Consider the following 205,022-nt stretch of genomic DNA (forward strand, 5'->3'; position numbering starts at 1 on the left):
GTCCCGGGCACCACCGGCACCTGCTCGAAGACCCCGGTCAGCTCGCCGGACAGGTGCGGATGCTCGCCCGGGAGGGTGAGTCCGCCGTTCAGGGACTTGGAGACGGTGACGCCCTGCGGGGTGGTCCCCGACGCCTCGATGAGAACGATGACGGCCCCGGTCTGCAGGTCGTCCTCGCCGACGGTGGTCTGCGTCGTCAGGGTCACCGTCCCGCCGACGGGCAGATCCGCCCCTCCGAGGAGGTCGCCGAGATGCACCCCGCGCAGCGGCACGTCACCGCTGTTGGTGAGGCGCGCGGTCCAGTGCACCGTCGAGCCCAGCCCGACGGGCTTCCCGGTGCCCGTCTCGAACTCGCCGGTGATCGTGCCGGAGATCTTCGGGTTCTCCTCGGCGAGCGCGGCCTGGGCCGCGGGGGTGGCGGAGGCCGCGGGGGTGGCCGACGCCGCGGGCGCCGCCTCGCTCGCGTGCGCGTCCGTCGCGGCGGAGCCGAGCAGCCCGGCCAGCAGGACGGCGGAGGCGGCAGCACTCGCGATCCTCGGGCGGGCGGGTCGATCGTGTCGAGTGGGACGGTGCGGTCGAGTGGGCACGGGACTCCTCAGAGGTGGTGGCGACGGCGGTGGACGCCGCCGATCCTCTCGCCCCGCACGGGTGGCGGCCGCATCCGTGGCACTCGTCGTTCCGGGGGCACGAAGTGACGAGGCGCCCCGTCGGTGACGACGAGGGCACTCGCCCGATCCCGCAGAAGGGGGGTCAGTGATCAGCTGGGAACGACTCGTTCTGTGTCACTGCTCCTGTCACGCTGGGCACAGGCTCCATCACACGTCTTGCGAGAGGGAACGATGCCCGCACTCCGGCTGGTGCTCTACCTGGTCGACGACCCCGAGCAGACGCCGCACCTCTGCACGTTCCACGGCGACCGCCATCGGCTCGCCCACGATCTCGAGACGCGGCAGTTCCTGCCCGTCGTCCGCGGTCACGGGCAGTACAGCGTCGTCGCGGTGAACCGCATCCAGCGCGTCGAGTTCGAGCGGCTCGAGGAGGACGCCGCGGACCAGCCGGCTCGCCGCGCGGACGACCTCGAGAAGGCGGCGCACACCCTCCGCGGCTGATCCCCGCGACCGACCTCCGCGACGGCACGGATCGCCGGCTGCGGATCGTTATCGGATCGCGTACCCGGCGAGGCCCGTCGCATCGGAGGATGGCGGAGGGGGACGGATCGTGCTCCCGTCGTCCGCTCTCCGGGGGTTCCGCCACCATGCTCGTTCCGTCTCGCACGCTCCTGCGCGCTGTTCTCGTCGTCGGCGTGGTCGCCGGGCTGAGCGGGTGCGTTCCCGCCGGCGATCCCATCGCGCAGCCCGCCGAGACGGCGACAGCCACCGCTACCGCTACCGCTACCGCTACCGCTACGGTCACCGCGACTCCGACGCCGACTCCGACGCCGACGCCGACACCCACGCCCGCGCCCGCTGTCGCCGCGAGCCTGCTGATCGGGCCGACCTCGTTCTCGCTGGTGGACGCGGAGGGCGCTCAGCTGGGCACCTGGGAGTACCGCAACGGCACGGGCGTCGTCGCCGCGCTGACCGACGCGTTCGGCAGCGAGCCCGCCGAGTCGGACGACGTCCCCTACGAGGGCTACCGCAGCCGCGCCTACAGCTGGCCGGGCTTCGTCCTCAAGGACACCGACGTCTACGACGCGGGCGGACCGGAGCTCACCTACCCCGAGCCGGACTTCCTCCTCGAGGCCACCGCCGCCACGGTCGGTGATGTCGCCATCAGCACCCTGGGCGGAGTCGCAGTGGGTGACGCGACCGCCGAGGTGGTGGCCGAGCACCCGGACAGCGCGAACGGCGGCTCCCTCGGCACCTTCCTCTTCGACACGACCCCCGTCGGCACCCTCGAGGGCCACGAGCTGACCAACACGGTGGGCGCGATCGCCGAGGACGAGGTCACCGTCTCGCGCCTGCTCGCGCCGTTCGTCAACTGGGGCGTCTGAGGGGCGCGGGCACCGGCGCGGGATCTCGATGCGCCCGCTCCGCGGGCTGCTCGATCAGCAGGAAGCCCGCAGGCACGAGCAGAGCGGCGGCCGTGCCCGTCGAGCGGCCGGCCGCTGTGGCGCCTCGCGATCGCGTGGTGCGCCTCCGCCGACGTGGCGGCGGCGATCGCGCTCAGCAGTCGCGGGAGCCGAAGCCGAGCCCCGTGATCGCGCTGCTGTGCCAGCCCTGGTAGCCGCCGTGCTGGCTGTAGACGAGCGAGCTGCCCGAGGGGAAGGAGCGGAACGTGAAGGTGTCGTAGCGGGGCCCGCGCGTGAGATTCGGCTCGAACTCGGTGGCGCGTCGGAAGGGGTCGGCGATCGTCCCGGCGCCGACTCCCGCGTCTCCGCCCCGCGAGGAGATCGAGGTGGGCGCGACGCTGAAGCCGACGGTCGACCACCACTTCGTGGCCCAGTAGAGCGTCTCGCTGTGCGCGCTCGAGCTGATGTCGAGGAAGGTGAGCTGCACGTCCACCGGGTCGAACGGCTTCCCGGCCGCATCGAAGAACTCGAAGATCAGCGTCTGCGCATCGGGCCCCGGCGTCGGCACCTCCGGGACCCTCACGTCCGACGACGACGCCTGCCCGGCGCGGCGCTGGTTCAGGAGGAGCACCCCGGGTTCGAAGATGCGCGACGGCGCCTCGTTGGCGAAGTCCGAGGATCCACCGGCGTACCACACCGTGCCGTCCTGGGTCAGGTTGTAGTTCGTGCCGTCGACCGTGGGCGTGGTCGTGGTGTCCGGCGCCAGGACCGAGGTGATCCGGACCGTGGACGTCGTTCCGGTGGGCGAGGTCGCGGTGAGGGTCAGCGGATTCAGCGACACGCTCGACTGCGTGAACATCGTCACGCTCGTGCAGGGCAGCGGGTCGGTGGCCGGAGTCATCGACGCGGCGGCGAGGGGAGCCCCGACCGCCGCGCTGATCACGGGGATGCTCCAGAGCGCGCCCGCCGTGACGGAGCGACGGGTGGGACCGGAGGAGTGAGTCGGGTCGGACGAGAGAGGGGACATGGCGGATCCGTTCCAGAGGAGGAGTGGACAGGCGAGGACCGACTGCCCGACACGGCAGCGTAGGTTCGACATCCCACAAAGACGAATCCTCCTCACGTCTGGCGCGGGACGTCGGTTCGCCGCTGCTCCCTAGGCGGTGCTCAGCAGCGGGACGCCGGCTCGAGCCCACCGGCGCCCCGGCCCTCACTCCCCGTCGGCGAAGTCCGTGCCGCGACTGAGAGGCTCCCACGCGTCGACGTCGGAGCGGAGGGAGTCGAGCACTGCGCGGAAGGCGTCCGACGCGTCGTTGCCGAGCAGCAGGATCGACGGAGGGGCGGCCGACTCCACGGCCTCGATCAGCGCGGTCGCCGCCTTCGCCGGGTCGCCCTTCTGGGTGCCGTGCACGGTGTCGTGCTCCTTGCGGCGCTTGCCCGCCGTCTCGGCGTAGTCCGCGATCGGCTGCGACGACTGGGTGAGCGAGCGGCCGGCGAAGTCGGTGCGGAAGCCGCCCGGCTCGACCGAGAACGCCCGGATGCCCAGCGGCGCGACCTCCTTGCGCAGCGACTCGGTGAGCGCCTCGATCGCGGCCTTCACCGCGGCGTAGTAGCCCGAGCCCTCCGGCGAGATGCGCGCGCCGATCGAGGACAGGTTGACGATCGTGCCGGAGCGGCGCTCGCGCATCCCGGGCAGGACCGCCTTGATCGTGCGGACGGTGCCGAAGAGCTGGGTGTCGAAGAGCTGCTGCACCGCGGCCTCCTCACCCTCCTCCACCGCCGCGCGGTAGCCGTAGCCCGCGTTGTTGACGAGCACGTCGATCCCGCCGAAGCGCTCCTCGGCGGCGTCGACCGCGGCGGCGACCTGCGCGTCGTCGGTCACGTCGAGGGCCAGGGCGAGCGCGGAGTCGGGGTGCGCCTCGGCGATGTCGCGGACGGAGTCGACGTCGCGCGCGGTGACGACGGCGCGGTCGCCGTGGGCGAGGACGGCGGTCGCGAGCGCGCGGCCGAGTCCGGTGGAGCAGCCGGTGATGAGCCAGGTGGTCATGCGGTCCTTCTTCCTCGAGGGCGCCCGCGGCAGGCGCGATCGGTGGGATCGGCGCGGGCAGGACTCCATTCCACCGCCGCCGGGGCGCCGCGGGACAGGGGTGGACGCGTGAGAGGCTGGTCCGGTGTCCACAGTGAGCGTGCCGACGCCGCGCTCGGGGGTCCGGACGCGGCGATTCCGGCGCCTCGCGCGCCTCGGCTTCGCCGTCAACGGCGTGGTGCATCTGCTGATCGGCGGACTCTCGCTGCGGGTCGCGTTCGGGGACGAGACGACGCAGGAGGCGGATCCCTCCGGCGCGATCGCGCGCCTGGCCGAGACGCCGGCCGGACTCGTCGTCGTCTGGGCGGCGCTGGTCGCGCTCGTCGCGCTCGGGCTCTGGCAGCTCTCCTTCCAGAGCCGCTCGAGCGATCCGAGCCGCGCGAAGCGCCTCGGGCGGCGGATCGTGGAGTCGGGCAAGGGCTTCGCGGCGCTCGCGCTGGCCGGGACGACGCTGGTCTTCGCGCTCGGCGGGTCGACGAGCTCCTCCGCCACCATCCGCGCGATCAGCACCGACCTGCTGGCTCGGCCGGCGGGAGCGATCGTGCTGACGCTGGTCGGCGGGATCGTCCTCGGCAGCGGGATCGGCTTCGTCGCCATCGGCGTGCGCCGCGGCTTCCGCAAGCTCGTGCGGATCCCCGCAGGGCGGCGCGGCACGGCCGTGCTGATCCTCGGCGCGGCCGGCTACGTCTCGAAGGGCATCGCCCTCGGCATCGCCGGCGGCCTCTTCGTCGTCGCCGCGATCACCGGCGACGCCCGGCGGGCGACCGGCCTCGACGGCGCCCTGCGCTTCCTCGACGTCCCGCCCTACGGGACCATCGCGCTCACCGTCATCGGCGCCGGCCTCGTGATGTACGGCGGCTTCCTGATCGCCCGCGCGAAGCTCGCCAAGCTCTGAGCGACTGTCGTCGGCCGGGTCAGCAGTCGGTGGAGCGGAAGCTGAGCGCGCTCAGCGCGAGAGACTGCCAGCCCTGCCGGCCCTCGTGCTGACCGCAGACGAAAGTGCTTCCGGAGGGGAGGACGTCGAAGGCGAAGGTGTCGAAGAGGGGCTCTCCGCCGGCGGGCTCGTCTCCTGTCGCTCGGCGGAAGGGGTCGGCGACGGTTCCCGCGCCCGTACCGGCGGAACCTCCTCTCGACGAGATCGAAACGGGCGGCGTGCTGAATCCGACGGTGTCCCACGAGCTCACGAACCACGGCGCCGAGGGTGCGGCTCTCGAGTCGATGTGGGAGAACGTGAGTTCGGCGCCGACAGGAGCGAACGGCCGTCCGTCCTTGTCGAAGAACTCCACCATGAGCGTCTGCGCGGGCGAGCCAGCCGTCGGAGTCCCCGCCGTCGACCCCGCGCGGCGTTGATTCAGGACGAGCGACCCGGGCACCCAGCCGCCGCGTCCCTGCGCCTCGTACGACGATCGGCGCTCGGCGAAACCGGACCAGACGACGGTGTCCCGAGTCAGGTTGAAGCTCTGCCCCTCGGTCTCGGTCGTCGTGCCGGGCGCGAGAACGGACGTGATCCGGACGGTCGAGGGGACTCCGGTGGTCGAAACCGCCGAGAGCACGGTGGGGTTGCTCGCGACCGTGGACCTCGTGAACATCGTCGCACTGCGGCAGAAGACGGGCGATGCGGAGGCGAGCGGAGCCGCCACGGCCGCAGCGACGACGGGGACGCTCCAGGCTGCGCTCGCGGCCACCGCACGACGGGAGGGTCCGGAGAAGGCGGGAGGAGGCACGGGCATCGGTCACGTCCTGTCTTGAGAGGAAGCCGTCGCGAGGCCGCGGCGAAACCAAGCATCCCTCATCTCTGCGTCCCGCTGCGGTGCGGCGCAGGACGTCGCCACGACCGCAGTCGCGCGGGCGCTAGGGATCGAAAGGGCTCAGCCGGAGGGCACCGTCGGATCGAGACGCTTCGCGTAGCAGCGGGTCGCCGGCTCGTCGCCCCAGTAGCCGAAGCCGGGGATGAGCTCGTAGCCCGAGCTGCTGTAGAGCGCCATCGCCTCGGGCTGCTCGATGCCGGTGACGAGGCGGAGCAGCGTCACGCCGTGGCGGACGGCGAGCTCCTCGACTCCCGCGAGGAGGACGCGGCTGTGACCGCGGCCGCGCGCCGCCTCGGTCACGAACATCCGCTTGATCTCGCCGACCTCGCCCTCGGCGGCGAGCGCGACGCAGCCGACGACGTCCACCCCGATGTGGAGCAGCAGCGTCGGCGCGTCCGCGGGCGGCCTCGGCCCCGGGTCGTCGCCGCCGTAGCGCCGCATGATCTCCGCCTCCTGCACGGCGAACAGCCGCCCCGACACTGCGTCGTCGGCCGTCGTCTCGACCAGCCGCACCTCGTCCGCACCCATGTCGCTCACGGTCCCATCGCGCGCCGCGAGATGCCACTTGTGAGCGCGACACGCCGTGGAAAGCGTGCACAAGTGGCATCTCGCGGAGGGTCAGCAGTCGTCGGCGCGGAACCTGAGGCCGGTGAGGAAGATCGCGTGCCAGCCCTGCCTGCCCTCGTGCTGGGTGTACGTGAGCGTGCTCCCGGAGGGGAAGGCGTCGAAGGAGAAGATGTCGGTCTTGGAGAACGAGGTGGTCGGCGCCTCGCCCGTCGCGCGCCGGTACGGGTCGGCGATCGTGCCTGCACCGACACCGTCGACCAGGCCGTCCTTCGCGATCGAGGTCGGCGCGACGCTGAAGCCCACCGTGTCCCAGTGGGTCGGCGTCCACACTCGACGCTCCTGGGAGGTGAGGTCGACGATCTCGAGCTCGAAGCCGATCGGATCGAAGACGCGCCCCTGCGGGTCGAAGAACTGGAAGGTCAGGGTCTGGGCATCGGATCCCGGGCTGGGGAGCTCGGTGATCGGACCTGCGCGGCGCTGATTCAGGACGAGCGCCTTCGCGCCCCAGTACGAGTAGGACTCCTCGGCCGCGGCACCGTCGGTCGTGCGCCCTCCCCATCCCATCCCCGCCTGGGTCAGGTTGTAGCTCGTGCCCTGGGTCTCGGTCGTGGTGCCGGGCGCGAGCACCGACGTGATCCGGACGGTCGACACTGCGCCGGAGGGTGAGACCGCCTGGAGCACGGCGGTGCTGCCGCCGGTGTTACTGGTCCGGCGGAAGTTGACGGCGCTGTAGCACGGAACGGCGGTGGAGGCGGCGGCGAGGGGCGCGGAGATCACTGCGGCGGCGACGGGAGCGCTCCACGCCGCCGCGGTGGTCACGGTGCGGCGGGAGGGTCCGGGCGTGCCGGAGGAGGGCTGGGACATGCAGGGTCCTTTCGATGGCGATCAGAAGACGGAGTCGCGGGGGCGTGGTAACGCTGTCATCCGCGACGATCGCCAGCTAAGCGCACCCCTGCCCTCCGACGCACGCCCCCCGTTGGTGACGACCGCACGCCCTGTCGCCCTCCGCGAGATGCCACTTGTGCGCGCGACACGCCGAGGAAGGCGTGCACAAGTGGCATCTCGCGGAGGGGAGGGGGACGCGCGGGTCAGGCGTAGGTCGCGGCGATCTCGGCGAGGCACTCGCGGAAGACGCGGACGGCGGGCGAGGCGAGCTGGGCCTCGCGCTGGGCGGTGAAGATGGTGCGGCGGGGGCGGCCGGGCAGCTCGAGCAGTCGGCAGTCGGCCTCGCCGCCGGCCCAGACCAGGTCGGGCATCAGCGCGACCGCGTTGCCCGAGGCGGCGAGGCGGATCTGCGCCTGGAGATCCGCGGTCTCGAAGCGCACGTCGGGCTCGAAGCCCGCGACGCGGCAGGTCTGCTCGGCGAAGTGGCGGCTGGCGGTACCGCGCGGCTCCATCACCCAGGCGGCGTCGCGGGCGCCCCGCAGGTCGCGGATCGCGGAGTCGCGGCCCACCGCGAGGCGGATCGCGTCGGTCGTGAGGTCGCTGCGCACCAGGCCCGGCAGCCAGGACACGGAGTGGCCGGGGTACTGCTCGGCGACGACCAGGTCGAACTCGCGCGCCCAGGAGGTCTCGTGCAGCGCCCCCTCCGGCTCGCGCTGCACCATCTCCACCCGCACCTCGGGTGCGCGCTCGGCGATCGAGCGCAGCGCGCCGGGCATCAGCGCGAGCGCCGCCGACTGGAAGACCGCGACCCGCACCCGCCCGGTGACCGACTCCCCCGACGCGGCGAGCGCCGCCTCCGCCCGCTCGAGCAGCGCCAGCACCTCACCGGCGGCCGCGACCAGGATCTCGGCCTGCGGGGTGAGCTGCACCCGCCGCCCGACCTTGCGCAGCAGCTCGACGCCGGTCTCGCGCTCGAGCACGCTCAGCTGCTGCGAGACCGCGGAGGGACTGTAGGCGAGGGCCTCCGCGGCGGCGGCCAGGGTGCCGCGGATGGCGACCTCGCGCAGCAGCACCAGGCGGCGGACGTCGAGCACGGGCGACCTCGATTCGGTACGGAGGAACAGTAAGCAGGAGTGACCGGTACCGGTAAGGAACGGTCGCTTCTGCTCAACGGTACCCCGTCGAATACTGGGGGCATGACGGATCTCGCAGCGCCTGCCCGCTCCACCGGCCCCTCCTCCGACGACGCCGCCGGACCCGCCGGTCCCGCCGCGGACAGCGTCGACCCCGGCCTCGTCGACGCCAGCGTCGCGCTGGTGCGCCAGTGGCTGCGCGACGCCGCCGACGTCCCGGTGGACGCGTCCGGCGCCCAGCTCGCCGGCGTGCTGAAGGACCCGACCGGCCTCGACTTCACCGTCGGCTTCGTCGACGGCGTGGTCCGGCCCGAGGACACCAAGGTCGCCGCCGCGGCGCTGCGCTCGATCGCCGGTGGCGTCCCGCGCTTCCTGCCCGCCCCGATGCGCGGCGCGGTCGCCCTCGGCGGCGCGATGGCCCCGCTGCTGCCGGACGTGGTCGTGCCGATCGCCCGCCGGGTGCTGCGGCAGATGGTCGGCCACCTCATCATCGACGCGACCGACTCGCGCCTCGGCCCGGCGATCGCGAAGATCCGCCGCGACGGCGTCCGGCTCAACATGAACCTGCTCGGCGAGGCGGTCCTCGGGCGGAAGGAGGCGCAGCGCCGCCTGGAGGGCACGCACCGCCTGCTCGCCCGCGACGACGTCGACTACGTCTCGATCAAGGTCTCCTCCACCGTCGCCCCGCACAACCCGTGGGCGTTCGACGCCGCGGTCGACGACATCGTCGAGGAGCTCGCGCCGCTCTTCACCCGCGCCGCCGCCGCGACGCCGCAGAAGTTCGTGAACCTCGACATGGAGGAGTACAAGGACCTCGACCTCACCATCGCGGTCTTCACCCGCCTGCTCGACCGGCCCGAGTTCCTCGGTCTCGAGGCGGGCATCGTGCTGCAGGCCTACCTGCCCGACGCGCTCTCCGCGATGATCCGGCTGCAGGAGTGGAGCGCCGCGCGCCGGGCCCGCGGCGGCGCCGGCATCAAGGTGCGACTGGTCAAGGGCGCGAACCTGCCGATGGAGCAGGTCGAGGCGTCGGTGCACGGCTGGCCGCTGGCGACCTGGTCGACGAAGCAGGACTCGGACACCAACTACAAGCGCGTGATCGACTACGCGCTGCACCCCGACCGGATCCGGAACGTGCGGGTCGGCGTCGCCGGGCACAACCTCTTCGACGTCGCCTACTCCTGGCTGCTGGCCGGCGAGCGCGGCGTCCGCGAGGGGATCGAGTACGAGATGCTCCTCGGCATGGCGCAGGGCCAGGCGGAGGCGGTGCGCCGCACGGTCGGCTCGCTGCTGCTCTACACGCCGGTCGTCTCGCCCGGGGAGTTCGACGTCGCGATCGCCTACCTGATCCGCCGGCTCGAGGAGGGCGCGTCGAGCGACAACTTCATGTCGGCCGTGTTCGAGCTCGAGGCGCAGCCCGCGCTGTTCGCCCGCGAGGAGGCCCGCTTCCGCGCCTCCGTCAGCGCGCTCGACGGCGCGGTGCCGCCCGCGCACCGGGTCGCCGACCGCTTCGCCGCCTCGGGCCGCCCCGGCTTCGGCGACTTCCGCAGCACTCCGGACACCGATCCCTCCGTCGCGGCGAACCGCGCCTGGGCGCAGGAGATCCTCGCCCGCGTGCCCGGCTCCCGCGCCGGGGTCGACGCGATCGAGGCCGCGACGATCAGCACCCGCGACGAGCTGGAGGCGGCCCTCGCCGCGACCCGCGCCGCCGGCTCCGCGTGGGGCGCCCTGCCCGCCGACGAGCGGGCGCGCATCCTGCACCGCGCCGGCGACGAGCTCGAGGCCCGCCGCGGCGAGCTGCTCGAGGTGATGGCCGCCGAGGCCGGCAAGACGATCGACCAGGGTGACCCCGAGGTCTCCGAGGCGATCGACTTCGCGCACTACTACGCCGAGCGGGCCCGCGAGCTGGACTCGGTCGACGGGGCGGTCTTCCACCCCGCGCAGCTGACGCTCGTCGCTCCGCCGTGGAACTTCCCGGTCGCGATCCCCGCGGGCGGTGCGCTCGCCGCGCTGGCCGCCGGCTCGGCCGCGGTGCTGAAGCCCGCCGGGCCGACCGCGCGTTGCGGCGCCGTGCTGGCCGAGGCGCTCTGGGCCGCCGGCGTGCCGCGCGAGGCGCTGCTGCTGCTCCGCCTGCCCGAGGAGGAGCTCGGCGCGGACCTCGTCGCCCACCCCTCCGTCGACCGGGTGATCCTCACCGGCGCCTACGAGACCGCCGAGCTGTTCCGCTCCTTCCGGCACGATCTGCCGCTGCTCGCGGAGACCAGCGGCAAGAACGCGATCATCGTCACCCCCTCCGCCGACCTCGACCTCGCGGTGAAGGACGTCGTCTCGAGCGCCTTCGGCCACGCCGGCCAGAAGTGCTCGGCCGCCTCGCTCGTCGTGCTGGTCGGCTCGGTCGCGCGCTCCAAGCGCTTCCGCGCGCAGCTGCTCGACGCGGTCGACTCGCTCACCGTCGGCCTGCCGACCGATCCGGCGACCCGGATGGGGCCGGTGATCGAGCCCGCCGCGGGCAAGCTGCTGCGCGGGCTCACGACCCTAGGCGAGGGCGAGAGCTGGCTGCTGCAGCCGCGCGCGCTCGACGACACCGGCATGCTGTGGAGCCCGGGCGTCCGCGACGGCGTGCGCCGCGGCTCCGAGTACCACCGCACCGAGTACTTCGGCCCGATCCTCGGGATCATGACCGCGGCGACGCTCGAGGACGCGATCGCGCTCGTCAACGAGGTCGACTACGGCCTCACCTCGGGCCTGCACGCGCTCGACACCGCCGAGATCGGCACCTGGCTGGACGGGATCCAGGCCGGCAACCTCTACGTCAACCGCGGCATCACCGGGGCGATCGTCGAGCGCCAGCCGTTCGGCGGCTGGAAGAAGTCGGCGGTCGGACCGGGGACGAAGGCCGGCGGGCCGGACTACCTGCTCGGGCTGGGGTCGTGGACCTCGGCGCCGTCGGCCGCCACCACCGCGGTCGACGACCCGCGCGTCGGTCGGCTCGTGGCCGCCGCCCGCGCGGAGCTGCCCGCTGCGGAGGCGGACGCCGTGGAGCGGACGGCTCGCAGCGCTGCGCTCGCCCACTCCGCCGGCGCCGCCCGCGACGTCACCGCGCTGGCCGCCGAGCGGAACGTGTTCCGGCACCTGCCGTACGACGCCCCGGTGCTGATCCGCCTGGCGGAGGGCGTGCCGGTGGGCTCGCTGGTGCAGGTGGTCGTGGCCGCGGCGACCGCGGGCGCGCGGGTAGCGGTCTCGAGCGCGACGGCGCTGCCTCCGCAGCTCGTGTCGGCCATCGCCGCGGGAGCGACTGCGGTCGCCGTCGAGGACGAGGCGGCCTTCGCGGCACGCGTCCGCGAGCACGGCGCCGGCCGGGTGCGCCTGCTGGGCGCCGACGCCTCCTCCGTGACGTCCGTCACCGGCGGCCGCCCCGACCTCGCCGTCTACGCGAACGAGGCCACCGAGTCCGGCCGCCTGGAGCTGCTCCCGTTCCTCCGCGAGCAGGCCGTCTCGATCACGGCCCACCGCTTCGGCACCCCGGACCACCTGACGGACGCCCTGCTCTGACCCTCTCCCCTCCCGCGAGATGCCACTTGTGCACGCTTTTCACGGCGTGTCGCGTGCACAAGTGGCATCTCGCGGAGAGGGAGGGGGCGGGTCAGGAGGCGATCTGGGAGATGCGCTGGTGGGAGAGGTTCAGGAGGACGGCGGCGTCCCGCATCGAGACCCCCTCACCCCGGACTCCGGCGACTGCGTCGTGCTGCAGGCGCTCGTACTCGTCGCGGCTGCGCTCCAGATCCTCCCTCGCCGCCCGCACCTGCCCCAGGACGGCCGCCACGTCCTCCGGGAAGGCGGCGCCGTAGTCCCAGGTCAGCTCGACGGTGTCCTCATCGACGTCGGTCAGCCCCGAGACGAGATCCCGGACCTCACCGTCGAGCAGAGCGAGGGAGCGCGACTCGGTGGCTCCTCCGGGGAGCCCCTGCACGACCGCCACCCAGAACGGCTTCTCGCGCGTGACGACGACGTGATAGCGGTTCATCAGTCCAACCAGCCCTTTCCGAAGAGGTGCTCGAGCGCGCTCTCGTTCGAGCGCGTGACGGTCTGCGACATCTGGCCCGAGTGACCGGTCAGGCCGACCCGCCCGATCTCGACGCCCTCGGGATCGAGGACGACCCAGATCGAGTGCGATCCCTTGCCCCGCCGCGGCAACTGGACCACAGACCAGCCGCGGCGGCGGGCGTTCCTGCGGATCGCCTTGAGCACATCAGCTGCCGACCGCGTCCCGTTCACCACAGGATAAGTCTAGGAAGGTGGCCGAGCAAGCGTCTACCTGGGTAGACGGCATGGCGCCGCGCGTCGCCTCGCGCCGCCGGACGTCCGGTCCGCCCGTTCGCGACAGGGTGCGGGGGGACGGTCGACGGCGGGGGCGGGGGGCGCCAGGCTGTGCGCATGACGCGGCAGGAGCAGGCGCCCTCGGCCGCGGTCAGCACCCGGTGGCTGAGCATCGGGGCCGCGCTCGATCCGCAGAGCAACAGCATCAACGCGCTGCGGCTGGGGCTCGCGGTGCTGGTGATCGTGTCGCACTCGTTCCCGCTGGGCGGCTACGGCGACGCGCCGGGCGCCGGGGGCAGCGGCGGCTCCGGGCTGGGCCACTCCGATCTGGGCGACTGGGCGGTGGGCGGCTTCTTCGTCACGTCCGGCTACCTGATCACCGCGAGCCGGCTCCGCTCGCGCTCGCTCGGCGACTACCTCTGGCGGCGGTTCCTGCGCATCTACCCGGCCTTCCTCGTCTCGTTGCTCGTCGTCGGGTTCGCGATCGCGCCGCTCGCCTCGCTGCTGCTCGGCGCCGGCCCGTGGAGCGCGGCGGGCGGCGCGCGGTTCGTGCTCGGGAACCTGCTCCTCTACATCCGCGAGTACGGGATCGCCGGAATGCTCGGCTCCGTGCCGTACCCGGGGGCCTGGAACGGCTCGCTCTGGAGCCTCTTCTTCGAGTTCGTCAGCTACCTCGTGATCGGAGTGCTGATCTCGGTGGTGCCGCGGCGGTGGGTCGCGCCGCTGGTGGTCGTCGGCTTCGCGGGGCTGACCCTGGTCGCCGGGGTGCTGGCCACCGATCTCGTGCCCTTCCCCGCGGCCCTCAACCAGACGGTGACGCTCGTCGCGTACTTCCTGGCGGGGGCGATCGTGCACCTCTTCCGCGACCGGATCCCGCTGACGCTGCCGCTCGCGCTCCTCGCGGTCGCCCTCTTCGCGCTGGTGGTGGCCAGCGGGCTGTACCGGGTGCTGGCGGGGCTGCCGCTCGCCTACCTGATGCTGGCCCTCGGCGCGCGCCTCCCCCTGCGGCGCCTCGGGGCGACCCACGACGTCTCCTACGGGATGTACATCTACGCGTTCCCGGTGCAGCAGCTGCTCGCGCTCGCGCTGGTCGACGCGGACGTGCCGCTCGGGGCGTACGTGCTGCTCTCGATCGCGGCGACGCTGCCGTTCGCCTGGGCCAGCTGGCTGCTGATCGAGCGCCCGGCGATGCGGCTGAAGCGGCTGACGGCGCGCTGACCCCCTCCCTCCCGCGAGATGCCACTTGTGCACGCGACACGCCGTGAAAAGCGTGCACAAGTGGCATCTCGCGGAGGGGGCGGGAGGGGGTCAGGCGTCCCAGCCGCCGGGGAGGTCGCGGATCACGCTCCAGCGCGGGTCGAGCTGGGTCGCCGCTCCGCCGTTCCAGGCCCGGCTGTGGAACCACGGCGCGATCACCTCGGCGTCGCCGTGGCGGTGGCGGCCGAGGTAGCCGCCCCAGTACGAGAACGTCGAGTTCGTCAGCACGAGGCGGCGCGAGGCCGCCAGCAGGGCGAGCTGCCGCGGCACGGGGGTGCCCGGCTCGGGGCAGCGCACGTCGAGGCCGGTCAGGAGCGGCCCGAGCTTGAGCCGGCACCAGTCGAGGTCGTCCGAGACGAGGAGCACGCTGCGCACCTCGGCCGACTCCCGCGCCTGCGCGAGCGCCGCGCGCACGTACTCGACGACGTCGAAGGAGTAGCGGCCGCGGAACTCCGGGACGCTGTAGTAGTCGCCCCGCCGGATGTTGATCGTCAGATCGGCCGACGGCCGCGCCGCCGCGACGAGCTCCCCGAAGGGGCCGGCGAGCAGGTGCGAGTCGAGGAAGGCGTCCAGCTGCGCGGCCCCGAAGTCGACTCCGAAGCGCTGGTGCGTGCCGCCGGCCTCGCGCGGCTGGAGGAAGGACACGTCGCCGGGCGCGACGACCAGCTCCCGGGTGCGAGGGAACAGCTCCGCCCACTCCGCCGACCGCGCCGTGCCGCGCACCACCGTCGGCTCCCCGCGCTCGCGGCGCATGGCGGCCTGCAGCCAGAAGTAGAGGAGGTTGCCGACGCCGAACGCGTCCTGCGGGATCAGCACCGTCGCGCCCCGCCGGCGGAGCGGCTCGAGGACCGCCGCCCGCAGATCGCCCAGCCGCGGCCTCACGAGAGCTCGCCCAGCGCCACCAGCTGCGCGAAGCCGGGATGCGCGGCGCGCACCTCCTCGAAGGTGCCCTCGCCCTCGATCCGCCCGTCCTCGAGGAAGAGCAGCCGGTCGGCGCCGCGCACGGTCGAGAGGCGGTGCGCGACGATCAGCACCGTCATGCTGCCGTGCAGGCCGGCGATGGCGGTCGAGATCTCGTGCTCGGTCCGGTTGTCCAGCGCCGAGGTCGCCTCGTCGAGGACGAGGACCGACGGCCGGCGGTAGAGGGCGCGCGCCAGGCCGATCCGCTGCCGCTGCCCGCCCGAGAGCCGGACTCCGCGCTCGCCGACGCGGGTGTCGAGGCCGAGCGGCAGCTGCTCGACGAAGTCCTCGAGCTGGGCGATGCGGACCACCTCGCGGATCCGCTCGGGATCGACCCCGTCGCGGGGCACCCCGAAGGCGATGTTCGCCGCGAAGGAGTCGTCGAGCAGGAAGACGTCCTGCGGCACGACGCCGAGCCCCGCGTACCAGCCCGCGAGATCCTCCTGGATCGGCCGCCCGCCGCAGAGCACGCGGCCGGCGGTGGGCTCGAGCAGGCCGAGCACGAGATCGAGGAGCGTGCTCTTGCCCGCGCCGCTCGAGCCGACGAAGGCCGTGGTGGCGTTCTCGGCGAGGCGCAGGGTCACGCCGCGGAGCACGTCGCGGGAGGCGTCGGGGTAGCGGTAGACGACCTGCTCGAGCTCGATGTCACCGGCGAAGCGCCCGTCGGGGCCGGGCGTCTCGTCGTGCGAGCCGTGCGCGCCGAGCTCGCGGGCCGCGTCGTCGACGATGCGCAGACTCGCCTGGCCGCTGCGGACGATCGCGAAGGTGGCGGAGATCCGGTTGAGGGTGGGCAGGGCGCGGAGCGACGCGGCGGCGAACACGCCCAGCACCGAGAGCGCCTCGGCGGACGAGCCGGTCGCCACGAGGATGCCGGAGACGCCGATGATCGCGACGACGAACCCGATCTCGAGGAGGTACTTCGGCAGCTCCGAGACCAGCGAGAGCATCCGGGACGCCTGGGCTCCGCGCCGCTTCGCGGCCTGGAATCCGGCGACGAGGCTCGAGGCGCTGGAGGAGAGCCGCGCCTCGCGGAAGCCGTCGAGCGACGGGAGGAGGAACTGCCAGGTCTGCAGCGAGGCCTCGGCGGTCTCCTCGCCGATCCGGCCCTGCCGACGGCGGAGCAGGCGCTGCGTGCCGCCGAGCAGCAGCGCGAAGAAGACGGCCGCGAACAGGGTCGCCCCGGGCGAGGCGAGGAGGAGGACCACGACCAGCGCGACGAGCACCAGCAGGTCGGAGGCGAGGCCGAGCACGCCGAGCAGCACTCCGGACGCCTGCGCGGTCGAGTCGTTGATGTTGCGGTAGACCTCCGACAGCCGCCGCGTGCGGTGCACGGCGAAGGGGGCGAGCACGTACCGCCGCAGCAGCTCGGTCGACGCGTCGGCCGCGATCCGGGTGGTGCGGCCGAGCAGCCACCAGCGGAAGACGATCGTGCCGATGCTCTTCAGCACGAACACCGCGGCGACGAAGCCGGCGACGAGCGGGACGAGGGTCGCGACGTCGGAGGTGCCGACCAGGCCCGCGATCGTGCTCGTCACCGAGCCGGCGCCGGTGTCCGCTCCGGTGAGCAGCGCCATCAGCGGCACCATCGCGGCGACGCCGAGGGTGTCGAGGACGGCCAGCACGATCGAGCCGGCCACCGCGACGACGAGCCAGCCGGGCGACGCCGCGCCGGCGAGGGCGAGCAGGGTGCCGAGTCCCTGCCGGATCGAGCCCCTCATGCCGCGCTCCGGGTGTGGACGTCGGCGTAGACCCCGGCGATGTCGGCGCACATCCGCGCGACGGAGCGCGGCGCGGCGGCGGCGGCCGGCTCCTCCGCCTGGCGCTCGAGCGCCCGCGCCACGGCCGCGGGGTCGTCCGCGTCGACGAGCGAGCGGGGCGCGAGGATCTCGGGGTTGCCGCCGACCGCGGTGGCGACCACGCCCAGGCCGCGGGCGACGGCGTCGAGGAGGGTGTACGAGCAGTTCTCCCAGACCGAGAGCTGGGCCACGACGTCCGCCTCGGCGAGCATCCGGGCGGAGTCGACGAAGCCGGGGAAGGCGACCGCGTCGCCGAGGCCGAGGGCGCTCGCCCGGGCGCGGAGGGCGCCGTCGAGCGGTCCCTCCCCCGCGACGGTCAGCGTCGCGCCGGGCACCCGGCGGTGCAGGACGGCGAAGGCCTCGAGCAGGGCGTCGATCCGCTTCTCGGGCGAGAGGCGGGAGAGCGAGACGACGCGGAGCGCGCCGGCGGGGCGGGGGCGGCGAGCGGCGGCGGGGGCGTCCACAGCGGGGCCGTCCACGCCGTTGAGCACGACGTCGATGGGCAGCACCGCGTGCCACTTCTCCCGCATCGCGCGCCGGGTGGCCTGCGAGACGGCGATCGCCCCGTCGAACCGGTGCAGCCGGGCGCGGTGGGCGAGCGCCATCGCCCGGGCCTGCGCACCCGAGCGGTGGTAGACGGCGTCGGGGCCGGCGATGCCGTGCTCGGTGGTCAGCCGCCGGACGCCGCGGGGCAGCGGGGTCGCGGCGCTCACGAGGTCGGCGTGGGCGAGGTGCGAGTGCACGATCGCGGGCCGGAGGGCTCCGGCCGTGGCGGCGAGCGTGCGGACGGAGGCGGCGAGGCCGGCGGCCGTGCCGAAGCGGCCGGTCGTCACCGCCGAGCCCTGGGCGCGCAGCCGGCGCGCCAGGGCGCCCTCGGGGCAGAGCACGACGACGCGGTGGCCGGGGATGCCCTGCCGCGCGACGTCGACGACGTGCCGGGCGACCCCGCCGTCGTCGGCGACGGGCACCAGCCAGAGCGCGATCGGCGCGGCGCCGCCCGCAGCCGCACTCTCGCCCGCGCTCACAGCCACTCCTCCAGCCGCTCGAGGGCTGTCCAGAAGCCCTCGCCGCTGTCGACGTGGCCCTGCCAGATCTCGGGGATGAACGGCACGCCCGGCGCCAGGGCGTCCAGCGCCGCGGCGAACACCGGCCAGTCGATCTCGCCCTCGCCGATCTGCACGCCCTCGCCGTCGATCCCGGTCGCGTCGACGAGGTGCAGGTGCGCGCTGAGCGGCGCCAGCAGCTCGACCGCCGCCGAGAACGCGGTGCCGAGGAAGGTGGTGGCGAGCTTGGTGTGCGAGGCGTCCAGGCAGAGGGCGGTGCCGGTCTCGCGGGCGAAGGCGGCCGTGTCCTCCGGGTCGACGAAGAGGTTGTGGAACTGCTGGCCGCCCATCAGCCAGGGGTAGGGCGGCAGGGTCTGCGCCAGCAGCCGCACGCCGCTCGCGTCGATCCGGTCGAGCGCCTCCGCGACGCGCGCGTACATCGCGGGGCGGCGGGAGGGGTCCACGTGCGCGTGGCGGGTGAAGCCGCCCATCGTGACGACCATCATCGGGTCCTCGTCCTGCCGGAACCAGCGCGAGAGCGACCGGGTGACCCCGACGGTCCGCTGCACCTCGGCGATCGAGCGCTCCCAGACGTCGCGGTCGAAGGAGGCGAGATCGACCAGGAAGTCGCCGGAGAAGAGGTCCGGCAGGTGGGTGGTGAAGCCCCGCTCCTGACGCGCGGTGAAGACGTCGTCGACGTCGATCTCGAGGTCGCGGTAGGAGAAGTGGAACTCGAGGAAGTCGGGGTTCGACGCGCCGAGCAGCTCGGCGTGGTCGTGGTAGCGGACCGGCAGCCCCCACGGCCGCCGGAACCGGAACGGCCGGCCGGCCGGGGTGCTCGCGCGCAGGTCGCCGTCGAAGAAGAAGCCGCCCTCGGCGACGTCGCGGTGCAGCGTGCGGCCGAGCAGCCGCGGCAGCGCGTTGGGCTGCAGGCCGCGCCCGGGGCTGCGGACCGCCACGTCCGCCGCGCCGACCACCTCGCCGCTGCACAGCTCCCGCGCGGCGACGAGCGACTTCGCGAGCGAGACCCGGTTCATCGACTCCCCGGTGGAGACCCCGCGCGGCTCGGCCGTGCCGAGGGCCGACTCGATGTCGCGGATCTCGGCGACCATCCGGCCGAACTCGTCCGGCAGCAGCGACACCGAGTGGTCGTTGCCCTCCATCGCCCGGTCCACGGTGAAGTGCTTCTCGATGATCCGCGCGCCTCGGGCGACGGCGGCGACCGGCACGTGCCAGCCGCGCTCGTGCCCGGAGTAGCCGATCACGCCGCCGCCGATCTCGGCGAGCCGCTCCAGGTAGGCGAGGTTGAGGTCGCGGTAGGGCGCGGGATAGGTGGACTGGGTGTGCAGCAGCGCGTAGGAGGTGCCCAGCGAGCGCAGCAGCGACACCGACTCGAGGATCTCGCTCTCGCGCGACATCCCGGTGCTCAGCAGCAGCGGCAGGCCGCGGGTGCCGGCGTCGGCGAGGAGGGCGTGGTTGGTCAGGTCGGCGGAGGCGATCTTGAGCCCGGGGACGCCGTAGTCGACGAGGGCCTGCACGCTCGGCGAGTCCCACGGGGTGCAGAGCACGTCGATCCCGGCGTCGCCCGCGTGGTCGAACACCTCGAAGAGCGCCTCGGCGGGCAGCGCGAACCGGCGCAGCAGGTCGATCGTGTACTGCGCTCCGAGGTCCTCCCCCGCCGTGGCGCTGCCGCCCTGGCGGTAGAGCGAGTCGAGGTCGCGCAGCTGGAACTTGACCGCGTCGGCGCCCGCCTCGAGGGCGAGGTCGACGAGGCGCTTGGCGAGGTCGATCGAGCCGTTGTGGTTGTTGCCGACCTCGGCGATCACGAAGGCCGGATGCCCCTCGCCGACCGGGTGCCGGCCGATCTGCAGCGCGGTGGCGCCCTCGATCGCGATCGCGACGAGGTGGCCGCGCTCGTCGACGAGCGGCACGTGGCTGATCCCGTCCGCGCCGAGCAGCGCGGCGACGGCCTGCGCCGGGTCGTCCACGGACGCCGTCAGCACCGCCGTGTTCGCCACGGCGAGGACCGCGACGTCGAGCGACGCCGTCGGGTTCGCGATGATCCAGCGGCGGAAGTCGCCGTCCGACAGCGAGCCGCGCAGCACGCCGTGGCCGTCGACGCAGAAGACGATGCGCTGCTTGTTCGCGTTGATCTTGGCCAGGGCGGTCAGCACCGGGTCCTCGGCGAAGACGATGTAGGGCGCCAGGTGGCGGTCGACGATCATGCTCGCCCCCGCCGTCTCAGGTCGGCGAGCAGGTGCTCGGCGACGACGAGGTCGTGCTCGCCGTCGATGTCGCCGCCCTCGACCTCGTCCATCACGAACAGCCCGACCCGGCCGCCGATGCGGTTCCGCTCCCGCTCGTAGACCTCGGTCCGGGTGAGGTAGAGCGAGCCGGTCTCGCGGTAGAAGAACTCGGGCGGGGTCAGCTCCTGCCGGCGCGGCCGTGCGGTGACGTCGTAGTGCGCGAGCGCGCTCTCCTCGCCCCTCGAGCGCCAGAGGAACGGGGTCTGCGCGACGACGCCGACGAGCGAGTCGACTCCGGTGCTCGCGAACTGCTCGACGGCGCGGTCGATCGTGCCGGGGAGGCGGATCGGCGAGGTCGCCTGGAGCAGCAGCACCGCGTCCGGCCGGCGCCCGAGAGCGACGCGGTGCGCGATGGCGTGCAGCACGACCGGCTCGGTCGCCGTCTCGTCGCGGGCGAGCTCGGCGGGGCGGAGGAACGGCACGTCGGCTCCGGCGTCCGCGGCGAGTGCGGCGAGCTCGGCGTCGTCGGTGGAGACCAGCACGTCGAGACCGGCGGCCAGCGCCTGCTCGATGCTCCAGACCACGAGCGGCGTGCCCGCGACGACGCGCGCGTTCTTGCGCGGCAGGCCCTTCGAGCCGCCGCGCACGGGGATGACGCACAGGATGCTCATCGCACTCCTCCCTCGGTGATCGCGAGCGCCGCGGCGGCGACCGCGGCAGCGGGCTCGAGCGCCGGCGCGGGCGGCGCCGGGGTCGGCGGCCCCTCGCCCCAGACGGACAGTCCGTAGCGGCCCCAGAACTCGCGCACCCAGGCGGGCGGATCGACGCAGGTCACCCAGGCGGGCGTCCCCGCCGCCGCGGCCTCGAGCACGCCGGTCGAGAACACCGAGGCGATCGGCCGGTGCTGCGCGGCCAGGTCGCCGCCGGCGAGCACGCGGATGCCGCTGCGGCGCCAGGCCGCGTGCTGCCAGCGCGAGCGGCGGTCGACCTCGGCCGGGTGCGGGCGGTAGTCGGCGCCGGTGTCGCGGCAGAACCGGCCGGCGGTGGCGGCGGCGATCCGGCGCGGGAGCTCGGCGCCGTGCAGCTGGCCGAGGAAGAGCGGGCGCTCCTCGGTCAGGGCCGCGCGCGGGCGCTGCGCCGCCGACCAGAGCAGCTGGCTGCCGACGACGGCGGTCGTGACGTCGCTCCGCCCCGAGCGCCAGAAGTCGGCGTCCGCGGCCGAGAAGGCGAGCAGCGTCGACTCCGGCGGCAGCGGCGGGGCGAACGGGGTCAGGAGTCCGTGCTGCACCACGAGGACGCGGGCGCCGAGCGGCCCGGCCCAGCGGTGCGCGGTCGCGCCGGAGCGGAGGTAGTGGCCGGTCGCGACGACGGCGCGCAGGCCCCGCAGCTCGGCCGGCGCGGGCGAGCCGTCGGGCACGGGCCGGACGGTCCACTCGCCGGGGAGCAGAGCGGTCACGTCCCCGGGCGCCAGGACGGCGACGGGCAGCCCGTCCAGGTGCGCGAGCGAGGCGGCGGTCGCCGCGACCGCGCTGGCCGTCGCCGCCTCGACCGCGAGCAGGATCGACGGCTCCGCGCCGCGCAGGTGCAGCACGAGCGGCGCCGGTGCCGACGGTCGCAGACGGGACCGCACCGCACGCAGCGGGTCGCGGCCGCGCTGCCAGCGGCGCCAGCCCTCCAGATCGGTCGCGTGCCTCAGCCCCACAGCGCCCTCACCGCCCGCATCCGGTGCACGAAGGTGTGCTCCGCCCGGGTCCGCGCGGCCGCCGCATCGCGCACGCGGTGCGCCCAGACCGGGTCGGCCTGTGCGTGCCGGACGTGCTCGACCAGCTGCTCGCGGCCGTCGAAGACCAGCACCTCGCGGCCCACCTCGTAGTGGTCGGCGATGTCGGGGCGGTCGAGGAGGGCGAGCGCGCCGACTCCCGGCGCCTCGAACGCCCGCATCGACAGCCCGCCGTGCCCGGTCCCGTGGATCGCGAGCGTGGCGATCGAGCCGGCCATCGCGCCGTAGTAGGCCGAGCGCGGGACGTCGCCGTGCGCGCGCAGCCCCGCGCCGCGCAGGCGCCCGGTGCGCACGACGTCCCGCGGGTGCCGCGACCACTGCCGGCCGAAGACCTCGACGTCGACGCCGCCGGCCGCCAGCTCGCGCAGCACCCGCTCGCGCTCGGGGTAGCGCGCTCCGATGAAGGTCACGGCCGCGGACGGGCGCGGCGTCCAGGCCAGGAGGGAGTCGAACGCGTCGGGGAGGTGCGTCGCGGCGATCCCCGCGGCCCGGAGCGCCTCGACGTCGCGCGGCGAGTAGCTCGCGATCGAGACCCGGGCGGAGGCGAGCGCGCGGAGCCGCTCGAGATCGAAGGTCATGTTGCCCAGCTCGTCGTAGAGCCAGAGCACGACCGGCGCCCCGGCGCCCGCCAGCGCGGCCCACCACTCGTCGCCGAGGGAGTCGCCCTTGACGACCAGCACGGCGCGCGGAGACGTCTCGCGCAGCGCCCGGATCGCCCGATCGGTCTCGGAGCGCCGCGACCACCGGCGCAGCCGGGATCGCGGGAAGCGGTGCGCCACCGCGTCGCGCAGCCGCACGACGCCCGCCGTGTCGTCGTAGCGGTGCACGACGACGTCCTCGCCGAGCTCGACGAGCGCGGCCTCGATCGCGCGCCAGTAGTCGTGGAAGACGGGGCTGACGACCAGCACGGGCCGGCTCACGTCGCCGCCGTCTCGGCCGCGGCGATCAGGCGCAGCTCGCCGCGGAAGACGGCGAGCGGTCGGACGCCGCGCCCCGCGAGCGCGCGGAGGGCGTTGGCGCCGAGGTTGACCACCGACGCCGCGCGCAGCGACGCCGCCAGCAGACCGGGGTGCGAGCGCCACTTTCGGGCGTAGCGCAGCCGCGCGGCGACCAGCCAGACCAGCCGCCGGGCGGGATCGGAGGAGCCGCCGCCGGTGTGCACCGCGACGACGTCGCCGGCGAACACCGACGGCACGCCGCGCGCCCGCAGCCGGCGCTGCAGGTCGACCTCCTCGCAGTTCATGTGGAACGACTCGTCGAAGCCGCCGATCGCGCGGAACTCGGCCGTCGGCAGCAGCATCGCCGCGCCGACCACCCAGTCGACCGGCAGCACGGCGCCCTCGACGCAGCGGGTGTCGAGACCGACCGCCGCGCGCAGCTGCGGTCGCCAGCGCGCCAGCGGGGTGAGCCACTCCACCACGTAGTGGCCGAGCCGCGGGAAGCGCCGGCCGACCCACTGCGCCCGCCCGGCGCCGTCCCGGAGCGCGGGCGCGACGACGGCGGGCAGCCACGGGGTCCCCGCGGCGACGAGGTCGCGGAGGAAGGTCTCGCCGATCTCGAGATCGCTGTTCAGCACCAGGAGCAGCGGGTGCGCCGCCTCGGCCGCGCCGCTGTTCACGGCGGCGCCGAAGCCGCCGTTGCGCGCGCGGCGGACGAGCGCGACGCCGTCACCGGCGGGGAACGGCACGGGCGAGGCGTCGTCGACGACGACGATCTCGTGCTCCGGGGCGCCGACCTGGCCGCGCAGCTGCTCGAGCAGGGCGAGCGCGGGGCCCGGATCGCCGTAGTGCGGGACGACGACGCTGACGCCGAGCCCCGGCCGCTCCCGGCCGGTCACGACGCGACCGCCCGGCTCTCGCGCGCGCGGCGCAGCGAGCGGCGGGTCGGCAGCACCGCCGGGCGGGGCGGATCCCAGCCGGCGGGCAGCGCGCCCAGGGCCGGCAGGATCGTGCGCAGGAGCGCGTCGATGTCGTCCACGGCGCTCGCCGCGACGGCGGCACCGCGCCCGTGCGGATCGGCGAAGTCGTCCTCCGCGCCGTACGGGGCGGTGTCGCGCGCGATCAGCTCGCGCAGGTCCGCTCCCGGGGCCGCCCGCGCCAGCCGCGCCGCGCGGCGGATGGTCGCGGTGCGCCGCGCCGCCGAGGCGAAGTGCTGGGCGACCCAGTCGCGCTGCCCCGACTCGAAGACCAGGACCAGATCGGCGTCCTGCAGCAGCCGGCCGTCGACCTGGCGGGCGCGGTGCGAGGCGACGGAGAGGCCGCGGGCGCGCAGCGCGTCGCCCAGGTCGGGGTCCAGAGCGCGGCCGACGGAGGCGTGCGTCCCGGCGCTCGAGACCCGCCAGTCGCCGGAGCCGCCCAGCAGCTCGGCCGCCAGGCGCTCGGCCGACGGCGAGCGGGCGACGTTCGCGTGGCAGAGCAGGAGCAGCTGCGCGCTCATCGAGCCGGCCGCCGGAACGACGACGGGACCTCCGCCTTCGCCGCGGCACGAACGACGTGCTCGGTGGAGCGCGCGGGCTCGACGGCGCGCGCGGGCTCCGCGGCCCGCTCGGGCTCGGCAGCGCGCTCCGGTTCGATGGGCCGGACCGCCGGGAGGGAGCGGGCGGGCTCCTCCCCCGCGGCCCGGCGGCCGGACGACCGACCCCGCGAGCGGCCGGCGTCCGGCTCCGCGTAGTACGGGTTCTTGCGGTCGTAGTAGTAGGAGTACCCGGCGTCGCCGTCCTGCGCCGAGACCATGTTCAGCACGGTGCCGAGCACCCGGCCGCGCACCTGCTGCACGATCCGCCGGGCGGCGGTGACCTCGGGGCGGCGGGTGCGGTTGGAGGCGACGACGAAGACGATGCCGTCGACGACCGTCGCGACGATCGACGCGTCGGTGACCGGCAGGATCGGCGGCGCGTCGACGATCACGAAGTAGTCCTGCGCCAGCCGCTCGATCAGCGCGCGCATCGCCGAGGAGCCGAGCATCTCGGACGGATTCGGCGGGATGTGCCCCGCCGGCAGCGCGAACAGCCCCTCTGTGGCGGTCGGGCGGATCGCGTCCTCGACCGGGATCTGGTGGCTGAGCACCTCGCTGAGGCCGACGGCGCCGTCGATCCCGAGCAGCTTCGCGACGGTCGGGCGGCGCAGGTCGGCGTCGATCAGCAGGGTGCGCTGCCCGGAGTCGGCCATCACCCGGGCGAGGCCGGACGCGATCGTCGACTTGCCCTCGGCCTGGTTCGCGCTGGTGATCACGACGCTGCGGGTCTCGTCGTCGACGCTCGAGAAGCGCAGACCGGTGCGGAGTGCGCGGAAGGCCTCGGCGGTGATCCCGTCGACCGCCCGGGCGTCGCCGCGGCGGCCGGCCCTGGCCCGGCCCGTCTTCGGGATGCGGCCGAGGACGCCGACGCCGAAGAGCTGCGTGAGGTCGTCGACGGTGCGCACCCGGATGTCGAGGGCGCGGCGGAGGATCGCGAGGACGAAGCCGAGCACGAGACCGCCCGCGGCGCCGAGCAGCAGGTTGCGCAGCCAGTTCGGGCTCGTGGGCGCCGAGGCCGGCTCGGCGTTCTCCAGCGGCACCACCGTGATCTGGGGGGTGCGGTCGGCGGTCGACTGCGTCTCGATGTCCGCGATCACGTCGGCGAGCGCCGCCAGGGCGCCGTTGGCGAGGGCCGCCGCGTTCTCGGGCGTCGCCGCCGAGGCGGTCACCTCGATCAGGGTGCTGCCCGGGGCGACGGCCGCGGTCAGCCGGCCGTTCAGCGGCTCGCCGCCGGGGTTCGCCTCGGGATCGGACTCGATCCGCTCGTAGACCGCGCTGCTGGAGATGAGCGGCAGGTACGCGTTGGCCCGGGTGACCGCGGTCTGCGCTCCGCTGATCGCGTCGGCCGAGCTGCCGTCGGTCGCCGCGATGACGAAGCCGGCCGAGCTGGAGTCGTAGACCTTCGGCGACACGGCGGAGAAGGCCGCCATCGCGCTCACGCCGACGAGAACGGCGATGACGAGGATCTTCCAGTTCCGCCGGAGGAAGGCGATGAAATCGACGACAGTCACTGTGCGCCTTTCGTGCGATCAGAGCAGCGGTTCTGTCCGAGCAGGGACACTCGACGATCCTGAGCTTTTCGCGTCAGGCTAGCCTGACCGGCCCTCTGCCGCGCAAAGGGAATTCCTCCGCGGGAAGTGATGTTCTGCGAGGATTCCGGCATGACCCACCACGTGGACAGCGCGGACCTCTCCGGGGGCGGAATCGGCCTCCGGGTCTCGCGGCGCCCGGATCTCGGAGCGGTGTTCCCGATAGCACACTCGGCGCGGATCATCGATGCGGCGCTGATGGGTCTGATCATCTATCGACTCTCCGTCCCTTTCCTTCCCGGATCCTTTCCGGCCGCCCAGTCCGCCGTCATCGGACTTCTTCTGATCAGCCTCTTCCGCCGTCCTCCCCGCTCTCTCCGCGCCGTCGGCTGGTATCCCTTCCTCTGCCTCGGCCTCCTCGGCTTCGCCGTGGTGGTCTCGGCGGTGAACGGACTCGATCTCGAGCGGCGAGCGGGCAACATCGGCCTGCTGATGCTGATGGCCGCCTTCCTCGCCAGCGGCCGGATCGACGTCGCCTCCGCGATCAAGGGCATCGGCGTGGCACTGACCCTGAACGCCGCGCTCTTCGCCGCCGGCCTCGCCCCGGACGCCTACCAGGGCGCCCTCACCGGCTACCTGCAGGACAAGAACGTCGCCGGGCTCTACTACGGCATTGCCGCCCTGCTCGTCGCGGCGACCCTCCAGCGCCGGTGGCTCCGGATCGCGGTGCTCGTCGCCGGCGGGCTCGCGGTCGTCGCCACCGACTCGCGCACCTCGATGGCCGCCTACGCCTGCGGAATCCTCTGGCTCGTGGTGACCCCGCGGCTGGGGCTCGCCTTCCGGGCGCTCACCGGCGCCGGCATCGCCGCGCTCTTCGTCTGGGCCGAGGCGAACCTGTCCACCGCGGGCGTCTACGGCGTCGAGCGGGCCGGCTCCGACGCGCTCCGCGAGAGGATCCTGCAGGCCTCCTTCGACCGCGTCGCGCTCGCGCCGTGGAGCGGCGGCGGGCTCGGGACGGCGACGGCCGACGTCGACGGCATCGCCTGGTTCTTCCACAACTCCTACCTCGCGCTGCTCGCCGAGGGCGGCGTCGTGCTGCTCGTCGGGGTCCTCGCGATCTACGCGGTGGCGGGGTTCGGGCTGCTGCCGCGGCGACCCGAGACGTTCGCGCGCCACGCGGTCGGCGCGGCGACGGTGGTGGTGCTGCTCTGCGCGACGCAGCTCGGCGAGGTGTTCTTCGCGCCGATGTCGTTCGTCGTCGTCGGCGCCGGGCTGGCGCTGCTGGCGGAGCGGCGGCCGGAGGAGGACGCGGACGCCCTCCCCGGTGCCGAGTTCCCCGGGACAGCGCTCCCCGGGACCGAGATCCCGCTGACCGAGCGCCCCCGCAGCTAGCGCCCCGCGACCTCGCGGAGCACGGCCCGGACATCGGCCCACATCCGCACGGCGTTCGCGTCGGCGAGCACCCGGGCGCGCCCCGCCCGCGCGACCTCGGCGCGGCGCGCGGGATCGCAGAGCGCCGCCTCGACGGCCGCCGCGACCCCCGCCGGATCGTGCATCGGCAGGCCGAACGCCGTGACGCCGTCCTCGAGGTAGCCCGCCATCGCGGCGCTCCTCGTCACCGCCGCGGCGGTCCCGCAGCCGGCGGCCTCGAGCAGCACGCTCTGGCCGGTCGGGTAGGCGAGCTCGTGGGTGGGGACGACCACGAGCTCGGCGTCGCGCAGATTCTCGCGGTGCTCGCCGACCGGGACGGGATCGTGCAGCACGACGTTCGGCGGCAGCCGCTCGCTGGCCAGGCGCCCGGGCGTGGTGAAGAGATCGACGCGCCGGTGCGGCAGGAGGGCGGCCGCGGCGACGAGGGTGCCGAAGTCGCGCCCGCGGTCGACGCCGGCGGCGAGCACCTCGAAGCGCTTCGGCCGCCCCGGACCGGGCGTGTAGTAGTCCGCATCGACCCCGAAGCCGACGGGGACCACCTTCCGCTCGTCCACCCCGTGCCGGGCGAAGACCTCGCGCTGGTTCGCACTCAGGACGAGGATCCGGTCGACGCCCTCGAGCACCCGGAGCACCCGGCGGCGCCGCTCGGGAGTGCCGGTCAGCAGCTCCTCCGCCCACCAGCAGGAGAGCACGACGAGCGGCGTCCGCGCGTACGGCGGGATCCCGGCGCGGCGCAGCAGCGCGGGGAGCTCGGCCTCCGGCTCCAGCACGGCGAGCACCACGTCGGCGGTGGCCACGGCGCGCAGCGAGCGGAGCTGGGTGTCGATCGCCAGGCCCGAGCGGTGCTCCAGCACATCGCGGAGCTTCACATGGGCGGGATGCACCGCGTGGCCTCTCGCGAGCAGCCGGGTGCCGGCGTCCCGGAGGAGATCCGCGCGATAGGGAAGTCGTCCGCGGAGATAGGGCTCGCCGGGTCGCGCGAGAATCGTCGAGTGCTTGAGGAAGAGCCCGAGGATCCGGAGCGGCCGGATATCGGTTCCCTCAGCGGACGCATGTCGAGCGGATATCGTGTGATCGATCATTCCGACTCCTTCTCCTCGAGAGATCGCAGAAGCAGTTCTATTCGATGAGCGCCTGCGGCGGGCGAGAAGTGCTCGCTCCATCTCCGCCACTTCTCCGCAGTCTCGTCCTCTCCCTCTCCTCTCGCCGAAGTAGTGAGAGCGAGAGCGATAGCAGCGGCCAATGCCTCGGCGTCTCCCGCCGGAGAGATGGCGCTGATCGACGGACCGACGACGCCGGGAAGCGCACCGGCGTCACTCACCAGCACCGGTATCCGAGCCGACATCGCCTCCGCCGCCACCAGGCCGAAGGACTCCGGCTCGATCGAGGGCACCACGACGAGATCGACCCGGGAGAAGAAGTCCGCCGGAGTCAGCCAGCCCGGCCTCTCCACCAGCGCGGCGACGGGGCCGAGCGCCGCCTCGACCTCGCGGCGCGCCCGCTCCGAGACGAAGCGCGGCTCACCGGCGACGAGCAGGCGGTACGCCCCGGGCTCGGCCGCGTCGAGCCGCGCGAGCGCCGCGGCGAGCACCCGGACGCCCTTGGCGACGGACGGACGACCGAGGAAGCCGAGCACGACCGGGCCGCCACCGCGCTCGTGCCGCTCCGCCGGCACGACGGGCGCGCACCAGTTCGGCAGCACGGTGGCGCCGCGGACGAGATCCGCCAGGTACTGCGACGGCACCAGCGTCGCGAGCGCCCCCGCCCGCGCGACCGGCACGAGCGCGCGCTGCAGGCCGGACGGTCGCTGGTGCAGGTGCACGATCCGGCGCGGACGCCCGGCCGTCGCCGCCGCCGGTACCAGTCCGTTGCACCAGAGCACGCCCCGGCGCTCGGTCGCGTCCCAGCGCCGCAGCGCCCGCATCCACGCGCGCCGGCCCGAGGCCTCGAGCTCGACGACCGGGTGGCCGGCCGCGCGGGCCGCGGCGACGAGGCGGCCCGGCTCCGACGGCCCGACGACGGTCACCGCGACGCCCAGCTCCTCGAGGGCCGCGGCGATGCTCAGCAGCATCACCTCGCCGCCGCCGATGTCGCCGTTGTTGGTGGCGAGGACCACTCCCTCGCCCCACAGCCCCCCGCCGACGTGCTCGCGAGCCTCCGTCATCCGCCACTCCCCGCTCGATCCGCGACCACTCCCGGTGCGGACTGCTCCCCACGGTAGGACGGCGCGACGCGCGGCGAGGGCGACTGGGATACTGGCCGGATGGAGCTCGTGACCGTTCTCTTCGCCGAGGAGGCGGTCCCGCTGCTGACGGCGTTCGTGCACCGGCGGGCCGAGGCGGCCGGGCTGCGCGCCCTCGTGCTCAAGGGCCCGATCGCCGACGCGGACGGGCTGCGACCGCCCCGCGCCTCGGGCGACGTGGACGTGCTCGTGCCGCCGGAGGACGCCCCACGGCTGGTCGCACTGCTCGCCGGCGACGGCTGGACCGAGCGTCCGTGGCCCGACGGGCCGACGCTCGCCCAGAAGCACTCCCGCAGCTACCGGCACGCGGACTGGCCGGTCGACATCGACGTGCACTGGCGCTGGCCGGGCTTCCTCGCGGCCCCGGCGGACGCGTTCGAGAGCCTCTGGAGCCGCCGGCGCACCGTCGAGATCGCGGGCCGCCCGGTGGCGGCGGTCGGTGTCGCCGACATGGCCCTGGTCCTGGCGCTGCACTCGCTCCGCGACGCCTGGCAGATCACCGATCCGCGGCGGACCGGGCCCTCCGACTACGAGCTGCTCGTCGAGGCGGTCGCCGCGCGCCCCGCCCTGCACGCCCCGCTGCGCGACGCGGCGGAGTCGCTCGGCGCCGTGCCGACCGCCGCGCCGTTCCTGCACGCGCTCGGCATCCCGGCTCGGGCGGGCGAGGCCCCGGCGGATCAGCTGCGCGCCTGGCGGCTCGGGGCGCTCTCGCGGCACGCGGCGGCCGGCTGGGTCGAGGCCCTGCGCGCCGCCCCGGCCGCGCGCAGGCCCGCACTGCTGCGCCGCGCCCTCTTCCCCTCCGGCTCCGCCCTGCGCGCCGCCGACCCGAGCATCGGACCGCGACGACGCGACGCCGTCGCGGGCTGGTGGCGGCGCTTCCGCCGCGGCGTCCGCACCGCCCCCGAGGCCTGGCGGCTCCTCCGGCAGGCCGACCACGGCGCGGATCGGACCCCCGCATGACCCGGGACCTCACGATCGCGCCCTTCGGTCTCGGCGTGCGCCTGAGCTTCGACGACACCGTCCCCGACGCCGTGATCGCGCGGTTCCAGGAGTCGTGGAGTGACGTGACCGACGTCGCGGAACGCCCGGGCTCGGCGCACCGCGTCTCGCTCACCGAGCCAGAGGGCGTCGCGGGCGTGATCGCGCAGCCGACGGAGGAGGCGCTCGCCGAGCACCTCGGCGCGGCGCTCACCGTCGCCGCCGTCGACGCCTGCCGTGGGCGGCTGCTCAGCATCCACGCGTCCGCCCTCGCCCTCCCCGACGGGCGGGTCGTCGCCTTCACCGGCCGGCCCGGCGCGGGCAAGTCGACGCTGATCAGCCTGGCCGGCCGCCGCTTCGGCTATCTGACCGACGAGACGGTCGCCGTCCGCCGCGACGGGACCGTCCTGCCGTTCCGGAAGCCGATCGCCCTGCACGGCGGCACCTCCGGCTGGAAGCGGCACCGCTCCCCCGCCGCATCCGGGATGCTCCCGCTTCCGGCCGCGCCGCTGCGGCTCGCCGGGCTCTGGCTGCTCGCCCGCGACGCCGACGGCCCCGATGTGCCCGTGCTCGAGGAGGTCGGCTTCGACGAGGCGCTGCGGGCGCTCCTGCCCGAGCTGAGCTGGTTCGCCGAGCTGCCGTCGGCGCTGCACCACCTCGCCGCGCTGGTCGACGCGATCGGCGGCGTGCGGCGGCTCCGCTACCGCGAGGCGGAGTCGGTGCTTCCGCTGCTGGACGGCGTCCGCGAGCCGGCGGCCGTCGCAGAGACGGAGCCCGAGAGCGTCGCCTCGGCCGCGAGCGCTCCCGGCGCCTACCGTCGCGACGACGGCACGGAGTGGATCGAGCGCGACGGCGTCGTCTCCTGCCTGCGCGGGAGCCTCATCGAGTCGCTGACCGGGATCGCTCCGGTGCTCTGGCGCACCCTGGCGCGGCCGGCGAGCTTCGGGGAGCTGACGGCGGCCGTCGTCGCCGAGCACGGCGCGCCCCCCGGCGGCGACGCGGGCGAGGTCGTCGGGGCGGTGCTCGCCGAGCTGGTCGAGCGCGGACTCGTCGCTCGGGTCCCGGCCCGGGGATGAGACCGGGCGGCGCCCCCTCCCCCCGGAGGACGCGCCGCCCGCATCGTGCCGCCCGACCGGCACCACCCGATCAGAACCACCCGATCAGGACTGGACGGGCTCCGAGCTAATGCCCGGAACCCGAGGACTCAGGGCTGCGGGGTGTTCTCGCCGACCGAGCCTCGAGCGAGGAACAGGTCGAGCAGATTCACCACTCCGAGCGCCCGGATGTAGAGCGCGGCGACGTCGAACCGCCGGGCCGGCAGGCTGTCCCACGCGGCCGGGCCGGGCGGGTTCGTCGAGCGGTTCTGCGCGTTCACGTCGATGTTGATCAGCGTCGTGAGCGCGGTGAACAGCGGGGTCAGGAGGGCCGTCTGGAGCAGGGCGACCACCGGGGTCAGCGTCACGTTCAGCAGCGTGTTGAGGAGGCCGTTGATCGTCGCGACGAGAGCACCCGTCGCGGTCCGGAGCGGCGTGCCGCCGACCGTGATGTTGTCCTGCAGCCGGTCGCTGAGCGTGCTGATCAGCGACGTCGTGAAGGTGTTGATCGCGGCGGCCGGAAGCGCGAGGTTGTTGTCGACGAACAGGGTGGAGTTCGGCGGCAGGCTGTTGAAGTAGGCCGAGTAGGTGCCGAACGGGGTGTTGCCGGGCTGGCCCGGCGCCGGGCCCAGCAGCGACAGCAGGTCGATCGTGATCGTGGCCGGCGTGACGCCGAGCTGCGCCTGGATCGGCTGGGCTCCGCCGGGGATGTTGCCGGCGAAGATCGCGGTGGCGTTCACTCCGACCCCGGGGAGCGCGTCGACGGTGTTCAGCACGCCGGTGACGAGGGACACGATCTGGCCGAGCAGCGGGGAGGCCAGCACCAGGTTCAGCCGCGTGACCTGGTAGTCGCGCTGGATGTTGAGCGTGCTCGGCACGCAGGCCGACTGGATCGCGGCGCGGCCGGTGACGGCGCCGATCTGCAGCCGGAGGTCGGTGACCTGACCGACGAGGCCGGAGGCGAGCGTGCCGCCGATGCCGGTGAGGATCCTCCGCAGGTCGATGGTGGCGAAGTCGGGGAACGTCGCCGACGCCGGGTTGAGCTCGAGCTGCCCCTGGTTGTCGACCGCTCCCGCCGCTCCGCGGCTGTTGCCGTCGATGTTCGCGAAGGCGTACTGATCGAGGACGCCGACGTCGCCGGGCGCGGCGACCGAGAGCAGCGTCGAGAGGGCTCCGGTCAGGCCGGTCGCGCTGATCTGCAGCGTGTTCAGCACCGTGACGGTCGTCGTCCCGAACCGCGTCGAGGTGGGCGTGCTCTGGTCGGGCACGAGCGCGCGCTCGCCCTGCAGCGCGACGACGCCGTCGAGGTTCACCCCGCCGAGGAATCCGCTCAGCAGGATGCCGCGCGCCTGCGCCTGGAACAGCGTCCCGACGGGGTAGCAGCTGACCGAGGCCGCCGAGGCGGACTGCGCGACCATGATCGCCGGCACCGACCAGGCGGCACCCGCGACGACCGTGCGCCGGGTGACTCCGAGGCCGTTGCTCCCGGGCTTCCTGGTCTTCTTCTCGCTGATCCCGGAGGATTCGAGCGGATGAGACTCCGTCATGTGCGGCCCTTTCCCGGGATGCTCGACAGATCACCCTCGTGGTGGCGTCGGTGGCGAATGTAGCGAAGGAATTCCGGGGAGAGAGGCTCTGGCGGATTTCTACTCCTCCTGGCGCTGATGCGCGGTGACGGAGGATCGGAGAGAATCGTCTCTCCGAGTCGCCTTCCGATATCGGCTGCGGGAAAGAGGGGAAGCGGATGCTGCGAGCCGATCCCCGCGCGCGCCGCTGGCGCCGGCATCCCGACACCGCCTTCGTCGACGACGGCGAGCGCATCCTGGTGCTCCCCCTCGGCAGATCGCCGCTCGGCAGTCCCGCGGCGATGCGGGCGAGCGTCGCGGAGACCTGGCGGGTGCTGAGCGGGGACCCGCAGGACTTCGCCGCCCTCGCCGGCCGGCTCGCCGAGCTGCACACCGCCGCCGCTGGCGAGATCGAGGACGACCTCGCCGCGATGCTGACCGAGATGGAGCAGCTGCTGCTGGTCGAGGGCGTGGTGGGCGAGGGCGTGGCGGGCGAGGGCGTGGCGGGCGAGGGCGACGGCCCGGCGACCGACGGCCCGGAGGACGACGGAGCGGTCGAGGCCGGGCGGTGAGGGCGAGCGTGATCGTCCCCAGCTACGCGGGCGCCGAGCGGCTGCCCCGGCTGCTCACCGCCCTCGCCGCGCAGTCGCACGCCGAGCTCGAGGTCGTCGTCGTCCTCGACGGGGTCGTCGACGGCAGCGAGCGCGTGCTCGACGGCTTCCCCGTCCGCCGGGTCGTGCTCCCGGAGAACCGCGGGCGCTCGGCCGCCCTCAACGCCGGCTTCGCGGCGGCGACCGGCGCGGTGCTGATCCGCTGCGACGACGACCTCGAGCCGGCGCCGGGCTGGGCCGCCGCGCACGTCGCCGCGCACGCGGGCGGCCCGGTCGGCGTCGTCGGCCTCTGCCCGAACGCCTACCCCGACTCGGCCTACGCCCGCGCCTACGGCCGCGACGCCGACGCCCGCTTCCGCGCTCACGCGGTCGCCGCTCCCCCGGCATCCACCTGGCGGCTCTGGGGCGGCAACGTCTCAGTGACCCGCGCCGTCTTCGACCGGGTCGGCGGCTACGGCACCGAGTACCGCGAGTACGGCTGGGAGGACGTCGACTGGGGCTACCGCCTGCACCGGCTCGGCCTGCCCGTGCGGCTCGAGCCGGGCGCCGAGGCCCTGCATCACGGTGCCTCGACGAGCACCGCGATCCGCAGCCGGCGCGCGTTCCTCTCCGGCGCGGCCCGGCGCACCTTCGAGCGCCTGCACCCGGAGGAGGTGCGCGCCGCCGCCGCACCCGCGGGCGTCTGGGACGCGGCGGTCCGCGCGCTCGCCCGCGTCGAGACGGAGCGGCGGCTCGCCCGCCTCGCCGCCGGCGTCGACGCCGTCCTGCCCGCCGTTCCGCGGGCGCTCGGCCGGAAGCTGGTCGCGCTCGCGGTCGAATCGGCGGCGATCGCCGGCTACCAGCGCGCGGCGTCGCGCGCCGATCCGCGCTGATCCGCGCAGCGAGCGGGCTCGCGTGCGACGTGCTTAGGTGGCGCGCATGCGAGTGCTTCTCATCGGCGGGGCGGGCTACATCGGCAGCCACACCGCCGTCGCGCTCCTGGAGAGCGGACACGAGGTCCTCGTCGTCGACGACCTCTCGCACTCGAGCGCCGGCACCGTCGCGGCAGTCGAGCGGCTGACCGGAGCGAGCGTCCCGCTGCTCGTCGCCGACGCCCGGGACGAGGGGCGGGTCGCCCGCTTCGTCCGCGAGCACGGCCCGGTCGACGCCGTGGTGCTGCTCGCCGGGCTCAAGGCGGTGGGCGAGTCGGTCGCCCGGCCGCTGGAGTACTACGCCGTCAATCTGGGGCTGGCGATGGCTGCCTTCTCGGTCGCGGCGGCCGCCGGCATCCGCACGATCGTCTTCTCCAGCTCGGCCGCGGTCTACCGCGGCGACGGGCCGATGCCCCTCGCGGAGGACGCCCCGACGGGGCTCGACCTGGCCAACCCCTACGGCAAGACCAAGCGCGTGATCGAGGAGATCCTCGCGGACGTCGCCCGCGCCGATCCGGGTCTGCGCGCCGTCAGCCTGCGCTACTTCAACCCCGTCGGGGCGCACCCGTCCGGGCTGCTCGGCGAGGATCCGGACGGCGCGGCGAGCGGCCTGATGCCGCTGGTCTCGCGCGCGGCGGCCGACCCGGCGCTCGCGGTCGACGTGCTCGGCGACGACTACGAGACCCCGGACGGCTCGGGTCTGCGCGACTACATCCACGTCGCCGATCTCGCCGCCGGGCACGTCGCGGCCCTCGAGCACGCGCCGGCCGGGCACGCGGTCTACAACCTCGGCACGGGCACGCCCACCAGCGTCCTGGAACTGATCGACGCCTTCGAGGCCGAGAGCGGCGCCCCCGTCCGGCGGCGCATCGCCGCCCGCCGGCCCGGCGACGTGGCCGCGAGCTGGGCCGACCCGGGCAAGGCCGCCCGCGAGCTGCACTGGACGGCGTCGAGGACGATCGGCGAGGCCGTGCGCGACCAGTGGAACCGGCAGACGGCCGGCCGGACGCTCGCCCGCTGACCCCGCCCGGCAGGTGATCCCGGCCCACCGAAAGGGCGATAGCCGACGCGGTCCCGGCGATTCTCGACACCTTTCGAGGGCTTATCTTTCACTGCTCACCGAGAATCCGGAATGCCCCCCGTCATTCTGCGACGGCTCCTCGGAGTTATTCTTCCGGGGCGATATCCGGCGATTAGCCTCCAAGGCATCGTGACCCCTGTGACGGGGGCACCGGGCTGAAGTGAGATCAGCATTCATCCGCGCTGGAACGGGGCCCATCATCACTGCCTTCATCGAAGTGACCGATCGGCAGCGACCGAGCGCGGCGACCGGTCCCGGCCTGATCGTGCACGAGTGGGTCGAGCGCCGCGGCGGCGCCGAGCGGGTCCTCGAGGCGATGACCGAGGCCTTCACCGACGCCGACGTCCGCGTGCTCTGGAGCGACGCGGACGAGGTGGTCGGCCGTCCCGTCACCGAGTCCTGGCTCGCGCGGACGCCGCTGCGCCGCCACAAGATCCTGGCGCTGCCGGCGATGCTGCCGACCTGGCGCCTGCCGATCGGCGCGGCGCACGAGTGGGTGCTGGTCAGCTCCCACCTCTTCGCCCACCACGTGCGCACGATCGCGCCGACCAAGAAGTTCGTCTACGCGCACACCCCGGCCCGCTACATCTGGGAGCCCGACCGCGACGGCCGCGGCAGCAGCCGGTCGGCCCGCGCCGCCAGCATGCTGCTGAAGCCGATCGACCGCTACCGCGCCGCGGAGGCGACCTCGATCGCGGTCAACAGCCGCTTCACCGGGGAGCGGGTCGCCGAGGCCTGGCACCAGCCGTCGCGCGTCATCTACCCGCCGGTGAACACCGAGGTCCTCCAGGCGATCACCGACTGGCGGGCCCCGCTCAGCGACGACGAGCTGCGGATCCTCGACTCGCTCTCCCGGCCGTACATCCTCGGCGCGTCCCGCTTCGTGCCGTACAAGCGCCTGGAGAAGGTCATGGACGCGGGCGTCCGGACCGGGCTCCCCGTCGTCATCGCCGGCCACGGGCCGTGGGAGGCGCGGCTGCGCGCCTACGCCGCCGAGATCGCCGCCGACGTGACGTTCGTGATCTCGCCCTCGGACGAGCTGATCCGGGCGCTCTACGCGCAGGCGATCGTCTACGTGTTCCCGGCCGTCGAGGACTTCGGCATCATGCCCGTCGAGGCGATGGCCTGCGGCACCCCGGTCATCGGCACCCACATCGGCGGCGTCCGCGAGAGCGTCGCGCTGGCCGGCGGCGGCGTGACCGGCGATCTCGAGGGCGACGCCGACTGGAACGACCTGCTGCAGCGCGCCACCGACCTCGACCCGGCCTGCTTCCGCGCCCGCACCGAGGTCTTCTCGCGCACCCGCTTCATCGAGGAGCTGCAGGACTGGATCGCCGAGCAGCTCGACTGACGCGCGACCGTGGACCGACCAGCGCGGTGCTGGCATCCCAGCTGACCGACCACCGCGGTCCGCTGCCCTTCATGCTGACCGGCCAGCGCGGTCTGCTGGCCTTCATGCTGATCGAGTAGCCCGCGCAGCGGCCGTATCGAGATCCACCACCGTCAGAACGCGAGTCTGCAGACCCGCCCCGCTGACGACGCCGGGTCTCGATACGCCCCTCCGCATGAGCGCGTGCGGCAGCGTCTCTCGACGAGCGCGGCCCCTCATGCTGATCGAGTAGCCCGCGCAGCGGGCGTATCGAGATCCACCACCGCCAGAACGCGAGTCTGCAGACCAGCCCTGCTGACGACGCCGGGTCTCGATACGCCCCTCCGGGGCTACTCGACCAGCATGAGCGCGTGCGGCAGCGTCTCTCGACGAGCGCGGCCCCTCATGCTGATCGAGTAGCCCGCGCAGCGGGCGTATCGAGATCCACCACCGTCAGAACGCGAGTCTGCAGACCCGCCCCGCTGACGACGCCGGGTCTCGATACGCCCCTCCGGGGCTACTCGACCAGCATGCGGGGCCGCGGACCCGCCCGCCGAGGCGTCCTCGGACGGTCGAGACGTCCAGGAGCAGTGGGACGCCTCGACGGTTCGAGGACGCCTCGGCGACGCACCTCGCCCGCGCAGCGGGCGTATCGAGATCCGCCGCCCGCTAGAACAGCCCGCGCGGCGACTCCACCGAGGCGAGGACGCCCGGGGCCGCGACGATCGTCAGGCGCGCGACCTCGTCCGCCGTCAGCTCCGGCAGGCGCTGTGCGAGGTCGAGGAAGCGCTCGACCTCCGCCTCCTCGAGCACGTCGGCGGCGAGGGTGCGGAACTTCGCGACGTACTGCTCGCGGGTGAACGGGTGCGCGCCGAGCGGGTGCGCGTCCGCCACCGCGATCTCGTCCACGATCGTGCTGCCGTCGGTGAGCAGGATCTCGACGCGCGCGCCGAACGCCTTCTCCGCCGGGTCGACGGAGTGGTAGCGGCGGGTCCACTCCGCGTCCTCCTCCGTCGTCGTGCGCTGCCAGAGCGCGACGGTGTCGGGGCGGGCGGCGCGCTCGGGGGCGTAGCTGCGCTCGTGGTGCCAGGCGCCGTCCTGCAGCGCGACCGTGAAGATGTAGGGCACGGAGTGGTCGAGCGTCTCGCGCGACGCCGTCGGGTCGTACTTCTGCGGGTCGTTCGCGCCGGAGCCGATGACGTAGTGGGTGTGGTGCGAGGTGTGGATGACGATCCGCTCGACGCGCTCGGGATCGGCGGCCTCGGGGTGCGCGTGGTGCAGGCGGCGGGCCAGGTCGATCAGCGCCTGCGCCTGGTACTCGGCCGAGTGCTCCTTCGTGTACGTGTCGAGGATCGCGCGCTTGGCCTCGCCGGCGTCCGGCAGCGGCACGTCGTAGGACGCGTCGGGGCCGTCGAGCAGCCAGGCGATCACGCCGTCCTCGCCCTCGTAGATCGGCGACGGGCTGGTCTCGCCGCGCATCGCCCGGTCGACGGCCTCGATCGCCATCTTGCCGGCGAAGGCCGGGGCGTACGCCTTCCAGCTCGAGATCTCGCCCTTGCGCGACTGCCGGGTCGCGGTGGTGGTGTGCAGCGCCTGGGCGATCGCCTGCTCGATCACGGCGACGTCGAGGCCGAGCATCGTGCCGAGCCCGGCCGCGGCCGAGGGGCCGAGGTGCGCGACGTGGTCGATCTTGTGCCGGTGCAGGCTGATCGCGCGGACGAGGTCGACCTGGACCTCGTAGCCGGTGACGATGCCGCGGAGCAGCCGGGCTCCGTCGATGCCCGCGTGCTGGGCGACGGCGACCAGCGGCGGGATGTTGTCGCCGGGGTGCGAGTACTCGGCCGCGAGGAAGGTGTCGTGGTAGTCGAGCTCGCGGACCGCGACGCCGTTCGCCCAGGCGGCCCACTCGGGCGAGACACGGCGGCCCGGGTCGACGCCGAACACGGTGGCGCCCTCGCCGCCGATGGAGGCGGGGTGGGCGAGCGCCTGCGAGCGCGCGGCGACGACGGGGCGGCGCACGAGCGACGCGGCGGCGACGGCGGCGTTGTCGATGACGCGGTTGACGACCATCTCCGCGACTTCGGCGTCGACCTCGACGGGATCGGCGGCGACCTCGGCCAGGGCGTGGGCGAGCTGCCCGTGGCGCGGGAGGTCCTCGTCGCTGCGGTGGACGCGGACGTGGTGTTCGTGCACGGGGGCTCCTTCGGCTCGTCCCTGCCAATCTAGCGGCGGGGCCGCCTGGCGGTTCGTGCGGCGGCTCCGCTCGGCCGATCGTGCTCCGCTCGGCCGATCGTGCTCCGCTCGGCCGATCGAGCGGCGGGACCGCCGGGCAGACTGTCGGCATGACCGCCACCCGCGTGGCCGCCTTCGACTGCGGCACCAACTCCCTCCGCCTCCTGATCGCCGACGTCGAGGACGGCCGCCTCGTCGACGTCCTCCGCCGCACCGAGCTCGTCCGGCTCGGGCACGGCGTGGACCGCACCGGCCGCTTCGACCCGGAGGCGCTCGAGCGCACGCTCGCCGTGACCCGCGAGTACGCGGGGCTGGTCCGTGAGGCCGGGGCTGAGCGCGTGCGCTTCGTCGCCACCTCCGCCACCCGCGATGCGGCCGACCGCGAGGACTTCCTCGGCGCGGTGGAGCGGATCATCGGCGTGCGTCCCGAGACGATCAGCGGCGAGGAGGAGGCGGCCCTCTCCTTCCGCGGCGCGCTCTCGGCCGTCGACGCGGCCCGGCCCGTCCTCGTCGTCGACCTCGGCGGCGGTTCGACGGAATTGGTCGTCGGCGACATGGGCCCCGAGCAGGCGCACTCGATGGACGTCGGCAGCGTCCGGCTCACCGAGCGCCACCGTTCCGGGGGCGGCGCACCGACCGAGGAGCAGCGGGCCGCGATCCGCGCCGACGTCCGCCGTGCCCTGGCCGCCTCCTCCGTCGACCTCTCGGCCGCGCGCAGTGTCGTCGGCGTCGCTGCCACCGTCCTGACGGTCACCGCGCACGTGCTGCGCCTCGAGGCCTACGACCGCGACGCCCTCGAGGCGACCCTGCCGATCCGCGACGTCCTCGCCGCCTGCGACGAGCTCGCGGCGCTCTCCCCCGCCGAGACGGCCGCGCTCCCCTACGTCCGCCCCGGCCGCGAGGACGTCCTCGGCGCCGGCGCCGCCGTCTGGTCGGAGGTCCTCCGCGCCGTCCAGGAGGCCTCCCCCGCCGTGACGACGGTCACGACCACCGCCCACGACATCCTCGACGGCCTGACTCTCACCCTCTGACCCCTCTGCACCTCTGATCCCCTCCGCGAGATGCCACTTATGAGCGCGACACGCCGCGGAACGAGCGCACAAGTGGCATCTCGCGGGGAGGGTCAGCGCGTGAGGGTGCTCCCGGAGTCGCGGTGCAGGCGGGCGGCCGCGACGAGGGGGACGAGGGTCAGCACGGCCAGCGTCAGGAAGGCGAAGCGGTAGGGGACGAGACCCGGGCCGAACGCGGAGCCGGCGGCGAGCGCAATGCCGCCCGCGGCCACGCCGAAGCCCGCCGCGATCTGCTGGGTGGTCGCGCTGAGGGTGTTCGCGCCGGACATGCCCTCGGCCGGCACCTCGGCGAAGGTGACCGTGTTGTAGGCGGTGAAGCCGGCCGAGCGCGCGACACCGCTGAGCACCAGCAGCGCCACGATCAGCGGGATCGGGACGCCGGGATCGAGGAACGCCATCGCCACCATGCAGGCGATGCCGACGACGTTCGCCGCGACGAGCACCCCGCGGAAGCCGACCGTGCGCAGCAGCCAGGTCGTCGCCGGCTTGATCGCCAGGTTGCCGACGAAGAGCGCGAGCACGATCGAGCCGGCCTGCACCGCGTTCCAGCCGAACGCGTCCTGGAAGAGCAGCGGCAGCAGGAACGGCACCGCGTTGATCGTCGCCCGGTAGAGCGAGCCGCTCGCGTTCGCGACCCGGAAGGTCGAGAAGCGGAAGGCGTCCAGCGGGACCAGCGGATGCGGCGTGCGGCGCAGATGCCGCACCGCGACGGCCGTGACGAGCGCGCCTGCCACACCCAGGCCGAGCGCGACGGTGTCCGAGCCGGTGCCGGTCACGAATCCGGTCGCACCGACCAGCGCGCCGAGGCAGACCGCGACCAGCAGCAGGCCGACGACGTCCAGCGGAGGCGGCGAGGCCTCGACGCCGGCCGGGATGATCCGCCGCGCGATCACGAAGGCGACGACGCCCAGCGGCAGGTTGATCAGGAAGATCCAGTGCCAGGAGGCGTAGGTCGTCAGCAGCCCGCCGAGGAACGGCGCGAGGATCGGCGCGACCAGCCCCGGCCAGACCAGGATCGCGATGGCGCGGATGATCCCCTCCCGCGGCGTGACGCGCAGCACGGCGAGCCGTCCGACCGGCACCATCAGCGCGCCGCCGACGCCCTGCAGCACCCGGGCCGCCACGAGCAGCGGCAGGGTCGGGCTGAGCGCGCAGAGCAGCGACGCGAGGGTGAAGACCGCGATCGCGATCGTGAAGACCCGGCGCACGCCGAACCGCTCGCTCAGCCAGCCGGAGGCGGGGATCAGCACCGCGACGGTGAGCAGGAACGCGGTGACGGTGATCGCGACGGCGGCGGAGTCGACGCCGAGGTCGGCGCCGATCGCGGGCGCCGCGGTGGTGACGATCGTCGCGTCCAGGTTCTCCATGAAGAAGCAGCCCGCGACGAGGAGGGCGATGGCGCGCTGACGGCGGGGATCCAGGGCGGCCTCCTGCGGGTGGGATGCGGCGGGCGGGCGCCGGAACGACAAGGGCGAGCGTAGCGCGCGGCTCGGCACGACTCGGCCCGGTACCGTCGAGGGCATGAGCGCCTCCGAGAACCGCACCGTCCAGCTCCGCCGCTACGAGCTCGTCGACGGGGTGATGGACGACTTCCTGGTCTGGTACCGGGCGAAGATCATCGCCGCCCGCACCGCGCACGGCTTCACGATCGAGTTCGCCTACGCCGACCGCGAGGTGAACGAGTTCGTCTGGGCCGTCAGCACCCCCGGCGACGCGGAGGCGTTCGCCGAGATCGAGCGCGTCTATCTCGCTTCCCCCGAGCGCGAGGCCGCCTTCGCCGGCGAGCCGACCCGCGTGGCCGTCCACCACGTGCGGCTCATCGAGCGCATCGTCTGAGCGACCGGGGCGGGCGGCTCCCCGGAGCCGCCCCGACCCCTAGCTCCGCGCTCGGCGCAGCAGGGCGAGGGCGGCGCGCAGCGCGAGGGAGCCGACGGCGACCGACGCGACGGTGCCGAGCAGCCGCGGCAGGACGTGCTTCGGGGAGTCGACTCCCGCGCGGTCCTTCGGCGACGCCAGTGCCGCGGGCTGCAGGGTGCGGCCGTTGGCGCCCGCCTCGGCCATGTGCGCGAGCCGGCGCAGGGTCTCGATGTTGCGCACCCAGAGGAACCCGTGCAGCAGCGGCTTCGGGATCAGCGTCCCCGGCCCCTTCACCGCCGTCTCGTGGATGCGGACCTTGCAGCCGTCACGGTGCGGCTCGACCTCGAGGCGGACGCGGGCCTCGCCCATCGGCCAGCCGGCCGCCTGGATGATGAAGCGGCGCGACGGGTCCCACTCGAGCACCGTCGTCTCGTCGTCGATCACCAGCGGCCAGACGCCGAAGGAGTGGTGCAGCTGCGAGCCGACGTGCGGCCAGTCGCGGTCGACCCGGCGCATCCGGGACGAGCCGACGACCCAGGAGGGGAAGAGCCAGCCCGACGTGAAGACGGCGAAGACGGACTCGGGCGGGCAGTGGAAGACGCGGGTGTTGCGGGACATCGCGGGCTCCTTGTCGTGAGGGCGGGGTCGGGCGGGTCGTGCCGCCCGACCCTCAGGGTGCCAGATCGGACGAGCGGGTCTGCTCGGGCGACGGGGACAGGTCGGGCGTCCGGCGGATACCGAACTCGTGCCGGAGCGCGCTGCGGGCGGCGTGCCAGCCGGCCATCCCGTGCACGCCCGGGCCGGGCGGCGTCGAGGACGAGCAGAGGTAGAGCCCCTTCGCGGGGGTCCGCCACGGATCGGACGACGGGATCGGGCGCGAGAGCAGCTGCGCGACGCTCGCCGCTCCGGCCGCGATGTCGCCGCCGATGTAGTTCGGGTTCCAGGCCTGCATGTCGCGCGCCGTCATCGAGGACGCGGCGAGGACGCGGTCGCGGAAGCCCGGGGCGAAGCGCTCGATCTGCGCGGTGATCGCCTCGCGCTGGTGCGCCGGCGAGTCGCGCGGGACGTGCGTGTACGCCCAGAGGACCTGCTTGCCCTCCGGCGCGCGGGTGGAGTCGAGGACGGAGGGCTGCGCCACCAGGACGTACGGGTTCTCGCTGTGCCGGCCGCGGACGACGTCGCGCTCGGCCGCCGCGATCTCGGCGCGGGTGCCGCCGACGTGCAGCGTCCCGGCTCCGGCGAGCTCCGGATCGGTCCACGGCACTGGGCCGTCGAGCGCGAAGTCGACCTTGGCGACGCCGTTGCCGTAGCGGAAGAGCCGGAGCGCCGAGGCGTAGGGGGCGGGCAGGCGGTCGCCAGCGAGCGCGAGCAGCGCCCGCGGTGTGAGGTCGAGCAGCACCGCGCGCGCGCTCGGCAGCTGCGACAGCGAGGTGATCTCGACGCCGGTCTCGATGGTGCCGCCGTGGGCGCGCAGGTCGTCGGCCATCGCGTCGACGATCGCCTGACTGCCGCCGACCGGCACCGGCCAGCCGCGCGCGTGCGCGTAGGAGCCGAGCGCCAGGGCCGCGGCGGCCGTGGACAGGCTCGGCATCGGCCGGATCGCGTGCGCGGCGACTCCGGCGAACATGGCCGGTGCCACCTCCTCCCGGAAGCGCGCGTTCCAGAGCGGCGAGCCCTGCTCGAGCACGCGCAGCCCGAAGCGGAGCAGCACCGACGGGTCGGTCGGGATCTTCAGCAGGGCGTCGTTGGTGAAGCCGGCGACACGGTCGGCGCGCTCGGCGAGCGGACCCATCAGCGCGCGCCAGGCCGCGCCGTCGCGCCCGAGCGCGTCCGCCGTCCGCTCGAGGTCGCGGTAGGCGATGCCCGAGCGGCCGCCGTCGAGCGGGTGCGCGTAGGAGATCTCGGGCAGCCGGAGGTCGATCCGCCGGTCGAGCTGGAACCGCCGGAAGAAGCCGGAGGCGAGCGCCATCGGGTGCACCGCCGAGCCGATGTCGTGGTGGAACCCGGGCAGCGTCAGCTCGGCCGTCCGGGCACCGCCACCGAGGGTCTCGTTGCGCTCGTAGACCGCGACCGAGAGCCCGGCGCGGGCGAGGGTGACCGCGGCAGAGAGCCCGTTGGGGCCGGAGCCGACGACGACCGCGTCGACCACGTCACTTCCTCCGCAGGGCTGCGACCGCGCCGACCAGGCCGGCCGCGCCGAGCACGGCCGCACCGGCGTAGCTCGCGGCACGGTGCCGGATCATCCAGATCTGCGGCGTCATCGTGTGCGCGCGGTCGCTGAACAGGCCGCGGGCGCCGTGGTCGCCGGGGACCGGCTCATAGACGTTGTTCGGGAGCATCGGCTCCTTCTTGTCCGGTGCCTGCTGGCCGTCGAAGGCGCTGCGGGCCAGGTACCAGTCCATGAAGGCGCCGGCGAAGCGGTCGCCGAGGATGGTGCCCGCCGTCGGCTCGCCGACCCAGGTGCGCCGGCGCGGCTTGTCGGCGACGTCGGCGATCGCGATCGCGCCCACCTCCGGCTCGTAGATCGGCGGCACCGGCTGCGGGTGGTGCGGCAGCTGCGACTTCACCCAGTTGAACTGGATCGTGTTGAGCGCCGGCATGTCCACTTCGGAGAGCCGGATCTTGCTCTTGGAGTGCAGCAGCTCGGCGGTGACCGCCTCGGTGAAGCCGCGCGCGCCGAACTTCGAGGCGCAGTACGCGGCCTGGAGCGGGATGCCCCGGTGCGCCAGCGCCGAGCCGACCTGGATGACGTGGCCGCGGCCGCGCGGGGTCATCCGCGAGAGCGCCGCGCGGGTGCCGTTGACGAAGCCGAAGAAGTTGACCGCGACGGCGCGCTCGAAGTCGGCCGGGTCGGTCGAGAGGAACTCGCCGAAGACGCCGACCATCGCGTCGTTGACCCACAGCTCGATCGGCCCGAGCTCGGCCTCGACGCGGTCGGCGGCCGCCTCGACGGCCTCGCGGTCGGCGACGTCGGTCGGGACCGCCAGACCGCGGCGGCCGGCCTGCTCGATCTCGGCGAGGGTCGCGGCGAGTCCGTCCTCGCCGCGGGCGAGCACGGCGACGTCCCAGCCGCGCGAGGCCAGCTCGCGGACGGTGGCGCGGCCGAGACCGGCGGTGCCGCCGGTGACGACGGCGACGCCGCGGCTCATGCGCGGGCTCCGGCGGCGGGGGTGCGAGGGTTCTGCGTCATGGTCGAGCTCCTTCGTGAGGGCGGCGGCGTGCGTCGTTCCACGGTAGGCCGCGCGGCAGGCGCGCCGCGCGGGGTTGCGCCTCATCGGTGGGAGCATCGCGGCAGGACGCCCCTGGGGAGGAGCTTCCGACCCTCTCGATCGGTCCAGCGACCGTCCAGACGGCATCCAGACGGCAGGGCCAGACTGACCGCCGCCGCTCCCCCCGCGACCCCGCCCTCGACGACCGGATCGACCCATGAACACACTCCTCGGGCTCAGCCTCGTCTCCGGGCCGGTGGTGATCGCGGTGTACGCGGTCTCGGGTCTCGCCCTGCTCCTGCTGGTCCTCGCCTTCGCGCGCTCGGCCCGCCGCGGGCGCCGCCGCCGCCTGCTCCTGGCGGCGATCGTCCTGCTCCTGGGCCTGGTCGTCGGCTGGGCTCTCGGCGGCCTGCTCGGCGGCACCGGTGGACTCTTCGGCGTCGACTTCACCCCCGTCACGCGGGTGTGGATCGGGCTCGGCCTGGGCGGACTCGCCGTGGCGCTGATCGTCCTGGTGCACGCCCTCGTCCGCCGGCGCGGCCGGCGGGTGCTGGCCTCGGCGCTCGTCGGCGTCCTCGTCGTCGCGACCGCTGCGATGACCGTCAACATCGACTTCGGCCAATACCCCACCGTCCGCAGCCTGCTGGGCATCAGCGCCTACCCGACGGTGGCCGACCCGATCGCGACACCCGCCGGCGAGCACGCCTCGCTCGACACCTGGACCGCCCCGGCGGGGATGCCGACCGCGGGCAGCGTCACCAACGTGGCGATCCCCGCCACGCAGTCGGGCTTCCCCGCCCGGGACGCCGTCGTCTACCTCCCGCCCGCCGCGCTGACCGAGGACCCGCCGCTGCTCCCGGTGATGGTGATGCTGTCCGGCCAGCCCGGGTCGCCGTCCGACCCGCTCGCGGTCGAGCACCTGCAGCAGACGCTGGACACCTACGCGGCCGCGCACGCCGGGCTCGCCCCGATCGTGGTCTCGCCCGACCAGCTCGGCGACCCGACGGCGAACCCGATGTGCATCGACTCGCCGCTCGGGAACTCCGCGACCTACCTGACCGTCGACGTGCCGAACTGGATCCGCGCGAACCTGCCCGTGCTCGGCGACGCGCAGCACTGGGCGATCGGCGGCCTCTCCCAGGGCGGCACCTGTGCGATCCAGCTCGGCGCCGGCTACCCGCAGCTCTTCGGCAACATCGTCGACGCGTCCGGCGAGCTCGCGCCGACACTCGGCGACGACGCCACGACGATCCAGAAGGGCTTCGGCGGCGACGCGGCGGCCTACGAGGCGGCCAAGCCCGCGGCGATCCTCGCGAAGAACGCCCCCTACAAGGACTCGTTCGCCGTCTTCGGCGTCGGCGCGAACGACACCTCGTTCCTCGCCGGAGTGCAGACCCTGCACGCCGCCGCGCAGGCCGCCGGGATGGACACCACCTACCTCGAGGTGCCGGACAGCGCGCACGACGCGACGGCCTGGTCGACGACGTTCGACAAGGGCGTCGAGCTGCTGACGGCGCGCTGGAACCTGGTCCCGGCGTCGTAGCGAGTGGAGGAGGAAGAGACCGACGTCCTTGCGGCAGGCGGGTCTCGGTACGCCCCTGCGGGGCTACTCGACCAGCATGCGGGGCCGCGGACCCGCCCGCCGAGGCGTCCTTGGACGGTCGAGACGTCCAGGAGCAGTGGGACGCCTCGACGTTTCGAGGACGCCTCGGCGACGCACCTCATGCTGATCGAGTAGCCCGCCGAGCGGGCGTATCGAGATCCACCAGCGCCAGAACTCGGGTCTGCAGACCCACTCTGTTGGGGACGGTGGGTTTCGATACGCCCCTCCGGGGCTACTCGACCAGCATGAAGCAGAGGGCATGCCCCTCTTGTCCGTGCGCGGAATCCATGTTGATCGAGTAGCCCGCGCAGCGGGCATATCGAGATCCACCAGCGTCAGAACTCGGGTCTGCAGACTTGCCCTGCTGAGGACGGAGGGTCTCGATACGCCCCTCCGGGGCTACTCGACCAGCATGGAACGGGGGCATGCCGGTCTTGTCCGTGCGCGCAATGCATGCTGATCGAGTAGGCCGCGCAGCGGGCGTATCGAGATCCACCAGCGTCAGAAGCCGAGTCTGCAGACCCGCCCTGCTGACGACGGAGGGTCTCGATACGCCCCTGCGGGGCTACTCGACCAGCATGAAACGGGACGTCACGCGTCCTCGCCCTCATCACCGGGACGCGAAGCGGCTCCGCCGCTCGATACGCCCCTGCGGGGCCGCTAGGCGCGGGTCGCCGCCGCGACCGCGGCCGCCACTCCCCCGCCCCAGGGCGCGCCGTGGCCGGGCAGCACCCAGGTGGCGCCGGTCGGCAGCAGGCGCTGCAGCGAGGCGAGCGCCTGCTCCGGCTCGTCGGTGAACGGCGCCGGCGCCGGCCCGGTCGCGCCCGTCAGCACGTGCCGGGTGGTGAGGCCGTCGCCGACGAACACGGCGTCGGCGAGCGGCACGTGCACCGCGATGCTGCCGGCGGAGTGGCCGGGCAGCCCGATGATCCGCGGAGCACCCGGGAGGTCGAGCGTCTCGCCGTCCCGCACCGTCACGACCTCGGTCAGCGGAGGCACGCGCGCGCCGCCCTTCCGCAGGAAGTAGCCGAGGAAGCCGACGAGCGCGCCGAGCTTCATCGACTGCTTGCCGTTGGCGGGCTTCTTCCCGCCCTTCGCACGCTCGGCGTCGGCCTCGTGCACGAACACCGGCACGCCGTGCTCGCGCCGGAGCCGCTCGGCGAAGCCGATGTGGTCGGAGTCGCCGTGGGTGAGCACGACTCCCCTGATGTCGTCAACGGAACAGCCGATCGCCGTCAGCTCGGCGAGCAGCTCGGGCCAGAGCCGGGGCAGACCGGCGTCGATGAGGGTCACGCCCTCGGGCGTGTGGACGAGGTAGGCGGCGACGATGTCCGAGCCGATGCGGCGGAGGTGGGGGGCGAGTTCCATGATGGCTACGGTAGCTAGCCATCATGGCTACTGTCAATAGCTATAGTGGAGGGCATGCCCACTCCCGAGCGCACCTCCCTCGACGCGATCGTCCGCGCCGCCGCCGAGATCCTCGAGGAGGAGGGGCTCGCCGGCGTGACGATGCAGGCCGTCGCGCTGCGCGTCGGCGTGCGCGCCCCCTCCCTCTACAAGCGCGTCGAGGGCCGCGACACCCTGCTCCGCCTCGTCGCGGAGGCGGCGCTGGGCGAGGTCGCCGCGCGGGTCGAGCCGCTCGAGGACGCCGAGGAGCTCGCCGACGCCCTCCGCGCGTTCGGTCGCGAGCGGCCCGCCGCCTTCCTCCTGGTGATGGCGCCGGCGCCCGGGACCCCGGTGGCCCGGCAGGAGTTCCGCGACGCGGCGAGCGCCTCCGTCCTCCGCGTCGCCGCCGGGCTCGCGGGCGAGGAGCACGCGCTCGAGGCCGCGCGCACCCTGACTGCCTGGGCGACCGGCTTCGTCGGCATGGAGATCAACGGGGCGTTCACCCTGGGCGGCGACGTCGAGAGCGCCTGGCGCTTCGGGCTGAGCCGGGTGGTCGCGGCACTGCAGCTCGCGGCGCTGGAGTCGGCGGAGCTGGAGCCGGCGGAGCTCAGCGCGCCGACGTCTCGTCCTCGAGGAACCGCGGCCGGCTCGCCGCGATCCCGCTGACCAGCAGCACGACGAGGCTCGCCAGCAGGAAGACGTAGGAGCCGGTCCAGCTGCCCTGCGCCTCGTAGATCAGCCCGATCAGCAGCGGCCCGGCGCAGGCGAGCGCGTAGCCGAGGCCCTGCGTCGCTCCCGAGAGCACCGAGGAGCCGGCCGTGCTGCGGGTGCGCGCGTTGACGAGGGTGAGGGTCATCGGGAAGGTGCTGACGCCGAGGCCGAGGCAGACCACCCAGACGACCGCTCCGGCCAGCGGCGCGACGAGCAGGCCGACGTAGCCGACGGCGAGCAGCGCGACGCAGACCACCACCACGATCGACGGGTTCCGCATCCCGAGGGTCAGCGGTGGGACGACGAAGGCCGCGCCGAGCCCGAAGATCGAGAAGAGGGCGAGCAGGGCGCCGCCCTGGGCCGGGTCGGCGCCCGCGTCGACGAGGATCGTCGGCAGCCAGGTGATGATCGCGTAGGTGTTCAGCGCGGTCGTCCCGAGCATCAGGACCATCGCCCAGAGCAGGCGGGTGCGCCAGGCGCCGACGAGCGGGGTGGGCGCGGCGGCCGCGGCGGCACCCGCTCCGCCCTGCCGCGCGAGCGCCGCCCAGAGCAGGCAGGCGACCGCGGTCAGCGCCGCCCAGACGCCGACGGCGAAGCGCCAGTCGACGGCGGAGGCGAGCGGGACCGCCACGAGCGGAGCGACGAACTGACCGGCCTGGAGCAGCGCGAGGTAGAGCGAGCTGATCGCCTTCAGCCGGTCGGCGAAGTAGCGCTTCACGATCGGCACGATCAGGACGTTCGAGGTCCCGACCCCGGCGAACGCGACGACCGAGGACAGCACCAGCGCGAGCGGGCTCGGGCTGAGCGCGCGGAGCACCAGCCCCGCGGTGGTCACCAGCGTCGCCGCGGCGAGGGTGCGCTCGAGGCCGAAGCGGCGCGCGGCCCCGGCGGCGACCACTCCGAAGACAGCGAAGGACGCGGTGACGATCGTGCCGAAGGCGCCGTAGAGCGAGGGGCCGAAACCGAGGTCGGCGCCGATCGTCTCGAGCAGCGGGCTGAAGCCGGTGACGGCGGTGCGGAGGTTGAGCGCCGTCATCACGATCGCGGCGAGTGCGAGGAGCGCGGTCCTCTGCGGGGTGACGACGGTGGACGTCATGGCGGCCTGCCTAGGTAGGATGATGGGATGAATCCCGCCGAGCCTAGCGCGCCGGAGCCAGGCGCGGTCGATCCGCGCGCCCCGGAGCCGTTCCGCCGCGAGAGCGTCATCGACCACGTCACCGCGCTCTTCCACGAGGAGATCCGCTCCGGCCGCTGGGCCGTCGGCGCGCGGATCCCGGTCGAGGCGGAGCTGGTGCGCTGGACCGGCGCGGGGCGCAACTCCGTCCGCGAGGCGGTGCAGACGCTCGTGCAGTCGGGACTCGTGCGGCGGGAGCAGGGGCGCGGCACCTTCGTGATCGCGCGCTCGCAGCTCACCACGTCGCTCCGGAGACGGCTGCCGAGCGCCGAGCGGCGCGACGGCCTGGAGCTGCGCTTCGCCATCGACGGGGCGACCGCGGCGCTGGCGGCCGAGCGGCGGACCGCGGAGGACGTCGAGACGCTGCGGGCCCTGCTCGCCGCGCGCAGCCGCTCCTGGGCGGGCGGGGACCTCGCCGAGCGGACCGCGACCGACACCGCGCTGCACCGCGCGGTCGTCGCGGCCACGCACAACGCGCTCTTCCTCGAGCTCTACGACGGGCTCACCGGGCTGTTCGAGACGGTGCTGCAGGACGACGTCGTCGGCGAGGAGGACCGGCACGCCCGCGAGCACGCCCTGCTGGTCGACTCGATCGCCGCCGGCGACGCGGCCGGGGCCCGGCGGGCGATCGAGGAGCTGCTGGCGCCGCTGCTGGAGCAGGACGGCGCGCAGAACATCAGCTGAGAGGCCTCGTCATCGGCCATCGGCGATGAGTCGTGCTGTCAGCCGACGTTCTGCGGGCTCAGCGCTGCGGACGGCGCGTCGACCATAGCGCCCAGGCCACCAGCAGCGGCTGGAAGACCAGCCGGACCGCGCGCTTGCGATCGGTGTCGAGGCCGAACGCGCTGGTCTTCGTGACGTACTGCGAGACGTTGCCGGGGAAGATCGCGGTGAAGAAGGCGGCGGCGGCCGCGCCGACCAGCGGCGCCCGGCGGCGCGCGAGCACCAGCGACGCCCCGAGGCCGATCTCGACGACGCCCGAGGCGAGCACGACCGTGTCCTTGTCCAGCGGCACCCACGCCGGCACCTGCGCCTGGAACTCCTCGCGCGCGCGCGTCAGATGGCTGACGCCGGCGAAGACGAGGGCGGAGCCGAGGAGGACCTTGGCGCCGGTGCGGATCAGAGACGGGGTGGAGGAGGCCATGCCTCCATCGTTCCCGATCGAGCGAGCCGGAGTGCCCGGCAGCGCCCGAACCGCACGGATGTGCCGTGTCGGAGGCCCGGCCTAGTCTGATCGGGTGTCAGACCGCATCCTCGTCCTCACCACCGGCGGAACCATCGACAAGGAGTACTCGCTCGCGGGCGAGCTCGAGATCGGTGCGCCGACGATCCCGCGCCTGCTCGAGCCCGTGCTCTCGACGCTCGAGTTCCGCGTCGAGGAGGTCCTGCGCAAGGACAGCCTCGACCTCGACGACGCCGACCGCGCGCTGATCCGCGAGCGCGTGCTCTCTGCCGAGGAGGACCGCATCGTCCTCACCCACGGCACCGACACGATGACGCTCACGGCCGAGGCGCTCGGCGCCGTCCGCGACCGGGTCGTGGTGCTGACCGGCGCGATGCAGCCCGCGCGGATGCGCGACAGCGACGCCGCCTTCAACCTCGGCGCGGCCGTCGCGGCGGTGCAGCTGCTGCCGCCGGGCGTCTACCTCGCGATGAGCGGGCGGGTGCTGCCGGCCGGCGCGGTCGTCAAGGACCGGGCGGCCGGGATCTTCCTGCCGGCCTGAGCCGCGAGACTCGAGGCGGCCGTCACTCCGCCGCCGCGACCGCCCGCGTGCACTCCGCGCACAGCCCGAAGACATCCACGACGTGGTGCGCATCCGTGAAGCCGTTCTGCGCCGCGACGGTGCGCGCCCAGGTCTCGACCGCGTCCGCCGCGATCTCGACGGTCAGCCCGCAGCGCCGGCAGATCAGGTGGTGGTGGTGCGTGCCCGGAGTGCAGGCGCGGTAGAGGCTCTCGCCGTCCGGCGACTGCAGCGAGTCGGCCTCGCCCTCGACCGCGAGGTCGGACAGGGCGCGGTAGACCGTCGCCAGGCCGATCGGCCAGCCGGAGGCGTGCAGCGCGCTGTGCAGCCCCTGCGCGCTGACGAAGTCCTCGCGCTGGGTGAGCGCCTCGCGCACCGCCTCGCGCTGCCACGTGTTCCGCTTGACCACCGGTCCGCCCTCTCGTTTCACGACCCGCGCCACGCTATACCCCCGCCCCGACCGCGACCGGCGAGCGCCGGCGCGAGCGCCGCACGCCCTTGCGGCCGATGATCCGGCAGACGACGTAGATCGCGAACGAGATCGTCGTCACGTAGGGGCTGATCGGCACGGAGCCGCCGAGCGCGAGCAGGATCCCGCCCACCAGCGCGCCGACCGCGAAGAGCACGCTGAGCAGCGGCACGAGCACCGGCGACGCCGAGATCCGCAGCGCCGCGGCCGCCGGGGTGACCAGGATCGCGAGCACCAGCAGCGACCCGACGATCTGCACCGACACCGCCACGGCGAGGCCGAGCAGCAGCATGAAGACGATCGAGAGCGCCCGGGTCGGGATGCCGCGCGCGGCCGCCACGTCGGCGTCGACGCTCGCGAAGGTCAGCGGGCGCCAGATCAGCGCGAGCCCGATCACGACGACGACCGAGATGGCGATCAGCCAGCCCAGCTGCGGGTCGTCTACCGCGACGATCTGGCCGGTGAGCAGGCCGAACTTGTTGGCGCTCCGGCCGGGATACAGCGCGAGGCAGAGGATCCCGAGGCCGAGGCCGAACGGCATCAGCACGGCGATGATCGAGTTGCGGTCGCGGGCGCGCGAACCGAGCAGCCCGATCAGCAGCGCCGCGACGAGCGAGCCGACGATCGAGCCCTGCACCACGCCGACGCCCAGCAGCAGGCCGGCCGAGGCGCCTGCGAAGGACAGCTCGCTGATCCCGTGCACGGCGAAGGCCATGTCGCGCGACATCACGAAGACGCCGATCAGCCCGCCGACGACGCCGAGGACGGCGCCCGCGATCACGGAGTTCAGCAGCAGCGCGAGCAGCGCGCCGTAGTCGGAGAAGTCGAAGATCTGCGACCAGACGTCGTCGCTCATGCGCGCTCCTCCTCGTGCTCGTGCACGTGCGAGTGGTCGGGGGCGCCGACCACGATGACGCGGCCGCGCGCGCGGATCACGTCGACCGGCGCGTCGTACAGCTCGCTGAGCACCTCGGAGCGCAGCACCTCGTCGGGGGTGCCGATCCGGAAGCGGCCGCCGGCCAGGTAGAGCACCCGGTCGACCATCCCGAGCACCGGATTCACGTCGTGGGTGACGAAGAGCACGCCGAGGTTCCGCTCGCGGCGGTGCCGGTCGATCAGCTCGCTCACCGCGCGCTGGTGCGCGAGGTCGAGGGCGATCAGCGGCTCGTCGCAGAGCAGCAGGGCCGGGTCGCCGGCCAGCGCCTGGCCGACCCGGACGCGCTGCTGCTCGCCGCCGGAGAGGCTGCCGATCGGCGCGTCGGCGTAGTCGGTGGCGCCGACGGAGGCGAGCAGGGCGTCGACCTGGGCGCAACGGGAGCGCGAGGGCAGCGGCAGGCCGAAGCGGTGGCCGTCGATGCCGAGGCCGATCAGGTCGCGGGCGCGCAGCGGGGTGCCCTCGTCGGCGAGCTTCTGCTGCGGGATGTAGCCGATGCGGCGGTTGCCCCGGTGCACGGGCTCGCCGAGGACGCGCAGCTCGCCGCTGCTGAGCGGCTGCTGGCCGAGGACGGCGCGGAGCAGGCTGGTCTTGCCGGAGCCGTTCGCGCCGAGCACCGCGACGAACTCGCCGGCCCGCACGTCGAGGTCGACGCCGCCCCAGAGCTCGCGGTCGCCGAAGCGCAGACCGGCGCCGCGCAGCTGCAGCACGGACGCCGAAAGGCCCGCCTCCGAGGAGGCGGGCGCTGACGACGGACCGGGTGGGGTCGAGGAGGGTGGCGTCACGACGAGAGGGCTCCCTCGAGGGCGTCGAGGTTGGCGGTCATCCAGGTCACGTAATCGTCGCCCTCGGGCAGCGTCTCGGTGACGCCGACGGTCGCGATGCCGGCCGACTCCGCCGCGTCGAGCACGGCCTGGGTCTGCGAGCTCTCGGTCTGCTCGTTGAACACGAGCGCGTCGACGGTGCCGTCGGAGAAGAGGGCGAGCGTCTCCTGCAGCGTGGTCGCGGGGACGTCGGTGCCCTCCTCGACCGCCTCGCTGAACGCCTCCGGAGTCGCGTTCACGAGCCCGAGCGCGTCGGTCAGGTAGAGCGGGACGGGCTCGGTGATGGCGATGGAGCGGCCGCCCAGGGTGCCCTTGAGCTCGGCCTCGCGGTCGATCAGGGCGTCGAGGGAGCCGCCGAGGGTCTCGGCGTTGGCGGCGTAGGTGGACGCGTTGTCCGCGTCGATCGTGGACAACTCGTCGGCGATCGTGGTGACCATCTCGCGGACGGCGGACAGGTCGTACCAGACGTGCTCGTTGTAGTCGGCGTGCTCGTGGCCGGCCTCGTCGTGATCGGCGTCGGCGGCTTCGTCCTCGTGGTCGTGCTCCTCCTCGAGCCCGGCGACGACGGTGGCGGTGATCACGGGGGCGGTGGAGCCGGAGGCGTCGATCATGGTGTCGACGAACGCGTCGTAGCCGCCGCCGTTCTCGATCACGAGCGCCGCGTTCGAGAGGGCGAGCTGGTCGCGGGCGGTCGCCTCGTACTCGTGCGGGTCCTTGTCCGGGCTGTCGATGATGCTCGTGACGTCGACCAGGTCGCCGCCGATGCTGCGGACCAGATCGCCGTAGACGTCGGTCGACGCGACGACGGCGACCTTCCCGCTGTCGGCGGAGGCGCCGGTCGAGGAGGCCGTGCCGGAGCACGCCGAGAGGGCGAGCGCGGTGCTGCCGAGCAGCGCGACGAGGGCGAGGGAGCGGGTCTTCACGGGTGAGCCGATCTGAGTCTGGAGGAGCCGGGCTGGAGCCGGGTGGTCGGGTGCTCACACGGTAGCGACTATTGATAACGATTGTCAAAGTCAGTCCGCGACCCGTCGTCGTCGTCGCGTCGTCCGGCGTCACGAGCGGTCACGGGTCGTCGCATTCCGCGGGCGGCCGCTCCCGGCTGCCACAGTCGCCGCACCACCCCGCGATCGCCGCACCGTCCGCGATCGCCGCATCCGGAGAGGAACCACCGTGAGCACCACCGCACCGTCCCCGACCCTCGACAGCCCGTCCTCCACCGATCGGCCGTCCGCGACCGACCGGCCGCCACTGGCCGACCGCTGGTCGAGCACCCCGCGACCCGCCACTCCCGCCGAGTGGATCGCCCGCGCCGAGGAGGCCGCCGCCGTCCTCGCCGTCGACGCCCTCGAGCGGGACCGCGCGGGCGCGGCACCCTTCGCCGAGGTCGCGCTGCTCAAGAGCGCCGGCCTGGTGACCCTGCTCGGCCCCGTCGAGCACGGCGGCGGCGGTCAGGAGTGGACCGTCGCGCTCCGCGTGATCCGCACGATCGCCCGCGCCGACGGCTCGATCGGCCAGCTGCTCGGCTACCACTACCTCTGGGCCTGGGCGGCGCGGCTGGTCGGCACGCCCGAGCAGATCGCGGCGGTCGAGCGGCAGGCGACCGAGGGGAACCTCCTCTACGGCGGCGCGGTCAATCCGCGCGACTCCGATCTCACGATCCGCGAGGAGGGCGACGAGCTGGTCTTCACCGGTCGCAAGTCGTTCTCGACCGGCGGAGTCGTCAGCGACCTGACCGTGCTCGAGGGCGTCCTCGAGGGGACGGACACGCACGTCTTCGCGATCGTGCCGACCGCCCAGGACGGCATCGTCTTCGGCCGCGACTGGAACAGCCTCGGGCAGCGCCTCACCGAGTCGGGCTCGGTCGAGATCCGCGGGGTGCGCGTGCCGTGGGCCGCGGCGGCGGGCTTCGTCGACCGGGTGTTCCAGCCGCTGGTCTACAACACCCTCAACGTGCCGACCATCCAGCAGGTGTTCGCCGAGTTCTACCTCGGCATCGCGCAGGGCGCACTCGAGCGGGCCGCGCAGTACACCCGCGAGTCGACGCGGGCGTGGCCGTACGGCGGCGACGACAAGGCCCGGGCGAACGAGGAGTGGTACATCCTCGAGGGCTACGGCGATCTGCAGTCGCGCCTGTGGGCGGACGAGGCGCTGATCGACGCGACCGGCGCCGCCCTCTCGACCGCGCTGCACGCGCCGCGCGAGGAGCTGACCCCGCGCCGCCGCGGCGAGATCGCCGTGCGGATCGCGGCCGCGAAGGCGCGGATCGTCGAGGACGGCCTCGCCGCGGCCACCCGCGTCTTCGAGCTGACCGGCGCCCGCGCCTCCTCGAGCTCGGTCGGCCTCGACCTCTACTGGCGCAATCTGCGGACGCACTCGCTGCACGACCCGCTGCCGTACAAGCGCCGCGAGGTCGGCGTCTACACGCTGCTCGACGAGGTGCCGGAGCCGAGCTGGTACACCTGATCGGCCGCGGCACGGCCGGGGTCAGATCAGGCCGTGCCGCCGGAAGGCCGCCAGGACGCCGTCCTCGCCGACGGAGGTCGTGACCTCGTCGGCGGCGGCGAGGGCCGCGGCTGAGGCGTTGCCCATCGCGATGCCGAGGCCCGCGGCCGCCAGCATCTCGACGTCGTTCGAGCTGTCGCCGATCGCGATCGTGTCGGCCAGCGGGTGGCCGAGCCGCTCGGCCAGGCGCACGAGCGCGCTGCCCTTGTCCACGCCGCGGACGCTGACCTCGCCGCCGGCGTCGCCGAGAGACGGGATCGTCCCGGTGATCACGTGGAAGCGCTCGCCGAGGCCCTCGCGGACGAGGGCGAAGGCGCTGCCGTCCTCGCCGAAGAAGGTCGCCTTGGCGATGCCCTCGGTCGGGACGGTGCCGTAGCCGCCGCCGACGCCTCCGCTCGTGTAGACGTCGTCGAACGACTGCAGCGAGTAGGCGATCCGGTGCGCCTCGAAGAAGCCGGCGATCGCCTCGACGTCCTCGGGCGCCATCGTGCGCGACTCGAGCAGGACGCCGTCGAGCTCGACGAAGCCGCCGGCCGCGGAGACGACCCCGTCGAAGCCGAGGTCGAGGACCTGCTGCGGGATCTCGGGGCGCGAGCGGCCGGTCGCGACGAGGACGAGGTGGCCGTTGCTCCGGGCGCCGGAGACGGCCTCGCGCACCGACGGAGCGACGACGCCCTCGTCCAGGAGCGTGCCGTCGACGTCGAGCAGGACCAGTCGGGTGCGTGTCACCCGCGGAGCCTACCGGCCGGGTCCGACGCTCTCGCCGCCCGGCCTGTGTCCCGGGCTCAGCCGGCGTCTCGAGTTCAGCCGGCGTCCCGGGCTCAGTCGGCGTCCCGGGCTCAGTCGGCGTCCCGGGCTCAGTCGAGCGTGCGCGGGGCCCGGTACTCCCAGGAGCGGTCCGCCTCGCCGATCGGCCGCAGCACCCGCGCCGGCACGCCGCCCGCGACGACCAGCGGCGGCACGCTCGCCGTGACGACCGCGCCCGCGGCCACCACGGAGCCCGCGCCGATCACCACGCCCGGCAGCAGGATCGCGCCCGCGCCGATCCAGACGTCGTCCTCGATCACGACCGGCGCCGAGAACTGCGTGCCGTCGCGCCGCAGCTCCGGATGCACGGGGTGCCCGGTGGTGCTGATGGTGACGTTCGGCGCGATCATCACCCGGTCGCCGATGACCACCTCGACGTCGTCGACGAGCGTCAGCCCGAAGTTCACGTAGACGTCCGCGCCGAGGCGGACCCGGCTGCCGTAGGCGACGTGCAGCGGCGGCTCGACCCAGGCGCCCTCGCCGACCGCCTCGAACAGCTCGTGCAGCAGGCGCCGGCGCTCGTCGACCTCGCGCGGGCCGGTGGCGTTGTACGCGTGCGCGAGCTCCTTGCCGCGGATCCGCTCCTCCTCGAGCGCGTCGAGGCCCTCGCCGGCGTCGACGTACAGCTCGTGGGCGTCCATCCGCCGGCGGACCTCGTGCTCGCGCGCGTCCATCGCGTCCCCTCTCGTCCGCATCAGCCTGGCACGGGGGGCGATCCCGGCCCCGTTGTACGGTGAGCGCAGCGAGCGGAGGAGGGGACATGGCGGTCACGCTGCACGACGTCGCCCGCGCCGCCGACGTCTCGATCAAGACGGTCTCGAACGTCATCAACGACTACCCGTACGTGCGGCCGGCCACTCGGGAGCGCGTGCAGGCGGCGATCACCGCGCTCGGCTACCGGCCGAACCTGGCCGCGCGGAGCCTGCGCCGCGGCCGCACCGGCGTGATCGGCCTGGCGCTTCCCGAGCTGAGCCTCCCCTACTTCGCCGAGCTCGCCGACAGCGTGATGCGCGCGGCCGATCCGCTCGGGCTGACGGTCCTGATCGAGCAGACCGGCGGCGACGCCGACCGCGAGCGCAGCGTGCTCACCGGGGCGCGGCGCCGGCTCACCGACGGCCTGCTCTTCAGCCCGCTCGGCCTCGGCGAGGGCGACGAGGACGCGCTCGCCGTCGACTCCCCGCTCGTGCTGCTCGGCGAGCGGATCTTCACCGGCCGGGTCGACCACGTCACAATGCAGAACGTCGCCGCCGCCCGCGCCGCGACCGCGCACCTGATCGCGGCCGGCCGGCGGCGCATCCTCGCGCTCGGCGCGTACGACGGCGGCGGCGTCAGCTCGGCGTCGCTGCGGCTCGAGGGCTACCGCGCGGCGCTCGCCGACGCGGGGATCCCCTTCGACGCCCGGCTGACCGGCGGCGCCGGGCCCTGGCGGCGCTCGGGCGGTGCGGAGGCGATGCGGCGCCTGCTCGACTCCGGCCTCGCCTTCGACGCGGTCTTCGCGCTCAACGACACCCTCGCCCTCGGCGCGCTGCGGGCGCTGCAGGACGCCGGCGTGCGCGTGCCGCAGGACGTCGCGGTGATCGGCTTCGACGACATCGACGAGGCGCGCTACGCGTCGCCGAGCCTCAGCAGCATCGACTCGGGTCGCGACGAGATCGCCCGGACGGCGGTCGAGCTGCTGCAAGCCAGGATCGACGGGACGCGGACCGGGCCGCCGGAGCTGCGCGAGGCGGCGTTCGCGCTGATCGCGCGGGAGTCGACGGCGGGCTGAGGCTCTGCGTCAGCGGGCCCCGGGTCAGCAGGCCCCGTGCCCGGGGGCGCCGGCTCGGCAGGCACCGGGTCAGCAGGCGCAGATCTCGCGGCGGATCCAGTCGCCGGCCTCCGCCACCGGCAGCTCGCCGCGGCGCAGCAGCCGGCTCCACTCGACCGCGCGCCCGGTGAGGCGGTCGTCCGCGGTGCCGCGGTGGTCGCCGCCGGCCGTGCGCATCAGCAGGTGCGCGAGCGGGCCGCCGAGGTGCAGCGTCGCGCCGGCCACGCCCGCGAAGTGCCGGGCCTGGCCGCGGGTGCCGTCGTCGTAGGGCTGCGCGAAGCCGCGGCCGCGGATCCGGTTGCTGCCGCCGGAGGCGAGGTCGAGGAGCCCGAGCGGCCACGGGCGGATGCCGGCGACCTCGCGGGCGACCCGGGCGAGGAGGGCCCGCGGTCGCGGCGAGGTCGCGGCGAGGGCGTCGACGCGGTCGGCGAGCGCGGAGCAGGCGTCGGAGGCGTTCACCCGCCCAGTGGAGCACAGGACGACTGGACGGCGGCGGGGAGCAGCGGTCTTGACACTCGCGGCTCCCGCCAGCACCATCGTTTCTACAACGTTAGAAACGACGGGCGGCGATCGCCGACGATCGCCCTCTCCGGCCCGGACCGGAGCCCGCCGACGCCTGGGAAGGGCCCCGCATGACCGACGCCTCCGCGACCGCCTCCGCCACCTCCACTGCCGCGACCGCTCGGGTCTTCCTCGACCCGGCCGCGGTCGTCGCCCCCGTGAATCCGCGGCTGTTCGGCTCGTTCGTCGAGCACCTCGGCCGCTGCGTCTACGACGGGATCTACGAGCCCGGCCACCCGACCGCGAACGAGGACGGCTTCCGCCTGGACGTCGTCGAGCTGGTCAAGGAGCTCGGCTCGACCACCGTCCGCTACCCCGGCGGCAACTTCGTCTCGGGCTACCGCTGGGAGGACGGCGTCGGCCCGCGCGAGGACCGCCCGCGCCGCCGCGACCTGGCCTGGCACTCCCTCGAGACCAACGAGGTCGGCCTGGACGACTTCGCCAAGTGGGCGAAGCTGACCGGCAGCGAGATCATGTACGCCGTCAACCTCGGTACCCGCGGCGTCCTCGAGGCGCTCGACGTCCTCGAGTACGCGAACGGCAAGGCCGGCACGTTCCTCGCCGACCAGCGCATCGCCAACGGCTCCCCGGAGCCGCACGACATCCGCATGTGGTGCCTCGGCAACGAGATGGACGGCCCCTGGCAGGTCGGCCACATGAACGCCGACGACTACGGCAAGCTCGCCTCCCGCACCGCCAAGGCGCTCAAGATCGCCGACCCCTCGCTCGAGCTCGTGATCTGCGGCTCCTCCGGCTCGTCGATGCCGACCTTCGGCGAGTGGGAGCGCGTCGTCCTCGAGCACGCCTACGACGACGTCGAGTACGTCTCCTGCCACGCCTACTACCAGGAGTACGACGGCGACCTCGGCTCGTTCCTCGCCTCCTCCGTCGAGATGGAGTTCTTCATCGCGACCGTCTCGGCGACCGTCGACCACGTCAAGCACAAGCTCCGCAAGACCAAGGACATCAAGCTCTCCTTCGACGAGTGGAACGTCTGGTACCTCCAGGAGTGGACCGAGAAGGAGAAGGCCGACGCCGAGGGCGACCAGAGCACCCGCGAGTGGGCCTACGCTCCGCGCCTGCTGGAGGACGTCTACTCCGTGGCCGACGCCGTCGTGCTCGGCAACCTGATGATCACGCTGCTGAAGAACTCCGACCGCGTCACCTCGGCGTCGCTCGCGCAGCTGGTCAACGTGATCGCGCCGATCATGACCGAGCCCGGCGGAGCGGCGTGGCGCCAGACCACGTTCTTCCCGTTCTCGACCACTGCGCGCCTCGCCTCGGGCTCGGTGCTCAAGCCGCGGATCGAGGTCGGGTCGTACTCGACCGCCCGCCACGGCGACGCGCCGCTCGTCGACTCCGTCGCGACCCTCGACGACGGCCGCGCGGCGATCTTCCTCGTCAACCGCTCGACGACCGAGGCCCTCGAGGTGACCGTCGACGTCAGCGGCCTCGGCGTCTCGACCGTCGCCGAGGCGGTCGGGATCTTCGACGAGGACGTCTACGCCAAGAACACCAAGGACGACCAGAACCGCGTCGGCCTCAAGCCCGTCGACGCCGTGCTGGCGGACGGCGTGCTGACGCTGACGCTCCCCCCGGTCTCCTGGACGGCGGTCGCCCTGACGGCGTAGCGGCGCGGGGTCTCGATACGCCGCTCCGCGGCTACTCGACCAGCATGATGAGGAGAGCTGCGCTCCCCATGCTGATCGAGTAGCCCGCGCAGCGGGCGTATCGAGATCCACCACCGTCAGGACGTTGAGTCTGCAGACCCGTCCTGCTGGTGACGGGGGGGTCTCGATACGCCCCTGCGGGGCTACTCGACCAGCATGACGCGGCGCAGCCGCGTCCTTTCCCTGACCACCGAGTCGCGAAGCGGCTTCGCCGCTCGTTACGCCGCTCCGCGGCTACTCGACCAGCATCATGCGCCGCACCTCTCGCGAGGCACGCCCGCTTTCATGCTGACGAGTAGCCCGCGCAGCCGGGCCGCTCCATGCTGATCGAGTAGCCCGGGCAGCGGGCGTATCGAGATCCCCCACCGCGAGCACCTCAGCGCAGCAGCGCCTCGAGGTCCGCGACTCCGCGCCCCGCGAGCGTCGGCCACAGCGTGCGGTCCGCGCCGGGCGCGAGCTCCGCGTCGTGCGGCACTCCGATCGCGCACGCCCCGGACGCGACGGCCGCCGCGAGCCCGGTCGGCGAGTCCTCGATCGCGACGCAGCGCGCGATGTCGACGCCCAGCGTCGCGGCGGCCAGCAGGTACGGCTCCGGATCCGGCTTGCCCCGCGACACGTCGTCGCCGGTGACGAGCGCCGCCAGCGGCACCTCCGCCGCGAGCGCGTCGACGACCACCTGCGCCATCACGCGCGAGGACGTCGTCACGATCGCCTGCCGCACCCCCGCCCGGTGAACGTCGCGCAGCAGCTCGCGCGCGCCCGGCCGCCACACCAGCCCCCGCCGCATCTCCGCGAGCACGTCGCGCTCGAGCGCCTCCTCCACCTCCGCGTCCGGCAGCGCGACGCCGGCGGCCTGCAGCGCCCGCACCGTCTGCTCCATCGTGCTCCCGATCAGCGCCAGCGCATCGGCGTGCGTCCACTCGCGGCCGAAGCGCGCGGCGAGCACCTCCTGCGCCCGCACCCACGCGGGCTCCGAGTCGACGATCGTGCCGTCCATGTCCCAGAGCACCGCCTCGAGCCCGGTCACTCCCTCGAGCCCGGTCACGACGCGACTCCCGTCGTGCGCCGCCGGCTGAGGACCCCCGCGAGCAGCACCGCGACGACTCCGGCGATCGGCACCACCAGGAGCCCCGCACGCAGTCCCGCGCCGTCGGCCACGAGCCCGACGATCGGCGGCGACAGCAGGAAGCCGAGCCGCATCAGCCACGAGACGATCTTCACTCCGGTGCCTGCGCGCAGCCCGCGGATCTCGTCGGCCTCGTGCATCGCCGCGGGGACCGTCGTCGCGAGCCCGAAGCCGGCGGCCGCGAAGCCGAGGATCGTGCCCGGAACGGACGGGAACGCCAGCGCCGCGCCCATCCCGAGCGCCGCGATCAGTCCGCCGACCCGCACCACGGTGCGCTGGCCGAAGCGGTCGACCAGCCGGTCGCCGATGATCCGCCCGACGAACTGCGCGCCGACCAGCGCAACGAACCCGTACGCCGCCACGGCCGCCGTCGCCCCGAGCGAGCCGCCGAGGTAGACCGCCGCCCAGGTCGACGCCGCGTCCTCGACGAGCGTCCCCGCGATCGCCACCGCGACCAGGGCCGCGAGCAGCAGCACCACTCGCGGACGGATCCGCACCCGCATCGCCGTCGCGGCGCCCGCCGACTCGGCGGTGGTCTCGTCGTCGCGCCCCGGCAGGAGGAAGCGCAGCGCGGTCAGCGAGACGGCCGCGAAGAGCACCCCCGAGATGCTCAGGTGCACCGCGCGGGGCAGGCCGAGCGCGATCGCCCCGGCCGCCATCGAGCCGCCGAGGACCGCGCCGATCGACCAGATCGCGTGGAAGGAGTTGATGATCGAGCGGCCGTAGCGGCGCTGCACCCGCAGGCCGTGGGTGTTCTGCGCCACGTCGGTGATGGCGTCGGTCGCGCCCGCGAAGGCGAGCGCGCCGGCGAAGACCAGCAGCGACGGCGAGAATCCGGCGAGCACCGTCCCGACCGCGGTGAGGATCGTGCCCAGCACGGCGGCCCGGCCGCTGCCGAGGCGGCGGATCACGACGGCCGCGGCGAGCCCGGCGACGATCGCCCCGGCCGGGAACGCGGCGATCGAGACTCCGTAGGCCGCGTTGTCGAGCGCCAGGTCGGCCTTGATCTCGGGGAAGCGCGGCACGAGGTTGGCGAAGAGCGCACCGTTGGTGAGGAAGAGCGCGGCGACGGCGGTGCGGGCGCGTCTCGACTCGGGAGACGGCGGCGCGAGGGCGGTGGACATGCGTACGACCGTACACGTGCTGTGTACGATCGTGCACATGGACAGCACCGACCACGTCGCCGACCACTTCGCCGGCGACGACCGCAGCAACCGCGAGCGGATGCTCGCGGGTGACCTCTACATCGCCGACGACCCCGAGAGCATCCGGCTCGCCCAGCGCGCGGTGCGGCTCGCCGACGCCTACCACCGCGCCGCGATCGCCGACGAGGCGGCCGCGCGCCCGCTGCTGGAGGAGCTGCTCGGCTCGCTCGGCGAGGACGCCTTCGTGAAGCCGCCGCTGTTCGTCGACTACGGCGAGAACATCACGATCGGACCGCGCACGTTCGTCAACTACCACCTCACCGCGCTCGACGTCGCGGCGATCACCATCGGCGCCGACTGCCAGATCGGCCCGAACGTGCAGCTGCTGACGCCGACGCACCCCGTCGAGCCCGGCCCGCGCCGCGCCAAGCTCGAGGCCGCGCTGCCGATCACGATCGGCGACAACGTCTGGCTCGGCGGCGGGGTCATCGTCTGCCCCGGCGTGAGCATCGGCGACGACAGCGTGATCGGAGCGGGCGCCGTGGTCACCCGCGACATCCCGGCCGGCGTGGTCGCGGTGGGCAACCCGGCGCGCGTGATCCGGAGCGTCACGGAGTGAGCGAGCCCGCTTCCGCCGCGCGAAGCCCGCGCCGCACCGACCCGCACCGCCGCGACCGCATCATCGACGCCTGCCTCGACGTGATCGCGGAGCAGGGCGTCGCCGGCACCTCGCACCGCCGCGTGGCCGCCGCCGCCGACGTGCCGCTGGGCTCGATGAGCTACCACTTCGCCGGGATGGACGAGCTGCTGCACGAGGCGTTCACCCGCTTCGCCGACTCCGTCGCCGAGCAGACCCTGCGGCGGATGACCGAGGCCCGCACCCCCGACGAGGCGCGCGAGGCCGTCGTCGACGTCGTCCTGCAGGACATCTTCGGCAGCCGCCGCGAGCTCGTGATCACCCACGAGCTCTACACCCTCGCCGCCCGGCGCCCCGAGTACCGCAGCATCACGCACAGCTGGATGGCCCGCTCCCGCGCCGCCCTCGAGCGGCACGTCGACCCGACGACCGCCCGCATGCTCGACGCCCTGATGGAGGGCCTCACCATCCACCGCGCCCTCGACGAGGAGCCGGCCGACGACGCCGTCGTCCGCGAGGCCGTCCGCCGCATCCTCGGCTGACCCGCGCACCCCTCCCCCTCCGCGAGATGCCACTTGTGCACGCTTCTCTCGGCGTGTCGCGTGCACAAGTGGCATCTCGCGGGAGGGAGCAGGGCGGGCGCGCGGGGTGGCAGGGTGGGGGGATGGCTTCTCCTCAGGACTTCGACCTCGACGAGCTGCGGGGGCGCGTTCTGGAGGAACGCGGCGGGGAGGTGGACGACAGCATCCCGGAGCTGGCCGCGGCCGATCCGGGGCTGTGCGCGATCGCGCTCGCACTGCCGGACGGCACCGTGCGCTCGAGTGCGCAGGCCGACGTGCCGTTCAGCATCCAGTCGGCGGTGAAGCCGTTCCTCTTCGCGCTCGCGCTCCTCGACACTGACGGCGACGCACTCGACCGCGTCGGCATCGAGCCGACCGGCGAAGCCTTCGACGCCCTGAAGCTCGAGAGCGGCACCGGCCGACCGCCGAACCCGATGGTCAACGCGGGCGCCCTGCTGACCGCCGCCCTCGTCGACGGCGGCGACGCGGACGGCCGGAGCGCCCGCATCCTCCGCGGCCTCTCGGCCTTCGCCGGCCGACAGCTCGACGTCGACGAGAGCGTCGCCTCCAACGAGCACCTGCTCGGCGACCGCAACCACGCCCTCGCCCACCTCATGCGCGCGGAGGGCACGCTTCGGCTCGGCGCCGACGACGCGGTCGCCGCCTACGCCCGCGCCTGCGCCGTCCTCGTCGACGCCGAGGCGCTCGCGGTGATGGGCGCGACCCTCGCCCTCGGCGGCGTGAACCCGGTGACCGGCGAGCGCGTGGTGCCGGTCCGCGTCGCCCGGGACGTCGTCTCCGTGATGGCCACCTGCGGCGTCTACGACGGCTCCGGCCGCTGGATGCGCGCCGTCGGCATCCCCGCCAAGTCCAGCGTCTCCGGCGCCATCGTCCTCTCCGCCCCCGGCCGCCTCGGCGCCGCCGTGACCAGCCCGCCCCTCGACTCCCAGGCACCAGCGTCCGCGGCGCCGCCGCGAGCACCCTCCTGAGCACCGCCCTCGCCCTGCACTCCTTCGACCCGACCCCGCGCTGACCGGCGGCCTGCACCGCGTCGGCTTGCGACCGCCGTCCCTTGCCAGGTGGGTCTCGATACGCCGCTGCGCGGCTACTCGACCAGCATGAAAGGGCCGCTCCGCGAAGACCGCGACCGCGAAGCGCAGCCCACAAGAACGAGCACGCCCCTGCATGCTGATCGAGTAGCGCCCGCAGGGCGCGTATCGAGATCCGCCCGCACGGAGCACGTGGGTCTCGATACGCCGCTCCGCGGCTACTCGACCAGCATGGAAAGGCCGCTCCGGGCTCGACCAGCATGAAAGGGCGCTCCGCGGCTACTCGACCGGCATGGATGGCCGCCCCGCGGAAACCGCGACCGCGAAGCGGAGCCCACAAGTCCGAGCCCGCCACTCCCCGCGCAAGGCCGAGGTCACCGGCGAATCGCGTGCCAGCGATTCGTCGTACTGGTACGCGACACGCTCTATGGAACGCTCCCACCCTCCCCAGCCGACCGCGGAGCGGATGACGACGAAGGAGGAATCCGCTCTAATCGAGCAGCAGCGCCGGCTCCTCCAGCACGCTCGCGACGTCGGCGACGAAGCGGCTGACGACGTCGCCGTCGACGACGCGGTGGTCGAAGGAGCCGCCGACGGTGGTGACGAAGCGGGGGCGGACCTCGCCGTCGACGACCCAGGGCTTCTGCTTGATCGTGCCGAGGGCGATGATCGCGACCTCGCCGGGGTTGAGGATCGGGGTGCCGGTGTCCATGCCGAACACGCCGATGTTCGTGATGGTGATGGTGCCGTTCTGCATGTCGGCGGCGGAGGTCTTGCCGTCGCGGGCGTCGAGGGTGAGCTTCTCGAGGGCCTGGGCGAGCTCGAGGAGGCTCATCGACTGGGCGTCCTTGACGTTGGGGACGAGCAGGCCGCGCGGGGTGGCCGCCGCGATGCCGAGGTTCACGTAGTGGCGGACGAGGATGTCGGTGTCGGTCCAGGCGGAGTTGACGGTGGGGTTCCTCCGCACCGCCCAGATGATGGCCTTGGCCATGATCAGCAGCGGCGAGACCTTGACGCCGGCGAAGTCGGGCGAGTTCTTCAGGCGCTTGACGAACTCCATCGTGCGGGTCGCGTCGACGTCGACGAAGACGCTGACGTGCGGCGCGGTGAAGGCGCTGCGCGACATGGCTGACGCGATCGCCTTGCGGACGCCGCGGACCGGGATGCGGTCCTCGCGGGAGTCGCCCCAGGCGGGGGTCTGGATGTTGCGGAAGACGCTGGCCTGGGAGGCGTGGCGGATGACGTCGTCGCGGGTGACCTCGCCGGCGAGGCCGGTGGCCTGCACCTCGAGCAGGTCGACGTCGAGGTCCTTCGCGAGCTTGCGGATCGGCGGCTTCGCGATGACCGGCAGCGCCGAGGAGGCGGGGACCGAGGTTGGGCGCGGCGGCGCGGCCGGGCGGGCCGGCTTCTCCGGAGCGGCACCCGCGGCGGGGCGGCGACGACGGGTGGCGACGTGGCCCCCGGCGGTGCCGTAGCCGACGAGCGCGGCGCCCGAGCCCTCGCCGGGCTCGGTCGTGGAGGGGGCGGGCGGCGCGGTGGTCGCCGGCTGCGCGGGCATCGCCGGAATCTCGGATCCGGCCGAGCCGGCACCCTGGACGGTGATGATCGGCGTGCCGACGTCGACCGTCTGGCCCTCGTCGACGAGGACGTCGACGACGGTGCCGCTGAACGGCGAGGGCAGCTCGACGAGCGACTTGGCGGTCTCGATCTCGACGAGGACCTGGTTGACGGTCACCTCGTCGCCGACCTTGACCCGCCAGGAGACGATCTCGGCCTCGGTGAGGCCCTCGCCGACGTCGGGGAGGAGGAAGTGCTCTGTCATCGTCGGGACTCCTGGCTGTGCCGGTCGTTCATGAGGAAGGGGGCGCGTCGAGGCGCGGTGGGGCGGGGACTGCTCAGTACGCGAGCGAGCGGTCGACGGCCTCGAGCACGCGGTCGACGTCGGGGAGGAAGAGCTTCTCGACCTTGGCGGGCGGGAAGGGCGTGTCGAAGCCCGCGACCCGGAGCACCGGCGCCTCGAGCGAGTAGAACGCCTTCTCGGTGACGGTCGCGGCGATCTCGGAGCCGAGGCTCACGTTCGCGGACGCCTCCTGGGCGACCACGAGCCGGCCGGTCTTGCGGACCGACGCGAGCAGCGGCTCCCAGTCGATCGGCGAGAGCGAGCGCAGGTCGACGACCTCGACGCTCGTCCCCTCTTCGCCGGCGAGCTCGGCGGCCTGGAGCAGCACGGAGACCATCGGCCCCCAGCCCACGACGGTGACCTCGTCGCCCTGGCGCACGACGCGGGTCGCGTGCAGCGGAGCGGCGGAGGCGCGGAGGTCGACGTCGCCCTTGGGCCAGTAGCGGCTCTTGGGCTCGAAGAACATCACCGGGTCGTCCGAGGCGATGGCCTCCTGGATCATCCAGTAGGCGTCGTTCGGGGTCGACGGGCTGACCGCGCGGAGGCCCGCGGTGTGCGCGAAGTAGGCCTCGTTGCTCTCCTGGTGGTGCTCGACCGCTCCGATGTGCCCGCCGTAGGGCACCCGGATGACGACGGGCATGGTGAGCGCGCCCTCGTGCCGGTTGGTCATCTTCGCGAGCTGCGAGGTGATCTGGTCGAAGGCCGGGTAGATGAAGCCGTCGAACTGGATCTCGCAGACGGGGCGGAAGCCGCGCATCGCCAGGCCGATCGCCGTGCCGACGATGCCGGACTCGGCGAGCGGGGTGTCGAGCACGCGCTGCGGCCCGAACTCGGCGTGCAGGCCCTCGGTGATGCGGAAGACACCGCCGAGGGGGCCGATGTCCTCGCCCATCAGCAGGACGCGGTCGTTCTCGGTCATCGCGCGACGGAGCCCGGCGTTGAGCGCCTTCGCCATCGACATGGACTCCAGCTGCGTGTCGCTCAGCGGCGGCTGGACGGTGGTGCTCGTGTCGATCGTCATCGCGGGTCGCCTCCCAGCGATTCCTCGTAGCCCTGGAGCCACGCCTTCTGCTCCGCCACCGGCTGGTGCGGCTCCGAGTACACGTGGTCGAACATCACGTCGACGGGCGGCGCCTCGAGCGCGAGCAGGCGCTGCCGGATGTCGGCGGCGAAGTCCTTCGCCTCCTCGTCGACCTCGTCGAAGAACGACTGCGGGGCGCCGAGGCCGCGCAGGTACGCGGCGAAGCGGGTGATCGGGTCCTTCGCGACCCACGAGGCGAGCTCGTCGTCGGTCCGGTACTTCGTGGGGTCGTCGCTCGAGGTGTGCGCGCCGATGCGGTAGGTCAGCGCCTCGATGAACTGGGGTCCGCCGCCGGAGCGGGCGTCGGCGAGGTGCTTCGCGGTGACGGCGTAGCTCGCGAGCACGTCGTTGCCGTCGATCTGCACGCCGGGGATGCCGAAGCCGGAGGAGCGCAGGTAGAGCGGGCTGCGCGACTGCGTGGCGACGGGCACCGAGATCGCGTAGTGGTTGTTCTGCAGGAAGAACACCTCGGGCGTCTGGTAGCTCGCGGCGAAGACCATCGCCTCGCTGACGTCGCCCTGGCTGGAGGCGCCGTCGCCGAAGTAGACGATGACCGCCGCGTCCTTCTCGGGGTCGCCCGTGCCGGTGGCGCCGTCGAAGGTGAGGCCCATCGCGTAGCCGGTCGCGTGCAGCGCCTGCGAGCCGAGGACAAGGGTGTAGAGGTGGAAGTTGCCGTGCGCGGGGTCGGCCGGGTCCCAGCCGCCGTGCGTCACGCCGCGCAGGAGCGCGAGGACGCGGAGCAGGTCGACGCCGCGGACCTTGGCGACGACGTGCTCGCGGTAGGAGGGGAAGACGTGGTCCTGCGGGCGCAGCGCGAACGCGGAGCCGACCTGCGCCGCCTCCTGCCCGTGGCTGGGCACCCAGAGACCGAGCTGGCCCTGCCGCTGCAGATTCGCCGCCTCGATGTCGAACCGGCGCACGACCGCCATCTCGCGGTAGAAGGAGCGGTGCTGCGCCTCGTCGATCCCGTCGAGGAGGGGGGCGTACTGCTCGGCCGCGGGGGTCGGCGCGAACCGGCCGTCCGCGGTGAGGAACTGGACCGTCGGCGTCTCGCTGGTGGCTGCCACCCGACTAACCTATCCGCCTCGCGGGATGCCCCTTCGGGAGGGTCCCCACAATCTCCGCCGCCGCAGTGAGGAGCTTGTCGACAGAACTCGCCTCGCCGACGGACACCCGGATGCCCTCGGGCGGGAAGGCGCGGACGACCACGCCGGCCCGCTCGAAGACCGCCGCGGCCGCTTCCGTCTCCTCGCGGGTGTCGAACCAGAGGAAGTTCGCCTCGGACTTCGGGATGGTCCAGCCCTGGTCGAGCAGCGCCTGCCAGAGGTGGTCGCGCAGCTGCGCGATGCGGCCGACGCGCTCGAGCAGCTCCTCGCGGTGCTCGAGCGAGGCGACCGCCGCGGTCTCCGCGAAGCGGGTGACCGAGAGCGGGATGGCGGTCGAGCGGGCCGCGTCGAGGATCCGCGGGTGGCCGATCGCGTAGCCGACGCGCAGGCCCGCGAGCCCGTACGCCTTGGAGAAGGTGCGGGCGACGACGAGGTTGGGGTGGCGGCCGAGGAGGGTCGCACCGTCGACCGCGCGCTCGTCGCCGACGAACTCGGCGTAGGCCTCGTCGAGCAGGACGAGGACGTCGGCCGGCACCCGCTCGAGGAAGGCGGCGACGTCGTCCGCGGTGGCGACGGTCCCGGTGGGGTTGTTCGGGCTGCAGACGATCACCAGTCGGGTGCGCTCGGTGATCGCCTGCGCCATCGCGTCGAGGTCGTGCGTGTCGTCGGGGCGCAGCGGCACGCGGATGCCGGTCGCCCCGGCGGTGGTGATGAGGGAGGGGTACGCCTCGAAGGAGCGCCAGGCGTGCACGACCTCGTCGCCCGGGCCCGCGGCGGCGGTGATCAGCTGGGCGATGACGGCGACGGAGCCCGCTCCGACGATGACCTCGTCGATCCCGACCCCGTAGCTCGCGGCGAGCGCCGTCCGCAGCGCCGTGGCCGCGGCGTCCGGGTAGCGGTTGAAGTCGGTGATCGCCTGCACCCGCTCGAGCACGGAGGGCAGCGGGTCGAACGGGTTCTCGTTGGAGGAGAGCTTGAACGCGTCGGCGGAGGCCGCGCGGCCCTGGCGGTAGGCCGGCAGAGCGAGGATCTCGGGGCGGAGGCGGACGGGTGGCTCCTGCTGGTCGGTCACCGGCCCATGCTATTCGGGCGGCGGCCGGGCGGGCCGCGGGGCCGCGCGCTGCGCCGGAGACCGAGGCGACAGAGTGGAGGCATGCGCAGACTCCTCCTCGGCCTGGCCACCAACGCCCTCGCCCTCTGGTTGACCACGCTCGTCGTCTCGGGCGTCCGCGTCGATCCGTACGAGGAGGGACCGACCGCCGCGGTGCTCACGTACCTCCTGGTCGCCGTGATCTTCGGCGTGGTCAACTCCGTGGTCGGCGGGTTCGTCCGCGTGGTGGCCTTCCCGCTGTACGTGCTGACGCTGGGTCTCGTCTCCTTCCTGGTGAACGGCCTGCTCCTGCTGCTGACGGCCTGGATCAGCGGCCCCTTCGGCTTCGGCCTGGTCGTGGACGGCTTCTGGTGGGGCGTCCTCGGCGCCCTCGTGCTCGCGATCGTGAACGGGTTCATCGGGCTGCTGCTCCGCCCGTTCGCCCGCGATCGCCGCAGGGACTGACCGGCACGGTCGTCAGCCGGGCCGCGACCCGCGCGTCCGGCGCTCCCCGCCAGAGCGGGAAGAGCGCCGCCCCCGCCGCCGCGAGCCGCGGATCGGCCGCCGCGTCGAGGGCGCGCCCGGTGGCGACGTAGGCGTCGAGGGCGTGCGCGGGGACGGGGCTGTCCCGCGGTGTGCCCTCCGGCGAGTCGCGCTCGACCACGACGACCCCCGGCTCCTCCGCCGCCGTCCTGCCGAAGCCGCCGAGCGCCGGCACGAGATCGTCGGAGTGCTCGATCGAGAGCGAGTGCGTCCCGTCCGGCAGGTCGAGTCCGCGCGCCGGACTGCCGAAGGTGACGACGTCGTGCACGTCGTAGCGCCCGGACTGCGCCACCCGGAGCGCGACCAGCCCGCCCTGCGAGTGAGCGGCCATCGTCACGGGCGCGCCGGGCGGGACCCCCGCCGCCGCCATCGCCGCGAGCACGCCCTCGACCGAGGCCGCCCGCTGCCCGCCCATGACCTGCAGGTTGGAGACGGCCCCGAACGCCTGCTCCGGATCGGCGCTCCAGTCGGTCGTGCCAGTGACGGTGACCAGCCACTCCTCGCCGTAGCGCTCGATCACCACCTGCGGGCCGTCGGGATCGCTCGGCGGGATCCGCGCGGCGAGCTCGCCCCAGCCCGACGGCGCGGCGACCGGGTCGACCGGCGGCGCCACCCGCTCCACCCGCAGCTCCCGCTCCCCCGGCGCCGGCAGCACGCCGAACAGCGTCCCGAGGACGACGAGCGCCCCCGCCGCCGACTGCACCCCGCTGCCGATCACCTGCTCGGACGGCGGCCGCCCCACCGCCTCGGCGAGCGGCGGCGGGAGCAGCAGCACCCCGATCTCGGTGCCGAGGCCGATCCAGGAGATCAGCCCGCGCATCCCCTCGATCACCAGCGGGTCCCCGAGAAGGGCGCGGACCAGGTCCTCCCCCTCCTCCGCCAGGTCGGCCCGGGCGCTCTCGTCCCCCCTGAGAGCCCGCGCCGCCGCCGAGACCGAGCCGAACGCGGCGTCGGCGACCGCCCGGACCAGCACCGCCGCGTCCTCCACCGCGCCGGGGAGCCGCCGCGCGAGGGACTCGCCCGCCCGGCGTTCGAAGACGCCGACGGCCCCCTCGGGACCGAGGACCGACAGGACGTCGGGCGCCGCGGCCTCCTCCGCCCGCTCGTACCCCGCCCCAGCCGCCCCGAGCGCGTCGCGGAGCGCCACCGCGTCGGCCTCGAGGGCGCGGAGCCGGTCGGCCAGCACGGTCGGCTCGCCCGCCCGCCCCGGCGCCGCGACCAGCACCGCCGGGACGAGCCCGTCGCCGAGGGCTGCGCACTCCCCCAGCTCCGCCGCGAGCCACCCGAGCACCCTGCGGCGCTCCTCGAGCTCCTCCGTCTCGACCCGCACCGGCGTGGGCGCCCTCATCCGCCCGCCCCCGCCGCGAGCCCCTGCGCCGCCCCCTCCGCCGTCGCGAGCCCGGCGAGCAGCGCGGCCGCCCGGTCGGCGTAGCGCCGCGCCGCCGGCCCCTCCCAGTCGGCGTCGGGGAGGATGCCGCCCGCCTCCCCGCGCAGCACCCCGATCCGCTCGGCGAGCGCCGCCGTCTCCGCCCTCGGCCACGGCGCGGCCGCACCCGCCGCACCCACCGCACTCACCTCGACGCCCATCCGCCACCTCCCTTCCTCTCGTCGCCCGCGGCCAGCCTCGAGCACCGCGGACGGCGGCGGGCGGGCCTCCGCCGGATCGGTGGAGAGGTCGGGAATCGACCGGCTGGGGAGGACCCGCGGTGCGCCATGATGGGCGGGTGACCCCCTCCTCCGCGCCGTCGGCGTTCGCCGTGTGCTTCGTCTGCACCGGCAACATCTGCCGATCGCCGATGGCGGAGGTGGTGCTGCGCTCCCTCGCCGAGCAGGCCGGCCTCGGCTCGGTCATCGAGATCACCTCGGCGGGCACCGGCGAGTGGCACCTCGGCGAGCACGCCGACCGCCGCGCCCTCGACGCGCTCGAGCGCCGCGGACTCGACGGCGCCCCGCACCGCGCGCGCCTCTTCGACCCGGCGCTCTTCGAGGAGTTCGACCTCGTCGTCGCACTCGACCACGGCCACGAGCGGGCGCTGCGCTCCTGGGCCCGCACCGACGTCGACCGGCAGAAGATCCGGCGCCTGCTCGCCTTCGAGCCGGGCCTCTCCCCGCAGGGCGACGTCCCCGACCCCTACTATTCCGATGCGGCGGCGTTCGACTCGGTGCTCGCGCTCATCGAGCGCGCGTGCCGGGCGCTCTTCGCCCAGATCGAACCGGGACTGCGCGGCAACCGCACGGTCCGCACCGACTCGCGCTCGAGCCTCCAGACCGCGCGGGACCACCGAGAACCGGAAGGCACCACCGCATGACCTCGCTCCCTCCCCAGCCGCTCAGCCCGCTCGACGGCCGCTACAGCGCCGCCGTCTCCCCGCTCGGCGAGCACCTGTCGGAGGCCGGGCTGAACCGCGCCCGCGTGCACGTCGAGGTGGAGTGGCTGCTCGCCCTCACCGATCGCCGCCTCTTCGGCTCCGAGCCGGTCGAGGCCGCCGCCGCCGAGGAGCTCCGCCGCCGCGCCCGCGACTTCGGGCAGCCCGAGATCGATCGCCTCGCCGAGCTCGAGGCCGTCACCCGCCACGACGTGAAGGCCGTCGAGTACCTCGTGCGCCAGTGGCTCGCCGAGCTGGGCCTGGACCGCATCGCCGAGCTCACCCACTTCGCCGCGACCAGCGAGGACATCAACAACCTCTCCTACGCGCTCGTCGTCCGCCGTGCGGTCGAGGACGTCTGGCTGCCGAAGCTGCGCTCGGTCGTCGCGTCCCTGCGCGAGCTCGCCGTCCGCTACCGCGACGAGTCGATGCTCAGCCGCACCCACGGCCAGCCCGCGACGCCCACCACGATGGGCAAGGAGTTCGCGGTCTACGCGTTCCGGCTCGAGCGGGTCGTCGCGCAGATCGAGGCGACCGAGTACCTCGGCAAGTTCAGCGGCGCGACCGGCACCTTCGCCGCGCACCTCGCCGCCGACCCCGACACCGACTGGGCCGCCCTCTCGGCGGAGTTCGTCGGCTCCCTCGGCCTCGTCTTCAACCCGCTGACCACCCAGATCGAGTCGCACGACTGGCAGGCCGAGCTCTACGGCAAGGCCGCGCACGCGAACCGCATCCTGCACAACATCTGCACCGACGTGTGGACCTACATCTCGCTCGGCTACTTCCGTCAGATCCCGCAGGCCGGCGCGACCGGCTCGTCGACGATGCCGCACAAGATCAATCCGATTCGGTTCGAGAACGCGGAGGCCAACCTCGAGCTCTCCAGCGCCCTGCTCGACTCGCTCGCGCAGACCCTGGTCACCTCGCGGCTGCAGCGCGACCTCACCGACTCGACGACCCAGCGCAACATCGGCGTCGCCTTCGGCCACTCCCTGCTCGCGCTGGACAACATCGCGCGCGGTCTGCTCGAGATCGACCTGGACCCGCGCGCCCTCGCCGCCGACCTCGACACCAACTGGGAGGTGCTCGCGGAGGCGATCCAGACGGTCATCCGCGCCGAGGTCGTCGCCGGCCGCTCCTCGATCACCGACCCCTACGCGATGCTGAAGGACCTGACCCGCGGCAAGCGCCTCGGCGCCGAGGACCTTGCGGTCTTCGTCGACGGCCTCGACATCGGCGAGGCGGCGAAGGCCCGGCTGCTCGCGCTGACCCCCGCCGGCTACACCGGGCTGGCGTCCGAGCTGGTCGACCGGCTGAGCTGAGCCGCGACCGAGCGGAGCCGCCACGGAGCCGAGCGGACACTGAGCCGACCCGACATTGAACCGAGCGGACACGCCCCCCGGCGCGGATGTCGGGGGTCGTGCGTACGGTCGGAGCATGTCCTCCGCCGCAGTCCCCGCCCCGGTCTGCGCGCTCGACGGCTGCCGCTCGGCCGCCGAGCCGGGCGCGCCGATCGCGCTCTGCAGCGCGCACCTCGGGCTCGCGCACGACTGGGTGGCGCGCGAGGACGGCGTCGTCGACGCCCTCCCCTCGCCGTGCCTCGTCTGCGGCTCGCGGCTGGGAGTCCGGTATCCGTCGGGCCGGCTCTGCGCCGCCTGCGAGTGGCGGTTCGGCGACGCACCCGACGGCGAGCTGCCGCCCCCACGGGTCGACGTCGTCTACTACATCCGCTTCGCCGGGCGGATCAAGATCGGCACCAGCGGCAACCCCCGGCAGCGCCTGCACCGGCTGCGGCACGAGGAGCTGCTGGCCTTCGAGCGCAGCGGGCGGCCGCTCGAGCAGCACCGCCACGGGCAGTTCGCCGCCGAGCGGCTGGAGCGGACCGAGTGGTTCACCCGCAGTCCCGCCCTCGACCGGCACATCGAGACGGTGCGCGCGGGCGAGCCCGACCCGTGGGCCCTGCACCGGCGCTGGTGCAGCGAGGCACTCGCCCTGCGGACGTCGTGACGCGGTGATCGCGGGAGAGCGGACTCAGCGCGCCCAGGCGTCGACGAGCAGCGGCCCGCGGATCTCGCGCAGCTGATCGAGCAGCCGGTCGACGAGTCCCGCCGAGACGCCCGACGCGAGAACGTCGTTCGGCCCGAGCGGAGGGAGACGACCGGTCCGCACACGGACCACCTCCCAGCCGACCGACCGCAGCGCGCGGTCCTTCCGCCGGTCCGCCTCCTCGCGGTGTCCCACGTGCTCGAGCCCGTGCCGCCCGGTGGAGTCGTACTCGATCGCGACCCGCAGCTCGCTCAGCACGATGTCGGGCCACGCCTCCAGGTGCTCGAAGAACGGCCGGCTCAGCCGGACCGCGGTGAAGCCCGGTTCGAACTCGAGCCGCTCGGCGAGCAGCGCCCGCAGCCGCGCCTCGACCGCCGACGCGGGCGGAGGCGCGCAGGCGCTCACGAACGGCTCGCCGGGTGGGAGCAGCGGGGTCTTGGTGCAGATCCGCGGTGTGCGCGGCTGCGGCGGCGTGCGTGCGGGACGGGGCGGGCGCTCAGGAGCGAGCTCGGCCGCCGGGGCCGGCGGACGTTCGCGCACCGGCTCGATCGCAGGCCGCGGCGTCCGCGGCTTCGCGAGCGCCGCGCAGTCCGGGCACCAGGACGACCGCCGCCGCTCCCGCCCCGGCCGGTGCCGCTGCTCCTCGGGTGTCGCGACGAAGACGTGCCCCGCGTCGCACAGCCAGCACAGGTAGACGTCGGCCGCGGGCGGGATCTGGCTGAGCACGATCCCGCCGTTGTACTCGGGCCGGTACTGCAGCACGAGAACCGGGAACGACGCCCAGGCCTCCCGGTACGTCCCCACCGGATACGGGACGTCGACCCCTCGCGAGAACCGTCGCCGCTCCCACCACCGCCCGATCGCCTCCGCCACCCCCGCACGCTAACCCCGACCACCGACGCCGCGGCTTGCGTGCTGATCGAGGAGCCGGCGGCGGACGAGCCTGCAGACCTGTCCTGCTGACGGCGGCGGGTCTCCTCAGAAAGATCACCTAGTACGTATGGGGAAGGCCATGCTGATCGAGTAGCCCGCGCAGCGGGCTTATCGAGTTCCACCAGCGTCAGAAGTCGAGTCTGCAGACCCGCCCTGCTGACGCCGGCGGGTCTCGATACGCCCCTGCGGGGCTACTCGACCAGCAGAGGCTCGATACGCCCCTTCTGGCTGCTCGACCAGCAGGCAGGGGCGGGCGACTGGACGCGTCACGGGGCCCGTCGGACGTGCGGGGCCCGATTCGGGTCCGCTCGCGAATCATGCTGATCGAGTAGCCCGCTGAGCGGGCGTATCGAGATCCACTCGCGTCAGAAGACGAGTCTGCAGACCGCCCTGTCGGGGACGGCGGGTCTCGATACGCCCCTGCGGGGCTACTCGACCAGCATGCAGGGCCTGCGGGGCTACCGGACCAGCGTGCAGGGCCTGCGGGGCTACTCCTGCGGCGAGGGGCGGCGACGCCGGGCGAGCAGGGCGCTGCCGAGACCGAGGACGAGGGCGGTCAGGCCGCCGCCGATCCACGGGCCGGGATCACCGCCGGTGTCGGCCAGCGTCGTGCTGACCGTCGGGACGACCGGCTTCGGCGAGACGACGGTCGTCTCCCCCGGCGCGCCGCACTCCCCGCGATGGAGGACCGTCCCGTCCTTCGTGGCGAGCGTCTCGACCCAGTAGTAGCTGCCGGGCTCGGCGAACCGTGTCTCTGCGGACCAGTACGAGACGTTCTCGTTCAGACCGGCGGTCGTGGCGACCGGACCGTCCGAGCCGTCGTAGACGCGGTTCGACGCCGTGCACACGGCCTGGTCGCCGCTCCTCCTGAACGCCTCGAACGTGATCACCGCGCCCGCCGGGACGTAGCCGTTCACGACGGCCTCGTCCCGCACCGAGTCGCCCACCTGCACCGCCGCGGTGGCCTTCGTGTGCACGTCGGGGGTGTGCACCGTGGTCGTCTCGCCGGGCGCTCCGCACTCGCCCCGGGTGAGGATCCTGCCGTCGTAGGAGTGCAGCTCCTCCACCCAGTGGACGGCGCCGGGGGCGGTGAACACGATCGCGGGCGAGGTGTACGTGCCGGCCTTCTCGACGACGACCGGACGGTCGGCGGTATCGGCCGCCAGTGTCGACGCGTCGCAGACCGGCTGCCCGACCGCGGCGGAGGGGCCGGTGCCGGGAGCGGCCCGGTAGGCCTTCCACGTGAGGTAGGCGCCCTTCGGAGTGACCCCGGTGACGATCGCGTCGTCGGTCGCCCCCTCGTGGAGCGCACTGTCGGCCTGAGCCTTCGACGACACCTCGGGCACGGTCACCCTCGTGGTCTCCCCCGGCACTCCGCACTGCCCGCGGTGGAGGACCTTCCCGCCCTTCGTGCGCAGCGTCTCCACCCAGTGATAGGTCCCGGGCTCGGTGAAGCGGACCTCGCTGGACCAGTACGACTTCTTCTCGTTCCTCCCCGCGGCGACCGGGACGGGCGACGTCGAGCCGTCGTACACGCGGGAATCGACGGTGCAGGAGGCCCTGTCCCCCGTCTGCCGGTACGCCTCGAAGGTGATCACGGCACCCTCCGGCACCTCGCCGTCGACGACCGCCTCGTCCTTCGCGGTGTCCGAGAGCGGCACGGAGGGAGTCGCCTTCGTGCGCACCTGGGGAGTCGTGACGCGCACGACCTCGCCCCTCGTGTTCCAGCCGTCCGCCCAGCCCGTGGTGAACAGCGTCTCGGTGGTGGACCACACCCAGACGATGTGGCCGGCGGAGTCCGCCGGCGCGGTCGCAGGGTCGGACGTGTACGTCCCGGGTCCGGTGGCGACGATGCTCGAGGTCGTCAGGACCGTCGCGCTCTCAGGTCTCGTCGCCGGGACCGCTCCCGTGCCGGGGACCCAGTAGGCGGTCCCCGTGAAGGTGACGGGGACGCTCGTCCCGTCCTTCTTCAGCCACGCCCCGGTGTCCTGCACCGTGAGAGTGTCCGTGGAGGTCGCGGTGACCGGGATCTCCTCGTCCGTGACCTGAGTCGCGGCGGCGACGATCGTCGGCGAGAGGTGCGTCTCCGCGACCAGGCCGAAGCCGTCCGCCCAGGCGTAGCCGTCGGGGAGGAACGGCTTCACGCGATCCGGCTGCGACGCCTCCTCGACCCGCCAGACCCACGTGTAGAACCCGGCCGAGGGGACCGTGATCCCCGGGGACGTGTACGTTCCCGGGCCGGTCGCCGTCAGCTCGACGCTCCCGGCGACGGGCGCGTCGGCCGGCACGGTGCCGGACGGCGCCGGCTGCTCGTCGTACGGGCCGTGGAGCGTGCCCCGGTAGACCACGGGGACCGGCGCACCGTCGAGGGCGCGCCACTCCCCCGACCCTGGCGCGACTCCCGCCGTCACCGTGTCGGTCGCCTGCGTCCCGGCCTCCACGCGCCGCGTCGAGACCTGCGTCGATCCGATCGGCGAGAACAGGTTCGGGATCGGCGCGGACGCCGCCGTGGCGGCGGCGATCGTGAACGAGCCGTCGATCTTCTGCCCCTTCGACGCCGTCCACTGCTCGGAGGTCACGCCCGGAGCCCAGGTCGTGATGTTCCCGACGTAGCCGGAGGCGCCCGGCACCCGGATCTCGTCCGAGCGCGCCTCGACGGTGACGGTCGCGCCGGTGCTCGGGGCGACGCGGAACGTCCGCGACTCCCCGCCCTTCATCGGCGACTCCCCCGACCCGGTGTCGTCGAACACCGCGTTCGTCAGACGCACCGTCCCCGATTGGCCGGGCGGGTCGGTCAGGGAGGTGACCCTCCCCTTGCCGGCGCTCGTGTCCATGTCGAGGCTCAGCGACGCCGACCCGGCCGTCCGTCCCGGCTGCACCGCCGTCACTCCGGCCGCCTCCGCCCGGTACTGCGTCAGCAGCCCGAGCACCGCGTCACGATTCCCGCCGGCGCGAGCGCTGTAGTAGACATCGCCCGGCATGCCGTTGCCGTTGTAGGCCGCGTTGTCCGCCACGTCCCACACGTACAGCGCGACGGCCGCCGCGGTGTTCGCGTCCTCCGTGTTCCCGTGGACGTCCATGACGTAGCTGAGCCGCGCGAGCTGATCCGGGGACAGGGAGTTCCAGTCGCTGTTCAACGACGGACCGGACGTCGGGCTGTACGGGATCGACGCCTTGATCTGCAGGCAGTACGCCAGTGTCCCGTCCGGGTGGCGATACGCGCCGAGGAAGCCCTGCCCCAGGTCGAATCCTGCGCCGTGCGTGGCCGCCGACGCGGACAGCGGCGCGAGGAACGACGAGGTCACCGCCAGCGACGTGCCCGCGCCCCCGACCAGCCCCGCGGCCAGCACGGCGGCGGTCAGCCGTCGCCCCGGCCGCATCCGGCCGCGATGTGCCGCGGGAGGCGACATCAGCAGCCGCTTCCGGACCCGGGGCGCATCCGCGCCGTCTCGGGAGGGCTCCCCAGCCCGTCGCACTCGATTCATGCGGTTCTCTCCTCTTCGTCCGTCGAGGCACACGCCCCACGAGACCGCCGATGCGGTCGCGTGCCGACGAGCGAGAGGCTTGCCGACGGACACCAAGGTAACCATTCAGTGGAATCATCACACGCGTGGCGCGAATCATCGGTACTCACGGCGGTATGGCAATACGCGCCTGCGGTATCGTTCGGCGGACCCGTGCGGGAGGATGGGGGCATGCCATCGTCTGCGTCGTCCACGAGGAGCCGAGCGACCCCGGAGGAGGCCGACCTGGCCGTCCGGGTGGTCGGCAGTGAGATCAACCGGGGGATCCTGAGATCGCTGTCCCGGGCGGCGCGTCCCGAGCAGGGTCTGCTCTTCGGCGAGCTCGTGGAGGCGATCGGTCCGGAGCTGCCGACCGGCCGCGCCACGACGACGAGCCTCTACCGGCACCTCATCGAGCTGGAGGACGCCGGAGTGGTCCTCGGCAACCTCCCGCGCGAGCAGCGCCGCGGCCGCTCGGTGCAGTACCGCATCGTCGCGTCCCGCCTCGAGGAGATCTACGCGCGCAGCCTGGCCTACGCGCTCGGCGAGATCGACCGCGACGACGTCTCCCGGTAGAGCGCCCGGCGCGCGGGCCGCCACTCGGCTGGCGACGGTGGGTCTCGATACACCCCTGCGGGGCTACTCGACCAGCATGGGCGCGGACCCGGCCGCAGTGCTCCACCGCAGGTGCGTGCGCACCGCGGAATCGCGTGCCAAGCGATTCCGCGCAGCGGACGCAAGACGCTCTGCGGAACTCGACCGCCTCAGGAAGCCGACCGCGGGGAGGAGCGACGCAGTCGCACCGACCTAGTGAGCACCGTCCTGCTCGTCGAGGTCGGCGATCTCGGCCTCGTCCGGCTTGAAGGTCAGCGAGAACATCGCGATGGCGACGAGCACGACGATGAACGCGACGCCGAAGCCGATGAGGGCGACGACGAACTCGCGGGTCGACATCAGGACGACGAGGCCGACGAAGGCGGCCATCACGGCGGAGAGGCCGATCAGCTCGAGCGGGCGCAGGCGGTCCTTGCGGGTGGGGCGGAAGGTGCGCGGCGCGAAGTCGTCGTCGGAGGGCGACGGCTCGGAGGAGGCGGGGTCGGGGGCGGTCATCGGTCTCCTCCGGTGGTGGGGGTGGAGGGTGCGGCGGCATCGGCGCCGGCGGCCCACTTGAGCGAGAACGCGGCGATCGCGAGGAAGACGGCGAGCATCACGGCGTAGGCGCCGAGGAGCCCGACCGAGACGACGGGGTGCGGCGGCAGGAGGGCGAAGACCGCTCCGAGGAGCGCCGTGCCGAGGCCGACGATCACGGCGTCGCGAGCGGCGAGGCCGGTGCCGCGGCGGCCGCTGGAGAACTCGAGGGAGCCGGAGACGAGCGCCCAGCCGGCGACCAGCGCGATGAAGGGCAGCAGCGCCGCGACCGGCAGCGCGACGAGCGCGAGCACCCCGGCGGCGAGGGTGACCCCGGCGGAGGCGAGGGCGAGCGTGCGGCCGCGCCCGGCGAGGGTGCGCAGGCCGATCACGAGCGCGACGGCCCCGCTGAGGATCGCGAACCCGGCGAAGACGGCGAAGCCGAAGGCGGGTCCGTGGTCGGGCGAGAAGGTGATCACCACCCCGGCGACGGCCGCGACGGCGGCTCGGGCGAGGTGCAGGGTCCACAGTCGGCTGGCGGTGTCGGCTTCGGCCACGGTCGAGCCTCTCTGGTGGTGCGGGCGGGTCGGGGTCGCGCGAGGGCGGGGACCGAGCGGCGTCGCCGGGTCCGTCGGTGCGGTGTCCCGCACGATCCGGAGGACGCGCCGGCCCGGCGACGGGCGGCCGCCTCCGCGGACCCTGCGATTTTACGCTCCCGCGGACGCTCCCGGCACCGGAGGGCGGCCCCGGTACCGGATGCTCGGCCACCGTGCAGGTGAGCACCCCCGTTCTGAGCGCGCTCCGAAGCACGCGCGCCGAGCGCACAGCGTGTTTCCGCGCGGTAAACACCGCGGTTCCGATCCGCACGGACTCGTGGCGCACAGGAGGCTCTCGCTATCGTGGTCCCATCCCGCGCGCCTCACCCCCGGGCGCGACCACCACACCCCCCCCAGGCTCAGGACGTCCACACCCCCGCCGTCCGGCCCGCCGTACATCCCTGGAGTTGATGCCTTGAACGGACTGGATCTCGCGATCCTCGCGCAGCGAGCACGCGATCTGGCCTTCAGCAAGCTGGTCGCCGGCGGTTTCCACCGCTTCGGCGCGGGTTCCCGGATCTGCCTGCCCTTCCGGATCGGACCCGGGCAGGGCAAGCGGATCTCCATCGGCGAGAACGTGCTGATCAGCGCGAACTGCATGCTGATGGTCCCGGCCGACGACGCGCCCACGCCCGCCCTGATCATCGGCGACCGCGTGCGGATGAACATGACGGCCATCAGCGCCGTGCAGAGCGTGATCATCGAGGAGGGCGTCGGCATCGCCCGCGGCGTCTACATCTCGGACCACTCGCACGGCTTCAAGGACCCGACGCGGTTCATCCGCGACCAGGGCGTCGACCGGATCGCCCCGGTCCGCATCGGCCGCGGCGCCTGGCTCGGCGAGAACGCCGTGATCATGCCCGGCGTGACGGTCGGCCGCGGTGCCGTGATCGGCGCGAACGCCGTCGTCCGCGAGGACGTCCCCGACTACTCCGTCGCCGTCGGCGTGCCCGCGCGCGTCATCAGGACCTTCGCGTGAGGAACACCGTGCCCGAATCGACAGCGCCCGAGCCCTCCGCGAGCGAGCCGACGGCGGACGGAGTCGTCCGCGACGTCGTCTTCACCTTCTCCTACGAGACCTACACGGACGCGGCCCGCCGCGGCATGATGCGCCCGCCGGACCGCATCCTGCACTCGCTGATGGAGAGCCCGCAGGTCGGCCGCCTGATCGTGGCCAACCCGTACCGCTTCCTGCCGACGACGCTCGTCCGCGGGGCGCTGGGCCGCGAGGTCGAGTTCCCGTCGACGCCGCAGCGCGTCCTGCACACCCCGCTGCGCCTGCGCCGCTCCGACCCGACCGACATCGCCGGTCTCGAGAAGGAGTACCGCGCCTACGACCAGGGGATCGCGAAGCTGGCCGACGAGATGGAGCTCGTGCGCCCCGTCGTCGTCACGACCAGTCCCGTCGTCGCCGGCTTCTCGCCGTTCGAGTGGGCCGAGCACGTGATGTTCTTCGCCCGCGACGACTGGACGACGTCGACCCGCTGGAAGGGCCACTGGCCCGCGTTCCAGGAGGCCTACCGCCGGGTCGCCACCAGCGGCCGCTCGGTGACCGCCGTCTCGCAGGAGATCATCGACCGCATCGCGCCGACCGGACCGCACGCCGTCGTCCCGAACGGCGTGACGCCCGAGGAGTGGACCGGCCCCGTGCCCGACGCTCCCGAGTGGCTCAGCCGCATCCCCGGCCCGCGCGCCCTGCACGTCGGCACGCTGGACGACCGGCTCGACGTCGAGGGGATCGTCGCGGTCGCGACCGCGCACCCCGAGCTGCAGATCGTGCTGATGGGCCCGCAGCCCGACCCCGGCTACCTGGCTCCGCTCGCCCCGTTCGCGAACGTGCACCTGCACCACTCCGTCGGCCGCCGCGAGCTGGTGGCGACGATGCGCAACGTCGAGCTCTGCCTCCTCGCGCACCGCCGCACCCCGCTGACCGAGGCGATGAGCCCGCTCAAGCTCTACGAGTACGTGGCGAGCGGCTGCCCGGTGATCTCGGTCGATCTGCCACCGATCCACGGCATCAGCGACCGGATCCGCATCGTCCCGACCATGGCGGAGTTCGCCGCGGTCGTCGACGACGCGCTCGCCGACGGCCCTGCCACCGAGGACGAGCGCCTCGGCTGGATCCACGCGAACTCCTGGGCCGCCCGGCACGAGACGGTGCTCGACATCCTGCTCGACCGGAACGGCGGCCGCGCCCGCTCGGGCGGCTCCGCCCCGTCGGCGCTGCGGGCGGGCTAGGTCAATCCCCCTTACCGGGTCCGTCTCCCGAGTAGCCAGGGACCGGGTGCCTCACTATCGTGGGGGTGGCACCGCGGCCCGTTCCGCTGTGCCCACGTCCTCGGACGGCGAGCAGTCGCCCGGGCGCAGGAGCGGATCCCGCCGTGCCGGCACCGCGTCGCACCCGACGTCACGATCCACCCGCCCGAGCACCACCCGACCGACCAGGACCACGATGCAGCGCAGGCTCCCCGCCCCACCCCGCGTTCGCCTCCCTGAGCGTCGACCCGCCGATGCCCGGGACGCCTCCACGTCCTGACGCACTCCGGGAGGGCGCGGTCACGACGCCGCCGGATCTCCCCCACGGGGCCGCTCCTGCACGGAGCGGGGCTCCCGCCCGGCTCCACGCCGCCCCCGCATCATTCAGCCCTGCACCACCGCCTCAGTCAGCTTCCGCCGGAGGACGAGCTCCAGAGCTCCCCCCGGACGCGAGAAGGGTCGCCATGTCACAGTTCCTGTTCGTCTGCTCCGGTGGAGGGCATCTGAAGCAGCTGTTCACGCTGTCCTCCCGCTTCGGGATCGATCCCGCCGACCAGCACTGGGTCACCTTCGACAACGGCCTCAGCCGCTCCCTCCTCGAGGGCCGCAGGGTCACCTACAGCCGCTTCGCCGCCCCGCGCGACGCCCGGCCGATCGTGCAGAACGCGCTGATCGCGCACCGCCTGCTGGCCAAGGGCGACTACTCCGCCGTCTTCAGCACCGGCTCGAGCCCGGCCGTGTCGTTCATGCCCGAGGCGTCGCTGCGCGGCATCGAGTGCCACTACGTCGAGAGCGCCGCGCGCGCCGACGGCCCCTCGATCACCGGCAAGATCATGGCGCGCCTGCCCGGCGTCAACACCTACACGCAGTACCCGGTCTGGGCGGACGAGCGCTGGCTCTTCGGCGGCTCGATCTTCGACGCCTACACGACAGGCCCCGACAAGCCCGTCTCCGCGATCCGCCGCGCGGTGATCTCCGTCGGCACCCAGGACCTCTACCCCTTCGACAGGCTGATCGCCGCGTCCGTTCCGCTGCTGAAGGGCGCCGAGGTGCTCTGGCAGACCGGCCTCGCCGACGTCTCGCCCTACGGCATCGAGGGGCGCGCGAGCGTCCCGCACCACGAGCTGCAGGAGGCCGTGAAGGAGGCGGACGTCGTCATCGCCCACGCGGGCACCGGGGCCGCCATCACGGCCATCGAGAACGGCAAGGTCCCGATCCTGGTCCCGCGCCTCGTCGCGCGCGGCGAGCACATCGACGACCACCAGATCCAGATCGCCCGCGAGCTCGACCAGCGCGGGCTGGCCATCGCCGCCGCGCCGGACGAGCTGACCGAGGAGCTGCTGCTGCGCGCCGCGAGCCGCACCGCCGCGCTGGCTCCGACCGTGCCGTCGTTCCGCTTCAGCCCGTCCCGCGCGCGCTCGCGCCGCCGCGCCTCGTCCGCCGTCCCCTCCTGGCGCGCCGAGCGCGGCGACACCCGCTTCGAGGCCGTCTGACCCGAGGGCCGCTGCGCCCTCGACCTCGCCGGCCCGCCTCCGGCACGCTGAACCACCTCCGGCTCGCTGAACCACCTCCGGCTCGCAGCGGGCCCACGTCAGCACGCCCCGCGCACGCACGCACCTGGCGCTGCGCACCACCCGGCGCTGCGCACGCAGAAGGGCGGAGGAGCCGCAGCTCCCCCGCCCTCGCGTTCGTCCCGCAGCCGCCCTCTGGCGGCCCGCTCAGCGCCTCAGGAGGCGTTGGCGAGCAGCGCCGTCCAGGCGATGTCCGCGAGCTTCGCCTGCCCCGCCAGCGACGGGTGGAAGTGGTCGACGTCGGAGATGTCGTCCGAGGTGACGTCGAAGTCGTGCAGGGCGCCCTGGTCGTAGACGCAGTTCGCGGTCGCGCCGCAGACGTCGGCGAGGACGTCGTTGTAGGCGTCGATCGTCGTCGAGACGTTGTCGCGGCGGGCCTGCGCCTCCGCGTCGTCCGAGGTGGGCTCGTAGAGGAGCGAGTTGCAGTTGGAGCTGCCGGCCCAGCGCGAGACGGCCTCGGAGTCGCCGCGCTCGGTCTCGAAGAAGTCGAGCAGGTTCGGCACGGAGGAGACGAAGATCGTCGCCTCGGGAGCGCCGGTGGAGAGCGTCGTGAGGGCGGTCGTCACGTTGCTGCGGAAGGCGTCCGGCGTGGTGATGTCGGCGCTGTTCTTCCGGCAGACGTCGTTCGCGCCGATCAGGATCGTGACGAGATCCGGGGCGGCGGCGACCGCCTTCTCGGCCTGGCGCGGCAGCTCGGCCGAGGTCGCGCCCTTGGAGGCGACGTTCTCGATCTCGGGCACGGCGCCGACCGACTCGCCGGCGCGGCGGGCGATCGAGTCGACCGTCTCGTCCTCGCCGGTGGTCCAGGACGCGCTCGGGCAGGGCTTGTTCTGCCCGCAGGCGGCGACGCCGACCGAGATCGAGTCGCCCATCGCGGCGATCGAGCCGGCCGCGAAGGGCAGCTCGCCCGACGCGGCGGGCTCGGTCGTCTCGGCGGGCGCCGGGGCGGAGGTGCAGCCGGCCAGCAGCGCGGCGGCGACGGCCACGACGGCGAGGACGCCGGCACGACGGGAGCGTGTGGAGCGGATCATGCGGTGCCTCCCTCGGCGGCCGGGGTGGTCTGCGACGCGGGCGCGGCGGGCGTCGCCGGGCCCTTGGGCTTGGGCTTCCGGACCTGCTTCACGAACGCGAGGATCTGGTTCATGTCGCGGCGGTAGGCCGGGATCGCCATCGCGAGCGCCAGCGGCACCAGCGAGGCGAGTCCGCCGACGAGCAGGTGCACGATCGCGGGCAGATCGGTGTACGCGCCGACGGCCCAGGCCGCGCCGAACATGAACGGCACGACGAGCGCGGGGCGCAGGACGGGCACGATCACGTCGGAGCCGCGGACGAAGGTGCCGCGGATCGCCAGCCAGAAGCCGGGCACCAGCAGCGCCAGGGTGGTGAGGCCGTAGAGGAGCGCGAGGCCCTCGACGCCGTTCCACCACAGGCCCACGAAGAACGAGCCGATGACGAGCGGGCGGGTGACCACGTAGTAGACGAGCTGGCGGTGCACGCGGCCGAGCGAGATGTAGATCCAGCCCTGCACGTTGCCGATGCCCTGCGCGATGCCCGCGATGGACAGCAGCGACAGGATCGTCGCGGAGGACGACCACTGCGGGCCGAGCAGCAGCTCGACGAGCGGTCCGGCCAGTGCCGCGAGGACGCCGAAGGTCGGCAGCGTGAGGTAGCCGATCACGAGCAGCGCGCCGCGGACGTAGCGGCGGTAGCGCTCGCCGTCGTCCTGGAGCGAGGAGAGCACGGGCAGCGCGACGCGGCCGAGCGGTCCGTTCAGCTGCTGCAGCGGGAGCAGGAAGAGCGAGTAGGCGCGGGTGTACTGACCGAGCACGCCCGTGCCGAGCTGCGCGCCGATGAGCACGTTGTCGACGTTGCGGGCGAAGTAGTTGAGCAGCTGGACGCCGAAGATGCTGCCGCCGGTGGTGACCAGCGGGATGACCTCGCGCGAGATCTGCGGGCGGCCGAAGGTGGGGCGCGCCGCGACCCAGAGCGCGATGAACCGGTAGATCAGCGCACCGCCCTGCAGCACGACGAGCGACCAGACGCCCCAGCCGAGGAAGGCGGCGATGATCGAGCCGATCACGCCGACGAGCATCGACACCACGTCGATCTGCGCCATCAGGCCGAACTTCATCTCCTTCTGCACGCGCGCCTGGAGCGGCATGCAGAGGCTGTTGATGAAGAGCGTCGGGGCGACGGCGAGCGTCAGGACGACCAGCGCCTGCTCGTTGTAGATGCCGGCGATGAGCCAGGCGGAGGCGCCGATCACGATCGTGCCGACCACGCCGAGCGCGACCGACAGCCAGAGCACGGACCGCCAGACGGTCTCGCTCATCTTCTTGGCCTGGATGATCGCGCCGGTCAGACCGAAGTCGCGGACCAGGTCCGCGACACCGACGATCGCCGTGACGGCCGCGAGCAGGCCGAAGTCGCTCGGCGAGAGCAGGCGCGCCAGCACGATCGTGGAGATCAGCTGGATCGCGGTCTTGCCCCACAGGCCGCCCAGGGTCTGGATGACTCCGCGGCTCGCCTTGTGCCCGAGGTCGGACTTCGGCGGCAGGTTCGGCCCGTCCCCCACGGTCGGCGACTGCGCGATCGCGTCGGTCGCCAGCGTCTCGGTGGTGTGCGCGGTGTCGTCGATCGCCGCCTCGATCTGGGCGTCGCTCGCCGTGGTGCCGTGGCGGGCGGAGGAGCCGCCCGCGGGGGTCGACCCCGTCACGCGCGCGTCGTCTCGTCGCGGTTCCATTCGGGTACGCCTCCTCGAGCGATGATCGACCGCGCCTCGAGGCGGGGTCGCAGATAGCCGTAGCAGTAGATCGGGAAGGCCGGCCACAGGGAGGGCCGGCGCAGGACGCGCTTCAGCAGAGCGAGCGGGCCGCCGCCGGCGGTCCCGGCCTGGTCCGGCACGAGACCGGAGGCCGCGAGCTGGGCGTTGCCGATCGCGATGCGGACCGTGCGCTTGATCTGGTTGCGCATCCGGCGCGGCGCCTTCACGGAGAAGGACCGGCCGGGGAGCGTCAGCCGCTCCTCGGGGGTGAAGAGCTGCTGGACGAAGCGGTCGTCGGCGATGATCTCGGGGAAGGCGCCGAAGCGGCTCCGCCCCTCGGCCGACAGGCCGTAGATCCCGGAGCCCACCAGGCCGGGGGCCCGGTAGTCGGAGAGCTCCCAGATCGAGTAGTGCGCCCGGACGGGCCAGGAGGCCCCCCGGGTGTCGACGCGGAACTCCGGCGCCGCCGCGAGCGGGCCGCCGGGGCGGGCCAGCTCGTCGCCGACCGCCAGGAGCGTCTCGGCCGAGACCGACACGTCCGCGTCCACGTAGATCCTCGGGAGGACCGTCGCGAGCTCGTCGGCCGCGTTCAGGCCGGCGATCTTCGAGGCCCGGGGCGTCTCCGCCACCAGGATCCGAGGATCGACGGCCCGCGCCACCGCGGCGGTGTCGTCGGTGCAGCCGTTCGCACCGACCACGATCTCGAGCCGGCCCTCCGGGTCCCCGGCCACCAGGGCGCCGAGGAGCCGGGCGATCACCGCCCCCTCGTCGTGCGCGGGGATGACGACGCTGACGCGCGCGCTCACGACTCGATCGGAGCCGGCTTGCGGACGACGTGAGCGCCGACGTGCGAGCCGAGGGCGGGCTGGCTGCCCGGGAGGTGGGGGCCCCCGCGGGTGAAGGCGGAGACGTGCCCCGCCTCCTCCGGCGACAGGCGCCGGCGGGTCGACTTCCGTGGCGCCTCCGTGAGCACCCAGGCACCGACGGCCAGGAGGATCCAGAACAGCATGAAGGACTGGAAGAAACCGAAGGCGTCGTAGAAGTACGCGGCGACCGTGTAGCCGAGCAGCAGGACCGCGATCGCGAACGCGAGGCTCGCGTACTGCGGCGTGGTGGTGCTCTTGAACGAGTAGCGCAGCAGCATCACGATCGGGACGAGGAACAGCACGGCCAGGCCGATGACGCCCACGGCGCCGCCGTCGAGCAGCGTGCCCAGCCACTGGTTGTCGAGGATGAACGCGTTCTTGTCCTCGCCCACCACGATGCGGCTGCCGACTCCCGTTCCGAAGAAGGGGTGCTCGCGCACGATCGCCATGGCCGGCTCGAGGTCGGCCAGGCGCCCGGCGCCCGCCATGCCCGCGGAGGTGTACTGCGAGGCGATGAGCGCGTCGGGGTCGAGGAACGACCCGATCATGTCCGTGAGGATCTTCGGGATGAAGACGAAGCCGAGGCCGAGCACCGGGACCATGCCCAGGAGCAGGTAGCCGCCGATCTTCGGGCGCAGGATGACCGTGAGCAGGAACATCACGCCGAGCGTGACGATCGCCGTGCGCGACACCGCGGTGACCACGCCGAGCAGCAGGGCGAGGATCGTGCCGTAGTAGATGATCCGGCGGTTGATCTCGTTGAAGGGCCAGCGCGCGTACTTCGAGAGGTAGATCGCGATCGGGATCATCATGGTGAACATGACGGCCAGCGCGATCGGGTGCTGCGACGAGCCGAACGAGCGGTAGCCGCCGGCGCGGTAGGCCTCCTGCTCGGCGCCGAGGCGCTCGAGCGGCAGGAACTTGTCGAGCATGGTGAAGACGTTCTGCTGCGTCGCGCGCTCGAGGACCGCGAAGAAGGCGACGACGACGGCCGACCAGACCAGGAAGGTCAGGAAGGCCTCGACGAGCTTCTCGTTGCGCATCACGAGCCGGGCGACGAAGTAGACCGAGAGCATCAGCAGATCGTTGACGATCGCGCCGAGGACACCGCTGCCGAGGCCGCCCTCGGAGATGAACTGCACGTTCGCGGCGATCGAGAGCAGGCTCGAGGCCACCCAGATGCCCAGCGGCCAGCCGAACGCGGCGGGGCGCCAGACGAAGGTCGGGTCGATCATCAGCGCGACGATCGCCGCGACGACCATCATCACGATGACGAGCCGGTACGGCTCCAGCGCGAAGCCGAGCGGGATCGGCAGCGCGTAGTAGCGCACCGGGATGAACATGATGACGGCGAGCAGGACGATGAACGCCCCGGTCCAGTTGAAGACGAGCTTGCGCGTCAGGTACAGGAACGAGATCCCGAAAAGGATCGCCCCCGCGTACAGCGGATTGAGGTAGTAGACCGCTGCCACGGCGACGGCCGCGAGCAGGACGGTCGACAGGACCGCGCGGACCGTGAAGGTCCGGCGGACGAGGATCTCACCCGCGTACGGGTCGTCGTTCCCGGGGACCCCGAGCGGGGTCCCCTTCAGCGTCGGCGTGCTCATCTGCTGCGACCGGCTCAGGTGGCGCTGCGCTTCCCGGAGGAGGCCAGCTCACCCGGCCCGGCGGGGTTCTCGGGGGCGGTGCCGATCGCGGCGGGGCGCTGGCCGTTCTCCGCGGCGGAGCCGGTCAGGGCCGGGCCGCGGCGGAAGGACTCGCCGCGGCGCTGGTTGCCGCGGTTGGCGGTGACGCGCTCCCGCGAGATGCGGACGTTGTAGAGGATGAAGGCGAGGGCGATGAAGGCGAGGAAGACGCCGAGACCGGTGATCGCGATCGGGATGATCGGGTTCGACCCCTCCTGCTCGACGGCCGCACCCTGGTCGGTGACCTGGAGGGTGACGCGGAGCTCGGGGGCGACGCCCTGGGCCTCCTGCTGCGAGGTGATGTAGGTCTGGAAGATCTGGGTCGCGGTCTGCGAGATCAGGACGGCGCGGGCCGGGTCGGTCGACTCGCCGACGATCGAGAGGATCGGGAGGCTGAAGCGGCCCGGGTTCTGCTCGGTGCCGGCCGGCTGGGTGGTGCGGCGCACGGCGCTCAGGGCCTCGGTGGGCGAGAACCCGCCGATGGCGGCCTCGACCTGGGTGCGGATCTCGGAGCCGCTGACGAGGTAGGCGTAGATGACCGCGGTGTTCGTCAGGTCGTTCTGCTGGGCCTCGGACGTGCCCTCGGTGAGGGCCTGGCCGGGCTCGACCGCCTGGAGGGGGTTCCGCGAGCCGCCGCCGAGCAGGATCGTGGTGTCGGAGCGGTACGCCGACTCCGCACGGGAGACGACCTCACCGTCCTTGAGGGTGTAGCCGGCGACCATGGCGGCCAGCACGGCGACCACGAGGCCGACCGCGAGGAGCCATTTGTAGCTCCAGAGCACTCGAAGGTAAAGGGGAACGGACATCTCGGTCTCGACTTCCAGACGGCGAGGTGTAGGACCTCGGGGCGACGCGCCGCGTGCTCGGAGGTTGCACTGCTGCTGCAATCGTTGGAGCAACGCCTCCGTCCATCACGGCGGTGATGGCGGAACGGGGTTTGCGGCTGTCGAGGATGACGACGGAGCCAGGTGCGGAGGGCGGGCGGTACGGAGTGGTTCTGCGCTGTGCTCCACCGGTCTTCGGGCATGCCGCGAAGGGGCCGGAACGAGCACAGAACCGGGACCCCACGAGTGCGGTGCCCCGACACACTCATTGTGACCATAACCCACGGCATGCGGATGCCGGAAGTATTGCGGCTGTGTTAAGTCTGCGGGACCGACGACTCGCCGAGCCGGGAGTGGACTTGCGTTCCTCTCAGGAGGTCGAGGATGGTGGCTAGTGTTCATTCCTGAGCGCGCCGCCCTCACGACAGGAGACGCATGGATGATGAGCACCAGTGCTCCACCACTGCCGCAGACCCACCCGACCGCACCGACAGCACTGAACGCGACCTCGATCGCGACCACGACGCCCGTCCTCTGACGGCCGTCCCGTCGGGCGCGCCCGCGGACGCTCCGCTGTCGATCCTCTACTCGTTCCCGCACGGCATCGGCTCGCCGGGTATCGGCTGGACCGCGCTGCACCAGGTGCGCTCGCTGGTCGCCGCGGGCCACCGCGTGACCGTCGTCGCCGCCTCGATCACCGAGCCGCTCGGCCCGGTCGCCCGCGCCGTGACGACCCTCACGGTCGGCGGCGTCCGCCTCCCGCACCGCCTCTTCGGCCGCAGCCGCTCCATCGCCCACCACGACCGCGTCACCGCGCGGATCCTCGCCGAGGGCGACTACGACGTCGTGCACGGCTGGCCCTGGGGCTCGGCCCGCACCTTCGACGAGGCCGCCCGCCAGGGCGTGCCCGCCGTGCGCGAGGCTCCGAACACCCACACCGCGCACGCCTTCGAGGTCGTCGCGGAGGAGTACGAGCGGCTCGGCATCACGCCGCCGGTCGGCTCGCCGCACACCTACAACGCGGTGCGGCTGCGCCGCGAGGAGCGCGAGTGGGCCGCCGCGACCGCGATCCTGGTGCCGTCCGCGTCGGTCGAGCAGACCTTCCTCGAGAAGGGCTTCTCGCCGCGGAAGCTCCTCCGCCACCGCTACGGCGCCCTGGTCGACACGACCCGCAGCTTCGATCCCGACCCGCGCGACGCGGCCGACCACGTCTTCACCGCGGTCTTCGTCGGCCGGATCGAGCCGCGCAAGGGCCTGCTCTACGCGCTGCAGGCCTGGCAGCAGTCGAAGGCGAGCAGCACCGGCCGCTTCCTGGTCTACGGCGACTTCACCCCGGGCTACCAGGAGCGCCTCGCCGGGCTGCTCGAGCAGCCGAGCGTCGAGCTGCGCGGCTTCACGGCCGACGTCGCCGAGGTCTTCGCGAACGCCGACGTGCTGATCCTGCCGACCATCGAGGAGGGCAGCGCCCTGGTCACCTCGGAGGCGCAGGCCGCCGGCTGCGTGCCGCTGGTCTCCTCCGCCGCGGGGGCCAACCTCGAGGACGGCGTGCAGGGGCTCGTGCACGAGCCGCGCGACGTCGAGACGCTCACCGCGCAGATCGACCTGGTCTCCTCCGACCGCGCCCTGCTCGCGCGGATGCGCCGGGCCGCCCTCGACAACCGCGACAACCTGACCTGGGAGCGCGCGAGCGTCGACCTCGTCGCCGCGTACCGCGCCGCGATGGCGCTCGTGCGCGAGGACCTGGCGGGCACGGGCTCAGCGGGCACGGGCTCAGCCGGCACGGGCTCAGCAGGTGCGGGTTCAGCCGCCGACTCCGACGACCGCTCCGACCAGCCGAGGAACGACCAGCCGTGAACCCCTCAGTCCTCAGCCCCAGTGACGTCTCGATCGTCCTCTGCACCCGCGAGCGTCCCGACATGCTGCGGGAGGCCCTCGCGGCGGTCGCGGCCGGCACCGACCCCGCGGTCGAGGTGATCGTCGTCGACTCCGCGTCGACCGACTCCCGCACGCGCGAGGTCGCCCTCGCCGCGGGTGTGCGCTACGTGCGCACCGACACCAAGGGCCTCTCGATCGCGCGGAACCTCGGGCTGGACTCGAGCGACCGGCCGATCGTGGTCTACACGGACGACGACTGCTCGCCGACGCCCGGCTGGATCGAGGCGCTGCTGCGCGCGTTCGAGGAGGAGCGGGTCACCGTGGCGACCGGGCGGATGCTCGACCACACCCTCGTCGACACCGACGTGCCGCCCACCGACCGCATCGTCTACCGCTCCGCCGTCCGCGGTCTCGACGCGGGCCACGGCGCGGTGATGGCGTTCCGCCGCGACGTGCTGCAGACCCTCGGCGGCTTCGACGACACCCTCGGAGCCGGCCGCTACCTCGCCGGCGCCGAGGACCTCGACATCTTCTGCCGCGCGCTCGCCGCGGGCGGCACCGCCGTCTTCGTCCCCGACAGCGTCGTGCTGCACGTCAACACCCGCAACCCCGTGGCCTACCGCCGCCTGATGCGCGGCTACGGGCTCGGGCTCGGCGCGCTCGTCGGCAAGTGGTGGCGCCTGTCGCCCAAGGTCGGCGCGCGGCTGACAGCGACCCTCGCCGTCCGCAGCGGCCGGCGCCTGGTGCGCTCGGCCAAGCGTCGGGGCCGCGGCGCGAAGGACGAGCTCGCGATGGTCGAGGGGATCCTCCGCGGCTACCTGCGCTCGCGCCACCTCCGCCTCTCCGGCTCGACCTTCGTCGACGAGTACCCGCCGACGCCGATCCGCCTGCCCACGGACACGACGCCCGCGGACACCACGCCCGCCGGCACGCAGCCCGCCTCGCCGGCGCCCGCCGGCACCCCGAGCTGACCGCTCCCCTCCGCCGCCTCCGACCAGGGAGCACCGCCATGACCCGACACCCTCGCCGCACCGGGCGACCGCACGCCGAGCCGCTGCGCACCCTCGACGAGAAGTTCGTCTCGAACGCCGTCGTCTACGAGGTCGCCCGGCCGACCGGCTCGATGATCGTCGACGATGCGCCGTTCCGCCGCGCGGACGGCTCGCTCGACCGCGACCTCGTCTACTCCGCCTGGGAGGCGTTCATCCGCACCTCCCCCGCGGTGCGGCAGCGGCTCGCGCGCGCGCCGCTCGGCCTGTTCACGCCCTCGTGGGTGTCGGTCGACGAGATCGACGTCCGCGACCACGTGCGCTTCCACCCGGGCGTCGTCGAGTGGGACCCGCGCCACGTCGAGCTGCTCACCGGCGCCTTCAACGGGCCGATGGACCCGAAGGGCCCGCTCTGGGACATCCTCGTGGTCGAGCTCTCGACCGGTCAGCTGGGCTTCGCGGTGCGGATCCACCACGCGCTCGGCGACGGCATGTTCGGCCTCGTGCTGATCCAGGCCTTCTCGTCGGGCGAGCCGATCGAGTTCGCGCCGTACAGCCGCGCGCCGATGCGCTTCCCCGACGACCCGCGACCGCCGCGCGGCCCGCTCTCGCTGACGCTCGCCGCGCGCCGCCAGATCGCCTCGACCCACGCCTCGCTCGCAGACGAGTGGACCGAGTGGAAGCGCAAGCCGCTGAAGAAGCGGATCACCCGCGTCGGCGGCCGCAACATCCGCGCCGCCCGCGACTGGTGGATCCGCCGCTCGGGACTGCTCGAGCGCAGCATCAAGCCGCGCGACGCCGCGATCCTCACCGCCGACCTCAAGACCGCGAAGGCGGCGGCCCGCGCGGCCGGCGGCTCGGTCGCCGACCTGACCGTCGCCCTCGCCCTGCACGCCTTCGCCGCCCTGCACCCCGAGCGCGAGGAGATCGCGACGCTCGTGCCCGTGTCGCCGCGCCGCGACAAGAACGAGGTCAAGCGCAACCACGTGTCGATGGTGCGGGTGGCCGTCCCGGTGTCGCTCGGGCTCGCCGAGACGGTGGCGAGCGTGCGCGAGCAGGTGCAGCTCGCCGTCGAGACCGGCGAGAGCGGGATCACCCGCGGCCGGAAGGACTGGCAGGGCTACGCGTCCTACCTCCCCGTCTTCCTGCGCCCGCGCTGGTTCGGCACCGCCGAGCTGGCCTCGATGACCCTCTGGCCCGTGACCGAGCCGGACGACGAGGCCGCGGTCTTCGCGAGCTCGTTCACCAAGCGGCTCGACATCGCGATCTCGGTGCGGTCGGACCTCGACGCCGACCTGTTCATCGACTCCATCGCCGCCTCGCTGACCGAGATCGGCGCGCCGGTGATCGATCCGCTCGCCGAGCAGACCCCCGCCGGATCGCCGGACGACCACGAACCGAACGGAGCCGGCCGATGAGCCAGGGCGGCGGACCGCTGCGCACCCTCACCAAGGTGCGCACCTACCTGCAGGCCGTGCGCCTGCTGCACTTCCACGCGTACAGCCACGCGGACCAGGTGCCGCGCCTCACCCGCGGCGCCGACGTCTCGTTCGCGCCGAACGTGTCGTTCCGGAACGCGGAGCGGATCACGCTCGGCGCCGGCACCCACATCGGCGAGAACTCGCTGCTCTGGGCCGGCAACAGCACCGGACGGATCACCCTCGGCGCGAAGTGCCTGCTGGCGCCGAACGTCACGATCACCGCCTCGAACTACGGCATCGTCCAGGGCACGCCCGTGATGGACCAGCCGAAGATCGAGAAGGACATCGTGATCGGCCGGGACGTCTGGCTCGGCGCGAACGTGGTCGTCGTCGCGGGCGTCACCATCGGCGACGGCGCGATCGTCGGCGCGGGGGCCGTGGTCACCAAGGACCTGCCCGCGAACTGCATCGCCGGCGGCGTGCCCGCCAAGGTGATCGGGCAGCGACCGGAGGCCGATCGTGCCTGAGGCCGTGGACACCAGCCTGGCGATCGTCGTCGTCAGCTACAACACCCGAGAGAAGACGCTGGCCTGCCTCGCGTCGATCCCGCTCGGCGACGCGCCGACGCCCCCGCACGTGATCGTGGTCGACAACGGCTCCGAGGACGGCAGCGCGGAGGCGATCCGCGCCGCGCACCCCGAGGCGACCGTGATCGAGGCGGGCGACAACCTCGGCTTCGCCCGCGGCGTGAACCGCGGCGTCGCGGCGGCGACCGAGCGCTTCGTGCTGCTGCTGAACCCCGACACGCTCGTGCTCGAGGGCTCGTTCCGCGCGCTGCTGGAGTTCGCCGTCGCGAACCCGCGCTACGGCGTCTACGGCGGGCGCACCCTCCGGCCCGACGGCTCGGTCGACCCCTCGTCCTGCTGGGGCGCGCCGAGCCTGTGGTCGCTGCTGACCTACGCGACGATGCTCTCCACCGCGTTCCGCGGCAATCCGCTGCTCGACCCGGAGTCGCTCGGCCGCTGGCAGCGCGACAGCGTGCGCGAGGTGCCGATCATCACCGGCTGCCTGCTGCTGATGCCGCGCGAGGAGTACGAGCGGGTCGGCCGGCTCGACGAGCGCTTCTTCCTCTACGGCGAGGACGCCGAGTTCTCGATCCGCGCCCGCCGCGCGGGACTGCGCCCGGTGATCGTGCCGACCGCCGTGATCGTGCACGACGTCGGCGCCTCCACCCGCGACGCGGCGACCGCCGGCAACTCCGGCCGCAAGATGTGCATGGTGATGGCGGGCAAGGCCACGATGATCCGCCTGGCCTGGAAGCCGCTGCCGGCCCGGATCGGCATCGCGCTGCTCCAGGCCGGTGCGCTCGTGCGCACGGTGCTCGAGACCGCGACCCGCCGTAAGCGCCGCGCCTGGACCGAGGTCTGGCAGCGCCGGGCCGACTGGCGCGTGGGCTACCCGGAGGCCGAGCGCACGCTCTTCGGCCGGGTGCCCGGCACCGGCGCGGCGGAGGTCGCCCGATGATCGCGGGCGGGACCCGCACCCTGCGCGGCCGCCTGCGCACGCGCCTGCGCGGACTGCTCTCCGGCGAGGACGCCCGGAGCCGCCGCCTGCGCGTCGAGGCCGAGCCGGCCTTCCGCACCCGCTACGCGAACCCGTACAACGCGCGGCTCTACACGGCGATGACCGCGGAGGGCGTGCTCGTGCGCGACCTCTCCTGGGCGCGCCTGCTGCTCGCGAAGGTCGACGTCGTGCACCTGCACTGGCCGGATCTGACCTTCCTCAGCGGCGTCCGCCGCTACCGGATCGTCGCGCGGCTGGTCTTCTTCTTCGCGTTCCTCCGCGTCGCGCGCCTGCGCGGCACCCGGCTGATCTGGACCGCGCACAACGTCACCTCGCACGAGGAGCGCGGCACCCCGTTCCTGCGCAACTGGTACCGCCGGCTGCTGACCGAGAACCTCGACGCGATCGTCTGCCTCTCGGAGGAGGGTGTGACCGCGATGCGGCGCTCCTACCCCGAGCTCGCGGCGGTGCCCGCGTTCGTGACTCCGCACGGGCACTACCGGCAGGACTACGACTTCTCGGCGAGTCGCGCCGAGGCGCGCGCCGAGCTCGGTCTGGACCCGGACGCGCGGCTCGTCGTGTCGGTCGGCCAGATCCGGCCGTACAAGAACGTGCCGACCCTGATCGAGCGCTTCCGCGACCGCGAGGACGACGGCACGCTGCTCGCGATCGCCGGCAATCCGGCTCGAGGACCGCTGCGCGGCGTGATCGAGGAGGCGGCGGCGGGTGACGAGCGCATCCGGCTCGAGCTGTCCTTCCTCAGCGACGAGCGGATGGCGCTCTGGCTGCGCGCGAGCGACCTGGTCGTGCTGCCCTACTCGGCGATCCAGAACTCCGGCTCGGCGATCCTCGCGGTCTCGGCCGACCGGCCCGTGCTGGTGCCCGACCTCGGCGCGATGCACGAGCTGGCCGCGCTGGTCGGCCCGGACTGGGTGCGGCTCTACGACGGCGCCTTCGACACCGCGGCGCTCGACGGCGCCCTCGCCTGGCTCGACGAGCGCACCGTCGCGGACGACGCCTCGGCCGACCTCTCCGCACTGGAGTGGGACGCGATCGCCCGCGCCACGATCGCGGTCTACCGCGACGTGCTGCGGGCCCCGCGCCCGCGCTGACCTGCGCCCATGCTGATCGAGTAGCCCGCGCAGCGGGCGTATCGAGATCCACCCCCATCAGCAGCCGCGCCTGCGAAGGCGGGTCTCGATACGCCCCTCCGGGGCTACTCGACCAGCATGTTCCGCCAGCAGCCCGCCCTGTGGGCGACCCATGCTGATCGGAAGCCCGCCCTGTGGGCGACCCATGCTGATCGAGTAGCCCGCGCAGCGGGCGTATCGAGATCCGCCATGATCAACACCCCCGCCCCCAGAATCCGCCCGCTGAAAAATCTCGAAGAGTAGTGCGCCGGAAACCTGGGGCGGCTAGCTTTGGCTCCTGATCCCCCTTGCACTCCTCCGCCGGTCGCCCGCAGCATCCGGTGGTCGTCGGTCACCCCTGCCCGCCGAGCCCGCACGGTCACCCCGCCCCGCCCGCCGCACAGAAACTCAGGACCTTCGTGATCCCTCGCTCCACCTCGTCGCGCCGCCCCGCCGGTCGTCTCCGCCGCTTCCTGGCCGCGACCGCCACCGCAGCCGTCGTCACCGCCGGTCTCGTCGGCGCCGCCGCGCTTCCCGCGCAGGCCGCCGATGCCGCCCGGACCGGCACCACGCAGACCGGTGCCACGCAGACCGGCGCCGGCCGCTACGTCGTCACCGTCGACTCGAAGGCGGTCTCGACGACGCTCGCGAGCGCCCTCGGCCTCTCGCTCGACGCGTCCTACGGTGGAGGCGTCTCCGGCTTCACCGCGACCCTGACCGCCCGTCAGCACGCGATCCTCGCAGCGGACAGCCGTGTCCTCGGCCTCTCGCCCGCCGACCAGGTGGTCGAGGGCCAGGCGCAGACCATGCCCTCCCACGTCCTGACCGCGGAGGCCGACAAGGCCCCGGTCACCGCCGGCGACGGCGTCACCAACTGGACCGGGCCCGCCGTCGCGGTCATCGACTCCGGCGTGAGCGCGCACCCCGACTACAACCTGGCCAAGCAGGTCAACTGCTTCGGCTCCGGCACCGCCGAGGACGCCAACGGCCACGGCACCGGCGTCTCCGGCTACATGACCGCGCTCGACAACGGCTCCGGCACCGTCGGCATCGCCCCGGGTGCGCCGATCTACTCGGTCCGCGCGCTCGACGCCAACAACAAGGGCAGCATCTCGACCCTGATGTGCGCGCTCGACTGGGTGTCGCAGAACGCCGCGACCTACAACATCAAGGTCGTCAACATGTCGCTCGCCACGAACGGCGTCGACGACAACAACTGCGGACGCACCAACGGCGACACCATCCACCAGGCGGTCTGCGACCTCGTCGCGAAGGGCGTGACCGTGGTCTCGGCCGCCGGCAACTCCGCTGCGGACCTGTCGAAGTACATCCCGGCCGCCTACGACGAGGTCCTCGCCGTCACGAACTTCGCGAACTACGACGGCAAGCCGGGCTCGCTCGCGGCCGTCCCGTGCTCGAACGTGACCACCAAGGACGACAACTACACGCTGAACAGCAACTTCGCGTCGGCCGCCGACGCCGGTCACACCATCGCCGCGCCCGGCACCTGCCCCTACACCACCAAGAAGGGCAACACCTACGCGTACATCCAGACCGGCACCAGCATGTCGACGGCCGCCGCCTCCGGTGTCGTCCTCGACTGCCTCGCGGCCGGCGGATCCTGCGTGGGCAAGAGCCCCGCGCAGGTCATCGCCCAGGTGATCGCCCAGGCCAAGTCGGCCACGCTCGACCGCGGGCGCACCTTCGTCGGCGACCCGACCAGCCCCGTCTCCGGCCGCTACTACGGCTACGGCGTGAGCACGATCCCGGTCGGGACGGTCGTCACCCCGACGCCGACCCCCACCGCGACGCCGACCGCGACCGCGACGCCCACCGCCACGCCGACTCCGACCGCGACGCCCACGGCGACCGCGACCCCGAAGCCGACGGCCACTCCGACCGCGACGCCGACCCCGACCGCGACGCCCACCGCGACCGCGACCCCGAAGCCGACCGCGACTCCCACCGCCACCCCGACGCCGACCTCCGGCGCCGACACGGTAAAGCCGCAGGCCAAGATCGTCTCGCCCGCCAGCCAGACGACCGTGACCGGCACCGTGACCCTCGTCGCGAACGCGAGCGACAACGTCGCAGTCACCAGCGTCGCCTTCTGGTCCGGCTCGACCAAGCTCGGCGACGGCGTCAAGCAGGCCGACGGCACCTGGTCGCTGACCGCGAACAGCAAGAACTGGCCGAACGCGACCTACGTCGTGGTCGCCAAGGCCACGGACGCCGCGGGCAACGTGGGGTCCAGCGCCTCTATCACGCTGGTGATCAAGAACTGATCCGCTCCCCCTGATCCGTCCCGCCTGAACGGCCCGGCTCCCTCCTCGGAAGGAGCCGGGCCGTTCGCGTTCCCACGGCGCGGTCGCCGCGTCAAGGGCGGGTGCGGCGGCGGCGCGGTCCGTAGCGTCGGAGTCGCGCGGTCGACCCCCGGCGGCGCGGAGAGGCAGTCATGAGCGACACAGAGCAGAACGGCCCCGTCATGGACGGCGCCGAGGACGCGAGCAACGACGACAAGCTGAGCGGCCTGATCGAGCAGGTCGACCACGACCACGGCGACGAGGGCGCGGGCGCCATGGCCGACGCGCTCCGCGACCGCGCCGACGAGACCGACACCGAGATCACCTCCTCCGACGAGACGGAGACCCGCACCGAGACGGAGTAGCGCCGGGCGCCGGTCGCGTATCGAGCGGCGCCGTCGCTTCGCGTCTCGATGTTGAGGCGGAGGACACGGCGGCGGCCCTTCATGCTCGTCGAGTAGCCCCGCAGGGGCGTATCGAGCGGGGAAGCCGCTTCGCGTCTCGGTGGTGAGGGAGAGGACGCGGCTGCGCCGCAACATGTTGGTCGAGTAGCCCCGCAGGGGCGTATCGAGACCCGCCGTCATCAGCAGGGCGGGTCTGCAGACTTCTGTTCTGACGGTGGTGGATCTCGATACGCCCGCTCCGCGGGCTACTCGATCAGCATGAGGCCGCCCGCCCCTCGAGCAGCCGCCCCAGGCGGCCCCGCACGCTGGTCGAGCAGCAGCCCTTTGGCGGTACTTGCACGCGGGCCGAGTGGCCGAAGGGCATATCGAGCACCAACCCCGGTCGGGGGGCGGTCCATGCTGGTCGAGTAGCCCGAAGGGCGTATCGAGACCCACCACCGCCGAGACATCCGGCAGCAAGCCTCCTCCCCAACCCCGTATTTGACCCCACTCTCCCCGATCGGCCCGCGATCCCACTCCGGTGTCGGTGGTCCCTGATTCAATACGCGTATGTCAGATGATGAGGATGCAGCGGCACTCGCGGAGGTGCGCGACTGCTTCGACGACTCCGCCGCCGCCGAGCGCGCCGCGTCCCCGACGCGCCTTCGGGCCGCGGAACGGATGCACCGCGGCTACCGAAAAGCGCTCACCGTCCCCGAGTCGTTCGCCCGCGGCGCGACCCGCAGCGAGACCCGCGACCTGGTCGAGCGCTCCCTCCGCGCCGAGCTGGCGGTGGCGTACGGTGAGTCGGAGCAAGAGGTCTCCCGCCGTCTCGAGACCGCGCAGCTCCTGATGGAGCACCTGCCGCTCACCCGCGCCCTGCTCCGCGACGGTCGGATCCTCTGGAAGGTCGGCGAGGCGATCTGCAGAACCGCCGGCAGCCTCCCCGAAGCGTCCCGCGCGGCGCTCGACGAGCGCGCCGCCGACGCCGCCCTCACGATGACCACCACGCAGCTGCGCCGAGCCCTCGGCCGCTGGCGCGAGGAGCTGCACGAGGATCCCCTCGCCCAGCGCCACGCCCGAGCCCGTCAGGACCGCGCCGTGTGGGTGACCCCGGACGTCGATGGGATGGCGACGCTCTGCGTGTACGGGTCGGCGCCTGCCGTCTCCAGCGCCTACGACCGCCTGCGTCGCATCGCCCGCACCCTCCGCGACGAAGGCGCCCCCCGCACTCTCCAGCAGCTCAGCGCCGACGCCGCGATCGACCTGCTCTGCGACGGAGACATCGCCGGCACCACGCCCAACGCCGAGCATCGACCCGACCCGACCTTCGTCCCCGGCGTCCGCGCCGAGGTGCGACTCACCCTCGCAGCCTCCACCGCCGTCGGTCTCGACGACGCGCCCGCGGACCTCGACGGCTACGGCCCGGTCCCCGCGGAGAACGCCCGCGAACTGATCCGCACCGCCGCATCCTTCACCCGAGTCCTCGTCGACCCGGACACCGGCGCCGTCAACTCGGTCGGCCGCACCTGGCGCGTCCCGCCGCCGCAGATGCGCCTGCACCTGCAGCTCCGGGACCAGACCTGCCGCTTCCCCGGCTGCACCCGGACTGCATCGAGGGCCGAGGCCGACCACACCATCGAGTGGCGCAACGGCGGCGAGACCTCTCTCGAGAACCTCGTCATGCTCTGCACTTCCCACCACCACGTCCGGCACGGAGAGCAGTGGAGCTACGACCGGATCGACGACCACGGGACCATCGAGTGGACGAGCCCGACCGGCCGACGGATCAGCAACCGCCCGCCACCCCTGCCCGGCCGCCCACCCGACCCGCCGCCGGGACCGCGCTTCGACGACACCCCCGCACCGTTCTGACGGTGGTGGATCTACTTGGAAGAGACGCCCGCAGAACATGCTGTTCGAGTAGCCCCGCAGGGGCGTATCGAGCGGCGAAGCCGCTTCGCGACTCGGTGGCGGGGGAAAGGACGCGGCTGCGCCGCGTCATGCTGGTCGAGTAGCCCCGCAGGGGCGTATCGAGACCCACCGTCACCAGCAGGACGGGTCTGCAGACTCAGCGTCCTGACGGTGGGGGATCTCGATACGCCCACTGCGCGGGCTACTCGATCAGCATGACTTTCCCCATATGGATGAGGTGATCTTTCCTAAGAGACCCACCACCGCAGGAACGTTGCCCTCTTCCCCGCCCTGCGCCGGCGCCGAAGGCACCCCCTCCGCTCGATACGCCCGCGAAGCGAGCTACTCGATCAGCATTGGTGCCCCGCTGGGCGGGCTGGTCGGCGAGCATGGACGCAGTGCACGCCGAGCGGACCGCCGCTGCTCGCCATATCTTCCTCACGTGAGCACGCGCTCGCACGGACCGATCCCCCGTCCGCCGCACACCGTCCACCTGCGCCACCCTCTGGAAAGGCAGCCGTGCCCGACGCCCTCCTCGTGCCCCTCCTGCTCGCCGCGCTCGTCACCAACGGCCTGGCGGCGGGCTTCTTCTACGCCTTCGCCTGCGCGGTGATGCCGGGCCTGGCCCGGACGGACGACCGCGCGTTCGTCAGCGCGATGACCTCGATCAACGCCGCCGTGCAGAACCCGCTGTTCGCCGTGTCGTTCGTCGGCAGCGGTCTCGCCTCCGCCGCCGCGCTGGTCGCAGCCCTCGCCGGCGGCGCCGGTGCCGCGACGACCGCCGCGGTCGCGGGGCCCTCGCCCTCGCGGTGCTCCAGTACGTCGTCACCTTCGGGCGCAGCATCCCGCTCAACCTGCGACTGGACCGGTCCGCCGACGGCTCGCTCCCCGACGCGCGGCGCGGGTTCGAGCGCGCCTGGATCCGCGCGAACACCGCGCGCGTGCTCGCCTCCGCCGGCTCGCTCCTCCTCCTCGGGATCGCCCTCGCGACGACCTGACCGCCGCTCCCGTCGATCCGCGAGTCCGTCGACTCCCCGAAGACGGCAGGCTGGTCAGCACCACCCCGATCAAGGAGACACACCATGACCGCACCCCGCCGCGCCCTGATCCTCGTCGACGTCCAGCAGGAGTACTTCGCCGGGCCGCTCGAGATCCGCTACCCGCCGCACGCGTCGTCCCTGCCTGCGATCGCCGCGGCGCTCGACTCCGCCACCGCCGCCGGTCTGCCGATCGCCGCCGTCCAGCACAGCAGCGGCGAGGGGGCACCCGTCTTCGCACCGGGCACCCCCGGCTTCGCGCTGCACCCCGAGATCGAAGGCCGCCGGACCGAAGACTGGAAGTCGATCACCAAGCGGTTCGGCACGGTCTTCGCCGGCACCGACCTGCTCGCCTGGCTGCGCGAGCACGACGTCGACACGATCACCCTGGTCGGCTACATGACCAACAACTGCATCCTCGCCTCGGCGGCCGAAGCCGAGACGCACGGGCTGAAGGCCGAGGTGCTCTCCGACGCGACCGGCGCCATCGCGATCTCGAACGCGGCGGGCTCCGTCGACGCCGAGACCGTTCACACGACGCTGCTCGCCCTGCTGAACTCGAACTTCGCGGCCGTCGCCGACACCGCGACCTGGACCGACGCCCTCGCCTCCGACGAGCCCCTCCCCCAGAGCGACCTCGGCAGCTCGGCCGTCGCCGGCGCCGCGCTGCCGCCGCGCTGAGACCTCGCCCAGCAGCACCTCGCTCAGCGCGACAGGAGCAGCTCCAGCGTCACCCTCCCCGGGTTGAAGGCGCTGGGGTGCTCGCAGTACACCGTGAACGGGACTCCGCGAGCGTCGCTCTCCGCCCAGCCGATGACCTCGAGGACGTCCCGCGCGCCGGTGATCCGGATCTCGTCGACCATCGTCTCCGTCTCGGCGAAATACACGCGGTAGACGGGCGTCGTCACCTCGGCGTCGACGTCCCGCGGATCCACGGAGCTGGTGTGCATCGTCCCGCAGCCCTCCTTCTCGTGCTGTTCAGCGTCTCAGAAGGCGCCGCGGCGGACGCCCGCAACGCGTCAGCGCTCCGGCGGCGGCGGGAACGGGCGGGTCGAGCGCGGGGCGGCGGGCGGCAGGGCGGCGCGGGCGCGGTGCAGGGAGACGGCGGTGAGCAGGACGCGGGTGCGGGCCGGGGAGGCGTCGAGCGGGCCGATCAGGGACTCGATGCGGGCCAGGCGGTCGTAGAGGGTCTGCCGACCGATGCCGAGGGCGGCCGCGGTGGCGGTCTTGCTCCCCCAGTGCGACGCGAACGCCTCGAGGGTCGCGAGCAGCTCCGGCCGGCCGCGGCGCAGCGGGCCGAGCACCTCCTCGACGAGGGCGTCGGCCTCGGCGTCGTCGCGGAGCGTGCTGGCGAAGCGCTCGAGCCGGTGCAGCCGCGCGTCGACGACGCCGCTCTCGGCGCGGGTCCACTCCCGCACGCCGCGCACCTCCGCGAGCTCGCGCGGCACCCGCGCGCCGTCGTCGGCACCGCTGCCGACGCAGACCAGCGCGGCCACCCCGGCAGCCGGCGGCCACTCACCGAGGAGCAGTGCCCTCGCCCGCTCCCGCGCGGCGACGTCCGGGAAGGCCAGCAGTGCGAGCAGCTCGCTGCCCGCGACGCAGAGCATCGGCTCCGCTCCGACCACCCCGAGCGCAGACCGGACCGCGCGGAGGGTGCGCTCGTCCTCGCCGACGTCCGCCCAGACGCCGAGGAAGCACTCCCGCCCGCCGATCCCGAGCCGGCCGAGGAGCGCGTCGATCTGCAGCTCCGCGCTCTCCTCCGGCCGCCGGGCCTGCGCCGTGGCGACCGCGAAGAGCTGCGCGGTGAGCCGCTCGCGCGCGGTCGGGGGCCGACGCCGGAGCAGGGCGATCGCCAGCACGTCCGGCGCGCGGTCGAGCGCGACGGCGACCGCGTGCAGGTCGGCCTCGTCGTGGGCGCGGAGGTAGAGGGTGCCCAGCAGGGAGTCGCCGGCGCGCAGCACTCCGGAGGAGGCGCCGGCGGTGCGCGACGTGTCGACACCGCGGCCGGGGTGGGCGCGCACGATCTCCTCGCCGGCCGGCGAGACGAGCGCGGCGGAGGCGCCGGTCGCGCTCGCGACGACCCGCAGCAGTTCGTCGATCCCGGCGTCCGCGGCCGCCGCCTCGCCGAGAAGTCCGGACAATCTGTCCGCCACCCGCAAGCTCCGGAACTTCTGCTCGGTGAGCCGGGTGTTGATGCTCTCGCAGACCTGCACGAACGGCACGCGCCGGGGCAGGGCGAGCACCGCGAGGCCGTGCTCGTCGGCGGCCGCGACGAGTGGAGCCGGCACGCTCGGCAGGCGCTCCGACAGCTCGACCGCCAGGGCGCCGACTCCCGCCGCGACCAGGGATTCCACGTAGCGGCGGCACTCCTGCGGGTCCTGGTCCGCGGCGAGGTTCACCCCCTCCATCAGCAGCAGCTCGCCGCCCAGGAGCAGCGGTGCGACGTCGAGCTGCTCGCTCGCGTGGGCCCAGCGGATCGGCACCCTCCCGGCGGCCGGACCGCCGGCGACCACGACCGGTCCTGCGGCCGCGAGCAGCGGGTCGAGGAGCGCCTCGGACAGCGGGATCACCATGCAGAACGTCCTCTCGCGTCACCGCGAATTTACACGGCGAGGCGGCCGCCGAAACCGCCCGCCGGGAGGGTGGAGCCCGACCCGACGCACTCCTCCACAGCCGCTCGTCCGCAGCGCTGTCCACCGTTCCCCGCTCCGACTCCCCGCTCCACCTCACGCTTCGAGAGGATCCACCCATGAGCTCCGACACCCTGCACGGCACGACCGACACCGAGGACGCGCTGACACCGCTCCCCGACAGCCGCCGCAACGCGCGGCTCGACGGCCAGTTCTGGATCTGGGCGGGCGCGAACATCGCCCCGATCAACTGGGTCCTCGGCGCGCTCGGCGTGAACATGGGCCTCGGCCTCTGGGACACGATCACCGTCCTCGTGCTCGGCAACGTCGTCGGAATGGCCGTCTTCGGCTTCTTCGTGCTGCTCGGGCAGCGCACCGGCGCGACCGGGATGCTCGTGGGCCGCGCGGTCTTCGGCCGTCGCGGCAACTACGCGCCCGCCGTGATCCAGGCCGTGGTGGTGATCGGCTGGTGCGCGATCAACACCTGGATCGTGCTCGACCTGGTGATCGCACTGCTCGGCTCCGTCGGCCTCGTCGATCCGGAGGCGGCCAACATCGGCTGGAAGGTCGCGGTCGCCGCGGTGATCATGGCGATCCAGGTCGCGATCTCGTTCCTCGGCTACAAGGCCATCGCCGCCTTCGAGCGCTGGACGGTGCCGCCGACCCTGCTGGTGCTCGCGGTGATGTCGATCGTCGCCTGGTTCTTCCTCGACATCGACTGGTCCTACGCCGGCCCGGCCGAGGGCGCCCTCACCGGCGGCGACCGGATCGCGGCCATGTCGATCGTGATGACCGCGATCGGGATCGGCTGGGGCCTCACCTGGCTCGCCTACGCGGGCGACTACTCCCGCTTCGTCAGCCCCCGCGCCTCGCGCAGGAAGCTCTACTTCGCCAGCGTGCTCGGCCAGTTCGTCCCCGTCGTCTGGCTGGGCGTCCTCGGCGCGACGCTCGCCACGAAGAACGGCTCGGTCGACCCCGGTCAGCTGATCGTGGAGAACTTCGGCGCCCTCGCGATCCCGGTGCTGCTGCTCGTGGTGCACGGGCCGATCGCGACCAACGTGCTCAACATCTACTCGTTCGGGATGGCGACCCAGGCGCTCGACATCCGCCTCGGCCGCCGGACCCTCAGCCTGATCGTCGGCGTGCTCGCCTTCGCCGCGTCCGTCTTCTTCGTCTTCCAGGACGATCTGGCGACGACGCTGGACGCCTGGCTGGTCGGCCTGGTCGGCTGGGTCGCTCCGTGGGGCGCGATCGTGCTGGTGCACTACACGGTGTTCGAGCCGCGGGTGCGCTCGTTCGGGCACCTCTTCGCGCCGGTCGGCTCACCGCTGCTGCCGGACGTCCGCTGGCGCGCGCTGCTCTCGTTCGCGATCGGCGCGACGCTGACCTGGCTGTTCATGAACGGCTCCGTGCCCGCGCTGCAGGGGCCGGCCGCGACCGCGCTCGGCGGCGTCGACGTCTCCTGGCTCGCCGGCGGAGTCTCGGCGGGGCTCGCCTACCTGCTGCTCGGTCGCGGCGACGCCGCGTCCTGGGTGCGGAAGCGCGAGGCCCTCGAGCCGGCGGCGCGCGAGGCCGAGCCCGTCCTCGGGTAGCCGGGCCCGTCACTCCGCTCCTCTCCTCTCCTCTCCTCTCTCCTCTGCTCTCCTCGCTCCTCAGCTCCCGCACCACCGCACCACGAACGGAACCGCCATGCCCCTCCTCATCACCGACGCCGCCGTCATCACCATGGATCCCGTCTCGGGCGCCGTCCCGATCACGGCGAGCATCCGGATCGTCGACGACGTGATCACGGCGATCGGCCCGGGGCTCGTGCCCGAGCCGGGCGACGAGGTCCTCGACGGGCGCGACCGCCTCGTGACGCCGGGCTTCGTCAACGCGCACACCCACTCGTGGGAGTACCTCTACAAGGGGCGCTACGACAACCTGCCGCTCGAGCTGTGGATGCTGCTGTCGTACCCGATCCTCGGCGACAGCCGCGTCGCCCCGGATCTGATCCGGCTGCGCTCGTCGCTGTTCGCGCTCGAGTCGCTGAAGGCGGGCGTCACGACGCTCGTCGACGACGTGCTCGAGAACCCGGACCAGGACGCGGCGCAGCTGGCGGCGGTGTTCGACGCCTACGAGGAGATCGGGATCCGCGCGAACATCTCCGGGCACGTGATCAGCAAGCCGTTCTTCGAGACCATGCCGTTCCTCGAGGAGTACCTGCCGGCCGAGCTGCTCGACTCGGTCCGCGGGGCGGCCCGGCCGACCACCGAGGGCTACCTCGACTTCAGCCGCACCGCCTTCGCCACCCAGCACGGGCGCGGCGGCGGACGGCTGCGCTACATGGTCGCGCCCTCGGCTCCGCAGCGCGTGGGCGCCGACCTGCTCGTCGGGGCGACGGAGCTGGCGCTCGAGCACGACGCGGAGTGCCACATCCACGTCCTCGAGACCAAGACGCAGCTGGTGACCGGCGAGGAGTTCCACGGCTCGACGCTGGTCGAGTACATGGCCGGGATCGGCGCGCTCTCCCCCAACACGACGTTCGCGCACGGGATCTGGCTGACCGACTCCGACATGGCGGCGATCGCGGCGGCCGGCACCTCCGTCTCGCACAACCCGATCTCGAACCTCAAGCTCGGCTCGGGCATCGCCCCGTGGCGCGCGCTGCACGACGCGGGCGTCAACCTCGGGCTCGGCACCGACGGCTGCTCCAGCAGCGACTCCCCGCGGATGCTCGACGTGATCAAGGCGGCGGCGCTGCTGCACAAGGTCACCGATCCGGACCTCGCGTCCTGGCCGACGGTCGCGGAGGTGCTGACCGCGGGCACGATCGGCGGCGCGCGGAGCGCCGTGCTCGGCGACGTCACCGGGAGCATCGAGGTGGGCAAGCAGGCCGACCTCGTGCTGTTCGACCTGGAGACCCTGGCCTTCACGCCGCGCCAGCGCCTGGAGAACCAGCTGGTCTACTCCGAGAACGGCTCGTCGATCGACACCGTGATCGTGGCCGGGCGGATCGTCGTCGCGGGCGGCGAGTCGACGACGGTGGACGAGGCGGCGCTGCGGGCCGACCTGGCGGCGCAGCTCGGCGAGATCGTCGCGTGGCAGGACGCGCTCGACCGCTCCAACGGAGTGCTGACCGAGCCGTTCCACCGGATGTACGAGCGCGCGATGCGCCGCGACGCCCCGATCGACCGCTTCAGCGGCCGGCGCCTGGTCTGACGGCACGCGGTCTGACGGCACTCGGGCTGACGGCACTCGGGCTGACGGCACTCGGGCTGACGGCGACGGGACCGACGGCATGCATCTCCGGCTCGTGGAACCGGCTCCGGCACGCAGAACGTGCGCGGTTCCGCGAGCCGGACGCACTTCCGCGAGCCGAACTCGCCCGCCCCGCCGCCCGCAGCCACCTCCGGCGCGCGTCGGTTCCGCGAGCCGAACATGTCTTCGCGCTCGGAGCGGCACCCGAGGCCCGCGTCACCCGTCCGGGGCGGGATCGGACGGACCGGCGGCGCGTCGAGTCGGAGCGCGCCCCCTGAACGGGAACCCCCCACCGGAGGAAGGTTCATTGCGAACGGACGTTCGAACGCCCCGCCTAGGGTCGCAGCAGAAGCGCCGGAGTCTCCCGGCCGACTTCTGAGCGACTCCCCTCCCCGCAGTGCCGCGGTCTTGACGGGAGCCGCTCCTCCGACCTCGACGCCCGGAAGGACGCCCGTGCCGACGACCCCCGCGACCGCCGCTGCGTGCCCGTCAGGCGCGCGGCAGGCCGGCGAAGTTCGCGGCGCTGAGCTCCTGCACGGCGGGCAGCTTCGCGAGGACGGCGGCCGAGACGCTCTCGCGGTCGGAGAGGACGCGCTCGAGGGCGTCGCCCACGCGGCCGGCGAGACCGGCACCCGGCTCCACGCAGAGGTAGGGCAGCTCGAACATCGCCATCAGGCCCTCGACCTTGCCCTGGGTGGCCAGCGTGATCGCGGGGACGCCCTTCATCAGGGACATGATCGCCAGGTGCATCCGGCCGGTGACGGTGACGGTGGCGCGCTCGGTGAAGCCGCGCACCTCCGCCGGAGTGAGGACGTCCTCGACGAAGGCGACGCCGGCCGTGTCCGGCAGGGCCGCGTAGACCTTGCGGCAGGCCGCGAGGTCGTCCGGCCCGTGCTTGATCACGTGCGGGAGCAGCACGACGGCGAGGCCGCGGGCGCGCAGACCGCCGATGATCTCCACGTAGGCGCCGGTCTGGTCGGTGTCGATCAGGCCCGAGACGTTGACGATCGCGATGCCGCCGGTCGTGTCCAGTGCGGCGAGCTCGGTGCTCGCGCGGCCCTGGTCGACGGAGCGCGCCGAGAAGACGATGTCCGCCGAGGCCTTCGCGTCGAGGCCGTCGCGGCGGGCGCGCTCGACCGAGAGCGGGTCGCGGAGGAAGAGGGTCGTGCCGGCGCGGTCCGCGTCGCGGAGCTGCGCGAGGGCACCGGGGTGCGCCTTGCCGTTCCAGCTGAAGCCGAGCACGCGGGTGTCCACTCCGGCCGACGCGGCGCTGCGGGCGACGAGCGCGCGGCTCGTCGAGGCGCGGAAGTTGTAGGCGCCGTCCATGATGTCGGCGCCGACGATCGAGACCGACGCGGCGCCGGGCAGCATGGCCCGGAAGCGGCGCAGGTCGCGGACGAAGCTCGGCAGTCCGCCGTAGAGCAGGGTGCCCAGCGAGACGATCTCGACGCGGTCGGCCTGCTCGGCCGGGATGCGGAAGTCGCCCTTGTAGCGGGTGATCACCGTGATCGGCCCGGCCACGTTCTCCAGGAACGCGCCGACCAGGGCGGCGTCGCCGATGTTGCCGGCGCCGGGGGGTGCGATGAGGATCGCGCGACCCTGAGCACCACCGGCACCACCGGCACCACCGGCATCACCGGCACCACCGGAGCGTCGGGCGCTGCGCAGTCGCGGGGCGTCGAGGAAGACGCCGCGCGCTCCGAGCGAGAGCACCGCCGGGCTCTTCAGCAGCGGGGCGGTGCGCTTGCGCAGCCCGCCCAGCACCGTCCGGACTCGCGAACCTACTCCGCTCACAACGATTCCGTTCCCGGCCCCGTCGCGGAGCCGTGCTCATCGATGGCGGAGGCGGCCCGTCGCCGCGTCCGTCCGTCTGGGCGAGAGCTCGGCGGCGGAGGCATCCGTGCTGCCCGGCCGCCGGGGACGCTCCCGCCGCGCCCAGTGTACGGAGTCGTCCCCCGTTCGCCCGGCGCGCACCGCCGAGGCCCGGCGCGGCCTCCCCTCGTCTTCTCTCCTCTCCTCTCCCAGCCCCGAGTCCCCGCTCACACCTTCCCCGATTGGACACCACGCCCATGACTCGAACGCTCAGCGCGACTCTCGCCGCTCTGCTGGTCGTGATCGCCGCGTTCTTCGCGGCCGCGCCCAGCTTCGCGGCGGCGAACCGCTACGCCTCGCCCAACGGCACGGGAACGGTCTGCTCCGCAGCCGCTCCCTGCGCCCTGACCACCGCCGTCCAGAACGCGGCCGCCGGTGACACCGTCCTGCTCACCTCCGGCACCTACCCGACGACGAACCTCAAGGGCGGGAAGGCGACCGTCGCCGCTCCCGTCGTCGTCCAGCCGGCCCCGGGCGCCTCGCCCGTGCTCGGCTCGACGAAGGTCTACACGCCGAACACGGTGTGGAACGACATCTTCTCGAAGAGCACCTTCTACACCTACGGCTCGGGCATCACGGTCAACCGGATGCACATCGACGGCGCCGGCATCTTCGTGCGCAGCGCGAACGTCGTGGTCCGCGACTCGCTCTTCGAGAACGGCTCGTCGATCGACGGCATCCAGGTCGGCGGCACCGACAACGGGCTGATCGAGAACAACCTGGTCCGGAACTTCGACCAGAACACCGACAACGGCCTGCACGCCGACTGCATCCAGGTGTTCGAGAGCAACCACGTCACCCTCCGCGGGAACACGCTGATGAACTGCTACAACGCGGGCATCATCTTCTCCCCCGGCGGCGGCGACGGCATGACCGACATCACCGTCGAGTCGAACTTCGTCTCCGGCTGCATCGTGATCACCGCGGACTGCCGCGGCGGCTCGTCGGCGGACTTCCGCGAGGCCTCGGCCGACGGCATCTACATCCGCAACAACACCTTCGAGTCGGGCGCGCTGCGGGTCGGCGGGGCGAAGAACACGGTCTTCGACCGCAACATCGTCAGCTACCTCTCCTCCTGCACCAGCCCGATGACGAACACGATCGTCGAGAACTGGAACACCAAGCTCTGCAAGACGCCGTCGCTGCTGAACCAGCAGGGCAACGTCCAGGGCGCTCCGGCGCTCGCCTCGGTGGCCACCGGCGACCTGCACGTGCTGTCCGCGACCGGGACCCAGATCGCCGGCTGGGGGTCGACCACGTCGGCCCGCACCGACATCGACGGCCAGACGATGGGCTCCCGCACCGCCGGCGCCGACCAGTTCGGCGCGGTGACCGCTCCGTCGCCGACCGCGACGCCGACCGCCACGCCCACCGCGACGCCGACGCCCACCGCGACCCCGACGGCCACGCCGACCGCGACGCCCACGGCCACCCCGACCGCCACCGCCACGCCGACGCCCACCGCGACTCCGACCCCGACGGCCACGCCGGCGCCGGTCGACCGCACGGCGCCGACCATCGCGATCGTCTCGCCGGGCTCCGGCTCGTCGGTCACCGGAGTCGTCAGCCTGATGGCGACCGCCGCGGACGACACCGCCGTGACCGGAGTGACCTACTGGGTCGGCACCACCAAGCTGGGCGACGCCGTGCAGGCGTCGGACGGCAACTGGTACCTCACGGTGAACACCGCGGTGTTCCCCAAGGGCAGCTACTCGGTGACGGCGAAGGCCGTCGACGCGGCGGGCAACGCCACGACGAGCGCTCCGATCATCCTGAAGCGGGTCTGACGCCCGGAGTGATCACCGCCTGAACGACGAAGGGCCCGAACGACGACGGGCCTGTACGACGAAGGGCCCCTGTGCCGCGCAGGGGCCCTTCGTCGCCCGCGGGTGACGGAGTCGCGGTCAGTCGGCGAAGATCGCGCCGACCGGCTCGCGCTTCTCGGCCTGGAAGCGGTCCTCGGCGCGGCCGAGCGCCCAGTACGCCGAGAGCGAGAGCGCCACGCGCTCGACGCCCCAGTCGTCCTGGAGGATCGCGCGGAGCCGCTTCATCGCGGTCCGCTCGCCGTGGGCGAAGACCTCGACGGCATCGTTCGGGCGAGGCAGCTCGCCCACCGCGGCCGTCAGGGCGTGCCCGGCCTCCTCGTCGCCGCGGTGCAGCCAGCGCACCTCGACGCCCGCGGGGACGGTCAGCGGCAGCTCGTCCTCGGCTCCGTGCACCTCGATCAGGGCGGTGCCGCGGGCGCCGGCGGGCATCGACTCCAGTGCGGCCGCGATCGCCGGCAGCGCCGACTCGTCGCCGAGCAAGAGGTTCTCGGCGTCGGCGCTGGGCGCCCAGGCGCCGCCGGGCGCCGACATCTCGAGCCGGTCGCCGGGGCGCGCGGCGGCGGCCCAGGGGCCGGCGACCCCCTCGTCGCCGTGCAGGACGAAGTCGATCGCGAGGCTGCGGGCCTCGAGGTCGACGGAGCGGATCGTGTAGGTGCGGCGCACCGGGAGCTCCTCGGGGGCGAGACGTGCGCGCAGGGCGTCGAGGTCGTGCGGCGGCTCGAGCGCGACGCCGGGCGGGGCGAGCAGCAGCTTGACGTAGCGGTCGGTCGCGGCCAGGCGCTCGGGATCCGCGGCCTCGACGAAGGCGTCGAAGCCCTCGCCGCCCAGGTGCACGCGCACGAAGTGCTCGGTGAGCCGCTCGGTGCGCAGGACGGTCAGGACGAGCTGCGGGCGGGGCGGGCGGGCGCGGCGCTCGGACGGCGCTGCGGGCGTGGTGGCGTCGGTCATCCCTCCAGCATGCCGCCCGCGCCCGCCCGGCGCGCGCGATCGGCCCGGGCTCGCAGGAACCTCATCACCCCGCCGCAGTGCCGGCTCGCCGGGGCACCTCCGGCATGCCGAACCGTCTCCGGCACGCGAGAACTGCCGGATCCGACGAGCCGAGCCGCGATTCACGTGCCGGAGGTGCGAGGGGAGCGGACGCGCTCGGCCGACAGGTGACTCCGGCACGCGAGAACACCTCCGGCACGCGGAACCCGCCGAATTCGACGAGCCGGACCGCGTTTCGCGAGCCCGAGGCGCTGCGGGCCGAGCCAGGGACGCACCGCGAGCGTCGCGTGGCGCGAGGTGGGGGCGACCGGGCGCGCGACGGCGCACGGGCGCGGGTGGCCACGCCGTAGCCTCTCCCCCATGGATGCGACCACGACCGTCTCGCGCGCCGCCCCGACCGCCCCGCGGCTGCAGCCGGACCGGGTGCTCGTGCCCGACGTCCTGCGCGGGGTCGCGATCGTGGCGATGCTGATCGCGCACGCACTGCCGCTCGTGCCGAGCCTGCGCGGCGGAGCGATCGGGTTCGCGGCGGCGAACGTCAACGACCTCGCGTCGCCCCTGTTCGCGCTGGTGATGGGGATGTCCGCCGCGCTGGTGCTCGCGCGGCCCGGCGCCTCCGGCGGGCGCGTCGTCGTGCAGAACCTGATCCGCGGGGCGGTGCTCGTCGCGCTCGGCGTCTGGCTGGGCGGCTGGGGCAGCTGGATCGCGATCGTGCTGCCGCACCTCGGGCTCACGCTCGCGCTCGGGACGCCGATCCTGCTCCTGCGCAGCCGCCTGGTCGCGGCCGCCGCCGCCGTGGTGCTGGTGGCGGGCGCCCCGCTGAACGCGGCGGTCGCGGCCGGCGCGGACCCGACGGTGCTCTACGCCCGGACGCCCGTCGGCTTCCTGCTGCAGTGGAGCTTCGTCGATCCGCACTACCGGCTGACGAATCTGCTCCCCTTCTTCCTCCTCGGCGCGCTGCTGCTGCGGCACGGCTTCCGGCGCGACCGACTGCTCGCCGTGCTGGGCGTCGTCGCCGTGCTCGCGTACCCGGTGCGGCCGGCGCTCGAGCGGCTGATCGGCCTGGACTCCGTGTCGGGCAGCTACCCGGACACGCTGCACGACCTCGGGCTGGTGCTCGCCGCGTACGTCGCCGTGGTGCTGCTCGCGACGGTCCGGCGGCGACCGGCGAGCACGGTGATCGCAGCGGTGCTCACGCCGTTCCGCGCGGTCGGCTCGCTCGCGCTCTCGGTGTACGTGCTGCAGGTGGCGGTCGTCGCCGCCTTCGCGGCCCAGGGCCTCGGCTACCTCGTCGACACTCCCGGCGCCGCCCTCCTCCTGGTGCTGGGAGTCTGGGCGGTCGCGGTGCTGTGGTGGCGCTTCATCGGTATCGGACCGCTGGAGTGGCTGATCGGCCGGCTGACCCGGCTCGTGCCGGCGCCGCGGCGCTGAGCGGCCCGGCCGATCGCCGACGCTCGTCAGCTCTCGACGACCGGCAGCTCGGCGACCGCGACGGCTCCGCCGCTCTCGTCGGTGATCTCGATCGAGGCGACGGAGGCGCGCAGCACGGCCGCGTTCATCGCGCAGTCGAGTGAGGCCTCGCTCCCCAGGAACGAGCCGGAGGGCAGGCGGACGCCGGTCTCGGTGACGAGGACGACCTCGTAGCTCTCGCCGACGGCGAAGCCGCTGCCGCGCAGGATCGTCTCGGTGCCCCAGGTGTGCGCGACGAGCTCGGCGTCGATCTCGAGGGCCGAGTCCTCGGCGAACGCGATCGGCTCGACCGCGCCGAGCGTGCCCGGTCCGCCCGCGGGCGGTCGGTCGCCGAGCGCCTGCAGGGCGAGACCGCCGAACGCCCCGAGCGCCACGCAGGCGGCGGCCGCCGTCACCGCGAGCGCGATCCGGCGACCGCGCGCGGGCCGAGCCGACGCATGCCGGACCTCCTCCCCCTGGGCACTCGGGACCGCCGTCAGCGCCGGGCCGGCGAGCGCCGCCACCCGCGCGCGCAGGTCCGCCGAGGGCTCCGGCTCCTCCCAGCGGCCGACGCCGCCCAGTCCGGACAGCACGGCGCCGAAGGAGGTCAGCTCCTCGTCGACGCTCGGGTCGTCCGCCCGCAGCCGGTCGAGCTCGGCGGCCTCCTCGGCCGACAGCTCGCCGGCGAGGGCCGCGGCGATCAGCTCCTCGCGGCGCCCGCCCACGTCCGGCCCGCCGTCGCCGGGTCCACCGTCGCCGGGTCCACCGTCGCCGGGTCCGCCAGTGCTGGTCACGATCGGTCCTCCGGAGTCGAGTCGGGCCCCGCGAGATGGGTGCGGAGCGCCTTGAGAGCGTAGAACGTGCGGGTCCGGAGCGTCGCGACCGCGACTCCGGTCGCCGCGGAGACCTCGGCGTAGCTCTCGCCGCGGAGGTGGATCGCCACGACCACCTGCCGGTGCTCGGGCGAGAGCCGGGCGAGCGCCTCGACCATCATCAGCGGCTCGAGCGGATCGACGTCGTCGCCGGGGACGTCGTCGAGCACCTCGGCCGGCACGATCCGCGGCAGCCGCTGCACGGAGCGGTGCGCGTCGACGATCACGTTGCGGGCGATCGCGAACAGCCAGGTGCGCGGACTCGCGCGCTCCGCGGCGTAGCGCTCGCGCGAGCGCCAGGCCCGGAGGAAGGTCTCCTGGACGCAGTCCTCGGCGAGACCGCGGTCGCGCAGCGCGTTGACGGCGAAGCCCAGCAGGGCGGACCCGTGCTCGTCGAACGCGGCGACCAGGTCGAGGTCGCCGACGGCTCGGGCCCTCGGGGCCGACGGGGAGTCGGGCTGCGTCATCGCGGTGCGGTCCCCTCGTCGCGTAGTGGTCGCCGGCCTGGTGGTCGCCGACAGCATCGTCGCCGGCAGAGTCATCGCCGCGAGTGCCATCGGCGCCTCCTGTCCCGACCGGCCGGGCGGCCCGTCACAGGGGGTACGGACCGGAGGAGCGAGACGTTCATCCGGCACTGCGGTCGAGTCTATGAGAAGGATCTCAGACAGCGAGGAACGGGCGCGCTCAGCTCCTCGGCGCTCGACTCCTCGGCGCTCGACTCCTCGGCGCTCGACTCTTCGGCGCGAAGCCGCCGAGGGCGTAGGCGAGCAGGAGCAGCGCCATCGCGACTCCGGACGCCACCGCCGCCAGCACGGCCGCCGGGCCGCTGCCGACGAGCAGGCCGAGGCCGCCGAGCACGACCAGCGCGCCGCCGAGCAGCGCGAACATCCGCTCGGAGAACGCCCACGCGAACGGGAGGAAGTGCAGCCCGACCACGAGCGCGATGAGCGCCGGGCGCAGCTCGCCGCGGCCCGCCGCCTCGAGCGCGAGGCTGCCGACGGCGATCAGCGCGAACTCGGCGACGACGCAGGCGCCGTAGACGGCGAGCCGCGCGGGCCTCGGCGGCGCGAAGGGCCCGAGCGGGCGCGGACGGACGAAGAGGAACCAGAGCGCGGCGGCGACCGTCGCGGCGACCAGGACCCGCGCGACGATCGCGACGGGCGCCGCGGGCGAGTACGAGAACGCGAAGACGACGGCGCCGGCCAGGCCGACGACCGCGCCGAGTCGTCGCGGGTCGGCGAAGACCGGCGGGCCGCTCTGCTCCGATGCCATCCGGGCAGCCTCGCAGATCCCGGACGGCAGCGACAGCCGCCGGCGTCCCGGGCGAGCACCGGCGGACGCGCCGAGCGACCGCGGCGCGGTCAGGAAGCGGTCCCGAGCTCCTCGATGTCGTCGACGCCGGCGGCCGCGGCGTCGCGGCGTCGCGCGCGCAGGGACGGCGCGAGTAGCGCGGCGACGATCGCGAGCGCTCCGACTCCGGCCGACGCCCAGAAGCCGACGGTGAACGCCTCGTCCGTCGGGGCGCCCTGCGGAGTGACGCTGGAGGAGATCAGCGCGGCGATGACCGCGGTGCCGATGCTGCTGCCGATGGTGCGCAGGACGGTGTTCGCGCTGATGGCCTCGCCGGTCTGGGCGGCGGGGACGCTCTCGACGATCGCGTTCGAGGTGGCCGCGAGGGCCATGCCGATGCCGATGCCGGTGAGCACGCCGGAGACGAGGATCTGCCACTCCTCGCCGTGTCCGAGCGCGGGGAGGACGAACGCGATCGCGACGGCGACGCCGCCGGTGATCATCGGGATCTTCGGTCCGACGCGGCGGATCATCGCCCCCGCGACGACGCCGGAGACGACCATGGCGACGACCGTCGGCAGCAGGAACAGGCCCGCCTCGCTGACCGACTTGCCGAAGCCGTAGCCCAGCACCGTGGGCAGCTGCAGCAGCGTCGGCACGAGGATGAAGGTGCCGAACATCGCGAAGCCGAAGGCGAGCGCGACGATGTGCGCGGTCCACACCCCGCGGTGCCGGAAGAGGCGGACGTCGATCAGCGGCTCGGAGACGCGCAGCTCGACCAGCACGAAAGCGACGAGGGCGACCGCACCGAGCACGAGCAGGCCGATCGTCTTCGCGTCGCCCCAGCCCCAGTTCTGGCCCTCGCTGATGGCGAGCAGGAGCGCGACGAGGCCGATCGAGAGGATCGCCGTGCCGACGAGGTCGAGCTTGCCCGGCGTGCGCACGGGCGACTCCGGCATCCCGAAGATCGCTCCGAGGAGGGCGACGGCGACCAGCACGGCGGGCAGCCAGAACAGCCAGTGCCAGGAGAGCGCCTCGACGATCGGGCCGGCGGCGACGATGCCGACTCCGGCGCCGATGCCGAAGATGGCGGACAGCAGCCCGATGGTGACGCTGACGCGCTCCCGGGGCAGCTCGTCGCGGACGATGCCGATCGACAGCGGCATCACCGCACCGGCCGCGCCCTGCAGGACGCGTCCGACGATGAGGATGCCGAGGTTCGGCGCGATCGCGGCGACGACCGTGCCGACCAGCAGCAGCGACAGCACCACGATCAGGACCTTGCGCTTGCCGACCATGTCGCCGAGGCGACCGAGGATCGGCGTGAGCACCGAGGCGGAGAGCAGATAGGCCGTCAGCACCCAGCTCGCGTCGCTCGTGGCCACGCCGAGGTCCTGCCCGATCGTGCCCAGGGCGGGCGCGACCAGCGACTGCAGGACGGCGAACGAGAGACCGCCGAGCGAGAGGTAGAGCACGATCGCGGTGCCGCGCGGCTTCCGCTGCGGCGCAGCGCTCTCGGGCGGGACTCCGGTCGGCACCGAGCCCGTCGCGGCGGGCTGGCTGGTGGTGGACATGCGTCTCCTCGGCTGGTCAAAGTCTTGTAAACAGATGCTGACTTGTCGAGTGTAGCGAGCGGGGCACGTCTGTCAACACGTGTTTACTTGTCCTCGGCTAGGTTGGTCGACGGGAGTGGGACATGAGCACTGACAGCGAGGACACCGGCGCAGCGGTCTCGGGGGCGGCGGTCGCCGGGACAGCGGTCGCCGGTCGCGACGCCGACGACGAGCTCGTCCGCCCGGGCCGGGACGCGGAGGCGACGAAGCGCGCGCTGATCCGAGCGGCACGGCGGCGATTCGCGACCGACGGCTACCGCGCGACGACGGTGCGGCACATCGCGGCCGACGCCGGAGTGAACGTGGCCCTGATCAACCGCTACTTCGTCTCGAAGGACGGTCTCTTCGAGGCCTGCATGCGCCGCACCTCGGACGAGCTGGAGTCCGAGACCCCGGGCGGACCCGCGGATCTCGACGCGATCGTCCAGCGGCTGATCGGCCACGTCCTCCGCGCGCCGAACAACGACGACCCGCTGCAGCTCCTCCTCCTGCTGCGCTCCTCCGGCGACGCGAACGCGGACCGGATCCGCCGGGAGACCCTCGAGGAGTTCACCCGCCGGCTCGCCGTCGCGGCGGGCTGGCGCCCGGACGACCCGCGGACCGCCCCGGTGCTGGTCCGAGCCCAGCTCGCCATCGCCACGATGATGGGCGTCACCGTGATGCGCACCTCCGCCGCCGTGGAGCCGATCGCCTCCGCCGCCGACGAGGACCTCCGCGAGCCGCTGGACCGGATGTTCCGCGTCCTCCTCGGCGCGGAGTCCGCGACGACCGAGCCGTGCTGATCCGGATCGGAGTCGTGGCCGCCCCACTCGGGGGGCGCACCGGCACTGCGCGGCGGGGCGTGTCGCCTGCCAGGATCCCTCGTGGGCACCTCTCCCCCGGGAGCCCCTCCCCCGCCGCACGAGAGGCCGCCATGAACGACGTCCGCACCCCCGCCGGCCGCCCCGCCGGCCGCCCCGCCGGCCGCCCCGCCCCTCGCGGCGTCTCCCGCCGGGCGCTCACCACCGCCGCCGCCTGGACCGTGCCCGTCGTGGCCGTCGTCGTCGGCACCCCCGCGGCCGCCGCGTCCGGCCTCGACGTGGGAGCCTTCGTCCTGAACGGCAGCTGCGGCAGTCCCGGGATTCTCGGCCCCGGCTTCACGCTCACCGCCGGCTCCGCCGACCTGCCGGTCGAGACCACGATCCTGATCGTCGGCAGCCTCGTCGCGAACATCGGCGTGTTCACGGCCACCCCGAGCATCGCGACGATCACTTCTCCGAGCAGCACCACCCGCCTGGTCACCCTCACAGCTCCGCTGCCCGCGGGCTCCACCCTCGGCCTGCGCACCACCCTCTCGATCACCAGCGCCTTCACCCTGAACGCGACGACGACCCTCCCCGAGGGCTCCGTCGGCACCGGAGCGAAGAGCACGGCGTCGGTCAGGTCCGACCGGCTGTTCTGCACGGGCGACTGACTGCACGGGCGACTGACGGGAAGCGGAGCTTCGAGCGGCGACTCCGGCGCGTCAGTTCCCGGTAGTGCGGCCGTCGTCGAGCTCCTCGCGGTGCCGTTCGACGTAGCCCGCCATGCCGGGGACGGTGAACGCGATCTGTCCGTGCTCGGGCGAGTAGATCAGACCCTTGCTGATCAGAGCGGCCCGATAGGGCCCGACGCTGCTGGTCTGCACGCCCATCCGCTGGGCGACGAGCGCCGTCGAGCACGGGCCCTCTCCGTCGACGGCCATGGCGAGCAGCATCCGCCGCTCCGATCGGGTCGCTCGCTGCCACCGGGAGCGGAAGAATCCGGCGTCGAGCTGCTCCGTGCCGTACTGGACGGCGGCGATCGCGTCGGACCGGTCGATCAGGCGGTCCGAGGCGAGATTCCACGCCGCCTGCCCGTACTCCTGGAGGAAGTACGGGTAGCCGCCCGCGGCCTCGAGGAGCGTCGCCAAGGCGTCCGCCGCGTACTCGGCGCCGAGACGCTCGGCGGGTTCGCGGAGCGCGTGCGCCGCATCGATCGGAGCGAGCGTGCCGATCCGCCGGTAGTTGAAGAGCCGCTCGGCGTACGACCGCGTCTCGGTGAGGACGCGCGGCAGGTCCGGGAGGCCGGCGGCGATGACGTAGAAGGGCCACTCCCTCTGGTTCGCTGCGTGCTGGGCCGCGAGGAGAGCACCCATCGTCTCGGGATCGAGATCCTGCATCTCGTCGATGAACACCGCGAAGGCACGTCGCTGCTCGCCGAGCGCGGTCGAGACGTCCTCGACGAGTTCGAGGAGGTCGACCTCGGCGTCGCCGGAATCGGCACGGCCCTGGCTCAGGGAGACGCCCAGCTCGATACCTGTCGCGCCGACCTTCGCGTTGAACGAGGAGATCGTGCCGAGCGCCTCGCGCATCAGCGACGACAGCTTCGTGCGGGAGAGCTTCCGGGCGGACATCACCAGCCCGCGAGCCAGCGCTCGTCGTACCGCATGCACTCCCGCCTCGTCCCGCCGGGCCTCGATGCGGACCGTCAGCCACTCGGACTGCTCCGCGAGTCGGTGCATCTCGTTGAGGAGCACTGTCTTGCCGACCCCGCGGAGCCCGGTGAGGACGATGCCCCGATCTCCGAGCCCGTGGCCGACGCGCGCACGGAGCGTCTCGAAGGCTTCCAGCTCACCGCCGCGGCCGACGAGTTCGGGCGGACGACGGCCCGACCCCGGGCTGTAGGGGTTCTGGTCGGGCTGCATGTAGGGAATGATAGCCCCGAATTAGGAATTCCTAATCTTGTGCAATCGATGGCAATCGTCGCTCCGGGGGCGGACGTGCGGCGGCGGACGTGCGGCGGCGGATCAGTACGGGACCGTCAGCGACAGCACCGCGACGTCGAAGCCCGGCGCGGAGAGGACCAGGTCCGCCACGGGGACCGGACTCTGGGTGCGGTCGTCGCTGGCGATCAGCAGCAGCAGGATGCCGGACTCCTCGCCCGCTGCGAGCGCCGGGTCGTAGCGGAGGGCGACGCGTCCCTCCGGGAACCCGTCGGCGTAGCTCCACTGCTGTCCGTTGAAGCCGGCGAACGAGTAGCCGTTGCCCGGATCCTGGAGGACGGCGATCACGGACCCGCCCTCGAGCAGGGTGGAGCCGGTGTTGGTCGCGTAGACGCGATACGCCGTCGAGGCCGACGCGGCGTCCTCGGCGGGGCCCTCGGCGCGAGCACCGAGCGGAGGGAGCGTGCCGCTCGCCGCGGCGGACGGTGCGGAGACGGCGAGCGCGATCACGGGAGCGGCCCAGGCCGCTCCGACGAGGGTGCGGCGCGCGATCGGCGCAGGGGGAGCGGTCGGGTCGGGCACGGCGGGGTCCTCTCGGCGGGGGGGGGTCAGGGCCGAGCGTAGATCGGGGCGGCACCGCCGGGGAAGCGGATCCGGGCGCCGGGCCCTACTCGGGGGCGGGTGCGTCGCGGGTGGAGGGGTGAGGGACGAGTCGCGGGACCAGCCGCACCAGCACGACCATGCCGACCAGCTCGACCAGGGTCTGCGTCACGACGACGACGGGGGCGAGCGCCAGCGGTGCGGGCAGCGCGAGCGCGAGGGGCAGCACCACGAGGGAGTTGCGCGTCGCGCCGCTGAACACGAGCGCGCGCGACACGGGGACGTCCAGCCGGAAGAGCCGGGCGACGACGAGTCCGGCTGCGACCATCACCGCGAGGAACACGGTGTAAAGGGGGACGAGGACGAGCAGCCTCCCGGCGGCGGCACCGACGGCCCCGATCTGCGAGGCGACGACGACGAGCAGGGTCGCCGCCATCAGCGGGACCATCAGGCCGAGCATCGTCGACTCGACGACCCGCCCCGCCCGGTGCCGGCGGCCGAGCGCCTGCACGAGCGCGGCGGCGGCGAGCGGCAGCACGATCAGCAGCAGGAACGCCCGCGCGAACGGGGCGATCTCGACGACGGCCACGCCCTCCGGGCCGAGGACGAGCAGCAGGTAGAGAGGCAGGAGCAGGAGCTGAGCGAGCATCAGCAGCGGCGCCGCGGCGAGCAGCCGGTCGGACGCGCCGCCCGCGAGACCGGCGAAGACGATCACGTAGTCGACGCAGGGCGTCAGCAGCACCAGCAGCACGCCGAAGAGGAGCGCCGGACTCTCCGCGACGAAGCGCGACAGGCCGAACGCGACGACCGGCACGACGACGAAGTTCAGCAAGCCCACCGCGGCGAGGAAGCGGACGTCGCGCAGCGAGCGGACGAGCGCCGCGAACGGGACGCCGAGGAACGTCGCGAACAGCAGCAGCCCGAGCACCGGCTCGATCGCGCCCTCCAGCTGCCGCGCGGCGGGCAGCAGCAGGCCGAGCGCGGCGCCGGCGACGATCGCACCGAGGTGGACGGCGACCTGCCGGCGCTCGAGCCGCTCGACGAGCGCGCTCACGGGCGGGGGCGGGTCGGGCGGAGGGGCATACGGCAACGCTAGGGGCTCGGCAGTGAGCGAGACCCGGCGGCCGCCCTCCCTGCTGGTCGAGCAGCCCCGCAGGGGCGTGTCGAGACCCGGCGTCGTCCGCGGGGCAGGTCTGCAGACTCCTGTTCTCACGGGGTGGATCTACTTGGAAGAGACGCCCGCAGAACATGCTGGTCGAGTAGCCCCGCAGGGGCGTATCGAGACCCACCACCGCAAGGACGTCGGTCTCTTCCCCGCCCTGCGCTGGCGCCGGAGGCGCCCCCTCCGCTCGATACGCCCGCTGGGCGGGCTACTCGATCAGCATGAGCGGCGTGCACCGCGCGTCGGCGGTGGTGCGTGCCCATGCTGGTCGAGCAGCCGCCCCCGGCGACCCTCGCATGCTGGTCGAGCAGCCGCCCCCGGCGACCCTCGCATGCTGGTCGAGCAGCCGCCCCCGGCGACCCTCGCATGCTGGTCGAGCAGCCGCCCCCGGCGGCCCTTGCATGCTGGTCGAGTAGCCCGAAGGGCGTATCGAGACCCACCACCGCCGAGCATCCGGGAGCGAGCCTCCTCCCCAACCCCTGATCCCACCGATCTCTCCCCGATCAGCCCGCATCCCCGCTCCGATGTCGGTGGTCCCTGCTTGAATACGCGTATGACAGAGGACGAGACGGCAGCGACACTGGCGGAGGTGCGCGACTGCTTCGACGGCGCCGCAGCCGACGAGCGCGCCACCTCGCCGACACGCCTGAGGGCGGCGGAACGCCTGCACCGCGGCTACCGACTCGCACTCACCGTCCCCGAGGCGTTCGCCCGCGGCGCGTCCCGCAGTCAGACCCGCGACCTCGTCGAGCGCTCCCTCCGCGCCGAGCTCGCGGTGGCGTTCGGCCTGTCCGAGCGGGACGTCTCCCGCCGCCTCGAGACCGCGCAGACGCTGATGGAGCACCTCCCCCTCACCCGCGCCCTGCTCCGCGACGCGCGGATCCTCTGGGAGGTCGGCGAGGCGATCTGCGCCACCGCGAACAGCCTCCCTGAAAGCTCCCGCGCCGCCCTCGACGAGCGCGCCGCCGACGCCGCCCTCATGATGACGACCACGCAGCTGCGCCGCGCCCTCAGCCGCTGGCGCGAGGAGCTGCACGAGCAGCCCCTCGCCGAGCGCCACACCCGCGCGAAAGAGGACCGCGCCGTCTGGGTCACCCCGGACGTCGACGGGATGGCGACACTCTGCGTCTACGCTCCTGCGCCGGTCGTCTCCGGCGCGTACGACCGGCTTCGCCGCATCGCCCGATCGCTCCGAGACCAGGGTGACCCGCGCCCTCTCCAGCAGCTGAGCGCCGACGCCGCGGTCGACATCCTCTGCGACGGCGACATCGCCGGCACGACTCCCGACGCCGAGCGCCGCCCCGACCCGACCTTCGTCCCCGGCGTCCGCGCCGAGGTGCGACTCACGCTGGCCGCCTCCACCGCCGTCGGTCTCGACGACGCTCCGGCAGACCTCGACGGCTACGGACCCGTCTCCGCCGAGATCGCCCGCGAGCTGATCCGGACCGCTGCGTCCTTCACCCGGGTGCTCACGGACACCGACACCGGAGCCGTCGTCTCGGTCGGCCGGACCTGGCGCGTCCCGCCGCCGCAGATGCGCCTGCACCTGCAGCTGCGGGACCAGACCTGCCGCTTCCCCGGCTGCACCCGCAGCGCGTCGACCAGCGAGGCCGACCACACGATCGAGTGGCGCAACGGCGGGGAGACCTCGCTCGAGAACCTGGTCTCGCTCTGCACCAGCCACCACCACCTCCGGCACGGCGACCAGTGGACCTACGCCAAGGGCGACCACGGCGCGATCGTCTGGACGACGCCGACCGGGCGGCGGATCGGCAACCGGCCGCCACCGCTTCCCGGGCGGCCACCGCCGAGACCCCGCTTCGACGATGCACCGCCGCCGTTCTGACGGTGGGCGGATCTCGATACGCCCGCTCCGCGGGCTACTCGATCAGCATGAAGCGTGCGCTGACACATCGGCGTGCGCCACAGGACATGCTGGTCGAGTAGCGCGCAGCGCGTATCGAGGCCCGCCGTGACCAGCCGCACAGCGCCGCGTGCACCGGCACCGCCCGGCACGCTACGCTCATTACTCAGCCAGCTGACTAATCGAGGAGCGACATGACCGCCACGACACCCCCCACCCGCGCGGATCGCCTCCGGCAGACGACCGTCGCCGTCAGCGCCGTGCTCGCGGTGGTCGGCTCGTTCATCGGCTCGGGAGCAGCGGGCGGCACGCAGATCCAGGACGCCGCCGGCGGCGCGCTGTCCGCCTCCTCGACGCCGGTCGCGCCCGACGGACCCGCGTTCGCGATCTGGAGCGTCATCTACGCCGGACTCCTCGGCCACGCGGTCTGGCAGTTCCTCCCGTCGCAGGCCACCCGCACCCGCCACCGCCGCCTCGGCTACTGGGCCGCCGCGAGCCTGCTGCTGAACGCCGCGTGGATCCTGGTCGTCCAGGCCGGACTGCTCGCGCTCAGCGTCGTGGTGATCGCCCTGCTCCTCGCCGTGCTCGCTCGGATCTTCGTGCTCCTGCGCAGCACCCGCACCGGCGGCGTCGTCGACGCGGTCCTCACCGACGGCACCTTCGGCCTCTACCTCGGCTGGGTCTGCGTCGCGACCGTCGCCAACGTCACAGCCGGCCTCGTCGGCGCGGGCATCGGCAGCGCCGACGGACCCGGCGCCGCACCCTGGGCGGTCGTCGTCCTGCTCGTCGCCGCGGCGGTCGGACTGCTGATCGCCGTCACCGGCCGCGGCCGGATCGCGCCGATGCTCTCGCTCTGCTGGGGCCTGGTCTGGGTCGCGGTCGGCCGCTTCTCCGGCGAGCTCGTCTCGGTGCCCGCCGGCACCGCCGCGCTGATCGCCGGTGCCGTCGTGCTCGTCGCGACGCTCCTGCTCCGCGTCACCGCCACCCGTCGCACCGGCACCGCGCGCGTCGCCACGGCCTGACGCCCCGCTCAGGCCGGCGGGAACGCGCGGCCGACCGCCTGGCGCAGCAGCGCCCGCCGGCGGTCGTGCTCCGACGCCGCCTCCTCGGCCGTGGCGGCGTAGACGTTGCTCACCGGCGACCAGGCCATCGACATCGCGATGACGAGCGCCATCACGTCGAACGGGTCGGCCGCGACGCCGATCGTGCCATCGGCCTGCGCCGAGCGGATCGCCTCGAGCTTGCCCTCCTCGCGCACGCGCGCCTCGTCGTCGGCGACGAGATGCCCGGCCGGGCGGCGCTCGAGGCGCGCCCAGGTCGCGAGGCGGATGAGGTCGGGGCGGCGCAGGTACTCGTCGTAGAGCCGCACCGCCCAGTCACCGAGGTCGGAGGGGTCGATCGGCACGACGTCGACGATCCGGTCGAGCGACGCCTCGAAGACCGCGTCGAAGAGCAGCTCCTTGCTGGTGAAGTAGGAGTACAGCTGCGCCTTGTTGCTGCGGGCCTCGGCCGCGATCCGGTCCACGCGCGCGCCGGCGATCCCGTAGCGGGCGAACTCCGCCGTCGCCGCCGCCATGATCCGCGCGCGCGTCGCCTCGCCCTTGCCGGTGGCCGGTGTCGTCCCCATCCCTCGAGACTACCGACCGGTCTGTTCTCCGACGCCCACGAGTGTTAGCGTTAATAAAACAAACCGGTTAGTAGAGAAGAGCGCGCCATGACCAGCACACCCGCCTACGCGGCCACCGCCGAGGGCGGCCTCGCCCCCGCCGTCATCGAGCGGCGCGCGCTCCGCCCCGACGACCTCGCCGTCCGTGTCGACTACTGCGGCGTCTGCCACAGCGATCTGCACGCCCTCCGGACGCACGCCGCCGACGCCGCCGACACCGGATCGCTCGTCCCGGGTCACGAATTCGTCGGCACGGTGCTCTCGGTCGGCTCCGCCGTCACGGCCTTCTCGGTCGGCGACCCGGTCGCGATCGGGAACATCGTCGACTCCTGCGGCGCCTGCGACATGTGCCTCGCGGAGCAGGAGAACTTCTGCCGCGAGTTCCCGACCCTCACCTACGGCGGCACGGACCGGCAGGACGGCAGCACCACCCTCGGCGCGTTCTCGCGCGAGTATGTGGTCCGCGACCGCTTCGCCTACCCGCTGCCCGCCGGCCTCGACCCGGCGGCCGTCGCTCCCCTGCTCTGCGCGGGCGTCACCGTCTGGGAGCCGCTGCGCGCGCACTCCGTCGGCCGCGGCTCGCGCGTCGGCGTCGTCGGCCTGGGCGGTCTCGGCCACCTCGCTGTGAAGCTGGCCCGCGCGCTCGGCGCCGAGGTGACCGTCTTCACCACCTCCGCGGCGAAGACCGCCGACGCCCTCGCGCTGGGTGCCTCCCGGGTCGTCGTCTCCCGCGACGAGGAGGCGATGGCCGCGCAGCGCGGATGCTTCGACCTCGTCCTCGACACGGTCTCGGCCCCGCACGATCTGGCGCCGTACCTGCACGTCCTCGCGCTCGACGGCGCACTGAGCGTCCTCGGGATGCTCGCGCCGGTCACCGTGGACGTGACCGACCTGCTGATCGGCCGCAAGAGCCTCACCTCCGGCGGCAGCGGCGGCACCCGCAGCACGCGCGAACTGCTCGCCTTCTGCGGCGAGCACGGCATCACGGCGGACGTCGAGGTGCTGCCCTCCGCGCAGGTGAGCACCGCACTGGAGCGTCTCGCGGCGAACGACGTCCGCTACCGCTTCGTCCTCGACCTCGCGGACCTCGACGGAGCCGACTGACCGCCACCCGCCGAACGACCCTGGAAGCGCCATCTTCTTGAGGAGACGAACTCAGCCCTCGAGGATCGGCGGATGCCCCTCGGTCATCGCACGCGCAGCGCTCGCACCCCGTTAACGGTGATCGCCCCGGCGCGCCGACGCTCTCGCGTCCCGTCCGGGGCATACGTGGAGAACCGTACCAGGATCCCGAGATCCGCTCCGGCTCCGGACGCCGGTTGACGCCCGTCGACCCGGCGACTCTGCCGAACCTCTCCACCGTCATCGGGAGCGATCGCCTGGGCCCGTACCTCGCCTCCACCGGCGACCTGGCCGCCGCGCTCCGGCTCTACAGCTGGAACATCGAGGCGAGCGCTGCGATCCTCGGAGCGAGTTCCGCCCTCGACGTCGGTGTCCGGAACGCGATGCACCGCGCACTCACGGCGCACTGTGGCCGGCAGTCGTGGTGGGACGTCCCACCGCTGCGGGCGAACGAAAGCGATCAGGTCCGCGACGCGATCCACTTCCTCGACCGGCGTCGCGGCTCGGGACAGTGGTCGGCCGGCCATGTCGTCGCCGAGCTGAGAGCGTCGTTCTGGGAGGGGTTGCTGGTGAACCGCTACCACCGCGCGCTCTGGGAGCCCGCACTCATGCACGCGTTCCCCTCCTTCACCGGTCGTCGAGGCGACCTGCACGCACGCCTGGAGAGACTGCGACTGCTGCGCAATCGAGCCGCACACCACGAGCCGGTGCACGCTCGGGACCTGATGGTCGACCACCGGTACCTGTGCGAGCTGGCGCAGTACATCGACGACGACCTCGCCGCCTGGATCCGGAGCCACTCCCGGCTGCCCGACGTCGTCGCCGCGCGCGCCGACACCGTCACGGGCCGGCGGCCCACCCGGTTCTGAGGGGAATGAGCACTCCGTCGCGCGTCCACTCGGAGCCGCCTCGAGCGCGGCCCCGCGTCAGGCCCGGGCCGACGCCACCGCGCGCGCCAGCGCCGGGCCGTGCGCCGCCAGCACCAGGTCGCGCACCGCCGTCACCGGCAGTGACGCGGCGCCGGTCGGCAGCAGGTCCGCGTCCGAGGTCAGAACCAGCGGGGTGTCCGCCGCCGACACCGGCAGGCGACCGTGGGTGCCGCGCACCAGCGACGCGTCCAGCGGCACGAGGTTCATCGCGTAGCGGAGGCCCAGGGCCTTCTTCGCGAGGTTGCCGGCGGCCTTCGCCTTCACCAGCCGGTCGACCGGGTCGAAGAACAGCTCGGCGGGGTCGTAGCCGGGCTTGCGGTGGATGTCGACGCCGCGCGCGAAGTCCGGCGCGCGATCGTCGTCGAGCCAGTAGTAGTAGGTGAACCACGCACCCGGCCGCGCCACCAGCACCAGCTCGCCCGAGCGCTCGTGGTCGAGGCCGTACCGCGCCTGCGCCTCGCGGTCGAGCACCTCGTCCACCCCGTCCAGCGCCTCGAGCAGCGCGCGCACCCGCGGCAGGTCCGCGGCGTCCGGCACGTAGACGTGCGCGATCTGGTGGTCCGCGACCGCGAAGGCGCGCGAGGTCCACGGGTCCAGCTGCTCGCGGCCGTCCTGCACGTAGACCTCGAGCAGGCCCGCGCGCCGCAGCGCCCGGTTGACGTCCACGGGGGTGTCCGCCGCCGCGATCCCGTACTCCGCCACCACGACGACCGACGCGCCGAGCGCCTCCGCGTCGTCGAGCAGCGGCGCGAGCACCACATCCAGCTCCGACGCCGCCCGCCGCGCCTCGGGCGAGTCCGGCCCGAAGCGCTGCAGGTCGTAGTCGAGGTGCGGCAGGTACGCCGTGGTCAGCTGCGGCGGGCCGGAGCCGTCGCCCGCGAGCACGTGCCGGGTCGCGTCCACCATCCACTGCGTGGAGCGCAGCGACGCGGTCGGCCCCCAGTACTGGAACAGCGGGAAGGCGCCCAGCTTCCCGACCAGCTCGTCGTGCAGCGCCGGCGGGCGGACGTAGGCGTCCGGCGACTTGCGGCCGTCGGCGTGGTAGATCGGCCGCGGCGTCACGGTGACGTCGGTCGTCGCTCCCATCGCGTACCACCAGCCGATGTTGGCGGCGCGGTAGGGCTCGCCGTCGGACAGTCGGCGGGCCGTCTCCCAGACCTTCTCCCCCGTCACCAGGCGGTTGTGCTGGCGCCAGAGGTGCACCTCGCCGAGGTCGCGGAAGTACCAGCCGTTGCCGACGATCCCGTGCTGCGCGGGCATCGTGCCGGTGAGCATCGACGACTGCACGCTGCAGGTGACGGCCGGCAGGATCGTGTCCAGCGGCAGCTGCCCGCCGGCCCGGGCGAGCCGGGACAGCCGTGGCATGTCGGCGAGCGCCGTCGCGGTGAGGCCGACCACGTCGAGCAGCAGCACCGGCGTCACAGCGCGACCTCCTCGGCGAGAAGGGCAGCGACCGGGACCGGCGCGGCACCCTGCTCCAGCACCGCGGCACGTGCCTGCGGCGTCAGCAGGTGCTCCGCCGCCCAGGCCAGCTCGGCGCCGATGCCGACCGACAGATCGCTCGGCGCGTCCGCGAGCACCGCCCAGGTGTAGGTCTCCACATCGAGGTGGATCTCGTCGTACGGCCAGGCCGCGTCGACCGCAGAGACCGCCTCGGCCAGCACCGCGGTGGTCGCCGACAGCGGCGCGGCCGGCCGGTGGTGCAGCGGCACGTGGAAGTGCACACGCCACGGCCCGGCACCGGGCAGCGTGTCGAGCGCCTCGGGCAGATCGTCGACGCGGAGCACTCCGCCAGCCCCGTTCTCGCGGGTCTGGTGCAGGTAGCGCTTCTCCACGAACGCCCCGACGGCGGCGCGGGCGGCCGGGTCCGCCGGGTCCTCGACGTGCAGCGCGGCCGAGGCCTGCACCTTCACCACGCGCAGTCCCGCGTCGCGGATCCGCCGGACGGCCGCGGCGGGGTCGGCGAACGACACCGCGAGGTGGCAGGTGTCGAGGCAGACGCCGACGTAGGCGGGGTCGACCAGGCCGATCCGCGGGTGCAGCCAGGCGACGACGTCGTCGACCGTGTCCAGGATGCAGCCCGGCTCGGGCTCGATCGCCAGGCGGATCGCGTGCCCGGTCGAGCGCCGCAGTTCGCGCAGCTCGTCGACCAGCCGCGCGAGCTGCCGGACGGCCGCCGCGTCCTGCTCCGCGCCCCAGCCCTCGCGCCAGCCCAGCGGCAGCGTCGAGATGCTGCCGTCGGCGCCGGCGGGCAGCAGATCGGCGAGGATCCGCGCGCAGTCGATCGTGTAGGCGAGGCGCTCGGGCGTGGTCCAGTCGGGCCGGTAGACGTCGAGCTTCACCACCTCGGCGTGGAAGGCGGCGTAGGGGAACGCGTTCAGCGTCCGCACCTCGAGGCCGTTGCGCTCGAGCGCGGCGCGCAGCACGGCGCGGTCCTCGCGGCTGGCGACCAGCCGGGCGGCGAGATCGCGCGGGATCCACAGCCCCACTCCCACGGTCTCGAGCCCCGCGGCGACGCGGGCGGGCCCGGCGTAGACGTCGAGTTGGCGCACGACGCCGTCGAGGTCCTCGGCCGGGTGGACGTTGGTGCAGTAGGAGAGGTGCATCAGACGACCTCCGCCACGCGCGGCGCGCCCCGAAGGATCGAGTTGCCCTCGAAGCTGCGCCCCATCGCATCGACCGCGTCGAAGCCCGGGATCGGGTCGAGGTTCAGCCGTCCGCTCTGCCCGTAGAAGTCGATCGGATTCTGCCAGAGCAGCCGGTCGACCTCGGCGGCGCTGAAGCCGGCGACGAGCAGCAGGTGCCCGGTCTTCGCGGTGGTCAGTGGATCGGAGCGGCCCCAGTCGGCGGCGGAGTTGACCAGCACGCGGTCCAGGCCGATCCGCTCGACGAGGGTCACCAGGCGGGTCTCGTCCATCTTCGTGTCCGGGTAGATCGAGAAGCCCAGCCAGCAGCCGGAGCCGAGGACGAGGTCGACGGTCGTCTCGTTGAGGTGGTCGACGACGACGAGGCCGGCGTCGATCCCGGACTCGGCGACGACGTCGAGCGTCTGCTGCGTGCCGGCCGCCTTGTCGCGGTGCGGGGTGTGCACGAGCACGGGCAGGCCGTGGTCCTTTGCGAGCTCGAGCTGGTGGCGGAAGACGGCGTCCTCCTCCGCGGTCAGCGAGTCGTAGCCGGTCTCGCCGACCGCGACGACGCCGTCCTTGGCGAGGTAGCGGTCGAGCTCGGGCAGCACCTCGCGGCAGCGCGGGTCGTTGGCCTCCTTGGGGTTGAGGCCGATGGTGCAGTGGTGCCGGATGCCGTACTGCGCGGCGCGGAAGCGCTCCCAGCCGATCAGGGCGTCGAAGTAGTCGGTGAAGGAGCCGACGCTGGTGCGCGGCTGGCCGAGCCAGAACGACGGCTCGACCACGGCGCGGACCCCGGCGTCGTGCATCGCCTGGTAGTCGTCGGTGGTGCGGGAGGTCATGTGGATGTGCGGGTCGAAGATGCGCATCGTCGCGCCTTTCTCGTGAGGGGTCGTGATGGTGTGCGGGGCCGGCGGTCGTGTCGAGGGACGCGCCGGGGTCCCTCAGCTCGGCAGGAGCACCGCCAGGTCGTCCGGCACCCCGCGGCCGGCGGCGCGGCGCTCGTCGGCGAAGCGGCCGGCCATCGCGGCGAGCTCGGGGTCGCTCCGCCGCTCGAGACCGGAGACGGCCGCGAGCGGGATCCCGCAGAAGACGAGCTTGAGCACGCCGTGCCGCCAGGCGTGCGCGTCGAGGTGCTCCTCGGCGAAGCGGCCCATCGCCGCCGCGACGAGGCGGGTGTCGTTGGCGCGCAACGCGTCCGCGATCAGCTCGCGACCGGCCGCGGCGACCGGCTCCCCCGCGCGGCCGGCGGCGGTGAGCGCGTGCAGCCCGACCAGCACGCCGCGGCGCTCGGCGTCGTCGCCGCCGCGGTAGAGGCGGAGGAGCAGCGCGGCGAGGTCCTCGTCGTCGAGCGCGGAGGCCGCGGCCGCGATCAGCGCCGAGCGCGCCGCGTCGTCCTCGGTGCCGTGCACGAGTCCCTGCGGATCCGCGTCGGGGCGGAGCGGCGCGCGACCGGCCTCCCGCCCGGCGGCCGGGAAGTAGCGCTCGATCCGCCGCGGCTGCTCGCGCAGGACGGCGCAGGCGCCGGCGGTCCACGGGTGCTGCGGCGACTCCGCCCGCCCGCCGGCTGCTCCGATCGCCGCCCGCATCGCCGCGAGACTCGCGACGGCCAGGCGCGGCGCGTCGTGCGAGTGCCGTGGCAGCTCCACCGCGGCGACCCCGCGGTAGCCGATCTCCTCGAGCGTCGCGAAGGCGGCCGCGAGATCGAGCACGCCGGCGCCGAGCTCGAGGTGCTCGTGCCGCTCGGGCCGCATGTCGTCGACCTGCACGTTCACCAGCAGGCCGGCGGCACTGCGGAGGGCGCCGACGACGCCGTCCGGCTCGACGACCACGCAGTGGCCGAGGTCGACGGTGAGGCCGAACGACTCCGGGTCGCCGAGCTCGCGCCGCAGCAGCAGCGCGTCCGCGACGGTCTCGACGAGCATGCCGGGCTCCGGCTCGAAGCCGAGCCGCACGCCGTAGCGCTCCGCCTCGGTGACGACGCCGCGCATCCGCTCGACCAGGAGCCGCCAGCCGCGGGCGCGCTCCATCCCCTCGGGCAGCACGCCCGACCAGAGCGAGACGGCGTCGGCGCCGAGCAGCGCGGCGATCTCGATCGCGCGGTGCAGGAAGGCCAGCCGCGGGCCGGCCTCCTCGTCGACCAGGGTCGGCCGGTGCTTCGCGAACGGGTCGAGGAGGTAGCGGGCGCCGGTCTCGATCACCACGCGGAAGCCCAGCTCGTCGAGCCGCCTGCGCAGGGCGAGGCTGCGCTCGCGGATGTCGTCGGCGAACGGATCGAGGTGCGGGTTCCCGAGGGTCAGCGCCACCGCCCGGTAGCCGGCGGCGTGCAGCACGGTCAGGGCGTCGTCGAGGGTGTGGTCGGCGAAGCCGTTGGTGCCGTAGCCCAGGACGGGGCCGACGCTGAGGACGGGGCCAGCAGTCGTGTGCAGGTCGCTCATGTGATGTCCGCCGAGACCCTCGGGCGCCGCAGCACGACGGCCCCGAGCGCGTCGAGCCCCAGCAGGGCCGCGCCGAGCTCGGGCCGCCGCAGCCCGGCGAGCGCCGCCTGCAGCGGGACCATCCCCGCGATGCCCGAGCGGGTGGCCGTCCGGGCCGAGGCCGCATCGGGCGTCCGCACCGCCCGCAGCTGCGGCATCAGCACGAGCGCGATCCAGCGGGCGATCGCGACTCCGACGACCGCCCCGATCGCCGGCCCGCCCTTCGCGCGGACCGCCCCGACGCCCAGGGCGAGGGCGAGCGCGGCCGTGCCGGTCGCCGCCGCACCCGCGATCACCGGGCGGGTGCCGTGCACCTCACCGCGCGAGAGCACGGTCACGCCGAGGGTGTGCGCCGCGACCGCTGCCGAGGCCGGCGCCGCCGCGCGCACGCCGGACGCTCCCGCGCCGAGCAGCACGTCGAGCCCGCGGCAGGCCGCCATCACGACCGGCCCGAGCGGAGTCGGCTTGGCCAGCAGGTCGTACGACCAGATGCTCGCCGCGAGCGGCACGCTCAGCAGGAGCGAGCGACGCCCGTCGACCAGTGCCGCGACCGCGATCCCCGCGCCGGTCAGCCCGGCGGCCAGCCCGAGCGCCGCTCCGCGCCGGATCCGCCCCGACGGGATCGGCCGCTCCGGCCGCTCCACCGCATCGAGCTCGGCGTCGGCGTAGTCGTTCAGCGCCATGCCCGCGGAGTAGAGGAGCGCGGACGCCAGCGGCAGCGCGACGGTGCGCGGGCCGGGCGCCCGGCCCGCCCACGCCGCTCCGGCCACCGTGTCGCCGAGCACCGAGAGCGCCGCCTTGGCGCGCACGAGCTCGAGCCAGTCGCGCAGCTCAGCCATGGCGGATCGGTCCGCCCGCCACGAGCGAGCGCTGGGCGACGGCCGCCCCGGTGCGCGCCGACCAGGCGACCAGCTCGGCGGTCTGCTCCGCGAAGCCGTGCACGTCGCTCCCCCATGGGTCCTTGAAGAAGAAGCCCAGCTCGGCGACCGGGCCCGAGACACCGGCCGCGTCGGCGAGCGACATCAGTCGCGCCAGGTCCAGGATCAGCGGCGCGGCGAGTGCCGAGTCGTACGCCGACCAGATGGTCTGCACGGTGATCCGCGAGCCGAGGAACCCCTCCGCGTGCACGTGGTCCCACGCCGTCTTCACGTCGCCGAGGTCCGGCACGTTGTCGATGTGCAGCGGAGTGACGACCTCGTCGCCGAGCAGGCTTCGCAGTCCGCGGTTCTTCGAGACCAGCTTCGAGCGGACGGCCTCCGGGTCGGCGAGGGTCTGCCCGTCGCCGCCGCCGAGCAGGTTCGCGCCCGCCCAGGACAGCACGCGCATCCCGCGCGCCGTGAACATCGGCGCGAGCACGCTGCGGAGCAGGGTCTCGCCGGTCTTGCCGTCCTGTCCCGCGATCGGGACGCCCGCCTCCGCGGCCCACTCCTCGAGCGCGGGCAGCGCCAGCGCGGTGGAGGGGGTGAAGCAGACGTAGGGCGAGCCTGCGGTCACCGCGGCGAGCGCGCTGATCGAGCTCGGCGGCAGGACCGTCTCGCCGGGCCGGGCGAGCGCGGCGCGCAGGGCGGCCAGGTCGTGGAACTCGGGGCGGTCCTTCGGCAGAACCTCGGTCGAGGCGACGTCGATCACGACGACCCGGGCGAGCGCGTGCCGCTCGCGGAACTCGACGATGTCGGCCGCCTGGCGGTCGATCTCGTCCTGCTGCGAGCCGCCCTCGACGCCGAAGGAGCGGCGGATCTCGCCGTCGGTCGCGTCGAGCCGGTCGGCGACCTCGGCGACGACGGAGGTCGGGAACATCCCGCCGGCCGCCAGGCCCATCGCCTTCTCGAGCAGCGGGGTCGACGAGACGTCGTGCCCGCCGATCACGATCGCGTCGAAGCCGGCGAGCGGCACGTCCTCGAAGGCGGGGGTCGCGGTGGCGCAGCCGTTGCTGGGCGCCGCTCCCGAGGCGATGGCGTGCAGGCCGACGGCGGCCGTGGTGGCGACGCTGCCCCGGGCTCCGATCAGCCAGAGGCCGATGCGCTCCTGCTGCGGGGCGCGGTCGGCGGTGGGGGTGGTGCCGGTGGTGCCGGTGGTGGTGGACGAGGTCATCGTTCTCTCCTGTCTGTGGGGGTCGTTCGTGGATGCGTCATTCGGGGGGACGTCATTCGGGGTCTCCTCGCGCGTCGAGATTGCGTCACCTCGCGGCGACTGCTTTCCTCAGGTGTGCCGAGCCGCGACCCGTCCTCCCGAGCAGTCGCCTGCGACATCCGAGCGGGCGGGCGCTGAGCGTGGGCGTGCGGGCCGGCTCGCAGACCGGCGACCTGCTGCGGCTCTTCGCCGACGGCCGTCCGCGGACCCGCGCGGAGCTGGTCGAGGAGACGGGACTCGCTCGCACGGCGGTGATGACGCGGCTCGACCTGTTCTTCGAGCTCGGCCTGATCACGCACCTCGACCGCGCGCCGTCGACCGGCGGCCGCCCGTCGGCACGGCTGGTCTTCGACCCGTCGGTCCGCGCGTTCCTGACCATCGACCTCGGCGCGACGCACTCGACGATCGCGCTGACCGACTTCGACGGCCGCATCGTCGTCGAGCGGCGCGAGGAGCTCGACATCGCGCAGGGCCCGATCCGGGTGCTCGACCACGCGCTCGACGTCTGCGACGAGATCCTCGCCGACGCCCACCTGGCGCCCGAGGCGCTGGCCGGCTTCGGGCTCGGCGTCCCGGGGCCGGTCGAGCACGCGAGCGGCCGCCCGGTGCGCCCGCCGATCATGCCCGGCTGGGACGGCTTCGACATCCCGAGCTACATCCGGCGCCGCGTCGACACGACGGTGCTCGTCGACAACGACGTGAACCTGCTGGCCCTGGGCGAGCGCGCCTCGCGCTTCCCGCACGCGCAGGACCTGATCTTCGTGAAGATCAGCACCGGCATCGGCTCGGGCATCGTCTCGGGCGGGGTCCTGCAGCGCGGTGCGCTCGGCGCGGCCGGCGACCTCGGTCACGTCCAGATGCCGCGCACCGCCCCGGAGGCGGCGGACGGCCGCGACGGCGACCTCGAGGCGCTCGCGAGCGGCGGGGCGCTGGTGCGCGCGCTCGCCGAGGCGGGCCGCGACGTGCACTCGGTCCGCGATCTGCTGGCGCTGCTGCGCGACCGCGACCCCGAGGCGATCGAGGCGGCGCGCATCGCTGGCCTGCAGATCGGCGAGGTCCTCGCCACCTGCGTGAGTCTGCTGAACCCGTCGGTGATCGTGCTCGGCGGCAGCATCGCACTCGCCGCCCCGGAGATCCTGGCCGGGGTGCGCGAGGTCGTCGACCGGCGCTCCCTGCCGCTGGCGACCCAGCGCCTGCACGTCGTGACCGCCGAGCTCGGCGGCAGCGGCGGCGTGCGCGGCGCCGCGCTGATGCTGCGGCAGCACCTCCTCGGCCCGAGCAACGTCGACGCGTTCCTCGAGCAGCTCCGCGCGCAGAGCCTCGCCGAGCGCTGACGCCCCGGCGACGACGGAGGTCAGGAGCGCACCCCCGCACGGTCGGAGGCGGACGGGTCGGACGCTGCCGGGTCGGACGCTGCAGGGTCGGTCGTCTCCCGCGAGATGCCACTTGTGAGCTCGACACGCCGTGAATCCTCGTCAGAAGTGGCATCTCGCGGAGTGGCAGAGGCGCCGGCCACCGCGGCGGCGACCGCGGCGTCGATCCGCCTCTGCTCGCCCGCGGCGCGGCGGCGGCGGCGCACGACCGCCAGCACGATCAGCCCGGCGAGCAGCGCCAGCAGCACCAGAGCGCTCCACGGCACGGCCGCGGTCGAGGCCTCGGACGAGACGGCGGCGACCTCGGGCACGGCGGCCGGGTCGGCGGCCTGGCCCGCGAAGTCGGCGGTGACGACGGTGCCGGTCAGCGCGATCCGGGCGGTCGCGACGAAGAGCGGCCATACCCCGGCGACGGTGACGCTCCGGCTGGTCGAGCTGCCCGGGAGCAGCTCGGGCAGCGGCTCCGGATCGGTCGCGGCGACGCTGCCGAGGCCGAAGAGACCGGAGACCGCGAGCTCGGCGCCCGGGGCGAGGCGGGTGTTGCCCGCGTTGGTGACCGTGTAGTCGATGGTGGTCGTGCCGGGAGCGAAGGGGTTCCACTCGCCCTGGTACGAGACGGCGAGGCCGTCGACCGAGAGGCGCGGGGCGAGGTCGCCGCCGACGCGGAGGTACATCCGCGAGCCGAGGCGGCGGTCGACCGAGACCCCGGTCTCGCCCTGGACGAGGATCGACGAGACGACCCCGGCGGCGTAGTCGCCCGGCACGGCGTCGGCCGGCACCTCGAGCTGGAACGGGATCTGCACGCTCTCGCCCGCGGGGACGACGACGTCCGGGGCCTCGAAGGAGATCCAGCTGCCCAGCTGGGTGGACGGCTCGGCGGCCGGCAGGAGATCGAGCTGCCCCGCCTCCGTGAGGAAGCCGTCGGAGCCGTAGACGCGGAAGGTCTGGTCCTCGTCGTCGTAGTTGGAGACGATCAGCGCGTCGCTCAGCTGCCCGCCCGGCTCGAGCGCGTAGGCGTAGTTCGGCCGGTCGCTGCCCTGCTCGGTGTCGGCGGGCCGCACCCCCCAGGTCACGGCCGAGGTCGCCGTCTCCGCGAGGGCCTGCGCCGGCAGCGCAGCGGCCCCGAGCCCGACGACGAGCAGGACACCGAGCGAGCGGAGTGTGGAGCGGAACATCATCGTCCAGCCTTTCGGGCGGGTGGGGTCCCCCCGCGAGATGCCACTTGTGCACGCGACACGCCGTGAAAAGCGGTCATAAGTGGCATCTCGCGGAGGGGAGGAGAGAGGGAGGGAGGAGGCGACCGGCCGCCGTGAGGAGGCCGGTCGCCAGGGTGGCTAGCCGAGCGCCGTGAGCGTCAGCGTCGCCGTGTAGGTGCCGGTTCCGACCGACAGCGGGAGCTGCAGGTCGAGGTCGGCGCCGAGGACCGAGGATCCGGTCGGGTGCCCGGCCGCGGCGGAGCCGAGGACGCGAGCGGTGGCGAGGCCCTCACCCGAGACGAACCCGGAGACGACGGGGGCGCCGGCGACGGCACCGCCCTCGTTCTCCAGGACCTCCGGGGTCCAGCCGAGGTACTTGCCCGAGACCGTCTGCGTTCCGGCGCGGAACTCGCTGATCTGAGCCGAGACCGACCAGGCCGGCGCGGCCAGGCGCGAGTCGGTCACGCGGACCGGCACGAGCTCGCCCGAGGCGGCGAAGTGGTCGCCCTTCTCCTCCGCGACACCGAGGTTCACCAGGTTGCTGGTGCCCTCGAGGCTCCAGGTGAGCTCGCCCTCGCGGGCCTCGGGCACGATGACCGCGACGGCCTGGTCGCCCTGCGCCGCAGCGCCGGCGGCCGTGCCGGTGAAGTCCCCGTCGACCCCGGCGGCGGTGTTGCCCGCGCCGAAGTTGACCGCCGGAGCGTTCTCGGCCAGCGTGATCCGCCCGCCGACCGTCGAGCCCGCGAGCTGGACGTTGCCGGAGTTGCCCGAGAGCACCAGATTCCCGCCGACGGTGTTGCCGAGCGCGGCCGCGGAGCCGTCCTCGTTCGCGCCGAGGAGCACGCCGCGCGAGGATCCGCTGACCGTGAGCGAGCCGCCGACGATCGCGCCGCCGACGCTCACGCCGAAGTCGCTGCCGGCGAAGGTCGCGTCGCCGCCGACGCTGGTGCGCGCCACGTCGACGTAGTTCGCCGCGTCGGTGCTGACCGAGCCGTCGACCGAGACGTCGCTGAACTCGACGTCGATGCCGCCCGCCTCGACCATGCCCGCGACGGTGAGGTCGCGGAGGTAGAGGAAGCCGGCGCGCGAGCCCTCGGAGAACGACACGACGTCGCCCCCGACGCTGGTGCCGTCGATCGAGATGCCGTACGCGTCCGTGCCGATGACGTCGCCCTCGATCGTCGCCGAGGTGGCGTCGAGCCAGGCGTCGTCGCCGACGGTGATCGAGCCCTGCACGACGACGTTGCCCAGCACGCAGGTCTCGCCGGCGGCGACGTTCAGGTCGCCCGCGATCGTCGTGTTGCCGAGCTCGGTCGTGCAGTCGGTCGTCGCCGCGAAGGCGGACGGCGCGGCGACCATCGCGAGGGAGGCGGCCGCGAGGACCGCCGTGGGCGTCTTCCACTTCATGGGGGTTCTCCTCGGTGCGCCGGTGCGCGTGGTGGTGCGGGGAAGGAAGGCGCCGGCGCGGCGCGAGGACTCAGCCACGGAGCGCCTCGATGGCGTTGTAGCTGCGCTCGGCGTTGCCGAGCGAGTTCACCGGGTTGGGCGCGACGGCCTGGGTGGGCGCGGTGTCCTGCTCCCAGACTCCGTAGCGCTGGCCGCGGTCGCGCAGCTCCGACAGGAACGCCTGGTACGGCAGGTCGCCCGCGCCGAACTCGATGATGTCGTAGCCGTTGGTGTTGGCGTTGTTCGTCTTGCCGTCCTTGAGGTGCAGGATCGGGTAGCGGCGCGGGTTGCGCTTGATGTAGTCGAGCGGCTCGAAGCCCGGGTAGAGCTTCTTGCCCACGTAGGCCCAGTAGACGTCCATCTCGAGGAACACGTGCTTCGGGTCGGTGTTGTCGTAGAACACGTCGTAGAGGCGCGTCGTCGGGTCGTCCGAGCCGAAGGCGAACTCGCCCGCGTGGTTGTGCTGGTAGAGCTTCATGCCCGCGGCCGAGACCTGCTGGCCCCAGGCGTTCCACTCGTCGGCGGCGGCGCGGTAGCCCGCGACCGTGTTGACGTTGGTCGGCGCGTTGCCGGTGCCGAGGTGCGGGGTGCCGAGGATCTGCGCGATCTCGATCTGCCTCCCCAGCTCCGAGCGGAGCAGGTTGGTGCCGACGTGCGAGCCGACGGCCCGCAGGCCGTTGTCGTCGAGCAGCTGGCGGATCTCCTGGGGGGTGATCGCGCCGACGTTGCCCTGGGTGTAGCCGGCGAACTCGATCTCGCTGTAGCCGATGCGGCCCAGCTCCTCGAAGACGGCCCGGAAGCCGATCGACGAGACCTTGTCGCGGACGCTGTAGAGCTGGATCCCGATCCGGTTGATCGGGACGAGCCGGGTGGCGCCGGACGAGGGGGCGGGAGCGGCGAGGGCGGGCGACGCGAGCGCGCCGGCCCCGACTCCGACGGCGACCGTCGAGGCGGCGAGCGCCGTCATCAGCGCGCGTCGGCTCATCGGCTTCGCCGTGATGGATCCGTGGTGGTGGTGCATTGTCTCTCCTTCGAAACGGAACATGCAGATGGATCAGGGGGGGGGGGACCGGCCGGCCCGGGCTCTCGGCGCGAGCCGGCCGGTCCCGCCGCGGCTACTGCTGGACGGTGAGGTTCAGCAGGCTGGACGCGGCGTTGGTGTTCGCCGTGGCGGTGTGGGTGACGGTCAGCTTGTAGCTGCCCGCGGCGAGCTTCGGCAGGGTCACGACGACCTTCCCGTTCTCGTCGAGGGTGCCGGTGAGCATCGCGACGGTGGAGAGGTTCCTCTTCACCATCACGGTGACCTGGCCGGTCCCGGCGACGCCGGTCGACGTCTTCGCCTCGACCGAGACCTGCGCGCTGGCGCCCGGCTTGACCGGGTTCGGCGAGACGGTCGCGGTGAGCACGGAGTCGGCCTTCGACACGATCAGGCGGGCGGTGCCGGCCGACGCCTTGAAGGTGCCGTCCGCTCCGTAGGCCGCGCGGAAGGTGTGCGTTCCCGCCCCGAGGGTCTGCGGCAGGGCGATGGTCGCCTTCCCGCCCTCGAGGGCGCTGCGGCCGATCTCGGTGTCGCCCTCGTAGAGGACGACCTCGCCGCCGGGGGTGCCGCCCTGACCGGAGACGGTGACCGTCGCCGATCCGGGAGCGCCGAAGGTCACGCGAGGGGCGCCGAGCGCCACGGTCGTGGTCGAGTCGACGGTCGGCGCGTTCCCCGCGGCGAGGTCGATCGTGAACGAGACCGAGCCGACCGCGGAGACGTTGCCGCCGGTGTCGGTGGCGCGGTACTGCACGGTGCGGACGCCGTTGGTGGTGAAGGGCACCGAGTAGGCGCCGTTCGCGGCGCGGACCGTGGTCCACGTCGTCCCGTTGTCGACCGAGTACTGCACGCTGGCGAGCGCGCCGTTGTCGGTCGCCGCCAGGTTGAGGTTCACCGCGCGGTTGTAGACGCCGCCGACGCCGGTGGGCGCTGCGGGGTCGAGCGTCGCGCTGACGGTCGGCGCGGTCTTGTCACCGGCACCCGCACCCTGGAAGGTGAGGGAGTCGAGCGACAGGCCGGAGGGCGAGGTCACGTAGAGCGAGCCGGTGCCGGTGGGCTGGCCGGAGAACGGCACGAGGACGTCCTGCCAGCCGGCGCCGGCGGGGATGGTCGCCGTTCCGAAGGGCGCCGCGTCGGCGGCGTTCCAGCGGAGGTCGACGGTGCCCTCGCCGGTGGCGCGGACCACGACTCCGGTCAGGTTCGCGAGGTTCACCGGGTCCCAGCGCAGGAAGGATCCCGCACCGAGTCCGCTGACCGCGTTGCCGCCGCTGGCGGTGGTGTCCGCGTAGGGCAGGACGCCCTCGCGGGCGGCGTGCTCCGCCTCCTGCGTCTTCGGGTTCAGCCGCAGCGTCGCCTCGGCCGCGGCCGGGGGCAGTCCGTTGTAGCCGGCGTCCGTGTAGGTCACGACGACGGTGCCGTAGAGCAGCGCGCCGGGGCCGTGCTCGGGCGAGTCGGCGGACGTCGGGAACGCTCCCGTGGCACCGGTGCCGGTGACCTCGGGATGGGCGTGCTCGTCGTGGCCGAGACCGTAGGTCCACGCCACGCGGCTGCCGACGATCTGGTCGCCGTCCTCCGCGTCACGGCCGGTCACCCGGTAGGGGATCGCGTCGCCCCACTCGAAGAACGAGCCGTTGCCCGGCGTCGCGATCTCGATCTGCGGCGCCTGGTTGCCCACCGAGATCACCCGCGAGGTGAGGCTGAACTTGCCCTTGGCGTCGGTGACGCGCAGGCGGGCCGTGAACTGGCCGAGCTCGGTGTAGGTGTTCTTCACGGTGACGCCCGTGGCGTCGAAGGTGCCGTTGCCGTCGAAGTCCCAGTCGTAGGTGAGCGCGTCGCCCTCGGGGTCGGAGGATCCCGTGGCGTCGAACGTCACCTCGAGCGGCGTCCCGGAGGCGGACAGCGGCGTCGCGGTGAAGCGCGCCTGGGGGGCCTTGTTGCCCTCGGCGTAGTCGATCCGGTACAGGCCGGCATCGGGGTTGGCGCGGAAGAAGCCGTCGCCGTACTCGAGCACGTACATCGACCCGTCGGGGCCGAACTCGATGTCCATCGGGTTGTCGTGGATCGGCTGTGCGGCCTGGGTCAGCGCCGCGTTGGGCAGGAAGTCCTCGATGTGCGTGACCGCGCGGTCCTCATCGAGCGTGAACGCCGCGATGTAGTCCTGCGAGAACTCGCCGAAGAAGGTCTTGTCGTTCCAGTACGCCGGGAACTTCGACGTCGAGGGGTTCTCCTCGTCGAAGTGGTACACCGGTCCGCCCATCGGACCCTGGCCGGTGCCGGTGCCGAAGTTCACGAGCTCGTCGAACGGCTGGTCGCCCGGGTTGTCGCCGTAGTAGACGGTCGCCGGCGTGGCCGCCGGGATGTCCACGAGGCCGGTGTTCCAGCGCGAGTTGTTCTTCAGGTTCTGCGGGTCGAAGAAGCCGCGGGGCGTCGACGTCTCGAAGTTCCACTCGTTGTAGGGCAGATTCGGGCCGTGCACGTACGGCCAGCCCGAGTTCTGCGGCTGGTCGAGACCGGTCGCGTTCCACTCCACGAGACCCATCGGCCCGCGCACGCCGTCGGCCGCAGCGGCCTTCGTCGCGTCGGGACCGTAGTCGCCCCAGGAGAGGGTGTTCGTCTCGGCGTCCACGTCGATCTTGAACGGGTTGCGCACGCCCATCACGAAGATCTCGGGACGGGTCTTCTCGGTGCCCTCGGGGAACAGGTTGCCCTCGGGGATCGTGTACGAGCCGTCCTCCTGCACCGCGATCCGGAGGATCTTGCCGCGGAGGTCGTTCGTGTTGCCGGCACCGCGACGCGAGTCGAAGCCGGGGTTCATCCCGGGTGCGTCGTTGTTCGGCGCGAAGCCCGCGGCACCCGGAGCACTCGCCGGCGTGTTGTCGCCGGTCGAGAGGTACAGGTTGCCGTCCGCGTCCCAGTCGAAGTCGGCGCCCACGTGGCAGCACTGCCCGCGCTGCGCCTCGACCTCGATGATCTTCTGCTCGCTCGCCAGGTCGAGTCCCGAGCCGGTCCACTTGAACCGGGAGAGGCGGTTGACGCCCTTCCACTGATCCCAGTAGCTCTCGTCCTCGCCCGCGGGGAGCATGTTGGGGGCCGCACCGGTCGGCGTGCCGCTGAGAGGCGCGTAGACCAGGTAGACCCACTGGTTCTCGGCGAAGTCGGGGTCGATGCCCACCGACTGCAGTCCGTCCTCCGAGTTCTGGTAGACGGGGATCGTGGCCACGACGCGCGTGGTGCCGGTCTTCGGATCGGTGTGGCGGATCTCGCCGTTCCGTGCCGTGTGGAGGACCGACTTGTCCGGAAGGACGGCGAGGTCGATCGGTTCGCCGACGTTCTTCGTCAGCAGCACCTTCTCGTAGTTGCTCCAGTCGAGCGCGGACTCCGCGCCCGGCTCCGAGCCGTGGTCCACTCCGTCGTGGGCCGAGGCGGGCAGGCCGAGAGCGGTGAGTCCGGAGACCGTCACCATCCCGGCGATGCCGAGGGCGAAGAGAGACCTGATGCTTCTCTTCGTGGATCGCTTACCATTCATGCGTGATGTGATTCCTTCAACGAGGTGTTCATCGCAGAGGCCGGATCCGTCTCTGTCCGCACGACGTGCGGATCCGGTCTCCCCTGGTCGGCCCGTGGGCCGATGTCTTCGTCGTCGCCTCCTCTCGCGGGATGCTGTCGTGGCGCCGGTCGTACCTCTTATTAAGGAGAGGCGGTTCCGGCTGGTCCGGGGCCGGCGCGAGGTCTCCCCCGCGCCGGCGGGTCTGTCGGGTCGATCAGGTCAGTGGCTCAGGACTCGAAGGCCGAGGGCAGGTACTCGGCGACGTTGTCCTTGGTGACGACCGGCGCGAAGAGCTGGATCTGGCGCGGGACGCCGAGCGACGTGGTGTCGCTCATCGACTTGTTCTGCTCGACGAGGCGGGCGAGCTTGATGCCGTCCGCGGCCTGGGTCGAGGGGTAGACGACCGTGGCCTTGACGACCGAGTCGTCGGCCTCGATCGCGCGCATCACGTTCGCCGAGCCGGCGCCGCCGACGAGGATGAACTCGTCACGGCCAGCGCTGTCGATCGCCGCGAGGACGCCGACGCCCTGGTCGTCGTCGTGGTTCCAGATCGCGTCGATCTGCGGCGCGGCCTGGAGGAGGTTGGCCGCGGCCTGCTCGCCGCCCTGCACGGTGAAGTCGGCGGCGACGCGGTTGTCCACGTCGAGTCCGCAGCCCTCGAGCGCGTCGGCGAAGCCCTGGCTGCGGTCCTGCGTCAGCGGCAGGGAGTCGATGCCGGCGATCTCGGCGACGACGGCGTCCGGGTTGTCGCCGAGCTGCTCGCAGAGGTAGGTGCCGGCGCTGACGCCCATGCCGTAGTTGTCGCCGAGCACCGTCGAGCGGGCGGCGAAGGGGCTGGAGAACTCGCGGTCGACGTTGATGACGGTGATGCCCGCCTCCATCGCCTGCGTCGCGACCTCGGTCAGCGCCGCGCCGTCGATCGGCAGCAGCACGATCGCGTCGACGCCGTCGTTGATGAAGGTCTCGACCTGGCTGATCTGCAGGTTGACGTCGTTGGTGCCCTCCGCGGTGCGGAGCTCGACGTCGTCGTACTTCTCGGCCTCGGCGAGCGCGGCGCGGCTGACCGCGCCCATCCAGCCGTGGTCGGCGGCGGGAGCGGTGAAGCCGATCACGACGTTGTCGCCCGAGGCGTCGTTGTCGGAGGCGGCGACGGCGGCGGCGGTCCCGCCACCGGCGGCGTTCCCGGTCTCGACGGGGGCGTTGGAGATGCAGCCGGTGAGCATCAGCGCGACGGCGCCGAAGGCGAAGCCGGCGGTGCCCAGGCGGGCAGTGCGGCCGAGTCGGGTGGTGCGGTCCAGGCGGGAGCCGGAGGGGTGGCGAACGGACATGGAAGTGATCTCCTTCGATGGATCCATGAGGGGCCGCAGGGCACAGCGGTGCCTGCGGAGGGTGACCAGGACGGTCGAGGTGGGTGCTGGAAGGCGCGAGGAAAAGTGAGTGGCGGGGCCGAGGGCCCCGGGGGTCAGGACTTGCCGCGGGCGGCGAAGCGCTGCTGCAGCAGGACGGCGGCGACGATGATCGCGCCCTTCGCGACGGCCTGGGCCGAGGTCGACATGTTGTTCTGCGTGAAGACGTTGGTGAGGGTCGTGAAGATCAGGACGCCGAACACGGTGCCGACGATGGTGCCGCGGCCGCCGGCGAGCAGGGTGCCGCCGACCACGACCGCCGCGATGGCGTCGAGCTCGTACAGCTGGCCGTGGGTCGAGGTGCCGGCCGTGGTGCGGGCGAGCATCATCACCGCGGCGATGCCGGCGGTGAGCCCGGCGAGGCCGTAGACGTACATGGTGTGCCGGCGGACCTTGATGCCGGCGAGGCGGGCCGCCTCCGGGTTGCCGCCGACCGCGATGGTGCGGCGGCCGAAGGTGGTGCGGTTGAGCAGGATCCAGCCGGCCACCGCGACGACCACGAAGATCAGCACGAGTACGGGGATTCCGAGCACGTCGGCGCGGAAGAAGTCGAGGAACGGGGTGACCGTGACGATCTGCGTCTGCCGGTTCGAGATCAGCTCCGCGAAACCGCGGGCGGCGACGAGCATCGCCAGCGTCGCCATGAAGGCGACCACGCGGCCGTAGGCGATCAGCGCCCCGTTGATCAGTCCGCAGACCAGGCCCACCAGCACCGCGGTGAGCACGATGACCAGCCAGGAGGTGTTGGCCGCGTAGTACTGGGTGGAGACGGTGCTCGCCCAGACCGTCGCGAGCCCCATCACCGAGCCGACCGAGAGGTCGATGCCGCCCGAGGTGATGACGAAGGTCATGCCGATGCTGAGCACGCCGATCACGGCGGCCAGGCGGAGGATCGTCAGCACGTTGTCGACGCTGGCGAACCGCTCCCCCGCGGTGGCGAACCCGACGATGCAGAGGATGACCAGCGCGAGCACCAGGCCCACGTTCCGGCCGAGCGAGCCGCCCATGATCCCGCGGAGCCCGGAGCGCGCGTCCTTCGGCGTCCCGCCGCTCGGCCCTCCCGTCGCGGCCGAGGCGTGACGTCCGGCGTCCTCCTGCGGACCGCCGATCGACGGTGACGCGGTGTCGAGCTGTCCGCTCACGCTGCACTTCCTTCCATGACGAGATCGAGCACGCGGTGCTCGTCGATCGAATCGGCGGGGCCCTCGTGGACCACGGCGCCGTCGGAGATCACGAGCACTCGGTCCGAGAGCCCGAGGACCTCGCCGATCTCGCTGGAGACCACGAGCACGGCGGCGCCGTTGGTCGCGAGGTCCCGGATCAGGGTGTAGATCTCGGCCCGCGCTCCGACGTCGACCCCGCGGGTCGGCTCGTCGAGCAGCAGCACGCGGCAGCCGCGCACCAGCCAGCGCGCGAGGAGCGCCTTCTGCTGGTTGCCGCCGGAGAGCGTGCGGGCGTCGCGGTCGACGCCGTGCGGGCGGAGGTCGAGCGCCACCGCCTGGTCGGCCGCCGCCGCGCGCTCGGAGCGCTCGTCGAGGAAGCCGCGCTTGGCGAAGCGATCGAAGGTCGAGAGGGTGATGTTGCGGTAGACCGGCTCGTCCAGGAGCAGGCCCTGGCTCTTGCGCTCCTCCGGGCAGAGGCCGATGCCGGCGTCGACCGCGGCGGTGACCGAGCCGGCCCGCAGGCGCTTGCCCGCCACGCTGACCGTGCCGGTGCTGGCGCGGCGCGCCCCGTAGATGGTCTCCAGGATCTCGGAGCGGCCGGAGCCGACGAGCCCCGCGAGGCCGACGACCTCGCCGGCGCGGATCTCGAGCGAGACGTCGGCGAACGAGCCGCGCAGCCCCAGGTTCTCCACCTTCAGCAGCGTCTCGGCCTCGGTCGCCACCTCGGGGCGGTCCGGGAAGACGTACTCGACGGCGCGGCCGGTCATCAGCGTGATCAGCTTCGAGGTCGGAGTGTCGGCGACCGCGAGGTTCTTCGCGACCGTCGCGCCGTCCTTGATGACGGTGATCCGATCGCCGATGGCGCGGATCTCCTCCAGGCGGTGCGAGATGTAGACGATGGCGACGCCGTCGGCGGTGAGCTGGCGGACCACGTGGAAGAGGTTCTCCACCTCCTCCGAGTCGAGCACCGCGGAGGGCTCGTCCATGATGATGACCCGCGCGTCGTGCGAGAGGGCCCGCGCCATCTGCACGATCTGCTTGCCGGCGGCGGAGAGGCTGCCGACCTCGCGGTGCGGGGCGATCTCGGGGTGGCCGAGGCGCTGCATCAGCTCGCGGGTGATCTTCGCGGCCTTCGAGCGGGCGGTGAAGCCGCCGCGGGAGAGCTCGTGGCCGAGGTAGATGTTCTCGGCGACCGAGAGGCCGTCGACGACGTCCAGCTCCTGGTACATCGTGGCGATGCCGAGCGCGAGGGCGGCCGTCGGCGACGGGATCGTGACGACCTTCCCGTCCACGAGGATCTCGCCCTCGGTGGGCTGGTGGGCGCCGGCGAGCGTCTTGATGAGCGTGGACTTGCCGGCCCCGTTCTGGCCGAGGAGGCAGTGCACCTCGCCGGGGCGGACGTCGAGGTCGACGCCGTCGAGGGCTCGTGCTCCGGGGAAGATCTTGACGATGCCGCGCATCTGCAGAAGCAGTTCTGACGCGGTGTCCTGAGTGCGGGAAAGAGGCTGAGCGGCGATGCTGCCGGGGTCTGCGGTGACCATGCGTAGGAAGCTACAGCGACTTAAGTCGCGGGTCAACCAAAAGTTCTGAGTCGTTTCGAAGGAGATCCGGGCAATCGTCCAGCGCGTCGAAACGCTTCCGTCATCCGCGTCAGACCGGGGATCCGCGGGTTTACGCGACATCTGGCGGCGTGTCGCGGGACGGTTCTGGACACGACGTCTCGTGATGGAGCGCTCTCCGAGCCTATGAATCGGCGTGCGGGTGCAACCCGATCGTGACCTTCGCACCTGCGCTCGGCGTCGCGGCCGCCTCCCACTCCGTAGAAAGAGCTGGCCAAGTCGAGCGCGGGCGTGGGAGGGTCGACCCGCCGACGAAAGGACGACGATGTCGAACGACCGAGCCCTGCGCGTCGCGATGGTGGGGACCGCCTTCATGGGCCGCACCCACTCGCACGCCTGGCGCACCGCCCCCCGCTTCTTCCCGCTGCCGCTGCGGCCCGAGCTGGCCGTGCTGGTGGGCACCGACCCGCAGCGGACCGCCGAGCGCGCCGAGACCCTCGGCTGGAGCGAGTCGTCGACGGACTGGCGCGCGGTGATCGCCCGCGACGACATCGACCTCGTCGACATCTGCACCCCCGGCGACACCCACGCCGAGATCGCGATCGCCGCCCTCGAGGCCGGCAAGCACGTGCTCTGCGAGAAGCCGCTGGCCAACTCCGTCGAGGAGGCCGAGCGGATGGTCGCCGCGGCGGCCGCCTCGGGCCGCGTCGCGATGTGCGGCTTCAGCTACCGCCGCACCCCCGCGCTGGCGCTGGCCAAGCGCTTCGTCGACGAGGGCCGGCTCGGCGCGATCCGCCACGTCCGGGCCCAGTACCTGCAGGACTGGCTCAGCGACTCCGAGGCCCCGCTGACCTGGCGCCTCGACGCCGCGAAGGCCGGCTCGGGCGCGCTCGGCGACATCGGCGCGCACATCATCGACAGCGCGCAGTGGCTGACCGGCACGCCGATCACCTCCGTCTCGGCCGTGCTGCGCACCTTCACCACCGAGCGCCCCGTGCTCGCCACGCAGTCGGGCCTCGGCGGCCGCGCGGAGGAGGGCGCCGCGCGCGGCCCCGTGACCGTCGACGACGCCGCCGCCTTCACCGCCTCCTTCGAGGGCGGCGCCCTCGGCGTGTTCGAGGCGACCCGCGTCGCCACCGGCCGCAAGAACGCCAACCGCATCGAGATCAACGGCGAGACCGGCAGCATCGCCTTCGACTTCGAGCGGATGAACGAGCTCGAGTACTACGACGCCCGCGACCCCGAGGACGCCCAGGGCTTCCGCACCATCCAGGTCACCGAGCCGTCGCACCGCTACATGGCGGCCTGGTGGCCCACCGGCCACGGCATCGGCTACGAGCACCTCTTCACCCACCAGGTCGTCGATCTCGTCGAGGCCATCGCCGCCGGCACCCCCGCCACCCCCACCTTCGCCGACGCCCTCGAGGTCCAGCGCGTCCTCGCCGCCGTCTCGACGAGCGCCGCGAACCGCTCGGAGTCCACCCCCGTCCAGCGCGGCACCGGCCCGGTCTGACGCCGGCCGGCACCGCGCCCGTCGCCGCGGAGCAGATTTCCCAGCAGCCTGCTGGGAAATTGAGTGATCCTCCGCGCTCTTCTTTCTCCGGCGCGATGAGCGCGTCGAGTGGCGAACGGTTCCGAGAGTGCAGCGTCCCCGGCGCAGCACGGAGTGCCAGGCTGGGGCGATGCGCCGGCGAGGGAGTTCTGCGGTGGCCGTCGCGGTCGTCGCGTTGCTGCTGGGCGGCTGCGTCGAGGCGGAGTCCGGGCCGGCCGCGGTCGGCGCCGGCGGCGTCGCGGACGGCACCTCGGCGAGCGTCTCCGCCGCGGGGACCGTCGACGTCGCCTACCAGCGGCAGGGCGACTTCGCGGTCGTCGTCGCGCTCGACTGCTCGGCCTGCTCCGGGACCGTCACCGTGTCGGCGCCCGGGCGCAGCACTCCCGTCGGCGAGGCCGCGGCGGGGACGGAGTCGGCCTGGCTCCTCGAGACCGTCGCGACCGACCCCGTCGACCAGTCGCTCCTCGTGCAGACCGTCGGTCACTGGACGCTCACCCTGCGGAGCTGGAACGACCTGCCCGAGGTCTCCGGCGAGCAGTCGGGCAGTGGATCGGCGGTGCTCGCCTTCTCGGACCACGTCGACAGCCTCGACGTCGCCTACGGACCGGCGAGCAGCGAGGACTCGCTCTCCGGCCGCGTCCTCGGCACCGACGGCACCCGGCAGACCTTCGGCGACACCACCGCCTTCGCCCGCGTCGTCGACGCCACCCTGCCCGGCGTCGTCGCGATCCGCACCGACGGCGCCTGGACCCTCACCCCGACCCCCTGACGCCCGCGCGCCCCGTCGCGCTCCGCGAGATGCCACTTGTGAGCACGACACGCCGCGGAACCCGTGCACAAGTGGCATCTCGCGGGAGCGGTCGGCGGGGGCGCCCCGGGGGCTTCGCCTCGTGAGGCGATCCTGCGCCATACTTCGGGGATGAGCAAGAAGATTGACGCGGCGCATCGCGCCCTGGTAGCAGCCCTCGACAAGCACGCCGGACTCGTCGGCGACAAGTCGTCGAAGCCGAGCAAGGTCGCGCGCGCCGCGTCCGAGCTCCGCGCCGCGACGAAGGCCTACTCGGCGCTCGTCTCGGCCCGCACCGGCACCTCGAGCCCGTTCGCCGACCTGGCCGACCCTCGTCTGGACCAGCCGACCATCGCCTCCCTCCGGGCCGAGCGCGACGCGATCGCCGCGCGCCTCGCCAAGCACGAGGCGCTGGCGGCCGAGTCGGACGACCAGGCCCTCGCGGGCTGACCCTTCTCCCCCGCTCCCTCCCCCGCGGAAGTCGCCGTGTTACGGCCGTGTTTCGCGTGCCCGGCGACGCCTTGCGTACCGTGGTCCCCGGGATCCGCGCAGTCGCGGCGTCGTGCGACCGGAGGCCGGTCGCAGCGCCGGCGGTGACCAGCACCGCCGAGCGTGGACGCCGCCCGGATCCTCTCCACGGAAGGATCCACCGCATGTCCCTGCGCCGCACACTCCTCGCGACCACCGCGATCGCCGCCTCCGCCCTCCTCCTCGCCGGCTGCTCCTCGGCCGCGGGCGCGGGCGACGACACCGTCCGCATCGGCGTGGTCGGCGCGGGCGACCCCTACTGGGCGACCTACGAGCAGGCCGCGGAGGACGCGGGCATCGACGTCGAGATCGTCGACTTCACCGACTACAACCAGCTCAACCCCGCGCTGACCGAGGGCGAGATCGACCTCAACCAGTTTCAGCACCTGGTCTACCTGGCGCAGTACAACACCTCGGCCGACGCCGACCTCGTGCCGATCGGCGCGACCGCGATCTACCCGCTCGGCCTCTACTCGACCCAGTACGACAGCGTCGAGGACATCCCCGAAGGCGAGAGCGTCGCCGTCCCGAACGACGTGACCAACCAGGCCCGCGCGCTCCTCGTCCTCCAGTCGGCCGGCCTGATCGAGCTGACGGACGGCGGCACCGCCTTCTCCGGCCTCGACGACATCGACACCGACGCCTCGAAGGTCACCGTCACCGCGCTCGACGCGGCGCTCGTGCCGACCTCGCTCCCGGACGTCGCCGCCGCGGTCGTCAACAACGACTACCTCGCGGGCGCGGGCCTCGAGGCCACCGACGCCCTCGCGCAGGACGACCCGAGCGACCCGAGTGCGGTGCCCTACGTCAACGTGTTCGCCGCCCGCGCGGACGACGCCGAGAACGAGACCTACCTCAAGCTCGTCGACGTCTACCAGACCTCGCAGGACGTGCTCGACGGCGTCTCCGAGCAGTCGGGCGGCACCGCCGTCTTCGCGACGACCCCCGCCGCCGAGCTGCAGTCGACCCTCGCCACGGTCGAGGCCGACGCCTCCGCCCAGGGCTGAGCCGCCCCTCCCCCGCCGCGACCCCGCGGCCCGGCAGTGCCCGACCCCAGCAGTGCCCGACCCCAGCAGTGCCCGAACCAGCAGTGCCCCGACCAGCAGTGAAGGAAGCGCCGTGCCGCTCATCCGCCTCGCCGACGTGAGCAAGGTCTACCCGCCGCTCGCGCGCGGCGCTTCCGCCCTGACCGCCGTGGACGGCGTCAGCCTCGACATCGAGGCCGGCGACGTCTACGGCGTGATCGGCTACTCCGGAGCCGGCAAGAGCACGCTCGCGCGCCTGATCAACGCCCTCGAGCCCGCCACCGGCGGCAGCATCGAGATCGACGGACACGAGATCGTCGGCCTGCCCGAGCGCGAGCTGCGCCGGCTGCGGCTCGGGATCGGCATGATCTTCCAGCAGTTCAACCTCTTCGGCTCCAAGACCGTCGAGCAGAACGTCGCCTACCCGCTGCAGGTCGCCGGCACGCCGCGCGCCGAGCTGCGCAGCCGAGTCGACGAGATGCTCCGCTTCGTCGGCCTCTCGGACAAGGCCCGCAGCCACCCCGAGCAGCTCTCCGGCGGCCAGAAGCAGCGCGTCGGCATCGCCCGCGCCCTCGCCGCCTCGCCCCGCATCCTGCTCGCCGACGAGGCCACCAGCGCCCTCGACCCGGACACCACGGGCGAGGTGCTCGCGCTCCTGCGCCGGATCAACGAGGAGCTCGGCGTCACCATCGTCGTCATCACGCACGAGATGGACGTCGTCCAGCAGCTCGCGACGAAGGTCGCCGTGATGGAGGCGGGCCGCATCGTCGAGCGCGGCCTCGTCTTCGACGTCTTCTCGGCCCCGCGGGAGGCGGTCACCCGCCGCTTCGTCTCCACGGTCGTGCGCACGGTGCCCTCGCGGGAGGAGGCGTTGGTGCTGCGCGAGCGCCACCCCGGCCGCCTCGTCACGCTGTCCTTCTCCGACGGCTCCGCCTCGCAGGGCGAGGTCTTCGCCGAGATCGCGCAGGCCGGCGTGCCGCTCGAGCTCGTCTACGGCGGCATCACCGACGTGCGAGGTCGCGCCTTCGGCCACCTCACCGTCGCCCTCGACGCGTCCGACGACGTGGTCGAACCGCTGCTGGCCCGCCTCGGCGCCCGCGTCGCCCTCACGGAGGTGCCCCGATGAACGAGCTCATCCCGCTGCTGCCCCAGCTCGCCGAGGCGACCGGCGAGACCCTCTACATCGTGGCCTTCAGCCTGCTCTTCGGCGGGCTCGGCGGCCTGCTGATCGGGCTCGGACTCGCCGTCACCCGCGGTGGCGCGCTCTACGCCAACCGGTTCGTCTTCGGCCTGCTGAACGTGATCGTCAACGTCTTCCGGCCGATCCCGTTCATCATCTTCATCGCCGCGGCCCAGCCGCTCGCCCGCCTGGTGGTCGGCACGGGCATCGGCACCGACGCGATCATCTTCACGCTCTCGCTCGCCGCGGCCTTCGGCATCGGGCGCATCGTCGAGCAGAACCTGCTGACCGTGCAGCCCGGCGTGATTGAGGCCGCCCGCTCCGTCGGCGCGAGCCGCTTCCGGATCGTCCGCACCGTGCTGCTGCCGGAGGCGCTCGGTCCGCTGATCCTCGGCTACACCTTCGTCTTCGTCGCGATCATCGACATGTCGGCCGTCGCCGGCTACATCGGCGCCGGCGGCCTCGGCACCTTCGCGATCCAGTACGGCTACCGCCAGTTCGAGCCCGTCGTCACTTGGGCCGCGGTGCTCGTCATCATCGTGATCGTCCAGCTCGTCCAGCTGCTCGGCAACGTCCTCGCCCGCCGAGTCCTCCGCCGCTGACCCCCTGCCCCCCCGCCGCGAGATGCCACTTGCGTACACGACACGCCGCGAAACGCGTACCCAAGTGGCATCTCGCGGGAGGAGTCAGCACGGTGGGTGTCATGAGGATCCGATACGACCCGCAAGCGAACGCCGCCTACCTTCCCGTCGGGCGCGAACCCCGAGCCGGGGAGTCCGTCGAGCAGATCTGTGACATCGCCGACCCGCACGGGTTCGGCGAGATCATCCTCGACTTCGACGCCGCCGGGCACCTGATCGGCGTCGAGATCCTCGGCGCGCGCGCACTCCTGCGCCCCGAGGCCCTGGCCGACGCCGACATCCTCTGACGAGGGTTAAACACCTCCGCGAGATGCCACTTGTGTACGCGACACGCCGTGAAAGGCGTGCACAAGTGGCATCTCGCGGAGGAGGAGGGAGCAGAGCTCAGTAGCGGGGCTTGCGCTCCGGGCGGTCGGTGGAGCGGGACGGGCCCGAGGGACGGCCGCCGCGGTCGGCGCCGGCGCGGCTCGGGCGGCGGTCGGGCTTGAGCTCGATCAGCTGGCCGCTGATGCGGGTGCCGGCGAGGCGATCGAGCACGTCCTGGGGCAGGTCGGCCGGCAGCTCCACGATCGAGAAGTCCGGGCGGATGTCGATGTGCCCGAAGTCGCCGCGGTTCAGCCCGCCCTCGTTCGCGAGCGCGCCGACGATCTGGCGGGGCTCGACGCGCTGACGGCGGCCCACCTCGATCCGGTACGACGCGAGGTTGGTGTTCGACGAGCGCTGACGACGCTCGGGACGCTCGCGGTCGTTGTCGTACGAGGACCGGTCGGAGCGCTCGGGGCGGTCGCCCCGGCTGTCCTCGCGGCGGAAGCGGGGGTCGTCCGGCGAGAGCAGCAGCGGCTCGTCGCCCTGGGCGACGATCGCCAGCGCGGCGGCGACGTCGGACTCGACGACGTCGTGGTGCTCGACGTAGTGGCCGATGATGTCGCGGAACCGGTCGAGCCGCTCGCGGTCAGCGAGCGCCGTGGTGATGGCGTCGTCGAAGCGCGAGAGGCGGGTGACATTGACGTCCTCGACGCTGGGCAGGCGCATCTCGGTCAGCGGCTGGCGGGTCGCCTTCTCGATGGCGGAGAGGAGGCGGCGCTCGCGCGGAGTCACGAAGCTGATCGCGGCACCGCTGCGGCCGGCCCGGCCGGTGCGGCCGATGCGGTGCACGTAGGACTCGGTGTCGATCGGGATGTCGTAGTTGACGACGTGGCTGATCCGGTCGACGTCGAGACCGCGGGCCGCGACGTCCGTGGCGACGAGGATGTCGAGCTTGCCCGACTTCAGCTGCTCGACGGTGCGCTCGCGCTGGGCCTGGGCGACGTCGCCGCTGATCGCGGCGGCCGTGTAGCCGCGGGCGCGCAGCTTCTCGGCGAGCGTCTCGGTCTCGCTCTTGGTGCGGACGAAGACGATCATGCCCTCGAAGTTCTCGACCTCGAGGATGCGGGTCAGCGCATCGACCTTCTGCGGGTACGAGACCATCAGGTAGCGCTGGGTGGTGTTGGCGGAGGTCGTGGTCTTCGCCTTGACCGTGATCTCCTCCGGGTCCTTCAGGTACTTCTGCGAGATGCGTCGGATCTGCGACGGCATGGTCGCCGAGAACAGCGCGATCTGCTTCTCGACCGGGGTGTCGGCGAGGATCGTCTCGACGTCCTCGGCGAAGCCCATCTTGAGCATCTCGTCGGCCTCGTCGAGCACCAGGTACTTCAGGTGCGTGAGGTCGAGCGTGCCCTTCTCGAGGTGGTCCATGATGCGGCCGGGGGTGCCGACGACGACGTGGACGCCGCGACGCAGCGCGGACAGCTGGGTGCCGTAGCCCTGACCGCCGTAGACGGGGAGGACGTGCACGCCGCGCAGGCCGGACGCGTAGCGCTCGAACGCCTCGCAGACCTGCAGCGCCAGCTCGCGCGTGGGCGCGAGGACGAGCGCCTGCGGGGTCTTCTGCGAGACGTCGAGGCGGGAGAGGATCGGCAGCGCGAACGCCGCGGTCTTGCCGGTGCCGGTCTGCGCGACGCCGAGGACGTCGCGGCCGGACAGGAGGGAGGGGATCGTCGCCGCCTGGATCGCGGAGGGCGTCTCGTAGCCGACCTCCTTGAGGGCCTTGAGGACGGGGTCGCTGAGACCCAGGTCCGAGAAGACCAGCGAGGGGGCGGTCTCGTCTGCCGGCGCGGCCGGGGCGGTGCTGTCGGCGGCGGGCGCGGTCGCGCCGTCGGCCTGGGGGGCGGGTTCGGGTGTATCGGTGGACGCCATAGTGCAACGGTAGGCCGTCGGAGGCGCGCGAGAGCGCAGATCCGGCCTCTGAGCGGGCATTCGCGCCGGATCGGCGGCTGTGGAGGGGTCTCGGAGGGCCGCGCAGGCCCCCGCGTCAGTAGAACTCGACCGTGTCGACCCGGTTGATCAGCTCCTCGCCGTCGAGGAACCGGGTCGCGTTGCGCGCGAAGAGCTCGGCGATCAGGCGGTCCTCGGCCGCGTTCAGCGCGGCCGTGTGCGGGCTGAGCAACACGCTCGGGTGGCTCCAGAGCGGGCTGTCCTGGGCGAGCGGCTCCTCCGCGACGACGTCGAGGGCGGCGAAGCCGACCCGGCCGTCCTCGAGCGCGGCGAGCAGCGCCTCCTCGTCGATGACGGTGCCGCGGCCGACGCTGACGAGCGTCGCCCCCGGGCGCAGCGCGGCGAAGAAGTCCGCGCCGACCAGCTTCTCGGTCTGCTCCGTGCCGGGCAGCGTGACGACCACTCCGTCGATCCGCCCGGCCACCTCGGCGATCGCCGACGGCTGGACGATCTCGTCGACGTGCTCCACGGCGTCGGCGTGCCGGCTGGTGCCGATCACCCGCGCGCCCAGGGCCGCGAGCTTCTGCGCGGTCGCGCGCCCGATCGTGCCGAGCCCGACGATCAGGATCGTCTGCTCCGAGAGCAGGCTCATCGTCCAGCGCGAGCCCCACTCCCGCCGGCCCTGCAGCGCCTGCAGCCTCGGCAGCGTCTTCGCGCCGGCCAGCAGCCCGAAGAGCGAGAACTCGGCCAGCGGATCGGAGTGCACGCCCGCCGAGGTCGAGAACGCGACCCGCGCCAGCTGCTCCTCGCTCAGACCCGCCTTCTTCACCTGTGCGCCGCCGCCCGCGGGCATCGTCTGCACCCAGCGCAGCGCCGGGTTCGCGGCGACCGTGCGGGCCAGCTCCGACGGCGTCTCGTCCGGCACGCCGTAGAGCACCTCGGCCGAGTCGACCAGCTCCTCGAACTCCGCCTGCTGCTCCGTGGTGCGCTCGAAGGCCGGGTCGCCGGGGTGGTCCCCCGGGTGCCGCATCGGCGGCAGCAGCGACTGGTCGGCGACGAAGTCGATCCGCGGCTCGAGCTCGACCACCCGCGCGATCAGCTCCTCGCTGATCGGCGTGGCGGCGACCACCCGGAGGCGATCGGTCGCAGTCGGTCGGGGCTCGGTCGGCAGCGTCACGGGGATCCCTTCGAGCGGCCTGCGAGCGGCGCGGCGGGCACCGACGCGATCGACCGCGGTCTCCCGCCAGCGTATCGAGCGCCGGAAGCAACCCCTTCCCCGCCCACGTTGCTGGGGATGTCCGCATCGCCCGCTGTCGGTTCCCGAGCCGCCGCCTGGACGAACGGTGAGGACGCCCGCGCGGACCCCGGCCGCCGCCCTAGCGTCGGAGGACGGCAACATCGATCGAAGGAGACCGGATCATGGCGGCAGTGGGAGTAGCGACGGTATGGGTGCCGGTCGAGGACATGGAGCGGGCGGTCGCGTTCTACCGCGACACCCTCGGCCTCGACGTGACGAGCACCTCGAGCGACTGGTCGGAGCTCGACGCGGGCGGCCTGATGATCGGGCTCAACGCCCGCGAGTCGGCCTCCGTCGCCGAGAGCGGCGGAGCGGTCATCTCGTTCCAGCCGGACGGCAGCATCGAGGACGAGCTGGAGCGGCTGAAGGCGCGCGGCGCGTCGATCGAGGGCGAGATCAGCGACCACGAGTGGGGCCGCATCCTGCCCTTCCAGGACTCCGAGGGCAACGACCTCCAGTTCTACACGCCGCCGCAGAGCTGACGGCGAGCGCGTGAAGGCGGAGGGGAGGCGGGCAGGTCCCGCCTCCCCTCCGCGGTGTCAGGCGGGCGGGCGCAGCGGCAGGCGGCCGGCCAGGCGCGCGCCGCCGAGGGCGGCCGACGGGGCCAGCTCGATCGAGCCTCCGTAGACCGCGAACTGGCGCGAGAGGCGCTCGAGCCCCGAGAGCACCGGCGTTGCCGCGAGACCGCCGCCGTCGTCGTCGAGACCGACGACCACCGCGTGCTCCGCCTCGCCGCGCGCCACATCGAGGTGCAGCCGCACCGCGCGGGCGCCGCCGTGCTTGAGCGCGTTGGTCAGCGCCTCCTCGATCAGGCGCACCAGCAGCACGCGCTGCTCGAGCGGGACGCCGTGCTCCTCGAGACCGGGATAGTCCTCGTCGACGGCGAGGTCGACCGCGATCTCCGGTGGCAGTCGCGAGATCAGGTCGCGGGCGGCGGCGACCAGCCCGTGCTCGATGTCGACCGGGTAGAGCGCCCCGCTGACCGCGCGGACCTCCTGCTCGCGCAGCTCGTCGAGCCGCGCCGCGATGCCGAGCAGGCGCTCGTCGGCGGCATCGGAGGACGACGACGCCTCGGCCAGCCCGCGCAGCTCCGCGGCCAGCACCACCAGCGTGTTCTGCAGCCGCCCGTGCAGGCCCTGCGCGACCTCGCGGCGCACCCGCAGCTCCTCCTGCTGGAGCGCCTGCACGGCGTCGACGGCCTGCAGCAGCACCCGGGCGCGCTCCCGCTCCTTCTCGCGCACCCCGCGGGTGGCCTGGACGAGCAGGAACCCGAACGAGACGATCAGGCCGACGACCACCGCGCCCACCACCAGCTCGACCACCAGGGCGTCGAGCGCGGTCGGCAGGTAGACCCCGGCGATCAGCTGCAGCCCGACCCGGGTGAGGGCGGCGGCGACCGCGATCCCCGCCCTGACCAGCAGCCGCCGGACCCGGGGGTGGCGCTCGGGGCGGAGGAGGGTGACGAGCGCGACCGCGAGCCCGATCGAGGCGATGTTGACGACCACGCGCACGACGACGTCGACGACCGGGCCGCCGGCGACCCCGCGGACGGTCTGCGACAGCATGCCGAGCGCGAAGACCGCCTGCAGCGCGGCGAGCACGGCCAGCACGCCGCCGAGGATCGCGACGGTCCCGCGGAGGATCCGGTTGTCCTCCGCCTCGTCCGCGCGCCGCGGCCGGGAGTCGTCCGGGAGCGTCACCGGGTGTGCTCCAGGAACAGCAGGGTCGCCTCCACGCGCGGGTTGCGCGAGCCGTCGGAGCGCAGGCCGAGCGCCGCGTAGAGGGCGTTCACGTGGTTGTCGACCGAGCGGACCGCGATGCCGAGCCGCCCCGCGATCGCCGCGTTGGTGAGACCGGAGGCGAGCGCGCTCAGCACCTCGTACTGGCGGCGACTGAGGGCGTCGACGGGTGAGCTCCGGCGGGCGGTGCGCGCGGAGACCAGGGCGGGGTCGAGCACGGTCCGGCCGTCGAGGGTCGCGCGGATCGCGGTCATCAGGGCGGGGGACGAGAGGGACGAGCTCTTCGAGAGGTAACTCCAGCCGCGCACCTCGGCGCGGCCGAGCCGGAGGAAGCGGTGCATCGAGTCGACGGCCGACAGCAGCACGACGGCCAGCTCGGGATCGCCGGTGCGCAGCTCGCGGCCGAGCTCGATGCCGTCGCCGTCGCCCAGCTCGATGTCGATGATCGCGACGTCGAGCTCGGCGGGCCGCAGCCGCTCGCGCGCCTCCGCGGCGGAGGAGGCCTCGACGACGCTCCGGACCCCGGGCACCGCGCGCAGCAGCGAGGCGAGCATCTGCCGGTAGAGCGGCTGATCGTCGACGACGGCGAGCCTCAGCTCCCGCAGACCGCCCCCGAACGTCACACCGCATATCTTGACCCGGCGCCGGACACACGATCGGCGGAGATCGTGCTCAGGAGCCCGCGGACCCCGACAAAGGGGGGCATGGCTCCGTGCCCCGAACGCGTTTCAGGGCGGTCCTGGAGACATCCGGTCTCAACCCGGCGGGAGGGTCACTCCCGTCAGCGCCAGCCCGGCGAAGGCTGCGGCGAGCGCCGCCGCCCACATCCCGAGGCCGTAGCCGAGGCCGGCGGCCCAGCGCCGCTCGAGCAGCATCCGCGCGGCCTCGACGCTCGCCGTGCTGAAGGTGGTGAAGCCGCCCAGGACGCCGGTGCCGAGCACGAGCCGCCAGGACTCGTCCAGAGTGCCGGAGAGGGCCAGGCCGGTGACGACGCCGAGCAGCAGCGAGCCGGAGACGTTGATGAGGAGCGTCCCCACGGGCCAGCGCACCGGGACGAGCGAGCGCGCCACTCCGTCGAGGACGAGGCGGGCCGCGGCGCCGACGCCGCCGGCGAGGGACACGCAGAGGAGGAGGAGCGGCGGCGTCACGGCGTCAACGCGGCACGCCGACTCGCGAGCACGACGCCGAGCACCGCCGCGAGGGTGCCGAGCACGAGCGTGACGCCCGTGGAGAGGAGGACCTCGGCCCAGCGGCCGGCCTCGAGGAGGGCCACCGTGTCGAGGGAGAAGGTGCTGTAGGTCGTGAAGCCGCCGAGCACCCCGGTGCCGAGCAGCAGGCGGAGGGTGCGCCGCCCGCCGGTGTCGGGCCCGCGGCGGGCGAGCCCGGCGAGCAGGAGGCCGAGCAGGAAGGCGCCGACGAGGTTGACGGCGATCGTCGCCACCGGGACGGTGCCGAGCGGGGGCAGGGCGAGCACGGTCGCGGAGCGGGCGGCGGTGCCGACCGTGCCTCCGGCGGCGACCAAAAGGATCGCGCTCGGCCGCAGGTGCAGCGGCCGGGCCTGCGGCGGCGCGGTGTCCAGCGGCCGGGTCACTCCCCCGTGTCCCACGGCACGCGGCGGCGGGTGCCCCCGTCCGCGCGGGGCACGACGAGCACGGGGCGCTGCTGGCGGTGCGCGAGGTGCACCGCGACGCTGCCGCTGAGGAACTCGGCGATGCCCGCGAGCACGCCGGGGTCGCGGGTGCCGACCACGATCATCCGCGCGTCGACCTGCTCCGCGAGGTCGGTCAGGGCGAGAGCCGGCTCGCCCTGAGCGGTGCGCAGCGTCCAGTCGACGCCCGTGCCGGCGAGGAGCTCGGTGAGCGACTCGCGGAGCCCGGGCGGCTCGGTCGGGCCGGCGTCGGCGCCGCCGGAGCGGGGCACCAGGCCGACGGGTATGCCGCCGGTCATCGGGTCGACGTACTCGCCGACGAGGTACGGATCGGCGACGACGGTGAGCAGCAGCAGCGGGGCGCCGAGCCCGGAGGCGAGCTGCGCGGCGGTGCGGACGACCTCGGGACGCTGCCCGTCGACGACGCCGACGAGCACGGGTCCGGAGGGGGTGGATTCGGTCATGGACGGCTCCTTCCCTGGTCCTTCCATCCTCCCACCGGGGCACGGCCGCGAGGCGATGCTGCGCGACGAGTTCGCCCGTGATCATTCCGTTACCGGGCGGGCCCGGGCTAGAGTGACGAGTCGCCGGGCCCTGCCGGCGCCCACCACGGCCGTTCACCGGCCCCGCAGCACCCCCTGCACCACCCCCAGTCCGCCCACCCGAGGAGAGCGCACGCGTGTCGACCACTGGCATTCCCGATCCGCAGGAGTGTCACGACACCTCTCCCTCCGCGCCCGTGCACCTCACCCGCCGAGAGGCCCGCGCTGCTGAGGCCGCCGCCGCCGCACGGACCACCGACGTGGCGGAGCCCGTCACGGCTCCTCGTGCCGTGATCGCTCCTCGCGCTGCGACCGCCCCGCGCACAGCCGCGGCCGCCCCGCGCACTGCCGCGACCCCGCGCACGCCGGCCGCACCGCAGCCCGCCCGCACCGGCTCGCTCAGCCGCCGCACCCTCGGCTTCGCCACCTTCTCGATCGTCGGCGGCCTCTTCGCCACCGCCGCGCTCCCCGCGTACGGCGCCCGCAGCACCGCGGCCACCGCGGGCGGCACCGCCGCGAACCGGGTCGGCCTGCAGAACCTCACCGTCTCCTCGGAGGCGGCCGGCCAGACCGCCGTCCGCGACGCGTTCGCCGCGCCGACGCAGGCGCAACTCGACGAGGCCAGCCGCCAGGCCGCCGTGCTGCAGAACGCGAACGGCGGCGGCTTCAGCACCGTGCAGACCCGCGCCGTCGGCGACGACTACCCGTGGCCCTACGAGACGATCGACGACAACGGCGGCGGGCTCTCCCCGCTCGGCTACTACTACCGCGAGTGCGTCGACTTCGTGGCCTGGCGCCTCAACCGCGACGCCGGCGCGACCGCCGCGCCGTGGAAGTACACCTGGGGCAACATCACCCCGATGGGCGGCAGCGCCTGGGAGTGGCCGGACAACTGGGCCGCCAAGGGCTGGGCCACCAGCGCCGTGCCGATCGTCGGCTGCGTCGCCTGGTGGACCTACAACCACGTCTCCTACGTGCAGCAGGTCAACGGCGACGGCACCGTCCTCCTCGAGGAGTACAACTACGGCGGCCGCCACAGCTACGTCACCCGCACCTTCCCCACGGCGCAGGTCCCCCTCTTCCTCTACCCGCCGGCCCTGTAGCGGCGCGGATCGCTCACCGCCTTCGTGCGGAGCCGTCCCTGCTGATCGAGTAGCCCGCGCGGCGGGCGTATCGAGATCCACCACCGCCATCAGGACGAGTCTGCAGACCCGCCGTGCTGACGGTGGGCGGGTCTCGATACGCCCCTGCGGGGCTACTCGACCAGCATGACGGCGTCCCCCAGCACCCGGACGCGAAGCGAAGAACATGCTGATCGAGTAGCCCGCGCAGCGGGCGTCTCGAGATCCATCAGCGACACCAGGACGAGTCTGCAGACCCGCCGTGCTGACGGTGGGCGGTCTCGATACGCCCCTGCGGGGCTACTCGACCAGCATGACGGCGTCCCCCAGCGCCGAGACGCGAAGCAGAGTTCATGCTGATCGAGTAGCCCGCGCAGTGGGCGTATCGAGATCCACCACCGCCGGAAGACGAGTCTGCAGACCCGCCGTGCTGACGGTGGGCGGGTCTCGATCCGCCCCTGCGGGGCTACTCGACCAACAACAGGGCTCTGCCCCTCACTGAGTCCCGAAGCCGTCCCCACCGTCTTCGCTCTATGCCGACTCGGCGGCGGGAGTCGCATGCAGAGTCACCGTGACGCTCACGTCCTCCTCCGGGACGTTCAGGAAGAGCGCGGCGACCTCGCGGGCGACGGCGTCCACCTGGTCGACAGTCCGCGCCTGCCCCACGGTGTCGAGTTCGGGGATCGTGATGAGCCACCAGCGTCCGTCCCGCTCGGCGGTCGCTGCAAGGACGTGTCTGGTCATCGTCATCTCTCCGTCGCCGTTCCCGCCGTCATCCGCGATCGTCTCGCTGAGCAGACCGATGACGCCCGCCGAGAAGTAGACCCGTCCAGGCTCATCGGAAGAAGAGCCGTGCAGGAGATGGCGCGGGACGGCTGCTCCCGCCTGCTCGGCCCCGGACCGAGAAGTCTCAGAGCGCGCGGCGTCCACCCGGGGAGTCGCTCACGCCGCGAACGGGTGCACGACTGAGGCCGGGAGGCCCGATCCGCGGGAGAACAGGTCGATTCGGCGGATCCAGCCTCAGTTGCGCGCGGGGACGTCCTCGAGGACGGCCAGGAGGGCGGCGAACGCCGGGGTCCGGGGGTCGATCGGGGCGTAGTGGTCCGCCTCCGGGAGTTCGACGAGGCGTGCGGACGGGTGCGTGGCGCAGTAGCGGCGGCTGTAGTCGACCGGGACCTCGGCGTCGCGGTCGCCGTGCAGCAGCGCGGTCGGCATCGGCGGGGCGGGGAGCTGCGCGGGGTCGAGGTCGCCGAGCGGGCCGTCCGGGCCCAGCAGCTCCGCGACGGCGCCGTCGCCCAGCCGCTCGTCCGCGGCGGCGCGCAGGTCGACGACTCCGGCGAGCGACACGACGGCGTCGACGTGCGGCGACGGGTGCGCGGCCTGCGACCACAGCGCGAGATGGCCGCCGGCCGAGTGGCCGACGAGCACGGTGCGCGGGCGCTCCTCCGCCGGGATCAGCCGCGGGAGCGCCGCGATCGCCGCGAGGACGTCGTCGAAGGTGCCCGGCCGTCCTCCGCCCTCGTCGCCGACACGCCGGTACTCGAGCAGCAGCACCGACCAGCCGGCGTCGGCGAGCGCGGCGGCCAGCGGACGCGCGTGGCTCCGGTCCCAGCGCGCGCGCCAGAAGCCGCCGTGCACGAACAGCACGAGATCCCGCCCCGAGCCGCGGTAGAGCTCCGCGATCTGCTCCGGCGCCTCGCCGTAGCGGAGCACCCGGTCGGCCTCGCGCGCGGCGAGGTCGAGGACCCCGCTCACGCTCCCCCGTGCACCTCTCGGGACTCGCGCGCCCCCTCGACGAGCAGGTCGCGCACCGCCAGCACCACGGTCTCGACCTCCGCGAAGGAGGTGGAGAGCGGCGAGAGGCCGAGGCGGATGCCGCTGGGCGTGCGGAAGTCCGGGATGATCCCGCGCTCCCAGAGCACGGGCACCATCGCGGCGAAGTCCGGGTGGTCGACGGTGATGTGACCGCCGCGGCGCGCGGGCTCGCGGGTGGTCGACAGCTCGACGCCGAGCGGGGCGAGGTGCTCGTCGAACAGCTCGACGGCGAAGGCGGTCAGCGCGATCGACTTCGTGTGGATCGCGGGCAGGCCCGCCTCCTCGATCAGGTCGAGCATCGCCTGCATCGCGAGCATCCCGACGATCGGCGGCGTCCCGCTGAGGAAGCGCCGGATGCCATCGGCGGGGTCGTAGGCGTCCCCCATCCGGAACGAGTCCTTGACGCCCATCCAGCCCTGGATCGGCTGGGCGGCGCCGGCGATCAGCTCGCGGCGCACGTAGAGGAAGGCGGGCGCGCCCGGCCCGCCGTTGAGGTACTTGTAGGTGCAGCCCGTGGCGAGATCCACGCCCCAGGCGTCGAGCTCGATCGGCAGCACGCCGACGGAGTGGCAGACGTCCCAGAGCACCAGCGCACCGTGCTCGTGCACGATGTCGGTGATCGCCGGGACGTCGGCGGCGTAGCCGGAGCGGTAGGCGACCTGGCTCAGCACGACCACGGCCGTGTCGGCGCCGACGACGGCGCGGACGTCCTCGGGCGTGACTCCGGAGCCCGACTCGGTCTCGATCCAGCGGATGCTCGCGCCGGTCTCGGCGGCGATGCCCTCGACCACGAAGCGGTCGGTCGGGAAGTTGCCGCGGTCGATGACGATCTCGGAGCGGTCGGGCCGGGCGGTCAGCGCGGTGCGGATCAGCTTGTAGAGCGAGACCGTGGTGGAGTCGCCGACGACGACCTGGCCGGGAGCGGCGCCCAGCACGGAGCGGCCGAGGCGGTCGCCGAGCGTCAGCGGGAGCTGGAACCAGCTGTCGTCCCAGCCGCGGATGAGGCGGTTCCCCCACTCCTGCTCGACGAACGCGGCGTAGCGCTTCGTCAGGACCTTCAGCGGGCGGCCGAGCGAGTTGCCGTCGACGTAGGCGGGCAGCGCCGGGTCGTCCGCGCCGACGAAGCGCGAGCGGTAGCCGGCGAGCGGGTCGAGGCGGTCGAGCTCGGCCGCGGAGGAGCGGACGGTCTGGTCGAGGGCCACGGCGGCCCTCCTCTCGTGTGGGGCGCGGATGCGGGGGGGGTGCTCCGGCGTGGGACGCCAGGGGAGCTCCACAGTCGCACGATCCGCCCTCGCGGGACAGCACTCGCGCGAGGATGGTCGGATGACCTCCTCCGCAGCGCCCGTCGACCGCCGATCGCGCCTGCTGCCGAGTCTCGGAGTCGGCGTCGCAGCCGGTCTGCTCGGGCTGCTGCCGTGGCTGCTGACCGGGCTGCGGCTGCCGGTGCAGAACCTGTGGGCGGTCGAGGTGCTGCCCGAGGAGATGCCGCTCGCGCTGCTGCCGCTCGCCCCGTCGAGCGTGACGGAGATCGTCTCCGTGATCGTGACCGGGTCGGCGCTGGCCGGGCTCGCGGCGCGCGTCGGACGCTCGCGCGGCATCGGCCCGCTCGGCGCCGTGCTCGGGGTGGTCGGCGTGCAGGCGGTCGCGCTGGTGCAGTCGGCGGTGACCGTGTCCGGGGGGCTGCGCGAGGGCCCTGCGTCAGGGCTCTACCTGGGGGTGCTCGTGGGCGGCGCGGGTGCCGCGATCCTCGTCGGCGCGCTGCTCCTGGTGCTCATCGCGCGGGCGCCGCGGGCAGGGGCGGCGTTCGCGATCGCGCTGGCCGTGGTCGCGGCCGGCGGCTGGCTGACCCGGGTCGTCGCTCCGCTCAGCGCGGACGGGTCGGCGCCCGGCCTCGCGCTGCTGAACGCGGTGCAGTGGCTGCCGGGGATCCTGGCCGGTCTCGCCCTCGCCTGGTGCGGGGTCCTCTCCGTCGGCCGGGTGATCGCCTGGGTCGCGAGTCTCGCTGTGCTCTGGGCCGGACCGGTGCTGGTCACCGCTGTCTCCGCCGCCACCAACACGCGGGTGCTGGTCCGCCATCCGCTCGAGATGCTCGACTACGCGCAGGCCGTGTTCACCAGCGCGCTGATGCTCCCGGCCGTGTCACTCCGCACGCCCGGGACCGCCCTCGTGGTCGCCGCCCTCGGCGTCGCGGCCCTCCGCGCCTGGCACGCCCGCCGGGCGAGGTGAGCATGCTGGTCGAGTAGCCGCGCTCTCTTCGCCGGTGGAGTAGCCGCGCTGTTCCTGCTGGTCGAGTAGCCGCGCAGCGGCGTATCGAGACTGTGTCTGCGGTGGTGGATCTCGATACGCCCTCTGCGAGGGCTACTCGATCAGCATGAAGGGACCGCTCCGCGGGCTACTCGATCAGCATGCTCGGTGCGGGAGGGGTCAGGACTCGAACCAGCCTCGGGGGTGGTGGTCGGCCGTCAGCGGCGTGCGCTCGCGCTTGGGGCGCGCCCACTGCACGGCGTTGGCCAGCACCCGCTTGATGTCGGGGTGGTGGTAGACCGGGTAGTCCTGGTCGCCGGGCGAGAAGTAGAACACCTTGCCGAGGCCCCGGGTGTAGGTCACTCCGGAGCGGAACACCTCGCCGCCCGAGAACGTCGAGAGGAACACCGTCTCCTCCGGCACCGGGATGTCGAAGTACTCGCCGTACATCTCCTGCTCGGGGATGACGATCGGGCTCGGCACGCCCTCCGCGATCGGGTGCGTCGGTGCGATCGTCCAGACCAGCTCGCGGTCGTGGTCGTTCCGCCACTTGAGCGAGCAGGTCGTGCCCATCAGCGCCTGGAAGATCTTCGAGTAGTGCCCGGAGTGCAGGATCAGGATGCCCATCCCCTCCTGCACGTGCCGCAGCACCCGCTGCACGACCTCGTCCGACACCTCCGGGTGCGCGATGTGCGCCCACCAGAGCAGCACGTCGGTCTTCGCCAGCGCCTCCTCGGTCAGCCCGTGCTCGGGCTCGGGGAGGGTCGCGGTGCGCACCGAGACCGCGTCGCCGAGCGACTCGGTCAGGCCGTCGGCGATCACGCGGTGGATGCCGTCGGGGTAGTGCCGCATCACGGTCTCGTCGCCGCGCGTCTCGTGGCGGAACTCGTTCCAGACCAGGACCTCGAGGGGTGCGCTCATGCGACCGCGACCTCCTTCTTCTCGGCGGCGGAGCGGTAGATCGCGTCGACCACCCGGCTGCGGTGCAGCGCGTAGTCGCCGTAGTGGCCGGCGTAGCGGGGGCCGTCGGCGGGAGCGTCGGCGCCGGAGGCGATCGCGGCCAGGAACTCGGCGATCACCGAGCGGTGGTGCCCGGCGGGCACCGGCACGTCGGGGCGCGAGACGGTGGGGGCGCCGGCGACCTCGGAGTAGAACGTGAGCGTCCCCTCCGTCGCGTAGTCGGCGACGTGCAGGCGGGCACCGCCGGCCGAGCCGAGCAGCTCGACCTCGATATCCTCGTGCACCTTGGAGTAGCTGGCCCAGGAGGCGTCGAGCTGCAGGCTGCGGCCGTTGTCGAGGCGGAGAAGCGCGCTGGAGAAGTCCTCGACCTCGAAGGCGTGCGTGCCGGTGGCGGCGACGCCGTGCGGGCGTCCGCCGCGGCCGGAGCGGCCGATCTCGCCGTACGCGACGGCGGAGACGCTGGTCACCCGGGGCTCGCCGAGCAGGTGCAGCGCGATGTCGAGGACGTGCGAGCCGAGGTCGATCAGCGGACCGCCGCCGGCGAGCTCCTTGCTGGTGAACCAGGAGCCGATGCCGGGGATGCCGGTGCGCCGCTGCCAGCTCGCGCGAGCGTGGTAGATCTCGCCGAGCGGAGCGTCGTCGAGGTAGCTGCGCAGGTAGGCGACGTCGGCGCGGCGGCGGTGGTTGTAGGCGATCTCGAGGACGCGGTCGTTCGCGCGGGCGGCCTCGACCATCTCGGCCGCGAGCTCGGCGGTGGTCGCGAGCGGCTTCTCGCAGAAGACGTGCTTGCCGGAGGCGAGCGCTGCGACGGCGATCGGGTGGTGCAGGTGGTTGGGCACGCCGATCGAGACGACGTCGAGGTCGTCGCGGGCGACGAGCTCCTCCCAGTCGGCGTAGAGGTCGGGGACGCCGCGGCTGGCGCCGAGCTCGCGCAGGCGCTCCTCCTCCTGGCCGGCGAGCGCGACGACGCGCGCACCGGGGAGGGCCTGGAAGGCGTCGAGGTGGGTGGTGCCGGCGAAGCCGAGGCCGACGACGCCGACGCGCAGCTCCCCCGGGATCTCGGTCGTGCCTGTGTTCTCGGTCATGCCGTCGAGCCTAGTCGAATTGATTCGACTCCTCGATAAAGTGACCGTCCGCGGAGCGTCTCCCGCGCCCGTCCGCTACAGCTCGTGGCGCTCGTCGGCCGGGGCGCGCAGCAGGAGCTTGCAGTCGACCGGCGGCGAGGTCAGCGTCGCGCCGGAGGGAGTGGTCGCCGTGAACACACCGGAATCGCGGATCCAGCCCGCCTCGAGGTCGTCCGCGGTGACCGTCCGGTTCTCGTCGACGAGCCGGTACTCGCCCCCCGTCTCGATACGGGCGTCCTGCCGGCCGAACCCGGCGAGCGAGACCGTGAGCGGGACGTCGCCGGTGTTCGCGAGGACGGAGGTGATCCGGATCGGCGTGCCGACGGTGACCGGCCGGCCCGCCTCCAGGACGAGCTCGGCGCGGACGGTGACGGTGAGCTCGGGATGCTCGGCCGCCGGGGCGGACACGACCGCCGGCGGCGCGGGGGTGGCGGGCTCGGCGGCGTGGGCGGCGGTCGACGCGGTGCCGGCCGTGACGAGGATCAGAGTGACGCCGGCGGCGGCGAGGCCGGTCGCGGAGGAACGGCCGCCGGTGCGCGCGACGCGGGGACGAGAGGACATGGATGCTCCTTGAGGGACGCGGTTCGGGCTCGGGGCGGAGCGCCCACAGCGTTGCAGAGGGAGCGGCCGGGTGTCTCCTTTCTGACGCGCACCGGTCGGATCGGCGGAGATCGTGCGGCGGGGGTCTCGATGGGCGGCCTGCGGCGGCTGCTCCGCGGGGCGCATCGAGACCCGCCGTCTCGAACACGATGGATCTCGATACGCCCGCTCCGCGGGCTACTCGATCAACATGCAAGCGCCCACTCCGCGGGCTGCTCGATCAGCATGGAGGGGACCAGCAGGACACATGGGGATCCGCGCATCATGCTGGTCGAGTAGCCCCGCAGGGGCGTATCGAGACCCACCGTCGTGAGCAGGGTGGATCTCGATACGCCCGCTTCGCGGGCTACTCGATCAACATGCAAGCGCCCGCTCCGCGGGCTGCTCGATCAGCATGGCTCGATCAGCAGGGAGGCGTCAGTCCGTGCGCTGCAGGCGGACCGCGATGTACTCGCGGCCCGGCAGGTCGATGCGGAAGCGGCCCGAGTAGGTGCCGGGCAGCCGCTCGACCGTCATGGCCCAGGTGTCGAGGACGTCGACCGTGTACGAGACGTCGGGCTCGAGCAGGAAGCGGCGGTAGGTGGGGCGGTCGAAGCCGAAGTAGTAGAGGTAGTACTCGCCCTCGACGCCGGCGCGCGGCACGTCCCAGTCGAGCGGGATCGGCTCGAGGCCGCGAGCGGGCCCCTCGGCCAGCACCGACTCCAGGAACGCGATGCGCGCGGGGCTCGTCCCCCGCAGCTCGCCGCCCTTCGACCACCAGAGCACGTCGTCCGGGTGCACATAGGTCTCGCCGTGCCCGACGTAGCCGCCGCGCAGCGCGCCCTCCCAGAACCGCCGCACCAGCTCCTCGCCGGTGATGTTGCCCCAGCCCTGGTCGATGTCGCCCTCGTAGGCGCACTCGTCGATCACCACCGGCTTGCCCCAGCGCCGCCACTCCGTCGTCATCTCGGCCGTCTTGTAGACGTCCTGGCGCTGGATGCTGGCGTGCGTGATCCACGGGCGGGAGTGGTCGTAGAACTCGCGGCAGTTGTGGATCGACAGCAGGTGCTGCGACGGGTCGTCCTCCCCCACGATCCGGGCGAAGCGCTCCCAGTCCTCCTCCGTCTTCTCGAACAGCAGGTCGTACTCGTTCGCGAGCGACCACCAGACGTTCGCGAACGAGGCGAGCCGCGCCACGGCGTAGCGCACGTAGCGGTCGTCGGCGACGGCGTCCATCGTCGAGAAACCCCAGCGGTCGTAGGCGTGGAAGAGGATCAGGTCGGCCTCGATGCCGAGCTCGCCGAGCTCCTCGATCCGCCGCTCGAGGTGCGCCCAGAACTCCGGATCGAAGCGCTGCCAGTCGAACCCCGCCGCCGGCGAGCCCTCGAACGGGTAGAGCTCCGGCTCGTTCTCGTTGAAGAGGTACGACTTCGGGAAGACGCACATCCGCATCTTCGTGAAGGGGGCGGTGGCGAGCGAGGCGAGCGTCCGCTCCTCCAGCTCGTCGCCCTGGTGCGTCCAGGCGTAGGAGGTGGTGCCCAGCGGGCGGTGCCGGGTGCCGTCGGCGTGCGCGAAGTGGAAGGTGTCGGCCACCCGGACCGGGCCGTGCCGCCCCTCCACCGCCGCCGTCACCGAGACGGAGCCGGTGACGCCGTCGAGCGAGCGGGCACTGCTCGAGGTGGTCCAGGCGTACTCGCCGGTCGCCTCGGGCATCCAGCGCAGCCGGTACACGCCGTCCCCGTCGTAGAAGCCGGGCACGCGCACCGAGCCGTCGGGCCCGTCGACGATCGCCGAGAGCGCGACGTCGACGAACGGGTTGCCGTGCGCGGGCCCGCGCAGCTCGATCTCGAAGCGTCCGAAGACGGAGGCGGTGGCCGGTGCGGACACGCCGGCCGAGGCGAGCGGGACGTCCGCGCCCTCGTAGTCGCCGGACGGCTCGACGTACCGCTCCTGCTCGCGGACCGGGGCGGGCTCCTCGGTCGGGATCGCGGCGACCTCGGCGAGCAGCGCCTCGCGCTCGGCCGCGTCGAGCGACTCCTCCGTGTCGACGACGAGCCCGATCGGGTAGCCGTGCAGCGTGTGCAGGATCGAGGAGTGCACCAGCCCGGGGAGGCGGCGCTCGACGATCGCGTGCCCCCGCGGGTCGCGGAGGACCTCGTACAGGCGCGTCTCGCGCGAGAACCGCTCGGCGGTGTCGGTGGTGTGCGGCACGGTCAGCCCTTCACGGCGCCGGCGAAGGCGCCCTCGACGAAGTAGCGCTGGAACATCAGGTAGACGATCAGCACGGGGAAGACGGACATGATGGTGAAGGCGTTCAGCGGCCCGTACGAGCTGGTGAACTGCGACTGGAAGCCCTGCAGCGCGAGCGGGATCGTCCACGAGTCCTGGCTCTGCAGCAGGGCGAGCGCGATGGAGTACTCGTTCCAGGTGGAGACGAAGTCGAGGATGAACAGCGCGGCGAGGGCCGGGCGGGCCAGCGGCAGGATGATCGTCAGGAACAGCCGCCAGTTGCCGGCGCCGTCGATCCGCGCGCTCTCGTCGATCTCCTCCGGGATCTGCCGGAAGAAGCCGTAGAGGATGAAGGTCTGGTAGGGCAGGCCGAAAGCGATGTACGGCAGGATGATGCCGAAGTTGCTGCTCAGCAGCCCCAGCCCGTTGATCACCTGGAACAGCGGGGCGATCGCGACCTGGATGGGCACCATCGCGCCGAGCGCGATCACGCCCATCAGCAGGCGCTGCCGGCGGAACCGCATCCGGGCCAGCGCGAAGGCGGCGGCCGCCGAGATGAACAGGCCGATCGGCACCTTGAACAGCGCGATGATCAGGCTGTTGCCGCCCGCGGTGAGCAGGTTGCCGCGGTCGAGGGCCTCGACGTAGTTGCCGAAGTCGGGCGACCACGGCGGCACGAAGGCCGGCGTGCTGAAGATGTCGGCCTCGCTCTTGAGCGACGTGAAGACCATGAAGATCAGCGGGACCGCCCAGATCAGGACGGCGAAGACCAGCGCGATCCACAGGCCGATCCGGATGTAGTCGCGGCCGCCGACCGGGCGGCGGGTGCGCTTGACCGGCGCGACCAGGCCGGGCGCGCTGGTCGGGATGCTCGTGACGCTCATGAGTTCTTCTCCTGACGAGCCGTCCACACCATGTACGGGACGACGATGACGAGGGTGATCACGAGCAGGACCGTGGCGATCGCGTTGCCCTGGCCGTACTCGTGGTTGTTGAAGGACTGCTGGAACGACCACAGCGCGAGCACCTGCGTCTGCTGCGCGGGGCCGCCGCCGGTCATGCCGACGATCAGGTCGAACACCTTGATCGAGTTGATGATCGTGAGGACCACGACGATGACCGTGGTCGGCCGCAGCGCCGGGATCGTCACGTTGCGGAACACCTGCCAGGCGTTCGCGCCGTCGAGCCGCGCCGCCTCGACATGGTCGGGCGAGACGCTCTGCAGGCCGGCGAGGAAGAGCACCATGTTCGTGCCCGCGATCTGCCAGACGAAGGCCGCGAAGATCGAGTAGAGCGCGAGGTTCTTGTCCCCGAGCCACTGCACCTCGGCCAGCCACGGCAGGTCGAACAGCTGGGCGAGGTTCACGCCGACGCCGTAGTTGGGGTTGTACATCCAGCGCCACATGTTCGCGATGGCGATCGGGGCGAGCACGCCCGGGATGTAGAAGAGCGAGCGGAAGGCGTTGCGCCCGAACAGCGGGCGGTTGAGCGCCAGCGCCATCACGAGGCCCAGGCCGACGGGGATGAACAGCGAGAGCACCACCCAGATCAGGGTGTTCGAGAACGCGGTCCAGAACACCGGGTCCTGGGTGAAGATGCGCACGTAGTTCTGCAGGCCGACGAAGACCTGCGGAGCGCCCTGGAACCCGGACCACTCGAAGAAGCTGAGCCGCACCGACTCGAGCGAGGGGCCGACCACGAAGACGAGGTAGGCGGCCAGCGCCGGCGCCAGGAACGGCAGGGCGGCGAGGAAGCCGGTGCCGCCGAAGCGGGCGAGGGCCCGGCGGCGCGGGTGCTTGGGCCGCGGCTGCTCCGGGGCGGCCCGCCGCGGGCGGGCGGGGGTGGATGTCGTCATGTCGGACCTCTCGGACGTCTCGGACACGGGGATGCTCGGGCACGGGGGCGCGGGGCGGAGGAGGCGCGGCCCCCTCCGCCCGCGGCGTCACTGCTGGTCGATGAACGTCTGGAACTCGGCGCCGGCGTCGGCCGGGTCGAGCTCGCCGGTCGCGACCAGGTTCTGGATGCGCCAGTACTCCGTGGTCTGCGACTGCGAGAGGTTCTGGTCGTTGTTCATGTAGACGCCGGTCGCCGCCTCGGTGATCGGGTTCCAGAGGGCGTCGAAGGCGCTCTGGTCCTCGGGGGCGACGTCGACGTTGACCGAGCGGCTGCCGAAGGTGGCGATGAACTTCGCCTGCGCCTCGGGCGAGGTCAGGTAGTCGAGGAACTTCGCGGCCTCGTCGGGGTGCTCGGAGTTCGCGGAGATGTAGTTGTTCTCGTTGAAGCCGTAGATGCGGTCGGTGCCCGTGGGGAAGGCGAAGATGCCGACCGAGTCCTCGGACATCCCGGCGTCGCGGATCTGCTGGTTGAACCAGTCGCCCTCGATCGCCATGGCCGCCTTGCCGCCGAAGAAGAGCGAGCTCGACTCGTCGTTGTTGATCGAGATGAAGCCGCTGTTGACGTAGTCCTTCGTCCAGGTGGCGAACTCGGTGAAGGTGTCGGTGACGCAGGACTCGTCGGCCCAGCTCGCCTCGCCGGTGACGAGGGCCTGGTAGCCGTCGGCGCCGCACTCGGTCTCGAGCAGGCTGTCGAGCAGGCGCATCACGTGCCAGTTGACGGTGCCGCCGAACTCGAACGGGGTGATGCCCGCGTCCTTCAGCTTCCCGGCGTCCTCGACCAGCTCGTCGTAGGAAGTGGGCGCGGCGTCGATGCCGGCCTGCTCGAAGAGGTCCTTGTTGTAGAAGACCGCCTCGGTGCGCTGGGTGTAGGGGACGCCGTCGTAGCCGCCGTACTGGGTGACGGTGGACATCGTGGTGTCGGAGAAGCGGTCGGCCCAGCCGTACTCGTCGTAGTACTCCTTCAGGTCCAGGCTCGCGCCGGCGTCGATGAACTCGCCGCCGAGACCGGGGCCGGCCCAGGAGAAGAAGAGGTCGGGGGCGCCGCTCGTGCCCAGCGTGGTGCGGAGCGCGTCCTTGTGCGCGTCCACCGCCCGCTGCTCGACCTTGACGGTGATGTCGGGGTTCGCCTCCTCGAAATCGCTGACGATCTCGTTGATCGTCGCGTTCGCGGAGTCGGCCGACTCGGTGAGCTTGAACCAGGTGATCTCGGTCTTGCCGCCGGAGTCACCGCCGCTCGCGGAGCAGCCGGCCAGGCCGGCGAGGAGGAGGGCGCCCGTGGCGAGGGCGACGGATCGGGTCAGAGCACTGGAACGGGTCAGAGCACGCATCTTCGCGTCCTTTCGCTGCTCGACATCGCAGCAGCGCGACATCGACGTCGGATCCGCCGAACGGGGCCGGGACTGGAGCTCCAGCGGCGGTGGATGAGGGATACGTTATCGATAACACATTCGCGCGACAATGCGCGCAACCGGTTGATAGGTCACGATCGGGTAACGCGGAGCGGCCGGAATCGGCTCAGTAGAGTGAGCGGGTCGCCGCCAGGGAGGGAGCCTCGATGTCGAGCACGTCCCCGCCCCGCGCACGGCCGAGCATGGCCGACGTCGGGCGGCACGCCGAGGTCTCGGCGCAGACCGTCTCCCGCTTCTTCACCGGTGGCTACGTCGCTCCGGCGACGCGCGTGCGCATCGAGGCGGCGATCGCCGAGCTCGGCTACCGGCACAACCGCGTCGCCAGGAACCTGCGGGTGCAGCGGACCGACACGGTCGGCTTCCTCGCGATGGGGCCGCTGAACTACGGGCACTCCGAGCTGCTGACCGGGGTGAGCCGGGCGGCGCGCGCCGAGGGGCTCTCGCTGATCACGGCACTGCTCGAGGTCGGGCCGGACGCCCCCGGGGCGCGCGAGGAGATGCGGCACGCGGTCGACAAGCTGCTCTCGTTCCAGGTCGACGGGATCATCGTCGGCACGCCCTACGGCGGGCTCGACGAGCTGGTCGAGTACATCGCCGCCTCCGTGCCGGTCGTGACGCGGTCGGAGCGCGGCGGCCCGGCCGGCGACTCCACCTACGCGGACTCCTACGGCGCCGGCTATCTCGGCACCCGGCACCTGCTCGAGCTCGGGCACCGGCGGATCCTGCACCTCGCCGGGCCCGGCGACCGCAACGAGGCCGTCGACCGCGAGCGCGGCTACCGGGCGGCGCTGACGGAGGCGGGGGTCGCCCCGCTCGAGGTGCTGCGCTGTGCCGAGTGGGACGCGGAGTCGGGCGCCGCGCAGGGCCGGTCCGTCGATCCGGAGTCGTTCACCGCGGTCTCGGCCGCCAACGACCAGATCGCGCTCGGCTTCCTCCGCGCGATGGCCGAGCGCGGCCGGACGGCGCCCGGCGACTACTCGATCGTCGGCGTCGACGACATGCCGGACTCCGCGTACTACTCGCCCCCGCTGACGACGATGCACCTGGACCACCAGCTGCTGGGCGAGAAGGCCCTGCAGATGCTGGCCGCGCGCATCCGCACCGGCGAGCGCCAGGAGCGGACGGCGGTCACCGCCCGCCTGGTGCTGCGCTCGTCGACGGCACCGCTGCGCTGACCGCGGGGTCTCGATACGCCGCTGCGCGGCTACTCGACCAGCAGGGGAAGAGCCGCCTGCCTCATGCTGATCGAGTAGCCCTCGCAGAGGGCGTATCGAGATCCACCACCGTCAGAACCAGGGTCTGCAGACCTGCCCTCTTGAGGACGCCGGGTCTCGATACGCCCCTGCGGGGCTACTCGACCAGCATGACTGCAGCCGTCGCTGCGAATCGATTCATGCTGATCGAGTCAGCAGGTGTCCCTCAGTCGCGCGCGCGGTCCGCGGCGGAGAGGCGGGCGAGCAGCTCGGCCAGGTCGCGGCGGACGACGGGGGCCTCGAGCGCGTCGCGGTCGGCGGCGTCGTAGGCCGCGGCGAACGCCTCGAGCTGGCGGTGGAGCTCGGTGCGCGCGGCTCCGCGGGCGACGGGCTCGAGGCGCTGCGCCAGGCGGAGGCCGGCGCGGACGACGAGCGGCTGGTCCAGCGCGTAGGCGCGGAGCGCGAGGTAGACCTCGGCGAGCAGGTCGGCGGCGGTCGGCCAGCTGCACCACAGCCGGGCGACGCCGTCGACGTCGCGGAAGCGGGTGCGCGGGCCGTCGCTGCCGCAGAGCTCCACGAGCGCGCCGGTCAGGGCGTCGAGAGCGCTGACGGCGGTGTACGGGTCGTTCGTGCCGGTCGCGAGGCCGCGGACGCCGATCTCGACGACCTGCTGCACGGCGTAGCGGAGGTCCTGGTGCGGGGTGCGCGCGTCGGCGATCACGACCGCGGCGAGCGCCGCCTCCTCGAGGTCACCCCCGCCGACGAGCTCGAGCACGGGATCGCCGGCCAGCACGTGATCGCCGGGCTGGGCGAGCACCCGCAGCACCGCGTCGTGGCGGGCGCCGAGCGCGACCAGGCGCTCGATCTCGAGCTGCTCGACGTAGCCCGCGCGCGGGGCGGCGAGCACGACGCCGCCGGCGGGGAAGGGCTCCTCGCGCGGGTCCCGCTCCCCCTCGCCCGACAGCTCCGCGATGACGTCCTCGAGCTCGCCGAGCACGCGCTTCTGCAGCGTGGTCACCTGCACCGACAGCGCGATGTGGTGGATGAAGTAGACGAGCACCGCGACGTCGCCGACCGCCAGCACCACCGCGAAGCCGACCGCGACGACCGGCACGAAGGCGAGGGTCGCGTCCTCCTCGGTGTGCACCGAGCGCAGCACGATCAGCGAGTAGAGGAACGTCGAGGTCAGCACCGCCAGGACGACCTGGTTGCCGCGGTCGGCCATGAAGTTGCGGACCAGGCGCGGCCCGTAGGCGGAGGACGTGGTCGCGAGGACGGAGATCGTGATCGAGAACGAGGTCGCGGCGACCCCGAGCATCGTGCCGCCGATCGCGGAGAGGATCGCCCGGCCGCCGGTCGCGGAGAGGTCCTCGACGAGGGGCAGGTCCTGGATGCCGGCCCGGATCAGCAGCCGGTCGAGCTCGATGAGGCCGAAGGCCAGGGCGATCGCGAGGATCCCGAAGAGGGTGGGCAGGAACCAGAACGATTCGCGGGCGTGCAGGAGCCGGGAGCGCATCCTCGAAGGCTAGACGGGCGGGCGGTGGGCGGGCCTCGATACGCCCTGCGGGCTACTCGACCAGCGTGGGCCTCGGAGAGGGCGGATCGACATCAGCACTTCTGCAGGACGTGGGTCTCGATGCGCCGCTCCGCGGCTACTCGACCGGCATGTGCCGCCGCTGACCGCGCGGGCCTCGCAGGGGCGACCGCTTCATGCTGATCGAGTAGCCCGCGCAGCGGGCGTATCGAGATCCACCGCTCCGCGAGGAAGGGCTACGGGACGATGACGGCGCGGCCACGGACCGTGCCGGCGTGCAGGTCGGCGTAGGCGCGGGGCGCGTCGGCGAGGGCGTACTGCTGCACCTCGACGTCGATCCGGCCGGCCTTGGCGAGCTCGAAGACCTCGATCAGCTCGCTGCGGGAGCCCCAGTAGGGGATGCGCAGGGCCGCGTCGTAGGCGATGGTGCCGAAGCCGACGGTCGCCTGACCGCCGCCGATGCCGACGATGGTCACGTCCGACTCGACGGCGGCGACCGCGGTGGCGGTGGCGATGGTCGGGCCGGCGCCGACGAAGTCGAAGACGGCGTCCGCGCCGAGCCCGCCGGTGATCTCGCGGATCTTCTCGGCCGCGGAGGCGTCGCTGATCAGCGTGACGTCCGCTCCGACGTGCTTCGCCAGCTCGAGCTTCTCCTCGCTGATGTCGAGCACGATCACCGTCGCTCCCGAGAGCGCCTTGAGGATCTGGATGCCGACGTGGCCGAGCCCGCCCGAGCCGATGACGACGGCGTAGGTGCCCGCGCCGAGCTTCGGGAGGCTGCGCTTGATCGCGTGGTACGGCGTGAGGCCGGCGTCGGTGAGCGAGACGTTCTTCACCGGGTCGAGGTCGCCGATCGGGATCAGGTGGCGGACGTCGTCGACGATCATGTACTCCGCCATCGAGCCCTGGCTGCCGAGGCCGGGCGGGCGGATGCCCTCGGCGGCGGCGTTAGTGCAGTAGTTCTCCGCGCCGCGCGAGCAGTTGAGGCAGTGGCCGCAGCCCCACGGTCCGTAGACGGCGACGGCCTCGCCGATCTGCAGGCCGGTCTCGACGCCCGGGCCGAACTCCTCGATCACGCCGGCGCCCTCATGGCCGAGCGTCAGCGGCAGCGGGTACTGCTGGGCGAGGTAGTCCTCCTCGGGGAGGCTCATCACGTAGTCGTCGGAGTGGCAGACGCCGGCCGCGGTCACCCGCAGCAGGATCTCGCCAGGGCCGGGCACGGGCTTCTCGATCTCGACGACCTCGGGGGCCTGTCCGACGGTGGTGTAGCGCAGTGCCTTCACGGTTCCTCCTTCGCCGGGCCGCGCTCCGCGCAGTCCGACATCTGTCTGCTATCGGGTGCCCTCCAGTATCCGCCGCTCTGCGTCGGCGCGCTCCGAGCGCCGGGGAGGGTTGACCTCGGCGCTCGCGCAGGACGAGGTCCGAGCCGTGGTGTATCCATGGGGTGGCCGGGAGGCCGACCACCCCGGGACGACGGAAGGCGCTCGACATGGCACCACCGCGCAGGAAGGCGACGCTCGAGTCCGTCGCCGAGCGCGCCGGCGTCTCGCTGAAGACGGCGTCGAACGCGGTCAACGGCACGGGCCGGATGGCCGAGAGCACCCGGGAGCGCGTCCGGGCGGCGGTCGAGGAGCTCGGCTACACGGTGAACGTCGCGGCCCGGAACCTCACCCGAGGCCGGACCGATGCGGTGACCCTCGCGGTGCCGACCCTCAAGGCGGCCTATCTCGCCGAGCTGGCCGAGGCCGTCATCGAGACCGCCCGCGACATGGACCTCGCGGTCTCCGTGACGACCTACCCCGACGACGGCGGCGACGGCTCGCGCCGGCTGCTCCAGCGCTTCAACGCGCAGCTCACCGACGGACTGCTGCTCTCGCTGTCCGAGCACGAGACGCTCGACCGCTCCGCACTCGACGTCGAGTACCCCCTGGTCTGCCTGGGCACCCGGGACACCTACGAGCTGGTCGACCGGGTGACGACCGACGACGTCGCCGACGCGCGCGCCGCCACGGCCCACCTCCTCGAGCGGGGCAGCACGACCCTCGCCGTCGTGGGCGCGCACGCCCCCTTCGACGCCGGGCTGATCGGCTCCGCTCGCGAGGGCAACGCGGAGCTGCGGCTGCGCGGCGTCTTCGAGGAGCTCGCCGCCGCGGGCCGGACGCTCGACCCGCGGCTGGTCGGCGTCACCGGCTACGACTGGACGATCGGCTCCGGCTTCCGGGTCGCCCGCCGCCTCGTCGAGGCCGGAGTGCCGTTCGACGGCCTGGTCTGCTTCAACGACGTCCTGGCCACCGGAGCGATCTCGGCGCTGCGCGAGGGCGGCCGGCGCATCCCCGACGAGGTGCAGGTGATCGGCTTCGACGACGTCGAGGAGTCGGCGTTCCTCTCTCCACCGCTCACCTCGATGGACTCGCGGATCGAGTGGATCGCCCGCACGGCGCTCGAGCGGCTGGTCGCGCGGATCGACCGCGTCGACGCTCCCGCGACAACGCTCTTCGCCCGGTCGCAGGTCGTCGCCCGCGGCACGACACGCTGATCAGCGAAAAGTCTCCTTGCCCTCACAGGATCCTCCAGGCTAGATTCGCGTTCGTGGTACAGCGCTGTACCACGGTGGACCTGCGATGACGGAGGCACTTCATGACGCGAACGACGACGAGGCGGCTCCCCGCCCTGATCGCTGCTCTGCTCGCCGGGCTGCTCGTGCTCGCCGGCCAGTCGCCCCTCGCCGGGCAGACCGCCGAGGCAGCCGAGACCCGGACGACGACGGTCGCCTTCACCGCGACAACGACCGTCCGCGGCACGCCAGACGCCACCTTCTACGAGGGCGCCTGGTCGAAGAGCAGCACCCACACCTGGGCCTCCGACGGCGCGGCCTTCGAGATCGCCTTCACCGGCGAGACGGTCGCACTCTCGGGCCGGAAGGCCACCACGAACGGCACCGCCGACGTCTTCGTCGACGGCGTGAAGATCGGCTCGGCCGACTACCGCGGCGCCCGGTCGACCACGACGGTCCCGATCGCGAGCTTCACCGGACTCGCCCCCGGCGACCACGTCCTCCGGGTCGTCACGGTCGGCTTCATCAACCACGCGTCCGCCGAGTTCACCAGCACCGTGCTCGTCGACGAGCGCGCCCGCCTCGCCGCCGCGCTCGACCGGGTGGGCGCCCTCGGCGCTCCCGACTTCACCGCCTCCTCCTGGGCCCCCTTCTCGGCCGCCGTCGCGACCGCGACCGCCGCCCGCGACGACGCCGGCTCGACCGACGCCGCCCTGCTGGCCGCCCGCAGCGCCCTCGAGACGGCCGAGACCGGCCTCGTCCGGATCTCCGGGCTGCGCGAGCGGCTCGACGAGTACCGCACTCGCGTCCCCTCCGCCTACACCGCCGCGTCCTGGGCACCGTTCGCCGCGGCGACCGTCAGCGCGGGCGAGGTCCTCGACGACTCCGCAGCGAGCGCCGCGGCCGTCGTCGCCGCGAAGAACGGCCTGCAGACCACGGCCGCCGCTCTCGTCCCGCTCGCCGACGGCACCCTCCAGACCGTCGAGAACAACCGGTTCTGGCTCGACACCGCGGGCGATCCGATCTTCTCCCAGGGCGGCGGGATCTTCCGCTTCGGCGACCGCTACTACTGGTACGGCGTCGAGTACACCGGCTCGCAGCTCTACTATGACTCCCCGACCCGCACCTACACCCGGGCCGGCGAGGGCGACTTCGTCGCAGTCACCGCGTACTCCTCCGAGGACCTCGTGAACTGGACGTTCGAGAACGACGTCGCCACGAAGGACACCGCGCTGCACATCCCGGCCTCGAAGGACGTCACCGGCACCTACTTCTCGGACATGGACACCCTCGCCGACGCGGTCTGGATCGGCCGGCTCGGCGTCGCCTACAACGAGCAGACCGGGAAGTACGTCCTCCTCACCCAGTTCGAGAGCCCCGACCCGGCCCGCGTCACCAACGCCGGAGTCCTCTTCCTCAGCGGGGACTCTCCCGTCGCCGACTTCGAGTACGCGAACCTGCAGACCCACATCCCCGGCGTCTACCGGAACCCGAGCAAGCCCGGCTGGGAGCAGGGCACCGGCGACCAGACCGTCTTCACCGACGACGACGGCGCGGACTACCTCGTCTTCTCCTACCGCGACGGCCGCAGCCGCACCTACGTCGGCCGGATCAGCGACACCGACTCGCTCTCGGTCGAGACGGCCGTCGAGGTCTACCGCGGCGCCGGCCGCGAGGGCAACGCGATGTTCAAGCTCGACGGCCAGTACTACGTCGCGAGTTCGGACCTGCACGGCTGGAACACCTCGCAGACCTACCTCGTGCGCTCGCTCGAGGGCCGGATCCAGGGGCCCTACTCGAGCATGTACGTGCTCCCCGGCACCGAGAAGGACTACAGCCACGTCACCCAGAGCGGCTTCTTCCTGACGGTGCAGGGCACCGAGCAGGACACCGTGATCTACGCCGGCGACCGCTGGGCCGACTTCGCCTGGAACGGCCTCGGCTACAACCAGTGGCTGCCGCTCAGCGGGACCGGCGCGGACGTGCGCTTCAACTCTCTGAGCGAGTGGGACCTGAACGCCCGCTCCGGCGAGTGGCAGGTGGGCGCCGGCAACAACTGGATCCTCAACCCGGACTTCGCCGCCGACCGGATCCCGGTGACCACGGTCACCGGCTGGACGCAGACCACCGACGCCTCCTCGACGACCACCGGCTTCGTCTCGAACCCCTCGCCCGGCGCCGACGGCTCGCGCTTCGCGCTCCGGCTCGGTGCGGCGCAGGCCTTCTCGGGCGGCGTGCAGCAGCAGAACGACGTCCCCGCGGGCGTCTACACCCTGTCGCTCCGCGCGGACCGGCCGGGCGGACTGGACTCCGCGCGGATCGTGGTGACCGGTGCGGACGGCGTCGAGCACCGCACCGAGATCCCCGCGACCAGCGGCTGGGCCGACGTGCGCTCGGCGGAGTTCTCGCTGCCGGCCGGCACCACCACGGTCGCGATCCTCGCGAGCGGCCCCGGCGGCGGGAGCCTGACAGTCGACGCACTGGCCCTGCGCCGCCAGGCCGCGGCCTCCTGGTCCGCGGGGTCCGTCTACCGGCAAAGCGACACGGTCCTCTTCCAGGGCTCGCTCTGGCGGGCCTCGTGGTGGACCAGCAACCAGACCCCCGGCGACCCGAACGGCCCGTGGCAGCAGCTCTCGACCGCGCCGGACGGCACCGCGGTCTGGACGGCCTCGCGCATCTTCGACACCGGCGACGTCGTCGTCCACCAGGGCCAGCGCTACCGCGCGAAGTGGTGGACGCGCAACCAGGCCCCGGGCGACCCGTACGGGCCCTGGCAGCCGCTCGGCTGAGCCCGAGCGCCCCCTCCTCTTTCCCTTCCGCAGCACCACTGCATTCCGCAGCACCACTGCACTTCCCACACAGCACCCCCACCCACACAGAAGGAACGAATCCGTGCGAAGAAGCTCCAAGAAGTTCACGACCGTCGTGGCCGTCTCCCTGCCCCTCGTCCTCGCGCTGAGCGCCTGCGCGGCCGGCGGCGGCGGTGGCGGCGGGAACGACGCCGGCGGAGGCGACGGCGACGAGACGCTCAGCGTCTGGGCCTGGGACCCGGTGTTCAACATCGCGGCCCTCGAGGAGGCCGAGAAGATCTACCAGAAGGACCACCCGGACTTCAAGCTCGACATCATCGAGACCCCCTGGGACGACCTGCAGCCCAAGCTGACCACGCTGGCGCAGTCGCAGCAGTACGGCGAGCTGCCCGACGTCTTCCTGATGCAGAACAACGCGTTCCAGAAGAACCTCGTCAACTACCCGGAGATCTTCAGCGAGCTGCCCGAGGACGCCGTCGACTTCTCGGAGTTCCCCGAGGCCGTCGCCGCCTACTCCACCGTCGACGACGTGCACTACGGCGTGCCGTTCGACTCCGGAACCGCGGTCACCGCGCTGCGCACCGACGTCCTCGAGGCGGCCGGCTACACGATCGACGACTTCACCGACATCACCTGGGAGGAGTTCCTCACCAAGGGCAAGGACGTCCTTGCGAAGACCGGATCGCCGCTGCTCTCGGGCCAGGCCGGCTCCTCGGACATGATCATGATGATGCTGCAGAGCGCCGGAGCCAGCCTCTTCGACGACGAGGGCAACCCCACCATCACCGACAACGACGCGCTGCTCGCCGCGATCGACGTCTACAAGCAGCTCGTCGACTCCGGCGTCTTCGTCGAGGTCAACTCGTGGGACGAGTACCTCGGCACCTTCGTGAACGGCTCCGTCGGCGGCACCATCCAGGGCATCTGGATCGTCGGCTCCATCCAGACCGCCGAGGACCAGGCCGGTGACTGGGCGATCACGAACGTCCCCTCGCTCGACGGCATCTCCGGCGCGACCAACTACACGGCCAGCGGCGGATCGTCCTGGGCGATCAGCGCGAACGCCGACGTCGACCTCGCGGCCGACTTCCTCGCGTCGACCTTCGCCGGCTCGACCGAGCTCTACGACACGATCCTGCCGAAGTCCGGCGCCGTCGCGAACTGGCTGCCCGCCGGCTCCTCGACCGCCTACGAGCAGCCGAACGAGTTCTTCGCCGGCCAGCCGATCTTCGCCGAGGTCGCCGAGTTCGGCGCCGAGGTGCCGAGCAACAACACCGGCGCCTACTACTACGAGGGCCGCGACGCCGTGAGCGCCGCGATCACGCAGATCATCGGCGGTGCGGACCCCGCCTCGGCGCTGGAGGAGGCGCAGAAGAACGTCGAGTTCGCCATGAGCTAGGGCTCACCGCGAGCCGGCGTCGCCGAGACCCGACGTCACCGCGAGCCGGCTCGCACCTCGGGCCGGGGAGGACTCCTCCTCCCCGGCCCGTCCCTCCCCGTCCCTCTCCCTCCGAGAATGCGAGCCCGCCCGTGTCGACCTCCGCCCCTCCGCGCCCGCGCCTGCGCGTCCCACCCCGACCGCAGCGCGACCTCCGCAGCCGCCCGATCCGCATGACCGGGGAGCGCCGGCGCAGCCTCACCGGCTGGGCCTTCCTCCTGCCGGCGGCGGTGCTCATCTTCCTGGTGAGCTTCCTGCCGATGATCCAGGCCTTCCTGCTCTCGCTGCAGACCGGCCGCGGGGCGAACCTCAGCTACGCGCAGCCGTTCTGGCTGAACTACGAGCGCCTGCTGCAGGACGAGATCTTCCGGCTGACGCTGCAGAACACCTTCATCTACCTGATCATCCAGGTGCCGGTGATGCTGATCATGGCGCTCGTGCTGGCCAATGTGCTCAACAGCCGGAACCTCAAGTTCAAGACCTTCTGGCGCACCGCGATCTTCCTGCCGTGCGCCGTCTCGCTCGTCGCCTACTCGCTGGTCTTCCGCACGATCTTCGCCAACGACGGCTTCGTCAACGACGTGCTGATGGGCATCGGCCTGATGGACTCGCCGATCAACTGGCTCGGCAATCCGGACACCGGGCGCTTCGTCATCATCCTCGGACTGCTCTGGCGCTGGACCGGCTACAACATGGTCTTCTACCTGGCGGCGCTGCAGAACGTCGACTACTCGAGCATCGAGGCCGCGCGGATGGACGGCGCGAGCGCGCTGCAGACCTTCTGGCACGTCACGATCCCGCAGCTGAAGCCGATCATCCTGCTCACCGCGATCATGTCGACGAACGGGACACTGCAGCTCTTCGACGAGTCGTGGGCCTTGACCAGAGGCGGTCCGGCCTACACGACCATGTCGATGTCGCACTACCTCTACGAGGTCTCGTTCCTGAAGAACCCGAACTTCGGCTACGCCTCCGCCCTCTCCTACGTGATCCTCATCCTCGTCGCGGTCCTCGCGTTCGTTCAGCTGAAAGTCGGTGACAAGCGTGATTGAGCGCGTCAGCACTCTGCCCGCGATCGAGGACGTCGAGTCCGTCGCTCCGAGCACCACCGTGCCCGTCCGCACGGCGCCCCTGTCCTCGCGGCTGCGCGGCCTGCCGAAGTACCTCTTCCTCTCGGTCTTCGCGCTCTTCTCGATCTTCCCGCTCTACTTCATGGCCGTCTCGGCGACCAACACCAGCCAGGACGTCCTCGACTCGCGGATGATCCCGGGCCTGGCGCTCTTCGACAACCTCGCCGGACTGCTCGATCTGCAGGACGTCGGCTCGGCGATGTGGAACTCGGCGACCGTCGCGGTGGGCACCACGGTGCTCGCGCTGATCGTCTGCTCGATCGCCGGCTACGGGTTCGAGGTCTTCCACTCGCGGGCCAAGGACCTCGTGATGGCGGTCCTGCTGATCGCGATCATGATCCCGTTCGCGGCGACGATGATCCCTCTCTTCCAGGTCTTCGCCGGGGTCGGGATGATCAACTCCCTCGGCGCGGTCATCATCCCGGCGATCTCGACCCCGTTCCTGATCCTGCTGTTCCGGCAGGCCTCGCGCTCGTTCCCCTACGAGATCATCGAGGCCGCCCGGATCGACGGGGTCAGCGAGCTCGGGATCTTCGCCCGCATCTACCTCCCGTCGATGCGCTCGACCTATGCCGCGGCCGCCGTCATCACCTTCATGACCGCCTGGAACAACTTCCTCTGGCCCAAGGTCATCCTGGTGAACAACGACTTCCAGACCATGCCGATGCTGATCTCGAACCTCAGCGCGGGCTACGTCGTCGACTACGGCGTGCTGATGCTGGCCGTCTTCCTCGCCTCGGTGCCCACCGTCATCGTCTTCATGGTCCTGCAGCGCTCCTTCGCCGAGGGCATCACCGGGGCGATCAAGTGAGCCTCGCGGAGCTCCCGGGCGAGGCGGCGCCCGCCGCCGGGTTCGACCTCGCCCGGCTGTCCGACCCCGGCTTCTTCGCCGAGAACCGGCGGCCGGCGCACTCCGACCACCGCTGGTTCCGCTCCTCGGACGAGGCCGCGACGGGCGTCAGCTCGTTCGAGCAGTCGCTGAACGGGCTGTGGCGGATCCACTGCGCGCCCCGGCCCGCGGACGCGCCGGCCGGGTTCGAGCGGCCCGAGTTCGACGCGGGCGACTGGGAGCTGATCCCCGTGCCCGCGCACCTCCAGCTGCACGGCCACGACCGCCCGCAGTACGTGAACACGCAGTACCCCTGGGACGGGCGCGAGAGCATCCTGCCCGGGCAGACTCCCGAGCGGTTCAACCCGACGGCCTCCTACCGGACGACCTTCGAGCTGGACGCGCCGCTCGCGCCCGGCGAGCGGATCGCGCTCGACGTGCGCGGCGCCGAGAGCACGATCGCGCTCTGGCTGAACGGCGTCTACCTCGGCTTCTCGGCCGACAGCTTCTCGCCCGCCGAGTTCGACCTGACCGAGGCGCTGCTGCCCGGCGAGAACCTGCTCGCCGCGCAGGTGGTCAAGTGGAGCGCAGGCTCGTGGCTCGAGGACCAGGACTTCTTCCGCTTCTCCGGGATCTTCCGCGACGTCGTGCTGCTGCGCCGCCCGCGCGCGCACGTCGAGGACCTCCGCGTGCGGACGACGGTCGACGACGACGGTGCCGGCATCGCGGTCGAGCTGCGGCTCGACGGCGCGGGCTCGGCGACGGTCGAGCTCGACGGGGTCGGCCCGCTGCGGCTCGATCCGGACGGCGTGCACCGCGTCCGGCTCGCGGAGCCGCGGCTGTGGAGCCCCGAGGACCCGCACCTGCACCGCCTGACGGTGCGCGTGCGAGACGCGGAGGGCGCCGTGACCGAGGTGATCCCGCAGACCGTCGGGCTCCGCCGCTTCGCGATCGAGGACGGCGTGCTCAGCCTCAACGGGCGGCGGGTCGTCTTCCGCGGCGTCAACCGTCACGAGTTCGGCCTCCAGGGGCGCGTCGTCGACCGGGCGCAGACGGAGGAGGACCTCCGGATCCTCAAGCGGGTGGGCGTGAACGCGATCCGCACCAGCCACTACCCGAACAACTCCTACTTCTACGACCTCGCCGACGAGTACGGCTTCCTCGTGATCGACGAGATGAACCTCGAGACGCACGGGCTGTGGGATCGCGTCCGCTACCTCGACGCACCTCTCGCCGAGTCGGTGCCCGGCGACGACGGCCGCTGGGCGCCCGCGCTGCACGACCGGGCGCGGAGCCTGCTCGAGCGCGACAAGAACCACCCGAGCGTGGTGATGTGGTCGCTCGGCAACGAGTCGTTCGGCGGCACCGTCCTCCGCGATCTCGCCGACTGGTTCCGCGCGGTCGACGACCGGCCGGTGCACTACGAGGGGGTGCACTGGGACTCGCGCTACCCCGAGACGACCGACGTCGTCAGCCAGATGTACACGCCGGCGGCCGAGATCGAGCAGTACCTCGCGGAGCACCGCGACAAGCCGTTCCTGCTCTGCGAGTACGCGCACGCGATGGGCAACTCCTTCGGCGCGGTCGACCGCTACCTCGATCTCGCCGAGCGGGAGCCGCTGTTCCAGGGCGGCTTCATCTGGGACTTCGCGGACCAGGCCGTCGCGATGACCGACCGGCACGGGGTGCCGTTCCTCGGCTACGGCGGCGACAGCGGGGAGTCGCCGCACGACGGCGACTTCAGCGGCAACGGCATCCTCTTCGCCGACCGCACGCCGACGCCGAAGCTGCAGGAGGTCGCGCACCTCTACCAGCCGTTCCGCGTCGACGTCTCTGCCGCGGAGATCATGATCGGGAACCGGCTGCTGGCCACCGCGTCCTCCGCGTACGAGGCGGTCGTCGTGCTGCGGCGGGAGGGACGGGTGCTGGCGGAGCGGGAGCTCGCCACCGATGTCGCCGCGGGAGGGTCCTCGACCTATCCGCAGCCGGTGCCGCTGCCGGAGCTGCCGGGCGAGTACACGCTCGACGTCGAGCTGCGGCTGCGCGAGGACACGCGATGGGCGGCGGCGGGGCACGTCGTCGCGCGCGGGCAGCACGTCTTCGAGGTCGCGGGGCATGCGCGGCCGGAGCACGCGCCGCGGCCCGAGCTCATCGACGGCACCCACAACGTGGGCGTCGTGGGCGAGCACTTCAGCGTCCTCTTCTCCCGGCTGCACGGCGGGCTGATGTCGTACCGCTGGGGCGGCGGGCCCGAGGGCGGGCGGGAGCTGCTCACCTCGATCCCGACGCCGTCCTTCTGGCACGCGCCGACCTCGAACGAGCGCGGTTGGGGCGGTCCCTTCGAGGACGGGCAGTGGCTGCTGGCGAGCCGCTACGCGCGGGCCGCGGGCGAGGCGCTGCGGACGGCGCGGGTGTCCGTCGACGAGCACGCGGTGACCGTCGGCTTCCGCTACGAGCTGCCGACCACTCCGCGCGCGGTCTGCGACGTCGACTTCCGCGTGACGGGTGACGGGCGGATCGAGGTGACCGTCGCGATGACGGTGCCGGACGGACTGCCCGATCTGCCCGAGTTCGGGATGCAGCTGACCACCGGCGCCGATGCGCACCGGCTGCGCTGGTACGGCGACGGACCGGACGAGTGCTACTCCGACCGCCGGCTCGGCGCGCGCCTCGACGTCTGGGAGAGCGACGTCGCGCGCGAGCTGACGCCGTACCTGAAGCCGCAGGAGTCGGGCAGCCGCACGGGAGTGCGCTGGGCCGAGGTGATCGACGACGCGGGCTTCGGCCTGCGGCTCGACTGCGCCGGCGGGATGGAGTTCTCGGCCCTGCCGTGGACGCCGTACGAGATCGAGAACGCGCAGCACCCGAACGAGCTGCCGCCGGTGCAGCGCACCGTGCTGCGCCCGGCGCTGCGCCGCCGCGGCGTCGCCGGCGACGACTCCTGGGGCGCGCGCCCGCACCCCGAGTACGAGGTCCGGCCGCTCGACGGCCGCCTCGAGTTCCGCTTCGGCCTGACGGGCGTCGGCGGCTGACGCCGGGTCTCGATACGCATCCCTGCTGGTCGAGTAGCCCGCGCAGCGGGCGTATCGAGACCCACCACCGCCAGCACGGGAGTCCGCAGACCCGCCCTGCTGAGGACGGGTGGGTCTCGATACGCCGCTGCGCGGCTACTCGACCAGCATGATGCGCGCACCTGCTGGCCGAGCAGCCCGCGACTCATGCCGGCCGCGCGCATCTTGTCGGTCGAGTAGCCCGCGCAGCGGGCGTATCGAGACCCACCCCCCCCACACACCCTCCCCCGCAACAGCCCCGAAACGCGCGCTCGCTAGGGTTCCCGGAGCAGTGCCGGCGGACGCCGGCCGGAACGCGGGAGAACATGCAGAAGCGGATCGTCCTCGGGGTCTTCGAAGCGGGCACCCCGCACGTCGGCGGCACCATCAGCTGGTCGCATCCGCGCAGCCGCGACGGCGACTTCCGCGACATCGACTACTGGCAGCGGATGGCCCGCCTCCTCGACGACGCCGGCTTCGACTTCCTCTTCTTCGCGGGCGGCTCCTTCGGCTACTCCTCGCGCCGCGGCGAGCTCTCGGACGTCCTCGTCGAGGCCGGCATGACCTTCGCGCTCGACGGCGCCTACCTCATCCCCGCGCTCGCGGTCGGCACCGAGCGCCTGAACTTCGTGGTCACCAGCACCACCGGCGCCGACCACCCGCTGCACGCGGTCCGCAAGTTCTCCACCCTCGACCACGTCACCCGCGGCCGCATCGGCTGGAACATCGTCACCGGCGCCTCGCAGAACACGATGGCCGCGATGCTCGGCCAGTCCGCGATGGTCCCGCACGACGAGCGCTACCGCGCCGCGCAGGAGTACGTCGACGTCGCCTTCTCCTTCTGGGAGGGCGGCAACGACGACGACGTCATCGTGCTCGACCACGAGCGCAACGTCTTCGCCGATCCGGAGAGGATCCGCCCGGTCGCCTACGAGGGCGAGTTCTACCGCTCGCACGGCTACCACACGCTGCCGCCGTCGCCGCAGCGCTCGCCCCTGCTCTTCCAGGCCGGGACCTCGCCGGTGGGCCGCGCCTTCGCCGCGAAGAACGCGGAGTGCGTGTTCGTGCAGGGCTCGACCTACGGCAAGGTCGCGGCGGACATCGTGGACATCCGTCGCCGGGCCGCGGAGAACGGCCGCGATCCCGCGTCGATCAAGGTGATGGTTGGCGTCACGATCGTCGTCGCGCCGACCTCGGCGGAGGCCGCGCAGCTGCGCGCCGAGTTCGACGCCCTGCAGACGGACGAGCTGGCCGCGCACTACTACGCCGGCAACACGGGCGTGGATCTGCTGGCCTACGATCTCGACCGGACGCTCGCCGAGCAGCTGGTGCTCGACGACCAGGCGGGCCAGATGGGCACCAGCAACATCGAGCGCTTCCTCACCCGCCCGGACGGCACCGCGCCGACTGTGCGCGAGATCCTCGACGAGCTGAAGGGCAAGGGCACCCGCGGCTTCGCGGTCACCGGCGACCCGGTCGAGGTCGCCGACGAGCTCGAGCGGATGATGGACGAGACCGACCTCGACGGCATCATGCTCGAGGCCGTCTTCGGCCTCGCCTCGATGCGCGACTTCATCGAGCTCGTCCAGCCCGAGCTGCGCCGCCGCGGCCGCCTCGACCCCGAGCCCACCGGCGCCACCTTCCGCGAGCGCATGCTCGGCACCGGCCCGCACCTCGCCCCCGAGCACCACGCGGCCACCTTCCGCCCCTGAGCCGGCGGGTCGCGATACGCCGCTGCGCGGCTCCTCGACCAGCATTCGGGATCCTGCTGATCGCGCGGCCGAGGGCGTGGCGCGGGCGAGGGACGACTGGACGCGGGGCGGGGTGCAGCAGAGGTGCAGAGCCCTCTGCGGGTCCACTCGCCCGCAGCAGTGCCTTCGAGCGGACCCGTGCGGGGCGCTGCTCAGCGCTCGAAGCCCATCGCGGGTCCGTTCGCGCGATCATGGTGATCGAGTAGCGCTCGCAGAGCGCGTATCGAGATCCACCCACCGCTCGCACGTCGGTCTCGATACGCCGCTGCGCGGCTACTCGACCAGCATGGGCCGGCCATGCTGATCGAGTAGCGCTCGCAGAGCGCGTATCGAGATCCACCGTGCCTCAGCCCTCCCACGCCAGCCGGAGCACGCCGCCGTTCGCGACTCCGACCGACGTGGCGAGGGCGACGCCCACGCTGAGCAGGAGGGCGCCTGCCAGCCAGGCGGCGCCCACCGTGCGCCGCCGGTCGCGCAGGGCGTCCCAGCCCGCCAGAGCGCACCCCACTGCGAGGACGGCGGCGAGGACGAGGCTGCTCCAGCGGGCGAAGCCGACCATCGAGGCACCCAGGACCGCGCCCGCCCAGACGACCAGCACGACGACGAGGCCGCCCGCGAGGGCGACACCCCAGGTGCCGAAGGCACCGACCGCTTGCCAGTTCTCCGCGGGAGGCCTGAAGTCCCGACTGAACGACGTGACCCGGTACCGCTCCCGATACCGCTCGGCCTCCTCGAGCACCTCGGCGTACCGGTCCGGGAAGCTGTGACTCGGCAGGGCGAGGAACTCCGGGACGTCCGCGACGCGCACTCCCGATGCCCCGAGGAGACGCGCGAGGCGGTCCCGCTCGAGCGGAGTCGTCCAGTCAGCGAAGACGATCCCCCACCGTCCCGCCTGGTCCGGAGCGCCGAGCTCGCGGTAGAGACCGGCGAGCGCGAGTCGCGCCGCCGACTCGTCCGGAGCGCGGCGGACCCGGAGCTTCAGCAGCTCGAGCGCCTGGGCCCGGCGGCCGTTCCGCCACAGCTGCTCGGCGCGCGCGACGGCGGCGGTCTCGTCCATGGCTCGATGGTGGCAGCAGGACCGCCGTACTGCTGGAGACGGTGGGTCTCGATACGCCGCTACGCGGCTACTCGACCAGCATGCGGCAGGCCGTGCCGCGTTCCAGCTGACGGCCCCGATTCATGCTGATCGAGTAGCGCTCGCAGAGCGCGTATCGAGATCCGGGCGTCAGCTCACGCGGACGAGGGTGCGCTGCCAGCCGGAGGAGCCGTTGGGGGCGACGCCCGCGCGGTCCTCGATCTGGAGCATGCCGTTGGCGTCGGTGGCGCGGACGGCGACGTAGTGGGCGCCGGTCTCGGCCTCCCAGTCGACGTACCACTGCACCCAGGTGTCGAGGTTGACCGCGGTCGAGAGGGTGGCCTCCTGCCAGTCGCCGTCGTCGATGCTGACCTCGACCTTGGCGACGCCGGTGGTCTGCGCCCAGGCGACTCCGGCGATCTTGGTCGCGCCGGCGGGGATCGCGGCGTCGATCCGCGGGGTGTCGATCCGCGAGGACATCTTGATCGGGGCCTCGGCGTCGTAGCCGCGCGGGGTCCAGTATGCCTCGTCAGCGGCGAAGGTGGTGACCTTCAGCTCGGTCAGCCACTTGGTGGCCGAGACGTAGCCGTAGAGGCCGGGGACGACCATCCGCACCGGGAAGCCGTGCTCGAAGGGCAGCGCCTCGCCGTTCATTCCCACGGCGAGGATCGCGTCGAGGTTCTCGTCGGTGACCGCGGAGAGCGGGGTGCTGGCGGTGTAGCCGTCGACGCTCGTGGAGAGCAGCATGTCGGCGCCGCTCTGCACGCCGGCCTTCTTGAGCACGTCGCGGAGCGGGACGCCGAGCCACTTGGCGTTGCCGACGAGGTCGCCGCCGACCTGGTACGAGACGCAGGTCATGGTGATGCCGTACTCGTCCAGGCCCATGTCGAAGATGTCCTGCAGCGACATCGTGACCTCCTGGTCGACCATCCCCGAGATCTTCAGCGACCAGGTGGAGGGGTCGATCGAGGGCACGGTCAGCGCGGTGTCGACGCGGTAGAAGTCGGCGTTGGGCGTGTAGAGCGGGGTGAGGCCGTCGATCCCGAGGTCGGCGCCGGCCGGCACCGACACGGTGCTGCGCGGGCTGGGCAGGCGGAGGGCGTCGCGCACGCTGGCGAGGGACGAGGTGGCGGCATTGATGGCGCGCGACCCGGCGCCGATCACGGCGGCGCCGACGGCGGCGATCAGCGTCACGCGGAAGAAGCCGCGGCGCTCGATGCCGACCGGCCGGGCGGCGGGGGCGGCTCCGGTCTTCTCGGCGGCGGAGGCGGCGCGCCAGCGGCGCAGACGCGAGACGGTCAGGTGCATCACGATCATCGCGACGACGAGGCCGACCAGGGTGGGCACCGCGGAGAGCGGGGTCGCGCCGGTGCGGGTGACGATCGCGGCGATCGAGAGGCCGCCGGCGATCACGAGCAGGATCTGGCCGAGCGGCGGGCGGATCAGCTGCAGCACGCCGGCGAGGGCGGCGGCGACCAGCACGGCGACGCCGATGCTCGCGAGCAGGAAGATCTTGTCGTTCGCGCCGAACGTCTCGATCGCGAACTCCTTGAGCGGGCGCGGCACGATGTCGACCACGAACGCGCCGAGGGCGAGCACGGGGCTGGCGTTCTTCGCGACCACGAGCGCGACGAGCTCGGCGATAGCGAGCAGCACGCCCGCGACGACGATGCCGGCCACGGCCGAGAGCGCGATGAACCGCAGCTTCGGCACGCGCGGGTTCTTCCCTGTCTGTTCCATGGGAGTCATGCTCCGCCCTTGACCTGCCCATTCGCAGTGTGGTGCTGGTTTGGTCGAGTCAGGTAACGAATCGGTAACGCTGCGAGTCCCTCCGCCCTCCGCGAGATGCCACTTATGAGCGCGACACGCCGTGAAAAGTGCTCATAAGTGGCATCTCGCGGAGGGAGGAAGGACGGAGCGGCCGCCCGGGAGGGTCCCCGGGTGGCCGCTGTCGATGGGCGCGTCAGCCCCCGCGAGATGCCACTTATGGGCACGACACGCCGTGAAAAGCGTGCACAAGTGGCATCTCGCGGAGGGAGTCAGTGCGGGGTCAGCCGCAGGTGCGGGCGGAGTAGGGGGCCGCCTTCGTCGTCGTCACCGCCGCGCCGTCGATCGTGGCCGTCGCGGTGACGGTCGCGGTGCCGGCCGGGATCGAGACGGCGCGGGTCGTGTCGGCCTGCGTCGCGCTCTTGCCCGCCGCGATGCCCGGGTAGGACTTCGTGGCGTACGGCGTGGCGATCGAGATCGACGCCGCGGTCTTCGAGTCGTTGCGGGCCGTCGTCGTCAGGACGACCTTGCCGGCGACGCAGCGCGTCGTGGCCGAGACCGTCAGGTCGATCACGGCGGCGGGAGCGGCGCGCACGATCGCGAGCCGGTAGGTCGCGAGCGTCGTGTGGTCCTGCGCGGAGGAGGTGATCACGACGTTCGTGGTCCCCGAGGCCGCGAGGGTGACGGTCCGGGCGACGGTGTCGTCGATCAGAACGCCGTCCACCTTCACCAGTCCGCTGGCCACGGCCGGGTCGAGGTCGAGCGCGACGCTCGTCGTCGCAACCGGCACGGTCAGCGTCAGGTCGCGCACTCCGGCGGCGAGCGCCGGCGAGAACGTGCCCACGGACGAGGTCAGCTTCGTCAGCTCCGCGTTCGTCGCGAACCCGGTCGACTCCGTCGTGTAGACGCCGAAGACGCCGCCGACGTTGCTCGCGGTCCCGGTGCCCTGGAAGCGCACCGTCACCTTCGGCACCTTGTTCCCCTGGGCGTCGAGGACGTACGCGCCGGACTGGTTGCGCTTGTAGCTGTCCTTCGCCGCGATGCCGTCGAGCACGGCGCGAGGGATCTCGTCGTACTGCACGTACCAGTTCAGCGCGCCCGCGGCGCCCGAGACCACCTCGGTCTTGAGCTTCACGTCGTTGAGGTACACGTCGAAGGTGCGCCCCGCGTCGCCGCCGTAGTAGCGGACGCCGAGGTAGTTCTTCGGCAGCGCCGGGTCGACGATCATGTCGTACTGGAAGTACGCGTCCGCCGACCGCTCGCCGTCGCGGTAGCCCTCGCCGCGCCAGGTGCCGACCGCCGAGCGGTTGTACTTGTAGTTCTTGTCGGCCTCGCTGTTGTTGTTGTCGAACGAGGTCAGCGAGTCGATCGTCGTCTCGTCCACCCGCAGCTGCTGCTTCTGCTTGAGGATCAGCGCCTGCGCCTCCGCGGAGTCGGGGGCGATGAGCGTCATGTAGGTCGCGTAGCGCGCGTTGTAGAGGCTGTAGTACGGCTGGAAGATCCGCGCTTCGGAGGCGGCGTCGACGTTCGTCATGCCGAAGCGCATCGTCGTCGTCCCGTTGCCGTTCGCGCCGTTGGGCAGGCGGAGCAGGTTCTGCTTCACCGAGGACTTCCACGCGGCCGCGTTCGCGACGACCACGTTCGAGTTGACCGACTTATCGGCGACGCTCATCTGCACGAGCACCCCCGCGGGGTACGAGGCGTCGACGTTGTTCCGGTTCAGCTCGGTCGCGAGCAGAACAGGGCCGTAGGTGAAGGCCGTCCAGTTCGCGTTCTCGGTGTTCGCCACCGCGGCGACCGCCGCCGGCAGCTTCCAGGTGAGGGTGTCGCCCGCCGCCACCGGGACGACCGCGTAGCCGCCCTCGGTCAGCGCGGCGACGTCGCGGACGGCGCCGTTCACTGTGAGCGTCGGCGCGCCGTCGACCCAGGCCGGGATGCGCAGGCGCAGCGTGATGCCCTCGGCGACCGCTCCCGCTCCGAGCGCCGCGATCGTGAAGCGCGCGGTGTCGGTGTTCGGGATGTCGGCCGTCTGCGTCACCTTCAGATTGCTGCCGCCCGAGCTCAGCACCGACGAGCGGAACTGGTTCACGTAGACCGTCTTCGGCCCCTCGAAGTAGATCGAGTCGCCGAGCTTGGTGAAGCTCTCGACGCCGGTGCCGTGGTCGCACCAGAACTCGTCGTGCTCCTCGCCGAAGACCTTGGCGTAGCCCGCGGTCTGCGGCTGGAAGTAGGTGACCATGCCCGTCTCCGGGTTCTGCACCGAGAGCACTCCGTTGATGAACGCGTTCTCGTAGAAGTCGGCGTACTTCACGTCCTTCGTCACCTGGAACAGCGCCCGGGTGAGCTTGAGCATGTTGTAGATGTTGCAGCCCTCGGAGGTGGAGTTCTCGCCGTAGCCGGTGGTCTGCCCGTTGGTCGCGTACTGGTAGAGGGTGTCCGCGCCGTGGAAGTGCTCGGACTGGCTGTTGCCGCCGTTCGCGTAGCTGTGGCTCTCGTCCACCATCCGCCAGAAGTTCTCGGCGGCCCGGCGGTACATGTCGAGGTCCGCCTTCTCGGTGGCGGTGAGCGTCGCGTACAGCGCGGGGTCGTCGGTGAAGAGGGTGTAGCGCTTGAGGGCGCCGATCAGCTTGGGGATCGTCGTGTTCGCGTGCAGGCCGTTGAGGACGTCCTCGTTGTTCGCGAGCTTGCGGAAGAGCGCGGTCTCGTCGAAGTACTCGGCCGCGCGCTTGTGCGCCGGCTTCTGCGTGGTCTCGTAGAGGCGGTAGAGCGCCTCGTTCATCCCGCCGTACTCGGTGTTGAGCAGCTGTGCCGGGTTCGCCTGGCGGCCGGCCCAGGTGGTGATCCAGGAGCCGAAGCCGTCGGCGACGACGAGCGCCTCCGCGGACACGGCACTCGGTGCGTACTGGTGCGCGTCGAGCAGGCCCGCGAGCACCTTGTGCAGGTTGTAGAACGGCACGAGCAGACCGTCGGCGCCGGAGGGCAGGTAGCTCACCGGGAACGGCGAGACGTAGCCGGCGTTGGCCGGGTCCTTGAGCGCATAGGCGTCCTGGACCTTCTTCAGGCCGTCGACGGAGGCGGTCAGCTTCGCGAGCAGCGCGGCCTTCGTGGTCGGGTCCTGCTCGCTCGCGTAGGCCTGCGAGAGGCCCGAGATGTAGTGGCCGAAGAAGTGGCCCTGGAACCGGGTGCCGCTCTCGCGCTCCCAGCCGCCGTAGCCGCCGGCCGTGGTCGGGGTGAGCCCGGCCTGCGTGTAGAAGGAGTGCAGGAACATCTCCGGGTCGAGGCTGAGCAGGTACTCGACGGTCTGCTGCTCGCCGTTGTCGAGGTACGGGTCCTGCACGGTGACGTCCGAGAGGCCTGCCTCCTGCAGGTAGCTCGAGCTCTTCACGCCCTTCGGCTGCACCTGGACGGTGAAGGTGCGGGTGACGGCGGTGCTGCCGCCGTAGGTCGAGGAGCCGGTGAGGGTGACGGTCTTCGCGGCGCCGGTGGGCGGGGTGACCGTGGCGGTGCCGCCGGAGATCGCGATCGCGGACTCGTCGGAGGAGGTCCAGCTGAGGTCGGAGCCCTTCGCTCCGCGGGTCGGCACGGAGAAGCCGGTGCTCGTGCTCGCGGGCAGGGTGACGGCGTCGAGGTCGGCCTTCGCGACGGCGGCCGGATCGAAGGACGCGTTGTGCGCCTTCGTCAGCGCGACGACGTCGGTGGTCGTGGCGACCTTGCCGTAGAGGACGTAGTCGTCCAGGAGTCCGCGCAGGTGCGCGCCGTTGTACTGCGGTCCGTTGAAGCCGATCGTCTTGGTCGAGGTGCTCTCGGAGCCGAGCACGCCGGTGGCCGCTCCGGTCGCCTCGTACTTGGTGACGGTGGGCTGCTTGACGCCGTTGCGGTAGAAGGCGACCTGCTTGGTGGCCTTGTCGTAGGTCGCGACGACGTGGGTCCACTCGTTCGTCGGGAAGAAGCCGGCGCGGGCGGTGTCGATCGCGACCTTGTAGGGCTGTCCGCTCGAGGGGCCGATCGAGAGCGCGAGCGGCGTGGCGTCGCTCTCGGAGGTGAGGTACCAGCCGTCGGAGTTGTAGGCGGTCTTGTTCCAGGTGAAGACCTGCTCGCCCGTCATCGCGGCGGTGGGCTTGTACCAGAACGAGACGGTGAGGTCGGCGGGCTGGAGGCGGGCGTCGGTGCCGAGCGAGACGGCGTTGCTGCCGGTGAACTCGAAGGCCTGGCCGGCGAGGCCGGTGCCGTACGCGGCGGTGCCCTTCTGCATCCCGACCGTGTTGCCGCGACCGCTGGTGTCGCTGATGCTGCCGTCGAAGGGCAGCTCGAGCACCTTCGCGCCGTCGAGGGAGGTGGCCGGTGCGGCCTGCGCGGTCGGGCCGACCGCGAGCAGTCCCGCCGTCAGCGCCATCACCGCCGCGGTCGCGATCGGGATCCGTCGTTTCGTCGTCATTGGTGGGGCCTCTCGTCGTTGAGATCGGTACTGGCGGCGGCCGGAAGGGGAGTCCGAACCGCCACCAGGCGCGATGTTACCGTGAACAATTACCTTTCGGTGAGGTTTCGGCGTGCGGGCTGAGCGGGCTCGAAGACGCGGCGGAGCCGATCGACCACGCCCTCCGCCAGCTCCCGCAGCGAGCGCCACGGATGGTGCTCGCGGCACGAGGACGGGGAACCCTGGTCCGCGGCGAAGGGCGGACGATGAGGGTGACCACGGCGGCGGATCCGAGTGCGCCGCTGCTCGACGTCGCGGAGGTCTCGCGTCGCTTCGGCACCGGGCCGGACGCGCCCTGGGCCGTCCGCGACGTGAGCCTGCGGGTCGCGGCGGGCGAGGTCGTCGCGCTGCTCGGGCCGAACGGCGCCGGCAAGACGACGCTCGCGCGGATGATCGCGACGCTGCTGACCCCGACGAGCGGTGCGATCCGGGTCGCCGGGATCGACGCCGTCGCGAGGCCGGACGAGGCGAGGCGCTGGGTCGGGCTCGTCCTCGGTGGCGAGCGCGGCTTCTTCCTGCGCGCGACCGCGCTCGAGAACCTCCGGTACTTCGCCTCGCTCGCGGGCGTGCCGCGGCGGCGAACGGACGGCCGCATTCTCGAGGTGCTCGACGCGGTCGACCTCACCGCCCGGCGGAACGACCGCGTCGAGGAGTTCTCCCGCGGGATGCGCCAGCGGCTGCACCTCGCCCGCGGTCTGCTGGCGGAGCCGCCGCTGCTCCTGCTCGACGAGCCGACGGTCGGGCTGGATCCGGAGGCGGCGCTCGCGCTCCGCGCGCTGATCCGCGAGCTGCGCCGGGACGGGCGCGGCGTCGTCCTGACCACCCACTCCCTGCACGAGGCGGAGGAGCTGTCGGACCGGAGCCTCGTCCTCCTCGACGGCCGGATCCGCGCGGAGGGGCGACCGCAGGACATCGCCGCGGCGGGCGGGCTCGGCGAGGTGACGACCTTCGCCGCTCCGGCGCTCACCGCGGAGCTCGCCGCCGCGATCGTCGCGCTCGACGGCGTCCGCTCGGTCCGCTCCGACAGCATCGCGGGCCGGCCCGTCGTGGTCGTCGGCTGGGACTCCTCGCGGCCCGACCTCCACACGCTGGCGGCCGTCGTCTCGGACGTCCCGGCCGGGACCTGGATCACCCGGCCGGCGACCCTCGAGGAGGGCTACCTCGCCCTCGTCGACCGGTGCCGAGGGAGCTGGGAGTGATGGCGGGGCTGCGGGAGGGCGCGTTCCACCTGCGGCTGCTGCTCCGCAACGCGTACTTCGTTCAGGCCGCGCTGATCGCGCCCGTCGTCTTCGTCGTCCTGCGGGCGCAGGCGGGGCGGGGCGGGCCGACGCTGGGAGTCGACGGCGCCGTCGTCGGCGTGTGGACGGTGACCGCGGCGGCGGTCGGGATCCTCGGCTACCAGCGGTCGCAGGGGACGCTGGAGCAGATCGCGCTGACCCCTCGGCCGCTGGGCGGTGCGCTCGCGCCGATCTCGCTCGCCTGCACCGGCGTCGGGCTGCTGTCGATCCCGGCCGCGGTCGTGGGCACCTGGGTTCTCGGCAGCGGGGCCTTCCCGCACTCCCCTGCTCTCGTGGCGCTCGGCCTCGTCCTGCTCCTCACCGCGTGCGGGACGACGGCGCTCCTGCTGTCCGGGCTCTTCGTGCTGACGCCGCACGCGACGGTCTACGAGCCGGTCCTCGTCGCTCCCGTCCTCCTCCTCTCCGGCGCCGTGATCGACCGCGGGCAGCTGCCGGTGCCGCTGCAGCTGCTCGGGGTCGTTGATCCACTGTCGGGGGCGGTGGAGGTCCTGAACGCCGGTGTGTCGGGCGCCGAGTCCGGCGGCGAGGTCGGGCTCTGGTGCGCGCAGGGGCTGATCGCGTCGCTGCTCGCGGTGCTGATCGCTCGCGGGATCCTCCGGGTCGCCGTCCGGCGGGCGCGGCTCGCCGGGACGCTGGCGCTGTCGTGAGTGGGCTGGTGGCCGCGTCTATCGTGGTCGCGCTGCGGACCTTCGACGCCACGCGGACGCGGCGGACGCTCCTGGTCGCGGTCGTGCTCGGGCCGGTCCTGCAGGTGCTGTACTTCGCGGCGGTGGCGGGGTCGCGCGGGTCGACATCGCTCGTGGTCGGCGCGGGCGCGAGCCTCCTGCTCGCCACCCTGACCGCCGTCGACGCCGTGACCGTGTCGCTCATCCGGATGCGGTACGACGCGGTGCTCGGGAGCGTCCTCCTCAGCGCCCGACCGGCGGTCCTGCTCTGGAGCGGGGTCGTGCTCGCAGCGGCGGTCGTCGGTTTCGCCGCAGGTCTCGTCTCCCTGGTCTGGGCCCTCCTGCTGTTCGGGCAGGGCGTCTCGTGGCAGGTCGCCGCGGGCACGATCGCGCTCGCGGGCTGCGCGGCCCTGGCCGGCGGCGGCTGAGGGTTCGCGGTCGGGGTGCTCGGCCTCCGCTCGCGCGACGGGCTGGCCTGGGTCGGTCCGTTAGCGGCGGTCCTGACCGTCCTCGGCGGAGTCGTGGCGCCGGTCGCCGAGCTGCCGCCGGTCGTCGGGGCCGTCGCCCGGGTGCTGCCGCTGGGCTACGCCTCCGACGCCCTGCGGACGCTGCTCGGCGAGGGGGTCACCGGTGCGCTCGCGCTGCGGACCGCGGCCGTCCTCGTGCTCGGCGGGGCGTGGTTCGGGCTGGGTCTGCTCGGCTGGACCCTCGCCCGCAGGACGGTGCGGCGGACGGGCGGGGCGGATCTGCTGTGAGGCCTCCTGGCGCGTCGTATAGCAGGGCCGTTCGGATCCCGGCAGGGGGCTGCCGTACCGCGGCGCGCCTGGTGGGATGGCCGCATGTCCGACTCCGCCGCTCGCCCGTCCCAGGACGACGACCTCCGCTCCATCGTCTACGCGAGCCACACCGCCGCCGGCCTCGAGGAGGCGGACCTGCCTGCGCTGCTCGAGCAGTGCCGCTCGAACAACGAGCGCCTCGGCCTGACCGGGATCCTGCTGTTCCGCGACGGGCGGTTCCTGCAGCTGCTCGAGGGACCGAGCGCGACGCTGCGGGAGCGGATGGCGATCATCGCCGACGACCCCCGGCACGCCGGGCTGCGCGTGCTGCTCGAGGAGGCGCCGGCGCAGCGGCTGTTCCCCTCCTGGACGATGGCGTACGAGGCGATCACCGACTCGATGACGACCGAGCTGCCCGGCTACCGCAGCACCTTCGAGGACATCGACACCGACGTCGACGCGAGCGCGACGCTGCCGGCGCTGCGCGAGCTGATCCGCTGGTTCCAGGTGCGGCACTGAGGGCGGTGCGGTCGGGGCGGGCGCGTGCGGGGCGGTCGCTACAGTGACGGCGTGAGTGCGGACGACGAGCAGGACGGCGACGGCGAGCGCGAGGTCGCGGCGGAGCATCTGCGCGCAGAGCTGCGACCCCGGTCGTTGACCTGGCTCCGGATGACGATCGACGCCCTGCTCGGCGGTGCGGTGCTGACGACGCACGACCTCGTCATCACCCGCCTCGACACCGGCGCGGAGATCATCCGCACGCCCGCCGACATCGGCGACCCCTACGTCCTGCTCGGGCAGATCGAGCTGGAGCTCGAGACGAAGACGACCGCCGAGTTCCTCGAGGAGTGGCGGCGGGAGTAGCGGCGGGAGTAGCACTCTCCTCCACGGATCCGATGTCGCGGAGTTGTCCGAGGGTTCCGGTCGACGGCCGCTCGGGTGTCGGTGGTCCCTGGTTCAATACGCGTATGGATGAGAACGGCGAAGCAGAGACGACGGAGGGACGGCCCGGCGCGGTCGCCGCCGTCGGCGCGGTGCTGAGCGTCGCCGCCGACCTCGGCTTCACGTCGGCGAAGTTCCTCCTCACGCGTGCCGAGGCGATGCACCTCGCGTACCGCACGGCTCTGACGGTCCCGGAGGAGTTCGC

Annotated in this window: 179 protein-coding genes (1 of these 179 running past the window's edge); 78 read left to right on the top strand and 101 right to left on the bottom strand. The window is 73.0% G+C overall.

All coding sequences use genetic code 11. The annotated features are described in order from the left end of the window. Positions 1-587 carry the 5' portion of a hypothetical protein gene (locus HQQ86_RS06610; RefSeq protein ID WP_173287279.1) on the bottom strand. It extends 541 nt beyond the left edge of the window, so the window shows 587 of its 1,128 coding nt (coding positions 1-587); its start codon is at positions 585-587; its stop codon lies off the left edge, out of view. Between the two features lie 252 nt (positions 588-839). Between HQQ86_RS06610 and HQQ86_RS06615 the strand changes: the two genes are divergently transcribed. Together HQQ86_RS06615 and HQQ86_RS06620 are read left to right on the top strand one after the other, a co-directional pair. Beyond that, a complete protein-coding gene (locus HQQ86_RS06615; RefSeq protein ID WP_173287280.1) occupies positions 840-1,109 on the top strand; it encodes a hypothetical protein in 270 nt (89 codons plus the stop codon). 146 nt (positions 1,110-1,255) lie between these two features. Beyond that, a complete protein-coding gene (locus HQQ86_RS06620) occupies positions 1,256-1,993 on the top strand; it encodes a hypothetical protein (protein WP_173285425.1) in 738 nt (245 codons plus the stop codon). A gap of 172 nt (positions 1,994-2,165) precedes the next feature. Here the strand turns inward: HQQ86_RS06620 and HQQ86_RS06625 are convergent, their stop codons facing one another. After that, complete coding sequence (locus HQQ86_RS06625; RefSeq protein WP_173287281.1) at positions 2,166-3,038, bottom strand: hypothetical protein; 873 nt, start codon at positions 3,036-3,038, stop codon at positions 2,166-2,168. Positions 3,039-3,221: 183 nt separating this feature from the next. Next, positions 3,222-4,058 (bottom strand): oxidoreductase, encoded by an 837-nt coding sequence (locus HQQ86_RS06630; RefSeq protein ID WP_173287282.1) that lies wholly within the window; start codon positions 4,056-4,058, stop codon positions 3,222-3,224. 124 nt (positions 4,059-4,182) lie between these two features. Here HQQ86_RS06630 and HQQ86_RS21970 point away from each other — a divergent pair, with 124 nt between their 5' ends. Beyond that, complete coding sequence (locus HQQ86_RS21970) at positions 4,183-4,992, top strand: DUF1206 domain-containing protein (RefSeq protein ID WP_173287283.1); 810 nt, start codon at positions 4,183-4,185, stop codon at positions 4,990-4,992. Positions 4,993-5,011: 19 nt separating this feature from the next. On the opposite strand, the gene HQQ86_RS06640 is transcribed toward HQQ86_RS21970, so the two are convergent. The 4 genes from HQQ86_RS06640 to HQQ86_RS06655 form a co-directional block, all read right to left on the bottom strand. Further along, positions 5,012-5,782 carry a hypothetical protein gene (locus HQQ86_RS06640; RefSeq protein WP_173287284.1) on the bottom strand — a complete coding sequence of 257 codons (771 nt, stop codon included), beginning with the start codon at positions 5,780-5,782 and terminating at the stop codon, positions 5,012-5,014. A gap of 183 nt (positions 5,783-5,965) precedes the next feature. Next, on the bottom strand, positions 5,966-6,433 hold the full coding sequence (locus HQQ86_RS06645) for a GNAT family N-acetyltransferase (protein WP_254071950.1): 468 nt from the start codon (positions 6,431-6,433) through the stop codon (positions 5,966-5,968). Between the two features lie 90 nt (positions 6,434-6,523). After that, on the bottom strand, positions 6,524-7,336 hold the full coding sequence (locus HQQ86_RS06650) for a hypothetical protein (protein ID WP_173287286.1): 813 nt from the start codon (positions 7,334-7,336) through the stop codon (positions 6,524-6,526). A 224-nt stretch (positions 7,337-7,560) separates the two neighbouring features. Beyond that, a complete protein-coding gene (locus tag HQQ86_RS06655) occupies positions 7,561-8,451 on the bottom strand; it encodes a LysR substrate-binding domain-containing protein (RefSeq protein ID WP_173287287.1) in 891 nt (296 codons plus the stop codon). A 102-nt stretch (positions 8,452-8,553) separates the two neighbouring features. On the opposite strand from HQQ86_RS06655, the gene HQQ86_RS06660 reads away from it, so the two are divergent. Further along, complete coding sequence (locus HQQ86_RS06660; protein ID WP_173287288.1) at positions 8,554-12,042, top strand: bifunctional proline dehydrogenase/L-glutamate gamma-semialdehyde dehydrogenase; 3,489 nt, start codon at positions 8,554-8,556, stop codon at positions 12,040-12,042. Positions 12,043-12,133: 91 nt separating this feature from the next. Here HQQ86_RS06660 and HQQ86_RS06665 read toward each other — a convergent pair whose 3' ends face one another. Next, positions 12,134-12,514, bottom strand: a complete 381-nt coding sequence (locus HQQ86_RS06665; protein WP_173287289.1) for a MerR — start codon at positions 12,512-12,514, stop codon at positions 12,134-12,136. After that, complete coding sequence (locus HQQ86_RS06670; RefSeq protein ID WP_216844936.1) at positions 12,514-12,768, bottom strand: hypothetical protein; 255 nt, start codon at positions 12,766-12,768, stop codon at positions 12,514-12,516. The genes HQQ86_RS06665 and HQQ86_RS06670 overlap by 1 nt, the downstream gene beginning before the upstream one ends. A 156-nt stretch (positions 12,769-12,924) precedes the next feature. Between HQQ86_RS06670 and HQQ86_RS06675 the strand changes: the two genes are divergently transcribed. Next, complete coding sequence (locus tag HQQ86_RS06675) at positions 12,925-14,025, top strand: acyltransferase (RefSeq protein ID WP_173287290.1); 1,101 nt, start codon at positions 12,925-12,927, stop codon at positions 14,023-14,025. A gap of 90 nt (positions 14,026-14,115) precedes the next feature. On the opposite strand, the gene HQQ86_RS06680 is transcribed toward HQQ86_RS06675, so the two are convergent. Genes HQQ86_RS06680 through HQQ86_RS06725 form a run of 10 tightly spaced genes read right to left on the bottom strand, consistent with a single transcriptional unit; the run spans position 14,116 to position 25,914 of the window. Continuing rightward, a complete protein-coding gene (locus tag HQQ86_RS06680) occupies positions 14,116-14,946 on the bottom strand; it encodes an alpha-1,2-fucosyltransferase (protein WP_173287291.1) in 831 nt (276 codons plus the stop codon). Further along, positions 14,943-16,742: an ABC transporter ATP-binding protein gene (locus HQQ86_RS06685; RefSeq protein ID WP_173287292.1), complete on the bottom strand. Its 1,800-nt coding sequence runs from the start codon at positions 16,740-16,742 to the stop codon at positions 14,943-14,945. The genes HQQ86_RS06680 and HQQ86_RS06685 overlap by 4 nt, the downstream gene beginning before the upstream one ends. Beyond that, positions 16,739-17,845 (bottom strand): glycosyltransferase family 4 protein, encoded by a 1,107-nt coding sequence (locus HQQ86_RS06690; protein WP_173287293.1) that lies wholly within the window; start codon positions 17,843-17,845, stop codon positions 16,739-16,741. The genes HQQ86_RS06685 and HQQ86_RS06690 overlap by 4 nt, the downstream gene beginning before the upstream one ends. Continuing rightward, entirely contained in the window at positions 17,842-20,088 is a 2,247-nt protein-coding gene (locus tag HQQ86_RS06695) for an N-acetylneuraminate synthase family protein (RefSeq protein WP_173287294.1), read from the bottom strand. The genes HQQ86_RS06690 and HQQ86_RS06695 overlap by 4 nt, the downstream gene beginning before the upstream one ends. Then, on the bottom strand, positions 20,085-20,780 hold the full coding sequence (locus tag HQQ86_RS06700; RefSeq protein ID WP_173287295.1) for an acylneuraminate cytidylyltransferase family protein: 696 nt from the start codon (positions 20,778-20,780) through the stop codon (positions 20,085-20,087). Before HQQ86_RS06700 ends, HQQ86_RS06695 begins: the two co-directional genes overlap by 4 nt. Further along, a complete protein-coding gene (locus HQQ86_RS06705; RefSeq protein ID WP_173287296.1) occupies positions 20,777-21,811 on the bottom strand; it encodes a hypothetical protein in 1,035 nt (344 codons plus the stop codon). Before HQQ86_RS06705 ends, HQQ86_RS06700 begins: the two co-directional genes overlap by 4 nt. Beyond that, on the bottom strand, positions 21,802-22,809 hold the full coding sequence (locus HQQ86_RS21975) for a glycosyltransferase (protein ID WP_173287297.1): 1,008 nt from the start codon (positions 22,807-22,809) through the stop codon (positions 21,802-21,804). The genes HQQ86_RS06705 and HQQ86_RS21975 overlap by 10 nt, the downstream gene beginning before the upstream one ends. Continuing rightward, positions 22,806-23,726 carry a glycosyltransferase family 2 protein gene (locus HQQ86_RS06715; RefSeq protein WP_173287298.1) on the bottom strand — a complete coding sequence of 307 codons (921 nt, stop codon included), beginning with the start codon at positions 23,724-23,726 and terminating at the stop codon, positions 22,806-22,808. The genes HQQ86_RS21975 and HQQ86_RS06715 overlap by 4 nt, the downstream gene beginning before the upstream one ends. After that, the gene (locus HQQ86_RS06720; RefSeq protein ID WP_173287299.1) at positions 23,723-24,325 is read right to left on the bottom strand and encodes a hypothetical protein; all 603 of its coding nucleotides are present in this window, start codon (positions 24,323-24,325) and stop codon (positions 23,723-23,725) included. The genes HQQ86_RS06715 and HQQ86_RS06720 overlap by 4 nt, the downstream gene beginning before the upstream one ends. Next, positions 24,322-25,914 (bottom strand): polysaccharide biosynthesis tyrosine autokinase, encoded by a 1,593-nt coding sequence (locus HQQ86_RS06725; RefSeq protein WP_173287300.1) that lies wholly within the window; start codon positions 25,912-25,914, stop codon positions 24,322-24,324. Before HQQ86_RS06725 ends, HQQ86_RS06720 begins: the two co-directional genes overlap by 4 nt. Before the next feature lie 150 nt (positions 25,915-26,064). Here HQQ86_RS06725 and HQQ86_RS06730 point away from each other — a divergent pair, with 150 nt between their 5' ends. Continuing rightward, positions 26,065-27,324: an O-antigen ligase family protein gene (locus HQQ86_RS06730; protein WP_173287301.1), complete on the top strand. Its 1,260-nt coding sequence runs from the start codon at positions 26,065-26,067 to the stop codon at positions 27,322-27,324. Here HQQ86_RS06730 and HQQ86_RS21685 read toward each other — a convergent pair. Together HQQ86_RS21685 and HQQ86_RS06740 are read right to left on the bottom strand one after the other, a co-directional pair. After that, positions 27,321-28,232: a glycosyltransferase gene (locus tag HQQ86_RS21685; protein WP_173287302.1), complete on the bottom strand. Its 912-nt coding sequence runs from the start codon at positions 28,230-28,232 to the stop codon at positions 27,321-27,323. The two genes, HQQ86_RS06730 and HQQ86_RS21685, sit on opposite strands and share 4 nt — an antisense overlap. A 209-nt stretch (positions 28,233-28,441) precedes the next feature. Next, on the bottom strand, positions 28,442-29,527 hold the full coding sequence (locus tag HQQ86_RS06740) for a glycosyltransferase family 4 protein (protein ID WP_173287303.1): 1,086 nt from the start codon (positions 29,525-29,527) through the stop codon (positions 28,442-28,444). Positions 29,528-29,626: 99 nt separating this feature from the next. Between HQQ86_RS06740 and HQQ86_RS06745 the strand changes: the two genes are divergently transcribed. Beyond that, on the top strand, positions 29,627-30,565 hold the full coding sequence (locus HQQ86_RS06745; RefSeq protein WP_173287304.1) for a nucleotidyltransferase family protein: 939 nt from the start codon (positions 29,627-29,629) through the stop codon (positions 30,563-30,565). Next, entirely contained in the window at positions 30,562-31,659 is a 1,098-nt protein-coding gene (locus HQQ86_RS06750) for a hypothetical protein (RefSeq protein WP_173287305.1), read from the top strand. Before HQQ86_RS06745 ends, HQQ86_RS06750 begins: the two co-directional genes overlap by 4 nt. A 128-nt stretch (positions 31,660-31,787) precedes the next feature. Here HQQ86_RS06750 and HQQ86_RS06755 read toward each other — a convergent pair whose 3' ends face one another. Continuing rightward, positions 31,788-33,224 carry a choice-of-anchor G family protein gene (locus HQQ86_RS06755; RefSeq protein ID WP_173287306.1) on the bottom strand — a complete coding sequence of 479 codons (1,437 nt, stop codon included), beginning with the start codon at positions 33,222-33,224 and terminating at the stop codon, positions 31,788-31,790. Between the two features lie 197 nt (positions 33,225-33,421). Between HQQ86_RS06755 and HQQ86_RS06760 the strand changes: the two genes are divergently transcribed. The 4 genes from HQQ86_RS06760 (at position 33,422) to HQQ86_RS21980 (ending at position 37,196) form a co-directional block, all read left to right on the top strand. Further along, entirely contained in the window at positions 33,422-33,814 is a 393-nt protein-coding gene (locus tag HQQ86_RS06760; protein WP_173287307.1) for a hypothetical protein, read from the top strand. After that, a complete protein-coding gene (locus HQQ86_RS06765; protein ID WP_173287308.1) occupies positions 33,811-34,725 on the top strand; it encodes a glycosyltransferase in 915 nt (304 codons plus the stop codon). Before HQQ86_RS06760 ends, HQQ86_RS06765 begins: the two co-directional genes overlap by 4 nt. Positions 34,726-34,771: 46 nt before the next feature. Beyond that, the gene (gene galE, locus HQQ86_RS06770) at positions 34,772-35,785 is read left to right on the top strand and encodes a UDP-glucose 4-epimerase GalE (protein ID WP_173287309.1); all 1,014 of its coding nucleotides are present in this window, start codon (positions 34,772-34,774) and stop codon (positions 35,783-35,785) included. A gap of 277 nt (positions 35,786-36,062) precedes the next feature. Beyond that, a complete protein-coding gene (locus tag HQQ86_RS21980; protein WP_216844937.1) occupies positions 36,063-37,196 on the top strand; it encodes a glycosyltransferase in 1,134 nt (377 codons plus the stop codon). A gap of 687 nt (positions 37,197-37,883) precedes the next feature. Here the strand turns inward: HQQ86_RS21980 and HQQ86_RS06780 are convergent. Next, positions 37,884-39,407: an MmgE/PrpD family protein gene (locus HQQ86_RS06780; protein ID WP_173287310.1), complete on the bottom strand. Its 1,524-nt coding sequence runs from the start codon at positions 39,405-39,407 to the stop codon at positions 37,884-37,886. A 149-nt stretch (positions 39,408-39,556) separates the two neighbouring features. Here HQQ86_RS06780 and HQQ86_RS06785 point away from each other — a divergent pair, with 149 nt between their 5' ends. Then, on the top strand, positions 39,557-40,477 hold the full coding sequence (locus HQQ86_RS06785; protein WP_173287311.1) for an exopolyphosphatase: 921 nt from the start codon (positions 39,557-39,559) through the stop codon (positions 40,475-40,477). Between the two features lie 92 nt (positions 40,478-40,569). Here the strand turns inward: HQQ86_RS06785 and HQQ86_RS06790 are convergent, their stop codons facing one another. After that, complete coding sequence (locus HQQ86_RS06790; RefSeq protein ID WP_254071791.1) at positions 40,570-41,985, bottom strand: MFS transporter; 1,416 nt, start codon at positions 41,983-41,985, stop codon at positions 40,570-40,572. A 52-nt stretch (positions 41,986-42,037) separates the two neighbouring features. On the opposite strand from HQQ86_RS06790, the gene HQQ86_RS06795 reads away from it, so the two are divergent. Next, on the top strand, positions 42,038-42,352 hold the full coding sequence (locus tag HQQ86_RS06795) for a hypothetical protein (RefSeq protein ID WP_173287313.1): 315 nt from the start codon (positions 42,038-42,040) through the stop codon (positions 42,350-42,352). 39 nt (positions 42,353-42,391) lie between these two features. Here the strand turns inward: HQQ86_RS06795 and HQQ86_RS06800 are convergent, their stop codons facing one another. The 3 genes from HQQ86_RS06800 to HQQ86_RS06810 are packed head-to-tail and all read right to left on the bottom strand — an operon-like array spanning position 42,392 to position 45,522. Further along, entirely contained in the window at positions 42,392-42,991 is a 600-nt protein-coding gene (locus HQQ86_RS06800; protein ID WP_173287314.1) for an SRPBCC domain-containing protein, read from the bottom strand. Between the two features lie 52 nt (positions 42,992-43,043). After that, positions 43,044-44,522: an NAD(P)/FAD-dependent oxidoreductase gene (locus tag HQQ86_RS06805; protein ID WP_173287315.1), complete on the bottom strand. Its 1,479-nt coding sequence runs from the start codon at positions 44,520-44,522 to the stop codon at positions 43,044-43,046. A gap of 1 nt (position 44,523) precedes the next feature. Beyond that, positions 44,524-45,522: an SDR family oxidoreductase gene (locus HQQ86_RS06810; RefSeq protein WP_173250804.1), complete on the bottom strand. Its 999-nt coding sequence runs from the start codon at positions 45,520-45,522 to the stop codon at positions 44,524-44,526. Positions 45,523-45,799: 277 nt separating this feature from the next. Between HQQ86_RS06810 and HQQ86_RS06815 the strand changes: the two genes are divergently transcribed. Then, on the top strand, positions 45,800-47,125 hold the full coding sequence (locus HQQ86_RS06815) for an esterase family protein (RefSeq protein WP_173287316.1): 1,326 nt from the start codon (positions 45,800-45,802) through the stop codon (positions 47,123-47,125). Positions 47,126-47,845: 720 nt separating this feature from the next. On the opposite strand, the gene HQQ86_RS06820 is transcribed toward HQQ86_RS06815, so the two are convergent. After that, the gene (locus tag HQQ86_RS06820) at positions 47,846-48,553 is read right to left on the bottom strand and encodes an MBL fold metallo-hydrolase (protein WP_173287317.1); all 708 of its coding nucleotides are present in this window, start codon (positions 48,551-48,553) and stop codon (positions 47,846-47,848) included. Positions 48,554-48,607: 54 nt separating this feature from the next. Here HQQ86_RS06820 and HQQ86_RS06825 point away from each other — a divergent pair, with 54 nt between their 5' ends. After that, the gene (locus HQQ86_RS06825; RefSeq protein ID WP_173287318.1) at positions 48,608-49,237 is read left to right on the top strand and encodes a TetR/AcrR family transcriptional regulator; all 630 of its coding nucleotides are present in this window, start codon (positions 48,608-48,610) and stop codon (positions 49,235-49,237) included. Here HQQ86_RS06825 and HQQ86_RS06830 read toward each other — a convergent pair. Beyond that, a complete protein-coding gene (locus HQQ86_RS06830; RefSeq protein ID WP_173287319.1) occupies positions 49,179-50,378 on the bottom strand; it encodes an MFS transporter in 1,200 nt (399 codons plus the stop codon). The two genes, HQQ86_RS06825 and HQQ86_RS06830, sit on opposite strands and share 59 nt — an antisense overlap. 27 nt (positions 50,379-50,405) lie before the next feature. Here HQQ86_RS06830 and HQQ86_RS06835 point away from each other — a divergent pair, with 27 nt between their 5' ends. Continuing rightward, complete coding sequence (locus HQQ86_RS06835) at positions 50,406-51,140, top strand: FadR/GntR family transcriptional regulator (protein ID WP_173287320.1); 735 nt, start codon at positions 50,406-50,408, stop codon at positions 51,138-51,140. Positions 51,141-51,198: 58 nt separating this feature from the next. Here HQQ86_RS06835 and HQQ86_RS06840 read toward each other — a convergent pair whose 3' ends face one another. Beyond that, complete coding sequence (locus tag HQQ86_RS06840; protein ID WP_173287321.1) at positions 51,199-51,600, bottom strand: hypothetical protein; 402 nt, start codon at positions 51,598-51,600, stop codon at positions 51,199-51,201. A 94-nt stretch (positions 51,601-51,694) separates the two neighbouring features. Here HQQ86_RS06840 and HQQ86_RS06845 point away from each other — a divergent pair, with 94 nt between their 5' ends. After that, the gene (locus HQQ86_RS06845) at positions 51,695-52,180 is read left to right on the top strand and encodes an asparaginase domain-containing protein (RefSeq protein WP_123444686.1); all 486 of its coding nucleotides are present in this window, start codon (positions 51,695-51,697) and stop codon (positions 52,178-52,180) included. Positions 52,181-52,202: 22 nt separating this feature from the next. Here HQQ86_RS06845 and HQQ86_RS06850 read toward each other — a convergent pair whose 3' ends face one another. From HQQ86_RS06850 to HQQ86_RS06865, 4 genes are all read right to left on the bottom strand, one after another. Further along, positions 52,203-52,607 carry a transcriptional repressor gene (locus HQQ86_RS06850; protein WP_173287548.1) on the bottom strand — a complete coding sequence of 135 codons (405 nt, stop codon included), beginning with the start codon at positions 52,605-52,607 and terminating at the stop codon, positions 52,203-52,205. A gap of 34 nt (positions 52,608-52,641) precedes the next feature. Further along, positions 52,642-53,523: a metal ABC transporter permease gene (locus tag HQQ86_RS06855; RefSeq protein ID WP_173287322.1), complete on the bottom strand. Its 882-nt coding sequence runs from the start codon at positions 53,521-53,523 to the stop codon at positions 52,642-52,644. Continuing rightward, positions 53,520-54,311 carry a metal ABC transporter ATP-binding protein gene (locus tag HQQ86_RS06860; RefSeq protein ID WP_367948584.1) on the bottom strand — a complete coding sequence of 264 codons (792 nt, stop codon included), beginning with the start codon at positions 54,309-54,311 and terminating at the stop codon, positions 53,520-53,522. The genes HQQ86_RS06855 and HQQ86_RS06860 overlap by 4 nt, the downstream gene beginning before the upstream one ends. Before the next feature lie 71 nt (positions 54,312-54,382). Next, complete coding sequence (locus tag HQQ86_RS06865) at positions 54,383-55,348, bottom strand: metal ABC transporter solute-binding protein, Zn/Mn family (RefSeq protein ID WP_173287324.1); 966 nt, start codon at positions 55,346-55,348, stop codon at positions 54,383-54,385. A gap of 247 nt (positions 55,349-55,595) precedes the next feature. Between HQQ86_RS06865 and HQQ86_RS06870 the strand changes: the two genes are divergently transcribed. Next, entirely contained in the window at positions 55,596-56,888 is a 1,293-nt protein-coding gene (locus tag HQQ86_RS06870; protein WP_367948564.1) for an acyl-CoA dehydrogenase family protein, read from the top strand. 21 nt (positions 56,889-56,909) lie between these two features. Here the strand turns inward: HQQ86_RS06870 and HQQ86_RS06875 are convergent, their stop codons facing one another. Both HQQ86_RS06875 and HQQ86_RS06880 read right to left on the bottom strand, forming a co-directional pair. Then, positions 56,910-57,656 carry an HAD family hydrolase gene (locus HQQ86_RS06875; RefSeq protein ID WP_173287325.1) on the bottom strand — a complete coding sequence of 249 codons (747 nt, stop codon included), beginning with the start codon at positions 57,654-57,656 and terminating at the stop codon, positions 56,910-56,912. Between the two features lie 128 nt (positions 57,657-57,784). Next, positions 57,785-58,408, bottom strand: coding sequence for a DapH/DapD/GlmU-related protein (locus HQQ86_RS06880; protein WP_173287326.1), 624 nt, complete (start codon positions 58,406-58,408; stop codon positions 57,785-57,787). A gap of 86 nt (positions 58,409-58,494) precedes the next feature. Here HQQ86_RS06880 and HQQ86_RS06885 point away from each other — a divergent pair, with 86 nt between their 5' ends. Beyond that, entirely contained in the window at positions 58,495-59,502 is a 1,008-nt protein-coding gene (locus HQQ86_RS06885; RefSeq protein ID WP_173287327.1) for a LacI family DNA-binding transcriptional regulator, read from the top strand. A 69-nt stretch (positions 59,503-59,571) separates the two neighbouring features. On the opposite strand, the gene HQQ86_RS06890 is transcribed toward HQQ86_RS06885, so the two are convergent. Next, positions 59,572-60,000 carry a hypothetical protein gene (locus HQQ86_RS06890; protein WP_173287328.1) on the bottom strand — a complete coding sequence of 143 codons (429 nt, stop codon included), beginning with the start codon at positions 59,998-60,000 and terminating at the stop codon, positions 59,572-59,574. Between the two features lie 173 nt (positions 60,001-60,173). Between HQQ86_RS06890 and HQQ86_RS06895 the strand changes: the two genes are divergently transcribed. Continuing rightward, positions 60,174-61,733: an alpha-N-arabinofuranosidase gene (locus tag HQQ86_RS06895; protein WP_173287329.1), complete on the top strand. Its 1,560-nt coding sequence runs from the start codon at positions 60,174-60,176 to the stop codon at positions 61,731-61,733. Positions 61,734-62,148: 415 nt separating this feature from the next. Here the strand turns inward: HQQ86_RS06895 and HQQ86_RS06900 are convergent, their stop codons facing one another. Together HQQ86_RS06900 and HQQ86_RS06905 are read right to left on the bottom strand one after the other, a co-directional pair. Next, positions 62,149-62,817 carry an HAD family hydrolase gene (locus tag HQQ86_RS06900; protein ID WP_367948565.1) on the bottom strand — a complete coding sequence of 223 codons (669 nt, stop codon included), beginning with the start codon at positions 62,815-62,817 and terminating at the stop codon, positions 62,149-62,151. After that, positions 62,814-64,022: an MFS transporter gene (locus tag HQQ86_RS06905; protein ID WP_173287330.1), complete on the bottom strand. Its 1,209-nt coding sequence runs from the start codon at positions 64,020-64,022 to the stop codon at positions 62,814-62,816. The genes HQQ86_RS06900 and HQQ86_RS06905 overlap by 4 nt, the downstream gene beginning before the upstream one ends. Before the next feature lie 37 nt (positions 64,023-64,059). On the opposite strand from HQQ86_RS06905, the gene HQQ86_RS06910 reads away from it, so the two are divergent. The 3 genes from HQQ86_RS06910 to HQQ86_RS06920 all read left to right on the top strand — a co-directional run bounded on the left by HQQ86_RS06910 (position 64,060) and on the right by HQQ86_RS06920 (position 66,229). Then, entirely contained in the window at positions 64,060-64,662 is a 603-nt protein-coding gene (locus HQQ86_RS06910) for a sugar O-acetyltransferase (protein ID WP_173287331.1), read from the top strand. Next, positions 64,659-65,222, top strand: coding sequence for a TetR family transcriptional regulator (locus tag HQQ86_RS06915; protein WP_173287332.1), 564 nt, complete (start codon positions 64,659-64,661; stop codon positions 65,220-65,222). Before HQQ86_RS06910 ends, HQQ86_RS06915 begins: the two co-directional genes overlap by 4 nt. Positions 65,223-65,344: 122 nt before the next feature. Beyond that, complete coding sequence (locus tag HQQ86_RS06920) at positions 65,345-66,229, top strand: glutaminase (protein ID WP_254071792.1); 885 nt, start codon at positions 65,345-65,347, stop codon at positions 66,227-66,229. Positions 66,230-66,779: 550 nt separating this feature from the next. On the opposite strand, the gene HQQ86_RS06925 is transcribed toward HQQ86_RS06920, so the two are convergent. From HQQ86_RS06925 to hisC, 4 genes are all read right to left on the bottom strand, one after another. Further along, positions 66,780-68,111, bottom strand: a complete 1,332-nt coding sequence (locus HQQ86_RS06925) for a dihydrolipoamide acetyltransferase family protein (protein WP_173287333.1) — start codon at positions 68,109-68,111, stop codon at positions 66,780-66,782. A 73-nt stretch (positions 68,112-68,184) separates the two neighbouring features. Continuing rightward, the gene (locus HQQ86_RS06930; RefSeq protein ID WP_173287334.1) at positions 68,185-69,210 is read right to left on the bottom strand and encodes an alpha-ketoacid dehydrogenase subunit beta; all 1,026 of its coding nucleotides are present in this window, start codon (positions 69,208-69,210) and stop codon (positions 68,185-68,187) included. Then, a complete protein-coding gene (locus tag HQQ86_RS06935; protein WP_173287335.1) occupies positions 69,207-70,337 on the bottom strand; it encodes a thiamine pyrophosphate-dependent dehydrogenase E1 component subunit alpha in 1,131 nt (376 codons plus the stop codon). The genes HQQ86_RS06930 and HQQ86_RS06935 overlap by 4 nt, the downstream gene beginning before the upstream one ends. Positions 70,338-70,341: 4 nt before the next feature. Continuing rightward, positions 70,342-71,448, bottom strand: coding sequence for a histidinol-phosphate transaminase (gene hisC, locus HQQ86_RS06940; RefSeq protein WP_173287336.1), 1,107 nt, complete (start codon positions 71,446-71,448; stop codon positions 70,342-70,344). 81 nt (positions 71,449-71,529) lie between these two features. On the opposite strand from hisC, the gene HQQ86_RS06945 reads away from it, so the two are divergent. Then, positions 71,530-71,931: a phage holin family protein gene (locus tag HQQ86_RS06945; RefSeq protein WP_173287337.1), complete on the top strand. Its 402-nt coding sequence runs from the start codon at positions 71,530-71,532 to the stop codon at positions 71,929-71,931. Here HQQ86_RS06945 and HQQ86_RS06950 read toward each other — a convergent pair. Both HQQ86_RS06950 and HQQ86_RS06955 read right to left on the bottom strand, forming a co-directional pair. Then, positions 71,882-73,357 (bottom strand): alpha/beta hydrolase, encoded by a 1,476-nt coding sequence (locus tag HQQ86_RS06950; RefSeq protein ID WP_173287338.1) that lies wholly within the window; start codon positions 73,355-73,357, stop codon positions 71,882-71,884. The genes HQQ86_RS06945 and HQQ86_RS06950 overlap by 50 nt on opposite strands. Continuing rightward, a complete protein-coding gene (locus HQQ86_RS06955) occupies positions 73,354-73,596 on the bottom strand; it encodes a hypothetical protein (protein ID WP_173287339.1) in 243 nt (80 codons plus the stop codon). The genes HQQ86_RS06950 and HQQ86_RS06955 overlap by 4 nt, the downstream gene beginning before the upstream one ends. A 137-nt stretch (positions 73,597-73,733) precedes the next feature. Here HQQ86_RS06955 and HQQ86_RS06960 point away from each other — a divergent pair, with 137 nt between their 5' ends. The 3 genes from HQQ86_RS06960 (at position 73,734) to HQQ86_RS06970 (ending at position 76,382) form a co-directional block, all read left to right on the top strand. Then, a complete protein-coding gene (locus tag HQQ86_RS06960; protein ID WP_367948566.1) occupies positions 73,734-74,318 on the top strand; it encodes a low molecular weight protein-tyrosine-phosphatase in 585 nt (194 codons plus the stop codon). Then, a complete protein-coding gene (gene purB / locus HQQ86_RS06965) occupies positions 74,315-75,697 on the top strand; it encodes an adenylosuccinate lyase (protein ID WP_173287340.1) in 1,383 nt (460 codons plus the stop codon). Before HQQ86_RS06960 ends, purB begins: the two co-directional genes overlap by 4 nt. A gap of 115 nt (positions 75,698-75,812) precedes the next feature. Then, the gene (locus tag HQQ86_RS06970) at positions 75,813-76,382 is read left to right on the top strand and encodes a GIY-YIG nuclease family protein (protein WP_173287341.1); all 570 of its coding nucleotides are present in this window, start codon (positions 75,813-75,815) and stop codon (positions 76,380-76,382) included. A gap of 24 nt (positions 76,383-76,406) precedes the next feature. Here HQQ86_RS06970 and HQQ86_RS06975 read toward each other — a convergent pair whose 3' ends face one another. Both HQQ86_RS06975 and HQQ86_RS06980 read right to left on the bottom strand, forming a co-directional pair. Continuing rightward, positions 76,407-77,294: a hypothetical protein gene (locus HQQ86_RS06975; RefSeq protein WP_367948567.1), complete on the bottom strand. Its 888-nt coding sequence runs from the start codon at positions 77,292-77,294 to the stop codon at positions 76,407-76,409. Positions 77,295-77,842: 548 nt separating this feature from the next. Next, positions 77,843-80,764: a hypothetical protein gene (locus HQQ86_RS06980; RefSeq protein WP_173287342.1), complete on the bottom strand. Its 2,922-nt coding sequence runs from the start codon at positions 80,762-80,764 to the stop codon at positions 77,843-77,845. A gap of 285 nt (positions 80,765-81,049) precedes the next feature. Here HQQ86_RS06980 and HQQ86_RS06985 point away from each other — a divergent pair, with 285 nt between their 5' ends. After that, positions 81,050-81,433: a hypothetical protein gene (locus HQQ86_RS06985; protein WP_173287343.1), complete on the top strand. Its 384-nt coding sequence runs from the start codon at positions 81,050-81,052 to the stop codon at positions 81,431-81,433. A gap of 231 nt (positions 81,434-81,664) precedes the next feature. Here HQQ86_RS06985 and HQQ86_RS06990 read toward each other — a convergent pair whose 3' ends face one another. After that, positions 81,665-81,967: a hypothetical protein gene (locus HQQ86_RS06990; protein WP_244231755.1), complete on the bottom strand. Its 303-nt coding sequence runs from the start codon at positions 81,965-81,967 to the stop codon at positions 81,665-81,667. After that, on the bottom strand, positions 81,964-82,542 hold the full coding sequence (locus HQQ86_RS06995; RefSeq protein ID WP_159423626.1) for a hypothetical protein: 579 nt from the start codon (positions 82,540-82,542) through the stop codon (positions 81,964-81,966). The genes HQQ86_RS06990 and HQQ86_RS06995 overlap by 4 nt, the downstream gene beginning before the upstream one ends. Before the next feature lie 454 nt (positions 82,543-82,996). Here HQQ86_RS06995 and HQQ86_RS21695 point away from each other — a divergent pair, with 454 nt between their 5' ends. The 3 genes from HQQ86_RS21695 (at position 82,997) to HQQ86_RS07010 (ending at position 86,330) form a co-directional block, all read left to right on the top strand. Further along, positions 82,997-83,560: a DapH/DapD/GlmU-related protein gene (locus HQQ86_RS21695; RefSeq protein WP_173287344.1), complete on the top strand. Its 564-nt coding sequence runs from the start codon at positions 82,997-82,999 to the stop codon at positions 83,558-83,560. An 8-nt stretch (positions 83,561-83,568) separates the two neighbouring features. Next, on the top strand, positions 83,569-84,819 hold the full coding sequence (locus HQQ86_RS07005; protein ID WP_173287345.1) for a hypothetical protein: 1,251 nt from the start codon (positions 83,569-83,571) through the stop codon (positions 84,817-84,819). 482 nt (positions 84,820-85,301) lie between these two features. Continuing rightward, the gene (locus tag HQQ86_RS07010) at positions 85,302-86,330 is read left to right on the top strand and encodes a glycosyltransferase (protein WP_173287346.1); all 1,029 of its coding nucleotides are present in this window, start codon (positions 85,302-85,304) and stop codon (positions 86,328-86,330) included. Between the two features lie 233 nt (positions 86,331-86,563). On the opposite strand, the gene HQQ86_RS07015 is transcribed toward HQQ86_RS07010, so the two are convergent. The 5 genes from HQQ86_RS07015 to HQQ86_RS07035 are packed head-to-tail and all read right to left on the bottom strand — an operon-like array spanning position 86,564 to position 92,529. Next, positions 86,564-87,439, bottom strand: a complete 876-nt coding sequence (locus tag HQQ86_RS07015) for a GDSL-type esterase/lipase family protein (protein WP_173287347.1) — start codon at positions 87,437-87,439, stop codon at positions 86,564-86,566. Continuing rightward, positions 87,436-89,151: a lipopolysaccharide biosynthesis protein gene (locus HQQ86_RS07020; protein ID WP_173287348.1), complete on the bottom strand. Its 1,716-nt coding sequence runs from the start codon at positions 89,149-89,151 to the stop codon at positions 87,436-87,438. The genes HQQ86_RS07015 and HQQ86_RS07020 overlap by 4 nt, the downstream gene beginning before the upstream one ends. Continuing rightward, positions 89,121-89,978, bottom strand: a complete 858-nt coding sequence (locus tag HQQ86_RS07025; RefSeq protein WP_173287349.1) for a glycosyltransferase — start codon at positions 89,976-89,978, stop codon at positions 89,121-89,123. The genes HQQ86_RS07020 and HQQ86_RS07025 overlap by 31 nt, the downstream gene beginning before the upstream one ends. Next, positions 89,975-91,645 (bottom strand): O-antigen ligase, encoded by a 1,671-nt coding sequence (locus HQQ86_RS07030; protein ID WP_173287350.1) that lies wholly within the window; start codon positions 91,643-91,645, stop codon positions 89,975-89,977. The genes HQQ86_RS07025 and HQQ86_RS07030 overlap by 4 nt, the downstream gene beginning before the upstream one ends. 14 nt (positions 91,646-91,659) lie before the next feature. Next, positions 91,660-92,529, bottom strand: coding sequence for a hypothetical protein (locus HQQ86_RS07035; protein WP_173287351.1), 870 nt, complete (start codon positions 92,527-92,529; stop codon positions 91,660-91,662). 453 nt (positions 92,530-92,982) lie between these two features. Between HQQ86_RS07035 and HQQ86_RS07040 the strand changes: the two genes are divergently transcribed. The 11 genes from HQQ86_RS07040 (at position 92,983) to HQQ86_RS07090 (ending at position 105,843) form a co-directional block, all read left to right on the top strand. After that, on the top strand, positions 92,983-94,401 hold the full coding sequence (locus HQQ86_RS07040) for a glycosyltransferase family 4 protein (protein WP_173287352.1): 1,419 nt from the start codon (positions 92,983-92,985) through the stop codon (positions 94,399-94,401). Next, on the top strand, positions 94,398-95,393 hold the full coding sequence (locus HQQ86_RS07045; RefSeq protein ID WP_173287353.1) for a glycosyltransferase family A protein: 996 nt from the start codon (positions 94,398-94,400) through the stop codon (positions 95,391-95,393). Before HQQ86_RS07040 ends, HQQ86_RS07045 begins: the two co-directional genes overlap by 4 nt. A gap of 38 nt (positions 95,394-95,431) precedes the next feature. After that, positions 95,432-96,829: a wax ester/triacylglycerol synthase domain-containing protein gene (locus HQQ86_RS07050; RefSeq protein WP_173287354.1), complete on the top strand. Its 1,398-nt coding sequence runs from the start codon at positions 95,432-95,434 to the stop codon at positions 96,827-96,829. Beyond that, positions 96,826-97,359 (top strand): DapH/DapD/GlmU-related protein, encoded by a 534-nt coding sequence (locus tag HQQ86_RS07055; RefSeq protein WP_123705671.1) that lies wholly within the window; start codon positions 96,826-96,828, stop codon positions 97,357-97,359. The genes HQQ86_RS07050 and HQQ86_RS07055 overlap by 4 nt, the downstream gene beginning before the upstream one ends. Next, positions 97,352-98,356 (top strand): glycosyltransferase family 2 protein, encoded by a 1,005-nt coding sequence (locus HQQ86_RS07060; RefSeq protein WP_173287355.1) that lies wholly within the window; start codon positions 97,352-97,354, stop codon positions 98,354-98,356. The genes HQQ86_RS07055 and HQQ86_RS07060 overlap by 8 nt, the downstream gene beginning before the upstream one ends. Then, positions 98,353-99,507, top strand: a complete 1,155-nt coding sequence (locus tag HQQ86_RS07065; protein WP_173287356.1) for a glycosyltransferase family 4 protein — start codon at positions 98,353-98,355, stop codon at positions 99,505-99,507. The genes HQQ86_RS07060 and HQQ86_RS07065 overlap by 4 nt, the downstream gene beginning before the upstream one ends. 437 nt (positions 99,508-99,944) lie before the next feature. Beyond that, entirely contained in the window at positions 99,945-101,810 is a 1,866-nt protein-coding gene (locus HQQ86_RS21985) for an Ig-like domain-containing protein (RefSeq protein WP_173287357.1), read from the top strand. A gap of 170 nt (positions 101,811-101,980) precedes the next feature. Next, entirely contained in the window at positions 101,981-102,193 is a 213-nt protein-coding gene (locus tag HQQ86_RS07075) for a hypothetical protein (protein WP_173233385.1), read from the top strand. A gap of 588 nt (positions 102,194-102,781) precedes the next feature. Next, on the top strand, positions 102,782-104,086 hold the full coding sequence (locus HQQ86_RS07080) for an HNH endonuclease signature motif containing protein (RefSeq protein WP_173287358.1): 1,305 nt from the start codon (positions 102,782-102,784) through the stop codon (positions 104,084-104,086). Positions 104,087-104,934: 848 nt separating this feature from the next. Continuing rightward, positions 104,935-105,123 (top strand): hypothetical protein, encoded by a 189-nt coding sequence (locus HQQ86_RS07085; protein ID WP_173287359.1) that lies wholly within the window; start codon positions 104,935-104,937, stop codon positions 105,121-105,123. Positions 105,124-105,207: 84 nt separating this feature from the next. Further along, a complete protein-coding gene (locus tag HQQ86_RS07090; RefSeq protein WP_173287360.1) occupies positions 105,208-105,843 on the top strand; it encodes an isochorismatase family protein in 636 nt (211 codons plus the stop codon). Positions 105,844-105,866: 23 nt separating this feature from the next. Here HQQ86_RS07090 and HQQ86_RS07095 read toward each other — a convergent pair whose 3' ends face one another. Together HQQ86_RS07095 and HQQ86_RS07100 are read right to left on the bottom strand one after the other, a co-directional pair. Then, entirely contained in the window at positions 105,867-106,112 is a 246-nt protein-coding gene (locus HQQ86_RS07095) for a hypothetical protein (RefSeq protein ID WP_173287361.1), read from the bottom strand. 69 nt (positions 106,113-106,181) lie between these two features. After that, positions 106,182-107,735, bottom strand: a complete 1,554-nt coding sequence (locus HQQ86_RS07100) for a PucR family transcriptional regulator (RefSeq protein WP_173287362.1) — start codon at positions 107,733-107,735, stop codon at positions 106,182-106,184. A gap of 176 nt (positions 107,736-107,911) precedes the next feature. Here HQQ86_RS07100 and HQQ86_RS07105 point away from each other — a divergent pair, with 176 nt between their 5' ends. Continuing rightward, the gene (locus tag HQQ86_RS07105; RefSeq protein WP_173287363.1) at positions 107,912-109,384 is read left to right on the top strand and encodes a cytosine permease; all 1,473 of its coding nucleotides are present in this window, start codon (positions 107,912-107,914) and stop codon (positions 109,382-109,384) included. Positions 109,385-109,481: 97 nt separating this feature from the next. Continuing rightward, positions 109,482-110,993 (top strand): amidohydrolase family protein, encoded by a 1,512-nt coding sequence (locus HQQ86_RS07110; protein ID WP_173287364.1) that lies wholly within the window; start codon positions 109,482-109,484, stop codon positions 110,991-110,993. A 528-nt stretch (positions 110,994-111,521) separates the two neighbouring features. Here HQQ86_RS07110 and HQQ86_RS07115 read toward each other — a convergent pair. Next, the gene (locus HQQ86_RS07115) at positions 111,522-112,796 is read right to left on the bottom strand and encodes a polysaccharide pyruvyl transferase family protein (protein ID WP_173287365.1); all 1,275 of its coding nucleotides are present in this window, start codon (positions 112,794-112,796) and stop codon (positions 111,522-111,524) included. A 305-nt stretch (positions 112,797-113,101) separates the two neighbouring features. Between HQQ86_RS07115 and HQQ86_RS07120 the strand changes: the two genes are divergently transcribed. Continuing rightward, entirely contained in the window at positions 113,102-114,691 is a 1,590-nt protein-coding gene (locus tag HQQ86_RS07120) for an Ig-like domain-containing protein (RefSeq protein WP_173287366.1), read from the top strand. A 117-nt stretch (positions 114,692-114,808) separates the two neighbouring features. Here HQQ86_RS07120 and HQQ86_RS07125 read toward each other — a convergent pair whose 3' ends face one another. Continuing rightward, positions 114,809-115,678 carry a siderophore-interacting protein gene (locus HQQ86_RS07125; protein ID WP_173287367.1) on the bottom strand — a complete coding sequence of 290 codons (870 nt, stop codon included), beginning with the start codon at positions 115,676-115,678 and terminating at the stop codon, positions 114,809-114,811. A 399-nt stretch (positions 115,679-116,077) separates the two neighbouring features. Here HQQ86_RS07125 and HQQ86_RS07130 point away from each other — a divergent pair, with 399 nt between their 5' ends. Next, positions 116,078-117,148: a DUF418 domain-containing protein gene (locus tag HQQ86_RS07130; RefSeq protein ID WP_173287368.1), complete on the top strand. Its 1,071-nt coding sequence runs from the start codon at positions 116,078-116,080 to the stop codon at positions 117,146-117,148. A 26-nt stretch (positions 117,149-117,174) separates the two neighbouring features. Here HQQ86_RS07130 and HQQ86_RS07135 read toward each other — a convergent pair whose 3' ends face one another. From HQQ86_RS07135 to HQQ86_RS07150, 4 genes are all read right to left on the bottom strand, one after another. Beyond that, on the bottom strand, positions 117,175-117,960 hold the full coding sequence (locus HQQ86_RS07135; RefSeq protein ID WP_173287369.1) for a hypothetical protein: 786 nt from the start codon (positions 117,958-117,960) through the stop codon (positions 117,175-117,177). After that, positions 117,957-118,505: a sigma-70 family RNA polymerase sigma factor gene (locus tag HQQ86_RS07140; protein ID WP_173287370.1), complete on the bottom strand. Its 549-nt coding sequence runs from the start codon at positions 118,503-118,505 to the stop codon at positions 117,957-117,959. The genes HQQ86_RS07135 and HQQ86_RS07140 overlap by 4 nt, the downstream gene beginning before the upstream one ends. 217 nt (positions 118,506-118,722) lie before the next feature. Further along, positions 118,723-119,310, bottom strand: a complete 588-nt coding sequence (locus HQQ86_RS07145; protein ID WP_173287371.1) for a hypothetical protein — start codon at positions 119,308-119,310, stop codon at positions 118,723-118,725. A gap of 89 nt (positions 119,311-119,399) precedes the next feature. After that, positions 119,400-120,902 (bottom strand): MFS transporter, encoded by a 1,503-nt coding sequence (locus HQQ86_RS07150; protein ID WP_173287372.1) that lies wholly within the window; start codon positions 120,900-120,902, stop codon positions 119,400-119,402. 122 nt (positions 120,903-121,024) lie between these two features. Here HQQ86_RS07150 and HQQ86_RS07155 point away from each other — a divergent pair, with 122 nt between their 5' ends. Together HQQ86_RS07155 and HQQ86_RS07160 are read left to right on the top strand one after the other, a co-directional pair. Continuing rightward, positions 121,025-121,723 (top strand): TetR/AcrR family transcriptional regulator, encoded by a 699-nt coding sequence (locus HQQ86_RS07155; protein ID WP_173287373.1) that lies wholly within the window; start codon positions 121,025-121,027, stop codon positions 121,721-121,723. A gap of 131 nt (positions 121,724-121,854) precedes the next feature. Next, complete coding sequence (locus HQQ86_RS07160) at positions 121,855-122,394, top strand: hypothetical protein (RefSeq protein ID WP_173287374.1); 540 nt, start codon at positions 121,855-121,857, stop codon at positions 122,392-122,394. 51 nt (positions 122,395-122,445) lie between these two features. Here HQQ86_RS07160 and HQQ86_RS07165 read toward each other — a convergent pair whose 3' ends face one another. The 3 genes from HQQ86_RS07165 to HQQ86_RS07175 all read right to left on the bottom strand — a co-directional run bounded on the left by HQQ86_RS07165 (position 122,446) and on the right by HQQ86_RS07175 (position 125,317). Next, on the bottom strand, positions 122,446-123,645 hold the full coding sequence (locus HQQ86_RS07165) for an ATP-binding protein (protein WP_173287375.1): 1,200 nt from the start codon (positions 123,643-123,645) through the stop codon (positions 122,446-122,448). 102 nt (positions 123,646-123,747) lie between these two features. Continuing rightward, positions 123,748-124,245, bottom strand: a complete 498-nt coding sequence (locus tag HQQ86_RS07170; RefSeq protein WP_173287376.1) for a hypothetical protein — start codon at positions 124,243-124,245, stop codon at positions 123,748-123,750. Between the two features lie 85 nt (positions 124,246-124,330). Further along, positions 124,331-125,317 carry a bile acid:sodium symporter gene (locus HQQ86_RS07175; RefSeq protein WP_173287377.1) on the bottom strand — a complete coding sequence of 329 codons (987 nt, stop codon included), beginning with the start codon at positions 125,315-125,317 and terminating at the stop codon, positions 124,331-124,333. A 661-nt stretch (positions 125,318-125,978) separates the two neighbouring features. Between HQQ86_RS07175 and HQQ86_RS07180 the strand changes: the two genes are divergently transcribed. Both HQQ86_RS07180 and HQQ86_RS07185 read left to right on the top strand, forming a co-directional pair. After that, entirely contained in the window at positions 125,979-127,271 is a 1,293-nt protein-coding gene (locus HQQ86_RS07180; RefSeq protein WP_173287378.1) for an HNH endonuclease signature motif containing protein, read from the top strand. 212 nt (positions 127,272-127,483) lie between these two features. Then, positions 127,484-128,311 carry a tryptophan-rich sensory protein gene (locus tag HQQ86_RS07185; protein WP_173287379.1) on the top strand — a complete coding sequence of 276 codons (828 nt, stop codon included), beginning with the start codon at positions 127,484-127,486 and terminating at the stop codon, positions 128,309-128,311. An 8-nt stretch (positions 128,312-128,319) separates the two neighbouring features. Here HQQ86_RS07185 and HQQ86_RS07190 read toward each other — a convergent pair whose 3' ends face one another. After that, on the bottom strand, positions 128,320-128,916 hold the full coding sequence (locus tag HQQ86_RS07190; RefSeq protein WP_173287380.1) for a TetR family transcriptional regulator: 597 nt from the start codon (positions 128,914-128,916) through the stop codon (positions 128,320-128,322). An 87-nt stretch (positions 128,917-129,003) separates the two neighbouring features. Here HQQ86_RS07190 and HQQ86_RS07195 point away from each other — a divergent pair, with 87 nt between their 5' ends. Next, positions 129,004-130,059, top strand: coding sequence for an NAD(P)-dependent alcohol dehydrogenase (locus tag HQQ86_RS07195; protein WP_173287381.1), 1,056 nt, complete (start codon positions 129,004-129,006; stop codon positions 130,057-130,059). 215 nt (positions 130,060-130,274) lie between these two features. Continuing rightward, on the top strand, positions 130,275-130,946 hold the full coding sequence (locus HQQ86_RS07200; protein ID WP_173287382.1) for a hypothetical protein: 672 nt from the start codon (positions 130,275-130,277) through the stop codon (positions 130,944-130,946). Positions 130,947-131,003: 57 nt separating this feature from the next. Here the strand turns inward: HQQ86_RS07200 and HQQ86_RS07205 are convergent, their stop codons facing one another. The 6 genes from HQQ86_RS07205 to HQQ86_RS07230 all read right to left on the bottom strand — a co-directional run bounded on the left by HQQ86_RS07205 (position 131,004) and on the right by HQQ86_RS07230 (position 138,198). Further along, on the bottom strand, positions 131,004-132,428 hold the full coding sequence (locus HQQ86_RS07205) for a nucleotide pyrophosphatase/phosphodiesterase family protein (RefSeq protein ID WP_173287383.1): 1,425 nt from the start codon (positions 132,426-132,428) through the stop codon (positions 131,004-131,006). After that, the gene (eboE, locus tag HQQ86_RS07210; RefSeq protein WP_173287384.1) at positions 132,425-133,612 is read right to left on the bottom strand and encodes a metabolite traffic protein EboE; all 1,188 of its coding nucleotides are present in this window, start codon (positions 133,610-133,612) and stop codon (positions 132,425-132,427) included. The genes HQQ86_RS07205 and eboE overlap by 4 nt, the downstream gene beginning before the upstream one ends. Then, positions 133,612-134,499 (bottom strand): TatD family hydrolase, encoded by an 888-nt coding sequence (locus HQQ86_RS07215; RefSeq protein WP_123444625.1) that lies wholly within the window; start codon positions 134,497-134,499, stop codon positions 133,612-133,614. Before HQQ86_RS07215 ends, eboE begins: the two co-directional genes overlap by 1 nt. Before the next feature lie 75 nt (positions 134,500-134,574). Further along, the gene (locus HQQ86_RS21225) at positions 134,575-136,068 is read right to left on the bottom strand and encodes an EboA domain-containing protein (RefSeq protein ID WP_173287385.1); all 1,494 of its coding nucleotides are present in this window, start codon (positions 136,066-136,068) and stop codon (positions 134,575-134,577) included. After that, positions 136,065-136,946 (bottom strand): SCO3242 family prenyltransferase, encoded by an 882-nt coding sequence (locus HQQ86_RS07225; protein WP_216844939.1) that lies wholly within the window; start codon positions 136,944-136,946, stop codon positions 136,065-136,067. The genes HQQ86_RS21225 and HQQ86_RS07225 overlap by 4 nt, the downstream gene beginning before the upstream one ends. Continuing rightward, positions 136,939-138,198, bottom strand: a complete 1,260-nt coding sequence (locus tag HQQ86_RS07230; RefSeq protein WP_173287386.1) for an inositol-3-phosphate synthase — start codon at positions 138,196-138,198, stop codon at positions 136,939-136,941. Before HQQ86_RS07230 ends, HQQ86_RS07225 begins: the two co-directional genes overlap by 8 nt. Positions 138,199-138,377: 179 nt before the next feature. Here HQQ86_RS07230 and HQQ86_RS07235 point away from each other — a divergent pair, with 179 nt between their 5' ends. Beyond that, complete coding sequence (locus tag HQQ86_RS07235; RefSeq protein ID WP_367948568.1) at positions 138,378-139,571, top strand: ROK family protein; 1,194 nt, start codon at positions 138,378-138,380, stop codon at positions 139,569-139,571. Positions 139,572-139,591: 20 nt separating this feature from the next. Here the strand turns inward: HQQ86_RS07235 and HQQ86_RS07240 are convergent, their stop codons facing one another. From HQQ86_RS07240 to HQQ86_RS07270, 7 genes are all read right to left on the bottom strand, one after another. Next, entirely contained in the window at positions 139,592-140,785 is a 1,194-nt protein-coding gene (locus tag HQQ86_RS07240) for a hypothetical protein (RefSeq protein WP_173287388.1), read from the bottom strand. A 159-nt stretch (positions 140,786-140,944) separates the two neighbouring features. After that, positions 140,945-142,213 carry a hypothetical protein gene (locus HQQ86_RS07245; RefSeq protein WP_173287389.1) on the bottom strand — a complete coding sequence of 423 codons (1,269 nt, stop codon included), beginning with the start codon at positions 142,211-142,213 and terminating at the stop codon, positions 140,945-140,947. Between the two features lie 70 nt (positions 142,214-142,283). Beyond that, entirely contained in the window at positions 142,284-143,273 is a 990-nt protein-coding gene (locus HQQ86_RS07250; protein WP_254071793.1) for a sugar phosphate isomerase/epimerase, read from the bottom strand. A gap of 94 nt (positions 143,274-143,367) precedes the next feature. Further along, entirely contained in the window at positions 143,368-146,814 is a 3,447-nt protein-coding gene (locus HQQ86_RS07255; RefSeq protein ID WP_173287390.1) for a PQQ-dependent sugar dehydrogenase, read from the bottom strand. Positions 146,815-147,062: 248 nt separating this feature from the next. Beyond that, positions 147,063-148,058, bottom strand: coding sequence for a substrate-binding domain-containing protein (locus HQQ86_RS07260; protein WP_173287555.1), 996 nt, complete (start codon positions 148,056-148,058; stop codon positions 147,063-147,065). A gap of 239 nt (positions 148,059-148,297) precedes the next feature. Further along, positions 148,298-149,248: an ABC transporter permease gene (locus HQQ86_RS07265; protein WP_160091194.1), complete on the bottom strand. Its 951-nt coding sequence runs from the start codon at positions 149,246-149,248 to the stop codon at positions 148,298-148,300. A gap of 131 nt (positions 149,249-149,379) precedes the next feature. Then, a complete protein-coding gene (locus HQQ86_RS07270; protein ID WP_173287556.1) occupies positions 149,380-150,864 on the bottom strand; it encodes a sugar ABC transporter ATP-binding protein in 1,485 nt (494 codons plus the stop codon). Positions 150,865-151,288: 424 nt separating this feature from the next. Between HQQ86_RS07270 and HQQ86_RS07275 the strand changes: the two genes are divergently transcribed. From HQQ86_RS07275 to HQQ86_RS07305, 7 genes are all read left to right on the top strand, one after another. Then, positions 151,289-152,476: a Gfo/Idh/MocA family protein gene (locus tag HQQ86_RS07275; protein WP_173287391.1), complete on the top strand. Its 1,188-nt coding sequence runs from the start codon at positions 151,289-151,291 to the stop codon at positions 152,474-152,476. A gap of 193 nt (positions 152,477-152,669) precedes the next feature. Further along, entirely contained in the window at positions 152,670-153,284 is a 615-nt protein-coding gene (locus HQQ86_RS07280) for a hypothetical protein (protein ID WP_173287392.1), read from the top strand. A gap of 150 nt (positions 153,285-153,434) precedes the next feature. Next, on the top strand, positions 153,435-153,752 hold the full coding sequence (locus HQQ86_RS07285) for a hypothetical protein (protein ID WP_173287393.1): 318 nt from the start codon (positions 153,435-153,437) through the stop codon (positions 153,750-153,752). Between the two features lie 203 nt (positions 153,753-153,955). Further along, positions 153,956-154,837, top strand: a complete 882-nt coding sequence (locus HQQ86_RS07290; protein WP_173287394.1) for a MetQ/NlpA family ABC transporter substrate-binding protein — start codon at positions 153,956-153,958, stop codon at positions 154,835-154,837. Between the two features lie 112 nt (positions 154,838-154,949). Beyond that, the gene (locus HQQ86_RS07295; protein WP_173287395.1) at positions 154,950-155,981 is read left to right on the top strand and encodes a methionine ABC transporter ATP-binding protein; all 1,032 of its coding nucleotides are present in this window, start codon (positions 154,950-154,952) and stop codon (positions 155,979-155,981) included. Beyond that, positions 155,978-156,637, top strand: a complete 660-nt coding sequence (locus tag HQQ86_RS07300) for a methionine ABC transporter permease (RefSeq protein WP_173287396.1) — start codon at positions 155,978-155,980, stop codon at positions 156,635-156,637. Before HQQ86_RS07295 ends, HQQ86_RS07300 begins: the two co-directional genes overlap by 4 nt. Before the next feature lie 101 nt (positions 156,638-156,738). Then, positions 156,739-156,963, top strand: a complete 225-nt coding sequence (locus HQQ86_RS07305) for a DUF2283 domain-containing protein (RefSeq protein ID WP_173287397.1) — start codon at positions 156,739-156,741, stop codon at positions 156,961-156,963. 97 nt (positions 156,964-157,060) lie between these two features. Here the strand turns inward: HQQ86_RS07305 and HQQ86_RS07310 are convergent, their stop codons facing one another. Beyond that, a complete protein-coding gene (locus HQQ86_RS07310) occupies positions 157,061-158,911 on the bottom strand; it encodes a DEAD/DEAH box helicase (protein ID WP_173287398.1) in 1,851 nt (616 codons plus the stop codon). Between the two features lie 115 nt (positions 158,912-159,026). Then, on the bottom strand, positions 159,027-160,106 hold the full coding sequence (locus HQQ86_RS07315; protein WP_367948569.1) for a D-2-hydroxyacid dehydrogenase: 1,080 nt from the start codon (positions 160,104-160,106) through the stop codon (positions 159,027-159,029). Between the two features lie 242 nt (positions 160,107-160,348). On the opposite strand from HQQ86_RS07315, the gene HQQ86_RS07320 reads away from it, so the two are divergent. Continuing rightward, the gene (locus HQQ86_RS07320; RefSeq protein ID WP_173287400.1) at positions 160,349-160,708 is read left to right on the top strand and encodes a VOC family protein; all 360 of its coding nucleotides are present in this window, start codon (positions 160,349-160,351) and stop codon (positions 160,706-160,708) included. A 57-nt stretch (positions 160,709-160,765) separates the two neighbouring features. Here the strand turns inward: HQQ86_RS07320 and HQQ86_RS07325 are convergent, their stop codons facing one another. The 5 genes from HQQ86_RS07325 to HQQ86_RS07345 form a co-directional block, all read right to left on the bottom strand. Beyond that, positions 160,766-161,926, bottom strand: coding sequence for a sensor histidine kinase (locus HQQ86_RS07325; RefSeq protein ID WP_173287401.1), 1,161 nt, complete (start codon positions 161,924-161,926; stop codon positions 160,766-160,768). Further along, entirely contained in the window at positions 161,923-162,588 is a 666-nt protein-coding gene (locus HQQ86_RS07330; protein WP_367948570.1) for a response regulator, read from the bottom strand. The genes HQQ86_RS07325 and HQQ86_RS07330 overlap by 4 nt, the downstream gene beginning before the upstream one ends. Before the next feature lie 132 nt (positions 162,589-162,720). After that, complete coding sequence (locus HQQ86_RS07335; RefSeq protein WP_173287402.1) at positions 162,721-163,113, bottom strand: CrcB family protein; 393 nt, start codon at positions 163,111-163,113, stop codon at positions 162,721-162,723. Then, positions 163,110-163,556, bottom strand: a complete 447-nt coding sequence (locus tag HQQ86_RS07340; protein WP_367948571.1) for a CrcB family protein — start codon at positions 163,554-163,556, stop codon at positions 163,110-163,112. Before HQQ86_RS07340 ends, HQQ86_RS07335 begins: the two co-directional genes overlap by 4 nt. Continuing rightward, positions 163,553-164,077 (bottom strand): universal stress protein, encoded by a 525-nt coding sequence (locus HQQ86_RS07345; protein WP_173287403.1) that lies wholly within the window; start codon positions 164,075-164,077, stop codon positions 163,553-163,555. Before HQQ86_RS07345 ends, HQQ86_RS07340 begins: the two co-directional genes overlap by 4 nt. A gap of 215 nt (positions 164,078-164,292) precedes the next feature. Between HQQ86_RS07345 and HQQ86_RS21990 the strand changes: the two genes are divergently transcribed. Beyond that, positions 164,293-165,258 (top strand): CHAP domain-containing protein, encoded by a 966-nt coding sequence (locus tag HQQ86_RS21990; protein WP_173287404.1) that lies wholly within the window; start codon positions 164,293-164,295, stop codon positions 165,256-165,258. A gap of 549 nt (positions 165,259-165,807) precedes the next feature. On the opposite strand, the gene HQQ86_RS07355 is transcribed toward HQQ86_RS21990, so the two are convergent. The 3 genes from HQQ86_RS07355 to HQQ86_RS07365 all read right to left on the bottom strand — a co-directional run bounded on the left by HQQ86_RS07355 (position 165,808) and on the right by HQQ86_RS07365 (position 168,293). Continuing rightward, the gene (locus HQQ86_RS07355; RefSeq protein ID WP_173287405.1) at positions 165,808-166,206 is read right to left on the bottom strand and encodes a hypothetical protein; all 399 of its coding nucleotides are present in this window, start codon (positions 166,204-166,206) and stop codon (positions 165,808-165,810) included. 90 nt (positions 166,207-166,296) lie between these two features. Beyond that, on the bottom strand, positions 166,297-167,031 hold the full coding sequence (locus HQQ86_RS07360; protein WP_173287406.1) for an alpha/beta fold hydrolase: 735 nt from the start codon (positions 167,029-167,031) through the stop codon (positions 166,297-166,299). Beyond that, positions 167,028-168,293 (bottom strand): kynureninase, encoded by a 1,266-nt coding sequence (locus HQQ86_RS07365; protein ID WP_367948572.1) that lies wholly within the window; start codon positions 168,291-168,293, stop codon positions 167,028-167,030. The genes HQQ86_RS07360 and HQQ86_RS07365 overlap by 4 nt, the downstream gene beginning before the upstream one ends. 121 nt (positions 168,294-168,414) lie before the next feature. Between HQQ86_RS07365 and HQQ86_RS07370 the strand changes: the two genes are divergently transcribed. Further along, positions 168,415-169,317, top strand: a complete 903-nt coding sequence (locus HQQ86_RS07370; RefSeq protein WP_254071794.1) for a hypothetical protein — start codon at positions 168,415-168,417, stop codon at positions 169,315-169,317. A 198-nt stretch (positions 169,318-169,515) separates the two neighbouring features. Here HQQ86_RS07370 and HQQ86_RS07375 read toward each other — a convergent pair whose 3' ends face one another. From HQQ86_RS07375 to HQQ86_RS07405, 7 genes are all read right to left on the bottom strand, one after another. Next, positions 169,516-170,256 (bottom strand): ThuA domain-containing protein, encoded by a 741-nt coding sequence (locus HQQ86_RS07375; RefSeq protein ID WP_123705721.1) that lies wholly within the window; start codon positions 170,254-170,256, stop codon positions 169,516-169,518. After that, a complete protein-coding gene (locus HQQ86_RS07380; protein WP_173287409.1) occupies positions 170,253-171,380 on the bottom strand; it encodes a Gfo/Idh/MocA family protein in 1,128 nt (375 codons plus the stop codon). Before HQQ86_RS07380 ends, HQQ86_RS07375 begins: the two co-directional genes overlap by 4 nt. A 75-nt stretch (positions 171,381-171,455) precedes the next feature. Beyond that, a complete protein-coding gene (locus HQQ86_RS07385) occupies positions 171,456-171,980 on the bottom strand; it encodes a hypothetical protein (protein ID WP_173287410.1) in 525 nt (174 codons plus the stop codon). A 456-nt stretch (positions 171,981-172,436) separates the two neighbouring features. Further along, entirely contained in the window at positions 172,437-174,209 is a 1,773-nt protein-coding gene (locus tag HQQ86_RS07390) for a DUF5605 domain-containing protein (RefSeq protein WP_367948573.1), read from the bottom strand. Between the two features lie 2 nt (positions 174,210-174,211). Continuing rightward, a complete protein-coding gene (locus HQQ86_RS07395; RefSeq protein WP_173287411.1) occupies positions 174,212-175,111 on the bottom strand; it encodes a carbohydrate ABC transporter permease in 900 nt (299 codons plus the stop codon). After that, positions 175,108-176,082 carry a carbohydrate ABC transporter permease gene (locus HQQ86_RS07400; RefSeq protein WP_132435196.1) on the bottom strand — a complete coding sequence of 325 codons (975 nt, stop codon included), beginning with the start codon at positions 176,080-176,082 and terminating at the stop codon, positions 175,108-175,110. Before HQQ86_RS07400 ends, HQQ86_RS07395 begins: the two co-directional genes overlap by 4 nt. Before the next feature lie 87 nt (positions 176,083-176,169). Beyond that, positions 176,170-177,450, bottom strand: a complete 1,281-nt coding sequence (locus HQQ86_RS07405; RefSeq protein ID WP_173287412.1) for an ABC transporter substrate-binding protein — start codon at positions 177,448-177,450, stop codon at positions 176,170-176,172. Between the two features lie 227 nt (positions 177,451-177,677). Here HQQ86_RS07405 and HQQ86_RS07410 point away from each other — a divergent pair, with 227 nt between their 5' ends. Then, entirely contained in the window at positions 177,678-178,706 is a 1,029-nt protein-coding gene (locus tag HQQ86_RS07410; RefSeq protein ID WP_173287413.1) for a LacI family DNA-binding transcriptional regulator, read from the top strand. Between the two features lie 244 nt (positions 178,707-178,950). Here the strand turns inward: HQQ86_RS07410 and HQQ86_RS07415 are convergent, their stop codons facing one another. After that, a complete protein-coding gene (locus HQQ86_RS07415; RefSeq protein ID WP_173287414.1) occupies positions 178,951-180,240 on the bottom strand; it encodes a DUF2254 domain-containing protein in 1,290 nt (429 codons plus the stop codon). A gap of 254 nt (positions 180,241-180,494) precedes the next feature. Continuing rightward, positions 180,495-181,541, bottom strand: a complete 1,047-nt coding sequence (locus tag HQQ86_RS07420) for an NAD(P)-dependent alcohol dehydrogenase (RefSeq protein ID WP_173287415.1) — start codon at positions 181,539-181,541, stop codon at positions 180,495-180,497. A gap of 206 nt (positions 181,542-181,747) precedes the next feature. On the opposite strand from HQQ86_RS07420, the gene HQQ86_RS07425 reads away from it, so the two are divergent. The 7 genes from HQQ86_RS07425 to HQQ86_RS07455 all read left to right on the top strand — a co-directional run bounded on the left by HQQ86_RS07425 (position 181,748) and on the right by HQQ86_RS07455 (position 193,781). Beyond that, the gene (locus HQQ86_RS07425) at positions 181,748-182,794 is read left to right on the top strand and encodes a LacI family DNA-binding transcriptional regulator (protein ID WP_173287416.1); all 1,047 of its coding nucleotides are present in this window, start codon (positions 181,748-181,750) and stop codon (positions 182,792-182,794) included. Between the two features lie 101 nt (positions 182,795-182,895). Further along, the gene (locus HQQ86_RS07430; RefSeq protein ID WP_173287417.1) at positions 182,896-185,601 is read left to right on the top strand and encodes a carbohydrate-binding protein; all 2,706 of its coding nucleotides are present in this window, start codon (positions 182,896-182,898) and stop codon (positions 185,599-185,601) included. 103 nt (positions 185,602-185,704) lie between these two features. Next, a complete protein-coding gene (locus tag HQQ86_RS07435; RefSeq protein WP_173287418.1) occupies positions 185,705-187,021 on the top strand; it encodes an extracellular solute-binding protein in 1,317 nt (438 codons plus the stop codon). Positions 187,022-187,152: 131 nt separating this feature from the next. Next, entirely contained in the window at positions 187,153-188,112 is a 960-nt protein-coding gene (locus tag HQQ86_RS07440; protein WP_367948574.1) for a carbohydrate ABC transporter permease, read from the top strand. Next, a complete protein-coding gene (locus tag HQQ86_RS07445; protein ID WP_367948575.1) occupies positions 188,105-189,001 on the top strand; it encodes a carbohydrate ABC transporter permease in 897 nt (298 codons plus the stop codon). The genes HQQ86_RS07440 and HQQ86_RS07445 overlap by 8 nt, the downstream gene beginning before the upstream one ends. Beyond that, positions 188,998-192,051, top strand: a complete 3,054-nt coding sequence (locus HQQ86_RS07450) for a glycoside hydrolase family 2 TIM barrel-domain containing protein (protein WP_173287419.1) — start codon at positions 188,998-189,000, stop codon at positions 192,049-192,051. The genes HQQ86_RS07445 and HQQ86_RS07450 overlap by 4 nt, the downstream gene beginning before the upstream one ends. A gap of 344 nt (positions 192,052-192,395) precedes the next feature. Beyond that, a complete protein-coding gene (locus HQQ86_RS07455; RefSeq protein WP_173287420.1) occupies positions 192,396-193,781 on the top strand; it encodes an NtaA/DmoA family FMN-dependent monooxygenase in 1,386 nt (461 codons plus the stop codon). 385 nt (positions 193,782-194,166) lie between these two features. Here HQQ86_RS07455 and HQQ86_RS07460 read toward each other — a convergent pair whose 3' ends face one another. From HQQ86_RS07460 to HQQ86_RS07470, 3 genes are all read right to left on the bottom strand, one after another. Further along, positions 194,167-194,877: a DUF6584 family protein gene (locus HQQ86_RS07460; protein ID WP_173287421.1), complete on the bottom strand. Its 711-nt coding sequence runs from the start codon at positions 194,875-194,877 to the stop codon at positions 194,167-194,169. A 168-nt stretch (positions 194,878-195,045) separates the two neighbouring features. Continuing rightward, the gene (locus tag HQQ86_RS07465) at positions 195,046-196,635 is read right to left on the bottom strand and encodes a molybdopterin-dependent oxidoreductase (RefSeq protein ID WP_173287422.1); all 1,590 of its coding nucleotides are present in this window, start codon (positions 196,633-196,635) and stop codon (positions 195,046-195,048) included. Positions 196,636-196,945: 310 nt separating this feature from the next. Then, positions 196,946-201,097, bottom strand: a complete 4,152-nt coding sequence (locus HQQ86_RS07470; protein ID WP_173287423.1) for a beta-L-arabinofuranosidase domain-containing protein — start codon at positions 201,095-201,097, stop codon at positions 196,946-196,948. Between the two features lie 245 nt (positions 201,098-201,342). On the opposite strand from HQQ86_RS07470, the gene HQQ86_RS07475 reads away from it, so the two are divergent. From HQQ86_RS07475 to HQQ86_RS07500, 6 genes are all read left to right on the top strand, one after another. Beyond that, on the top strand, positions 201,343-202,335 hold the full coding sequence (locus tag HQQ86_RS07475) for an ABC transporter ATP-binding protein (protein WP_173287424.1): 993 nt from the start codon (positions 201,343-201,345) through the stop codon (positions 202,333-202,335). Beyond that, complete coding sequence (locus HQQ86_RS07480; protein WP_173287425.1) at positions 202,314-203,081, top strand: ABC transporter permease; 768 nt, start codon at positions 202,314-202,316, stop codon at positions 203,079-203,081. Before HQQ86_RS07475 ends, HQQ86_RS07480 begins: the two co-directional genes overlap by 22 nt. 8 nt (positions 203,082-203,089) lie before the next feature. Next, positions 203,090-203,527: a hypothetical protein gene (locus HQQ86_RS07485; protein ID WP_173287426.1), complete on the top strand. Its 438-nt coding sequence runs from the start codon at positions 203,090-203,092 to the stop codon at positions 203,525-203,527. Positions 203,528-203,542: 15 nt separating this feature from the next. Then, entirely contained in the window at positions 203,543-203,854 is a 312-nt protein-coding gene (locus HQQ86_RS07490) for an ABC transporter permease (protein WP_173287427.1), read from the top strand. Between the two features lie 84 nt (positions 203,855-203,938). Beyond that, on the top strand, positions 203,939-204,394 hold the full coding sequence (locus HQQ86_RS07495) for a BLUF domain-containing protein (RefSeq protein WP_173287428.1): 456 nt from the start codon (positions 203,939-203,941) through the stop codon (positions 204,392-204,394). Positions 204,395-204,445: 51 nt separating this feature from the next. Then, positions 204,446-204,739: a hypothetical protein gene (locus HQQ86_RS07500; protein WP_173287429.1), complete on the top strand. Its 294-nt coding sequence runs from the start codon at positions 204,446-204,448 to the stop codon at positions 204,737-204,739. Positions 204,740-205,022 lie beyond the last annotated feature (283 nt).

The organism is Rathayibacter sp. VKM Ac-2857, from assembly GCF_013205025.1.
Classification (GTDB): Bacteria; Actinomycetota; Actinomycetes; order Actinomycetales; family Microbacteriaceae; genus Rathayibacter.

Bases quoted from the DNA above. Each gene is read 5' to 3' on its own strand.
- HQQ86_RS06615 (WP_173287280.1), top strand. From the start codon at position 840: ATGCCCGCACTCCGGCTGGTGCTCTACCTGGTCGACGACCCCGAGCAG.
- HQQ86_RS06620 (WP_173285425.1), top strand. From the start codon at position 1,256: ATGCTCGTTCCGTCTCGCACGCTCCTGCGCGCTGTTCTCGTCGTCGGC.
- HQQ86_RS06625 (WP_173287281.1), bottom strand. From the start codon at position 3,038: ATGTCCCCTCTCTCGTCCGACCCGACTCACTCCTCCGGTCCCACCCGT.
- HQQ86_RS06630 (WP_173287282.1), bottom strand. From the start codon at position 4,058: ATGACCACCTGGCTCATCACCGGCTGCTCCACCGGACTCGGCCGCGCG.
- HQQ86_RS06645 (WP_254071950.1), bottom strand. From the start codon at position 6,433: ATGGGTGCGGACGAGGTGCGGCTGGTCGAGACGACGGCCGACGACGCA.
- HQQ86_RS06650 (WP_173287286.1), bottom strand. From the start codon at position 7,336: ATGTCCCAGCCCTCCTCCGGCACGCCCGGACCCTCCCGCCGCACCGTG.
- HQQ86_RS06660 (WP_173287288.1), top strand. From the start codon at position 8,554: ATGACGGATCTCGCAGCGCCTGCCCGCTCCACCGGCCCCTCCTCCGAC.
- HQQ86_RS06665 (WP_173287289.1), bottom strand. From the start codon at position 12,514: ATGAACCGCTATCACGTCGTCGTCACGCGCGAGAAGCCGTTCTGGGTG.
- HQQ86_RS06675 (WP_173287290.1), top strand. From the start codon at position 12,925: ATGACGCGGCAGGAGCAGGCGCCCTCGGCCGCGGTCAGCACCCGGTGG.
- HQQ86_RS06685 (WP_173287292.1), bottom strand. From the start codon at position 16,742: ATGAGGGGCTCGATCCGGCAGGGACTCGGCACCCTGCTCGCCCTCGCC.
- HQQ86_RS06695 (WP_173287294.1), bottom strand. From the start codon at position 20,088: ATGATCGTCGACCGCCACCTGGCGCCCTACATCGTCTTCGCCGAGGAC.
- HQQ86_RS06700 (WP_173287295.1), bottom strand. From the start codon at position 20,780: ATGAGCATCCTGTGCGTCATCCCCGTGCGCGGCGGCTCGAAGGGCCTG.
- HQQ86_RS06720 (WP_173287299.1), bottom strand. From the start codon at position 24,325: ATGAGCGCGCAGCTGCTCCTGCTCTGCCACGCGAACGTCGCCCGCTCG.
- HQQ86_RS06730 (WP_173287301.1), top strand. From the start codon at position 26,065: ATGACCCACCACGTGGACAGCGCGGACCTCTCCGGGGGCGGAATCGGC.
- HQQ86_RS06740 (WP_173287303.1), bottom strand. From the start codon at position 29,527: ATGACGGAGGCTCGCGAGCACGTCGGCGGGGGGCTGTGGGGCGAGGGA.
- HQQ86_RS06745 (WP_173287304.1), top strand. From the start codon at position 29,627: ATGGAGCTCGTGACCGTTCTCTTCGCCGAGGAGGCGGTCCCGCTGCTG.
- HQQ86_RS06750 (WP_173287305.1), top strand. From the start codon at position 30,562: ATGACCCGGGACCTCACGATCGCGCCCTTCGGTCTCGGCGTGCGCCTG.
- HQQ86_RS06755 (WP_173287306.1), bottom strand. From the start codon at position 33,224: ATGACGGAGTCTCATCCGCTCGAATCCTCCGGGATCAGCGAGAAGAAG.
- HQQ86_RS06760 (WP_173287307.1), top strand. From the start codon at position 33,422: ATGCTGCGAGCCGATCCCCGCGCGCGCCGCTGGCGCCGGCATCCCGAC.
- galE (WP_173287309.1), top strand. From the start codon at position 34,772: ATGCGAGTGCTTCTCATCGGCGGGGCGGGCTACATCGGCAGCCACACC.
- HQQ86_RS06785 (WP_173287311.1), top strand. From the start codon at position 39,557: ATGACCGCCACCCGCGTGGCCGCCTTCGACTGCGGCACCAACTCCCTC.
- HQQ86_RS06795 (WP_173287313.1), top strand. From the start codon at position 42,038: ATGAGCGCCTCCGAGAACCGCACCGTCCAGCTCCGCCGCTACGAGCTC.
- HQQ86_RS06800 (WP_173287314.1), bottom strand. From the start codon at position 42,991: ATGTCCCGCAACACCCGCGTCTTCCACTGCCCGCCCGAGTCCGTCTTC.
- HQQ86_RS06810 (WP_173250804.1), bottom strand. From the start codon at position 45,522: ATGAGCCGCGGCGTCGCCGTCGTCACCGGCGGCACCGCCGGTCTCGGC.
- HQQ86_RS06815 (WP_173287316.1), top strand. From the start codon at position 45,800: ATGAACACACTCCTCGGGCTCAGCCTCGTCTCCGGGCCGGTGGTGATC.
- HQQ86_RS06820 (WP_173287317.1), bottom strand. From the start codon at position 48,553: ATGGAACTCGCCCCCCACCTCCGCCGCATCGGCTCGGACATCGTCGCC.
- HQQ86_RS06825 (WP_173287318.1), top strand. From the start codon at position 48,608: ATGCCCACTCCCGAGCGCACCTCCCTCGACGCGATCGTCCGCGCCGCC.
- HQQ86_RS06830 (WP_173287319.1), bottom strand. From the start codon at position 50,378: ATGACGTCCACCGTCGTCACCCCGCAGAGGACCGCGCTCCTCGCACTC.
- HQQ86_RS06835 (WP_173287320.1), top strand. From the start codon at position 50,406: ATGAATCCCGCCGAGCCTAGCGCGCCGGAGCCAGGCGCGGTCGATCCG.
- HQQ86_RS06840 (WP_173287321.1), bottom strand. From the start codon at position 51,600: ATGGCCTCCTCCACCCCGTCTCTGATCCGCACCGGCGCCAAGGTCCTC.
- HQQ86_RS06855 (WP_173287322.1), bottom strand. From the start codon at position 53,523: ATGAGCGACGACGTCTGGTCGCAGATCTTCGACTTCTCCGACTACGGC.
- HQQ86_RS06880 (WP_173287326.1), bottom strand. From the start codon at position 58,408: ATGGACGCGCGCGAGCACGAGGTCCGCCGGCGGATGGACGCCCACGAG.
- HQQ86_RS06885 (WP_173287327.1), top strand. From the start codon at position 58,495: ATGGCGGTCACGCTGCACGACGTCGCCCGCGCCGCCGACGTCTCGATC.
- HQQ86_RS06895 (WP_173287329.1), top strand. From the start codon at position 60,174: ATGACCGACGCCTCCGCGACCGCCTCCGCCACCTCCACTGCCGCGACC.
- HQQ86_RS06905 (WP_173287330.1), bottom strand. From the start codon at position 64,022: ATGTCCACCGCCCTCGCGCCGCCGTCTCCCGAGTCGAGACGCGCCCGC.
- HQQ86_RS06910 (WP_173287331.1), top strand. From the start codon at position 64,060: ATGGACAGCACCGACCACGTCGCCGACCACTTCGCCGGCGACGACCGC.
- HQQ86_RS06920 (WP_254071792.1), top strand. From the start codon at position 65,345: ATGGCTTCTCCTCAGGACTTCGACCTCGACGAGCTGCGGGGGCGCGTT.
- HQQ86_RS06925 (WP_173287333.1), bottom strand. From the start codon at position 68,111: ATGACAGAGCACTTCCTCCTCCCCGACGTCGGCGAGGGCCTCACCGAG.
- HQQ86_RS06930 (WP_173287334.1), bottom strand. From the start codon at position 69,210: ATGACGATCGACACGAGCACCACCGTCCAGCCGCCGCTGAGCGACACG.
- HQQ86_RS06945 (WP_173287337.1), top strand. From the start codon at position 71,530: ATGCGCAGACTCCTCCTCGGCCTGGCCACCAACGCCCTCGCCCTCTGG.
- HQQ86_RS06950 (WP_173287338.1), bottom strand. From the start codon at position 73,357: ATGAGGGCGCCCACGCCGGTGCGGGTCGAGACGGAGGAGCTCGAGGAG.
- HQQ86_RS06955 (WP_173287339.1), bottom strand. From the start codon at position 73,596: ATGGGCGTCGAGGTGAGTGCGGTGGGTGCGGCGGGTGCGGCCGCGCCG.
- purB (WP_173287340.1), top strand. From the start codon at position 74,315: ATGACCTCGCTCCCTCCCCAGCCGCTCAGCCCGCTCGACGGCCGCTAC.
- HQQ86_RS06970 (WP_173287341.1), top strand. From the start codon at position 75,813: ATGTCCTCCGCCGCAGTCCCCGCCCCGGTCTGCGCGCTCGACGGCTGC.
- HQQ86_RS06980 (WP_173287342.1), bottom strand. From the start codon at position 80,764: ATGTCGCCTCCCGCGGCACATCGCGGCCGGATGCGGCCGGGGCGACGG.
- HQQ86_RS06985 (WP_173287343.1), top strand. From the start codon at position 81,050: ATGCCATCGTCTGCGTCGTCCACGAGGAGCCGAGCGACCCCGGAGGAG.
- HQQ86_RS06990 (WP_244231755.1), bottom strand. From the start codon at position 81,967: ATGACCGCCCCCGACCCCGCCTCCTCCGAGCCGTCGCCCTCCGACGAC.
- HQQ86_RS07010 (WP_173287346.1), top strand. From the start codon at position 85,302: ATGTCACAGTTCCTGTTCGTCTGCTCCGGTGGAGGGCATCTGAAGCAG.
- HQQ86_RS07015 (WP_173287347.1), bottom strand. From the start codon at position 87,439: ATGATCCGCTCCACACGCTCCCGTCGTGCCGGCGTCCTCGCCGTCGTG.
- HQQ86_RS07020 (WP_173287348.1), bottom strand. From the start codon at position 89,151: ATGGAACCGCGACGAGACGACGCGCGCGTGACGGGGTCGACCCCCGCG.
- HQQ86_RS07030 (WP_173287350.1), bottom strand. From the start codon at position 91,645: ATGAGCACGCCGACGCTGAAGGGGACCCCGCTCGGGGTCCCCGGGAAC.
- HQQ86_RS07035 (WP_173287351.1), bottom strand. From the start codon at position 92,529: ATGTCCGTTCCCCTTTACCTTCGAGTGCTCTGGAGCTACAAATGGCTC.
- HQQ86_RS07040 (WP_173287352.1), top strand. From the start codon at position 92,983: ATGGATGATGAGCACCAGTGCTCCACCACTGCCGCAGACCCACCCGAC.
- HQQ86_RS07050 (WP_173287354.1), top strand. From the start codon at position 95,432: ATGACCCGACACCCTCGCCGCACCGGGCGACCGCACGCCGAGCCGCTG.
- HQQ86_RS07055 (WP_123705671.1), top strand. From the start codon at position 96,826: ATGAGCCAGGGCGGCGGACCGCTGCGCACCCTCACCAAGGTGCGCACC.
- HQQ86_RS07065 (WP_173287356.1), top strand. From the start codon at position 98,353: ATGATCGCGGGCGGGACCCGCACCCTGCGCGGCCGCCTGCGCACGCGC.
- HQQ86_RS07075 (WP_173233385.1), top strand. From the start codon at position 101,981: ATGAGCGACACAGAGCAGAACGGCCCCGTCATGGACGGCGCCGAGGAC.
- HQQ86_RS07080 (WP_173287358.1), top strand. From the start codon at position 102,782: ATGTCAGATGATGAGGATGCAGCGGCACTCGCGGAGGTGCGCGACTGC.
- HQQ86_RS07090 (WP_173287360.1), top strand. From the start codon at position 105,208: ATGACCGCACCCCGCCGCGCCCTGATCCTCGTCGACGTCCAGCAGGAG.
- HQQ86_RS07095 (WP_173287361.1), bottom strand. From the start codon at position 106,112: ATGCACACCAGCTCCGTGGATCCGCGGGACGTCGACGCCGAGGTGACG.
- HQQ86_RS07100 (WP_173287362.1), bottom strand. From the start codon at position 107,735: ATGGTGATCCCGCTGTCCGAGGCGCTCCTCGACCCGCTGCTCGCGGCC.
- HQQ86_RS07105 (WP_173287363.1), top strand. From the start codon at position 107,912: ATGAGCTCCGACACCCTGCACGGCACGACCGACACCGAGGACGCGCTG.
- HQQ86_RS07110 (WP_173287364.1), top strand. From the start codon at position 109,482: ATGCCCCTCCTCATCACCGACGCCGCCGTCATCACCATGGATCCCGTC.
- HQQ86_RS07120 (WP_173287366.1), top strand. From the start codon at position 113,102: ATGACTCGAACGCTCAGCGCGACTCTCGCCGCTCTGCTGGTCGTGATC.
- HQQ86_RS07125 (WP_173287367.1), bottom strand. From the start codon at position 115,678: ATGACCGACGCCACCACGCCCGCAGCGCCGTCCGAGCGCCGCGCCCGC.
- HQQ86_RS07130 (WP_173287368.1), top strand. From the start codon at position 116,078: ATGGATGCGACCACGACCGTCTCGCGCGCCGCCCCGACCGCCCCGCGG.
- HQQ86_RS07140 (WP_173287370.1), bottom strand. From the start codon at position 118,505: ATGACGCAGCCCGACTCCCCGTCGGCCCCGAGGGCCCGAGCCGTCGGC.
- HQQ86_RS07145 (WP_173287371.1), bottom strand. From the start codon at position 119,310: ATGGCATCGGAGCAGAGCGGCCCGCCGGTCTTCGCCGACCCGCGACGA.
- HQQ86_RS07150 (WP_173287372.1), bottom strand. From the start codon at position 120,902: ATGTCCACCACCAGCCAGCCCGCCGCGACGGGCTCGGTGCCGACCGGA.
- HQQ86_RS07155 (WP_173287373.1), top strand. From the start codon at position 121,025: ATGAGCACTGACAGCGAGGACACCGGCGCAGCGGTCTCGGGGGCGGCG.
- HQQ86_RS07160 (WP_173287374.1), top strand. From the start codon at position 121,855: ATGAACGACGTCCGCACCCCCGCCGGCCGCCCCGCCGGCCGCCCCGCC.
- HQQ86_RS07165 (WP_173287375.1), bottom strand. From the start codon at position 123,645: ATGCAGCCCGACCAGAACCCCTACAGCCCGGGGTCGGGCCGTCGTCCG.
- HQQ86_RS07180 (WP_173287378.1), top strand. From the start codon at position 125,979: ATGACAGAGGACGAGACGGCAGCGACACTGGCGGAGGTGCGCGACTGC.
- HQQ86_RS07185 (WP_173287379.1), top strand. From the start codon at position 127,484: ATGACCGCCACGACACCCCCCACCCGCGCGGATCGCCTCCGGCAGACG.
- HQQ86_RS07190 (WP_173287380.1), bottom strand. From the start codon at position 128,916: ATGGGGACGACACCGGCCACCGGCAAGGGCGAGGCGACGCGCGCGCGG.
- HQQ86_RS07195 (WP_173287381.1), top strand. From the start codon at position 129,004: ATGACCAGCACACCCGCCTACGCGGCCACCGCCGAGGGCGGCCTCGCC.
- eboE (WP_173287384.1), bottom strand. From the start codon at position 133,612: ATGCACCTCTCCTACTGCACCAACGTCCACCCGGCCGAGGACCTCGAC.
- HQQ86_RS07215 (WP_123444625.1), bottom strand. From the start codon at position 134,499: ATGCGCATCTTCGACCCGCACATCCACATGACCTCCCGCACCACCGAC.
- HQQ86_RS21225 (WP_173287385.1), bottom strand. From the start codon at position 136,068: ATGAGCGACCTGCACACGACTGCTGGCCCCGTCCTCAGCGTCGGCCCC.
- HQQ86_RS07225 (WP_216844939.1), bottom strand. From the start codon at position 136,946: ATGGCTGAGCTGCGCGACTGGCTCGAGCTCGTGCGCGCCAAGGCGGCG.
- HQQ86_RS07230 (WP_173287386.1), bottom strand. From the start codon at position 138,198: ATGACCTCGTCCACCACCACCGGCACCACCGGCACCACCCCCACCGCC.
- HQQ86_RS07240 (WP_173287388.1), bottom strand. From the start codon at position 140,785: ATGTTCCGCTCCACACTCCGCTCGCTCGGTGTCCTGCTCGTCGTCGGG.
- HQQ86_RS07245 (WP_173287389.1), bottom strand. From the start codon at position 142,213: ATGAAGTGGAAGACGCCCACGGCGGTCCTCGCGGCCGCCTCCCTCGCG.
- HQQ86_RS07250 (WP_254071793.1), bottom strand. From the start codon at position 143,273: ATGCACCACCACCACGGATCCATCACGGCGAAGCCGATGAGCCGACGC.
- HQQ86_RS07255 (WP_173287390.1), bottom strand. From the start codon at position 146,814: ATGAATGGTAAGCGATCCACGAAGAGAAGCATCAGGTCTCTCTTCGCC.
- HQQ86_RS07260 (WP_173287555.1), bottom strand. From the start codon at position 148,058: ATGCTCACCGGCTGCATCTCCAACGCCCCCGTCGAGACCGGGAACGCC.
- HQQ86_RS07265 (WP_160091194.1), bottom strand. From the start codon at position 149,248: ATGGGCGGCTCGCTCGGCCGGAACGTGGGCCTGGTGCTCGCGCTGGTC.
- HQQ86_RS07270 (WP_173287556.1), bottom strand. From the start codon at position 150,864: ATGCGCGGCATCGTCAAGATCTTCCCCGGAGCACGAGCCCTCGACGGC.
- HQQ86_RS07275 (WP_173287391.1), top strand. From the start codon at position 151,289: ATGTCGAACGACCGAGCCCTGCGCGTCGCGATGGTGGGGACCGCCTTC.
- HQQ86_RS07285 (WP_173287393.1), top strand. From the start codon at position 153,435: ATGAGCAAGAAGATTGACGCGGCGCATCGCGCCCTGGTAGCAGCCCTC.
- HQQ86_RS07290 (WP_173287394.1), top strand. From the start codon at position 153,956: ATGTCCCTGCGCCGCACACTCCTCGCGACCACCGCGATCGCCGCCTCC.
- HQQ86_RS07300 (WP_173287396.1), top strand. From the start codon at position 155,978: ATGAACGAGCTCATCCCGCTGCTGCCCCAGCTCGCCGAGGCGACCGGC.
- HQQ86_RS07305 (WP_173287397.1), top strand. From the start codon at position 156,739: ATGAGGATCCGATACGACCCGCAAGCGAACGCCGCCTACCTTCCCGTC.
- HQQ86_RS07310 (WP_173287398.1), bottom strand. From the start codon at position 158,911: ATGGCGTCCACCGATACACCCGAACCCGCCCCCCAGGCCGACGGCGCG.
- HQQ86_RS07320 (WP_173287400.1), top strand. From the start codon at position 160,349: ATGGCGGCAGTGGGAGTAGCGACGGTATGGGTGCCGGTCGAGGACATG.
- HQQ86_RS07345 (WP_173287403.1), bottom strand. From the start codon at position 164,077: ATGACCGAATCCACCCCCTCCGGACCCGTGCTCGTCGGCGTCGTCGAC.
- HQQ86_RS07370 (WP_254071794.1), top strand. From the start codon at position 168,415: ATGACCTCCTCCGCAGCGCCCGTCGACCGCCGATCGCGCCTGCTGCCG.
- HQQ86_RS07375 (WP_123705721.1), bottom strand. From the start codon at position 170,256: ATGAGCGCACCCCTCGAGGTCCTGGTCTGGAACGAGTTCCGCCACGAG.
- HQQ86_RS07380 (WP_173287409.1), bottom strand. From the start codon at position 171,380: ATGACCGAGAACACAGGCACGACCGAGATCCCGGGGGAGCTGCGCGTC.
- HQQ86_RS07385 (WP_173287410.1), bottom strand. From the start codon at position 171,980: ATGTCCTCTCGTCCCCGCGTCGCGCGCACCGGCGGCCGTTCCTCCGCG.
- HQQ86_RS07395 (WP_173287411.1), bottom strand. From the start codon at position 175,111: ATGAGCGTCACGAGCATCCCGACCAGCGCGCCCGGCCTGGTCGCGCCG.
- HQQ86_RS07400 (WP_132435196.1), bottom strand. From the start codon at position 176,082: ATGACGACATCCACCCCCGCCCGCCCGCGGCGGGCCGCCCCGGAGCAG.
- HQQ86_RS07405 (WP_173287412.1), bottom strand. From the start codon at position 177,450: ATGCGTGCTCTGACCCGTTCCAGTGCTCTGACCCGATCCGTCGCCCTC.
- HQQ86_RS07410 (WP_173287413.1), top strand. From the start codon at position 177,678: ATGTCGAGCACGTCCCCGCCCCGCGCACGGCCGAGCATGGCCGACGTC.
- HQQ86_RS07415 (WP_173287414.1), bottom strand. From the start codon at position 180,240: ATGCGCTCCCGGCTCCTGCACGCCCGCGAATCGTTCTGGTTCCTGCCC.
- HQQ86_RS07425 (WP_173287416.1), top strand. From the start codon at position 181,748: ATGGCACCACCGCGCAGGAAGGCGACGCTCGAGTCCGTCGCCGAGCGC.
- HQQ86_RS07430 (WP_173287417.1), top strand. From the start codon at position 182,896: ATGACGCGAACGACGACGAGGCGGCTCCCCGCCCTGATCGCTGCTCTG.
- HQQ86_RS07455 (WP_173287420.1), top strand. From the start codon at position 192,396: ATGCAGAAGCGGATCGTCCTCGGGGTCTTCGAAGCGGGCACCCCGCAC.
- HQQ86_RS07460 (WP_173287421.1), bottom strand. From the start codon at position 194,877: ATGGACGAGACCGCCGCCGTCGCGCGCGCCGAGCAGCTGTGGCGGAAC.
- HQQ86_RS07465 (WP_173287422.1), bottom strand. From the start codon at position 196,635: ATGGAACAGACAGGGAAGAACCCGCGCGTGCCGAAGCTGCGGTTCATC.
- HQQ86_RS07470 (WP_173287423.1), bottom strand. From the start codon at position 201,097: ATGACGACGAAACGACGGATCCCGATCGCGACCGCGGCGGTGATGGCG.
- HQQ86_RS07475 (WP_173287424.1), top strand. From the start codon at position 201,343: ATGAGGGTGACCACGGCGGCGGATCCGAGTGCGCCGCTGCTCGACGTC.
- HQQ86_RS07495 (WP_173287428.1), top strand. From the start codon at position 203,939: ATGTCCGACTCCGCCGCTCGCCCGTCCCAGGACGACGACCTCCGCTCC.